192 protein-coding genes, 3 tRNA genes and 1 pseudogene (1 of these 196 only partly in view) are annotated in these 230060 nt (G+C 62.8%); 102 read left to right on the plus strand and 94 right to left on the minus strand.

Annotated elements, in window-relative coordinates; genetic code table 11:
- Positions 1–62: 62 nt before the first annotated feature.
- The 4 genes from ACP7EG_RS15350 (at position 63) to ACP7EG_RS15365 (ending at position 5260) form a co-directional block, all read left to right on the plus strand.
- Positions 63–2198: a TonB-dependent siderophore receptor gene (locus ACP7EG_RS15350; protein WP_426088278.1), complete on the plus strand. Its 2136-nt coding sequence runs from the start codon at positions 63–65 to the stop codon at positions 2196–2198.
- 55 nt (positions 2199–2253) lie between these two features.
- Positions 2254–2649: a DUF2946 domain-containing protein gene (locus tag ACP7EG_RS15355; RefSeq protein ID WP_426088279.1), complete on the plus strand. Its 396-nt coding sequence runs from the start codon at positions 2254–2256 to the stop codon at positions 2647–2649.
- Positions 2650–2737: 88 nt separating this feature from the next.
- Positions 2738–4816: a TonB-dependent receptor gene (locus ACP7EG_RS15360; RefSeq protein ID WP_426088280.1), complete on the plus strand. Its 2079-nt coding sequence runs from the start codon at positions 2738–2740 to the stop codon at positions 4814–4816.
- A 222-nt stretch (positions 4817–5038) separates the two neighbouring features.
- Positions 5039–5260 carry a hypothetical protein gene (locus ACP7EG_RS15365; protein WP_426088281.1) on the plus strand — a complete coding sequence of 74 codons (222 nt, stop codon included), beginning with the start codon at positions 5039–5041 and terminating at the stop codon, positions 5258–5260.
- A gap of 132 nt (positions 5261–5392) precedes the next feature.
- Here the strand turns inward: ACP7EG_RS15365 and ACP7EG_RS15370 are convergent, their stop codons facing one another.
- Entirely contained in the window at positions 5393–5716 is a 324-nt protein-coding gene (locus ACP7EG_RS15370) for a hypothetical protein (RefSeq protein WP_426088282.1), read from the minus strand.
- 171 nt (positions 5717–5887) lie between these two features.
- Between ACP7EG_RS15370 and ACP7EG_RS15375 the strand changes: the two genes are divergently transcribed.
- The 4 genes from ACP7EG_RS15375 to ACP7EG_RS15390 all read left to right on the plus strand — a co-directional run bounded on the left by ACP7EG_RS15375 (position 5888) and on the right by ACP7EG_RS15390 (position 9854).
- Complete coding sequence (locus ACP7EG_RS15375) at positions 5888–6625, plus strand: NYN domain-containing protein (RefSeq protein ID WP_426088283.1); 738 nt, start codon at positions 5888–5890, stop codon at positions 6623–6625.
- 118 nt (positions 6626–6743) lie between these two features.
- Positions 6744–8075, plus strand: coding sequence for a D-serine ammonia-lyase (locus ACP7EG_RS15380; RefSeq protein ID WP_426088284.1), 1332 nt, complete (start codon positions 6744–6746; stop codon positions 8073–8075).
- Positions 8075–8995: a DNA-binding transcriptional regulator DsdC gene (gene dsdC, locus ACP7EG_RS15385; protein WP_426088285.1), complete on the plus strand. Its 921-nt coding sequence runs from the start codon at positions 8075–8077 to the stop codon at positions 8993–8995. Before ACP7EG_RS15380 ends, dsdC begins: the two co-directional genes overlap by 1 nt.
- A gap of 43 nt (positions 8996–9038) precedes the next feature.
- Positions 9039–9854, plus strand: coding sequence for a ferritin-like domain-containing protein (locus ACP7EG_RS15390; RefSeq protein ID WP_426088286.1), 816 nt, complete (start codon positions 9039–9041; stop codon positions 9852–9854).
- Positions 9855–9867: 13 nt separating this feature from the next.
- On the opposite strand, the gene ACP7EG_RS15395 is transcribed toward ACP7EG_RS15390, so the two are convergent.
- Entirely contained in the window at positions 9868–13251 is a 3384-nt protein-coding gene (locus tag ACP7EG_RS15395; RefSeq protein WP_426088287.1) for a hypothetical protein, read from the minus strand.
- 264 nt (positions 13252–13515) lie between these two features.
- Here ACP7EG_RS15395 and ACP7EG_RS15400 point away from each other — a divergent pair, with 264 nt between their 5' ends.
- Positions 13516–13740, plus strand: coding sequence for a hypothetical protein (locus ACP7EG_RS15400; protein ID WP_426088288.1), 225 nt, complete (start codon positions 13516–13518; stop codon positions 13738–13740).
- Here the strand turns inward: ACP7EG_RS15400 and ACP7EG_RS15405 are convergent.
- Positions 13700–14791 carry a DNA topoisomerase IB gene (locus ACP7EG_RS15405; protein ID WP_426088289.1) on the minus strand — a complete coding sequence of 364 codons (1092 nt, stop codon included), beginning with the start codon at positions 14789–14791 and terminating at the stop codon, positions 13700–13702. The two genes, ACP7EG_RS15400 and ACP7EG_RS15405, sit on opposite strands and share 41 nt — an antisense overlap.
- A gap of 92 nt (positions 14792–14883) precedes the next feature.
- Here ACP7EG_RS15405 and ACP7EG_RS15410 point away from each other — a divergent pair, with 92 nt between their 5' ends.
- Entirely contained in the window at positions 14884–15267 is a 384-nt protein-coding gene (locus ACP7EG_RS15410; RefSeq protein ID WP_426088290.1) for a YkvA family protein, read from the plus strand.
- Here the strand turns inward: ACP7EG_RS15410 and ACP7EG_RS15415 are convergent.
- From ACP7EG_RS15415 to ACP7EG_RS15430, 4 genes are all read right to left on the minus strand, one after another.
- A complete protein-coding gene (locus ACP7EG_RS15415; RefSeq protein ID WP_426088291.1) occupies positions 15264–15425 on the minus strand; it encodes a hypothetical protein in 162 nt (53 codons plus the stop codon). The two genes, ACP7EG_RS15410 and ACP7EG_RS15415, sit on opposite strands and share 4 nt — an antisense overlap.
- Before the next feature lie 91 nt (positions 15426–15516).
- Entirely contained in the window at positions 15517–16698 is a 1182-nt protein-coding gene (locus ACP7EG_RS15420; RefSeq protein WP_426088292.1) for a serine hydrolase domain-containing protein, read from the minus strand.
- A 121-nt stretch (positions 16699–16819) separates the two neighbouring features.
- Positions 16820–18115, minus strand: coding sequence for a cation:proton antiporter (locus tag ACP7EG_RS15425; RefSeq protein ID WP_426088293.1), 1296 nt, complete (start codon positions 18113–18115; stop codon positions 16820–16822).
- Between the two features lie 51 nt (positions 18116–18166).
- The gene (locus ACP7EG_RS15430; RefSeq protein WP_426088294.1) at positions 18167–19282 is read right to left on the minus strand and encodes a mechanosensitive ion channel family protein; all 1116 of its coding nucleotides are present in this window, start codon (positions 19280–19282) and stop codon (positions 18167–18169) included.
- Between the two features lie 261 nt (positions 19283–19543).
- On the opposite strand from ACP7EG_RS15430, the gene ACP7EG_RS15435 reads away from it, so the two are divergent.
- The 4 genes and pseudogenes from ACP7EG_RS15435 to ACP7EG_RS15450 all read left to right on the plus strand — a co-directional run.
- Positions 19544–21811: an alpha,alpha-trehalose-phosphate synthase (UDP-forming) gene (locus tag ACP7EG_RS15435; protein WP_426088295.1), complete on the plus strand. Its 2268-nt coding sequence runs from the start codon at positions 19544–19546 to the stop codon at positions 21809–21811.
- Complete coding sequence (gene otsB / locus ACP7EG_RS15440) at positions 21811–22602, plus strand: trehalose-phosphatase (RefSeq protein ID WP_426088296.1); 792 nt, start codon at positions 21811–21813, stop codon at positions 22600–22602. Before ACP7EG_RS15435 ends, otsB begins: the two co-directional genes overlap by 1 nt.
- Positions 22574–24460, plus strand: coding sequence for a glycoside hydrolase family 15 protein (locus ACP7EG_RS15445; RefSeq protein ID WP_426088504.1), 1887 nt, complete (start codon positions 22574–22576; stop codon positions 24458–24460). Before otsB ends, ACP7EG_RS15445 begins: the two co-directional genes overlap by 29 nt.
- A gap of 81 nt (positions 24461–24541) precedes the next feature.
- Positions 24542–24946 (plus strand): annotated as a pseudogene (locus tag ACP7EG_RS15450) (integrase core domain-containing protein); the annotation flags it as partial.
- Positions 24947–25040: 94 nt separating this feature from the next.
- On the opposite strand, the gene ACP7EG_RS15455 reads toward ACP7EG_RS15450, so the two are convergent.
- The 4 genes from ACP7EG_RS15455 to ACP7EG_RS15470 all read right to left on the minus strand — a co-directional run bounded on the left by ACP7EG_RS15455 (position 25041) and on the right by ACP7EG_RS15470 (position 30108).
- A complete protein-coding gene (locus tag ACP7EG_RS15455; RefSeq protein ID WP_426088297.1) occupies positions 25041–27023 on the minus strand; it encodes a hypothetical protein in 1983 nt (660 codons plus the stop codon).
- A gap of 1 nt (position 27024) precedes the next feature.
- A complete protein-coding gene (locus ACP7EG_RS15460) occupies positions 27025–27528 on the minus strand; it encodes an ABC-three component system middle component 4 (RefSeq protein WP_426088298.1) in 504 nt (167 codons plus the stop codon).
- Positions 27521–28756 (minus strand): ABC-three component system protein, encoded by a 1236-nt coding sequence (locus ACP7EG_RS15465; RefSeq protein WP_426088300.1) that lies wholly within the window; start codon positions 28754–28756, stop codon positions 27521–27523. Before ACP7EG_RS15465 ends, ACP7EG_RS15460 begins: the two co-directional genes overlap by 8 nt.
- 431 nt (positions 28757–29187) lie before the next feature.
- Positions 29188–30108, minus strand: a complete 921-nt coding sequence (locus ACP7EG_RS15470) for a LysR family transcriptional regulator (protein WP_426088301.1) — start codon at positions 30106–30108, stop codon at positions 29188–29190.
- Positions 30109–30224: 116 nt separating this feature from the next.
- Between ACP7EG_RS15470 and mdcA the strand changes: the two genes are divergently transcribed.
- From mdcA to mdcH, 9 genes are read left to right on the plus strand one after another with little or no spacing between them, the layout of a single operon-like run.
- Complete coding sequence (gene mdcA, locus ACP7EG_RS15475) at positions 30225–31901, plus strand: malonate decarboxylase subunit alpha (RefSeq protein WP_426088302.1); 1677 nt, start codon at positions 30225–30227, stop codon at positions 31899–31901.
- 11 nt (positions 31902–31912) lie between these two features.
- Positions 31913–32788 carry a triphosphoribosyl-dephospho-CoA synthase gene (locus ACP7EG_RS15480; RefSeq protein WP_426088505.1) on the plus strand — a complete coding sequence of 292 codons (876 nt, stop codon included), beginning with the start codon at positions 31913–31915 and terminating at the stop codon, positions 32786–32788.
- Positions 32775–33083 carry a malonate decarboxylase subunit delta gene (locus ACP7EG_RS15485; protein ID WP_426088303.1) on the plus strand — a complete coding sequence of 103 codons (309 nt, stop codon included), beginning with the start codon at positions 32775–32777 and terminating at the stop codon, positions 33081–33083. The genes ACP7EG_RS15480 and ACP7EG_RS15485 overlap by 14 nt, the downstream gene beginning before the upstream one ends.
- Positions 33080–33934 carry a biotin-independent malonate decarboxylase subunit beta gene (locus ACP7EG_RS15490; RefSeq protein WP_426088304.1) on the plus strand — a complete coding sequence of 285 codons (855 nt, stop codon included), beginning with the start codon at positions 33080–33082 and terminating at the stop codon, positions 33932–33934. The genes ACP7EG_RS15485 and ACP7EG_RS15490 overlap by 4 nt, the downstream gene beginning before the upstream one ends.
- Entirely contained in the window at positions 33931–34743 is an 813-nt protein-coding gene (gene mdcE, locus ACP7EG_RS15495; RefSeq protein ID WP_426088305.1) for a biotin-independent malonate decarboxylase subunit gamma, read from the plus strand. The genes ACP7EG_RS15490 and mdcE overlap by 4 nt, the downstream gene beginning before the upstream one ends.
- A 54-nt stretch (positions 34744–34797) precedes the next feature.
- Positions 34798–35211 carry a malonate transporter subunit MadL gene (gene madL, locus ACP7EG_RS15500; RefSeq protein WP_426088306.1) on the plus strand — a complete coding sequence of 138 codons (414 nt, stop codon included), beginning with the start codon at positions 34798–34800 and terminating at the stop codon, positions 35209–35211.
- Entirely contained in the window at positions 35204–35968 is a 765-nt protein-coding gene (gene madM / locus ACP7EG_RS15505; protein ID WP_426088307.1) for a malonate transporter subunit MadM, read from the plus strand. Before madL ends, madM begins: the two co-directional genes overlap by 8 nt.
- Positions 35968–36603, plus strand: coding sequence for a malonate decarboxylase holo-ACP synthase (locus ACP7EG_RS15510; protein WP_426088308.1), 636 nt, complete (start codon positions 35968–35970; stop codon positions 36601–36603). The genes madM and ACP7EG_RS15510 overlap by 1 nt, the downstream gene beginning before the upstream one ends.
- Entirely contained in the window at positions 36600–37538 is a 939-nt protein-coding gene (mdcH, locus tag ACP7EG_RS15515; RefSeq protein WP_426088309.1) for a malonate decarboxylase subunit epsilon, read from the plus strand. Before ACP7EG_RS15510 ends, mdcH begins: the two co-directional genes overlap by 4 nt.
- On the opposite strand, the gene ACP7EG_RS15520 is transcribed toward mdcH, so the two are convergent.
- The 16 genes from ACP7EG_RS15520 to ACP7EG_RS15595 form a co-directional block, all read right to left on the minus strand.
- Positions 37535–39838: a TonB-dependent receptor gene (locus tag ACP7EG_RS15520; protein WP_426088310.1), complete on the minus strand. Its 2304-nt coding sequence runs from the start codon at positions 39836–39838 to the stop codon at positions 37535–37537. The genes mdcH and ACP7EG_RS15520 overlap by 4 nt on opposite strands.
- Positions 39839–40176: 338 nt before the next feature.
- Positions 40177–41424: a PepSY-associated TM helix domain-containing protein gene (locus ACP7EG_RS15525; protein WP_426088311.1), complete on the minus strand. Its 1248-nt coding sequence runs from the start codon at positions 41422–41424 to the stop codon at positions 40177–40179.
- Positions 41425–41508: 84 nt separating this feature from the next.
- Positions 41509–42216: a 4'-phosphopantetheinyl transferase family protein gene (locus ACP7EG_RS15530; RefSeq protein ID WP_426088312.1), complete on the minus strand. Its 708-nt coding sequence runs from the start codon at positions 42214–42216 to the stop codon at positions 41509–41511.
- On the minus strand, positions 42209–42835 hold the full coding sequence (locus tag ACP7EG_RS15535; RefSeq protein ID WP_426088313.1) for an HAD-IB family hydrolase: 627 nt from the start codon (positions 42833–42835) through the stop codon (positions 42209–42211). The genes ACP7EG_RS15530 and ACP7EG_RS15535 overlap by 8 nt, the downstream gene beginning before the upstream one ends.
- Complete coding sequence (locus tag ACP7EG_RS15540) at positions 42832–43590, minus strand: SDR family NAD(P)-dependent oxidoreductase (RefSeq protein ID WP_426088314.1); 759 nt, start codon at positions 43588–43590, stop codon at positions 42832–42834. The genes ACP7EG_RS15535 and ACP7EG_RS15540 overlap by 4 nt, the downstream gene beginning before the upstream one ends.
- Positions 43587–44879 carry an FAD-binding oxidoreductase gene (locus ACP7EG_RS15545; protein WP_426088315.1) on the minus strand — a complete coding sequence of 431 codons (1293 nt, stop codon included), beginning with the start codon at positions 44877–44879 and terminating at the stop codon, positions 43587–43589. The genes ACP7EG_RS15540 and ACP7EG_RS15545 overlap by 4 nt, the downstream gene beginning before the upstream one ends.
- On the minus strand, positions 44876–45835 hold the full coding sequence (locus tag ACP7EG_RS15550) for a lysylphosphatidylglycerol synthase transmembrane domain-containing protein (protein WP_426088316.1): 960 nt from the start codon (positions 45833–45835) through the stop codon (positions 44876–44878). Before ACP7EG_RS15550 ends, ACP7EG_RS15545 begins: the two co-directional genes overlap by 4 nt.
- Positions 45832–46713, minus strand: a complete 882-nt coding sequence (locus ACP7EG_RS15555; protein WP_426088317.1) for a decaprenyl-phosphate phosphoribosyltransferase — start codon at positions 46711–46713, stop codon at positions 45832–45834. The genes ACP7EG_RS15550 and ACP7EG_RS15555 overlap by 4 nt, the downstream gene beginning before the upstream one ends.
- A gap of 113 nt (positions 46714–46826) precedes the next feature.
- Positions 46827–49067, minus strand: coding sequence for a DUF5916 domain-containing protein (locus tag ACP7EG_RS15560; RefSeq protein WP_426088318.1), 2241 nt, complete (start codon positions 49065–49067; stop codon positions 46827–46829).
- Positions 49068–49092: 25 nt separating this feature from the next.
- Positions 49093–50616, minus strand: coding sequence for a glycosyltransferase family 87 protein (locus tag ACP7EG_RS15565; protein ID WP_426088319.1), 1524 nt, complete (start codon positions 50614–50616; stop codon positions 49093–49095).
- Complete coding sequence (locus tag ACP7EG_RS15570; RefSeq protein ID WP_426088320.1) at positions 50616–51983, minus strand: FAD-dependent oxidoreductase; 1368 nt, start codon at positions 51981–51983, stop codon at positions 50616–50618. The genes ACP7EG_RS15565 and ACP7EG_RS15570 overlap by 1 nt, the downstream gene beginning before the upstream one ends.
- A complete protein-coding gene (locus tag ACP7EG_RS15575) occupies positions 51980–52774 on the minus strand; it encodes a DUF6875 domain-containing protein (protein ID WP_426088321.1) in 795 nt (264 codons plus the stop codon). The genes ACP7EG_RS15570 and ACP7EG_RS15575 overlap by 4 nt, the downstream gene beginning before the upstream one ends.
- A gap of 126 nt (positions 52775–52900) precedes the next feature.
- Entirely contained in the window at positions 52901–54244 is a 1344-nt protein-coding gene (locus ACP7EG_RS15580; RefSeq protein ID WP_426088322.1) for an MFS transporter, read from the minus strand.
- Entirely contained in the window at positions 54241–58785 is a 4545-nt protein-coding gene (locus ACP7EG_RS15585; RefSeq protein WP_426088323.1) for a non-ribosomal peptide synthetase, read from the minus strand. The genes ACP7EG_RS15580 and ACP7EG_RS15585 overlap by 4 nt, the downstream gene beginning before the upstream one ends.
- The gene (locus tag ACP7EG_RS15590; RefSeq protein ID WP_426088324.1) at positions 58782–62138 is read right to left on the minus strand and encodes a non-ribosomal peptide synthetase; all 3357 of its coding nucleotides are present in this window, start codon (positions 62136–62138) and stop codon (positions 58782–58784) included. The genes ACP7EG_RS15585 and ACP7EG_RS15590 overlap by 4 nt, the downstream gene beginning before the upstream one ends.
- Positions 62139–62142: 4 nt before the next feature.
- Positions 62143–68010 carry an amino acid adenylation domain-containing protein gene (locus ACP7EG_RS15595; protein ID WP_426088325.1) on the minus strand — a complete coding sequence of 1956 codons (5868 nt, stop codon included), beginning with the start codon at positions 68008–68010 and terminating at the stop codon, positions 62143–62145.
- 1346 nt (positions 68011–69356) lie between these two features.
- Between ACP7EG_RS15595 and ACP7EG_RS15600 the strand changes: the two genes are divergently transcribed.
- The 4 genes from ACP7EG_RS15600 (at position 69357) to ACP7EG_RS15615 (ending at position 73274) form a co-directional block, all read left to right on the plus strand.
- Positions 69357–70175 (plus strand): alpha/beta fold hydrolase, encoded by an 819-nt coding sequence (locus ACP7EG_RS15600; protein ID WP_426088326.1) that lies wholly within the window; start codon positions 69357–69359, stop codon positions 70173–70175.
- A complete protein-coding gene (locus ACP7EG_RS15605; protein ID WP_426088327.1) occupies positions 70175–71722 on the plus strand; it encodes an ATP-binding protein in 1548 nt (515 codons plus the stop codon). The genes ACP7EG_RS15600 and ACP7EG_RS15605 overlap by 1 nt, the downstream gene beginning before the upstream one ends.
- Positions 71723–71759: 37 nt before the next feature.
- Entirely contained in the window at positions 71760–72686 is a 927-nt protein-coding gene (locus ACP7EG_RS15610) for a hypothetical protein (RefSeq protein ID WP_426088328.1), read from the plus strand.
- Positions 72687–72758: 72 nt separating this feature from the next.
- Positions 72759–73274 carry a hypothetical protein gene (locus tag ACP7EG_RS15615; RefSeq protein ID WP_426088329.1) on the plus strand — a complete coding sequence of 172 codons (516 nt, stop codon included), beginning with the start codon at positions 72759–72761 and terminating at the stop codon, positions 73272–73274.
- A gap of 16 nt (positions 73275–73290) precedes the next feature.
- Here the strand turns inward: ACP7EG_RS15615 and ACP7EG_RS15620 are convergent, their stop codons facing one another.
- The 6 genes from ACP7EG_RS15620 to ACP7EG_RS15645 all read right to left on the minus strand — a co-directional run bounded on the left by ACP7EG_RS15620 (position 73291) and on the right by ACP7EG_RS15645 (position 79573).
- On the minus strand, positions 73291–75117 hold the full coding sequence (locus ACP7EG_RS15620; protein WP_426088330.1) for a hypothetical protein: 1827 nt from the start codon (positions 75115–75117) through the stop codon (positions 73291–73293).
- Complete coding sequence (locus ACP7EG_RS15625) at positions 75114–76574, minus strand: hypothetical protein (RefSeq protein ID WP_426088331.1); 1461 nt, start codon at positions 76572–76574, stop codon at positions 75114–75116. Before ACP7EG_RS15625 ends, ACP7EG_RS15620 begins: the two co-directional genes overlap by 4 nt.
- A gap of 30 nt (positions 76575–76604) precedes the next feature.
- Positions 76605–77018 (minus strand): hypothetical protein, encoded by a 414-nt coding sequence (locus ACP7EG_RS15630; protein ID WP_426088332.1) that lies wholly within the window; start codon positions 77016–77018, stop codon positions 76605–76607.
- 192 nt (positions 77019–77210) lie between these two features.
- Positions 77211–78428 (minus strand): MFS transporter, encoded by a 1218-nt coding sequence (locus ACP7EG_RS15635; RefSeq protein ID WP_099763951.1) that lies wholly within the window; start codon positions 78426–78428, stop codon positions 77211–77213.
- A gap of 284 nt (positions 78429–78712) precedes the next feature.
- Complete coding sequence (locus ACP7EG_RS15640) at positions 78713–79186, minus strand: DUF6328 family protein (RefSeq protein WP_071077507.1); 474 nt, start codon at positions 79184–79186, stop codon at positions 78713–78715.
- Positions 79187–79360: 174 nt separating this feature from the next.
- Positions 79361–79573: a hypothetical protein gene (locus tag ACP7EG_RS15645; protein ID WP_034751103.1), complete on the minus strand. Its 213-nt coding sequence runs from the start codon at positions 79571–79573 to the stop codon at positions 79361–79363.
- Positions 79574–79866: 293 nt separating this feature from the next.
- Here ACP7EG_RS15645 and ACP7EG_RS15650 point away from each other — a divergent pair, with 293 nt between their 5' ends.
- Positions 79867–80253: a YidB family protein gene (locus ACP7EG_RS15650; RefSeq protein WP_207781082.1), complete on the plus strand. Its 387-nt coding sequence runs from the start codon at positions 79867–79869 to the stop codon at positions 80251–80253.
- A 50-nt stretch (positions 80254–80303) separates the two neighbouring features.
- On the opposite strand, the gene ACP7EG_RS15655 is transcribed toward ACP7EG_RS15650, so the two are convergent.
- Together ACP7EG_RS15655 and ACP7EG_RS15660 are read right to left on the minus strand one after the other, a co-directional pair.
- Positions 80304–81401, minus strand: coding sequence for a LacI family DNA-binding transcriptional regulator (locus ACP7EG_RS15655; RefSeq protein ID WP_426088333.1), 1098 nt, complete (start codon positions 81399–81401; stop codon positions 80304–80306).
- Positions 81402–81567: 166 nt separating this feature from the next.
- A complete protein-coding gene (locus tag ACP7EG_RS15660; protein ID WP_426088334.1) occupies positions 81568–83661 on the minus strand; it encodes an Ig-like domain-containing protein in 2094 nt (697 codons plus the stop codon).
- A 177-nt stretch (positions 83662–83838) separates the two neighbouring features.
- Between ACP7EG_RS15660 and ACP7EG_RS15665 the strand changes: the two genes are divergently transcribed.
- The 5 genes from ACP7EG_RS15665 to ACP7EG_RS15685 all read left to right on the plus strand — a co-directional run bounded on the left by ACP7EG_RS15665 (position 83839) and on the right by ACP7EG_RS15685 (position 88424).
- A complete protein-coding gene (locus tag ACP7EG_RS15665; RefSeq protein ID WP_426088335.1) occupies positions 83839–85089 on the plus strand; it encodes an Hsp70 family protein in 1251 nt (416 codons plus the stop codon).
- A gap of 119 nt (positions 85090–85208) precedes the next feature.
- Entirely contained in the window at positions 85209–85838 is a 630-nt protein-coding gene (locus ACP7EG_RS15670) for a 3'-5' exonuclease (protein WP_170846245.1), read from the plus strand.
- A gap of 178 nt (positions 85839–86016) precedes the next feature.
- Positions 86017–87405 carry a tetratricopeptide repeat protein gene (locus ACP7EG_RS15675; protein WP_426088336.1) on the plus strand — a complete coding sequence of 463 codons (1389 nt, stop codon included), beginning with the start codon at positions 86017–86019 and terminating at the stop codon, positions 87403–87405.
- A gap of 102 nt (positions 87406–87507) precedes the next feature.
- On the plus strand, positions 87508–87984 hold the full coding sequence (locus ACP7EG_RS15680; RefSeq protein WP_426088337.1) for a DUF4262 domain-containing protein: 477 nt from the start codon (positions 87508–87510) through the stop codon (positions 87982–87984).
- Entirely contained in the window at positions 87981–88424 is a 444-nt protein-coding gene (locus ACP7EG_RS15685; protein ID WP_426088338.1) for a DUF6386 family protein, read from the plus strand. The genes ACP7EG_RS15680 and ACP7EG_RS15685 overlap by 4 nt, the downstream gene beginning before the upstream one ends.
- 44 nt (positions 88425–88468) lie before the next feature.
- Here ACP7EG_RS15685 and ACP7EG_RS15690 read toward each other — a convergent pair whose 3' ends face one another.
- Positions 88469–90256 (minus strand): GGDEF domain-containing protein, encoded by a 1788-nt coding sequence (locus tag ACP7EG_RS15690; protein ID WP_426088506.1) that lies wholly within the window; start codon positions 90254–90256, stop codon positions 88469–88471.
- 415 nt (positions 90257–90671) lie between these two features.
- Here ACP7EG_RS15690 and ACP7EG_RS15695 point away from each other — a divergent pair, with 415 nt between their 5' ends.
- The gene (locus ACP7EG_RS15695) at positions 90672–92855 is read left to right on the plus strand and encodes a prolyl oligopeptidase family serine peptidase (protein ID WP_426088339.1); all 2184 of its coding nucleotides are present in this window, start codon (positions 90672–90674) and stop codon (positions 92853–92855) included.
- A 72-nt stretch (positions 92856–92927) separates the two neighbouring features.
- Here ACP7EG_RS15695 and ACP7EG_RS15700 read toward each other — a convergent pair whose 3' ends face one another.
- From ACP7EG_RS15700 to ACP7EG_RS15725, 6 genes are all read right to left on the minus strand, one after another.
- Positions 92928–93827, minus strand: a complete 900-nt coding sequence (locus ACP7EG_RS15700) for an STM4011 family radical SAM protein (protein ID WP_426088340.1) — start codon at positions 93825–93827, stop codon at positions 92928–92930.
- On the minus strand, positions 93821–95200 hold the full coding sequence (locus tag ACP7EG_RS15705; RefSeq protein WP_426088341.1) for an STM4012 family radical SAM protein: 1380 nt from the start codon (positions 95198–95200) through the stop codon (positions 93821–93823). Before ACP7EG_RS15705 ends, ACP7EG_RS15700 begins: the two co-directional genes overlap by 7 nt.
- Positions 95197–96039 carry an STM4013/SEN3800 family hydrolase gene (locus tag ACP7EG_RS15710; protein WP_426088342.1) on the minus strand — a complete coding sequence of 281 codons (843 nt, stop codon included), beginning with the start codon at positions 96037–96039 and terminating at the stop codon, positions 95197–95199. Before ACP7EG_RS15710 ends, ACP7EG_RS15705 begins: the two co-directional genes overlap by 4 nt.
- The gene (locus ACP7EG_RS15715) at positions 96032–97114 is read right to left on the minus strand and encodes an STM4014 family protein (protein ID WP_426088507.1); all 1083 of its coding nucleotides are present in this window, start codon (positions 97112–97114) and stop codon (positions 96032–96034) included. The genes ACP7EG_RS15710 and ACP7EG_RS15715 overlap by 8 nt, the downstream gene beginning before the upstream one ends.
- Before the next feature lie 21 nt (positions 97115–97135).
- Entirely contained in the window at positions 97136–98062 is a 927-nt protein-coding gene (locus tag ACP7EG_RS15720) for an STM4015 family protein (RefSeq protein ID WP_426088343.1), read from the minus strand.
- 242 nt (positions 98063–98304) lie between these two features.
- On the minus strand, positions 98305–98880 hold the full coding sequence (locus ACP7EG_RS15725) for a helix-turn-helix domain-containing protein (RefSeq protein WP_034751403.1): 576 nt from the start codon (positions 98878–98880) through the stop codon (positions 98305–98307).
- Between the two features lie 221 nt (positions 98881–99101).
- On the opposite strand from ACP7EG_RS15725, the gene kbl reads away from it, so the two are divergent.
- The 3 genes from kbl to ACP7EG_RS15740 are packed head-to-tail and all read left to right on the plus strand — an operon-like array spanning position 99102 to position 102772.
- Entirely contained in the window at positions 99102–100337 is a 1236-nt protein-coding gene (kbl, locus tag ACP7EG_RS15730) for a glycine C-acetyltransferase (RefSeq protein ID WP_426088344.1), read from the plus strand.
- A gap of 20 nt (positions 100338–100357) precedes the next feature.
- Positions 100358–101323: an NAD-dependent epimerase/dehydratase family protein gene (locus tag ACP7EG_RS15735; protein ID WP_426088345.1), complete on the plus strand. Its 966-nt coding sequence runs from the start codon at positions 100358–100360 to the stop codon at positions 101321–101323.
- Positions 101324–101371: 48 nt separating this feature from the next.
- Entirely contained in the window at positions 101372–102772 is a 1401-nt protein-coding gene (locus ACP7EG_RS15740) for an L-serine ammonia-lyase (RefSeq protein WP_426088346.1), read from the plus strand.
- An 80-nt stretch (positions 102773–102852) separates the two neighbouring features.
- Here the strand turns inward: ACP7EG_RS15740 and ACP7EG_RS15745 are convergent, their stop codons facing one another.
- The 3 genes from ACP7EG_RS15745 to ACP7EG_RS15755 form a co-directional block, all read right to left on the minus strand.
- The gene (locus ACP7EG_RS15745; protein ID WP_298414472.1) at positions 102853–103593 is read right to left on the minus strand and encodes an AAA family ATPase; all 741 of its coding nucleotides are present in this window, start codon (positions 103591–103593) and stop codon (positions 102853–102855) included.
- A gap of 94 nt (positions 103594–103687) precedes the next feature.
- On the minus strand, positions 103688–105157 hold the full coding sequence (locus ACP7EG_RS15750; RefSeq protein ID WP_426088347.1) for a hypothetical protein: 1470 nt from the start codon (positions 105155–105157) through the stop codon (positions 103688–103690).
- Positions 105158–105208: 51 nt separating this feature from the next.
- Complete coding sequence (locus ACP7EG_RS15755) at positions 105209–105622, minus strand: hypothetical protein (protein WP_071077491.1); 414 nt, start codon at positions 105620–105622, stop codon at positions 105209–105211.
- Between the two features lie 219 nt (positions 105623–105841).
- On the opposite strand from ACP7EG_RS15755, the gene thrC reads away from it, so the two are divergent.
- The 3 genes from thrC to moaD are packed head-to-tail and all read left to right on the plus strand — an operon-like array spanning position 105842 to position 108838.
- The gene (thrC, locus tag ACP7EG_RS15760; protein WP_426088348.1) at positions 105842–107338 is read left to right on the plus strand and encodes a threonine synthase; all 1497 of its coding nucleotides are present in this window, start codon (positions 105842–105844) and stop codon (positions 107336–107338) included.
- 14 nt (positions 107339–107352) lie between these two features.
- Entirely contained in the window at positions 107353–108573 is a 1221-nt protein-coding gene (glp, locus tag ACP7EG_RS15765; RefSeq protein ID WP_426088349.1) for a gephyrin-like molybdotransferase Glp, read from the plus strand.
- 10 nt (positions 108574–108583) lie between these two features.
- Positions 108584–108838 (plus strand): molybdopterin converting factor subunit 1, encoded by a 255-nt coding sequence (gene moaD / locus ACP7EG_RS15770; RefSeq protein WP_096235295.1) that lies wholly within the window; start codon positions 108584–108586, stop codon positions 108836–108838.
- Between the two features lie 46 nt (positions 108839–108884).
- Here moaD and ACP7EG_RS15775 read toward each other — a convergent pair whose 3' ends face one another.
- Positions 108885–109118 (minus strand): hypothetical protein, encoded by a 234-nt coding sequence (locus tag ACP7EG_RS15775; RefSeq protein WP_071077488.1) that lies wholly within the window; start codon positions 109116–109118, stop codon positions 108885–108887.
- Between the two features lie 155 nt (positions 109119–109273).
- On the opposite strand from ACP7EG_RS15775, the gene ACP7EG_RS15780 reads away from it, so the two are divergent.
- Positions 109274–110515, plus strand: coding sequence for a TIGR03862 family flavoprotein (locus tag ACP7EG_RS15780; protein WP_426088350.1), 1242 nt, complete (start codon positions 109274–109276; stop codon positions 110513–110515).
- 33 nt (positions 110516–110548) lie between these two features.
- Here ACP7EG_RS15780 and ACP7EG_RS15785 read toward each other — a convergent pair whose 3' ends face one another.
- The 6 genes from ACP7EG_RS15785 to hpnC all read right to left on the minus strand — a co-directional run bounded on the left by ACP7EG_RS15785 (position 110549) and on the right by hpnC (position 115601).
- Entirely contained in the window at positions 110549–111355 is an 807-nt protein-coding gene (locus ACP7EG_RS15785) for a head GIN domain-containing protein (protein ID WP_426088351.1), read from the minus strand.
- A gap of 10 nt (positions 111356–111365) precedes the next feature.
- The gene (locus tag ACP7EG_RS15790) at positions 111366–112157 is read right to left on the minus strand and encodes a DUF1700 domain-containing protein (RefSeq protein ID WP_426088352.1); all 792 of its coding nucleotides are present in this window, start codon (positions 112155–112157) and stop codon (positions 111366–111368) included.
- 24 nt (positions 112158–112181) lie between these two features.
- The gene (locus tag ACP7EG_RS15795) at positions 112182–112337 is read right to left on the minus strand and encodes a hypothetical protein (protein WP_426088353.1); all 156 of its coding nucleotides are present in this window, start codon (positions 112335–112337) and stop codon (positions 112182–112184) included.
- Positions 112338–112467: 130 nt separating this feature from the next.
- Positions 112468–113832, minus strand: a complete 1365-nt coding sequence (gene hpnE / locus ACP7EG_RS15800; protein WP_426088354.1) for a hydroxysqualene dehydroxylase HpnE — start codon at positions 113830–113832, stop codon at positions 112468–112470.
- A 7-nt stretch (positions 113833–113839) separates the two neighbouring features.
- Positions 113840–114673, minus strand: coding sequence for a presqualene diphosphate synthase HpnD (gene hpnD, locus ACP7EG_RS15805; protein ID WP_426088508.1), 834 nt, complete (start codon positions 114671–114673; stop codon positions 113840–113842).
- Positions 114674–114719: 46 nt separating this feature from the next.
- Positions 114720–115601 (minus strand): squalene synthase HpnC, encoded by an 882-nt coding sequence (gene hpnC / locus ACP7EG_RS15810; RefSeq protein WP_426088355.1) that lies wholly within the window; start codon positions 115599–115601, stop codon positions 114720–114722.
- 290 nt (positions 115602–115891) lie between these two features.
- On the opposite strand from hpnC, the gene ACP7EG_RS15815 reads away from it, so the two are divergent.
- From ACP7EG_RS15815 to ACP7EG_RS15865, 11 genes are all read left to right on the plus strand, one after another.
- The gene (locus ACP7EG_RS15815) at positions 115892–117055 is read left to right on the plus strand and encodes an efflux RND transporter periplasmic adaptor subunit (protein WP_426088356.1); all 1164 of its coding nucleotides are present in this window, start codon (positions 115892–115894) and stop codon (positions 117053–117055) included.
- Positions 117052–120150 carry an efflux RND transporter permease subunit gene (locus tag ACP7EG_RS15820; RefSeq protein ID WP_426088357.1) on the plus strand — a complete coding sequence of 1033 codons (3099 nt, stop codon included), beginning with the start codon at positions 117052–117054 and terminating at the stop codon, positions 120148–120150. The genes ACP7EG_RS15815 and ACP7EG_RS15820 overlap by 4 nt, the downstream gene beginning before the upstream one ends.
- A 175-nt stretch (positions 120151–120325) precedes the next feature.
- A tRNA-Leu gene (locus ACP7EG_RS15825) sits at positions 120326–120408 on the plus strand.
- Positions 120409–121133: 725 nt separating this feature from the next.
- Complete coding sequence (gene tig / locus ACP7EG_RS15830; protein ID WP_099764600.1) at positions 121134–122474, plus strand: trigger factor; 1341 nt, start codon at positions 121134–121136, stop codon at positions 122472–122474.
- An 84-nt stretch (positions 122475–122558) separates the two neighbouring features.
- The gene (clpP, locus tag ACP7EG_RS15835) at positions 122559–123176 is read left to right on the plus strand and encodes an ATP-dependent Clp endopeptidase proteolytic subunit ClpP (RefSeq protein ID WP_373629889.1); all 618 of its coding nucleotides are present in this window, start codon (positions 122559–122561) and stop codon (positions 123174–123176) included.
- Positions 123177–123376: 200 nt separating this feature from the next.
- On the plus strand, positions 123377–124645 hold the full coding sequence (gene clpX, locus ACP7EG_RS15840) for an ATP-dependent Clp protease ATP-binding subunit ClpX (protein ID WP_010398446.1): 1269 nt from the start codon (positions 123377–123379) through the stop codon (positions 124643–124645).
- Positions 124646–124918: 273 nt separating this feature from the next.
- Positions 124919–127330: an endopeptidase La gene (lon, locus tag ACP7EG_RS15845; protein ID WP_289947905.1), complete on the plus strand. Its 2412-nt coding sequence runs from the start codon at positions 124919–124921 to the stop codon at positions 127328–127330.
- A gap of 204 nt (positions 127331–127534) precedes the next feature.
- Complete coding sequence (locus tag ACP7EG_RS15850; protein WP_010398442.1) at positions 127535–127807, plus strand: HU family DNA-binding protein; 273 nt, start codon at positions 127535–127537, stop codon at positions 127805–127807.
- Positions 127808–127932: 125 nt separating this feature from the next.
- A tRNA-Asp gene (locus ACP7EG_RS15855) sits at positions 127933–128009 on the plus strand.
- A gap of 17 nt (positions 128010–128026) precedes the next feature.
- Positions 128027–128103: transfer RNA gene (locus ACP7EG_RS15860), tRNA-Asp, on the plus strand.
- 422 nt (positions 128104–128525) lie between these two features.
- Positions 128526–130448, plus strand: a complete 1923-nt coding sequence (locus tag ACP7EG_RS15865; RefSeq protein ID WP_426088358.1) for a SurA N-terminal domain-containing protein — start codon at positions 128526–128528, stop codon at positions 130446–130448.
- A gap of 205 nt (positions 130449–130653) precedes the next feature.
- Here the strand turns inward: ACP7EG_RS15865 and ACP7EG_RS15870 are convergent, their stop codons facing one another.
- The gene (locus ACP7EG_RS15870; protein ID WP_426088359.1) at positions 130654–131343 is read right to left on the minus strand and encodes an arylesterase; all 690 of its coding nucleotides are present in this window, start codon (positions 131341–131343) and stop codon (positions 130654–130656) included.
- On the opposite strand from ACP7EG_RS15870, the gene ACP7EG_RS15875 reads away from it, so the two are divergent.
- Positions 131342–132094, plus strand: coding sequence for an ABC transporter ATP-binding protein (locus tag ACP7EG_RS15875; protein WP_426088360.1), 753 nt, complete (start codon positions 131342–131344; stop codon positions 132092–132094). The genes ACP7EG_RS15870 and ACP7EG_RS15875 overlap by 2 nt on opposite strands.
- A gap of 112 nt (positions 132095–132206) precedes the next feature.
- On the opposite strand, the gene ACP7EG_RS15880 is transcribed toward ACP7EG_RS15875, so the two are convergent.
- Positions 132207–133742 carry an NAD(P)H-hydrate dehydratase gene (locus tag ACP7EG_RS15880; RefSeq protein WP_426088361.1) on the minus strand — a complete coding sequence of 512 codons (1536 nt, stop codon included), beginning with the start codon at positions 133740–133742 and terminating at the stop codon, positions 132207–132209.
- A gap of 130 nt (positions 133743–133872) precedes the next feature.
- On the opposite strand from ACP7EG_RS15880, the gene ACP7EG_RS15885 reads away from it, so the two are divergent.
- Entirely contained in the window at positions 133873–137445 is a 3573-nt protein-coding gene (locus tag ACP7EG_RS15885; RefSeq protein ID WP_426088362.1) for a hydantoinase B/oxoprolinase family protein, read from the plus strand.
- On the opposite strand, the gene ACP7EG_RS15890 is transcribed toward ACP7EG_RS15885, so the two are convergent.
- Positions 137427–138395: an AraC family transcriptional regulator N-terminal domain-containing protein gene (locus tag ACP7EG_RS15890; RefSeq protein ID WP_426088363.1), complete on the minus strand. Its 969-nt coding sequence runs from the start codon at positions 138393–138395 to the stop codon at positions 137427–137429. The genes ACP7EG_RS15885 and ACP7EG_RS15890 overlap by 19 nt on opposite strands.
- Before the next feature lie 178 nt (positions 138396–138573).
- On the opposite strand from ACP7EG_RS15890, the gene ACP7EG_RS15895 reads away from it, so the two are divergent.
- From ACP7EG_RS15895 to ACP7EG_RS15905, 3 genes are all read left to right on the plus strand, one after another.
- Positions 138574–139620 (plus strand): NAD(P)-dependent alcohol dehydrogenase, encoded by a 1047-nt coding sequence (locus tag ACP7EG_RS15895; RefSeq protein WP_426088364.1) that lies wholly within the window; start codon positions 138574–138576, stop codon positions 139618–139620.
- A gap of 296 nt (positions 139621–139916) precedes the next feature.
- Positions 139917–142343: a membrane-bound PQQ-dependent dehydrogenase, glucose/quinate/shikimate family gene (locus tag ACP7EG_RS15900; RefSeq protein ID WP_426088365.1), complete on the plus strand. Its 2427-nt coding sequence runs from the start codon at positions 139917–139919 to the stop codon at positions 142341–142343.
- Between the two features lie 11 nt (positions 142344–142354).
- Complete coding sequence (locus tag ACP7EG_RS15905) at positions 142355–142996, plus strand: TetR/AcrR family transcriptional regulator (RefSeq protein WP_426088366.1); 642 nt, start codon at positions 142355–142357, stop codon at positions 142994–142996.
- A gap of 86 nt (positions 142997–143082) precedes the next feature.
- Here ACP7EG_RS15905 and ACP7EG_RS15910 read toward each other — a convergent pair whose 3' ends face one another.
- Positions 143083–143481, minus strand: a complete 399-nt coding sequence (locus ACP7EG_RS15910) for a VOC family protein (protein WP_426088367.1) — start codon at positions 143479–143481, stop codon at positions 143083–143085.
- 173 nt (positions 143482–143654) lie between these two features.
- Here ACP7EG_RS15910 and ACP7EG_RS15915 point away from each other — a divergent pair, with 173 nt between their 5' ends.
- From ACP7EG_RS15915 to ACP7EG_RS15925, 3 genes are all read left to right on the plus strand, one after another.
- Positions 143655–144164, plus strand: a complete 510-nt coding sequence (locus ACP7EG_RS15915; RefSeq protein WP_426088368.1) for a MarR family winged helix-turn-helix transcriptional regulator — start codon at positions 143655–143657, stop codon at positions 144162–144164.
- 107 nt (positions 144165–144271) lie between these two features.
- A complete protein-coding gene (locus ACP7EG_RS15920) occupies positions 144272–145321 on the plus strand; it encodes a S41 family peptidase (RefSeq protein ID WP_426088369.1) in 1050 nt (349 codons plus the stop codon).
- A 51-nt stretch (positions 145322–145372) separates the two neighbouring features.
- Entirely contained in the window at positions 145373–145513 is a 141-nt protein-coding gene (locus ACP7EG_RS15925) for a hypothetical protein (RefSeq protein ID WP_426088370.1), read from the plus strand.
- 93 nt (positions 145514–145606) lie between these two features.
- On the opposite strand, the gene ACP7EG_RS15930 is transcribed toward ACP7EG_RS15925, so the two are convergent.
- The 4 genes from ACP7EG_RS15930 to ACP7EG_RS15945 all read right to left on the minus strand — a co-directional run bounded on the left by ACP7EG_RS15930 (position 145607) and on the right by ACP7EG_RS15945 (position 150292).
- Positions 145607–146617, minus strand: a complete 1011-nt coding sequence (locus tag ACP7EG_RS15930; RefSeq protein ID WP_426088371.1) for a hypothetical protein — start codon at positions 146615–146617, stop codon at positions 145607–145609.
- Between the two features lie 6 nt (positions 146618–146623).
- Positions 146624–147283 carry a hypothetical protein gene (locus tag ACP7EG_RS15935; RefSeq protein ID WP_426088372.1) on the minus strand — a complete coding sequence of 220 codons (660 nt, stop codon included), beginning with the start codon at positions 147281–147283 and terminating at the stop codon, positions 146624–146626.
- An 850-nt stretch (positions 147284–148133) separates the two neighbouring features.
- Positions 148134–148331, minus strand: coding sequence for a hypothetical protein (locus tag ACP7EG_RS15940; protein WP_426088373.1), 198 nt, complete (start codon positions 148329–148331; stop codon positions 148134–148136).
- A 335-nt stretch (positions 148332–148666) separates the two neighbouring features.
- A complete protein-coding gene (locus ACP7EG_RS15945; RefSeq protein ID WP_426088374.1) occupies positions 148667–150292 on the minus strand; it encodes a response regulator in 1626 nt (541 codons plus the stop codon).
- Between the two features lie 351 nt (positions 150293–150643).
- Here ACP7EG_RS15945 and ACP7EG_RS15950 point away from each other — a divergent pair, with 351 nt between their 5' ends.
- From ACP7EG_RS15950 to ACP7EG_RS15965, 4 genes are all read left to right on the plus strand, one after another.
- On the plus strand, positions 150644–151711 hold the full coding sequence (locus ACP7EG_RS15950; RefSeq protein ID WP_426088375.1) for a GGDEF domain-containing protein: 1068 nt from the start codon (positions 150644–150646) through the stop codon (positions 151709–151711).
- Between the two features lie 190 nt (positions 151712–151901).
- A complete protein-coding gene (gene purL / locus ACP7EG_RS15955; RefSeq protein ID WP_426088376.1) occupies positions 151902–155939 on the plus strand; it encodes a phosphoribosylformylglycinamidine synthase in 4038 nt (1345 codons plus the stop codon).
- 428 nt (positions 155940–156367) lie between these two features.
- Positions 156368–157033 carry a baseplate assembly protein gene (locus ACP7EG_RS15960; RefSeq protein WP_426088377.1) on the plus strand — a complete coding sequence of 222 codons (666 nt, stop codon included), beginning with the start codon at positions 156368–156370 and terminating at the stop codon, positions 157031–157033.
- Positions 157026–157550 (plus strand): phage tail protein I, encoded by a 525-nt coding sequence (locus ACP7EG_RS15965; RefSeq protein ID WP_426088378.1) that lies wholly within the window; start codon positions 157026–157028, stop codon positions 157548–157550. Before ACP7EG_RS15960 ends, ACP7EG_RS15965 begins: the two co-directional genes overlap by 8 nt.
- Positions 157551–157605: 55 nt before the next feature.
- Here the strand turns inward: ACP7EG_RS15965 and ACP7EG_RS15970 are convergent, their stop codons facing one another.
- The gene (locus ACP7EG_RS15970; RefSeq protein ID WP_426088379.1) at positions 157606–158355 is read right to left on the minus strand and encodes a hypothetical protein; all 750 of its coding nucleotides are present in this window, start codon (positions 158353–158355) and stop codon (positions 157606–157608) included.
- A 1-nt stretch (position 158356) separates the two neighbouring features.
- A complete protein-coding gene (locus tag ACP7EG_RS15975; protein ID WP_426088380.1) occupies positions 158357–159037 on the minus strand; it encodes a hypothetical protein in 681 nt (226 codons plus the stop codon).
- 80 nt (positions 159038–159117) lie between these two features.
- Between ACP7EG_RS15975 and ACP7EG_RS15980 the strand changes: the two genes are divergently transcribed.
- Positions 159118–159396, plus strand: coding sequence for a hypothetical protein (locus ACP7EG_RS15980; protein WP_426088381.1), 279 nt, complete (start codon positions 159118–159120; stop codon positions 159394–159396).
- Positions 159397–159590: 194 nt separating this feature from the next.
- On the opposite strand, the gene ACP7EG_RS15985 is transcribed toward ACP7EG_RS15980, so the two are convergent.
- On the minus strand, positions 159591–160418 hold the full coding sequence (locus tag ACP7EG_RS15985; protein WP_426088509.1) for an IS5 family transposase: 828 nt from the start codon (positions 160416–160418) through the stop codon (positions 159591–159593).
- A gap of 118 nt (positions 160419–160536) precedes the next feature.
- Positions 160537–161343 carry a lipid II flippase Amj family protein gene (locus ACP7EG_RS15990; protein ID WP_426088382.1) on the minus strand — a complete coding sequence of 269 codons (807 nt, stop codon included), beginning with the start codon at positions 161341–161343 and terminating at the stop codon, positions 160537–160539.
- A 319-nt stretch (positions 161344–161662) separates the two neighbouring features.
- Here ACP7EG_RS15990 and ACP7EG_RS15995 point away from each other — a divergent pair, with 319 nt between their 5' ends.
- On the plus strand, positions 161663–162118 hold the full coding sequence (locus ACP7EG_RS15995) for a tellurite resistance TerB family protein (protein ID WP_096235317.1): 456 nt from the start codon (positions 161663–161665) through the stop codon (positions 162116–162118).
- A gap of 26 nt (positions 162119–162144) precedes the next feature.
- Here the strand turns inward: ACP7EG_RS15995 and ACP7EG_RS16000 are convergent, their stop codons facing one another.
- From ACP7EG_RS16000 to ACP7EG_RS16015, 4 genes are all read right to left on the minus strand, one after another.
- Positions 162145–162654, minus strand: coding sequence for a hypothetical protein (locus tag ACP7EG_RS16000; RefSeq protein WP_426088383.1), 510 nt, complete (start codon positions 162652–162654; stop codon positions 162145–162147).
- A gap of 93 nt (positions 162655–162747) precedes the next feature.
- Positions 162748–163185 (minus strand): hypothetical protein, encoded by a 438-nt coding sequence (locus ACP7EG_RS16005; protein ID WP_426088384.1) that lies wholly within the window; start codon positions 163183–163185, stop codon positions 162748–162750.
- A complete protein-coding gene (locus ACP7EG_RS16010) occupies positions 163182–164339 on the minus strand; it encodes a helix-turn-helix transcriptional regulator (protein ID WP_426088385.1) in 1158 nt (385 codons plus the stop codon). Before ACP7EG_RS16010 ends, ACP7EG_RS16005 begins: the two co-directional genes overlap by 4 nt.
- 24 nt (positions 164340–164363) lie before the next feature.
- Positions 164364–164807 (minus strand): hypothetical protein, encoded by a 444-nt coding sequence (locus tag ACP7EG_RS16015; protein ID WP_426088386.1) that lies wholly within the window; start codon positions 164805–164807, stop codon positions 164364–164366.
- Positions 164808–165082: 275 nt separating this feature from the next.
- On the opposite strand from ACP7EG_RS16015, the gene ACP7EG_RS16020 reads away from it, so the two are divergent.
- Genes ACP7EG_RS16020 through ACP7EG_RS16040 form a run of 5 tightly spaced genes read left to right on the plus strand, consistent with a single transcriptional unit; the run spans position 165083 to position 171572 of the window.
- Positions 165083–165766: a vWA domain-containing protein gene (locus ACP7EG_RS16020; RefSeq protein WP_426088387.1), complete on the plus strand. Its 684-nt coding sequence runs from the start codon at positions 165083–165085 to the stop codon at positions 165764–165766.
- A gap of 3 nt (positions 165767–165769) precedes the next feature.
- Positions 165770–166528 carry a PP2C family serine/threonine-protein phosphatase gene (locus tag ACP7EG_RS16025; protein ID WP_426088388.1) on the plus strand — a complete coding sequence of 253 codons (759 nt, stop codon included), beginning with the start codon at positions 165770–165772 and terminating at the stop codon, positions 166526–166528.
- Positions 166525–168876 (plus strand): hypothetical protein, encoded by a 2352-nt coding sequence (locus ACP7EG_RS16030; RefSeq protein ID WP_426088389.1) that lies wholly within the window; start codon positions 166525–166527, stop codon positions 168874–168876. Before ACP7EG_RS16025 ends, ACP7EG_RS16030 begins: the two co-directional genes overlap by 4 nt.
- 9 nt (positions 168877–168885) lie before the next feature.
- The gene (locus tag ACP7EG_RS16035) at positions 168886–170232 is read left to right on the plus strand and encodes a toxin-antitoxin system YwqK family antitoxin (RefSeq protein WP_426088390.1); all 1347 of its coding nucleotides are present in this window, start codon (positions 168886–168888) and stop codon (positions 170230–170232) included.
- The gene (locus ACP7EG_RS16040) at positions 170217–171572 is read left to right on the plus strand and encodes a toxin-antitoxin system YwqK family antitoxin (protein WP_426088391.1); all 1356 of its coding nucleotides are present in this window, start codon (positions 170217–170219) and stop codon (positions 171570–171572) included. The genes ACP7EG_RS16035 and ACP7EG_RS16040 overlap by 16 nt, the downstream gene beginning before the upstream one ends.
- 102 nt (positions 171573–171674) lie before the next feature.
- On the opposite strand, the gene ACP7EG_RS16045 is transcribed toward ACP7EG_RS16040, so the two are convergent.
- The 3 genes from ACP7EG_RS16045 to nadB form a co-directional block, all read right to left on the minus strand.
- The gene (locus ACP7EG_RS16045; RefSeq protein ID WP_426088392.1) at positions 171675–172400 is read right to left on the minus strand and encodes a hypothetical protein; all 726 of its coding nucleotides are present in this window, start codon (positions 172398–172400) and stop codon (positions 171675–171677) included.
- Positions 172397–174112 (minus strand): hypothetical protein, encoded by a 1716-nt coding sequence (locus ACP7EG_RS16050; RefSeq protein WP_426088393.1) that lies wholly within the window; start codon positions 174110–174112, stop codon positions 172397–172399. Before ACP7EG_RS16050 ends, ACP7EG_RS16045 begins: the two co-directional genes overlap by 4 nt.
- 291 nt (positions 174113–174403) lie before the next feature.
- On the minus strand, positions 174404–176017 hold the full coding sequence (gene nadB / locus ACP7EG_RS16055; protein WP_096235333.1) for an L-aspartate oxidase: 1614 nt from the start codon (positions 176015–176017) through the stop codon (positions 174404–174406).
- A 203-nt stretch (positions 176018–176220) separates the two neighbouring features.
- Here nadB and ACP7EG_RS16060 point away from each other — a divergent pair, with 203 nt between their 5' ends.
- From ACP7EG_RS16060 to ACP7EG_RS16095, 8 genes are all read left to right on the plus strand, one after another.
- Positions 176221–177609, plus strand: a complete 1389-nt coding sequence (locus ACP7EG_RS16060) for a TIGR03013 family XrtA/PEP-CTERM system glycosyltransferase (RefSeq protein WP_426088394.1) — start codon at positions 176221–176223, stop codon at positions 177607–177609.
- Positions 177606–179711 (plus strand): XrtA/PEP-CTERM system histidine kinase PrsK, encoded by a 2106-nt coding sequence (gene prsK / locus ACP7EG_RS16065; protein ID WP_426088395.1) that lies wholly within the window; start codon positions 177606–177608, stop codon positions 179709–179711. Before ACP7EG_RS16060 ends, prsK begins: the two co-directional genes overlap by 4 nt.
- A gap of 51 nt (positions 179712–179762) precedes the next feature.
- Positions 179763–181118: a PEP-CTERM-box response regulator transcription factor gene (gene prsR / locus ACP7EG_RS16070; RefSeq protein ID WP_426088396.1), complete on the plus strand. Its 1356-nt coding sequence runs from the start codon at positions 179763–179765 to the stop codon at positions 181116–181118.
- Between the two features lie 94 nt (positions 181119–181212).
- Positions 181213–181656 carry a hemerythrin domain-containing protein gene (locus tag ACP7EG_RS16075; RefSeq protein ID WP_426088397.1) on the plus strand — a complete coding sequence of 148 codons (444 nt, stop codon included), beginning with the start codon at positions 181213–181215 and terminating at the stop codon, positions 181654–181656.
- Positions 181657–181693: 37 nt separating this feature from the next.
- Positions 181694–182587, plus strand: coding sequence for a hypothetical protein (locus ACP7EG_RS16080; protein WP_426088398.1), 894 nt, complete (start codon positions 181694–181696; stop codon positions 182585–182587).
- A 203-nt stretch (positions 182588–182790) separates the two neighbouring features.
- A complete protein-coding gene (locus tag ACP7EG_RS16085; RefSeq protein WP_426088399.1) occupies positions 182791–183360 on the plus strand; it encodes a DUF1439 domain-containing protein in 570 nt (189 codons plus the stop codon).
- 185 nt (positions 183361–183545) lie between these two features.
- Positions 183546–184259 carry a hypothetical protein gene (locus ACP7EG_RS16090; RefSeq protein ID WP_426088400.1) on the plus strand — a complete coding sequence of 238 codons (714 nt, stop codon included), beginning with the start codon at positions 183546–183548 and terminating at the stop codon, positions 184257–184259.
- 126 nt (positions 184260–184385) lie between these two features.
- A complete protein-coding gene (locus ACP7EG_RS16095) occupies positions 184386–186431 on the plus strand; it encodes a M13 family metallopeptidase (protein ID WP_426088401.1) in 2046 nt (681 codons plus the stop codon).
- 34 nt (positions 186432–186465) lie between these two features.
- Here the strand turns inward: ACP7EG_RS16095 and fdx are convergent, their stop codons facing one another.
- From fdx to lpxO, 3 genes are all read right to left on the minus strand, one after another.
- Complete coding sequence (gene fdx, locus ACP7EG_RS16100) at positions 186466–186798, minus strand: ISC system 2Fe-2S type ferredoxin (RefSeq protein ID WP_426088402.1); 333 nt, start codon at positions 186796–186798, stop codon at positions 186466–186468.
- A 60-nt stretch (positions 186799–186858) separates the two neighbouring features.
- A complete protein-coding gene (locus ACP7EG_RS16105; protein WP_426088403.1) occupies positions 186859–187257 on the minus strand; it encodes a DUF6331 family protein in 399 nt (132 codons plus the stop codon).
- Positions 187258–187342: 85 nt separating this feature from the next.
- Entirely contained in the window at positions 187343–188242 is a 900-nt protein-coding gene (lpxO, locus tag ACP7EG_RS16110) for a lipid A hydroxylase LpxO (RefSeq protein ID WP_219137087.1), read from the minus strand.
- Between the two features lie 145 nt (positions 188243–188387).
- Between lpxO and ACP7EG_RS16115 the strand changes: the two genes are divergently transcribed.
- The 3 genes from ACP7EG_RS16115 (at position 188388) to ACP7EG_RS16125 (ending at position 191281) form a co-directional block, all read left to right on the plus strand.
- The gene (locus tag ACP7EG_RS16115) at positions 188388–188813 is read left to right on the plus strand and encodes a hotdog fold thioesterase (RefSeq protein ID WP_426088404.1); all 426 of its coding nucleotides are present in this window, start codon (positions 188388–188390) and stop codon (positions 188811–188813) included.
- A gap of 256 nt (positions 188814–189069) precedes the next feature.
- Positions 189070–190650, plus strand: coding sequence for a methyl-accepting chemotaxis protein (locus tag ACP7EG_RS16120; RefSeq protein WP_426088405.1), 1581 nt, complete (start codon positions 189070–189072; stop codon positions 190648–190650).
- Between the two features lie 94 nt (positions 190651–190744).
- Complete coding sequence (locus tag ACP7EG_RS16125) at positions 190745–191281, plus strand: hypothetical protein (RefSeq protein ID WP_426088406.1); 537 nt, start codon at positions 190745–190747, stop codon at positions 191279–191281.
- On the opposite strand, the gene ACP7EG_RS16130 is transcribed toward ACP7EG_RS16125, so the two are convergent.
- Positions 191263–192762, minus strand: coding sequence for an MFS transporter (locus tag ACP7EG_RS16130; RefSeq protein WP_426088407.1), 1500 nt, complete (start codon positions 192760–192762; stop codon positions 191263–191265). The genes ACP7EG_RS16125 and ACP7EG_RS16130 overlap by 19 nt on opposite strands.
- A 108-nt stretch (positions 192763–192870) precedes the next feature.
- On the opposite strand from ACP7EG_RS16130, the gene ACP7EG_RS16135 reads away from it, so the two are divergent.
- The 6 genes from ACP7EG_RS16135 (at position 192871) to ACP7EG_RS16160 (ending at position 197902) form a co-directional block, all read left to right on the plus strand.
- A complete protein-coding gene (locus tag ACP7EG_RS16135) occupies positions 192871–193764 on the plus strand; it encodes a LysR family transcriptional regulator (protein ID WP_426088408.1) in 894 nt (297 codons plus the stop codon).
- A 112-nt stretch (positions 193765–193876) separates the two neighbouring features.
- Complete coding sequence (locus ACP7EG_RS16140) at positions 193877–194374, plus strand: VOC family protein (protein ID WP_426088409.1); 498 nt, start codon at positions 193877–193879, stop codon at positions 194372–194374.
- A 111-nt stretch (positions 194375–194485) separates the two neighbouring features.
- A complete protein-coding gene (gene purT, locus ACP7EG_RS16145; protein WP_426088410.1) occupies positions 194486–195721 on the plus strand; it encodes a formate-dependent phosphoribosylglycinamide formyltransferase in 1236 nt (411 codons plus the stop codon).
- Positions 195721–196152, plus strand: coding sequence for a DUF6678 family protein (locus ACP7EG_RS16150; protein ID WP_426088411.1), 432 nt, complete (start codon positions 195721–195723; stop codon positions 196150–196152). The genes purT and ACP7EG_RS16150 overlap by 1 nt, the downstream gene beginning before the upstream one ends.
- A 16-nt stretch (positions 196153–196168) precedes the next feature.
- The gene (locus ACP7EG_RS16155) at positions 196169–196912 is read left to right on the plus strand and encodes a hypothetical protein (protein WP_426088412.1); all 744 of its coding nucleotides are present in this window, start codon (positions 196169–196171) and stop codon (positions 196910–196912) included.
- A gap of 189 nt (positions 196913–197101) precedes the next feature.
- Entirely contained in the window at positions 197102–197902 is an 801-nt protein-coding gene (locus tag ACP7EG_RS16160; protein ID WP_426088413.1) for a hypothetical protein, read from the plus strand.
- Positions 197903–197956: 54 nt separating this feature from the next.
- Here the strand turns inward: ACP7EG_RS16160 and ACP7EG_RS16165 are convergent, their stop codons facing one another.
- Genes ACP7EG_RS16165 through ACP7EG_RS16190 form a run of 6 tightly spaced genes read right to left on the minus strand, consistent with a single transcriptional unit; the run spans position 197957 to position 202685 of the window.
- Entirely contained in the window at positions 197957–198652 is a 696-nt protein-coding gene (locus tag ACP7EG_RS16165; RefSeq protein ID WP_426088414.1) for an ABC transporter permease, read from the minus strand.
- Positions 198649–199950, minus strand: a complete 1302-nt coding sequence (locus tag ACP7EG_RS16170; protein WP_426088415.1) for a glycosyltransferase — start codon at positions 199948–199950, stop codon at positions 198649–198651. The genes ACP7EG_RS16165 and ACP7EG_RS16170 overlap by 4 nt, the downstream gene beginning before the upstream one ends.
- Positions 199944–200831 carry a hydrolase 1, exosortase A system-associated gene (locus ACP7EG_RS16175; protein WP_426088416.1) on the minus strand — a complete coding sequence of 296 codons (888 nt, stop codon included), beginning with the start codon at positions 200829–200831 and terminating at the stop codon, positions 199944–199946. The genes ACP7EG_RS16170 and ACP7EG_RS16175 overlap by 7 nt, the downstream gene beginning before the upstream one ends.
- Positions 200828–201694, minus strand: coding sequence for a hydrolase 2, exosortase A system-associated (locus ACP7EG_RS16180; RefSeq protein WP_426088417.1), 867 nt, complete (start codon positions 201692–201694; stop codon positions 200828–200830). The genes ACP7EG_RS16175 and ACP7EG_RS16180 overlap by 4 nt, the downstream gene beginning before the upstream one ends.
- On the minus strand, positions 201691–201936 hold the full coding sequence (locus tag ACP7EG_RS16185; protein WP_426088418.1) for an acyl carrier protein: 246 nt from the start codon (positions 201934–201936) through the stop codon (positions 201691–201693). The genes ACP7EG_RS16180 and ACP7EG_RS16185 overlap by 4 nt, the downstream gene beginning before the upstream one ends.
- The gene (locus tag ACP7EG_RS16190; RefSeq protein ID WP_426088419.1) at positions 201915–202685 is read right to left on the minus strand and encodes a hypothetical protein; all 771 of its coding nucleotides are present in this window, start codon (positions 202683–202685) and stop codon (positions 201915–201917) included. The genes ACP7EG_RS16185 and ACP7EG_RS16190 overlap by 22 nt, the downstream gene beginning before the upstream one ends.
- A 186-nt stretch (positions 202686–202871) precedes the next feature.
- On the opposite strand from ACP7EG_RS16190, the gene ACP7EG_RS16195 reads away from it, so the two are divergent.
- From ACP7EG_RS16195 to ACP7EG_RS16205, 3 genes are read left to right on the plus strand one after another with little or no spacing between them, the layout of a single operon-like run.
- Positions 202872–204470: an acyl-CoA ligase (AMP-forming), exosortase A system-associated gene (locus ACP7EG_RS16195; protein WP_426088420.1), complete on the plus strand. Its 1599-nt coding sequence runs from the start codon at positions 202872–202874 to the stop codon at positions 204468–204470.
- A complete protein-coding gene (locus ACP7EG_RS16200; RefSeq protein ID WP_426088421.1) occupies positions 204467–205726 on the plus strand; it encodes a pyridoxal-dependent decarboxylase, exosortase A system-associated in 1260 nt (419 codons plus the stop codon). The genes ACP7EG_RS16195 and ACP7EG_RS16200 overlap by 4 nt, the downstream gene beginning before the upstream one ends.
- Complete coding sequence (locus ACP7EG_RS16205) at positions 205723–207654, plus strand: asparagine synthetase B family protein (RefSeq protein WP_426088422.1); 1932 nt, start codon at positions 205723–205725, stop codon at positions 207652–207654. The genes ACP7EG_RS16200 and ACP7EG_RS16205 overlap by 4 nt, the downstream gene beginning before the upstream one ends.
- Here ACP7EG_RS16205 and ACP7EG_RS16210 read toward each other — a convergent pair.
- Positions 207563–208498 (minus strand): polysaccharide deacetylase family protein, encoded by a 936-nt coding sequence (locus ACP7EG_RS16210; protein ID WP_426088423.1) that lies wholly within the window; start codon positions 208496–208498, stop codon positions 207563–207565. The two genes, ACP7EG_RS16205 and ACP7EG_RS16210, sit on opposite strands and share 92 nt — an antisense overlap.
- Positions 208495–209787, minus strand: coding sequence for a putative O-glycosylation ligase, exosortase A system-associated (locus ACP7EG_RS16215; protein WP_426088424.1), 1293 nt, complete (start codon positions 209785–209787; stop codon positions 208495–208497). Before ACP7EG_RS16215 ends, ACP7EG_RS16210 begins: the two co-directional genes overlap by 4 nt.
- A gap of 137 nt (positions 209788–209924) precedes the next feature.
- Between ACP7EG_RS16215 and ACP7EG_RS16220 the strand changes: the two genes are divergently transcribed.
- The 7 genes from ACP7EG_RS16220 to ACP7EG_RS16250 all read left to right on the plus strand — a co-directional run bounded on the left by ACP7EG_RS16220 (position 209925) and on the right by ACP7EG_RS16250 (position 219656).
- The gene (locus ACP7EG_RS16220) at positions 209925–212009 is read left to right on the plus strand and encodes a glycosyltransferase (protein WP_426088425.1); all 2085 of its coding nucleotides are present in this window, start codon (positions 209925–209927) and stop codon (positions 212007–212009) included.
- A 15-nt stretch (positions 212010–212024) separates the two neighbouring features.
- Positions 212025–213506 carry a lipopolysaccharide biosynthesis protein gene (locus ACP7EG_RS16225; RefSeq protein WP_426088426.1) on the plus strand — a complete coding sequence of 494 codons (1482 nt, stop codon included), beginning with the start codon at positions 212025–212027 and terminating at the stop codon, positions 213504–213506.
- Between the two features lie 2 nt (positions 213507–213508).
- Positions 213509–214582: a glycosyltransferase family 4 protein gene (locus ACP7EG_RS16230; protein WP_426088427.1), complete on the plus strand. Its 1074-nt coding sequence runs from the start codon at positions 213509–213511 to the stop codon at positions 214580–214582.
- Positions 214572–216131 carry an MBOAT family O-acyltransferase gene (locus ACP7EG_RS16235; protein WP_426088428.1) on the plus strand — a complete coding sequence of 520 codons (1560 nt, stop codon included), beginning with the start codon at positions 214572–214574 and terminating at the stop codon, positions 216129–216131. Before ACP7EG_RS16230 ends, ACP7EG_RS16235 begins: the two co-directional genes overlap by 11 nt.
- 2 nt (positions 216132–216133) lie before the next feature.
- Positions 216134–217324 carry a hypothetical protein gene (locus ACP7EG_RS16240; RefSeq protein ID WP_426088429.1) on the plus strand — a complete coding sequence of 397 codons (1191 nt, stop codon included), beginning with the start codon at positions 216134–216136 and terminating at the stop codon, positions 217322–217324.
- A 46-nt stretch (positions 217325–217370) separates the two neighbouring features.
- Positions 217371–218564, plus strand: coding sequence for a hypothetical protein (locus ACP7EG_RS16245; RefSeq protein WP_426088430.1), 1194 nt, complete (start codon positions 217371–217373; stop codon positions 218562–218564).
- Positions 218565–218651: 87 nt separating this feature from the next.
- Complete coding sequence (locus ACP7EG_RS16250) at positions 218652–219656, plus strand: 2-hydroxyacid dehydrogenase (RefSeq protein ID WP_426088431.1); 1005 nt, start codon at positions 218652–218654, stop codon at positions 219654–219656.
- Here the strand turns inward: ACP7EG_RS16250 and ACP7EG_RS16255 are convergent.
- The gene (locus ACP7EG_RS16255) at positions 219645–220007 is read right to left on the minus strand and encodes a TfoX/Sxy family protein (RefSeq protein WP_426088432.1); all 363 of its coding nucleotides are present in this window, start codon (positions 220005–220007) and stop codon (positions 219645–219647) included. The genes ACP7EG_RS16250 and ACP7EG_RS16255 overlap by 12 nt on opposite strands.
- Positions 220008–220100: 93 nt before the next feature.
- Between ACP7EG_RS16255 and ACP7EG_RS16260 the strand changes: the two genes are divergently transcribed.
- The 3 genes from ACP7EG_RS16260 to ACP7EG_RS16270 are packed head-to-tail and all read left to right on the plus strand — an operon-like array spanning position 220101 to position 221283.
- On the plus strand, positions 220101–220334 hold the full coding sequence (locus ACP7EG_RS16260; RefSeq protein WP_426088433.1) for a hypothetical protein: 234 nt from the start codon (positions 220101–220103) through the stop codon (positions 220332–220334).
- On the plus strand, positions 220331–220795 hold the full coding sequence (locus ACP7EG_RS16265; protein ID WP_426088434.1) for a MepB family protein: 465 nt from the start codon (positions 220331–220333) through the stop codon (positions 220793–220795). Before ACP7EG_RS16260 ends, ACP7EG_RS16265 begins: the two co-directional genes overlap by 4 nt.
- 53 nt (positions 220796–220848) lie before the next feature.
- Entirely contained in the window at positions 220849–221283 is a 435-nt protein-coding gene (locus tag ACP7EG_RS16270; protein ID WP_426088435.1) for a hypothetical protein, read from the plus strand.
- Positions 221284–221752: 469 nt separating this feature from the next.
- Here the strand turns inward: ACP7EG_RS16270 and ACP7EG_RS16275 are convergent, their stop codons facing one another.
- The 6 genes from ACP7EG_RS16275 to ACP7EG_RS16300 form a co-directional block, all read right to left on the minus strand.
- Positions 221753–222520, minus strand: a complete 768-nt coding sequence (locus ACP7EG_RS16275; RefSeq protein WP_426088436.1) for an SDR family oxidoreductase — start codon at positions 222518–222520, stop codon at positions 221753–221755.
- 32 nt (positions 222521–222552) lie between these two features.
- Positions 222553–222951 carry a nuclear transport factor 2 family protein gene (locus tag ACP7EG_RS16280; RefSeq protein ID WP_426088437.1) on the minus strand — a complete coding sequence of 133 codons (399 nt, stop codon included), beginning with the start codon at positions 222949–222951 and terminating at the stop codon, positions 222553–222555.
- Between the two features lie 180 nt (positions 222952–223131).
- Positions 223132–224289, minus strand: a complete 1158-nt coding sequence (locus ACP7EG_RS16285; RefSeq protein WP_426088438.1) for an alkene reductase — start codon at positions 224287–224289, stop codon at positions 223132–223134.
- Between the two features lie 83 nt (positions 224290–224372).
- Positions 224373–224888, minus strand: coding sequence for a nuclear transport factor 2 family protein (locus ACP7EG_RS16290; protein ID WP_426088439.1), 516 nt, complete (start codon positions 224886–224888; stop codon positions 224373–224375).
- Positions 224889–224898: 10 nt separating this feature from the next.
- Entirely contained in the window at positions 224899–225738 is an 840-nt protein-coding gene (locus tag ACP7EG_RS16295) for an oxidoreductase (protein ID WP_426088440.1), read from the minus strand.
- Positions 225735–226634 (minus strand): NAD-dependent epimerase/dehydratase family protein, encoded by a 900-nt coding sequence (locus tag ACP7EG_RS16300; RefSeq protein WP_426088441.1) that lies wholly within the window; start codon positions 226632–226634, stop codon positions 225735–225737. Before ACP7EG_RS16300 ends, ACP7EG_RS16295 begins: the two co-directional genes overlap by 4 nt.
- Before the next feature lie 250 nt (positions 226635–226884).
- Between ACP7EG_RS16300 and ACP7EG_RS16305 the strand changes: the two genes are divergently transcribed.
- Positions 226885–227823, plus strand: a complete 939-nt coding sequence (locus ACP7EG_RS16305) for a LysR substrate-binding domain-containing protein (RefSeq protein WP_426088442.1) — start codon at positions 226885–226887, stop codon at positions 227821–227823.
- 66 nt (positions 227824–227889) lie between these two features.
- Here the strand turns inward: ACP7EG_RS16305 and ACP7EG_RS16310 are convergent, their stop codons facing one another.
- From ACP7EG_RS16310 to ACP7EG_RS16325, 4 genes are all read right to left on the minus strand, one after another.
- Positions 227890–228135 carry a MipA/OmpV family protein gene (locus tag ACP7EG_RS16310; protein WP_426088443.1) on the minus strand — a complete coding sequence of 82 codons (246 nt, stop codon included), beginning with the start codon at positions 228133–228135 and terminating at the stop codon, positions 227890–227892.
- Positions 228136–228371: 236 nt separating this feature from the next.
- The gene (locus ACP7EG_RS16315; protein WP_426088444.1) at positions 228372–228818 is read right to left on the minus strand and encodes an ester cyclase; all 447 of its coding nucleotides are present in this window, start codon (positions 228816–228818) and stop codon (positions 228372–228374) included.
- A gap of 32 nt (positions 228819–228850) precedes the next feature.
- Entirely contained in the window at positions 228851–229438 is a 588-nt protein-coding gene (locus ACP7EG_RS16320; RefSeq protein WP_426088445.1) for a flavodoxin family protein, read from the minus strand.
- Positions 229439–229440: 2 nt separating this feature from the next.
- Positions 229441–230060, minus strand: the 3' portion of a protein-coding gene (locus ACP7EG_RS16325; RefSeq protein WP_426088510.1) for an aldo/keto reductase. 457 nt of this gene lie beyond the right edge of the window; only the last 620 of its 1077 coding nucleotides appear in the window; its start codon lies beyond the right edge, outside the window; the stop codon is at positions 229441–229443.

Raw genomic sequence — 230060 nt, forward strand, 5'->3', positions numbered from 1 at the left:
TATCATGGCGGCTAACCGTTAGTTTCCATTTGTATATATTTTTTCATTGAAAGCCCGATGTCATGCCAGTCGTCTCACCCCGCACCCGCTTGCTTCCAGTCGCCGCCGCCCTGTCGCTGGCCTTCGCTTCCCACGCGGCCAACGCTGCCAGCGGCCAGGACGACCTGACGGCTGGCGATGCGAAAGTCATGCAAGCCGTGCAGGTGACGGGGGCGCGTGCGCAAGGGCTGGTGCCGCTCACCACGGAGGCGGGCAGTTTTCGCGGCGCCAGCATCATGGACGTGCCCTCGACCGTCAACGTGATCACGCGTGAATTGCTGGAACAGCAAGCCGTCTCCGGCCTGTACGATGCCGTGCGCAATACGGCCGGCGTGACGCGCCAGCAAAATGGCGGCGAGACCTGGGATCAATTGGTGATACGTGGCATCGCCGTGGAAAACCGCACGAATTACCGTCTCAACGGCTCGATGCCCATCATGAACTTCTCGCAAGTACCCATGGAAAACAAGGAAAGGGTGGAAGTGCTGAAGGGCGCCTCGGCCCTGTACTACGGTTTTACGTCGCCGGCCGGCGTGGTCAACTTCGTCACCAAGAGGGCCGGCAGCCAGCCCATCACCAGCATGGGCCTGGTTCTGGACGACCGTGGCAGTGCCGTGGCAAATATCGACGTGGGCCGCCGCTTCGGCGCGCAGCAGGAATTCGGCGTGCGCATCAATGCGGCCGGTGGGACGCTGGGTTCCTGGCTGGACCATGTCGGCAACGGCAACCGCCGTTTTCTTGCCACGGCGCTCGATTGGAGAGTGACGAACAAACTGCTGCTGAAGGCGGACCTGGAATACGAGCGCCGCAAGGTGACGGAGCAGGCGGGCGTGGCCTTGCCCACGGCCGTGAAAGGGGTGATCAGCTTGCCGCGCGCCGTCGATCCGCGCCAGTTGATCGGCCCCGACTGGTCGGCTTTCGAGGCGCAAACGAAGAATGCGCAATTGCGCGCCGATTATGCCATCACGGACGGCTGGGCCTTGACGGTGGAGGCGGGTCATTCGGAAACGGCGCGCGACCGCCGCCTGGCGATCTTCCGCTTGAACAACGCGGCCGCGCTGGCCACGGGGGCGGGCCGCATCACGGGCAATATCCAGCACAGCGTGACGGCGTCGGACTTGCTGCGCTTTGAACTGGCCGGCAATTTTCATACGGGTTTTATTGCCCACGAGCTGACCCTGGGCGCTTCGCGCACGGACAAGTCGCAAGATCCGATTTATCAGAGCAATTACACGATTGCGTCGCAAAACCTGTACAACCCCGTGCCCGTGACGAATGTCGTGTTCGGTCCCAAGCCGGTTTCGCCCACGACGGCCGCGCTCGACACGCGCGACACGGGCTTGTACGCGCTCGACCGCATGGTCTTCAGCCCGCAATGGCAAAGCATCATCGGCGTGCGCCGCAGCAGTTACCAGAGCGACCAGGGCGCCAGCCATTACGACGTCAGCAAGACCACGCCGATGGCCTCGCTGATCTACAAGGCCACGCCCCAGCTGTCGTTCTACGCCTCCACGGCGCGCGGGCTGGAAGAGGGTGAAACGGGGCCGACGGGGACCGTGAACCAGGGCGTCAAGATGGCGCCTGGCGTGAGCAAACAGAAAGAATTGGGCGCGCGCTGGCTGACGCCGGGCGGCACCCTGGTCTCCGCCGCGCTGTTCGACATCACGCGCCCCGGCTACTACACGAATGCCAGCAATGTGTTCACGTCGGATGGCGAACAGCGCTACCGTGGGCTGGAAGTCTCGACGCAAGGTAAGCTGACGCGCCAGCTGTCGTGGCAGACGTCGGCGCAGTTGCTCGACCCCAAGTTTGCCAACATCAACGCCGACTACAACGGCAAGGCGCCGGAAAACGCGTCGAAACGCACGGCCAGCGCCTTTCTCGCCTACGCGTTCGACGCCGTACCGGGCCTGTCCGTCAACGGCGGCGCGTATTATTACAGCGCCCGTCCGGTCAACGACCTGAACCAGGCCTTCCTCGGCGGCGTGAGCCTGTTCAGCGCGGGCGCCCGTTACGCCAGCGCGGTGATGCAGAAATCCGTCGTGTGGCAGCTGAACGTGGAAAACCTTGCCGACAAGCGCTACTGGGCCGGCGCTGGCACGCGCCTGGCATCCGGTGCGCCGCGCGCCATTAAGCTGTCGATGAAGGTGGATTTGTAAGGACGGCTTGACCTGCGCCCTGTGCACAGGGTGCTTGCCCTGATACAATGTTGCCATGTTCATCAGCAAAGGCAAGGCCGGCATCGTCCTGTGGATCGCGTGTATCGCCATCTTCCTGGCCACGCTCGCCCCTACAGTGTCGCGCGCGCTGACGGTCGCCAGCGGCCTGGCCGTGCCCAGCCTGGAAATCTGTTCGGTGGCGGGCGGCATGAATATGTCTCCCGCAACATTGTCCAACGACGCGTCCGATAGTTCCAAGAGCGGCATGCGCATGGCCGACTGCCCTTGCTGCAGCATGCATGCTGACACCTTGTCGCTTCCGCCTACCTCCCTCGTGCTTGCTTCCGGTGAACTGATCACGGGCTTGCTGCCCGAGCTGTTCTACCAATCCGCCACGCCGCTATTCGCCTGGACGCCCGTCCAGCCCCGCGGCCCGCCTGCCGCTTTCTGATCTGTCCCTTTCCTGAACTGCCTTGCGCCGTGCGTGTCGTGTGCTTGCGCCTGTTCGTTTTACCTATACAGAATCTGAAAGCAGCACCATGAAACATTTACCGTTATTGATTTCCCTCGCCATCGCCATGCCCGCCGTGGCGCAGTCGCGCGCTGAAGATGTTTTGCCCGAGATGAAAGTCATTGTGACAGCCATCGGTGACGGCTACCGTCCCGCCGCCGACACGGCCTTAATGCTGTCGAGCACGCCCGGTTACAGCGTGGCGGCCGGCGGCGGCGTGTCCGGCTTGCCAGTGGTGAATGGCTTTGCGGATGACCGCATCAAGATTCGCATCGATGGCATGGAACTGACGTCGGCTTGCGCCAATCATATGAATGCGCCGCTGTCCTACATTGATCCGCAACAAGTGCAGCGCATTCGCCTGATCGCCGGCATCACACCCGTCAGCGCGGGCGGCGACAGCATAGGCGGCACCATCGAGGTGCAGTCGAACGCGCCCGTGTTCGCCCAGCCTGGCGCAGGGCTGCTGACGCAAGGCAGCTTTGCCGTCTCGGGGCGCAGCGTCAACAACAGCGTGGCGACCAGCGTGAACGCCTCGGCCGCCAGCGACAGCCTGAGCGTCGGCTACAGCGGCGCCTATACGCGCGGCCACAGCTATGACGATGGTCACGGCAACAAGGTGCTGGGCAGCATGTTCGAGAGCATCAACCAGGCCATCGTGCTGGCGGCGAAAGGCCAGGGCCAGCAGCTGACACTGCGCGCTGGCGTGCAGCACATTCCGTACCAGGGTTTTCCGAACCAGTACATGGACATGACGGACAACCACGGCCAGTTCGCCAATCTCGCTTATAAAGGCGAGTTCGCCTGGGGCGTGCTCGACGCGCGCGCCTACTGGCAGCAGACTGACCACGAAATGGGCTTTTTCTCTCCCGAGCGCACGGGCACGATGCCGATGATTACGCACGGGCGCAACACGGGCTATGCGCTGATGGCCAGCCTGCCGATGGCTGCGGGCGAGTTGCGCCTGGGCCAGGAGTGGCACGGTTTCCGCCTCGACGACTATTGGCCTGCCGTGCCCGGTTCCATGATGATGGGCCCGCGTACCTACCTGAACATCAACGACGGCAAGCGCGACCGCACCGTGCTGTTCGGCGAGCTGGAAACGCGGCACGATGCGCGCTGGACGAGCGTGCTGGGCTTGCGCGGCGAATCCGTGCGCATGGATGCGGGCGACGTGCAATCGTACGGCACCAACATGATGAACATGCCGGACCTGATGGCCGCCAGGGCCTTCAATGCGCGCAGCCGCAGCCAGCGCGACACGAATATCGATGCCTCGGCGCAAGCCACCTTCACGCCGGACCTTGCCAGCAGCTATGAATTCGCGCTGGCGCGCAAGGTGCGCTCGCCCAATCTGTACGAGCGTTATTCGTGGGGCTGCGGCTCGATGGCCATGACCATGACCAACTGGTTTGGCGATGGCAACGGCTATGTGGGCAATATCGACCTGAAACCCGAGACGGCTTACACGGCCGCGTTCACGGCAGACTGGCATGGCGGCGGCGAGGAGGGCTGGTTCCTGCGCGTCAATCCCTACTACAGCAAGGTCGACAATTACATCGACGTCGACGTGCTGGCATCCTTCCACCCGTACATGAAAATGGGCGCGAATGGTAACTTGCTGCGCTTTGCCAACCACGACGCCAAGCTGTACGGCGCCAACGTGGCGTGGCAGTTGCCGCTGGCCAGCAGCGCGCGCTGGGGCCGCTTCATGGCGACGGGCAATGCCGCTTACACGCGGGGCAAGCGCAGCGATGGTGGCGATCTGTACCGCATGATGCCGTTCAACGCCTTGCTGGCCGTCGAGCACAAGCTGGGCGCCTGGAGCAGCCGCATCGAAACGAAGATCGTTGCCCGCAAGGACAAGGTCGATGCGCGCCGCTTCGAACCGGAAACGGGCGGCCATGCCCTCGTCAACCTGCGCAGCAGCGTGGCATTGAGCAAGATGGCCAGCCTGAGCGCCGGCGTGAGCAACCTGTTCAACCGCGCGTATGCGGACCCGCTCGGTGGCGTGTATTTGTCGGGCTTGAAGGCGAACGGCGGGGCGCTGCAAGCCTTGCCGGCCGAGGGCCGGTCGATTGATCTGGGGTTGCAGCTGAAGTTCTAAGGTCGATAATCCGCACTAGCGCCTTCCTGCTACCGGGGGGAAGGCGTCTGCGGGAGGCATCGCAGGATGCTAGTCAGGTGCTTGTGACAATGTGCGCATGTTTCTTTTCGGTAATTTGGTATTCTCCGTGGCGTCCTGGTTCCGGTATTTGCCGCACAAGCGTACGATAGCGAGGCTTGTTGCTATCGGTGGATAGGATGCTGGCTTACAAAAAGGGTGTACATGATCGCGTTTAAAGATTTCCGTTCTACTACTTCGGGCAGTCCTCTTTCCGATGGCATCGACAGATCGCTGGTATTGGCAAATGAATGGCTGGAAAAAACGGGTGTCCGTCCAGTCAGCATCGAAACCATCACGGAAACCAGGGGCGTGGTGACGATAATCCAGGTTGAGCGGGGTCTGCGGGTGTGGTATGAAGTGGCTTCTTTTCCCTTGAAACCCTGACCTGTTCAATCAGGCTATGTCACCGTCAGGTGTGGGAACGCTTCCAGCGTTGCCTGCAATAATGTTTCTGGAGCGCGGGTGTGCCCGGCGTCGACTACCCAGCTCCTGCCCAGGTAATCCGGCACAAAGCCATCAATTCCCGCCTCCGCTCTTTTTTCGCCGTGACCCCGTCAGGACGCGCAGCGCGGTGGCAATCGGCACCTTGTTCTTGGCGAGGTAGGCGGCGGCCGTGGCGGTATCGAGCATTTCCTGGAAGATAATGCCGACCTCGACCTTTTGGGCCGTCAAATCGTCCTGCCTTGCGCAGTCGAGGATGTCCATATTCGTAGCAGTGGCTTTGTCATTCTTGGAGCGCATTTTTGCCTCAGTAGAAAAGAGAAAAATGTCTCCTTTTTTGCCTTTAAAATAACTTATTTTTATGCCTTTGTGGAAATTTTTCTTTAATCGATAGTGCATTCAAGAATCAAATTTAGCTATCGTCAGGGATCTGCTGCAGGTTTGGATATTACTTACCGGAACATTTGACTGCATAGTCGGGACTGCACACATACTGCGGATACCTGATAGGCCCGTGTGCATTGGTATTGAGCCACGCTCGGAATCTCAACTTTTTGAAGCCCAAAAATTATGACAAGTAATGCCAAGCTGGCAGTCTTGATCGATGCGGATAATGCCCAGGCGTCGATTATCAAGGAATTGCTGACGGAGGTATCGACCTTTGGTACCGCATCGGTGAAGCGTGCCTATGGAGACTGGACTACGCCCAATTTGAAAGGCTGGAAAGAAATCCTGCATTTGATGGCCATTCAGCCGATCCAGCAATTCAGCTATACGACAGGGAAAAATTCAACCGATTCATCGTTGATCATCGACGCCATGGATTTGCTGCACTCTGAAAAGCTGGACGGCTTTTGCCTGGTATCGTCTGACAGTGATTTCACGCGCCTTGCAACACGGATTCGCGAATCAGGGCTCGCCGTGTACGGCTTTGGTGAAAGAAAGACGCCGCCGGCCTTCGTTGCCGCCTGCGACAAGTTTGTGTATACGGAGATTTTGCGGCCGGTAACACCGCCTCCATTGGCGGGAAAACAACAAAAAACGTTACATGCGCTGGCACCGGTCTCCCTCGACGTGGATACGCAGGTAGTGCTGCGCAAGGCCATCATCGCCGCAGCGCGCGATGACGGTTTTGCCTCTTTGAGCAGCGTCGGCAGTCTGATCGTGAAGAATAACCCGGCCTTCGATCCGCGCCACTATGGATGCCAGAAATTGAGCGAACTGGTGCGTCGTCTTCCTTTCGTTGAAATAAAGGAAGTTCAAAGCGAAAAGAATCCCGCCATGCATCTGTACATAAAATTGAAATAGGGAAGCATCCGGGCCATCATGACACATGATCTTCCGTCACCCATTGCCTGATCAACCATCCTTTGCCAGCGGCGCCCGGATGCGGTCTAATCATGGCTTGTTCCTTTACGAGGTTGCCATGCTGCCCACTCCCGCCATCGCCGCATTGTGCGAAAAATTTCCCCTGATTCCTGAACTGATGGCCTTGCAGCCCTTGAGCTGGTTCAATCCCCGCATCGCGCCGGCGGCCGAGGCCTTGAACGACGTGGGCTTGACGGCGGCCGACGTGGCGGATGCCAGCGCGCGCCTGGCGCGCTTCGCGCCCTACCTGGCCAGGGCGTTTCCGGAAACGCAGGCCAGCGGCGGCATCATCGAGTCGCCCGTCGTGCCGCTGCCGGCCATGCAGGCGGCGCTGGGTTTTGCCTCAGGCATGACGAGCGGTCAGCTGTGGCTTAAGCAGGATAGCCATTTGCCCATTTCCGGCTCGATCAAGGCGCGCGGCGGCATCTATGAAGTGCTGAAACATGCGGAAATGCTGGCGCTGGACGCCGGTTTGCTGAAGCAGGGCGACGATTACAGCCTGCTGGCCAGCGACGCCGTGCGGGCGTTTTTCGGCCAGTATGCGATCGCCGTCGGCTCCACGGGCAATTTGGGCTTGTCGATCGGCATCATGAGTGCGCGCCTGGGCTTTCGCGCCACCGTGCACATGTCGGCTGATGCGCGGCAATGGAAGAAGGATAAATTGCGCAGCCACGGCGTCACGGTGGTCGAGTACGCCACCGACTACAGCGTGGCCGTGGAAGCGGGGCGCAGGCAGGCGGAGAATGATCCGACTTGCCACTTCGTCGACGATGAAAACTCGCACGATCTGTTTCTCGGTTACGCGGTGGCTGGCCAGCGTCTGAAAGCGCAGTTTGACGCTGCCGGCGTCGCGGTCGATGCGCAGCACCCGCTGTTCGTATACCTGCCGTGCGGCGTGGGCGGCGGCCCCGGCGGCGTGGCATTCGGCTTGAAACTGGCCTTTGGCGATGCTGTTCACTGCGTGTTCGTCGAGCCGACGCACTCGCCGTGCATGCTGCTGGGCGTGCACACGGGCTTGCATGAAGGCATCAGCGTGCAGGAGATCGGCATCGATAACCTCACGGCGGCTGATGGCCTGGCCGTGGGCCGCCCGTCCGGCTTTGTCGGGCGCGCCATGCAGCGGCTGATCGACGGCTACGCCACCGTCACGGATGAAGAACTGTACCGCTTGCTGGCGCTGCTTGAGCAAACGCAAGGCTTGCGCCTGGAACCGTCCGCCGTGGCCGGTTTCGCGGGCATCCAGCACGTGCTGGCCGCGCCGCAATATCAGCAGCACCTGGAAGCGGCCACGCACCTGGTGTGGGGCACGGGCGGCAGCATGGTGCCGGAGCAAGAAATGGCCGCCTACGTGGCGCGTGGCCGCGCACTGCTGAAGGCCGGAGCCGATTGATGCCGGCCGGCGTGGCGCTCAAAGGTACGCTGACGGCCAGCCAGTTCGCCAACCTGCACACGTTTCTCGTGGCGGCGCGCCATGCCAGCTTTGCGCTGGCCGCGCAGGAACTGGCACTTACGCCCAGCGCCGTCAGCCACCGCATCGCGCGGCTGGAAAGCAGTCTGAACCTGCGCCTGTTCGAACGATTGACGCGGCAAGTCAAGCTGACGGCGGATGGCGAACGCATCTTCGCCGCCCTGCAAATCGGCTGGGACGGCTTGCAGGCGGCGCTGGCCGGCGGCGATGCGCTCACTGGCCGCATCACCGTGCATGCGCGTCCCTCGGTGGCCCAGTGCTGGCTGGTGCCGCGCCTGGCAGGGTTCGCTGCGCAATATCCGGAGGTGTCGATCGATTTGCGCGTGGGTAATGAAAGCGTGGACTTTCGCGCCGGCCAGGTGGACCTGGCCTTGCACTATGGCGACGGCCACTTTCCCGGCCTGGCATCGCGCAAGCTGATGGATGAACGGCTGGCGCCCGTATGCAGTCCCGCGTATGCACGCGAGCACCGCTTGCAAGATGCGCCGCAACACCTGGCCAGCGCGACGCTGTTGCACGACACCCTGGCCTGGCCAGCCTGCGCGCCCGATGCCGAATGGCGCTTGTGGCTGGACGGGCAGGCGCCCGAGGTGAACTTGCCCACGCGCAGCCTGCGCTTCGACCGCGCCGACCTGTGCGCGCAGGCGGCTATCCACCACGCGGGCGTGGCCATGGGCCGGCGCCAGCTGGTGCAGCCGTGGGTCGACAGCGGCCAGCTGGTCCTGCCGTTTGGCGGTTTCGACTTGCCCAGCCCGCAGGCGTATTACCTCGTGCATGCCGCGCGGACACTGTCAGCGAGAGTCCAGGCGTTGCTGGACTGGCTGCTGGGGCAGGCAATTTGATACACTGCGCCCCTTGTTCAAGAACGCGCACGAAGGAAGCACCATGCACGCAACATCCCCATTGACCTTCACCGCGCCGCAGGAATTGCGCACGTACGCGCTCGCCTGCCTGCTCGAACCGGACCCGGCCACCAAGGTGGCGATGGTGGCGGCCATGGCCGAAGCGCCGCTGGCGCTCGATGCGCATGCGCCGCTGGCGCCCACCGGCGCCGTGCCGGGCCGTCCAGAACGCCCGGAACTGGTGCCGCCGCGCCTGGTGGGACGGCGTTCGATGATCACGCCGGAAGGGCGCGCCATGCTGGTGCATGCGCTCGCGCATATCGAGTTCAATGCGATGAACCTGGCGCTGGACGCCCTGTGGCGCTTTCCGGATTTACCTACCGAGTACTACACGGACTGGCTGCGCGTGGCGAAGGAGGAAGCCACGCACTTCGCCATGCTGCAGGCGCACCTGCAAGTGCTGGGCCACACGTATGGTGACTTTCCCGGCCACGACAGCCTGTGGGAAATGGTCGACAAGACGCGCGGCGACGTGCTGGCGCGCATGGCGCTGGTGCCGCGCACCCTGGAAGCGCGGGGCCTGGACGCGATTCCGCCGCTGCGCGCCAAGCTGGCGCAGGCGGGCGACCTGGCCGCCGCCGCCATCCTCGACATCATCCTGCGCGATGAAGTGGGGCACGTCGAGATCGGCAACCGCTGGTACGGCTATCTGTGCGACCAGCGCGGCCTGGAATTGCGCGCCACGTATGCCGAACTGGCGCTGCGCTACGAAGCGCCCACCCTGCGCGGCCCGTTCAACCTGGAAGCGCGGCGCCGGGCCGGGTTTTCCGAGCTGGAACTGGCCGATTTGCCCGCCTGAATCTGTCGCGGGGTCACGGATGAGCCGTCAGGCTGATATGCCAGTGGCTCAGGTGTCCCGCTTCGATATGCACTTTGATTGGCTTGCTCCAGGCCCCCGCGCCCGGGATCTTGTCGGCCGGCGCGGCGGAAAAACGTCCGTCGACGAGCGCCAGCTTGACGAAGCTGGGGCCGATGTAGATGACGCGCGTGCTGGCCGGCGCCGCTTCCAGGGCCAGCATGGCCCGGTTCGCCGCGATCCACGCCTGCAGGGCCGCCAGTTTCGGCTTTTGCGCGGGGTTGGCCACCACTTCCGCCTTCGCGTCGAGGATCAACTGGTGGATGGCCGCGCCATTGTTCTGCCCGCCCAGCGCATCCGTGTAGCCGCCCGCACCGTCCGCGTAGCGCAAGTCGATCTGCTGGCCGTCGCTGTGGCCGCGGTGGCCGAGGATGGAATCACCCGCCGCCGTCTGCGTCACGTGCTGGCCGCTGATGTCGTCGAAGCGGTAGGCCTTGCCCGCCAGCCAGGCGATGGCCAGACGCGTGGCCCATGAATCGCCACCCGCATCGCGCGTGCCGTAGCGCCGCGCCGCCAGCGCCGCCTCGTTGTTGGCCAGGTACAGGGGGATGTAGGCCGTGTCGCCCTTGAATTCCACTTGCCCCCCTTCGGCCGGGTCGGAGCTTGCGTCCGTATTGTCGACTTTGCCCTTCAAGCGCAAGGTGACGACGGCCTTCTTGTCGAGTTTTGCGCCGGCAAAGGCGGGTAGCACCAGGCTGGGGAATGTCACCTTGCCCGCGCTCTTGGTATTGGTCTGGGACAATAAATTCTCCGTGCTGAAGGCGGGATCGCCGCCGCCGGACGAAATGCCGATATTGACTTCCGTAATCGTCGCGGCCGCCGGCGTGTAGTGCAATTCCAGCGGCAAGGTGTGTGTGGCCGTGGCCGCGCCTTGCGACACGGATACATACGGCCCCGGCAGATTGCCCGTCAGCTTGATCGGCTGCAGCACGGGATGGGTGGCCTTGTTCGGCGAGCTGAACTTCGCCTGCGTCACCTTCAAACCCTTGCACACGAGACTCAGTTCCACCGTCGTCACGGTGGTCAGGGCGCTGTCGCCGATATTCGTGGCGCTGACATTGCCGCCCAGGCTCAACGCCCCATCCCTGGTTTGCTTGCTGACATCGACGCATTCCGTCCTGACGATGCTGCCCTGCGTGTAGTGGGTCTGGTTGACGGCGCCCGTGGCGGCCAGGTTGACCCCGGGCAGCCCCGTCACGGCGTACGACCAGGTATCGTTGTACTGGCTTTGCGCCGTCGTGTAGACGGGGTACTCGGCCGTGCTGACGGTGATTTTCACGCCCACGTTTTTCGTGCCCTTGGGCACCGTGAAGGCAACGGGCGAGGTGATGGTCTGGTTTTGCGCGGCCGCCGTAGCTGTAAACGTCTTGCTGCCCTCGTCATCCTGCGGCGTGACGTCGACCGCGGCACGGGGGCTGGCGGACACTGCGCGCGCTGGCGGCGCGGCGCCATCCTGCGTGACCGTGCCCGCCACATAGCTCTGCGCCGTGGTGCGCTGGGCCAGGCCGGGCGCGTATGGATACACGATGCCGACGCTGACTGTGCTGCTGTTGTCGAAGACGACGGCGCTGACGCTGACCACGTTCGGGTGGACCAGGTCGTTCAAGGTCAGCTGGTAAGTGTCGGGCAGCACGCCGTCGAAGTGGAAGGCGCCTGTGGCGTCGACCACGGCTACCTGGCGCTGGTGGTTGTTGTAGCCAGCCAGTAACATCTTCTTGCCGGCCAGCCCAGTGGCATTGCCGCCTGCCGGTGTGCGCAGCTGGCCTTGCAGCACGATGCCAGACTTGACGGCGATCAAGGCATAGCTGGCCGTGAATTCGCCATCCTGCGAGACGAAATTGAGGTTCAGGTCGTAGCTGCCGTTGGGCAAGGATGCCAGCAATTGCTGCATCGCCGTGGCGCTGATGCTGAAGGTGCCGCTGGCCGCATCGAAGACCCAATACTGCTTGAGACTGATGGCCACGCCGTTCGGCCTGGACAGCAGGCCGTCGCTGTCGTCCTGCAGGGCCAGCGGCGGCGCGCCCACCAGGCGGAACGCCAGGGTCCCCGGCTGCAGGCGGTTGTTCGGTCCCAGCCCCGTGATGGCCAGCACGGGCGCGGTAGCCGGCAGGTTGCCGTCGTCGTCTGGCTCCACATAGGTTTCCACGGCCGTGGGCAGTTCCGTCTGGATCAGCAGGTTCAGGGTGGTGACGCTGTTGCCCTTGCTGAGGGAAAACTGCGCGTGCTGATCGACGCCCGTGTCGCCGGGCGTGGAAAAGCGCAGGCTGCCGTCCTGCAGCAGCACGTCCGTGACGGCGCCGCTGACCTTGACGCTGTCGGCACCGTCCGTCAAACCCAGCTCGGCCAGCGACAGCGTCACCACTTGCGCGGGCCGCACGGGATCGAGGACGATGCCGGCGTTGGCGCTGAAGGTCCACGTCAGACCAGTGCTCTGGAAGGCGATGCTGCGCTCGATGCGCAGGGTGATGGTGTCGTCGGGTGTGACGGTGGCGCCTGCGTCGATGCTGCCGGCCAGCACCTCGCCATCAATGATGGTGCTGCCTTCCGGTGCGCCGGTCAGCACGGCTTGCACATTGCTGGCCGCCGCGCGGCTGTTGTTGCGGATGTGCACGCGGTAAGTGTAGTCCCAGACCGTGCGGCTGACGCGCTGTTCGGCCACTTTTTCCAGCAAGGTCACTTCGAAGTCACCGGCAGCCTGGACGGTGGTGCTGGTAGTCGCTGCGGCGGCCAGCAAGACTTTCGGCGCGGGCGGCTGGGTGGGATCGTTCGGCCCGCCGCAGGCGCACAGGCCCAGCGCCAGGCCAGTGGCCAGCGCAGTGATGGCCAGCTGCCGGTGCCGCAGGCAGGCCATGGCCAGCACGCCTGCCAGCAGCAGCCACGGCGTGGACGGCAGGGCGACGGCGGCGGGCTGCGTGAGGCCCGCCTCGAGTTCGATGAAGGAGACGGGGTCGAGGATGGAAAACGGCTGCGCGCCGGGGCTGCCCGCGCCCAGATAATCGAAGGTGATGGAAAAGCCCGTGGCCGTGGCGCCGGGCATGATACCGCCGGCCAGTGCCAGCGCATCGAAGTAGCCGCTGGCGGGAATGGCCGGATCGGGCTGCACCAGCAGCACGTCCCAGCCTGGTAGCGTCGAGACGTTGTGCAGCGTGGCGTACTGGCCCACGCTGAAGAACAGCGTGAATTCCTCGATGGGCACGGCCAGGGTGGTATTGCTGACGGTATAGTCGTAGCGCCACTGCGTGCCGCCCAGCGAGGTCGCCGTGTAGCCGATACTGGTGGCGTGCGCGGCAGACATTGCGCACAGCAGCAGCGCCAGCAGCGCCTGCTTGATGAGGCTCATGATCGTTCCCCCGTTGACTGGCGCCAAGTGTGCCCAGGCAAGAGGTCAAGCAGGAAGCGTTCCCGTGGAAATTGTGCTGTAAAAACAAGGGCTTGGCTGGAGAGGGTCGGTGCCGGTGTCAAATCTGCCGACACTGGTCCATACGGCTGAGCTTGTCAGCGCTGTCCTACCCATCTTGTCGAAACTGTCTGATTGTATGCCTTGCGGAAACACGCGATGATCGTGTCCATGCTGCAACAGCCAACCAGTCCGATGGAGTATGCGATGTCCAAGCCAGCCAAGCCCAATCATTTGAACAAGCCGTTCCTGGTGATCTGCCTGTTCACCTTGTCGACCCTGGCGGCCACCTGGATGAATACGGGCGAGGCGCAGACGAGCGATGCCGCGCCGGCGCCTGTGGCGCGCGATGTGGGGCATGGTGCCTTGCCAGTCTGCAGCAGCGATGCCCTCACCCTGTCGGCGCATTGCCAGCCTGGCCGCCAGGCTTGACGCCAGCCTGCAGCCGCTGCTGCAGCAAGGCCAGCACCGCCGCTTCTTCCGGCGCCAGCGCCGGTAAATCGTCCTGCAACTGCTGCCGCGCCCGCGTGCGCATGCCTTCCCATAAACTGCCATCCAGATATGACTCCAGCACGGCCGGGTGCACATAGCACTTGCGGCAGATGGTCGGCGTGTTGCCCAGCTTTTTTGCCACCGACTCGATCGCCTGCACGATGTTTTTCTTCGTCTGCGCCTCGGAATCGACCTGTTCGAACGCCTGCAGGGCCAGCGCGGCCAGCAAGGTGCCGGACCAGGTGCGGAAATCCTTTGCCGTGTAGTCTTCGCCCGTCACTTCGCGCAGGTAGTCGTTGACGTCGCCCGAATCGACGCCGTGACGCTCGCCGTGCTCATCCACATATTGAAACAGTTCCTGTCCCGGCAGCTCTCGCATGCGCTGCAGCACCCTGGCCAGGCGCCGGTCGCTCAGACGAATATCGTGGCGCACGCCGCTCTTGCCCTTGAAGTGGAAGGCCACGGCGCTGCCGTCGACCTGCACGTGGCGCGTGCGCAGGGTCGTCAGGCCGAACGATTTGTTGGTGCGCGCGTATTCTTCGTTGCCGATGCGCATCAGCGTCAATTCCAGCAAATGCACGATGGTGGCCAGCACTTTTTCACGCGGCAAGCCCGGCAGCTGCATGCCGCGCGCGACGGCGGCGCGGATGGCGGGCAGGGCGTTGCCAAAACTGAGCATGCGCTCGTATTTCACTTCGTCGCGCACCTGGCGCCAGCGCGCATGGTAGCGGTATTGCTTGCGGCCGCGTGCATCGCGCCCCGTCGCCTGCAGGTGGCCGTTGGCGTGCGGGCAGATCCACACGTGCGTCCAGGCCGGCGGAATGGCCAGTGCCTTGATGCGCGTCAAGGTGGTTGCGTCGCGCAGGAGCTGGCCATCCGCGTCGCGGTAGCGGAATTTTCCGGGCTGGCCCAGACGGGCGATGCCGCTTTGATTGTCGCCCGTGTAGCGCAGGCCGGCCGCGCGGGCCGTGGCGGTGGCAGATAGTTCCATGGTGATAGCTTACCTTGCACGCCGCGCACCCGGCGCGCCGTTATGCTAAGGTGCGCATTCGTAACGCCGTGCACGGCAGACAGGAGCAGCAGATGTTTGGCAGAAAAAAGAATCTGGAACAAGACCACGCCCCCCAGGCCGACAAGCAGTATGAAAAGAAATACACGGAAGACAGCTTCTGGGACAAGGTCGTCAAGTTCGCCAAGACGGCGGGACGCGAAGTCATCGAGAAAGCCCTGTGGCTGTACTATGCGGCGCAGCAGCCGAATACCCCGCTGTGGGCCAAGACGGCCATCTATGGCGCGCTCGGCTATTTCATTTCGCCCATCGACGCGATTCCCGACATCACGCCCGTGATCGGCTATGCCGATGACCTGGCCGTGCTGGCGGCGGCCGTCGCCACGGTCGCCACCTACATCACGGCCGAGGTCAAGGAACGCGCCGCCGACAAGCTGCGCGGCTGGTTCGGCGCCTAGGCACCGGGAGCGGGCTGGCCCTTGACCGCATTGCGGTAGCGGACCCTGGCCTCGGCCTTCTTCACCGCCTCGCTGGCGATGTTCTGTGCCTTGATGCGGGCTTTTTCACTCTTGCTGCGCTGCTGCGCCACGTCCTTGTTGCCGATGCGGTTCGTCATGCTGGTCTCCTCGTTGAGCGTCAAGTTTGACCAGCACAGCATACGTTCTTGCCCGGGCGCCACCGTGCGCCCGCTCACACAAGCTGCATGCCTACCTGGCTTGCGCGCTGCCGCCTCCATGCGCGAGCAGGCGCAGCACGACTTCTTTCTGGAATGAACGAAACTCCTTGTCGGCGCTGACGTTGGCGAAGGCCAGCACGGCTGTCTTGCTGACCCGGTCGACGCAGACGACGGACGCGGCGCCCGGGTCGCCGCCGCTGTGCGTGGCCAGCGGCTTGCCGTCGACGTCGCGCAGCAGCCACACCAGGGCCTGGCGCACGGACGAGTCGGCAGGCACGACGGGGGCCGCTTGCGGGGAAAAAAACAATTGCAGGGTGGCATCTTGCAGATAGCGCTGACCATCGACCCGGCCGCCATTGCTGAAGATGGCCAGGAAGCGGGCAAAGTCATGCGCCGAGCTGCGCAGCAAGCCGGCCGGCCAGTCCGGATAGCCGACGGGCGGCAGCACTTGCAGGCCCGTCTCCTTGTGCGCATACGGCTGGGCGACGACGGCGCGCCGCGGCAAGCTGGCCAGGTTCCAGGCAGTGCTGTCCATGCCCAGCGGTTCGAACAGGTGCTCGTGCGCATACGCATCGAGGCCGTCGGGGTTCAAGCGCCCCACCAGATAGCCGAGCAGGGCGATGCCCACGTTGCTGTAGCGCCATTCCGTGCCGGGCCGGGCGGCAAACGACACATCCGCGTCATACCAGGCGCCGCCGCGCGACAGATAGCCCTTGAGGAAGTCGCGCAGCGGTAATCGCGGGTCGCCCTGCACGGCAAACGCCGTCGTCTTTTCGTACACGGCATCGGAAATGCCCGAGGTGTGGCTGAGCAAATGGCGAAAGGTGATGGGCACATCGGGAAACTTCGGATGCATGAGCGGGAAGTCCAGATAGGCGGCCACCTTGTCGTCAAGCTGGAAGGCACCTTGTTCCAGCAGCATCATGACGGCCGTGGCCGTGACGAGCTTGCTGACTGAGGCGACATGGAACACCGTATTGGCATCGGCTTTCTTGCCGGCCTGGATGTCTGCCCAGCCATAGCCGCGCGCGAAGATGGTTTGCTCGCCGCGCACCACGGCCACGCTCATGCCCGGCGTTTCCGTGCGGGCCAGGCCATCGCGCATGAAGCCGTCAAATTCCGTTTCCCACGCCAGGCTGGCCGGATCGGTGGCGCAGCCCGTTTGCAGCAGGGCCAGTGAGACGCCCAGTCCCAGCACGCTTCTTCGTTTCATTGATACTCTCTTTAGCCATTTTTAATTATCTTAACAATATTTCCGCCCATCATAGGGGCAATTGACAAATCATTGCTCTGCAGCAATGACAAAGGGGCTGGCCAGCGCTTATTTGCACCAGTTATTTGCGCCAGTAGCGTTCCAGCAGGGGTTTGACCGTCAGGCCGTGCGCGACGATGGAGAGGATGACGACGACCACGGTGATGTCGGCCAGTTCACGCGCCAGGCCGCGCGGCAAGCCATGCGCGATGGCATAGCTGAGGTAATACAGCGAGCCGATGCCGCGCACGCCGAACCACGCGGCCAGGCCCCGCAGACGCACGCTGGTGCCCGACGCCAATAAACCGAGCATCACGCTGGCCGGGCGCGCCACCAGCAGCAGGAACAGCGCCACGCTCCACGCCTGCCAGCTCCAGGCGGCGGCCGTGACGGTGCCACCCAGCAACAGCACCAGGGTCAGTTCGGACAGGCGTTCCAGGTGTTCCTTGAAGACGAGGGATTCACCGCTGACGGTCAGCGGCACTTCACTGGCGTGCGGTTTGGCGGCGGACACGGCATGGGTTTCCTCCGCTTGCAGCAAGCCTTGCCGGTCTTTGGGCGCGCCGGCCAGCCGCAGTTCCGTCTGGCGCAAGGCCACGCCGGCAAAGAACACGGCCAAAAAGCCCCACGCGTGCAGCCAGGTGGCCACGCCATACACGAAGGCGATCAAGCCCAGGGCCGCCAGGTCGTCCAGCATCGCATGTTTCGGTTCCTTGGCGCGCACCTGCCAGCCCAGCCAGGCCAGCAGCGCGCCGCCGGCCGCGCCCAGGGCGATGGCGGCGCCGCTGGCCCAGAATAAATCGCGCCACAGCCAGGTGGTGCCATGCGGCCCCAGCTCATGCAGGCCAAGCAAGCCCAGTCCCAGCATGACGAAAGGAAAGCCGCTGCCATCGTTCATGCCCGCTTCGCTGGTCAGGATGAAACGCAATTGTTCGCTGTCTCCCGCATGGCGCAGCTGCACGTCGGTGGCCAGCACGGGGTCGGTGGGTGCGAGGATGGCACCCAGCAACACGCCCGCGCCCAGGGGCAGGCCCAGCACCAGGCACGCAAAGGCGGCCACCAGGGCCACGGAAATGGCCATTGACAGCCAGGCCAGGCGCAGCGAAGGCAGCCAGCGCGCCAGGCTGAAGGGCACGGGCATCTTGACGCCGGCGGAAAACAGGGAGATGAGGACGGCGATTTCCGTCAGGGTTGCCAGCAGGGGCGCCTGCTGCAGCAGGTCGAACGCAAACAGGCCGAGGAACATGGGCCCCAGCAGCAGGCCCACGCCCAGGTAAGCCATGGCCGAAGTCAAGGGCAGGCGCGCGATGCGGTCGGCGCCCAGGCCGCGCGCCAGCATCAGGCAGCCGATCAGGATGAACCAGGCGGTGGTGCTCATGCGAACCATTGTAGCGGCGCGCGGGCAAGGGCAGCGCGCCGCAGGGTTTTGTTACGCCTTGTAGAGCGACACGCTGTCGTTCTGCGCCTGCATGCCATGCACCTCGATGGGGTCGTGCGTGGAGCGCAAGCGGGGCAGGCTGTGCGGATAATTGCTCGTGATAAAGGCCAGCATCTGCTCGCGCACGAGGCAGCGCAGCTCGAAGGCCGTGCCCGAATCTTTCGCACTGATCAGAAAGCGCACGCGCACGGCCCGCTCGTTCGAATCCGTCGCCTGCACGGTGCAGACGCGGCCATCCCATTGTGTGGCGGACGCGCAGATGCGCGTCAGTTCCGCGCGCAGGGGCTCGATCGGGACGCTGAAATCGAGCCACAGGAACACCGTGCCCAGGATGTCCGAGGAGGTATGCGTCCAGTTCTCGAACGGATTTTCGATGAACCACTGCAGCGGCACGATCAAACGCCGTTCATCCCACACACGCACGACCACATACGTGCCCTTGATTTCCTCGACCGTGCCCCATTCGCCATTGACGATCAGCACGTCGTCGATGCGGATGGGTTGAGAAAACGCAATTTGCAGCCCTGCAATGAAATTGCCGAGCACGGGGCGGGCAGCGATACCGGCCACCAGGCCCGCCACGCCGGCCGAAGCGAGCAGGCTGGCGCCGATCTGCCGCGCGCCGGGCAAGGTCAGCAGCACGAAGGACAGGCCCAGGAGGACCACGATGGCGTGCGCGCTGCGCGTCAGTACGCGGGCCTGTGTGATCCGGCGCCGCGCGCGCAGGTTGTCGGCCGCGTCGACGGGGTTGATCTGGGAAATCGTGATGGAAAGCGACTCGATGCATTGCATGGCTAGCCAGGTCAGCGCGATGATCAGCGCCACGCTGGTGACATGCGACATGGCGACCAGGCCCGGCGTGTCGTCGGGCGCGCTGGCCAGCACCATGCGCAGGCCGAAGACGATCATGGACAGCTGGCTGGCGCGGAAGGCCACGCGCGCGAGGTTGCGGGTGAACGGGTGGCCATTGGCCAGTTTTTTCAGCAAGCCGATGCCGGCCCGGTGCAGGCCGATGGCGACCATGGTGACGAGCAGGGCGGAGAGGAACACGGTCAGCGCCGAGCGCAGCGGGCCTCCCATCAGCGAGTGAAACGTGCTGAGATCCATAGGCGAAAACTCCTTCGTTATTGGTGAAATGGATGTCGGAAGCGGGTATTTTACGGGCAGATGGCGTCGCGCGGGCGTGCGTTGCCGAACGGATAAGACCTGCATCAAGGGCGATACTGCAAGTAATTGCTGCGCTGCGCCATGCCACGTTGACGTTTCAATACGCAAAGCAAACGCGCGCCGCCGTATTGGAAATATAGCCATACTTGCAATGGTTGTTCATGTCTGCAAAGGAAAACGATGATAGTACGATCACTCCGAATGTCCTTGCGCTTCATCCTGCCGCTAGCCCTGGTGCTGGGATTGTTTGCTTATATTGTGGTACCCCTGCTCGATAATATTACCTTGCGCTGGTACGTGCGCGACCTCGACAGCCGGGCCGAATTGCTCGCTGGAACCCTGCGGCCCTCGCTCACCGAATACCTGCCCGCGCAAGACGCCACCCGCATCGGCGAATTGTTCCAGGGCGCCACGCGCGACGAACGCCTGATCGCCATCGGCTTTTGCGACAATGCGGGCCACTTGCTGTACCAATCCGCGCAATACCCGGCATCCATCGGCTGCTGGAGCACGCCTCCCACGGGCGGCCTGTACAAATCCCTGGCGCAATTGCCGCAAGGGCAAGTCCACCTCAGCGAAACGCCCGTCATGCACGACGCGACCCAGCTGGGCCGCCTGGTGCTGGTGCAGGACATGAGCTTTGTCGAGCGCCGCAATACCGATACCAAGCGTTTTATTTTTGCCTTCCTGGCCGTGCTGGCCGTGCTGATTTCCCTGATGACCGTGTTCGTCGCCCACCTGAGCTGGCGCGGCTGGCTGTCGGCCGTGAAAGATATATTGCGGGGCGAGCTGATGCCGCGCAGCGTCGCGGCCGTTCAGGCTGCCGATGCGCCCGCCGCCGCACCCGCGCCGCCGCCGGAAATGCAGCCGCTGATCGGCGACTTGCGCGAACTGCTGCAGGAATATCATCTGGAACGCCAGGGCGACAGTGGCTGGACCTCGGAGTGGACGCCGGAAAAACTGCGCGGCCTGCTGGAAGCAGACCTTGCGGGAGATCAAGTGCTGGTGGTATCGAACCGCGAACCGTATATCCACACCAAAACGGAAGATGGGATAGCGGTGCAGCGTCCGGCCAGCGGCCTGGTGACGGCCGTGGAAGCGGTGATGCGCGCCTGTTCCGGTACCTGGATCGCGCATGGCGCAGGTTCCGCCGACCGCGAAACGGTGGATAAATTCGACCATGTGCCCGTGCCGCCCGACAATCCCAGCTACACCTTGCGCCGCGTGTGGCTGACGCAAGAGGAAGAGCAGGGCTATTACTATGGTTTTGCCAATGAAGGCATGTGGCCGCTGTGCCATATCGCCCACGTGCGCCCCGTGTTCCGCTCGTCCGACTGGGACCAGTATGTGAAGGTCAACCGCCGCTTCGCCGACGCCGTGATTGCCGAAGCGAAGACGGACAACCCCGTCGTGCTGGTGCAGGATTATCACTTTGCCTTGCTGCCGCGCATGGTGCGCGAAGCCTTGCCGAAGGCGACCATTATCACCTTCTGGCATATCCCCTGGCCGAACTCGGAATCGTTCGGCATTTGCCCTTGGCGCGAGGAAATCCTCGACGGCTTGCTGGGCAGCACGATCCTCGGTTTCCACACGCCATTCCACCGCAAAAATTTCCTCGAAACGGTGGATCGCTATCTGGAAACCCGCATCGAGCCGGAAGCGTCGACCATTTCCTATGGCGGCGAGATGACGCAGGTCGAGGATTACCCGATCTCCATCGCCTGGCCCGAGGATAATCCCGAACAGCCCGACGTGGCTACCTGCCGCGCGCAAATCCGCGCCGAACTGGGCGTGGCGCCCGACCACTTGCTGGGCATTGGCGTCGATCGCCTCGATTACACCAAAGGCATCGTCGAGCGCTTCCAGGCCGTCGAGCGCATGCTGGAACAGCAGCCCGGCATGGTCGGCAATTTCACTTTCGTGCAAATTGCCGCCCCCAGCCGCGCTTCGCTCGATGAATATCAAAGCTTCGACGCGCGTGTGCGCAAGATGGTCGAGCGCATCAACCGCCGCTTCGGCAGCGGCAGCTATGTACCCATCCTGCTGAAAGCGGAGCACCATGGCCAGGACGACTTGCAGCGCTATTTCCGCGCCTCCGAGGTGTGCATGGTGACGAGCTTGCATGACGGCATGAATCTGGTGGCCAAGGAATTCATCGCCGCGCGCGACGACGAGCTGGGCGTGCTGGTGCTGTCGCAATTCACGGGCGCCGCGCGCGAACTGCATGAAGCGCTGATCATCAATCCGTATCACATCGAGCAGGGCGCCGATGCCCTGTACCGTGGGCTCGTGATGCCGCCCGTGGAGCAGCGCGAACGCATGAAAAGCATGCGGGCCCGCGTGAAACATTTCAATGTCTACCGCTGGGCCGGGCGCATGCTGCTGGACGCGGCCCGCTTGCGCCAGCGCGACAAGGTCATGACCAAGATCGATGCCCACAGCCGCATCAAGCGGCGCAAGGGGCTTTGATGACGGAGATGCCTGACGATAGCGCGGCCCTGCTGCAGCTGCTGAGTACTCCCGGCAGCGCCGTTTTTCTCGACTTCGACGGCACCCTGGTCGACCTGGCGCCCACGCCCGACGGCGTGCATGTGGCGCCAGGTGTCATTGAAGCGCTGGCGCTGCTGGCCGAACGCCATGGCGGCGCGCTGGCCCTCATTTCCGGGCGCCCCGTGGCGCAGATCGACGCCATGCTGGCGCCCCTGGTCTTGCCGGTGGCCGGCGTGCATGGCGTGGAGCGGCGCGGCGCCGATGGCGTGTTGCATGTGGCAGCCACGCCCGATGTCTCTCCCGTCCTGGCGCGCGCGCAGGCCCTGGCCTCTGTCCACCCCGGTTTGCTGGTGGAACACAAGCGGGGCGCCGTGGCCCTGCATTACCGTCTGGCGCCCGAATTGGAGCAACTGTGCTTGCGTGAAATGACGGCCGCCGTGCAAGCGTGCCCGGGGGTGTTGCTGTTGCATGGCAAAATGGTCCTGGAAGCCAAGCCGGCCGCCACCGACAAGGGCGGCGCCATCGCCGCCTTCCTGCGTGAAACCCCGTTTGCCGGCCGCCGGCCCGTGTTCGCGGGCGACGACACCACCGACGAGGCAGGCTTTGCCTTTGTACAACAAGTTGGCGGACAGGGCGTGAAAGTGGGCAGCGGCCCCAGCGCCGCCACCCTGCGCCTGGCCAGTCCGGGCGCCTTGCGCACCGCGCTGCTGGCCGCCTCCGTATCCCCAGAAGGAGTAGATGATGACGAGTTCCCAAGAACAAGCGTATGACACGCCCAGCGGCGCCGCCGCCTTGCAGGCCGCTTCCGCCACTGCGGCGGCCAGCGCGTCGGCGCCCGCCACGCCCATCCAGGCTAGCCTCAATTGCGGCGTGGTGGGCAATTGTGCCTTCAACGCCCTGATCGACCAGGCAGGGCAGGTCGTCTGGTCCTGCCTGCCCCGCTTCGATGGCGATCCCGTCTTCAACCGCTTGCTGGACGACACGGAAAACGGCAGCGTGTGGGCCATCGACATTGAAAACTTTGCCCGCAGCGAGCAATTCTACGAGCCGAACACGGCCGTTTTGCGCACGCGCCTGTACGACACCGAAGGGCGAGGCGTGGAAATCACGGATTTCGCGCCCCGATTCCTCAGCCGCGACCGCATGTTCCGCCCGCTGATGCTGATCCGCCGCGTGCGCCCGCTCGACCACGCCGTGCGCATCCGCGTGCGCTTGCGGCCCCGCTACGACTGGGGCAAGCTGGCGCCGCAGATCACGCAGGGCAGCCACCACATCCGCTACGTGGGACCGGAACAGACCTTGCGCCTGAACACCGATGTATCGCTCAACTATGTACTGAGCGAAACGTATTTCGTGCTGGGCGGCACCGCCAACTTCCTGCTGGGGCCCGATGAAACCCTGGCCGGCGGCATCGACGAGACGGCGCGCATCTTTGAAAAGGACACCATCAATTACTGGCGCACCTACACGCGCCGCCTGGCCGTGCCGCTGGAGTGGCAGGACGTGGTCATCCGCGCCGCCATCACCCTGAAACTGTCGCTGTATGAAGACACGGGCGCCATCATCGCCGCCATGACCACCAGCATCCCGGAAGCGCCGGGCAGCAGCCGCAACTGGGATTACCGCTATTGCTGGCTGCGCGACGCCTTCTTCGTCGTGCGTGCCCTGAACAGCCTGTCGGAAGTGGGCACGATGGAAGAGTATTTGCGCTGGCTGACGAATATCGTCGCCCGCTCGAAGGGCGGCCACATCCAGCCCCTGTACGGCATCGGCCTGGAAGAGCAATTGCCTGAATCCACGCTCGACCACTTGCCCGGCTACCGGGGCAATGGTCCCGTGCGCGTTGGCAACCAGGCGCAGGAACACTTCCAGCACGACGTCTACGGCAATATCGTGCTCGGTGCGGCGCAGGCTTTCCTTGACCACCGGCTGTTCCACCGGGCCGGCAAGGCCGAGTTTGCCGCACTGGAAGCCGTGGGCGACCAGGCATTCCGATTGCATGCGGAGCCGGACGCGGGCATGTGGGAGCTGCGCACGCGGGCCAGGGTCCACACCTCGTCCATGCTGATGAGCTGGGCCGCCTGCGACCGCCTGGCCAAGGTCGCGCATAAGCTGGGCTTGCCGGACCGGGCCGACCACTGGAACAGTCGCGCCGTGCTGATCCGCGAACGCCTGCTGCGCGAAGCGTGGAGCGAGGAGCGCCAGGCCTTCGCGGAAAGCCTGGGCGGGCGCGACCTGGACGCCTCCGTCCTGCTGATGGCGGAAGTCAACTTCATCGACCCCATGGACCCCCGTTTCATCGCCACCGTCGATGCGTTGGAAGCGTCGCTGTGCGACGGTCCCTACATGCGCCGCTACGAAGCGCCCGACGACTTCGGCAAACCGGAAACAGCCTTCAACATCTGCACCTTCTGGCGCATCGACGCCCTGGCCCGCATCGGCAGGAAAGACGAAGCGCGCAAAATCTTCGAGACGATGCTAATGGCGCGCAATCACCTGGGCCTGCTGTCGGAAGACACGCATCCCGTGACGGGCGAAATGTGGGGAAACTTTCCGCAGACGTATTCGATGGTGGGCTTGATCAATTGCGCCGTGAGGTTGTCGGCGCCTTGGGATAGTGCGATTTGATACTACTTGGTGGGGAGAGACTTGCCTCTTACCCCATCGGGAATGATAATAGTTGACGTCCGTTGAACGCGTTTTTTTTAAATCTATGTCGACCAGTTCGACAGCAGCAGTACCGACTTCCTGATCAAACTGAAGAACTATTGCCCGATCATCATATTCAATTACTCACCGACAATGGCAGCCAACTCACCGACCGTTTTACACGTTAGAAAAATTTGTGCGCGGCGACCGTATTCCCAGCGGAAAACATGTCTTTGACCGGCTGTTCAAGCAAGTGGTGATCTAGCGTCGATTAATTTCGCCGCGTCACCAACAAACCAATAGTATGGTCGAACGCTTCAACGGCCGTATCAGCGAGATCGTCAACCAAACCCGTTTCGGTTTCTTGGCCGAACTGGAGTCGACACTGTGTAATTAACTGAAAAGTTATAACCACAGCATCTCCCAGCAAGGCCTAGATAACGAACACCGATTCAGGCTCTGGAGAGCTAAAAGGAGAAAAAGCGAAATAACTCAGTAACGGTGTATATAGCCAGCACGGTCTTGGTATCTATCCGCTTAAATTCCGATCATGTTACCGTTAGCTCTTTTGTAAATGTGCATCATCAATGAGTCCAAAAGGAAGGCCATTTTCGCCTTCTGAGCTAAAATGTGCTGTCACGAAACCTGCATATTTCTGTTGGATTGATACAGGAACATCGTTATCTACCAAAATAATCTGGCAAGGTACACCGTCTAGGGCGGCCCGATCAACCAAGTTAATCATGTACTCATACATATTGCTGTATTTTAAAGGATCCGAGACATTCTCCCGCTCGTCTTCAGCGCGTATGGTCTCACTGTATTGGCTTTGAGTCTTCCCTAAGTATTTTCCAACTGTGTCAATCATCAAAAAAGCTGGAATATTTGAGGAGTGCGAAATAGAATGTTCAAAAAAACTCAAAAAATATCCAATTGATAAAATAGTTCGCAATCCTCCAGAGGTTATGTCTACGTAATTTCGATTCCGTAAAACAGGCAAAAATCCTGTTGGATTCAGTGAAATATTGCGTGGATCTTTTATGCTAACTTTAACTAAGAAGCTTTTAAGTATATTGCCGAGATTGTCTAAAACATTTCCTACTGAGGGGGTATTTTTTCTTAATGATGACAATTTGTCTAAAAGGCTGGCAATATGTATTTCTATACGCTCAATTTCATTGAATATTAATTTCTGCTGATTTCTGACTTTTAATGAGTGATCAGACTGACGAATCTTTTCGGTGACTGTTGCTAGTTCAGATGCCACGCCGTCACGTTCAGATAGGTATGGAGTAATCATTTGCTTCGACTCCTCATCCAATAGCCGGCGGGCCTTAACTTGGTCCTTTGCGAGGATGTCGCTTTCCTGACCAAGTAGTGCGAGTTTTTCACGCTCATTTTGAACGAGCGTATCTAGATCACGGATGCGTCGATTAAGTGCATTGATTTCGTGATTAGCTTTGTCACTATCATCAATTTTATACTCGTCCTTTATTCGTGATAGATCGACTTGGCTATCACATATTGGACAATTAAAGGCGGACGCACTAGGAACTCCAATAATTATTCGAGCTTTCTGCATTGCCTTTAATTTATCGATATCAATGACGTAATCATTTTTAAGACGTGAAAATCTTTCTATTAATAGCTCACTATCTTTTCGCGCGCCTTGGACGCCGACAAATTTAATGGAAAAAACCTCAAGCGAGTCTTTTAAATATGAGTAGGTTTCATTATTCGCGACCATGGAGGAATTGATTTTATCAAGTTGCTTTCGCAGTAATATGGCTTGGGTTTGCAGTTCCTCAACCTTGTCGCCGAGGTTTATCGCTGTGTCGAATTGAATTTCCCGCAAAAAATCACTTACTGCTTTGTACTTACGTGTCAGCTCTGTTTTTTTAGTACTGACATTATGAATTTCCAGCTCTAACTCTGTAATACTAGAGTCCAATAAATTAAATATATATCGAAATGTTTGCTTATTCTTTTGATAGAGCACTCCATTTGTGACGCTTAGAATCTGCTTGCTGCCAACATCGTCCTGCTTCAAATAACAGTATTTAAAGATATCTCGAAAACTAAGCCTAACCATGGGAGAGTCAGGTTGAGATGGGGCTTCACGGACTTTTAGTACAGGCAAGTTCAGCGCTTCAAGTAAGAAGTCTGAGAAAAAACCGTCCTCAGTTTCTGTTCCTGAGTAATTGGGGCTATATTTTTTAGGAAATACATCACCAATTGAGTCAAAATTAGAGGTATATACTTCTACTGGTCGTGCCGTGGAAAATATATCTCTCTTAATAGTATAGGTGACAGTATTCAGCTCTACTTCTAATGCTGCATATTTAACCGATGTTCCAATTTCCTCATCGTAAACAAATTTAGAGGATCCTAATAAATAATTAATAAGTTCTAATATGCTTGATTTGCCAGTAGCCGAGTCACCATATATTATATTAACCCCGGACTCAAAAGAAATTTGATAATCCTTGCGATGACCAACTAAAATTAATTTTTTTACTACAAGGCTAGATTTATTGGTCATATTAATGTCGGAAAATATTATTTATTAGGCGATTCATATTTGTCGTTGATTCGGATTTAATCATTTCTAAGTTTTTTAAGTATATCTTTATCCTGTCGAAATAAGGTCCGCTAATATTTTCGGCAACTTCCCGCCCAGAGTCTGTTAGTAAATACATAAAGCCATCAGTTTTTCTGTATGTGATTGCCAGGTAGCCCATAGCTGAAAGACGCATTAGCAGGCTCTTGAGCCATTCGCGATCAAAGAGAGGATCTAAGTTAATTGAGATACTGTTTATGGAGTATAACTCGACATTAGTCAGTGAAATTTCTCGCCGGCCAACTTGCTCAAGTACGTTATCTAGAATTATGGGATTTTTTAATAAATATAAAAAAATTAGCAATCTATCATTATTAAGAAGAGCTATGTCGCGAGCCGATTTTCCTAAGAAAAATATAATTAATATCAGTAAGCCTGTATTTATATTTACATCTTGATCCGGATTTAAATATGGGATTCTAACCATTAATTCCTCCCCGTTTTTCCTTCATGTTTTCTAAATCCTTAACCGACCGACTGTCACTCCACCAGATGTCATCAGATATATCGTTTGCAAGTTGATGCAGCATACCCTTCTTATGGAGCGCTTGTATGAGTGGTAGTGCGCTTTTTAAATATCCAGAATCCTCACCTACTATTTTTTGATGAACCTCAGATACAAGTTTCCCGGAATTCATTTCGCCTTCACTTGCGTGACTATCATAACAATCTTGATAAATAGTACGAATCTTTATATACAATTCAGAAAGCTTTTTTTGATCTGCGGCGCTGCTAAAAAACTTGCGAGCATATTCTGCATTCAAAAAATGTTCTTTAGAATGCTTTATCGTCGCTGTATGGACCCCGGCTACTATAAGTTTCAGAGCAAAGTACTCATCCGAAAATTGTGTTTCATCAGCTAATTTATGAAAATCGAGGTTTTTCCCTGGCAATTTTTCGATAAAATCCCTCAAAAAATCTACTGTTGCCAATATTGGAATGCTCGTACTGCCTGCCGGTTTACAAATACTAAGATGGCTATCATTGCAAGCAATTATATCTTGTATGGCAACCTCAGTTCCGATGGCGCTTTCTTTCTTTACAACATCATCATACGTGCCATAAAAATATTTAATCGCTGGCTTGTTATTGAGTCTAAGCCATTGATTATTTTGTTCAGGTAGGAATTTTCCGAGTGGGGTCATATCTTTGGTTTGAAGATTCCCACTAAATAAAGAGCTATAGGTGGCAATGTCAGTTCCTAAATGAGGAACAGCTAAAGAAAGTATTAACTTTATTTTAGATTCATCATATTGACTCATATCTTCAATGACGCAAGCTTTAGTGACTAATCCGCCCATGCTATGTGCTATCACCACAATGTTTTCGTATTCTTTCAATGTAAACCGAAGTTGCGATTGTAATAGAGCGGCAAGTTCTGAAATTCCAAGATTTTTTTCGGACTTATTTATTTTTGTGGTAAACAGTCCTGCTAACCAAGCAAAATTTGAACTTGTCGTAGCAAAAATATTCAATAGCTTACTGAAGTATTCAAATTTTGCAATGTCGAAGTTATCTTCAATGAAACTGTTTGAGCCTAACTGATCATAATAATATCCATGCTCAGAGTTTTTCCACGTTTCCGAGTCGCCAGTAAATCCGTGGATAAAAAGAATAAGATTATTCTTCTGCGATTTTTTTAAAAATTCGATCATGGAGTTTTAGCGGAAAAATTTAGTTGTAAACAGGCTATATCAAAAGTGTTAGATGAGCAATATTTATTTGGAAAATTCGTAATGGCTTCAAAATTCTCTCAAGACGAAACAACTATGCACAATGCGGTACATTGTCTCTTTGTACTTGAGCACAAGTTCGATGGTTCGAACTGGAAGTGCAGGAATTGCTGACCTAGGGAAGTGCTGTTTAATTCGTCGCCGTCGCTCCCTGCGTCGCGTCGGCCTGAAGCAACAACGGCGCACATAAACACTATCTACCATCCATCATGCAAAGGAGCTTTTTCGATCTCGAATACGTCGCCAGTATCATGTTAAATCGAGAAGAGCGCTTGATCATATCTCCGTTCGAGCAGTTGACACTCGAACTTTGCTAAGAAAGTTAACTGATCAGCACTTCCCTAGAAGGAGGGTCATACACTGGCAGATTTTCCACGCCCATACAACCGGCACTCCGCCGCCAACGCCAGCAAATTCGGGTCGCGCTCGCGACTGCTGAGCATCAGCAAGGTGATTTGCTGGTGCGAGCCGTAGCGCGCGTCCAGGGGCAGCAGTTCGATGCGCGAACTGAAGGCGCGCACGCGGCCCGGCAGCAGGCTGTAGCCGATGCCGCCGCTGACCAGGTTGATCAGCGAGAAGATGTCGCCCACGCGCATGGCCGTGTCGGGCACGAAGCCCGCCAGTTCAAATGCGTGGTTGAAGCTTTGCGAGGTGACGAAACCTTCGTTGAGCGTGACGAATTTGTCGTCGCGCAGCTGCTGCAAGTCCACCGACGCGGCCCCCGCATAGGGCGAACCGAGCGGCGCGGCTAGGTAGACGTCGTCCTGGAACAGGGGCACCGCCACGAGGCCCGCATGCTGTTCGTCCTCCTGCACGCCGATGATGATGGCGTCCAGCCGGCCGTCAGCCAGGCTTTGCAGCAGGTCGCGGTTCGAGCCCAGCGTCAGGTCGATGTCGAGTCCCGGCCGGCGCAGCTTCAGGGCGATCACCAGCTGCGGGATGCAGTGCAGGGTCAGGGAATACAGCGAACCGATTTTCAGGCGCACGGGATTGATGCCCGACATTTCGCGCACCTTGCGCACGCCTTCCTCGCATTCGGCCAGCGCGCGCCGCGCCGATTCGGCAAAGGTGTAGGCCGCATGCAGGGGGATCAGGCTGCGCCCCTCGCGCTTGAACAGGGGGCAGCGCAAGCCGTCTTCCAGCGAGTGCAGGGCGCGGTGCACGCTGACCGTGCTCTGGCCCAGCGCATCGGCCACGCGCGCCAGGTTGTTCAATTCCATAAAGCTGAGAAACACTTCCAGCTTTTTCAAGGTAATTTCTTCGTTGATGGCCATGGCTAGCCTCTTTCATGGAGGTTCATTAACTTCAGAGTAATGAATATGGTAGCAGGTTGATTGTCGCGGTGACGCTTTCGTTCTATCGTCAGGGTTCGATAGCTCACTTCGGAGGCATGATGTCAACCGCCACAGCAGCGCCAGCGCAGCGGCAAAAACAATGGGACACGCGGCGCACCGAGAAGCGCCGCCGCCTGGAAGCCGTGCGCCAGTACGCGAACGGTCCCGTGCTGCAACAGGGCGACATGGTCGCCGTGCTCGAAGCCTTGCTCGCGCCGGGCGACCGCGTTGTTCTTGAAGGCAACAACCAGAAGCAGGCCGATTTCCTCGCCCGCATGCTGACCCAGGTCAATCCCGACAAGATCAACCATCTGCACCTGATCATGCCCAGCGTCAGCCTGCCCGAGCACCTGGACCTGTTCGAACGGGGCATCGCCCGCAAGCTCGATTTTTCCTTTGCCGGCACGCAAAGCCTGCGCATCGCCCAGTTCCTGCAGGATGGCTTGCTCGAAGTGGGCGCCATCCACACCTATATCGAGCTGTATGCGCGCCTGTTCGTCGACCTGACGCCCAACGTCGTCATGGTGGCCGGCTACATGGCCGACCGCCAGGGCAATCTGTACACGGGCCCCAGCACGGAAGACACACCCACTCTGGTGGAATCGGCCGCCTTCCGCGACGGCATCGTCATCGCCCAGGTGAACCAGATCGTCGACGACGTCAGCGACTTGCCCAGGGTGGATGTGCCCGGCTCGTGGGTCGATTTCGTGGTGCAGTCCGACAAGCCGTTCTTTATCGAGCCATTATTTACCCGCGACCCGCGCGTGATCAAGCCCGTGCACGTGCTGATGGCCATGATGGCGATCCGTGGCGTGTATGAAAAACACCAGGTGCAGTCGCTGAATCACGGCATCGGCTTCAATACGGCCGCCATCGAGCTGATTTTGCCCACGTATGGCGAGCAGCTGGGCTTGAAGGGCAAGATTTGCCGCAACTGGGTGCTCAATCCCCATCCCACCCTGATACCGGCCATCGAGACGGGCTGGGTCGAGAGCGTGCATTGCTTCGGCGCTGAATTGGGCATGGAAGGCTATGCGGCCGCGCGGCCCGACGTGTTTTTCACGGGCCGGGATGGCTCAATGCGCTCGAACCGCGCCCTGTGCCAGTTGGCGGGCCAGTACGCGGTCGATCTGTTCATCGGCGCCACCCTGCAGATGGATGGCCTGGGCAACTCGTCCACCGTGACGAATGGCCGCCTGGCAGGTTTTGGCGGCGCGCCCAACATGGGCCACGATCCGCATGGCCGGCGCCACCCGACGCCCGCCTGGTTGGATCTGATCGAGACGGACGACCCGCTGGCGCGCGGCAAGAAGCTGGTGGTGCAGATGGTCGAGACGTTCCAGGATGGCGGCCAGCCGACGATCGTTGAATCGCTCGATGCCGTAGCCGTGGGCCAGGCCAGCGGCATGCCGCTGGCGCCGGTGATGATTTATGGCGACGACGTTACCCACGTGCTGACGGAAGAGGGCATTGCCTATCTGTACAAGGCCCGTTCGCTCGACGAGCGTAAGGCCATGCTGGCGGCGGTGGCCGGCGTGACGCCCATCGGCCTGCGCCACGACCCGAAGACCACGGCGAAATTGCGCGCCGATGGCCTGATCGCGCTGCCCGAGGATATCGGTGTGCAGCGCGGCGCGGCCAGCCGCTCGCTGTTGGCGGCGAAAAGCATCGCCGACCTGGTCGAATGGTCCGACGGCCTGTATCAACCCCCCGCCAAATTCAGGAGCTGGTAATGACCACAATGATGACAATGACTATCGCGATGCCGGTGCGGGAACGCTCTGCCGCGCTGGCGCGGCAGGTGCTGCAGGCGCTGCTCGATGAAGTGACCTTGACGCCGAAACCGGGCCTGGTCGATTTGCGCGGCCGTGGCGCCCACGCGGACTTGAACTGGGCCTTGATGTGCCATTCGGCCTGTGTGCTGCAGCCCGTGTTTGCCGCCATGGCGCAAGCGGGTTTGGAAAGCGACGATGACGACGGCCTGCGCCAGCGCATCGGCGCCATCGGCCGCGATGGTGAAGCGCTGATGCTGGCGGCCACGGATGGCGTGAACACGCACCGGGGCGCCATCTGGGCACTGGGATTGCTGGTGACGGCGGCGGCGCAGCAGGGCGCGCGCGGCGCATCGCTGGCGCCGCAAGCCGTGGCGGCGCGGGCCGGTGCGCTGGCCCGCTTGACGGACCACGCTGCACCTGTCGCCACCGGTAACAAGGGCGAGCTGGCGTGCCGCCAGTATCGGGTCGATGGCGCACGGGGTCAGGCCCGCGCCGGTTTCCCTCTGGTGACGGGCGCCGGATTGCCGGCTTTGCACGCTTCGCGGGCGCGCGGCGACAACGAAACGACGGCGCGTCTGAATGCCTTGCTGGCGATTGTCAGCCAGCTGGATGACACCTGCGTGCTGTCGCGCGGCGGCGAGGCGGCCCTGCTGGCGCTGCAGGCAGGGGCGGCGCGGGTGCTGGCTGCCGGCGGCGCGGCCACGGCCGCCGGGTCGCAGGCGCTGCTGGCGCTGGAAGCGGTGGCGCTGGCGCGCGGCGTGTCGCCGGGCGGCGCGGCTGACCTGCTGGCGGCGACCCTGTTCCTGGATCGATTGACAGAAGGAGAAGCGCATGGAAACGCGTGACTATACATTCCCGGCCGGGCAGCCGGCATCGGGGCGGGCCCTGGCCGGCGTGGTCGGTTCGGGCGACCTGGAAGTGCTGCTGCAGCCGCACGACGCTGGCGTGATCCGCATCGTCGTCAACACCTCCGTCGACGGCAAGGGCGCCGTCTGGGATGCGCTCTTGCAGCGCGTATTCGGCGGCGAGCCGCTGCCGGCGGCGCGCATCGTCATCAACGACTGCGGCGCCACGCCGGGCGTGGTGCGCATGCGCATCGAGCAGGCTTACGAAGAATTGCAAGCGGGGAGGGCGGCATGAGCACATTACAAGAACTGCTGGAGCGCGACAGCTTCATCGAACGGGGAGCGCGCAGCCGGGCCAAGGCCTTGCTGGACGCGGGCAGCATGCGCGAATTGCTCGACCCGTTCTGCGGCATCGCTTCGCCCTGGTTGCCACGCCAGGGCGTCACGGCCCAGGCGGACGACGGCGTGGTGGTGGCCAAGGGCTTGTTCGACGGCCAGCCGGCCGTGGTGCTGGCCATCGAAGGCGCCTACCAGGGCGGCAGCATGGGCGAAGTGGGCGGCGCAAAGATCGCCGGCGCGCTGGAACTGGCGGCGCGCGACAACCGCCTGGGCGTGCCGACGCGCGCCGTGATCCTGTTCGAGACGGGCGGCGTGCGCCTGCAGGAAGCCAACCTGGGTCTGGCGGCGATTGCCGACATCCATGCGGCCATCGTCGACCTGCGCCGCTACCAGCCCGTGATCGGCATCACGGCCGGCACCGTCGGCTGCTACGGCGGCATGTCGATTGCGGCGGGCCTGTGCAGCTATCTGGTGGTCACGCGCGAAGCGCGGCTGGGTCTGAACGGCCCCGCCGTGATCGAGCAGGAGGCGGGCGTGGACGAATTCGACTCGCGCAACAAGCCGTTCATATGGAGCCTGACGGGCGGCGAGCAGCGCTTTCACAGCGGCCTGGCCGACGCCTATGTGGCAGACGACACGGCACAGATGCGCGCCACCGTGGCCGCATTGTTCGCACGCGGCGTGCCGCCGCAGCACCGCAGCGATCAGGCGCAAGGCTTCCTGGCCCGCCTGGCCGACATCGACGCGACCGTGCAAGCCACGCCGGACGCCGTCCGTTTGATTTACAGCAAAGGAGTCGCAGCATGAACGCCATCACCGATACCAGTCGCGGCGCCATCTGGCTGGCGGCCCTCACGAACAACGCCGCGCCGCTGGAAGGCTACCCCGCTTCCGTGCGCGTGGTGGACGCGCCGCTGGCGGGCGAAGCGGCGCGCTACCTGGCCGTGCTGCCCGATCCGGACAACCGTTTTACACGCGCCCGCACTGGTGAAATCGGCCTGATCGAGGCGTGGCAGCTGGCGCGCGCTGTGCAGCAGGTGGTTCATGAAGACCACGCGCTGGCCGTGAAGCGGCCCATCGTCGCCGTCATCGACGTGGCCAGCCAGGCATATGGCCGGCGCGAAGAGGCGTATGGCATCCACCAGGCGCTGGCCGGCGCGGCGGGGGCGTATGCCGAGGCGCGCCTGGCCGGCCATCCCGTGATCGGCCTGATCGTCGGCAAGGCCATGTCAGGCGCTTTTCTTGCCCACGGCTACCAGGCCAACCGCCTGATCGCCCTGGACGATCCGCACGTGATGGTGCATGCCATGGGCAAGGCGTCGGCGGCGCGTATCACCTTGCGCACGGTGACGGCACTGGAAGCGCTGGCCGAGACCATCGCGCCGATGGCCTACGACATCCGCAACTACGCCACCCTGGGGCTGCTGTGGCAAACCTTGCAGGTGGCGCAGGCGGATGCGCCATCAAGCGGGGATGTGGCGCAGGTGCGCGCCAGCCTGCAGGCGGCCCTCAGCGATATCCGCGCCGACCCGCTGACGGACCTCTCCAGCCGCCTGGGCGCGCCGCACCGCCAGGCGTCGGCAAAAGTCAGGGAGGTGCTGGGGCAGCAGTGGTAGGTGAAACAACAGAGAAGACATCAAGTCATTCCTATTCCTATAACGGAGACAATCATGATCATTTACGGAACCGCACTGCTGGCCTTATGCCATTTGCTCGGCATCTTCCTGGGCGACCTGCTCGGGCAGTTGATGGGCGTCAAGACGAATGTGGGCGGCGTGGGCATCGCCATGCTGCTATTGATCTGCGCCCGGCTCTACATGCAGCGGCGCGCATGGCTGCCGCAGATGACGGAGCGGGGCGTCGAATACTGGGGCGCCATGTATATTCCCGTGGTGGTGGCGATGGCGGCGCAGCAGGATGTAGTGGCGGCGCTGCGTGGCGGCCCGGTGGCCGTGCTGGCCGCCATCGGTTCCGTCGTCGTTTGCGGCGCCGTGATTTCTCTGATTAACAGGATGGAAAGCCCGGCCGCCATCGCTGCTGCCGAAGCCGAGTCGATTCTGATCAAGGAGCACCGTCATGCTTGAAATCTTTGAAAAAGCCGCCATCCACAATGGCCTGGTGACGGCATTCGCCTTTGTCGGCCTGATCATGCTGGTATCGGTGGCGCTGTCGAAGTATCTGACCCTGGGCCGCGTGCATGGCTCTGCCATTGCCATCGTGATCGGCCTGGGCCTCGCTTACTGGGGCGGCGTGCATAGCGGCGGCCACAAGGGACTGGCCGATTTGTCGCTGTTTGGCGGCATCGGCCTGATGGGCGGCGCCATGCTGCGCGACTTTGCCATCGTCGCCACCGCCTTCGAGGTGCAGGCGACGGAGGCGCGCAAGGCTGGCTTGATCGGCGTCGTGGCGCTGATGCTGGGCGTGGTGCTGCCCTTCGTCGTGGGCGCCGGTGTCGCTTATGCCTTTGGCTACTCGGATGCCGTCAGCATGACCACCATCGGCGCCGGCGCCGTCACGTACATCGTCGGCCCTGTCACTGGTGCGGCCATCGGCGCCAGCTCGGATGTCATGGCGCTGAGCATCGCGGCGGGCCTCATTAAGGCCATCCTGGTGATGGTGGGCACGCCCGCTGCAGCGCGCTTCCTGCGCTTGAAAACGCCGCGCTCGGCGATGGTCTTCGGCGGCCTGGCCGGCACCGTCAGCGGCGTATCGGCCGGCCTGGCGGCTACCGACCGCAAGCTGGTGCCGTATGGCGCGTTGGTGGCCACGTTTCACACGGGCCTGGGCTGTTTGCTGGGACCATCGTTGCTGTTCTTTGCCGTCAAGGCGGTGGTGGCCTGATGGAAGCCTGGCGCGCACATGATTTGCTGTGGATCTCCGGCCTGCCGGACGGTATGTCCTTGCCCGCCTGGCTAGACGCTGTCTGGCTGCGGGCGGCGCCGCTGGTGGTGCGGCGCGCCAGCTGCACGCCCGGACGTATCCCCGTGGGCGTGCGCGGCCTGCTGCGCAGGGAGCGGCACGCATGCGAAGTGGACGCCGCCGCCGTGCTGCACCGGGTGACGCCGGAAATGCTGGCGCGGCTGGCGCGGCTGGCGCGGCTGGCGCACGCGCCGCTGCCAGGTTTTTCCTGCGCGGCGCTCGATGCGCTGCGGCAGGTGGCACCGCTGCTCGACGCCACGGGCTGGGACTGGGGCCCGACGGGCGGCGTGGGTTTTGCGCTGGCCAGCGGTTTGCCCGTGCTGCGCGCCGACAGCGACCTCGATCTCGTACTGCGCATCGCCGCGCCACCGGACGCCGCGCAGGCCGAGGCGCTGCGCGCCATCGCGGCGAGTGTCACGGCGTGCCGGCTGGACCTGCAGATCGACACGGGCCTTGGCGGCTTTGCGTATGCCGAATGGGCAGCGGGGCGTGCGAAGATTCTGCTCAAGACGGATCATGGCCCAGTGTTGACGGCCACGCCATGGGAGCTTGCATGAGCGTGTTATTTACCTTTCCCGGCCAGGGCGCCCAGACTCCGGGCATGCTGCATGCACTGCCGGACGATACGGCTGTGCGGGCGGCCTTGGACGAAGCGGCGGGCGTGCTGGGCCGCGATCCGCTGGCGCTGGACACGGCCGCCGCGCTGGCCTCGACTGGGGCCGTGCAACTGTGTCTGCTGATCGCAGGCGTGGCGATGGCGCGTTCGCTGGCCGCGCGCGGCGCGCTACCGGACATGGTGGCCGGCTTTTCCATCGGCGAGTATGCAGCGGCGGTGGTGGCTGGCGCGCTAGATTTCACCGATGCCCTGCGCCTGGTGGCGCGGCGCGGGCAGCTGATGGAACAGGCCTATCCCACCGGTTACGGCATGGCGGCCATCATCGGGCTTGATCTGGCACAACTCGAATCGCTGCTGGCCCAGGTGCATGGCGCGGCCACGCCCGTGTATGTCGCCAACCTGAATGCGCCGCGCCAGATCGCCATTGCCGGCAGCGAGCCCGCCCTGCAAGCCGTGATGGCGCTGGCCCTGGCGCACGGCGCCAGCAAGGCCAAGCGCCTGGCTGTCAGCGTGCCGTCGCATTGCCCGCTGCTGGACGCCGCCGCGCTGGACTTGCGCGCCGCCTTCGACGGCGTGACCGTGCGCCGGCCGTCGCTCGTCTACCTGAGCAGCAGCGCGGCGCGCGCGCTGTTCGATGCTGCCCGCATCCGCGACAGTCTGGCCGCCAACATGGCGCAGCGCGTGCAATGGACCGCTACCGCGCGCCTGGCGTGGGAGCGGGGCGCCCGCCTGGCAGTGGAAATGCCGCCCGGCAGCGTCCTGACGCGTTTGACGGCGCCTGACTTCACCGATGGCGTGGCCGTCTGCTGCGATGGTAACCGGGGCGACAGCTTGCTGGCGCTGGTGGAACGGGAGCGCGGTGGCGCCGCGCCTTAAAGCCTGGCGCTCAATCCAATCTGGAAGCCACGGCCCGGCAAGGGCGCGATGTATTTCAGTGGAGAATTGTGTGGCCTGGCATCGTCATCGAGCAGGTTGGTGCCGCTAATAAATACATCGATGCCTGCAAACGGCGAATTTGGCACCTGCAGTGTGCGGCTCACCTGGAAATTCACCATGGTGTAGCCGTCGAGCGGCACTTCTTCGCTGACACTTTTGCCCAGATACTTCTGCTTGTCGTACCAGGTGCTCGACACCCTGGCCTTCCACCCCTGGTTTTCCCACAGCACATTCGCGCCGTAGCGGTTGGTGGGCATGTTGGGCAGGTAGACGCCGTCGTTGTGCGCGCGCAGCTTGTCAGGATGGTCCGCCTTGTTCTTGACCAGGTCGGCAAATGCGGAGAGATTCAGCTTGCCATAGTTGCCCAGCTGAACGACCTGGGAAGCGTCGATCTCGAATCCCTTGACCGTCGTATCGGTCTGCTTCCAATATTTTAATGGCAGGCGATTGGCCATCTGGGCTCCAGAATGGCCAAGGTACAGATAGTTCTCGTACTGCATGACGTAGCCGGTTGCGGACAGGTTGAAGCCGCGATTGCCGAACAGGGCGGTGAGTTCGGTATTCCTGGCACGCTCGGCCTTCAGGTTCTGGTTGCCTTCTTCCTGGGTCATGATCGAATAGTGGCGGTTGCTCGCATACAACTCATTGACGTCGGGCGCTCTTTCCGAGGAGGCATAGCGCAGCTTCGCACCGAAAAGCTGGCCAAGTTTGGCCGAGGCCCCCAGGCTATAGCTGTTCAGGCTGAACGACTTGTCCTCGAGTTTGGCGTTGCTCGCATTTCTCGACGTCTTGAAGCCGCTCTTGCGGATGTCGTGATCCACTTTTTCATGGCGAAAGCCCGCATCGAAGGTGGCCCAGTCGACGTCGAGGCTCTCCTTGATGAACAGCGCACGGCTGAGCGTGCTGGCATCGGGAAGGTACAGCTGCGAGCCGCTGCCGGCGATATCCCTGGCTTTATGGCTGAGGCCAAGCAAGCCGCTCAATGGACCGGCGCGCCGGTGCGCCAGCAGGAGCTCGGCCTGATTGGTGTTGAACTGGTAGTCATTCGCCTTCGCCGCACCGAGGCGTTCTCCCGACGCATTGTTCAGGCGAGACACGCGCAGTTGCGCGCTTTCAAGATAGGCAAGGGGATCGCGCAGATGGGCTTCCAGCGCATATTTATCCTGCTGTATCACCACGCCGACGGGCAGTCCCTCGGCATAATTCGCCCCGAAAGACTTGTTCTCCATGGAGAAGCCCGGTACGCCATACTCGCTATTCTTGGTATCGAGGCTGACGGCCACGTAGCCACGATCGAAAAAGTAGGTGCTGCCGACGGCAAAGTGGGAATTGCTGGCATAGCTGTTGCCCAGAGTGCCGTGATAATCGGGGGTGACGTCCTTGTTGATCTTGTTCTGGGTCGTCGACGGCGTACCGGGCACGTATGCGGGGTTGGCCGGATTGACGTAGGTCTTGCGCTGCCAGACGGAGGTCGGATTATTGGTGTAGAAGGAAAAATCGCCGTCCGCCCAGTCCGGATTTTCCGTCATGAACTGGTCGATAAACGGTTGCGACGCCTTGTTGTAGACCTGCTGGATTCTCGCTTCTTTCTGGCAACTGTCGGCCAGAAAGGTATTCACGCCGCCCCTCGAAGGGAACAGCTGGCTGTTGCATACGCCGGCCTTGCTGTTGCCCGGAATAGTGTAATGCCCGATCTTCTGGAATGACATCTGCAGATTGGTCGAGACGTGTTTTCCATCGTTGAAATTCAGGCGCAAGCCTTGCGCATTGGCATCGTTGAAACCCTTGCGCAGGACCAGTTCCAGGTCTTTCGGCTTGTCCTCCATCTTCCTGGAAATGAGGCCGGAATCGACGTCGACGCTGCCGCCGATGGCATTGCCGCCGAAGCGCACGCTATCGGACGATTTGTTCACGCTGACGCTGCGCGCAAACAGCGGATCGAACGGGATATTGATGTCGCCGCTGAGCGCATTCATGCCGAGGATGGACTGGCCATCTTCCAGGATCTGCACGCGGCTGCCGCTCAGGCTGCGTATCACCGGTGCGCCGGCATTCGGCCCGAAGGCGCTGCTTTGCACGCCCGAGACATGCTCGAGCATGCCGCCCAGCGTCCTGTTCTGGGCTTGCGTATTTTCAACGACAACGACGCTGTCGATGCCCGACGGCCTGTCTGCGCGGATGTTGATGGTCTGCAGGGTGATGTCGTCTGCCGCGTAAGCGAGCGGGGTAGTGGACAGCATGGCAGCTGCGAATACGTGATGGCGCATGGGACTCTCTAAAAAGGCGGAATGGGGTGCTGGCGCCGGATGCAGGCGCAGCGGAATGCGTAGATGCAATCGAGTTGCAATAATAGCTTGCGTGGAATTCTAATGCAAGTAAACTGCATTTGAGGATATTGGCCGGGTGGCGTACGGAAAGCGCGCAGCGCAGACAGCCGGCATGTGCCGGCTACCGGGTAGCAAAGTGCGGAGATGGGATGGCCGCTACACGTCAGGCGTTGCGTTATGCATTGCGCGTGTGCGGCGCAGGCTGAATGAATCCGCCTGCGCTGTTATGGAATCGCTGCTTCAGGTGAAGTTCAATGGCTTCTCGCCTGCAGCCGGCGCGCGCGGCGTTTGCGCTCCCAGATGACGATGCCCGTCACCGATAGCATGGCGACCATGAGGCCCATGAAGGACATCAAAATGCGTCCCGGCAAGCCGAGGATGCGGCCCGAGTGCAGGGGGAATTGCAGTTGCACGAAGACGTCGGCGGCCGTGCCTTCCCATGGCTTGTGCTGGCCGATGATGCCGCCGTCCATGCCATCGACGTACAGGTTCGACAGGCCCATGCCGGCCGTGCCGAATTCGTCGGCCGGGTCGAAGAAGGAGACGTTGTAGAACGAATAATTGCCGCCATAATAAATGCCGCCGATAGGCGCCGTGATGCCGCGCTGCACGGCTTGCTTTTTGGCAATATCCACGGCCTGTTCGAAGCCGATCACGGGCGTGATATACGTGCCGTAGGGCGCTGGCGTCTGCGTTTCGTACGGACCCGGCGTGGTGGTGGAAACGAGCGACATGACGGGATAAAACACTTCGCGGTACAGGTTCAGCGAGAACGAGGTGAACGCGACGACGATGATAATGAGCCACACCCACAGGCCGCCCGCGCGGTGCAAATCGAAATTGAGCTTGTAGCCGCCCGCCGCCCAGCGCACCACCCACGACGGTTTCCAGCGCTGCCACCAGCTGGCGGCGTCGCGGTGGCGCGGCGCCTCGTCCTGCGCGCGTGGGCGCAAACGGCGTGGCGTGGTCAGGTAAAACGCCACCATGCTGTCGAGCAGCCAGATCAGGGCGACGCTCCCCATCAGCCAGTAGCCCCAGCGGTCCGTACCCCAGAAGGCGGGCACGTGCAGGCTGTAGTGCAGGTGGCGCAAGAACGGCATCAGGCTGCGGCGCGACAGGGAAATAGCCGTCGAATCGCGCGTGCCCGTGATCTGCGCCGTGACGGGGTCGATGTACACGGTGTTGTAGTCGAGCACGAACGGTTTGTTCGTGGCCGGATCGGTCAGGGGGCGCACCATGAAGGTGGCCGCATGGCCTTCTTCCAGGCCCAGGGTCATGTAATTGACTGCCACGCGCGGGTCGGCGGCGGCGACCTTTTGCGCCAGCGCAAATGGTTGCTGCAGGGGGCCGCGGCCCGGCGTGTTCATGATGTCGGCGTTGAGCCATTCATCGAGTTCATGGTCCCACGACGTGACGGCGCCCGTGAGGCCTGCAACGATGAGGAAGAGGGCGATGGTCAGGCCAGCCCAGCGGTGTATGACAGTCCAGAAAGCGCGCATGCGTAAGACAACCCTGCAAAACTTGTTGAGAAATCCGCATGGCTACAAATGCGAAGCATTCTCATTATCGAGCGTGGCGGGAGTTTACGCAAGCGCTTGTCCAGGCGGCAACAGCGCGGCGGGCCAGGCCTGGAAGCGCAGCCACACGGGCCTGGCGCCCCGTCCTGCCACGCACAGGGTCGCTGCGTAGCCGTCGGCCGGATACAGCGGGTAGACCCAGGCGGTGCAGCGGGGATCGCCTGCATCGATGACGGGCGCCGGGCCGGGCGACGCGCCGAACGTCAGCTGCGCGGGGTCCGTGTGCAAGCCCGTGCCCAGCAGCTTGCAATACGCTTCCTTGTGCGTCCACAACTGCAGAAAGCGGGACTGTGCCTGCGCCTGCGGGAGGGCCGCCAGGGCTGCGCGCTCGGCCGGATGGCAGACCAGCGGCGCCAGCGCCACCCCGTTGAAACCGTCGCGCCGCTGCTCCAGGTCAATGCCCACGGCCACCTCGGAGACGGCCACCAGCGCCAAGGTGCCGCTGTGGCTGAGGTTGAAATGCAGTCCTCCATGCGCCAGTACGGGCTTGCCCAGCGGCCCTTCGGACAGCGCCAGCGCGGCCGGTGCCTGGCCCGTCTGCAGCGCCAGGATGTGGCGCAGGGCGGCGCGTCCGCGCCGGTAGCCGCGCTGCAGGGCGTCGCCCCGGCAGCGGGACGCACGCGCCTGTTCCTGTGCGCTCAGGCAGGGCGCCAGGGCATCGAGCGCGGGGTCGTCCAGGTCGACCAGCCACAGGAAGACGGCCGGCTCACGCATGCCGGCCTCGCGCCTGGGCTTCGAAGCGCGCGCCGCGCCACAAAAAGGCGTGGCGCGCCAGGGCCAGCATGGGCAGGTCGGCGCGGCTGTCGCCATACGCGTAGCCGATGGCGTGCGGCGAGTGGGCCAGCCAGCGGGCGATGCGGCGCACCTTTTCCTGGCCGTGGCAGTTGGCGCCCGCCAGCGGCGAAGCGATGCAGGCGCGGAAACCGTGGCGCCGCGCCCACGGCTGCAGATACAGCTCGGGCGAGGCGCTGACGAGCACGCAAGCGTGACCCTGCGCCTGGTGCCAGCGCAGGCGTTCCATGCCTTGCGGGCGCAGCAGGGCGTCCAGCGGCGCGCCCGCATACGCGTCGGCCAGCCGCGCCAGCGCACCAGCGTCGATGTGGCCCAGGCAGCACGCCAGCAAGCTGCGCTTGGCCACGTCGTTGCGCAACAGGCCGCAGGCATACGCCAGCAGCACGGGCGACAGGCGCAGCAGCTGCGCCGCCAGGCGCGGCGTGCCGCTGGCATGGCGCAGGAAGGGCAGCAGCGAGTCGCGCCGGCTCAGGGTGCCGTCAAAATCGAACAGGACGGCCAGCGGCAGGTTGCCGCTGACGTCTGGACGGGCCGCGCTCACAGGCGCGTGCGGTGGAAGACCGCGTCGGGCGTCAGGCGGATGGCCAGCATGATGTAGCGCCAGAAGCCGGGCAGGTAGGCTTGCGCCTGGCCGCGCCGCATGGCCGACACAATGCCGGCTGCCACCGTGTCGGCGCTGGCCCACAGGGGGCCGCCCTTGTCCATGCCCGCCGTCATGGGGGTGTCGACGAAGCCGGGCTTGATGGTCAGCACGGCCACGCCATGCGGCGCCAGACGGTGGCGCAGTCCCTGCAGGTAGATGGCCAGGGCGCCCTTGGCCGTGCCGTATATGTAGTTGCTTTGCCGTCCACGGTCGCCCGCCACCGAGCCGATGGCCGCCAGCACGCCCTGGCCGCGCGGCTGCAGCAAGTTCGCTGCCAGCGCCAGGATGGCCATGGCGCTGCCGCCATTCGTGGTCCATTGCGCCAGCATCAGCGGCACCGAGTCGGCGCAGGCCTGTTGGTCGGGCAGGCAGCCGTGGGCTACCAGCACGGCATCGATGCCGCCCAGCGCCACGTCGGCGCGCGCCAGCAGGCCCGCGTGCAGCTCATAGTCGTCGAGGTCGGCGCATTCGCCGCCGATATAGGCTCCCCCGGCGCCGGCGCGCACGCGCAGGTCCTGCAGCAGGGTGTCGAGCCTGGCGCCGTTGCGGGCGATGCAGTGGACGCTGGCGCCGGCGGCGACGAGGCGGCGCGCCGTGGCGTGCGCGATGGCGGAGGTGGCGCCGAAGATGACGGTGCGTTGCAATGATCTCATGGGTTGACTCTTCTCCAGAAGCTTGATGAAAATCGGGGATCGATGAAGGCGCTGAACGCTTCCCAGGCGGGAAAGCCGGCGCGGAACAGGCTGGCGGGCATGCGCGCATCCTTGGCCGGGTACAGGGCGCCGCCCGCCTGGGCGACGATGGCGTCGAGGTTGGTGAACAGGCGCAGGCTGGCGGCGCCCCGGTTGGGAAAGTCCAGCGCCAGGGTGGCGCCAGGCCGTGCGAAGGACAGCATGCCGGGCGCAGGCTGCGTGCCGAAGGTCTTCAGCACGGCCAGGAAGGAGCCCTGGCCGCTGGCTGCGATGAGCGCGAGGATGGCGGCGATGCCGTCGCGGCAGCTGGCCGGCGGCAGTACGCACTGGTACTGGAAAAAGCCGCGCCGGCCGTAGATGCGGTTCCAGTCGCGCACGCCGTCGAGCGGATAGAAAAAACCGCCATGGTGGCGCAGCGCCGGCGCTTCCGGCAGGGGGCGGCGGTAATACAGCGCGTTGAAGGCGCGCAGGCTCAGGCAGTTCACCAGCGAGACAGGCGGCATGAAGGGCATGTGGCGGCGCGCAGCGCGGTGAGCGGGCAGGTCCGGCTGCGGCGGCGCATGGCAGGCGCTGCTGAAAATGCCGCGCGGCTGGCGCGCCAGGCAGTCGATCCACGCCACCGTGTAGGGCGCGGCGCGCCCGGCCGCCGCGTTCAGCTCCCAGAAGCTGTCCAGGCCCGCAAAGCGCCGTTCGGTGACGAGCATGAAGGGGTTGGGCACGGGCATGAGTTGCAGCTCGGCCCAGACGATGCAGCCCGTCAGTCCCAGCCCGCCCACGGTGGCGGCAAACCACTGCGGCAGCTGCTGCGGCCCGCACAGCAGGCGGCTGCCGTCCGAGCGCAGCAGCTCGAAGGCGCGCACGTGGTGGCCGAAGCTGCCCGCCACGTGGTGGTTCTTGCCATGCACGTCATTGGCGATGGCGCCGCCCACCGTCACGTGGCGTGTGCCCGGCGTGACGGGCAGGAACCAGCCTTGCGGCAGGGCCAGCGCCACGATGTCGCCCAGCAGCACGCCCGCTTCGCAGCGCAGCACGCCGCTGGCGCGGTCGAAGGCGATGAAGCGGTCCAGGCCCCGCGTCAGCAGCACGGTGCCGCCGTCGTTCAGGCAGCTGTCGCCATAGCTGCGGCCATTGCCGTGCGCTAGCAGGCTGCCGTCCGGCGTGGGCAGGGCCGCGTCGCGCGCCTGCAGGGCAAGCTGGCGCACATGTGCTGCCTGCGGCAGGCCGTTCCATGAACGCACGGGCGCGTTCATGACGGCTGTACCTGGGCGGCGCGGCTGGTGGACAGGGCGGCTACGCCCAGTGCCACGGCAAACCACAGGGTCGTCAGGCGGATCAGGATGGTGGCGGCCACGGCCTGTGCCGGCGTCATGTCCTGCCACAGCAGCAGGCTGACCATGGCCGCTTCCATGCCGCCCAGGCCGCCCGGCAGGAAACTCAGGGCGCCGGCCAGCATGGCGCTGGCAAAGGCCAGGCAGGCGAAGGACAGGCTGGCGCCGGCGTCCAGCCACTGCAGCAGGCAGTAGAAGGCCAGCGCCTCCGCCGCCCAGGCCGCCAGGGCCAGGGCGAAGGCCGCGGCCAGCAGCGGCGGCGCGTGACAAGCCTGGGCCTGGCGCAGCAGCTGGGCCAGGTGGCCGGCCAGCGTGCGCCCGCGCGCCCCCGGGCGTGCCGCGCTCCAGGCGGCCAGCCAGCGGGCGGGCGCGGCGCGCGTCAGCAGCCACACGCAGGCCAGCGCGGCGGCGCCGGCGGCAGCCACCAGCGGCAGCAGGGAGGGATACTGGCTCAGGCCGAACAGGGCCAGGCAGATGATGGCCAGCAAGTCCGACACGCGCTCGCTGAGCAGCGCCGCCAGGCTGTGCGCATGCGGCACGCCCAGGCGGGCGAGCAGCACGCTGCGCAGCGCTTCGCCCGTTTTGCCCGGCGTCACCGTCAGAGCAAAGCCGGCCAGGTAGATGCGCGCGCTGGCGCGCCACGGCACGGCGTGGCCCATGGCGTGCAGGTAGAGCTGCCAACGGCAGAAGCGCAGGCCGTAATTGAGCAGCGACAGGGCCAGCATCAACGCCGCGCCGCCCGCGCCCACGTGCGCGGCAGCGCTGCCCAGCGCGGGCAGGCCGCCCCACAGCGAAAATGCCAGGTAGCCGGCGGCGGCCATGGCGATGGAAAGCAGGAAGGCGCGGTAGCGCCATCCCGACAGCAGGGCGCCGCTCATGGCAGCACCCCGATGGTAACGGCCAGCCAGCCAGCCACGGTCAGCAGCAGGTGGCGGTCCGTCAGCAGGTCGTGCGCGGTATCGTTGCCCTGCGCGCGCAGGTGCAACAGAAACAGGTAGCGAAAGATGCCATACACGACGAACGGCACCGTGTAGATCAGGTTGGCCGTGCCGTGCGTGGCGATGGTGTCGCGGCTGACCGTGTACAGGCTGTAGCTGAGCACGGTGCATGCGGCGCTGACGGCGATGAACTGGCCCAGCATCACGCCGCTGTAGTCGTCCAGCACGCGCCGCGCGCAGGCACCGCCCGGCTCCGCGCGCGGCCCGGCGGCTGCCAGCTGCATCAGCTCCGCATGCCGCTTGGCGAAGCCGAGGAACAGCGTCACCATCAGGCCGCACAACAGCAGCCATTGCGACGGCGCGATGCCGATGCCCACGGTGCCGGCCAGGATGCGCAGCATGAAGCCGGCCGAGATGATGAAGACGTCGAGTATCACCACGTGCTTCAGGTACAGCGAATAGGCCACGTTCAGGGCCAGGTAGGTCAGCAGCAGGAGCGGCACGGCCAGACCCACGGCCGCGCCCAGCGCCAGCGCGGTGCCCGCCAGCAGCAGGCAGGCGCACCAGGCCAGGGGCGTCTTGATTTCGCCGCTGGCGATGGGGCGCCGGCATTTCTGCGGATGCTGGCGGTCTGCCTCGGCGTCGAACAGGTCGTTGAGCACGTACACGGCGCTGGCCATGGCGCAGAAGGCCAGGAAGGCCAGCGCCGCGTGCGCGGCCGTGGCGGCATCGCGCTGCGTGGCAAAGAGCAGCCCCAGCAGCACGAAGCCGTTCTTGATGTACTGGTGCGGCCGCAGCAGCCGGATCAGCGCGCGCATGGGGCGCTCCCGGTGGCGGAGGAAAAGAATGCTTGCATGTTCAGACTCCAGTTGCGTGCAAAGACCAGGGCGGGCGAGGCGGGCACGGCCCGCCCTGGAAGAGGTGGCCGGCCTTACAGCTGGAACAGGTAGCTGAACTTGACGAACACCTTGCGGCCTGTGTGCATGTCGAGGTCGCGCGTGCGCTGCAGCAGCTGCGGATTGCCGACCAGCTGCAGGTTTTCCTGGCGGTCCGTGTAGCCCGCGTACGCTGTCGTGCCGGGACTGAGCACGTAGCTGAACAGCAGGTCGCCCGTCAGGCGCTTGCCGCCCTCGATGCCCGTCAACGCCCGGTTGGTCTTCAGGTGGCTGTAGTCGAGGATCAGGTGGGCGGCCATGAAGCGGCTGTGCTGGTAGCGCAGCTTGGTGCGCGACAGCAGTTCGCGGTAAACCATGCTGCCCGGCGCCAGGCCCGCCACGCCCGCCTGCGTGCGCAGGTCGTTCCAGTACAGGGTCTGCTCGACGCGGAACTGCGCCACGGGCGTGAACTTCAGGTTGGCCGAGACGCTGCGTGCGTCGCCCAGGAAGGGCGCCAGGCCCGGTGCGGGCTGGTAGTTGATGACGTCGTTCTGGCCCACGGTGACCCAGCCCGTCAGCCAGCTCAGCCATTCAGTGCTGGCGGCCAGCGAATAGCCGGACTTGCGGAAGTCCAGGCCCGCGTACTTTTCAAAGCCGTCCAGCTTGTGCGCCTCGAAGGTGGTGGCGCGCAAGCCGTTGACGCTGAAAAACGCATCGCTGGACCAGTCCTGCAGCGTGTTGTCGTGGTCCCTGGTACCCACGGCCTTGATGCTGGGGCCTGCGCTGACGAGCCATGGCGCCTCCGGGAAGTTCCACAGGTAGGATGCCGTCTGCGTCGTCTGGCGGATGTCCGTGCGGGGAATGAAGGCCAGCGCGGGGTCGAAGTCGCGCGTGATGTCCAGGTACTGGCCCGCATAGTTGAAATTGCGGTCCGAGCGGCTCGCCTCGACGAAGGCCAGGCGGCCACTGTGGTCGGGCAGGCCGTCCATGCTGGACTTGCTGTGCGCGAGCTGGCTGCTCAGCACCCAGTTTTCATCGATCTTGTAGCGCAGGTCGACGCCGGCCACGCGGTTGCTCTGCTGGCCGAACTTGCGGTCCGTCAACAGCACGCCCACGTTGGAATCGCCGTCGAAATCGTTCTGCACGCGGGCCACGGCGATGCGAGCCGCCTTGCCGAAGTCGCGGCTGTCGCGCGGCAGCGCTTCGCCCGGTGCCACGTCGTCCATCAACAGGCCGCCCACGGACCAGTGGCCTTCGCGACCCGTCAGGCGCGCGCCGTAGCGGGGCTCGGCGATGCGGCGCGAAAAGAACAAGGGCTGCGGCGTGGTGAAGAAGCCCGAGTTTTCCAGGAAAAACGGGCGTTTTTCCGGGAACAGCACTTCGTAGCGCTTGTCGATCAGCACTTGCGGCTCGTCCGACTCGACCTCGCTGAAATCGGGCTTGTAGGTCAGGTCGAGGGCGAACTTGTCGGCCAGCACCAGCTTGGCGTCGACACCGGCCTGGTTCTTGTCGTCGCGGTCCCAGTAGGTGTTGGCCGGGTCGCTGCCGTTCAGGGCGCGGCTGCGGCCGATGTAGCCATAAGGAATCAGCTGGATGTTGCGCCCCGAGGTGATCGGCTCGGGTATCTGCACGGGCGCCAGCTGCGGCACGAAGGCGGCCTGGCGCTTGGTGATGTAGGGCCAGTAGGAAAACTCGTTCAGGCGCGGCACGATGCGGCCCACGGCGATGCCCCAGTTCTGCACGTCGGCGCGGTTGAAGCGCAGGCTCTTGAACGGAATGGCCATGGTGACGACGTAGCCGGTGGGCGTGATCCTGCCATCGGACTGCCATTGCGTGTCGAAATTGAAATCGTCGCCCAGGCCTTCCGTGTGCTTGGCATCCATCTGCACGCCATACGGGTTGGCATAAAAGCGGAACGAGCGCTGCTTGTCGTTGAAGGAGTCGATTTCCAGCTGCACCGCGTCGTCGCCGGGCAAGTCTTCGCGGCGGGCGATGCGCGCGCGCACCAGGGCCGGGTCGTCCGTGCAGACGAAGACAGCGTACAGGTGCTCGTCGTCATACGACAGGTAGGCCTTCGTTTCCAGCAACGACGGCTCGCCGTCGCCGGGCGCGTACTGGCGGAAGCCCTTGATTTCCACGCCGGCATTGGCCGGCACCTTGCCGATGTAGTCGGCCAGCACGGGCGCCTGCGCGGCGCGTGGAATGTGCAGGCGCTCGTCGGCCAGGGCGGGAGCGGAAAAGGCCAGCATCAGGCACAGGGCGGTGCGGCGCAGCGGAGTCAGGATAGCTTGTTTCATCTTGGATATTCTTTCTGAAAGGGAGTCAGGCGGCCGCGGGCGACGCGGACGGGTTGGTTGCGGCGCTGCCGTTGGCGGCCGGGCGGCGCAGTACGGGCCACAGCCAGAAGGCCAGGGCCAGCAGCTGGCTGGCGGTGGAAACGGCCAGCAGCAAGGGAAGGTGCTGCGGCTGGACCAGGCCGATCGGCATGACGATGGCAAAGGCCAGCCACAGCAGGCCATACGCGGCGTGGCGCAAGACGCGATGCGCTTGTGCGTGGACCTGGCCGGCGGCCAGCAGGCACCACAGCCACAGGGCGGGGAACAGCGCATAGTCGTCGGGCACGAAGGGGCTGCGCACGGCGGCCAGACCCAGCAGGCCGAGCCAGACGGCGGCCAGTTCCAGGCGCGAGTACGCGGTGGCGCGGCGCGCCGCCAGCCAGGCCAGCGCCACCACCACCACGCTCCACAGCAGGGCCACGGCGGCCAGGTGGCGGTATTCCAGGCCGTCGACGCCGAACAGCCTGAGCTTGAGCACCAGGGCCGGCACGGAATAATTGATGGCCACTACCGCTTCCAGTCCTTCCAGCTGCATCCAGGTCCACACCTCGCCGCTGGCGATGCGCGGCATTTCATAGCCGACGAAATCGCGGAACGGCTGGGCGCCCAGCATGGCCCAGGCCAGCGCCGCGTACAGCAGTGAGAAGGCAATGCTCCACGCCAGCGCGCGCCAGCGCTTGCAGAACAGCAGGTAGGCGCACAGCACGCCGGGGAAGATCTTGAACAGGGCCAGTGCCATCACGGCGCCGCCGGCCTCGTCGCGCCCGCGCTGGAACAGCAGCATGGCCAGCAGGGCCAGGGCGATGGCGGCCAGCTGGAAATTCCCCGTCTGCATGGTGATCAGGGTGGGCAGGGCCAGCCAGGCGGCCGGTAGCAGCAGGGCGGCGCGGCGGCCTGTTGCGCCGCCGATCCAGGCGCAGACGGCCAGCATGATGGTCATCACCAGCCCCGCGTCGACGGCGAACCAGGCGGCGCGCATGGCCACGAAGCCCGCGCCCAGGGATGCCGCCAGCTGGGGCAGGATCAGGAACGGCGGCGGATACAGGTATTCGTCGAGCTTGAAGCGTCCCTCGTTGCCCGCATAATGGGCGCCGTCGTAGATGTTCGGTGCACCGGCGCTGGCCAGCTCGGACGCTTTCCAGTAAGAGGAAAAGCAGCTGTGGTTGACATAGAAGCGGTCATACCAGATGGCCGACAACTGCGGCTGCTGCGGGTTGGCCATGAACAGGGCCACGCCGGCGAGGCGCGCCACGGCCAGCGCGGCCAGCGCCAGCCACAGCAGGCTGAGCACGGGATGGGCGCGCAGCAGGCCGTCCAGCTCGCGCGGCAGATGGCGGGCCAGCACCGGGCTCAGTCCCAGTGCGATGGCCAGCGGCAGCAGCGCCAGCGGCGACGGCGCCGCTTGCAGGGCAGTGGCGGCGACGGCCGCGCAGATGCCGAAGAAGGCGCACAGCAGCAGCGCCACGGCCAGGCGCTCCCACGCGCGGCCTTGTGAATGTACAGGATGCATCAGTTACCTCCAATCAGGGACAGGGACAGGACGACGGCGGCGATGCCCAGCACGGCCAGGGCCAGTGCGCCCGAGGCGTGCAGGACTCTTTCCTGGCGCCGCGCCCGCAGCAGCGCGTCGCCATAGGGCATGGTGGTGTGGGCAATCATGGTGTACAGGGGCAGCCAGCCGCGCGGCCAGGCGCGGTTGAGCAGCAGGTCGAGCTTCTTGCGGGCGACGAACCACGGCGACTGCACCTTTTGCCGCAGCTCCGTAAAGTTGCTTTTTGATAATTGCGCCAGCGCATCCGTGTGCCGGCGGCGCGCCAGCTCGTAGCTGGCAAAGGCGCTGGCAGTGTCGCCGCGCGCCGCATCGAGCGCATTCATGAGGGTGCAGCAATCCTCGAACGCGGAGTTCATGCCCTGGCCATAGAACGGGTACACGGCATGGCAGGCATCGCCCACCAGCACGGCCCAGTCGCCGAAGCGCCACGGTGCCGTGCGCGTGGTGATGAGGGTGCCCGTGGGGTGGCGCGACCACTGTTCCAGCAGGCCCGGCAGCAAGGGCAGCAGGTCGGGAAAATACTTGGAGAACAGCGCCGTCACGTCGGCCTCGCTGCGCACGCTGGCGAAGCTGTCCTCGCCCTCGAACGGCAGGAACAGGGTCAGCGTGTGCGAGCCGTCCTGGTTCGGGTGCGAGACGAACAGGCAGTGGCTGCGCGGCCACACGTGCAGGGCCGTCAGTTCGATGGCCGAGCTGCCGTCCGCGCGCGGCGCCAGGGTCAGTTCCTTGTAGCCCCATTCCAGGTATTCCTGCTGGTAGTCGGCGCGCATGCCGTGCTGCAGTTCGCGGCGCATGCTGGAAAAGGCGCCGTCGGCGCCCACCACCCAGGTCGGATGGGCCGTGATGCGGCGTCCGCCCGGCGTTTCCAGCTCCAGTTCGCGCTGCGCCTTGTCGGCGCGCAGCAGGCGGTGCTCGAAATGCAGTTTCACCTGCGGATGCTGCTCGGCCTGGTCCAGCAGCAGGTGGTTAAGCAGATTGCGGTCGATTGAATGCAGTACTTCGCTGTCGTCCTTGCCATACGCCTGGTAACGCGTGCTGCCGTCCGGCGCGTGGATGATCCTGCCGCGCATGACGACGGCATGGGCCAGCACCTGGTCTAGCAGTCCCACCATCTGCAGGGCCTGCATGCCGCGCTTGGACAGGCCGAGGTTGATCGAGCGGCCCGCCGCGCCATCCTGGCGGCGCGGGTCGGCGCGGCGCTCGTAGACGTCCACGCCGTGGCCTTGTCGCGCCAGCGCCAGGGCCAGCAGGGAGCCGGCCAGGCCGCCGCCGACGATGGCCACGCGGGCGCTGGGGGCGCCCTGGGTGTGATGGGCGGCGCTCATGCCGTCTCTCCCGCGCCTGCCGCATCGGGCTGGTCCTGGCCTGCCTGCCACTGCTCGATTTCGGCGGCCACGACGCCGTCGAGCGCCTGCTCGAAACGCGACCAGCCCAGGCTGCCCGCCAGGCGGAACAGGTAGGCGCGCAGGTAGGCGGCCCGCACGGGCGCCGCATACGCCGTGCGCAGCAGGAAAGGCAGGTCCGAATCGACCATGTGGCGCATGGCCAGCATGGGGATGGGACTGCGCAGGGGGCGGAACTGCGCATTGCGCAGGCCGGGGCTCTCGTTGCTGGCATGGAATTCGCCAAGCATCAGGCCCTTTTCCACGAAATCCTTTTTCAGCAGCTGCTGCACCTCGTCGACCACGCCCGCGCCCTCGGCGCCCAGGTTGGGGAAGATTACGAGGAAGGCCTTGTTGATGGCGTCCGGCCCGCTGGTCGGCTCGGTGGCGAGGAAAAGGTCGCGGTAGTACAGGATCACGCGGGAAATGCTGTCGAGCGTGGGTTCGCGTTCGGCGATCTCGGCCATCCAGATGCTGTCCTGCTCCAGCGCCACGGGGACGAAGGGGCAGACGGCGCCCTTGCGTCCCAGTTCTGGATGGCTGCGGGCGAGGAAGGCGCGCATCCATTCGAGCACGCTGGCCAGCGCCGAATGGCTGGGATAATCGCGCGCCACCTGGGAAACGCGCATCAGCCCGTATCCGGGACCGTGCGCGGCGTCGGCTTGCTTGTCGTGATGGGCGACCGGGCAATTTGTGGGCGCCGGTGTCGTGTGCAGCATGTCTGTGTCAGTCATCTTGCTTGCTCCAGTGGGACGATGTTGTTAGCGATTTGCTACTGCATTGCGTTTTTGAAGAAAAAGCGTCCCCACAACGCTGCGTGGCAGCGCTTTTTCATTCACCTTGGTACTACCGAGAAAAAATCAGGCGGGCTGGGCGTCCCCTTCGGCGGCCGGGGGCGGCTGGCTCCAGGCGTCGGGCAGTTCGTCGGCGCGGCGCAGGGCGGGGATGCTGTAGGCCAGCATGGCGACCAGGCTCATCGCCAGGCCCAGGACGATGAACATCAGGCCCATGCCGCGCCCGGCGCCCGTGCCGATCAGCTGGCCGATCGAGCCGGCCAGGGCGCCGCCCGGCATCAGCAGCGGCTCGAAGACGTGTTCGGCCAGCGGTCCCGCCAGGCAGTAGCCGACGGGCATGGCCGCTTCCGACAGCACGCGCTGGATGGCGAAGCAGCGTCCCTGCAGGCCGGGCGGCACCTTGCTTTGCCACAGCGAATCGTTCGACGCGCTGATCACGGGCAAGGTCAGGAAGAAGACGAAACCGGCGGCCGTCACCAGCACGAAGGACGGCGCCAGGCCATGCGCGGCCAGGGCCAGTCCCGCCAGCAGGGAAAAGCCCAGCACGCCGTTGATGCGCTTCTTCACGCCGCCTGACGCCGCCATCAGCACGCCGCCCAGCAGCAGGCCCGCGCCGCCGATCGACATCTGCACGCCCAGCAGGGCCGGATCGGCCATTGACAGCACCAGCGGCGTGATGGTGATGGCGGCGATGCCGAACAGGAAATTGCAGGTGCCGAAGACCAGCAGCAGGCCGAACAGGCTGTTGCGCTCGCGTACGTAGCGCCAGCCCGTCGCCGCTTCGTGCCACAGGCTCTGCCCCTCGCTGTCCTGGCTGCGCGGCGGGCGGGGGATGCGCGCCAGCAGCATGGCGATGAAGGCGGCGACGAAGGACAGGGCGTCGATCAGCAGCACGCCGGGCAGGCTGATCAGGCTCACCAGCACGCCCGCCAGCAGCGGACCGGCCACCTGGGCGATGGCGCCGCCCGTCTGCACCAGTCCGTTGACCCGGCTCAGCTGGCCGTGCGGCACCAGCAGCGGGATGCTCGACGCATAGGCGGGGCCGTGGAAGGCGTTGGCCAGCGCCGTGGCGCCCACGCACAGATAGATGTGCCAGATGGCCAGCTGGCTGTTCATCAGCAGCGCCGCCAGCACTAGCTGGGCGCTGGCCGAGACGAGGTCGCAGCACAGCATGATGCGGCGCCGGTCCCAGCGGTCGACGAGGGCGCCCGCGAACGGCGCAATCAGCAGCGCCGGCACGGCCATGGCCACGAAGATCAGCGCGAACTGGGTGGTCGAGCCCGTCGTGCGCAGGACCCAGATGCCTAGCGCAAAGCTGGACAGGCGCGAGCCGATGCCCGAGGTCATCTGGCCGAACCAGATCAGCAAAAAGTCGCGCAAGCCCGCATAGCGGCCAGTGGTAGCGTTCATGCGCATGCCCTTTCCTGTGGTGTGGCGCCGGCAAGGGGCAGGTAGCCCTGGCCGTGCATGTAGGCGAGGCAGGTGGCGAACAGGACGCCGTCGGCCGGTGGACAGACATGGCCCAGCGCGGCGGCCATGCCTTCCGTGGCGCTGCAGTCGAAGCCCGGTTCGCGTGCGTCGGCCTGCTCCGGGAACAGGGCGGCGAAGCTGGCCAGCGCGTTTTCTTCGCTGCTGGCCACCGCCTGCTGCAGGGCCGAGCGCCATTCGCCATAGCCGGCCAGGCGCACCGGGTGGCCGGCCGCGCGCAGGCCGTCGACGAGGGCGCTGGTCGGCAGGCGGGCCGGATTGAGGAAGTGCCAGGTGCCGTCGGCGCCGTCGTGCGCCAGCACGCGGCGGGCGATGACGGCGCTGACGTGATCGACGGGCGCCATGTCGTAGCTGGCATTGGCGATGTCGGGCACGAGGCCCAGCTGCACGCAGCCCTTGACCCAGCTGCTGAAATAGTCGCCCAGGTTGGCGCTGCCGCTGCCGCTGTCGCCCGTGATGCGGGCCGGCCGGTACAGCGCCACGGGCACCCCGCGTTCGCGCGCCGCCATGGCCAGCTGTTCCGCCACCCATTTGCTCTGGTTGTAGCCGCCCTGCTGGCTGTCTGCCGAGGGTGGCGGGTCGCTTTCGCGCACGGTGGCGCCAAGGTAGCCGGCGCTGACGTACACGCCCAGGGTCGAGACCATGTGCACGGCCTTCAGCGCCCCCGTGGTGGCCAGGCGTAGCACTTCCACGGTGCCGCCCACGTTGGCGGGCGCCAGGCTGGCATACGGTGCGAGGAAGTTGACTTGCCCGCCGTTGTGCACGATGGCGTCCGCCTGGCTGGCCACGGTGGCGTAGCCATCGTCCGTCAGGCCCAGGCGCGGCGCGCCCAAGTCGCCCGGCAGGGGCGTCAGGCGCGCCGAATAGCTTTCCTGCCACAGGCCGTACTGCTGCAAATTGGCGCGCAGGCGCCGGGCACCGTCGGCGGCATTGCTGGCGCGCACCAGGCATAGCAGCTGCGCCGTGCTGGCGTCGAGCAGGTCGCGCAGCAGCCAGGCGCCAAGGAAGCCCGTGGCGCCCGTGACGAGGATGGCGCGCGGCGGCCCGGCGCGGTGCGGTGCCGCGTGCGCCGCATCGATGTCGGACGGCAGCACCGCTTGCGCAGCCAGGTCCAGCACGGGCGCGGCGACGCCGGCCAGCAGGTCGTCCACGACGCGCGACAGGGCGGCGATGCTGGGGGCGGAAAACACGGCCGTCAGCGGTACGTCGACGCCGAAGGCGCGCGCCAGCTGGAACACCAGCGGTAGGGTCAGCAGGGAGTCGCCGCCCACGCTGAAGAATTCATCGTCGGTGCTCAGGCCTTCGCGGCCCAGCAGTTCCTGCCACACGGCCAGCATGCGCTGTTCCGTGGCTGTCGCCGGCGCGACGATGCTGCGCGCTTCCAGGTCGTGCAGCGCCTGCGTCGGGGCGGGCAAGGCGCGCCGGTCGATCTTGCCGTTGCCGGTCAGCGGCAGCGCTTCCAGGCGCTCGAAGATGGCCGGCAGCATGGCGTCGGGCAGGCGCGCGGACAGTTCGGCGCGCAGGGCGGCGCCCGTCACGCCGGGGCCAACAAAATACGCCACCAGGCGCTTGTCGCCGGGCGCCACTTCCAGCACGGCGGCGACGGCCGCCTGCACGCCCTCGCAGGCCAGCAGCGCGCTTTCCACTTCGCCCAGCTCGATGCGCACGCCGCGCAGCTTGACCTGGTGGTCGCGCCGGCCCAAAAATTGCAGGCTGCCGTCGTTGTTCCAGCGCGCTAGGTCGCCGCTGCGGTACAGGCGCGCCCCTGCGTTCGGGCTCCAGGGATCGGCGACGAAGCGTTCGGCCGTCAGCTCCGGCGCATGGCGGTAGCCGGCCGCCACGCCGGCGCCACCGATGGCCAGCTCGCCCGCCACGCCGCGCGGCGCCAGCTGCAGGTGGCGGTCCAGCACATAGGCGCGCACGCCGGGCAGCGGCTGGCCGATGGGCAGGTCGCTGCCTTCCAGGCCCGCGCCATCCACGGTGGTGAAAGTCGTGGCGCAGACGGTGGCCTCGGTGGGGCCGTAATGGTTGACCAGGCGCACGCGCTTGCCCGTCAGGCGGGCGAAACGGCGCACTTGCTCCACGGGCACGGCTTCGCCGCCGAACATCATCAGGCGCAAGCTGGGCAGCACGCTGCCCGTGGCGCTGGCGGCGCCATCAAGGGCGTCTGTCCAGCGGCGCCACAGGGCGGACGGCGCGTCGATGGCCGTGACGGCGTGGCGCGCGCAATACGCTTCCAGCTCCGCCACGCCTAGCTGGTTCGGGGCGCCGTGCAACACCAGGGTGGCGCCGGCGGCCAACGCGGGGAAGATGTCGCCCACGGAGGCGTCGAACTGCAGCGGCGGGATCATCAGCAGGCGCTGGCCAGCCAGGTCGTGGACACGGGCGAAGCCTTGCAGCAAATGCAGCACGTTGGCCTGGCTGACGCTCACGCCCTTCGGCGTGCCCGTGGAGCCCGAGGTGTAGATCAGGTAGGCGGGCGCGTTGCCGTCGATGGCGGGCGCGGTGAACGTGGCGCCGTCCGTGGACGCACCGGTGGCCAGCACGGGCAGCTGGCCGGCAATGGCCAGCGCCTGTGCCTGTGCGGCGGTCGGCGCGACGATGGCGATGGCGGCGGCGTCGTCCAGCATGAAGCGCAGGCGCGCCGCAGGCAGGGCTGGGTCGAGCGGCACGTAGGCGGCGCCGGTAGCGACGATGGCGAGCAGCCCCACGAGGGCTTCTGCCGAGCGGTCCGCCAGCAGTGCCACGTGGTGGCCCGGCCCCGCGCCTGCCGCCTGCAGGCGCGCCGCCAGACCGGTGGCTGTCGCGTGCAGCTGTGCGTAGCGTAGTTCGACATCGTCATCCACGATGGCCACGGCCTGCGGCGTGTGTTCGGCCTGGCGCGCCAGCAGTGCATACAGGCCGCCGTCGGGCAAGTCCTGCATGCCGGCAGGAGCGCCGCCATCGCCCAGGACCAGCAATTGTGCCTGCTGCGCGGCCGGCAGCAGGCACAGCCGGGACACGGGCGTGGCGGGCGCCTGCACGATGGATGCTAGCAGCTGCGTGAATTGTTCCGCCATGCGGGCGATGGTGGCCGCTTCGAACAGCGCCACGCTGTAGTCGATGACGCCGCACAGCGCGCCGTCGGCTTCCATCATCGACAGGGTGATCTCGAAGCGCGCCGCCTTGAACGGCGGCTCGAACGGGCCGGGACGCAAGCCGTGCCAGGCTGCCTGCGCACCTTCCTCACTGGCGCTGGTGGCCGGTGCCTGCAGCACGAACATGGTCTGGAACAGGGTGCTGCGGCCTGGCACGCGCTCGATCTGCAAGCCGTCGACGATGCGCTCCAATGGCGCTTCCGCATGCGCGAGGGCGTCGAGGAAGTGCTGGCGGTTGCGCGCCAGCAGGGCGGTAAATGCAGGATCGTCCGACAGGTCCGCGCGCAGGGCCAGGGTATTGACGAGCAGGCCGATCAGCGGTTCGGACTCCGGCGCGCCACGGTTGGCGACCGGGGTGCCGACGACCACGTCATCCTGGCTGGCCAGGCGCGCCAGCAGCACCTGGAAGGCTGACAGCAGCGCCATGAAGAGGGTCGCGCCCTCGGCCTGCGCCATGGCATTGAAGGACTGGGACAAGGCTGGCGGCAGCGCGAAGGCGTGGCGTTCGCCGACGGGGGACAGGCTGGGGCCGCGCGGTGCGTCGGCCGGCAGTTCCAGCACGCCGCTGCTGCCGTCGAGCGCCTGGTGCCAGAACGCCACCTGGCGCGCCAGCGCGGCCTGGCGCGGCGGCGAAGCTTGCCAGCGCACGATGTCGGGGAAGGCCAGCGGCAGCGGCGCCAGCGGCGACGGCGCGCCCGAGGCATGGGCGCGGTACAGCGCCTGCAGTTCGCCATACAGCACATTGAGCGACCAGGCGTCGGCGATGATATGGTGCAGCACCACCACCAGCGCGTATTCCTGCGGTGCCAGGGACACCAGGCTGGCGCGCAGCAGCGGCGGGCGGGCCAGGTCGAACGGGCGCTGCGTCTCGGCGCCAGCGTAATCGAGCGCGGCCGCATGCGCGGCGGCGAAGTCCAGGTGCGACAGGTCGAGGCGCTGCAAGGCGAAGGGCACGCGCGTTGCCACCGTCTGCAGCGGCTGGCCGCCTTCCTCGCCAAAGCCCGTGCGCAGCGCCGCGTGGCGTGCCACGATGCCGCAAAACGCCGCTTCCAGCGCGGCCGCGTCGAGCGCGCCGCTCAGGCGGCAGTGCTGGTACAGGTGATAGGCGCCCGTGCCCGGCTGCAGGCGCTCGAAGAACCACATGCGCTGCTGGGCGGGCGACTGGGGCAGCGGCGTGCCGTCGGCCAGCGGCGGCAGGGCGCGCACGGCGTCGGCCAGCGATACCTGCGGCGCTGCGGCAGCGGCCAGGCGCTGGCGCAGCAGGGCCAGCTGCTGCGGCGTCAGGCGCGCCAGGCGCGGGTCGTCGTGAAGATTGGATTGGCTCATGTGTTTTCCAGTGCGCCGCCCAGCAGCGCTTCGATGTTGTCGTCCGAAAGACCTTCGAGCTGGTCCAGCATGCTGGCCAGGTCGTCCGCATCCACGCTGTCGAGGCGGTTGCGCATCAGGGCCGCGCCGAAGGCCGCCACGGTAGGGGCCTCGAACAGCAGGCGCAAACTGAGTTCGCCGCCAAACGCCTTTTGCGCCCGCATCACCAGCTGCGTGGCCAGCAGCGAGTGGCCGCCCAGCTTGAAGAAGTTGTCCTCGATGCCCACGCGCTCAAGGCCCAGCACTTCCTGCCACAGGCCGCACAGGAGTTCCTCGTCGCCGTTGCGCGGCGCGACGTAGCTGTGGCCGGGGGCCGCCTCGATGTCGGGCACGGGCAGGGCATTGCGGTCGACCTTGCCGTTCGGCGTCATCGGCAGGTGCTCGAGCATCACGTAGGCCGAGGGCAGCATGTAGTTGGGCAGCTGGGGCGCGATGGCGTCGCGCAGCGCCGCCGCCTGCAGGACCTGGCCCGGCTGCGCCAGCAGATAGGCCACCAGGCGCTTGTCGCCGGGACGGTCTTCGCGGCAGATGACGACGGCCTGGCGCACGCCCGCCTGGTCGCCCAGCACGGATTCGATCTCGCCCAGCTCGATGCGGTAGCCGCGCAGCTTGACTTGGTTGTCGATGCGGCCCAGCACTTCCATGTTGCCGTCGCGGCTCCAGCGTGCCAGGTCTCCCGTGCGGTACAGGCGCGCACCCGGCTCCGGCGAATGGGGATCGGCGAGGAATTTTTCCGCCGTCAGTTCGGGGCGCGCATGGTAGCCCTGCGCCACGCCGGCGCCGCCGATCAGCAGTTCGCCCGGAATGCCGGGCGGCAGCGGCTGCAGGAAGGCGTCCGCCACGTACAGACGCGTATTGGCGATGGGACGGCCGATGGCGATCGGCGCGTCGCCCGCCTCGATTTTTTCCACGCTCGACCAGATCGTCGTCTCCGTGGGGCCGTACATATTCCACAGGGTGCCGCCGCCGGCCAGCAGGCGGTCTGCCAGTTCGCGGCTCAGTGCCTCGCCGCCGCATAGCATGGCCATGCCGGGACGGCTTTGCCAGCCCGCGTCGAGCAGCATGCGCCAGGTGGCGGGCGTGGCCTGCAGCATGCTCGCCTGCGAGCTGTCGAGCAGGCGCGCCAGTTCCATGCCGTCGGCCGCCGTGGCCGGGTCGGCGATCTCGATGCGCGCCCCCACCGTCAGCGGCAGCAGCAGTTCCAGCACGGCGATGTCGAACGACAGGGTGGTGACGGCGCACAGGCGGTCGGCGGCCGTGATGCCGGGCCGTTCCTTCATGGACAGCAGGAAGTTGACGACGGCGCTGTGCGGCAGGCGCACGCCCTTGGGTCTGCCCGTCGAGCCGGAGGTGTAGATGACGTAGGCCGTCTCGCCCGCCTGCACGTGCGCGGGCGGAGCCATTTCGTTCAGGCGCGCCTCTTCCAGCAGCACCAGGGCCGGGCCGCTGGCCGCCAGCAGCGGCGCCAGCGCGCGCTGCGTGACGACGAAGCGCGTCTGCGCGTCGTCGAGCATGAAGGCGATGCGCTCGGCCGGGTAGATGGGATCGAGCGGCACGTAGGCGGCACCCGCCTTGAGGATGCCCAGCAGCGCCACCAGCATGTCGGGCGAGCGCTTGAGGAACAGCCCCACCAGCTCGCCGGACTGCACGCCGCGCGCCTGCAGGTGGCGCGCCAGCGCATCGGCGCGCTGGTCGAGTTCCGCGTAGCTGAGTTCGCGCCCCAGGTGCGACAGGGCCACGGCCTGCGGCGTGCGCGCTGCCTGCGCCTCGAACAGCGCATGCGCTGTCATTGCGCCGCCGTCCGGCAGGGCGCGTGCCGTGTCGTTCCAGTCGTGCAGCACGCAGCGCCGCTCGGCCGGCGTCAGCAGTTCCAGCTCGGACAGGCGGCGGTCCGGATCGCCCAGCGCGCTTTGCAGCAGCTGCTGCAGGTGGCCCGCCATGGCGGCGATGGTGGCCGCGTCGAACAGGTCGGTCGCATACTCGATGTACATGGCCAGGCCATTGTTTTCCTCGCTGGCGAACAGGGTCAGGTCGACGCGCGAGGTGCCCGACGAGATGACGCCAGGCTCGATCGGCGACAGCACCAGTCCGTGCAGGCGGATTTCCTCGGACGGGAAGTTCTGGAAGAACAGCATCACCTGGAACAGGGGCGAGTGGCTCAGCGAACGGTCGATCTTGAGCACGTCGAGCAGGCGTTCGACGGGCATGTCCTGGTGCGCATACGCGCCCAGGGTGCCGTCCTTGACGCGCGCCAGCAGCTCGCGGAAGGTGGGGTCGCCCGTCAGGTCCGTGCGCAGCGCCAGGGTATTGGCGAAAAAGCCCACCAGCGCCTCGAGTTCCTGACGCGGCCGGTTCGCCACGCCCATGCCGATGACGAGGTCGAGCTGGCCCGTGTAGCGCGCCAGCAGCGCCTTGAATGCGGTGGCAAATACCATGAACGGCGTCGCGCCTTCCTGTCGGCTCAGGCGTTTCAAGCCGTCGTACAGGGTCGGGTCGAGGCGGTGCACGGAAGCCGCGCCGCGCCGGCTTTGCTGCGCCGGACGGGGACGGTCGCCGGGCAGCTCCAGCACGGGCGGGTGGCTGACGAGGCGCTGCTGCCAGTAGGCGAACTGCTTGCGCATGGTCTCGCCTTCCTCGTCGAGCAGGGCGTTCTGCCACAGCGTGTAGTCGGCGTACTGCAGCGGCACTTCGGCCAGCGGCGACGGCAGTCCCGCGCAATAGGCGTCGTACAGCTGGCACAGTTCCGTGTAGATGATGGTGTAGGACCAGCCGTCGAGCGCGATATGGTGGCCGTTCAGGACGAACAAATGCTGCTCCTCGTCCAGGCTGATGAGCACGGCGCGCAGCAGCGGCCCGGTGCTGAAGTTGAATGGCGTGCCCGCTTCCTGCTGCGCCAGCGCGGCCGCTTCCTCGCGCCGCTGCGCGATCGGCACATGTTCCAGGCTGATGCGGCGCAGCGGCACGGGTGCCGGCGGCAAGATGCGCTGCTGCGGGCCGTCGTCGTCGGTGACGATGGCCGTGCGCAGCACTTCATGGCGGCGCACGATTTCGTCGAGGCTGCGCGCAAGGATGGCGCAATCGGGCCGTCCGCGCATCCACATGGCCGACGGCACGTTGTAGGTGGCCGAATTCGGATCCATCTGTTCCAGGAACCACAGGCGGTTCTGCGCATGCGAGACGGGGATGCGCGCGGGCCGGGGCTGGCGCGTGATCTCCCTGCGGGCGGCGGGTGCCGCCTGTTTGCTCAGCTGCTGCATCAGCAGCGCGCGTTTTTCCGGCGACAGGCCGGCCAGGCGTTGGTTCAAATCAGTCATGTCATCATCCCAGGATAGGCGAGTCGCCGACGGGCACGGGCGCGTGCTGCAATTGCGCGCTGGCCTGTTCGTCGCTCAGGTTGTCAAGTTGTTTCAAAAGTTCATCGAGTGCGTCGGCATGCTGGCTGGCCAGCTGCAGGGCGATGGCGTCGGCCATCTGCGCCAGCCGCGGCGCATCGAAGACGGCGCGCAGCGGGAAATCGATGGCGTAGTGCTGGCCGATGCGCGCCACCAGCCGCGTCGCCAGCAGCGAGTTGCCGCCGACGTCGAAAAAGCTGTCGCCGGGTTCCACGCCGGTCAGGCGCAGCAGGGGGCGCCACAGCTGCGCCAGGGTTTCCTGTTCGGCTGACAGGAGCGCCGCCGGCGCGTCCACGGCCACGTCGGCCGGGTCGGGCAAGGCATGGCGGTCCACCTTGCCGTTGGCGTTCAGCGGCCAGCGCTCCAGTACGACAAAGGCCGCTGGCAGCATGTAGGCAGGCAGCTGGGCGCGCAGCGCTTCGCGCGCGGCGGCCACGTCGAAGCCGGCGGCGGCCGTCAGGTAAGCCACCAGGCGCTTGTCGCCTGGTCTGTCCTCGCGCGCCAGCACCAGCGCTTCGCGCACGCCGGCGCAGGCGGCCAGGCGCGTTTCGATCTCGCCCGGCTCGATGCGGTAGCCGCGGATCTTCACCTGGAAGTCGTTGCGGCCGGCAAACTCGATCGTGCCGTCGGCGCGCCACTTGCCCAGGTCGCCGCTGCGGTACAGGCGTGCGCCCGGCTGCGCCGAGAACGGATCGGCGATGAAGCGCTCGGCGCTGTGCTGCGGCAGGTTCAGGTAGCCGCGCGCCACGCCGTCGCCGCCGATATGGATCTCGCCGGGCACGCCCACGGGCACGGGCTGGCCCAGCGGGTCGAGCAGGTAGACCTGCGTGTTGCCGATGGGCCGGCCGATGGGAATGGCCCGCGCCTCGTGCGGCGCGCCCGTCACGGCATACGTAGTGGCAAACGTGGTCGTTTCGGTGGGGCCGTAGCCATTGAGCAGCTGGCGCGGCGCACGCGCCTTGCCCATCACCCGTGCCACCACTTGCGGATCGAGCACGTCGCCGCCCGCCAGCAGCCAGCGCAGGCCGCCGAATGCTTCTTCCAGCGCGTCGGCGTATTCATGGAACAGGCCCGCCGTCAGCCACAGGGCCGTCGCGCCGCCATCGACCAGCGCGCGGTTGAAGCGCGCCGGGTCGAGCAGCGTGTCCTGGTCCAGCACCAGCACCGAGGCGCCGTTCAGCAGCGGGCCCCACAGCTCCCAGGTGGCCGCGTCGAATGCGGGGTTGGCGCAGTGGACCACGCAGTCGCTGCTGCCCAGCGGGGCGAAGCCGCTGTCGACGGCCAGGCGCACGATGTTGCGGTGCTCGACCATCACGCCTTTCGGCATGCCCGTCGAGCCCGAGGTGTACATCACGTAGGCCAGCGACTGCGCGTCGATGCCGGCGATGGCCGGATCGGTATCGGGCAGGCAGGCCGATGGTGCCGTGCCCGGCTCCACCAGCAGCAGCGGCGGGCCGCCAGCGGGCAGGCGCGCGGCCAGCGTGGCGCTGCTGAGCACCAGCGCGGGCGCGGCGTCGGCGAGGATATGCGCGAGGCGCTGCTGCGGGCAGTTCGCTTCCACCGGCACGTAGGCGGCACCCGCCTTGAGGATGGCCAGCAAGGCAATCACCAGCGCGTCGCTGCGCTCGAGCAGCACCAGCACGCGCTGCCCCGGCTGCAGGCCCGCTGCCAGCAGCGCGTGCGCCTGGCGGTTGGCCTGCGCGTCGAGGGCGGCATACGTCAGGCTGCGCGCGCAGTGGCGCAGGGCCAGCGCTTGGGGCGTGCGCGCCGCCTGCTGCGCGAACAGCGCAGGCACGCTGTCCTGGCGTGTCGGCGCGACGGTGGCGCGGTTGAAGTCCAGCAGCACTTGCCGGCGCGCCGCCGCATCCACCAGTGGCAGGCGGCCGAGGGCCAGGCTGTCGTCGGCCGCCATGGCCGCCAGCACGGCTTGCAGGCTGGCGGCCAGGCGCGCGATGCCCTCGCTGTCGAACAGCTCGCTCGCATATTCCAGGTGGCCGCTCACCTGTTCGCCATCGTCGTCGAGCAGCAGGGAGAGATCGAAATGCGTGCTGGCCTGCGGCAGCGGCAGGGGGCGCGGATCGAAGAGGGCGCCTTCGCCCGTCGGCGCCGGCGTGTTGTTGAGCGCCATAACGCTCTGGAACAAGGGGCTGTAGGCCAGGCTGCGCACGGGCTTGACGGCATCGACCACTTGGTCCAGCGGCAGGTCCTGGTGTTCGTAGGCGGCCAGCGCCGTGGCGCGGATGCGCGCCAGCAGCTCGGCCACCGTGGGGTCGCCGTGCAGGCGCACGCGCAGGGCCACCGTGTTGACGAAGAAGCCCGGCAGCGCCTCCAGTTCGGGCAGCGGGCGGTTGGCGACGGGCGTGCCGATGACGATGTCGTCCTGGCCGCCCAGACGCGAGAGCAGCGCGCTCCAGCCCGCGAGCAGGGTCATGAACAGGGTGGCGCCGTGGCGGGCGCTGAGGCGGCGCAGCGCTTCGGCCAGCGGCGGCGCCAAGGCGAATGCCAGGCGCGCGCCACGGTAGCTCTGGCGCGCGGGACGGGAATGGTCGAGCGGCAGCTCCAGCAGGGCAGGCGCGCCATCGAGCTGCGCGCGCCAGTACGCCTGCTGCACCCCGAACGCGGCCGTGTGTGCGGCATGGCGCTGCCAGCGCGCATAGTCCGCGTACTGCAGCGCGGGCGGCGGCAGCGGGTCGGGCAGGCCGGCGGCGAAGACGGCGTACAGTACCGCCAGTTCCTCGCACAGCACGCCTAGCGACCAGCCATCGCTGATGATGTGGTGCTGCACCAGCAGCAGCGTGTGCTCTTGCGCCGACTGGCGCAACAGCAGGGCGCGCAGCAGCGGGCCGCGCACCAGGTCGAAGGGGCGCGCGATTTCTTCCCCGTACAGGGCCTCGGCCGCCGCTGCGCGCTGCGCCGGTGCCAGCGTCGACAGGTCTTCCTGGCGCAGGGGGAAGGCGAATGGCGCGCCCGCCACCTGGTGCGGCACGCCGTCGCTGGCCCCGAAGTGCGTGCGCAGGATGGCGTGGCGCCGCAGCAGGGCGTCGAGCGCCAGGCGCAGGGCATCGGCCTGCAGCGGTCCGCGCAGGCGCCATGCCACCGGCATGTGATAGGCGGCGCCGGCGGCAGCGTCGAGCTGGTTCAGGAACCACAGGCGCTGCTGCGTGTATGACAGCGGCACCTTGCCGTCGGCAGGCAGGGCCTGCGGCGCCAGTGGCGGCAGGGCGGCGCCGGCCGGGGCACCGTCGAGGATGGCGGCCAGGCCGGCTACCGTAGGCGCGCCGAACAGCTGGCCCAGTGTCAGGGCCGTGCCGCTGGCCTGGCGCAGGCGCGACACGAGCTGGCCGGCCAGCAGCGAATGGCCGCCCAGCTCGAAGAAGTCGTCGTGCCGTCCCACCTGTTCCAGTCCCAGCAGCTCGCGCCACAGGCGCGCCACGAGCGTTTCCTGCAAGCCGAGGGGGGCCTCGACCAGCCGTCCGGACATGGCGGCGCGGCCGGGCACGGGCAGGGCGCGGCGGTCCACCTTGCCGTTCGGCGTCATGGGGAACTGTTCCAGCAGCACGAAGGCAGGCGGCACCATGTAGGCCGGCACGGCCTGCGACAGCAGCGCGCGCAGGCTGGCGATGAGGGGCGCGCCGTCTTCCTGCGCCAGGTCCGCCGCATCGGCACGCACGTAGGCGGCCAGGCGCTTGTCGCCGGGGCGGTCTTCGCGGCACACCACGACAGCCTGGCGGCAGGCCGGATGGCTGGCCAGCACGGCCTCGATTTCGCCCAGCTCGATGCGGAAGCCGCGCAGTTTCACCTGGTTGTCGATGCGGCCGAGCATATCCAGGCGGCCGTCGCGGGTCCAGCGCACCAGGTCGCCCGTGCGGTACAGACGGCTGCCGGGCACGCCGGAAAACGGATCGGCGATGAATTTTTCCGCCGTCAGCTCGGGCCGCGCATGGTAGCCGCTGGCCACGCCCAGGCCGCCGATCAGCAGTTCGCCGGGCACGCCCACGGGCACCGGCTGCAAATGGCGGTCGACCAGGTAGACCTGAGTATTGCGCACGGGCTTGCCGATGGTGACCAGGCCATCGCCGGACAGCACCTGTTCGCCCGTGGAATAGATGGTGGTCTCCGTCGGGCCGTACAGATTCCACAGCTGCGCCACCCTGGCCAGCAGGCCATCGGCCAGTTCACGCGTCATCGGCTCGCCGCCACTGATGATGCGCAGGCCTTGGCGGCCCTGCCAGCCCGAGTCGAGCAGCATGCGCCAGGTGGCGGGCGTGGCTTGCACGAGGGTGGCGCCACAGGCGTCGATCAGCGCGGCCAGCGCCAGGCCATCGGCCGCCGTGGCCGTGTCGGCGATGGTCACCCTGGCGCCAACCGTGAAGGGCAGCAGCAGTTCCAGCACGGCGATGTCGAAGGACAGGGTGGTCACGGCGCAGATGGTGTCGGCGGCCGTCATGCCCGGCTGGTGCAGCATGGCGGCGAAAAAGTTGACCAGCGCGCGGTGCGGCAGCAGCACGCCCTTGGGGCGCCCCGTGGAGCCGGAGGTGTAGATCACGTAGGCGGGCGAGTCAGGATCGACGGCCACGCTGACGGCCGGCGCATCGGCCGCGCGCTCGCCGATATCGTCGATGGCGACGAATTCGCGGGCGCCGGCGGGCAGCTGCGATTGCAGCGCGCGCTCACCGAGCACCAGGCGCGCGTTCGAATCGTCGAGCATGAAGGCCAGGCGCTCGGCCGGATAGGCGGGATCGAGCGGCACGTAGGCGGCGCCTGCCTTGAGGATGCCCATCAGGCCGGCCACCAGCTGGGGGCCGCGCCGCAGGTGCAGCCCCACCAGGTCGCCCGCTTGCACGCCCCGTTCCAGCAGGCGCCCGGCGATGGCGTCGGCGCGGCGCGCCAGCTGGCCGTAGCTCACCTTGTGGCCGCCGTATTCGATGGCCGTGCGCTGTGGCGTGCGTGCCGCCTGCGCATCGACGAAGTCGTGCGCATTGCGCAGCGGACCGAGGGGCAGAGCGCTTGCGTTCCAGTCGTGCAGCAGCAGTTGCTGCTGCACGGGCGGCAGCAGGGACAGCTGCACCAGTGGCTTGGCGGGATCGGCCAGCAACGAGCGCAGCAGCTGTTGCAGGTTGTCCGCCCAGGCGGCGATGCCATCCCCGTCGAACAGGTCCAGTGCAAAGTCGAGCCTGCCCGCATGGCCGCCGCCGGCAGCGTCATCGAGCACCAGCGCCAGGTCGAAGGGCGTGTCCTGCGCCGGGTGGGAGCCGAAGGCCAGCACGGCCTGGAACAGGGGATGAAAGCTGTCGCTGCGCGGCGGCTGCAGCGCCTCGACCAGCTGCGCCAGGCTGCCGGCGCGGTGGCGCGCCGTCGCAGCCAGGGCTGCGCCAGCCTGTGCCAGCAGGCTGTTGCCCGTGCTGGCGTCATCGAGGCGCAGGCGCAGCGGGGCGACGGCATCCTGCTGCGCCATGCCGATGACCAGATCCTGCTGTCCGCTGAGGCGGGCCAGGAAAGCGGACCAGGCCGTCAATAGCACGGCCAGCGGCGTCGCGCCGCAGTGCCGTGCCAGCTGGCGCATTTGCGTGGCCGTATCGGCGTCGATGGCGAAGGGCACGCTGCCCGTGCGCCAGCTTTGGCGAGCCGGCCTGGAACGTTCGCCGGGCAATTCCAGCAGGGCGGGGGCGCCGTGCAGCTGCTGGCGCCAGAAAGCGGCCTGCTCCAGTGGCAGCGGAGCGCACGGGGCAGGACTTGGCGTGGCGTTTGCCTGGCGGCCATGCCGGAGAGTGTGGAAATAGTCTGTCAGAGCCATGGTGTACACCGAAAAGTGAGGCAGTGAGTCAGTCCGGTCCGTGCCAGGCGGGCTGGAACGGGATCGGGGCGGGAAATCAGCGTTGCGAATATAGCATCGTGTTTTTCATTTCCAGGGCATCTTGGTATTTTCAACTTAATAACAACACTTGGTTTGAATAATGATTTTTTAGCCAATTTTTCGATTATTCGTGCGCACGGGCGGGCGCCATGATCCGCGCTGTTGCGTTAATTGCGGCGTTGAGGCGGAAAGGGGCTTATATCGGAAGATGAATATCGGGATGGCGGCCTGGATGTACTCGCCAGGTGCAAAAGCAGCACCAGGAATGGTGCGTGCCCAGGCTGGCGTAGACGCTGTAACGCGGGTTTTGGCGAGGGCCGCTGTCGCAATTGAGCTGGGTGGAAAGACAATCGCGGTTCAGGCAATTGGCCTGGCGCTCAACGCGCCGGAAACGCGCCAAAGGGCGCTATGGGCGCAGCCTTGGAATTGTTAATTGATTGTAATTTTTAGTAAATAACAAAAACATGGAAAATATTGTTCTGACTGAATATGACAAAAGAAAAATCAGAAAAAAATGTCATATTAATTGATTATTCTGTAACATTAAAAATATGGCATATATGCTACGGCTTCAGGGGCAAGGGTACGTTTCGTAGTGGTGCCAGGAGGCCTGCTACCGCGCCGCCATCCGTGGAACGCCCATGGATTAACGGATATCCCGAGCCCACAGTCGCTGGCGGCATACTGCAAGTCACAAATTTAATAATTGCTTAAGTATGAAATATTATTTCCATATTTTCACAGTAATTATCATCTTTATCATTGATTTCCGATATAAGTGATTTCCTATATGAGCTTGCTTAAATACGCAAAACAAATATAAAAATAAGATAATTTGATGCGCTTCGGTAGAGGCTGGCTATCAAAAGTATGGTATGGCGGTGGCGTGGATATTTATATGGGCCAATCTGAATCGGCTAACTGTCGTGAATTGATGCCCATCTGCAGATAAAAATGCTTTAGGCTTAAATGAACGGATATGGCAGTGTATATGTGTGAGTTTCTTGTTGTAATGACTATAATGCGTTATCACAGCGATAAACATGCCTGCACAGGGATTATGCGCAGAGTGCCGGACCATATTATCGGGGGCGCGGGAACGGTGGTGGCTATCAATCAGAAAGTTACTTTGGAAAAATCCCGATGACTGCAAAGAACACTGTTGTGGAAAAAAACGGGTAGAGTGGCGTCGCTTCCAAGATGGCGCATCGTGGCCTGCTGGGGTATTCTTGCGTACAAAGATGATAATAAATGTATTTTTGTGGAAACAATCGAACGAGGTGGGCATGCATATTCACAGTCGCAACAACGTCCGTGTCGCTGGAGAGGGGCAGGCAACTCTGGTGTTTGCCCATGGTTTTGGTTGCGACCAGACGATGTGGCGCTATCTGGAACCGCAGTTCCGCCAGCGTTACCGGACCGTGCTGTTCGATCTGGTGGGCAGCGGCCGCTCGGATCTGGGCGCCTATGATATGCGCCGTTATGCGACGCTCGACGGCTATGCCGACGACTTGCGGGCGGTGGTCGAGGCCGTGCCGGGCGCTGGCGACGGCCCTGTGGTCTGCATCAGCCATTCCGTCAGCGCCATGAGCGCCTTGCTGGCCACGATCGCCGAGCCGGACCTGTTCGCCGCGCAAATCATGCTGGCGCCATCGCCCTGTTATCTAGACGAACCTGCCACCGGTTACCGTGGCGGTTTCAGCCGCGCCGATATCGACGACCTGTTGGGCGCCATGGACAGCAACTACCTGGGCTGGTCTGCCAGCATGGCGCCTGCCATCATGGGCGCAGCCGGCCAGCCGGCGCTGGGCGAGGACCTGGCGCGCAGCTTTTGCCGCACGGATCCGGCCATCGCGCGGCATTTCGCGCAAGCCACCTTCTTGTCCGATCACCGCGCCATCTTGCCGCACAACAGCACGCCGGCGCTGATCGTGCAATGCAGCGACGATTTCATTGCGCCACGGCCCGTGGGCGATTATCTGCGCGAGATGCTGCCGCGCAGCAGCTTGCATGTGGTGGAGAATATCGGCCATTGCCCGCACATGAGCGCGCCCGATGCCAGCTACCGCGCCATCCGCCACTTTCTCGACGGCTTGCACCTGTAATGCGCGACACGCTGCCTTCCTTGCCTGACGCCAATACCTTGTTCCAGCATGCAGCCTGCGGCTTGCTGCTGTGCACGGCCGACGGCACCATCGTGCAGGCGAACGCCACCTTTTGTGGCTGGCTCGGCTATGGCGCCAGGGAATTGCTTGGGAAAAAGAAACTGCAAGACTTGCTGACCATCGGCGGGCGCATGTTCCACCAGACGCACTGGCTGCCGCTGATGCAGGTGCAGGGCAGCGTGTCGGAAATCCTGCTCGACATGCGCCAGCGCCAGGGCCAGTCCATCCCCATGCTGTTCAACGCCGTGCGGCGCGTGCACGAGGGCGTGCGTTATGACGAGGTCGCCGTCTTTGTCGCCAGCGACCGGCGCAAATACGAGCAGCAACTGCAGCTGGCGCGCAAGGAGGCCGGCGAGCTCAACGAGCAGCTGGCGGCCGCCGACCGGCGCAAGGACGAATTCCTGGCCACGCTGGCGCACGAGTTGCGCAATCCGCTGGCGCCGATGCGCAATGTGCTCGAAGTGCTGCGCCTGGCGCAGCTGGACAATCCGCAGCTATGCTGGGCGCGTGACGTGCTGGGACGGCAAGTCGGCCACATGACGCACCTGGTCGACGACCTGACGGAAGTGTCGCGCATCACGCGGGGACGCCTGGAATTGCGCCGCGCCAGCGTGGAACTGGCGCCCGTGGTGGACGCGGCCCTGCACAGCGTGGCGGAGCTGGCGGCGCAATCGGGCCACAGCGTGCATGTCCATCAATGGCCGCAGCCCATCTGGCTGGATGCCGACGCCACGCGCCTGGGGCAAATGATCGCCAACCTGCTGACCAACGCCGTCAAATATACGCCGGCAAATGGCGTCATCGGGTTGGAAGTGACATGCACGGAAAACGAAGTACACATTACCGTGCGCGATTCGGGCATCGGCATCGCGCCCGAGCACCTGGACACCGTTTTTGACATGTTTTCGCAGCTGGAGCCGGCCCTGGCGCGCGCCCAAGGCGGCCTGGGCATCGGCCTGTCGCTGGTGCGCGGCCTGGCCGAATTGCATGGCGGCACGGTCAGCGCACGCAGCGATGGCGTGGGGCAGGGCAGCACGTTTGAATTGCGCCTGCCGCTGCCGGCCGTGCCGCTGGCAGCGCCTGCGCCCGTGGACCGCCGCTTGCTGGCTGGCACGCGCGAGGGCACGGTGCTGGTCATCGACGACAGCGCCGACGCGGCCGAAAGCCTGGCGCTGGCGCTCGACATCCTCGGCTACGAGGTGCGCACGGCTTATGATGGTGCGGCCGGCATGGCGGTCGCGCAAAGCTTCCTGCCGCAAGTCATCCTGCTCGACATCGGCTTGCCGCACATGAATGGCTATGACGTGGCGCGCCTGCTGCGTTCCCAGCCGTGCGGGCAACATGCCATCCTGGTCGCCGTGACGGGCTGGGGCCAGGACAAGGACCGCCAGATGGCGTCCGACGCGGGTTTTGATTTGCATCTGACCAAGCCCGTGGATTTTTATGAGCTCGATGCGATGCTGCAGAAGATGCTGCAGGCAGGGTGAACGATACATGCAGTGTCAACCACAATCGTCCCACAGCGTGATCCAGGAAGAATGGCATCTGCCTGACTTGCTGGATGGCGCCCGCGCGCTTCACGATGCCTTGCTCGATTACGAAGGCGATGGCGTGTATGCCGACCTGCTCCTTCCCTGGTTGCGCGCGAATCCGCCTGCGCTGGCCTGGCTGCGCTCATTTGCGCAAAGGCAAGGAAATCCTGTTCCGCCAGCAAGCAAAGAGGAATCGTGGGTACTCCAGGCGTTCAGCCGCATAGGCCAGGTGCTGGTCTTGCCCTTGCAACACGGACGCGCCAATGGCGAAGGCTGGGCCGGACCGCCGCTGTCGCTCGCCGAGTATGAGGCTTTCGTCGAGGCGCTGGGCATGACGGTGCTGCGGCCGGCACAATTTTCGCCTTTTTATCACGAGATAGTCGGGCTGCAGCCCGCTGGGTCTGCGCATGCGCGCGCCGCGATCTTGGCGTGGCGATGGCCGTGCGTGATGCTCGGCAACATGCTGTTTGCGCGTGGTGGCGTCGATGTCTGCGCTGGCAAGACAATTTTCAAGCCCGGTATCGCCGACGCATCGACGCTGTACTGGGCTGACCGCCGCAAGGGACGCCCTGTCAACGACCTGTCGCATGGGTGGGGTAGTAATTCGCAATGGCGCACGTCTTTCCGCCGCGACTATGTCGTCGGCGATACGCGATTTTACAATGTGGATGGCACGTATGATCTGGCGGCGCAGGCGGCCGAGACGGCAGATGACGGCCTGTTTCCGGTGCTGACCCTGGCGGAAAAAATTGAGTTGCTGACGCAGCGATGCCTGGTCCGTAGCACGACAGCGCACGATGATCTGTTCCCCTATGACGACTGCTGGCGCGAATCGGCAGACAACGGCGGCGTGCAGGAGCGGTGGCCGCGCTGGCTGTCAGCCTTGCGTGGCAGTGGCAAGCGGGAAACAAAGGCTTGAAACCTGGGTGCGCGATGATGCTGAAGCACGCTCGGGGACGACATGGCCGTCAGCGGCATTGGATGGAAAGACATGGAACAATTGACAGAACTTGAAATCGTTGTTTTTCAGCTGCGCATGGACTTTGCCTCGGCCGACCGCTGCGTCGACTGGGCCGTGGAGCGTTTGCGCCTGGACCAGGAAGGCGACGACCTGGAGGTCGTGCTGCTGGCCAGCGCCCGGGGGCGTGATGAGGTACTGGCGCTGGCCGACGTGATCATCGAGCGCTACCGTGGCGCGCAGCGGCTTGACGAGCAGTTCCTGGCCGGCAAATACATCGTCGAACTGCGCGCAGCCTATCTGGCAGGGCGGGAAAGCGCGTCGTCGCTCGATGCCATCTTTACCCGCTTGTACCCGGCGTTAGCTTATCCCGACTGGCTGACGATGCTGAGCCGCAATTGCGAATATGCGATGGACGTGCCCGATTTCGAGCAGCCGTTCGAGGATGAATTCCACTATATCGCCAGCTTGTGGGCACAGGCGGAAAGCTTGGCCACATTTGAGGGGGAATACCGCCGGCAAATCTCCAATGGCCACGCTGTAAGGTAATGGCCCGCGACTGCTTTTACTCCAGGCGGTAGCGGTTGGGACCAAATGGCGTGTATGCCATGCCGTGCAGCAATTGTATGCGTTCCGGCAAGCGGCTGGCGATAAGCAGTAACAGCACGCACAGCGTCGGATTCAGCCATTGCCAGCCCGCCAGCACGGTTGGCACGCCGGCCAGCAGCACGGCGCCCGCAATGATGCTCCAGAGTCCGAATCTTTTCAGCACCAGCACCATGGCAAACAGGACGATGTACGGGTACATGGAAACATCCTGAGGCGCAAACGATGCTTGCGTCGCCACCAGCAAGGCGCCGCCGACGCCGCCAATGAGGCCGGCAGCCACGTGGTTGCCGGCGCGCGAGGCGGGAGCCATTTTATGGATCAGGTACAGCAAGCCGGACGCGGCTGCCGCCACCAGCATGCCAACCAGGAAGATGGTGGATGACGTGGTCTCCACCAGCGGGCGGATCAGTGGTTGCGCCAGCGCAGTGCCGCCCGGATAGGCGGAATCGTTCAGTTGCGCGATGAATGGCATGGCGGCACCGTACACGGCCAGCGACACGATGGCGCAAGCTTCGGGCTGCAGCGTGCGTGCCCAGAAAGACATCAGGGCGGCAAGCGTGGCAGCGACGGCTCCCCCTGCCACGAGCAGTAGCCATGGCGGCAGATGCGGGACCATGGCATCGGCGCCGCTGAGCATGGCGTACACGCAGGCGCCCGTTGCCGGGTAGATCAGGTAGCCCAATGCAGGCACTTGCGCCCGGCCCACGGCGCAATACAGGCCGATGGTGATCACGATCAGTGGTGTGCTGTGCCTCAGGATGGGTACCACGCTGAAGGGCAACAGCACTTCGAGGATCGTCCCGGCCAGCACGAGGACGGCGATGACGGCAAAGGCACGGGCATGGGAATCGGGAGTGTCGCTGCGCGCGGCCAGCGGCAGCGCTGCTGCATGCATGGGCATAGTCGCTCGCCTCAGCCAGCGACTGCGCGCTCCCCAGGCCAGCGCCAGCGCCAGCAACAGCAGCATCATGACATCGCTCGTCTCGCTGCTCCGGACGCCGGTGCTTGGCTCTGCCATGTACGTGGCGTAGCTGGTGCCCAGGAGACCCAGCGCGAGGCCCGCCACGGCGCTGCCCTTGACGTTTCCAAGCCTGCCCGCAAGCGCCACCACCAGGGGCGCCACCAATGGCGCCGCGCCGATCGACAGGCTCGCAGGCCTGGCCGCGCCGAAGGCCAGGGTCGCCCCCACGCCGCTTGCCGCACCGAGCAGTGCCGCCCACAGCAGGGCTGCGCGCTGGCGCTCGGTGGCAGAGGTGGCGGATGCCGCAGTGGCAGGGAAATAGTGCAGGCACAGGCAGATCAGCAGCATGCCCCCCGTCACGATCACGAGTGGTGTCAGCGGCAGCACGGCACCGCCAAGCTCAATGACACCCTGGCCAGGCAAGAACGCGGGCAGCATCTGCTCGTCCCAGACAAGGGCCGCGACCGCCAGGGCCGCGATGGCGCTGACCAAGCCTGCCAGCAATTGCTCCACCGGGGTGGCGCGGCGCATGTGCTGCCAGAAATGGCGCTGGTACAGGACCAGCATAAGGGCTGCGGCGCCCCAGCTTGCCGCCAGCACTAGCAGTAGCATGGCGTAAACGGGCAGGCTTGCCAGCGGGTCTTGCAGCCAGATGATCGCGGTGCTGCCCAGCATGGCCGCCACGCTAGGCACGACGGCAAAGCCCAGGCAGAGGGCGCCGTACTCGCGGTACAGCAAGCTGTGCCCGCAGGCGACCAGGGACGTCAGCATGCCCAGGGCGAGGCCATTGCAAAGCAACTGGAGCAGATCGCCGTTCATCATGCCGCCGCCGGCGCGCGTGCTACATCCTGTTTGCTGGCTTTTGCGCCAGCGCCCACGGCCAGGGCCTCCGCTTGAACATTGCCACCATGGACGATGATCCCGTTGTTGAGGATGGTAGTACGTCGTTCGCGGATATCGGCGCTGTCGTAGCCATGCGCTTCGAGGAAGTCGGCCAGCTCGTCAAGCAGCTTGCGTTCGATTAATTTGCGGTTGAAATCCTCGTCCGAGCGCTGGAAGTAGTGGCGCCACGCGGGCGCCGACAGCGCCTCGCGCAAGCTGGTGCCGGCACCGAAGTTGTAGCTGGCGCTGTATTCGATATGCTCCGCGCGCTCGCGCACATATCTGTCCATGCTGAAAGACTCGGCAAAGCGGGACAATTCGTCGACGAGCAGTATCAGCGTGGCGCCGAACGCCATGAAGGGGCCAAGCACGCAGGCGGTCAGCCAGCGCTGCAAGCGTTCCTGCCAGCGGATCTTGGCCAGTTTGTCGACCTTGCGGTAGGAATCCCCTACCGGACCGAGGAAATAGCGGTTGAATTCGACATACAAGCCGTTGCCGCGCAATACAAAGCGGACATAGTAAGTGGTGATGATTTCCCCACCCCAGTCGGCAATCTGCACGCACAGATAGTGGCGCATATGCCGCTCGCTGGTGCCCAGGCATTGCGCCAGGCGCGCGGCGGCGATCACTTGGGCAGGACGTTGCCATGGTCCATTGCACAGGTCTTCCGGCCCGCGCGCCTGCGTACCATGGACAAAAACGGGATCCATGCAGCGCAAGCCAGGCAGCTGCATGGCTTGCAGTGCTGCCTTGATATGCGCGTACAGCTCTGTTGCCGTGAATGGCGTGACGGGTTGTTTTGCGCTCTCGCCACGGGGCGCATTCAGCGCGCAGTTGAATGACCAGCCGCTTTCTTGGATGCCTGCGCCGATGAACGGGATGAAGCCGCGATACAGGATCAGGTTTTGCCCAGGGACGGGCAGGGCGTCTTCGATGCGCTTGGGAATGGGGTGTCGTCCATATTGCTGCACGCAGGCCGCATAGTTGAAGTTGCCGCGTCGAAAACCTTGCGCGTGGCGGCTGGCGGCGTTTGCGCGGCTGACGTTGGCGCCTGCCGCCACGAGCGCGCCGAGCACGATGAGCGCCGGTATGTCGAGCAGATAACCCAGCAGCATCAGCAGCGAGGTGGCAGCGAAGACGAGCCTGTAGCGCCGCTGCAGCTGTTCGCCAGCCAGGCAAATCTGTATCAGCAGGCGCACGTCCAGGCCGAACTCGGGCGCCACGGCATCATAGTTTTTATGAAAGAAATGCAGTATGCGGCGGCGAAAAACCAGGCCGCCAAGGAAGGCCTGGCCACCGAGGAGGCGGATGACTTCCGCGTCATCGTGCTGGTGTGCTGCCTGCTCAGCCTGCCTGGTAGCGGCTTGCTGCAGTTCTTCGGGGATGGGATCCGTCATGTTCGCCTCCACCGCTTGTGTGTCGTGCCATCACAGGCCGAAATACTGCAATGGCAGGCGCAGCGCGCTGGCAATCGCCTTGACGGGCGCGGCAAGGGCGACGACGTCGGCAATCACCACGCCGGCCATTTGCAGCTTGTCCTTTAAACTGTGCAGCATGTGCTGCATCCCTTCAGGCTGCGTCTTGCCGGAGCGCACCATGTCAGCCATGGCCTGTGTTTCCTGTTTAACAATGGCCGCCGCACCAGCATTCAGGGGCAACTGAGCGATCGCTTGTTCTAGCTGGGCAATGGCATCCTGCAAGGTCTTTTGCGTGGCGTTATCGATGCTGGTGACCGTCTTGCTGGCGATCGGATTTTGGCCAAAGGCAAATACCTCCGCAGTGACGCTATCGGCGTGCAAGGTATAGCTTTCCGTGGTAGGGGGCGCAGCAGGTTCCTTCATGATCTTTCTCCTGGCAAAGGAAAAATACATCAAAAGCATATTTAACAATAGGGCAAAACATGGGGGGCGATTTGCGCTAGAACAAACGCGATGAGGAAAGGGCGGGACTGCGAAGTGGGATGCTGCGGGGAAGAAAGAGGGGAGTGCTGGGCGATGCGGCCGCCGTCATCGGCGGCCGCATTCGGGTGCGACTCAGGCCGGCTGCGCGCCGCCCACATTGCGGCTGCGGTTTTCCACCAGCACGGAAATACCGAGCACGACGATGCCGCCGCAGGCCAGCATGGCGCCCACCCAGCCCGTCGAGCGCAAGCCCATGCCCATGGCGATGGCGATGCCGCCGGCCCAGGCGCCCAGCGCGTTGGCGATGTTGAAGGCGGAATGGTTGAGGGCGGCGGCCACGGTTTGCGCGTCGCCGGCCACGTCCATCAGCCGCGTCTGCACGGCGGGAGCGACGGCGATGCCGGCGCCGATGGCAAACAGGTTGATCGCCGTCAGCCAGACATTGCTGCTGGTATAAGTAAACGCGGCCAGCGCGGCCACGTTCCACAGCAGCACGCCGAAGATGGTCCACAGGCGCGAGCGGTCGGCCAGCCAGCCGCCGATCAGATTGCCCAAGGTCATGCCGACACCGATGATGGCCAGCAAGATCGAAATGACCAGGGGCGACACTTTCGTGATTTCCAGCAAGGTGGGCGTGATGAAGGTGTAGACGGCGAACATGCCGCCGAAGCCGATCGCCACCATCAGCAGGGTCAGCCACACTTGCAGGCGGCGGAATACGCCCAGTTCGCGGCGCGGGCTGGAATCGCCGGCGGCCACCATGGGCACGAAGATGCGCACCATCAGCATGGTCAGCAAGCCCAGCGCGGCGACCAGCAAAAAGGCCGAGCGCCAGCCCAGGGTCTGGCCGATATACGTGGCCAGCGGCACGCCGAAGATATTTGCGACAGTCAAGCCCATCAGGACGCGGGCCACAGCTTGTCCCCGCTTGTCCGGTTCGGCCAGGGCGGCCGCCACTAGCGCTGCCACGCCAAAGTAGGCGCCATGCGGGATGCCGGCCACGAAACGGGCCACCACCAGCAAGCCGTAGTTCGGAGCGATGGCGCTGAGCAAGTTGCCGCCAGCGAACATCAGCATCAGGCAGATCAGCATCAGCCGGCGCGGCATGCGCGCCAGGAAGATCGTGATCAGGGGCGCGCCGACGACCACGCCCAGCGCGTAGGCGCTGATCATGTGGCTCATCTGCGGCAAGGTTGTGCCCAGGTCGTCGGCGACCACGGGCAGGATGCTCATGGAGGCGAATTCGCCCGTGCCGATGGCCAGGCCGCCGAGGGCCAGGGCCAGGTCGGCATAGCCAGCGCCGAAAGGCGCAGTGACGCGCGGAATCAGGGGATCTACGGAGGCGTGCATGTTCTTGTTAGTTGGGTAAAGAATGACAGGGTGGAGAGGCGTGCTGTGGCCCGGCCGGAAGTGGCAATGCGCCACCAGAGTCGACGGATGGCCGGTATTTTCGGGCTGTAACAACTGCCCAAGGACAACATTGTAAAAGATTCGGGCAAGCTCTGCTGGGCGACGGCTAAAATCTGCTGCACTGCACACACCCGTGTTTGCTCTTGTTGTTAACGATAACACGGAATGCATCCGTTGTTGGGGATCTTCCTCGAGACCTTGCTTGAGCAGGCGGGCCTCGCCGCCTAGATTTTTCTGGCGTGTTTCAAGTGCAGGGGCAGCCACCACCACATGCAAATGATGAGTGTGCCCATCAGCACGCAGGCGACGATGCCGGCGATGTGGCCGAACACTTCCGACATCACCAGATTGGTGCCGAGGATGAACGCCAACGCCAGCGAAAAGGCGCCGCACATCATGATGCGGTCGGCCACGCGCTTGAAGCGTTCGCGGTCTTGCAGGGGGCGCATCACGCGGTGCTGGATGGCTGGCGCGCTGAGCAGCACCAGGCTGGTCATGGAGAGGAAAAACGTCAGCAGGAAGACGATTTTTTCCGCCTGCACGATCTTCGCGAAGCCGCCGTTGAAAGGCAGGATGATGAGGAAGGCCGTCAGCATCTGCGCGCCCGGCAGCAGGATGCGCAATTCGCTGAGCAGGTCGGACAAGTCGCCTTCGTCGCCGGGCTGGCCATCTTCATCCTGGTGTTGCGCATGTGGCATGGGGCCGTCCTCGTGGTGGTGATGGGACCAGTCTACGCACAAGTGACCAGGTCGACTGTGGCCGGGCGCACCTTCAGGAGCATTGCGTGATGCCAGCCGCTAAGCGGCCGGAATGAAAAAGCCCGCCGACGTGGGCGGGCTGTGCTGACGGGCGTGCCTGGGGCATGGCCGCGTCTATTCTTCCGTATCGGCCAAGGTGACGATGGCGCGCGCCCACTTCGAGTATTTCAGGTTTGCCAGGTCGCGCACGGTCTTGATATTGAACGCTTGCTTGAGCAGCTCCGCATCTTTCTCGCTCACGCCTTGCAGCGCATCGACGGGGGCGTCAGCGATTTCCTTGAACGTTTTTTTCTCGTAGGCTTTGTCTACCGCTTTATTGATGTTCATGTATTGATACTCCTCAGTAAGTAGGAAAATTAATTTTACACGTTTCTGCGAACCGTCAATTTACGCTTGCATGTTGTGCCGAACTAAATATGATGGAGGTGGGTGGCTCGACAGTGAGTCAGTCCACGCACTCGTCGCGAGATTGTAATTATAGCACTGTTATTATTCATAGTATAATGTTTTCCATGGCGCAGAATTGTCTGCGCCATGCCGGACGCCGCGGTCACGCGGCACGAATCGATAGCGTTCAGGAGAATACGATGAGTTTGCTAGATCAACTTGCAGGACAGGCGATGAGCGCTTTGGGCAACAAGGGCGCGGATGGGGAAGCGTCATCGGGGCTGATGGCCAGCGTGATGGAGCTGGTCAACCAGCATGGCGGCTTGCCGGGCCTGCTGCAAAAATTCCAGGAAAGCGGCCTGGGCGACCAGGTGGCCAGCTGGATCGGCACCGGCGCCAATGCGCCCGTTTCCGGCGAACAGATCAAGGATGCGCTGGGTGCCGACACCATCACGCAGATCGCTGAAAAAGCGGGCGTCGCACCGGACGCGGCCTCGGGCGGCCTGGCAGCCTTGCTGCCCCAGCTGATCGACAAGCTGACGCCGAATGGCCAAGTGCCAGAAGGCAATGACCTCGTCAGCCAGGGCTTGAATATGCTCAAGGGCAAAATTTTCGGTTGAGCAGCCGAAGCCACAACAAAAACCTCGCAGCGATGCGAGGTTTTTTGCTTTTAAGCAGCGGCCCTCATGCCGAAGTGGGGAGGTGTTCCAGTCAGCCTCGCCGTACTGCCCTCCACCAGATAGGAACAATAGCGGCGCCGTTCGGCGTTGCCGCCGCGCCGTTCCATTAGTTCTCCCAGCATGGCGACGGCGTCGGTGGCCATCTTTTGCACGGGCTGGCGCAGGGTAGTGATGTCGTAGCTGAGCCAGCCCGACGCTTCCAGCGCGTCGAAGCCGGCCACGGACATTTGCAGCGGCACCTGGATGCCCATCTGGTGGCGCGCCGTGTCCAGGCAGCCGATGGCCATGATGTCGTTGCCGCAAATGACGGCGTCCGGCACGCGGCCCAGGCGGTCGATGACCTTGCGCAGGCCTCGTCCGCCGCTGGCGTAATCGTAGTTGCCACTGACGACGATGGGCGCGGGCAAGCCCAGCGTGAACAGGCGGTCCAGCACGCCGGCCTTGCGTTCCTGCGCCACTGCCGAGTCGCCGGGGCCGTCGATGACGGCGAACTGGCGGTGACCCGCCTCGGCCAGGCGCGACACGAGCAGGCGCGCCGCTTCCCCTTGATCGCACAGCACGGCATGCACGGCGTGCTCGCGGGGGCTGCGGTTGAACAGCACCAGCGGTACGTCGCGCCGGCCAAACTCAAGCATTTGCTCGTCCGACAGGCCGGCGGCCACGACGGCGCCATCGACCTGGTATTGCCATACGTCGCTCAAGACCTTGCCGATATCGGCTTCGCGCTCCAGGGTAAACAATAATAAACGCTTGCCCTGGCGGGCGATTTGCTGGCTCAGGTCGGACAGCACTTGCGGATAGTACAGGTTGGCCAGGTTGGAAATGATGACAGCCACCAGGTTCGAGCGCCGCGTGATCAGGCTGCGCGCGGCCGCGTTGGGGATGTAGTCGAGACTGATGGCCGCCTGCATGACCTTGGCCTGGGTGGCGGGCGAGATGCTGGCGCCCGGCTTGAAGCAGCGCGACACGGCCGATTGCGACACGCCGGCCAGCAGGGCCACGTCATACGAGGTCACGCGCCGTCCGGCGCCGGGTACGGGGCGGGCGGTGGTGCCGGGTGTCCAGGCTACAGTATTCTTTTTTCGCATATTGGTCTGGCAAGCAATCTGTCTCAAAGTATTCCTGCAGGCCCGGCCGCTTGTGGCGGCTTGGGCGGGAAAAATGAGCATAGCGAAAATATTTCCATGTGGCAAGACTGTTTTCTTGTCCATGTTGCAAATAATTTGATTGAAAGGCAAGTGGTATGCTTGCCCCTCAGTCGGGGCTGTCGCAGGGACCGCTGCCATAGGGACTGATGCGTCCTGGCGGGTCCACGCGGCGCGCGCTGAAATCGCTGGCCAGCGTGGGTAATGGAAAATCCGCCGTGGCGCTCGCTTCCGTGCCGCTGACCGTACCGCGCACCGTCAGGGCGACGTGGACCCAGGAGCCATGGTTGCGCGGATAACTGAGGGTGACGGTGGCCATGCCCAGCGCGTCGCTCAGGCCGCTGGCGCTGACGGTCAGGGGGATGCCGGGATCGAGCACGCCATTGCCGTTGCGGTCATAGGCGGCGTCAAAAATGCCGTTGCGCAAGACATCTTCATTGGCGCAGCTGTAGCGGGGCAGGGCCAGGCGCCAGACGCCCGTGTCGGGGAACTCGGGCTTGTCCGCCTCCCACACGTAGTATCCCTTGGCATAGCGGCTGGGCCAGGCGGCAGCCGTGATGGCAACGCCGGACACGGCGTTGCCCGCGCTGTCGGAAACGAACACGGTAAGGTCCTTTTGCAGCACGCTGGTCGAATACTCGCGCAGCAGGCTGCCCGTGCCCAGCTTGATCGACAGCGCTTGCCGCGCCACCGTCAGGCGCACGAGGGCGGTGGCCGCCGCTTGCGCTGCGCCCTCGATGCGGGCCTGGATCAGCACGCCGTCGCGCCCGCTATCGGCCGGCCCCGCCACATACACGGCGCGCGCCAGGCCGTCGCTGCCCGTCAGCACCCGGCCCGCCTGTCGCAGGTAGCCACCGCTGGGGTCGCTCAAGATGGTAAACACGACGGGCGCATTCTTGACCAGGTTGTTCGCTGCGCCATCGCGCACCACGGCGCTGATGGTGCTGATACTTGTGCTGATACTGCTGCTGGCGTTGTCGGACGAGGCCGCCGAAGTGCTCGTATTCGCGCGCAGCACGGCCGGCTCCGCCTGCATGGCCAGCTTGCTGGCGCCGCTCAGGGGCGCGACGAATTCCAGCCGTGTCTGCGCCGAGGGTCCGCCCGCCACGGCCGCCGTGATGCTGGCCACGCCCGCGTTGGCCGACTGCACATAGCTGCGTGGCAAGTTGCCATTGTTAAAGATCAAGCTGGCAGGCAAGGCCTGGCTGCAGGCGCTGTCCGCAAACAGGCTGCCGCGCGAGGTCGACAGGCTGGCGCTGCCCGTCTGCGCCACGCCCGCCTTGTCGTAGCGCACGTCGATGGCCTGGCAGGCCAGGATCGCCACTTCCGGCAGCACGTCCGCACCGCTGGCGTCCTGGCCCACGGCCGGACTCAGGCGCAAGTCGCTGCCGGCCACGGCATACGCTTGCGCGGCGGCGGCGCCCAGCGCGCTGACGGAGACGGCATCCTTGCCCAGGCTGCCTGCCGTCAGGCGCAGCACCAGCTGGCCCTGCGCATTGCTGAGCGCTGCGCCGCCATCCTTGACGCGCAGGCCGTTGCCGGCGCCCGTGCTGTAGGCGATGGCGGCGCCGGCCACGGGCCGCTTTGCCGAGTCGCGCACGGTGACGGTGAGGTCGGCGCCCAGGCCCAGCATCAAGGCTGCCGGTCCCAGCAATTCCACGCTGCTGCCCGTGACCGCCACCGTGCCCTTGCCGCTGCGCGCACCCACATTCGCCGTCACGGTGATGTTGCGGTTGCTGTTCGCGCCACCGGTGCCCAGCAGGGCGCGGGCCTGGCCGTTCTTGTCCGTCACGGCGTCGACGCTGCCGAGAATGCCGGAATCGGCAGCAAAGGAAATCTTTGCGTTTGGCAAGGCCAGGTTGGCGCCATCCTTGACGAGGGCCGTGACGGCCACTTCACTGCCGGGCAGGCCCGCCGAGGCCAGTTCCGTGCTGGAAAACACCAGGTTGACGGCGCTGGCCAGGCTGGCCGGCTCGGGTGGCGTGACGGGCGGAATCACGGGTGGCGTTATGGGCGGGGTGACAGGCGGCACAATGGGCGGTGGCGGGCTGCCGCCGCAGCCAGCCGTGCTGTGCAGCGAGCAGCCGCCGGACACCTGCGTATCGGTGCCACCCCCGCCGCCGCAGCCGGCCAGGGAAACGAGGAAGGCAGCCAGCAAAGCAGCGGGCAGGTGGCGCGGGCGGCGCAGGGGGGCATGGGGCACGATGGGTCTCCGGGAGCTTGCCGAGTTGCTCGGCGTCAATCCCAAGAGTAGCTTGCGCACGCCGTCGCTACTTGATGCAAAGCAAGCTTGTTGTCTTGGCCGTGCCGGAAGTATTTTTCTGGTGCAATGGCGTGCATTCTGGTAAGATAACGCCCCTTTATTCAGGGAAGGGTCGACATGGCCAATGCTTGCGGCGTCGATTTCGGCACGTCAAATTCCACGGTAGGCTGGGCACGTCCCGGGCAGAGCACCATGCTCGGCCTGGAAGATGGCAAGACGACCTTACCGTCCGTTGTCTTCTTCAATGCGGAAGACGAGGAAGTCAGTTTTGGCCGCGCGGCGCTGGCCGGTTATCTGGCCGGTTACGAGGGCCGTTTGATGCGTTCGCTGAAAAGCTTGCTGGGCACTAGCCTCATCGATGGCCAGACGGAAGTGGGCGGACGCGCGCTGCCATTCCGTATGTTGCTGGCGCAATTCATCGGCGAAGTGAAGCGCCGCGCGGAGCAATCGGCAGGCCGCGAATTCTCGTCGGCCGTGTTTGGTCGTCCCGTTTTCTTTATCGACGACAATGCGCAAGCCGACCAGCTGGCGCAAGACACGCTGGCCGACGTGGCCCGTTCCGTCGGCTTCAAGGACGTCGCCTTCCAGTTCGAGCCGATTGCCGCTGCGTTCGACTACGAGTCGCAGATCGACCGCGAAGAGCTGGTGCTGATCGCCGACATCGGCGGCGGTACTTCCGACTTTTCGCTGGTGCGCCTGTCGCCCGAGCGGGCCAAAAAAACCGAGCGGCGCGACGACATCCTCGCCACGGGCGGCGTGCACATCGGTGGCACGGACTTCGATAAATACCTGAGCCTGTCTTCGGTCATGCCTTTGCTCGGCTATGGCAGCCGGCTGCATAACAATAGCGAAGTGCCGTCCAGCTATTATTTCAACCTGGCGACCTGGCACACCATCAACCTGGCGTACACCAAGAAGATCTGGGTGCAGCTGGCCGACGTGTGCCGCGATGCGCGTGAGCAAGACAAGATGGGGCGTTTGCAAAAGCTGATCGATGAGCGCGCCGGCCACTGGCTGGCCATGAAAGTGGAAGAGGGCAAGATTGCCCTGTCCGACGCGGCCGAAGTGCAGCTGGAACTGGAGCGTTTGTCGCCCGCGCAAAGCCTGTTGCTCAAACGTACGCAATTCGACGAGGCCATCGGCCATTTGTGCGGTTCCGTGGAAGAAACCGTGCTGCGCCTGCTGCGCGACGCGGGCGTGGCGCCGGACGCCGTCGACACCGTGTTCTTCACGGGCGGATCGAGCGGCGTGCGCTTGCTGCGCGAAAAGATCGCCGCCCTGGTGCCGGCCGCGCGCAAGGTCGAAGGCGACCTGTTCGGCAGTATCGGCGCGGGCCTCGCGCTGGACGCCGTGCGTAAGTTCGGCTGATAAAATGTGCATGGCGGCGTTGCCGCGTCTTGCCGTACTAGTGTACTGTCTGCGACGCGGCGCCTTGCCCTGCGCATTTTATCGATACACCCACTGTTGCACCCACGAAAGAACGCCCCATGAATGTGTTTGACAAACCGATCGTCATGATCGACTTCGAGACGACCGGACTGTCACCCGACATGGGCGACCGCATCACGGAAGTGGCGGCCTTGCGCATCGAGGGCGGGCGGATCACGGACCGTTACGTGACCCTGATCAACTGCAATGCGCGCATTCCCTCGTTCATCACGGGCTTGACGGGCATCACGCAGGCGATGGTGGACAAGGCGCCGCCCGTGGCCGAGGTGGTGCCGCAGTTACTCGACTTCATCGGCAGCGATGCCTTGTCGGCGCACAATGCCAGCTTCGATGAAAAATTCCTGCGCGCGGAAAGCGCCAGGCTGAACCTGACACCCGCGCACCAGTCGCTCGTGTGTTCCTTGAAACTGTCGCGCCGCGTGTTTCCCGGCATGGCCAGCTACAAGCTGGGCTTGCTGTCGAGCCAGCTGGGTATCGCCTTCAAGAGCGCCGCCCACAGGGCCGAGTCCGATGCGGAAGTGGCGGCGCAAGTGCTGATCCATATCGGCCGCCACTTGCGCAGCAGCTATGGCATCGCCGATGTCGACGCCGACCTGCTGGTGTCGCTGAACAAGCTGGCGGCGGCGAAAGTGCCGCAATTCCTGCAAAAGCATCCATCACGCCGCTGATCTGCGCATCGCCTCTAAGCGGGCTCATCAAAACGATATAATTTTGTTATTTCGTTTGAGCCTGCTCAAGTCCTTCCCCCACATCGAATTTAAAATTTAGGCAACACACACGATTTCGCCGCCCTGGGCCGCCGTTTTGCGCGTGCTGCCGGCAAGCGCAATGTGGATGGGGGCGCACATGGACAAGCACCATACTGCCAGAGATAGCCACCAGGCGTATATCTGGTTCCGCACGGCTGCCGAACAGGGCAATGCTTATGCCCAGTTCAACCTGGGCTTGATGTACAAGAAGGGTGAAGGTGTGGCGCAGGACGATGCGCGCGCCTTTGTCTGGCTGCGCCTGGCCGCGCTGCAAGGGCTGGCGTTCGCGCAGAACCACCTGGGTGCCCTGTATTACCACGGCCGCGGCGTGGCGCAGAGCGACGAGGACGCCGTGCTGTGGTTTCGCCGCGCCGCCGCCCAGGGCGATGCCTCGGCCCAGCAAAACCTGGGGCAGATGTACCGCAAGGGACGGGGCGTGCTGCAGAGCGACGAGCTGGCCCTGGCGTGGTTTTACCGCGCCTCCGAACAGGGCGTGGCCAGCGCGCAATCCATGTTGGGCGAAGCGTATGCCCAGGGGCTGGGCGCGAAAAAGAACGATGCGCTGGCCCTGGCCTGGTTCCGCAAGGCAGCCTTGCAGGGCGATGCGCAGGCGCAGCTGAACCTGGGACTCGTCTACAAGCGGGGGCAGGGCGTGGCGCAAAGCGATGCACAGGCGCTGGCCTGGTTCCGCCAAGCCGCCGCTCAGGGCTTGGCGGTGGCGCAGCGGCAACTCGGCGTGGCGTATGCGGAAGGCCTGGGCGTGGCGCCCGACCAGCTGCGCGCCTATGCCTGGCTGCAGCGGGCGGCCGAGCAGGATGACGCCGACGCCCAGTTCAACCTGGGCCTGATGCTGGCGCGCGGCCAGGGCGTGGACCGGGACGAGGCGCGCGCCGTGGCCTGGTACCGGCGCGCCGCCCTGCAGGGCCACTGCATGGCGCAATACAATCTGGGCGGCATGTATGCTGGTGGGCGCGGCATCGCCCGCGACTTGCGTCAGGCGCTGGACTGGTATGCCAGGGCGGCGGCCCAGGGCGCGTCGAATGCGCAGTTCAACCTGGGCGTGATGTATGCCAATGGGCAGGGCGTCGAACGCGACGATGTCTGCGCCGTGCGCTGGTACCGTACGGCCGCCGAGCAGGGCGATGCCAGCGCGCAAAACAATTTGGGCGTCATGTATGCGAACGGCCATGGCGTGCCGCAAGACCACGGCCTGGCCGTGCAATGGTATGCGCGCGCGGCCGGCCAGGGCCATGCGCTGGCCCAGTACAACCTGGGCGGCATGTATAACAGCGGGCGCGGCGTGGAGAAGGATGTGCTGTGCGGCTACATGTGGCTGGCGCTGGCGGCCGAGGGCGGCGATGGCGGGGCGGCCAGGGCCAGGGAAGCGGCGGCCGCCAGGCTGGAGCCGGCACAGTTGCAAGAGGCGCAGCAGCGCATGCGGCAATGGCACCAGATGCGCTCCCCGCCGCTGCCGCCGCCAGACTGAAGCGCCGGCAGCGTGCGCGCACGGACGCGCACTGCATGCGATAATTGCCGAAGAGCATGTCGCGAAGGCGGCGCGGGTTTTTGGCACAGTGAAAGGTGGAACATGGTAAGGCAGGCAGGCGAGGATGCATCCGAGCAAAAAGTCATCGACGACATCGCCACGCATGGCTGGCATGGCGTGCATATCAGTGCTGATGAAGTCGGTCCCGGCTATGCCTTCACGATAGGCGCCTGCCACAGCTTCGGCCAGCCTGAATTTCTCATCATGGGCTTGCCGCGCGCCATGGCCCACCAGATACTCGACGTGGCGCTGGACGCCGCGCGCAGCGGCGCCATCACGGATTTCTCGGCCACCACGGACGCCTTGCTGGAAGGCCATCAGTGCGCCTTCGTGCGCGTGCCCGTCGAGCAATACCGCAACTATGTCGGCTATGCGCGCTGGTATTACCAGGGCGATGATTTTATGCTGTACCAGATCGTCTGGCCGTCGCGCGATGGCCACTTCCCATGGCAGGCGCAAGCCAGTGCGCAGTACGTGGAGAGCCAGCCCCTGCTGGGTCCGGCGCCGCTGGCGGCATGACGGCAGGCAAGCTCGTCACCATTGTGACCGGCGCGGCCACCGTGTGTGTGTTCGACCCGGCGCTGGTGCGCCACAAACTGGACGATGACTGCGACTGGTGGAGCATCCCCGGCGCGGAACTGGCGGCCGTGAATGCGGGGCAAGTGGCGTTTTTCAACGTGGGCGGCGACGGCGCGTATGACCTGGTATGGCATGCCGAACTTGCCGAGCCGCACGCGAGCGTGCATCTGGCCGTCGTCTCGGGCCGCGTCTTTATCGGTGCCGGGGAAGACGTCACGGGCGGCGGCCTGGAACCGGACACGGCCTGTGGCGGCCTGTTCGTGGATGTGCCCGCGGGCAGCTACCGCGTGCAGGCGCGTCGCGATGGCGCGCGCATCAGCCTGGCATTTGTGCCCGATGCGCGCAGCAGCAATGCGTTTGGCGACCTCGTGCGTATTTGATCGTGCGTATGCTATCCCCGTTCAACTTCTGACTATTCCCCTGGCTACGCATCCAGGCGCACCACGCCCGTGCCTTGCCGCCGGTCCAGGAACAGGCTGTTGCCGTGGATTTTCTTCGCCTGCTTCTTCGCTTCCGCCGCCTGCGTGGCAATCTGATGGTGCGTGTAGTACTGGTGCGCCTCGACCTTGATGACGCCCAGCGATAGGCTGATCAAGGAATAAAACACTTTCTTGCCTTGCCGGTCTTCGCTGATGTAGCCGCCCCGTTCGCAGTCGCCCGTGCTGTAATAGGCGAGGATGGCGGCGGCAAAGCGCTCCAGTATGGCCTGGCAGCGCGCTTCCCAGTCTTCGCTCTGGAACAGGATCATGAAATCGTCGCCGCCGATGTGGCCGATGAAGTCGCGGTTCGGGTCGCAATGGCTGCTGAGGATTTCTCCCGTCAACTGGATCACGTCGTCGCCCTTGCGGTAGCCGTACACGTCGTTGAAGGGCTTGAAGTGGTCGAGGTCGCAATAGCAGACCCAGAAGCGGCTGCCACTGTGCAATAAACGGTCGATATGCTCGTTGATGGGCACGTTGCCAGGCAGTTGCGTCAGCGGGTTGGCGTAGCGGGCCGCATTGATCTGCATCTGCGTGATTTCGCGCATCAGGTCGTGTCCCGTGCCCATGCCCAGGTAGCGGCCGTGCTCGGTGATGATGAAACCGTTGAACAGGTGGTGGGCGTCGGACTGCACCATGGTGTAACTGAGTTCCTGCAAGCTCGTCTCGTGGTCGGCGATCAGGGGCGTGGCATCCATGAACAGGCTGCACGATTTCTTGCCGTACAGTTCGCGCTGGTAGGGGCGGGCGAAGTGGTCGATCATTTCGAAGCGGCTGATCAGGCCCAGCGGCACGCCGTCATCGACGACGGGGATGATCATCAGCTTCGGTTCCTTCAGGAAGATGTCGTACACCTCGTTATTATTGAGTTGCGGCGAGACGGCCGCCACCTTGTTCAGCAGCTTGCGGATGCTGGCGCCGTTCTTTTCCAGGCTGCTGCGCTGTGGATACACGGCCACGCCGTTGCGTCCCAGCGCCTGCACCACTTCGGCCGGCAGGGCGCGCGCCGGCACGGCATTGGGCCGGCCCAGGTGATAGCCTTGTCCGAAGGCCACACCCAGGTCGCGCAAGACCAGCAATTCCGTTTGCGCCTCGATCCCTTCGGCGATCACCAGCGTGCCCGATTTTTCCGCGATTTCCTGGATCGAGCGCACGAATTGCAGTTTCACGGGGTCATGATTGATGCCCTGGATGAAATGCATGTCAATCTTCACGTATTCCGGGCGCAATTCCGACCACAGGCGCAGGCTGGAAAAGCCTTCGCCCAGATCGTCGATGGCGATCTGGAAACCCATGTTGCGGTAATGCAGCACCGCTTCGCGCATCAGCTCGTAATCGTAGGTGGGCTGGTTCTCCGTCAGTTCGATGATGACACGGTCCGGATTGATGCCGATGTGCTCGATGTATTCCAGGGTTTCGCCATGGCGCGCATTGCGCAGCAACAAACACTCGGGGCTGACGTTGAGAAACAGTTTTCCTGGCAGCTGCAGTTCGGCAAAGCGTTCGAGCACCACTTGCCGGCACAGGTGTTCCACTTCCAGGGTCAGGTCATGCGCGCGTGCCACCTTGAACAGATTCATCGGCGCGTGCAGGGGGCTGTCGGACGGCCCCCGTATCAAGCCTTCGTAGCCGATGATGTCACCGCTGTGCATGTGGATGATGGGCTGGAACAGGGCGCTGAGCTTGCGGCCCGCCAGGATATCGTGCAAGGCATCCGTTCCTTCGATGTTCATGGGGGCAGATGGCGGCTTCAGGTAAGCCACATTCGATGGCATCGCGCCGGGCGGCGCGGCGGTGGTGGAAGGGAGGGCGAGAGTGTGCATAGGCGGATGTGGCGGCACGGCCTCTGGACGGGCCATGAACATGTTGCCTATAGTAAAGAAGATTTATGACGGCTTGATGAAACGTATTAGCTTTTGATAATGTTTCTTGCCTGCCCTTCAGTTTGCCGATTCTCGCCAAAAACGCGATTTACCACGGTGATTCCTTAGAATTGCCCAAACAAAAAACGGCAAATCCATCAGATAACTGTGCTTTAAAAGTGGCAATCCGCGCTATGATTTCTCTTGGCGAAAGTCAACATGGGCAGCCGCAGCGTGAGTGTGAACGGCCTGCTTTCTTCGACATCCAACAATGAGACAACAACCCATGCAATTACGTAGTGCAACCCTCATATTCAGCTTGCTGGCCGCTTTCGGTGGCAATGCCATGGCGCAATCTTGCCCGGCCGGCGATGGCGCCTCCGTGACGTATCCGGTCAGCAAAAAAGTTGACCAGCAAGACAGCTATTTCGGCACCACCATTGCCGATCCCTACCGCTGGCTGGAAGACGCCAACAGCGCGGAAACGGGCGAATGGGTGGCGGCGCAAAACAAGCTGACGCAGTCCTACCTGGGCACCATTCCTGAGCGCGCCGCGATCAAGCAGCGCCTGACCAAGCTGTGGAACTATGAGCGTTTCTCTACGCCAACGAAGCAGGGCGGCCGCTACTTCTACAGCCGCAACGATGGCTTGCAGAACCAGGCCGTGCTGTACACGGTGAAAAAACTGACGGACGAGCCCCGTCTGCTGCTGGACCCGAACACCCTGTCCACGGATGGCACGGTGGCGCTGGCCGGCACTTCGATCAGCCCGAACGGCAAGTACCTGGCGTATGCCACGTCCGCCTCCGGTTCCGACTGGAACGAGTGGAAAGTACGCGACATCGAATCGGGCAAGGATTTGAGCGATCACATCAAGTGGGCCAAGTTCTCGGGCGCCTCATGGACCAAGGACAACAAGGGATTCTTCTACAGCCGCTATGACGCGCCGAATGAAGCGACCAAGCTGGCCGATATCAATTATTTCCAGAAATTGTATTTCCACAAGATCGGCACGCCGCAAAGCGACGACGTGCTGGTCTTCGACCGTCCCGACCAGAAGGAATGGGCGTTTGGCGGCAGCACCGTCAGCGATGATGGCAATTATTTGATCATCACGGCCACGCAGGGCACGGAACGCAAGAACCGCGTTTTTTATAAGGACTTGCGCCAGAAGAACACCAAGGTCGTGGGCTTGCTGGAGGCGTTCGATGCTTCCTACTCGTTCATCGACAATGACGGCCCCGTGTTCTTCTTCAAGACGGATAACAATGCGCCGAAATCGCGCGTGATCGCCATCGATACGCGTAAACCTGCAGCGGCCGACTGGAAGGAAATCGTGCCGCAAAGCGCGGAAACCCTGGTCGCCGTCAACCTGATCAACAACCAGCTGGTGCTCGACTACTTGAAAGATGCGCAAACGCAAATCAAGATCGTCGACCTGAACGGCAAGCTGGTGCGTGAAGTAGCCTTGCCGGGCATCGGTTCGGCCGGTGGTTTTGCCGGTAAACGTGGCGACACGGAAACGTTCTACTCGTTTACCAGTTTCACGACGCCAGCGACCATCTACCGCTACGACATGAAATCGGGCAAGAGCACGGTGTACCGCCAGCCGAAGGTCGATTTCGACCCGAACGCCTTTGAAACGCGCCAGCAATTCTTTACCAGCCGCGACGGTACCAAGGTGCCAATGTTCATCGTCTCGAAAAAAGGCATGAAGCTCGACGGTAGTAATCCAACTTATCTGTATGGCTATGGCGGCTTCAATATTTCCCTCACGCCGAGCTTCTCCGTGGCCAATCTTGCCTGGGTGGAAATGGGCGGCGTCTACGTGATGGCCAATCTGCGCGGCGGCGGCGAATACGGCGAAGCCTGGCACCAGGCTGGCACCAAGCTGAACAAGCAAAACGTGTTCGACGATTTCATCGGCGCGGCGCAATGGCTGGTGGACAACAAAGTCACCTCGCCATCGAAACTGGCGATCGGCGGCGGCAGTAATGGCGGCCTGCTGGTGGGCGCGGCCATGACGCAGCGTCCCGACCTGTTCGCCGCAGCGATTCCGCAAGTGGGCGTGCTCGACATGTTGCGCTTCCACAAGTTCACCGTGGGCTGGGGCTGGGTGCCTGACTACGGTTCGTCGGACGATGCCGAGCAATTCAAGGCGCTGGTGAAATACTCGCCGCTGCACAACCTGAAGGCGGGCGGCTGCTATCCGGCCACCATGATCACGACGGCCGACCACGACGATCGCGTCGTGCCTGCCCACAGCTTCAAGTTCGCCGCCGCTGCCCAGGCAGCGCAAGGCGGCCCGGCACCCGTGCTGATCCGAATCGACAGCAAGGCGGGCCATGGCGCTGGCAAGCCGACGACCAAGCAGATCGAAGAAGTGGCGGACCGCTGGGGCTTCCTCAGCCGTTCGCTGAAGATGACGCCAGTCGCGGCACCGGAGCCGGCCAAGGTGGCGGCGCAGTAAAACACGGCAGGTCGGATTCGCGCGGCATCGCCGTGCGTAATCCGACACCGCCAGCGCCAACAATGTGTCGGATTACGCGGGGCTTTTTGCCCCGCTAAGTCGACCTACAGTCACAATCCTCGCCAGCACCCCCTCCCCAAACACCGCCTGAAACGGCAAATCCTTGCGCTGCGCGTAGCCGATATAGCAGTCGCACTTGAAGCGCGGGCAGGCGCGTTCCTGCAGCATGTCCGCCAGGTCATCCACGTACAGATTACCCAGCCGCTCGGGCACGAAATGGCAGCGCGCCAGTTCGCCATCGCCATCGACGGACAGCGACGCTTCGCCCGCCAGGCAAGGTTTATTGCGCGAGGGCGACGGGCGGCGGTTTTGCGCGAACCACGGGTCGACGGCGTCCAGCCAGGCCAGATCGTCGGGAGCGTAGTAGCCGGGGCCACGCCGGTCATACGCGTTCAGCCAAAGGTACACGTGCTCCGGCAGCGCCGCGCGCAGGGCGCGGATGGCATCCAGGTGTTCGTTCATCGCCACGACGCCGACGGAATAGCGCACGCCCATGGCGTCCAGACGCGCGCAGCGTGCGAGAAAGCGGGTCAAGGTCGTCTGGTCCGGGTGGTAGGTGCACCACAGGCCGATCTTGTCCAGCCCGTCCATGTTCTCCAGCCAGCCCAAGGGGCCGGACAGGTTCGTCTGCAGCGCCACCTGGCGCACGTGCGGCAAGGCTGCCAGGGTTTGCATGGCCGCGCGGTAGTGGCGCCGCACCAGCGCTTCGCCCCAGGGCGTGAACAGCACACTGATGTTCCGGTGTTGCGCCGCCACCCAATCCGTAAAACGCGCCACTTCGCGCGCGTCGCGGGCCAGCGCAGCGCGGCTGTCGCGCTTCTTGGCGAATGGGCAGTAGCCGCAGGCGTAGTTGCAACTGGCCAGGGTGCCGCGGTACAGCAAGGACAGCACGCCTGGCTGCGCGGTCAGCACGCCTGGCCGCCTTCGGCCATCAGCGCGCGTACCGTATCGGATGCCAGCCACGGGCCGATGGTGTCGGCATAGCTGTAGCCCCGCTCGTTCAGGCGCAGCAGCGGGCCATTTTCTTCCACCAATTCCAAAGCGTGCAGCTCGGCCAGTTGCGGCAAGTCTTCTTCGCAGCGAGAACCGAAGCGCGCCAGGTAGGCATCGCGGTCCAGGCCCGGTTCGGTCAGCAGCGACTGGATCACGTAGCGCCGGCGCTGTTCTTCGTCATCGAGCTGGTAGCCGTGTTCTGCCTGCGCGAAGCGCGCTTCATCGAGCGCCAGATACCCGTCGATGATGTTGATGGTGTCCGTGCGCGCCACGGCGTACTCGCTGGAGTAGTGCAGCTTGGTCGTATAGGAGCGGGCGCCCGCACCCAGGCCCAGCATGCCGTCATTCTGGCAGCAGTACGAGGGACCGTTCTGTTCCGGCGCATGCGGGGCGCGGAACATGCGCATCGACACCTGCTCATAGCCTTGCGCGCGCAAATGGTCGCGCGCGGCCGCGTACAGGGCCAGACGGCTGTCGCCGTCCTGCGCCAGCATGATGGGGTTGAGCGATTGCGCACCCCGGCGCCGCGCCACCTTGCCCAGGCCTGTTTGTTCTCGCACGTACAGCGGATACAGATAGATCTCTTCGGGCGCAAACGTCAGCGCGCTGTCGATGGAGGCCAGCAGGCTGGCGACGGTTTGCCCCGCGATGCCGTAGATCAGGTCCAGGTTCAAGGTGGGGAAGCCGGCGTCGCGTATCAGGCCGATGGCGTGATGGACGGTGGCGTTTTGCTGGGGACGGGCCAGCGCGCGCATTTCGCCGGCGGCAAAGCTCTGGATGCCCAGGCTGACCCGGTCGATGCCGTGCGCGCGGCAGACGGCAAGGCGTTCTGCCGTGATGGTTTCGGGCGACGCCTCGATGCCGGCCGGCGTGGTTTGCAAGTCGATGCCGAGGATGTCGCGCGCGCCGCACAGCAGGGTGTCCAACTGCGCCGGTGACAAATAAGTGGGCGTGCCGCCGCCCAGCGCGAAGCGGGCGAAGCGCCGTTCGCCCAGCGCGCCGCCCAGGGCGCGCATCTGCACCAGCAATTGCTGCACGTAGCGCTCGACCATGTCGGTACTTGGGCGTGCCATGGCGAACAGGTTGCAAAAGCCGCAGCGCATCTCGCAAAACGGAATATGGATATACGCGAACAGGGCGGAGCGGTCTTGCTGCGCCCACAGGGGCGCCAGCGGCGCCGCCTGCGGCAAGGTGCGGTAAGCCGCCTTGTGCGGATACGAATAGGAATACGCCTGGTAGGGCGTGTGGCGCATGCGCTGCGCCAGGGTGCCAGGCTGTTCGGATGGGTTCACGGTGGGGATTCCTTGGGAGGTGTATCGGGGGCGATGAAGAAGTGCGCGTACGGCACGTTCCACACGCTGTCATGGGCCACTCTATGGCCCCGGTAGCCGTCTTCGCCATACGCGCTGCCGTGATCCGAGCAGACGATGGCAAACGTGGGTGCGCGCGCGGCGCAGGCGGCAAACAACGGCGCCAGCGCGCCATCCACATAGCGCAGGGCCGCCGCATGGCTGTCCAGGTTATCGGCATGGCAGCCGGGCAGGTAGGCGCGGTTTGGCGTATGCAGGGCAGCAACGTTGATGAACAAAAAAGTGCGCTGCTCGCCGTCCGCCAGGCGGGCTATGGCCAGCGCCACCTGTTTTTGCGTCGAGTGGCGGCTGGCCACGCCCATGCCGGCGCTCCAGTGGCTTTCCTGGAACAGCGACGGCAGCACGGTGCCCAGCGCCGTCTGTTTATTAAAGAAACCCACGCCGCCGATGCAGATGGTGCGGTAGCCGCGCGCGGCCAGCGCGGCGGGCAGGTCCGCCTGCTCGAACGCGAACGTGTGCTTTGAGGTCGTTTCGCTGCCCGCGAAGGCGGAAGCGAACAGGCGCGGATGGCGGCCCGGCGCGGCCGGCGTGGGCAAAAAGCCCGCGAAGAAGGCCTGGTGCGCCGCGTAGGTGAACGTGGCGGGCGAGTGGCGCCGTTCCCAGCCGCCCGGTGATAAAAAACGTCCCAGCACGGGCAGTTCGCCCGCCTCGTACAGCGCTTGCGCCACGTCGTAGCGCAGGGTGTCGAGCGTGATGAAGACGATGTCGTGGCTGCCGACGATGGCGTGCATGTCGGGGCTGGCCGGTGTTTCTTTATGCATGGGCCAGTTGCGCCGTGTATGTATCGATGCCTTGCCACAGAAGGCCGGGCAGCAGGTCGCCGAAGGCATTCGCCTCCAGCACGCGGGCCTGGCCCTGGCGCACCACCAGGTCGTAGCCCGTCACGTGGCTGCGGGGGAAGGCGCGCGCGGCCAGGGCGGCGGTTTCCTCCAGTGCCTGCATGTCGGCAGTGTTCAGGAGACCAGCCGCATCGCCGCGCCGGTTGTCGAGGTGCAGATTGGTCATCATCTGCTTGCCGATGCGCGCCACCCGGTGCGCGGGCTGGCCGGCCAGGGTCACGACGCGCAGGTCGTAGTGGCTGTCGCCGCAGCGCGGCTTGTTCAGCCATGCTTCCGCATACAGCTGTTGCGCGGCCAGCGCGTCGACAAGGGCGGCGATGTCGTGTTCGGATTCGTAGCGCGCCATGCGTTTGCTGTTCATCAGGCGCGTTATGCCCTCCGTGCGGTGCAAGGTGGCCGAGGTGGTGGCTTGCTGCTGGCCGGCCTTGTTCCTTCGGTAGGCGACGACGCCGGACGCGGATGAGCCGTAGCGCGGTTTCAGATACACGCGGTCAATGTCATGCGCATGCAGCAGCGACTGCAGATGGTCGTAGCTCTCCACGGCTCCCAGCAAGGCAGGTATGGGCACGCCGTGCGCGGCCAGATGGCGCTGGCAAGCCAGTTTGTCCGTCATGAGGCTGATCTCGGCCGGCGCATTGAAGACGCGCGTTTGCGGCAGCTCGGCCAGCTGCGTCGCCAGGGTGGCCATGGCAGCGGTAAAGCCGGCAAACCAGGCGTCCATGGCCAGCAGCTCGCCATGCGCGGGCGCAGCGACGGGCGGACGCTCCAGCAGGCGCCCGCCCGCCTGCAGTAACAGCAGGTGGGCGGCGGGATCGTCGCCGGGCGGTTCGATTTTCAGCCAGCCGGGCTGGCGCAGGGCGGCTTCCAGCAGCGCCGGCTGCGCCAGCCAGTCGCGCCATTCCAGCACCTGCACGGGCGGCAGGCGCAGTTGCGCGCGCGCCGCCTGCATCAGGCGCACGCGCTTGCAGCCCTGTGTCGCCAGCAGGGTGAGAGGCATCAGCAAAGGATAAAACTCCGCCTATTCGCCGACAGCCACGTAGCGGTAGCTTTCGCCGTCGTCTTCATCGGCTTCCTGCGGATCGTCCAGCACCACCTCGAAGGGCAGCGCCTTCAGCTTGGCCTGGTTTTCTTCCGAGATGTAGTGATGCGACAGGTCCAGGCGCTTCAACTTGCCCAGTTGCGTGTGATTGAGCACGGCCACGGCGCCCAGGTCGCCGATGGTGCCCAGCGACAGGTCCAAGGTGTCGAGCTGCGCCACCAGCGGTTCTTGCGCCAGCCAGACGGCCAGGTCGTCGGCGATCTCCGCGTCGCGCAAGCCGAGATATTTCAGGGTCGGCACGGTCAGTTGCGCCAGCACCTTGCGATACAGCGCCACGTCGCCGGAAAAGCCATAGTCGTCCGTGCCCAGCCACAGTTCCAGGTGTTCCAGTTGCGGCATGCTCGATTGCGCCAGCGCCTCGGCGATTTTTTGATCGAGGCCGCCCGCTTCGATGGTGAAGCGACGCAGGTGCTGGTGGGCGAACGGTTCGATGACCAGCTCATTGCCGCCGCGGATGCGCAATTCCTGCAGCAGCGGGAAGGCGTCCAGCAGGGGCTTGTAGCTGCCTTGCACGATCCACGAAATTTCGCATTCCTCGTACGTCATGTCGCCGATGAACAGGGCACGCAAGTTGGGCAGCTGCGGCGCCTGGGCGATCAGCGCAGCCATCACTTCGTCGGCGCCCGATTCGTACGGGTCGCCCCACATGCCGATGATCAGCGCTTCAAGTGTGTTCTTGTCTGCCTTGGCGAGGAAGCCGGCGATCAGCTCGTCCATCTTGCGTTCATCGTCATACTCGAGCGACAAACGGTAGACGATGCCGGGTGACGCGTCGAAGGGCAAGTCCGGGTCGTACTGGACGACTTGCTTGTCGTGGAAGGTGGTGGTGCTGTCGGAAATGGTCATCGCTATGGCTCCGTGTAGGCGGTGGAGGCCTGGATGCCGCGCGCGGTGTGGCGGAGGGATGAGCCGGGATGTGCCGCGACGCTCTGCGAAGACATCCAGGCCTGGAAATCTTGTCTATTCTAAAATCTTAGCATGAGGAAGGGGGCTTATTGCGCACTGGAGAATGCAGTGCCTGACTTGAACCCCACTGCCGCCGGGGTCGTACCCTGAGGGTACGACCCCAGTTCTTGCCCTTGGGCTTATTACCTGTGTATGACCACCAGCAGCGCCTTGCCCTCGGTCTTGCCCAGATTGCGGATGGTATGCGGCTGGTCCGCCGGATAGCGCGCCGTGCCGCCATTCTTGACCTTTTTCTTCGCCGTCCCCACTTCCAGTTCCAGGTTGCCGTGGATTACCGTCAAATGCTCGGTGGTGCCGGGATCGTGCGGCTGCGACGCCAGTTCGCCGCCCGGCGCCAGCGTCACTTCATACCATTCATATTTGCCGGCCAGTTCCATCGGCCCCAGGATGCGCAGCACGTAGCCCGCATGGTCGCCGGGCAGGGTGGGGGTTTCGTGGGCGTCCGTGATGCGGATGGTTTCCACGGCCTTTTCCGCGCTGGACAGCAATTCGCCGATCTGCACGCCCAGGGCGTTGGCCAGGCGCCAGGTGATGGCGATGGTGGGATTGGCTTTTTCGCGCTCGATTTGCGACAGCATGGACTTCGATACGCCCGCGATGCGCGACAAATCCTCGAGTGTCAGGCCGCGCGCCAGGCGTAGCCGTTGCAGGGTGGCACCCACTTCAGGGGGAGAATTGGTCGAAACGCTGGTTTTCATCGGCAGGTGGCTTGCAAAGTTCAATAGGCTTGGGTAATATCCACTATATTGAATTTTAGTTCGACATAGTGGATTTTGAGGAAAAACACGGAAACGTGTAGACTTCAAACAGCGCTTCACGGTACAGCATACTGCGCGCACCGGTCAAGCGGCTGCTTTTCGCTATGGCGGCTGAGGTTACCCGGATATCATCCATACAACAGGGACACACAAGGATCATCATGAGCGAGCAAGCGAAGAACACCTTTTTCAGCGGTCTGCAACAGAATCTCGATCAATTGCGCCAACAGGGCTTGTACAAGTCCGAGCGCGTGATCGCCTCGCGCCAGGGCGCCGAAGTGGTGTGCGACGATGGCCGTACCCTGATCAATATGTGTGCGAACAACTACCTGGGCCTGTCCGGCGACCTGCAGACGCAGGAAGCGTCGATTGCCGCCACGCAAAAATACGGCTACGGCCTGTCGTCCGTGCGCTTCATTTGCGGCACGCAAACCGTACATAAAGAACTGGAGCAGGCGATTTCCGCGTTCCTGGGTACCGAAGACACGATCTTGTACGCGGCCGCATTCGACGCCAACGGCGGCGTGTTCGAGCCCCTGTTCGATGAAAACGACGCCATCATTTCCGACGCGCTGAACCACGCTTCCATCATCGACGGCATTCGCCTGTGCAAGGCTGGCCGCTACCGCTACGCGCACAACGACATGGCCGACCTGGAAGTGCAGCTGCAAGCGGCCGTCGCCGCCGGCAAGCGCCACAAGGTCATCGTCACGGATGGCGTGTTCTCGATGGATGGCACGATTGCGCAACTCGACAAGATCTGCGACCTGGCCGACCAATACGGCGCGCTGGTGATGATCGACGAATGCCACGCTTCCGGTTTCATGGGCGCGACGGGCCGCGGCACGCACGAACATCACAATGTGATGGGCCGCATCGACATCATCACGGGCACCTTGGGCAAGGCCCTGGGCGGCGCCATGGGCGGCTTTACCTCGGCACGCAAGGAAGTCATCGACACGCTGCGCCAGAAATCGCGCCCTTATCTGTTCTCGAACACCCTGGCGCCATCGATTGCCGGCGCTTCGCTATCGGTATTGGAACGCCTGGCCAAGTCGACGGAACTGCGCGACCGTTTGCATGAAAACACGGCCTTCTTCCGCAGCGAAATCGAGCGCATCGGCTTTACCATCAAACCGGGCACGCATCCGGTGGTGCCCGTGATGCTGTTCGACGCCCCCGTGGCACAACAATTTGCCGCCCGCCTATATGAACTGGGCGTGCTGGTGACGGGCTTCTTCTACCCGGTCGTGCCGATGGGCCAGGCCAGGGTCCGCGTGCAGCTGTCGGCCGCCCACACCCGCGAACAGCTGGTGCAAGTGCTGGCCGCCTTCGAGCAGGCCGGCAAGGAACTCGGTTTGCTGACCACTACCACTACCACTACCACTACCAACTAACAAGAATTCAGGAAAATAGCATGGAACGCATCTTAGTCATTGGCGCAAACGGCCAAATCGGTAGTGAGTTGGTGGGCGCACTGGCGCAGCAGCACGGCGCGGACAACGTCATCGCCAGCGATATCGGCACGAATAACCTGTACCACGCCAGGCGCTATGCGCAGCTGAACGTGCTGGACAAGGATGGCCTGGCGAAGCTCATCGCCGATGAAAACATCACCCAGGTGTACCAGCTGGCGGCCATGCTGTCGGCCACGGGCGAAGCGGCGCCATTGAAGGCGTGGAGCCTGAACATGGATGGCTTGCTGAATATCCTGGAACTGGCGCGCGAGCGGGGTGTAGCGGGCAAACCGCTGCGCATCTTCTGGCCATCATCGATCGCCGCCTTCGGCCCGAACACGCCGCAAGTGAACACGCCGCAAATGACGGTGATGGACCCGACCTCGATGTACGGCATCAGCAAGCTGGCCGGCGAGCGCCTGTGCGAGTACTACTTCAACAAGTATGGCGTGGACGTGCGCAGCATCCGCTACCCGGGCATCATCAGCTACAAGTCGCCTCCGGGCGGCGGCACCACCGATTACGCCATCGCGATCTTCCACGCGGCCTTGCGCGGCGAGCGTTATGACTGCTTCCTCGATGCGCACACCACCTTGCCGATGATTTACATGCCCGACGCGATCCGCGCCACCATCGAACTGATGGACGCGCCGGCAGCATCGATCAAGATCCGTTCTTCGTACAACGTGGCCGGCGTGTCGTTCAACCCCGAGCAACTGGCGAAAGCCATCGTGCACATGGTGCCGGACTTCAAGATCAGCTACAAACCGGACAGCCGCCAGGCCATCGCCGACAGCTGGCCGCAAAGCCTGGACGACAGCAAGGCCAGCGCGGACTGGGGCTGGAAGGCGCAGATCGGCGTCGAGCAGATGGTCACCGACATGCTGGCCAATGTCGACGTGGGCCAGGCTGCGCAGGCTGCCTGAAGCACGAACCCGCTTTCATAAAAACATACTAATATAAAGAGACACTACATGGATATGAGCGTATTTGACCTGTTCAAGATCGGCATCGGGCCGTCGAGTTCCCACACGGTGGGGCCGATGGTGGCGGCGCGGCGTTTTCTGGTCGAATACGGTCCGCTCGACCAGGTTGTGGGCGTCGAGGCGGCCCTGTATGGCTCGCTGGCGCTGACGGGCGTGGGCCATGCCACGGACAAGGCCGTCATTCTGGGCTTGATGGGCGAAACGCCGCAAGACGTGGCGCCCGATGCCGTCGACAGCAAACTGGCCGCCATCGAGGCGGCCGGTGAAATCGCGCTGCTGGGCACGCACGTGGTGCCGTTTACGGCCGCCACGGGTTTGATCTGGCACAAGAGCGAATCCCTGCCCGAGCATCCGAACGGCATGCGTTTTACGCTGAAACTGGCGGATGGCAGCCGGGTCGACAAGGTGTATTACTCGATCGGCGGCGGTTTTATCCGCGAGGCAGGCGAAGCGCAGTCGGAAGCGGCGGTGGAATCGGCTGCCAGCGCAAGAGTCGTCTTCCCCTTCGACACCATGGAGCAGTTGCTGGCGCATGGCGTGGAAAGCGGCCTGTCGATCCCGGAAATGCTGCGCGCGAACGAGTGCGTCAAGCGCAGCGAGACGGAACTCAATGAAGGCCTGGACCGCATCTGGCACGTCATGCGCGACTGCATCGCGCACGGCCTGGAAACGACGGGCAACCTGCCGGGCGGCTTGAACGTGAAGCGCCGCGCCGCCAAATTATGGCGTTTGGCGCAGGAGGCGAAGGCGTCGGACAACCGCGCCAACGACTTGCCGCACGACGCCGTGCACCTGGTCAGCCTGTACGCGATGGCCGTCAACGAAGAAAACGCGGCGGGCGGCCGTGTGGTCACTGCCCCGACCAACGGCGCCGCCGGCATCATCCCGGCCGTGCTGCGCTACTATGCGCAGGATTGCCGCCCCAGCGATCCCGTGGGCGGCGTGCGCCGCTTCATGTTGACGGCCGCCGCCATCGGCATGCTGTGCAAGCGCAATGCCTCGATCTCGGGCGCCGAAGTGGGTTGTCAGGGCGAAGTGGGCGTGGCTTGCGCCATGGCAGCGGCCGGCCTGGTGGCGGCCCTGGGTGGCACGAATGAACAGATCGAAAACGCGGCCGAAATCGGCATCGAGCACCACCTGGGCATGACCTGCGACCCCATCGGCGGCCTGGTGCAGATTCCCTGCATCGAGCGCAACGGCATGGGCGCCGTGAAAGCCATCACGGCCGCCTCGCTGGCGCTGAAGGGCGACGGCACGCACTTCGTCAGCCTCGACGAAGTCATCGAAACCATGCGCCAGACGGGCGCGGACATGCAGGACAAGTACAAGGAAACGTCGCTGGGTGGGCTGGCAGTCCATGTGATTACGGTGAACCACGCCGCTTGCTGAACATCTGAAAATACCCCAACGGCAGACGCCGGGGTCGGACCCTCAGGGTCCGACCCCGGATCTTACCTTTGGGTTGGTCTTCACTCCTCCTCAAACAGCTGCTCCAGCCTTCTCGGGTAGTGATTCAGGAAATCGCGCGTGACCGCATAGTGTTCCGTATCCTCATACGCCACTTCATGGATGCCACCGCCCGTAAAACTGAGGATTTTCGCGTTCGGGTAGGCCAGCAGGATGGGCGAATGCGTGGCGATGATCAGCTGCGAGTCGTCCTGCACCAACTGGTGGATCACCGATAATGCCGCCATCTGGCGGCTGGGCGACAGGGCCGCCTCCGGCTCGTCCAGCAGATACAGTCCCTTGCCCCGCAGCTTGTTGATCAGAGTCGCCATGAACGCTTCGCCGTGCGATTGCGCGTGCAGCGACTTGCCGCCGTAGCTGCCCAGGTATTCGGGCATGTCGTCCATGTAGGTGGCGACATTGAAAAAGCTCTCGGCGCGCAAAAAATAACTGTCTTCCGGTTTCTTGTAGCTTTTGCTCAGGCGCAGATGCGCATGCAAGCCCGATTCCTCGTCCGACGGCAGGGCGATGCGCACATTGCGCGTGCCGCCATCCTTGCCGAAACCCAGTCCCACGGCCAGCGCTTCGAGCATGGTCGATTTGCCGCTGCCATTTTCGCCCACGAAAAACGTCACATCGCGGTGGAAGTCCATGTGCACGAAGTCGCGGATGGCGGGGATGGTGAACGGATAGTGGTCCAGGTCGACGACGGCGTCGTGGCGCAGCGCGGCGCTTTGCAGATACGGTTTTTTACTCAGCGACATGGCCGGTTCCATCAATGGCCCGGAAGCGGGCCGACAAACACCAGTGTGGCGCAAATCAGGCGCACGCGCCAGCACGGGCGCCTGATTTTTTGACTTAAGGCTCGCGCATGCAATCGCCGAAGTACTCATGGTAGAAGGCGGTGGGACGATACTTTTCGTCCAGCAGGCCGAAATGACGGCCGACCTGGCGTCCGACCGTCATCAGGGTGCCGGCAGCACTTTTCGTTCCCGCATAGCCTTTTTTCAGTAGCCAGGCTGTGCGCACCGGAGCCGACATATCCGCTGTGCGTCCAACCAGCAAAGCGTCGACCAGACAAATTTGTTCCCGCTCGGCGCTCTCCACATAAGGTTCCGCGCTGCCCACCGCGGCATACAGTCCGCTCTTGCCACCGGCCAAAACTTCATTCAGACGCTCTTCGCTGCTGCCAAACAGATCAAATTCGCCTTCGGAGTATGGAAAGCAGTAGGCATTGGCGGTTTTTACTGCGGCACCCTGAGTCCTGGTGTACCACCTGGCAAAAGTGGCAAGATCGTCTTTTTCCTGGCCACGGCGGAACTGTGCGTACAGGGGGAGGACTTTTTCAAAGGAACAGCCAGTCGGCACCCAGCCAAATTGCGGCACCTCGTCTTCCTCGACCGGCGCTGCGACGGCCACCGATTCCGGGACGCGTGTCGCAGCAAAACACCGCAAGTCATACCCCAGCATGAACAAGCAAGCTTCGAAGGCATGGCAGCGGGCAGCCATGTCGGCGCTGTCCGCCTGGAACCAGTCGCACTGTTCCAGCACGGCGCGCAGGATCCAGCCCAGCTTGACCTGCCATTGCGCCCAGTCCTGGCACGACACGGCCTTGCCAAAGAATTGCGGTGCACCGGCAAAGCCGCTGTCGATCCCCTTGGGATTGCGGATTTGCTTGCCGCGCGCGGCGCCCGAGGGGAAGGCCAGCCAGTGTTTTTTTGCCAGCTTCTTGCCCGCCTGGCTGCGGTATTGCGCGTACAGCATGGCCATGGCCGCGCCCACGCGGCTGTCGTAGATGGGCGAGCCGCTGTCATCAAACAGGGCGTGGATCTTGGTCAGGCCTGCGTCGAAGCGTTCCACGCTGTCCGTATCGAGCGCATCGAGCGAAGCGTCCGAGTCGAGCGACATCAATGGCGCCAGGCGCGTGAAGTAGGCGACCAGGCGGCCTTGTGCATGCAGGCGCTTGAGGAAGACGATAGCGCCGCGCACGCCGCCCCATTCGAGGATGGCCAGGCAGGCGGCCAGCGCCTGGTCTTCATCCTGCCGCGCGATGGCGTCTTTCAGCCAGCCGCGCAGCAGGCCCAGCGAGGCGCGCGTCTCGTGCCAGTTGCCCGAGATGACAGCCTTGCCTTGCGCATCGGTCCAGCGCGTGCTCCACACATAGTGGCCGAGCACCGCTTCCAGGCCCGTCGCCTGCACGTCCAGGCCGCCCGGCACGAAGCGGCTGCGCGCCATCTTCAGGTGAAAGGGCTTGACTGGCAGTTCTGCCGCCAGCCAGTCGATAAAGCCCCGTACATCGTCCTGCTTGAGAAAATCGTCACGCTTCATGTGGCATTCCTGTTCATTGCTGTGTTGAAAAAATGGGGGACGGCGGCGGGCCTACAGATCTTGCGCCCAGCGGTCCCAGAAGCCGGGTTCGTCATGGGCCGCGTTCTGCATGGCGAGATCAAGGGTGAGCAGGTAGAAGCGCACGCCCGCATGGCGCATGCTGCCGTCCGCATGCTCGAGGTAGTCCCGCAGCTGGCAATACGCGGGCAGCGTTTCGTCATACGGCAGCTCGAAGCAGATCTGGCCGCGCCACGACGAAAAGCCCGACAGTTCGGCGTAGGGGCCGCAAGGCTGCCAGGCGATCGCCTGCGCGTCAAACCAGTCGAGCATACTGCTGCGCACGGCATCGTCGTCATGGCGGTAGAGGCGCGACTCTTCATAGCTTTTTGGGTGGAACTCCAGGTACAGCACGGCACGCTGGCGCTGGCGCGCGATGGCGTCGATATGGTCGATGAGCTGTGGCATGGTCGTCGTGGGCGGGCTGGCGTGCCCGGCTAGTCTGTAAAGCGGCCATGATACAGTTGCCGTGCGACAAGGTGTGTCGTTTGACAACAGACGCGCCCTGCGCCGGGCGGGCGGTGCCCGGGCAAACGCGACGGATTCGCCTTGGGGAGCGGCTGGCACTATAATATCCGCTGCCATTCATGATCAACCGCACTCAGCTCAACTGGACTCTTCAAATTTATGCACTACGTGTCTACCCGCGCTGATACAGCGCCATTGCAGTCGCAACAGTCATCTTTGCAGCAATTTTCCGACATCCTCCTGGGCGGCCTGGCCCCCGATGGCGGACTGTACCTCCCAGAACACTACCCGCAAGTCACTGGTGCCGAGCTCAACGCCTGGCGCACATTGTCGTATGCCGACCTGGCATTCGAAATCCTGAAGAAGTTCGCCACCGATATCCCGGCCGCGGACCTGAAGGCATTGACGGCGAAAACCTATACCAAGGCAGTCTACAAGAATGCCCGCACCGGCGAAAACGCGTCCGACATCACGCCGCTGCGCGTGCTCGAAGAAAACGTCGTCAAGGGTGGATCGACCACCCTGATGCTGCAAGCGCTGTCGAACGGCCCGACCCTGGCCTTCAAGGACATGGCCATGCAGCTGCTGGGCAACCTGTTCGAATACACCTTGGCCAAGACGGGCGCCGAACTCAATATCTTCGGCGCCACCTCGGGCGACACGGGCAGCGCGGCCGAATACGCGATGCGCGGCAAGAAGGGCATCCGCGTCTTCATGCTGTCGCCGCACAAGAAAATGAGCGCCTTCCAGACGGCGCAGATGTTCAGCCTGCAAGACCCGAACATTGTTAACATCGCCGTCGAAGGCGTGTTCGACGACTGCCAGGATATGGTCAAGGCCGTGTCGAACGACTTGCCGTTCAAGGCAAAGCAGAAGATCGGCACCGTCAATTCCATCAACTGGGCGCGTGTCGTGGCGCAAGTCGTGTACTACTTCCGCGGCTACCTGGCGGCGACCACCAGCAATGAGCAAAAAGTGTCGTTCACGGTGCCGTCTGGCAACTTTGGCAATATCTGCGCCGGCCATATCGCCCGCATGATGGGCTTGCCGATCTCGAAACTGGTGGCGGCGACGAATGAAAATGACGTGCTCGACGAATTCTTCCGCACGGGCGTCTACCGCGTGCGCAAGTCGGCCGAGACCTACCATACGAGCAGCCCGTCGATGGATATTTCGAAAGCGTCGAACTTCGAGCGCTTCGTCTACGACCTGGTGGGCCGCGACAGCGAGCGCGTGCGCGCACTGTTCACGAAAGTGGAAACGCATGGCGGCTTCGACCTGTCCGGCAAGCCTGGCAGCGACGGCGACGAATTCAAGCTGGTGGCCAAATACGGCTTCAAGTCGGGCAAGTCCACGCACCAGGACCGCCTCGATACCATCCGCGACGTGGCCGACGACTATGGCATCACCATCGACACGCATACGGCCGATGGCATCAAGGTGGCGCGCGAGCACCTGGAACCGAACGTGCCGATGATCGTGCTGGAAACGGCGCTGGCGGCCAAGTTCAACGAAACCATCCTCGAAGCGCTGGGCGTGGACGCCGAGCGCCCGGCCGGCTTCGAAAACATCGAAGACTTGCCGCAAAAGTTCGTCGTGATGGATGCCGACGTCGAGAAAATGAAGGCGTACATCGCCGCAAATACGGGCTTGTGATGAGCGGGCCTGTGATGAGCGATCCGGCTGCACCACGCATGCTGTCGGTGGCTGAGGCGCAAGCCTTCATGCTGGGCGCGGCGCGTCCGGTGGCCGAAGTCGAGCTGGTCGATACCATGCGCGCCAACGGCCGCGTGCTGGCTGCGGCGCAGACGTCGACCCTGAACGTGCCCGAGCGCGACAACACGCAGATGGATGGCTATGCCGTGCGCGCGATTGACTGCGCCAGCGGCGCGGCCAGCTTGCCCGTGTCGCAGCGCATCGCGGCCGGCCACGTGGGCCAGCCCCTGCAGCCGGGGACGGCGGCGCGCATCTTTACTGGCGCGCTGCTGCCGGACGGCGCCGATTGCGTGGTGATGCAGGAGCAATGCACCTTGCTTGACGGCGTGGTGACGGTGAACCACGTGCCGCATGCGGGCGAATGGGTGCGCCGCCAGGGCGAGGATATCCGCGCCGGCGGCGTCATCCTCGGTGCGGGCAGGCGTTTGCGCAGCCAGGAAATGGGCCTGGCCGCCTCGGTGGGCCTGGCGCAAGTACCCGTGCTGCGCAAGCTGCGCGTGGCCGTGTTTTTCACGGGCGACGAACTGGCCATGCCCGGTGAACCTTTGGCGCCGGGCGCCGTCTACAACTCGAACCGGTTTACCCTGCGGGGACTGCTGGAAAATTTGGGTTGCGACATCACGGACCTGGGCATCGTGCCCGACAGCCTGGAAGCGACAAAAGCCGTGCTGCGCCAGGCGGCCCAGGGCAATGATCTGATCATCACCTCGGGCGGCGTGTCCGTGGGCGAGGAAGACCATATCAAGCCGGCGGTGGAAGCGGAAGGGCGGCTGAACATGTGGCAGATCGCCGTCAAGCCGGGTAAACCCTTGGCTTTCGGCGAAGTGCAGGATGCCTTCTTTGTCGGCTTGCCCGGCAATCCCGTCTCCAGCTTCGTTACCTTCCTGCTGTTCGTGCGCCCGTTCATCCTGCGCCTGCAAGGCGTGGCGGGCAATCTGGCGCCGCGCAGCTACAAGCTGCCGGCCGCGTTTGAACGCCTGAAGGCGGACAAGCGCAACGAGTTCTTGCGCGCCAAGGTCAATGACGACGGCGAACTGGAGCTGTTCGCCAACCAGAGTTCGGGCGTGCTGACGTCCACCGTATGGGGCGACGGCTTGATCGATTGCCCGCCGGGGCTGTCGATTGCGCGCGGCGACATGCTGCGCTTTATCCCGTTTAACGAATTGCTGTACTAAGGAAGTATCGATGAAGATCAATCTGCGTTTTTTTGCCAGCGTGCGCGAGCTGGTGGGCACGGGCCAGGAAGTACTGGAAGTGGCCGCGCCGCTGACGGTGGGCGAGGTGAGAACCCTGCTGATCGCCCGCGGCGGCAACTGGGAATATGCGCTGGCGCAGGGGCGCGCGCTGCGCATGGCGCATAACCAGGTGATGTGCGATGCCGATACCGTGATTGCGGAAGGCGACGAGGTGGCATTCTTCCCACCTGTGACGGGCGGCTGATCCCGCTTCCCAGTGAGACGGCCACTTCATCGAAGTGGCCGTTTTTTCATGATGACTTGGTTTTTGCTTTGTCCCCGCTGCACGTGGCGCAGGCGATGGCTTTCTTGTGGCGCCAGTATTTCGAGCCGATGAAGATGGCCGACGCCACCAGCGACCAGGCCAGCGCGCTGAGGATGTCGGCGTTGCTGGTGGTGCCCTTGCTGTATTCGACCACCGTCAGGATGATGAATAAAATCGAACTGGCCAGCAAATAACGGGAAATCCAGAATCCTGCACCCATGTGTTTCTCCTCTTGTCGTCTGGTTGTCTGGTGAAGTCAAAGTACTGATCGCTGCAGCATGTCCGCGCAGTATGCATCATTTTTCGGCATTCTTGCCATCCCCGGGCCTTATCTCGACTAAAATGCCGGGGTTTTCACCGTCTTTCCAGCTTGCCATGACCCATTCCAGTTCCCCTCCGTTTCACATCGCCGTCATCGGCGGCGGCCCCGCCGGCCTGATGGCCGCCCAGGCGGCCGCCGACCAGGGCGCACAGGTGGAATTGTTCGACGCCATGCCGTCCGTTGGCCGAAAATTCCTGCTGGCCGGGCGCGGCGGCATGAACATCACGCACGCGGAAGGCTACCAGGCCTTCGTCTCGCGCTACGCCAGGCAAGCGCACCGGGTGAAACCGGCGCTGGACCAGTTCGGCCCGCAAAAGGTGCGCGACTGGGTGCACGGCCTGGGCGTGGAGACCTTCGTCGGTTCCTCGAACCGCGTTTTCCCGACCGATATGAAGGCCGCGCCTTTGCTGCGCGCCTGGCTGCATCGCTTGCGCGAAGCAGGCGTGCAATTTCACATGCGTCACCGCTGGACTGGCTGGCACGACGGCCAACTGGCCTTCGCCACGCCGGACGGCGAACGCCGTTTCACCTTTGACGCCGTGATCCTGGCGCTCGGTGGCGGAAGCTGGGCGCGCCTGGGATCGGACGGCGCCTGGGTGCCGCTGCTGGAAGGGCAGGGCGTCGCCGTGGCGCCTTTGGCGCCGGCCAATTGCGGCTTCGACGTGGACTGGAGCGAGCATTTCAGCAGCCGTTACGCGGGCGAGCACCTGGCCACGCTGGCCATCACGGCGCATGACCTCGATGGCTTGACGGTCAAGCGCCAGGGGCAGTGCGTCATCACGGCGGGCGGCGTGGAAGGAGGCCTGATTTATGCGCTGGCGGCCGCACTGCGCGAGCAGATCGCGCGTGACGGCAGCACCACCATCTGGCTGGACCTGGCGCCCGACCACAGTCATGCACGCGTGTTCGAGGAAGTGACGCGCCCGCGTGGCGCCCGTTCCATGTCCAGCCACCTGCAAAGCCGGCTGGGCATCAAGGGCGTGAAATCGGGCTTGCTGCGCGAATGCCTGGGCGCGGCGGACTTTGCCGACGAAGCCAAACTGGCTGCCGCCATCAAGCTGCTGCCCGTCACCTTGCAGCGTCCGCGCCCCATCGATGAAGCCATCAGCAGCGCCGGTGGCGTGGCCTTCGACGGCATCGACGGCAGCATGCTGCGCGCCATGCCGGGCGTGTTTGTCGCTGGTGAAATGCTGGACTGGGAAGCGCCCACGGGTGGCTACCTGCTGACGGCTTGCCTGGCGCAAGGCAAGGCGGCCGGCGAGCAGGCGGTCAGTTGGCTGGAAGAGAATTCTTGAAATTACTACAGCATTTGATCGTTAGCGCCATCATTAATGCCAGATAATATCGCCTGAACCACTCTTTTGCGCATCGCGCTGGCGCGGGTTGCCGTGGACGTGGATGTCGCCGCTGCCGCGCAAGGTGAGGTTGGTGGCGTCGCGCACGAAGACAGTGCTCGTGCCCGAGCCTTGCAGGCTGACGCTGGCCTTGTCGGACGCCAGGTGCTCGGCATCGATATCGCCTGAGCCGCTCAGGTCGGCACGCAGGAATTTCGTGTTGCCGCTGGCGGCGATGCGCCCGGAGCCCACCATTTCCAGCACCACGCTGTCGCTGTTGCCGGCATTGATGTCGAGGTCGCCACTGCCGTTGACGGTGGCTTGTACTTGCTTGTAGCGTCCCGTGAAGCTGACGTCGCCCGAACCCGTCAATTCCAGGATGAAACTATCGCCGGAAAATCCCGTGATCTTGCTGTCGCCATTGCCGTGCACTTCCACGCGCACCAGCGATGGCAGCACCAGTTCCACTTGCAGCGGCTGGCGATGGTGGAACAGCATGCCTTTCGGGCCGATATGCAGGGTCGTGCCGTCAGCGCTGGTCGCGACGTTCGACAGCAAGCGTTGCTCGCCGCTCACCTTCATTGATGGCGTACTGCCGCGGCGCAACACCAGATCGATGGGACCGGCCAGGTCGATGCTGTTGATGTTGGCGGAAATCGGGCGCGTTTCGCTGCGCACGGCGCGGCCGGCAGCGCTGCTGGGATTGCTGATTCCCTTGGCGCGCAGCGCCGCATACGACATGGCGATCAGGACCATTGCCAGCAAGAGCATGGACAGGCCAACTTTGAGCAAGCGTTTCATGGCAGCCTTTCTAGTGACCTTTGAGCAGGGAGACATTCATGGCGATGTAGCGCTTGATGCCGATCAAGGTATAGCGCGTGACCACCAGACTGAGCAGGAAGATGGCGATACCGCCGAGCAGCATGCCCACGCCGAAGACGGTTTGCGTGGTGCGCGCATCGCGGTCCATGTCGGTGGAGATGCGGATGCCGCCGCCGGCCAGCGCTTCGGCCCGCTCCATCATGCGCGACGAAACGCCCGGCCCCTGGGGTTCGGCCGGTTCACGCTGCAAGGGACCGGGCACGTGGTCGATTTCGATGCCCGTGTCGCCGATGGTGATGCGTGTTTCGCGCCGCTCGCCTCCTTCGCCGCCGTCATCGTCATGGATGAAGACGTGGCGCAAGGGGCCGTCGAGCACCAGTTCGTTGGCACCGGACAAGCCGCTGGCCGTGATGGCGATGCCGGCCAGGTAAAAGCTCAGGCCGACGGCATACAGGGTGGCCAGCAGGGCCGCGTAGACGGCGGCAGGCACGACCATGAACAGGTTGAAGATGGTCAGGCCCACCAGCGAGACGAGCAGGCGCAGCAGGTTGATGGGAGTTTTCTTTTGCTCGAAAGCCTGGCGATTGGTGCTGTTGCGCAAGGTGAGGGCGATTTTCTTCGGCTCGCCCAGATCGTCGGCGATCTCGTGCTCGCTGCGGCCGGCCGCAGCGCCTTCGATGAAGGTCTGTTCGTAATAATCGAGCGTCTTGGCCACCAGGTCCGGTGGCAAGCCTGCCAGCGCGCGCCGCAGAGAGTCGAGATAGTCTTGCTTGTTCATCATATTCTTCCTGTTCCTGCGCGCCGCTTAGCCCAGCGCCGGCAGCAACATGCTTGCCTGGCTCAGCAGTAATGGCGCTTGTGGCGCCTGCTGTACCTGAATGACGATCAGGGTGGCCAGCACCACACAAGCGAGCAACGCCAGGGCTTTCAAGCTGTTTTTCAAGTGCAAGGTGGTGTGCATGGTATTCCCCGTGGCATGGACGTTGTCGATGATCAGACTGTACCCAAGCGCACGCGAGCGCACCAGCGCGGTGCGACAGAATGCAATTTCGCGGGGGCGAGCGACACCAGGGGAGGATGCACCGTCAAGTCTACTTTGCCACCTTGCCCGTGGTGACGGCCTTTGCCGCCGCCACGCCGCTGCGCACGGCCGCCTCGATGGTGGCCGGATAGTCTTGCGTCCGGTCAGCATTGGCCGTGTAGTCGCCGGCCAGCAGCAAGCCCGGCACGCCGCTGGCGTTGCCGGGGCGCGCCAGGTCCGGCGTACAGGCAAAGGTGGCGCGCTTTTCCGTGATCAGCTGGGTCCAGACGGGCTGCGCCAGCTCCGGACGCTGTAGCACCTGCGCCAGCTGCGCCGCGATGGCTTGCGCCAGCGGCCCGTGGCCTTGCTCGGCGGCTGGGCCGGAAGCGCTGATGACGACGGCCAGCAAGCCCGCCTGGTTGGCGTCGAGCTGGCCCCGGTCGAAGACGAACTGGCCCCAGTGCTGCCGCTCTGGTGCATCGACGAGCGCGTACAACGGCAAGTCCAGGCGCACGCTGGCGTCGTATTGCAGGTAGCAGGTGCTGATGGCTTCCGGCGTGAACGCCTGCATGCGATTGATGACGTCGTCGAGGCGTGTGTCGTGCAAGCCTTGCAGCAGGCTGGCGGCCTGCACGGACGAGGTGGCGACGATGACGCCGTCATAGTGCTCGCCGTCATCGACGCCGTCATCAAGCTGCCAGCGGCCATCGGGCAAGGCGTGCAAGGCGGTAACCTTCGCGCCCATGCGCACTGTGCCGCCATGCTGTTCCAGATAGCGGGCAGCCGCCTCGGGCAACAGGGCACTCAGGTTCGCTTTCGGGATCAGCATGTCGGAGGCGCGCCGGCGGCTCGCCCCCAGGCTGTCGCGCAGCACGTTGAGGAAGACGCGGGCCGAGGCCCGCTCGGGCGGGGTATTCAGCGCTGCCAGGCACAGCGGGTGCCACATCAGCCGGTTCAAGCGGTCCGTCTGGTCGAAGCGCTGCAGCAATTCGGTCACCGTGCAATCGTTGTACAGTTGCCAGCCCATCGTCCGCATGGCGGTGGAAAAGCGCATCAGGGCCAGCTTGTCGGCACGCTGCAAACCTTTGGCGCGCAGCAGGGCCCAGGCCAGGTGCAGCGGTGCGGGCAGGCGCGGCGCTAGAAAATCCATGCCATCGGAGTTCGCCGGATAGCGCATCTGCAGGGGCAGGGTGAGGATCAGTTCGGCAGGGTCTTGGCCCCCGAGCTTGATCAGGCGCAAGGTTTCCGTGTAGGCGCCCAGCAAGATGTGCTGGCCGTTGTCGAGCACGGTCCTTTCCCGTTCGACGCGGCGCGCGCGGCCGCCCAGGGTGCGCGCCGCTTCGAACACGGTCACCGAGTAGCCGGCGCGCGCCAGTTCCATGGCCGCCGCGCAACCAGCCCAGCCGGCGCCGATGACGGCGTAGCGTTGCTTCACGCTACTCTCAGCCACGAACCCAGGTCTTCCAGGCCAGCCACAGTTTGCGGATCGGCGTGAGCGAGATGCGCTGTTTCAGCACGTGGTAGCCGTCGCGTTCGACTTCATTGAGCACCGTGCGGTAGATGGCGGCCATGATCAGGCCCGGGCGCTGGGCGCGGCGGTCTTCCGCCGGCAAGAGCGCGAAGGCTTCGTCGTACGCCTTTTGCGCGCGCGCCACCTGGAAACGCATGAGGTTTTCAAAGTTTTCGCTGTGGCGCGCATTCAGCAGGTCGGCCGCCGTCACATTGAACTGCTGCAATTCGCTGATCGGCAGGTAGATGCGCCCCTTGCGCGCATCTTCGCCCACGTCGCGGATGATGTTGGTCAGCTGGAAGGCATGGCCCAGTTTTTCCGCGTACAGCAGCGTTTCCGGGCGGGTCGCGCCGAAGATGCTGGCCGACAAGATGCCCACCACGCTGGCCACGTGCCAGCAATAGCGGCTCATGGCCTGGTAATCGAGGTAGCGGGTCTGGTTCAAGTCCATTTCCATGCCGTCGATGATGGCCTGCAAATGCTTTTCTTCCAGTTGATATACGGCCAGATGCGGCTCCAGCGCGCGCATCACGGGATGCGTGGGGAGGCCCTCGTACATGGCCTTGACTTCCTTGCGCCACCAGGCCAGCTTGGTGCGTGCCACGGCTTCGTCCGTGCAGTCATCGACCGTGTCATCGACTTCGCGGCAGAACGCGTACAGGGCCGTGATGGCCTTGCGGCGTTCGGCCGGCAGGAACAGGAAGCTGTAGTAGAAGCTGGAGCCGCTCTGGGCGGCCTTTTGTTGGCAGTATTCGTCGGGAGACATAGTCAAAAGAGCAAGGGTTGCAGATCGAAGCCGCTATTCTATCGTCTTACAGAGTGGGCGACGGGGGAAAAGCCGTTTTTACTTGTGTCTCTTGATGCAGGTTTTTGCGCGACATGCGCAGGGCGCGCCAGAAAATGATCAGCCAGTCGCGTTTCTCCAGCTTGGGGCGGCGCCGGAACACGTCGTAATTGACGGCTTCGATGGCTTCGAGGATGCGCAAGCCCCCTTGCACCACCAGGCGCAGTTCCCAGCCGATGCGCCCGCGCAAACGCAGGGCCAGCGGCGCGCCGGACAGCATCAGCGCGCGCGTGCGGGCCACTTCGAAGCGCATCAGGGCGCTCCATTTGCCGTGCGCCTCGGGCCGCTCGAAGGCGGCGGCAGAGACGGCAAAGCGGGTCAGGTCGTCCATCGGCAGGTAGATGCGCTCTTTTTGCTGGTCGATGGCGACGTCTTGCAGGAAATTAATTAGTTGCAAAGCTGAACATATGGCATCGGAATCGCGTACATTCTGTTCATCGGCCGCGCCGTACAGGTGCAGCATCAGCAGCCCCACGGGGTTGGCGGAACGGGCGCAGTAATCGAGCACGTCGTCGTAGCTGGCGTAGCGCGTCGTTTGCACATCCTGCTTGAAGGCGGACAATAAATCGTGGAATGGCTTCAGCGGCAGCTGGTGCTTGGCGATGACGGCGGCCAGGCGTTCGAACATGGCGGCGTTTTCGCCTGCATGGCCTTCGTGGCGCTCGATGCGGCCCAGCGCCTCTTCGTAGGCGTGCAGTGCGGCCAGGCGTTCGGCCGGCGTGGCGTCGCCCTCATCGGCCAGGTCGTCGGCGCTGCGGGCGAAGGCATAGATGGCTTCGACGGCAGGCACCAGGCGGCGCGGCAGTAAAAATGATGCAACAGGAAAATTTTCGTAATGGTCTACAGGCATGAACACGCTTCTCTAGTCTTGCGTTTGTCCGGCACCCCTCAAACGCTGGAATGTGGCCGGACGTTGTACGTCTCAAGATTAATGACGCAAAAGTCACTAAAAACTTTTACGCACGATTATAATTAATAACCAGAAAGTCATTAGGGGGAGATCACTCCCAGTCATGATCAAGCTGATATTGTCACAAATTTAAGGATGTCGCGTGCGAAAAAATTTGGCTTATCCCAATCGGCAAGCAAAAAGTTTCTCCGCATAAAAATATTACAGCCCGCATAGTAAAGGAAAATACCTTGTTTGCCCTGAAAACCCTGCGCCGCGAGACCGGCGCACCCGCACTGCCCGCCCTGCGGCTGATTGCCTCCGCCGCCCTGGCGCTGACCCTGGCGGCCTGTTCCAAGCCCGCCGTCAAAGTGGAAGACGTGCGCCCCGTGCGCGCGATGGTATTGACTAGCAGTAATGTTGACGTGAGTGCCGAGCTGGCGGGCGAGGTCGTGCCCCGCGTCGTGTCGCAGCTGGGTTTCCGCGTGGGCGGCAAGATCGTCGCGCGCAAGGTCGATGTGGGCGCCAGCGTGAAAAAAGGGCAAGTGCTGATGCAGCTCGATCCCGTCGACTTGCAGCTGTCGCAGGCGCAGGCCAAGGCCTCGCTAGTCAGCGCGGAAACGAGCCGCGACCTGGCGCGCGCGGAATTGAAGCGCTACCAGGATTTGCGCGAGAAAAATTTCGTCAGCCAGGCCGTGCTCGATGGCAAGGATGCCACTTACAAGGCGGCGCAGGCGAACGTGGAAGCGGCGCAAGCCCTGTACCGTGGCCAGGCGAATCAGTCCGGGTATGCCAGCTTGCTGGCCGACGTCGATGGCGTCGTCACGCGCATCGAGGCCGAAGTGGGGCAGGTGGTGGCGCCCGGCGCGCCCGTGGTGCAGGTGGCGAAAAGTGGCGAGAAGGAAGTCGTGATCGGCATTCCCGAAGACAAGGTCGAAACCTTGCGCGGCGTCAAGGATGTGGTGGTGCGCCTGTGGGCCGACCCGAAGCAGGCGCTGCCGGGCAAGATACGCGAAGTGTCTCCCGTGGCCGATGCCGCCACGCGCACCTACCTGGCCAAGGTCAGCATCCCGGACGCGCCGCAGGCACGCTTGGGTATGACGGCCGTGGTGCAGTTCGCCTCTCAGACGGCCACGCCGCAGATCAAGGTGCCGCTGACGGCCCTGTTCAATGAAAAGTCGCAAAGCTCCGTGTGGGTGGTGGAAAACGGCGCCGTGAAGCTGGTGCCGGTGACGGTGGGCGGCGTAGCGGGCAATGAATTGCTGCTGACCTCGGGCGTGAAAGCGGGCCAGACGGTGGTCACGGCCGGCGTCAACCTGCTCAAGCCTGGGCAGAAAGTCTCGATTCTGGGCGCCGAACTGGCCAGTAAACCCGATGTTGCCGCTGCCGCAGTCAGCGTGGGTGCGGCCAAATGAAGGGCGGCTTCAATCTGTCGCGCTGGGCCCTCGAACACATCCCGCTGACGCGCTACCTGATGGCCGTGCTGCTGATCGGCGGCATGCTCAGCTATGCCAGCCTGGGCCAGGATGAAGATCCCCCGTTTACCTTCCGCGCCATGGTGCTGCAAGCCTACTGGCCGGGCGCCACGGCACTGCAGATGGCCGAACAGGTAACGGACAAGCTGGAAAAGAAGCTGCAGGAAACGCCGTACATCAATGAAATCACCAGTTATTCGAAACCCGGCGAAACCTTGATCTTGCTGGAGCTGCGCGAATCGGCGCCGCCCAAGGAAACGGCGGCCGCCTGGTATCAGGTGCGCAAGAAGATCGGCGACATCAAGGGCACCTTGCCGGCCGGCGTCGTGGGCCCGTTCTTCAATGACGAGTTCGGCGACACGTATGGTTCCATCTTCGCCCTGTCCGGCGACGGTTTTACTTACGCGGAAATGAAGGATTACGCGGACAAGGTACGCCAGGAACTGCTGGCCGTGGGGCAGGTATCGAAGGTGGAACTGTTCGGCGTGCAGGATGAAAAGATCAATATCATCTTTTCGCACAAGAAATTTGCCCAGCTGGGCATTCCTTTTGACGCCATCGTGCAGCAATTGTCCGAGCAAAACAGCATCAACGCCACGGGCGTGCTGGTGACGCCGACGGATAATCTGCAAGTGCGCGTGACGGGTGCCATGCTTACCGTCAAGGACCTGGAAAACCTGGAGCTGCGCGCCAACGGCACCACCTTCCGCCTGGGCGACTTTGCCACCGTGAAACGCGAATTCGTCGATCCACCGAAGGACAAGATGCGTTTCAACGGCAAGGAAGTAATCGGCCTGGGCGTATCGATGGAAAAAGGCGGCAACATCATCGATATGGGCAAGGCCTTGCAGGCCACGGTGACGCGCATGAAGAGCGAATTGCCGGTCGGTATAGAGTTGCAGCGTGTGTCGAACCAGCCGGAAGCCGTGTCCGCCTCCGTGGGCGAGTTCGTGCATACCCTGATCGAAGCCATTCTGATCGTGCTGGCCGTCAGCTTTGTCGCGCTGGGCTTGCACACAAAACCGCTGCGCATCGACGTGCGGCCCGGCCTGGTGGTGGCGCTGACCATCCCCCTGGTGCTGGCCGTGACGTTCCTCTTCATGCGCCTGCTCGACATCGACTTGCACAAGATTTCCCTGGGCGCCCTGATCATCGCGCTGGGCTTGCTGGTCGATGACGCCATCATTGCCGTCGAGATGATGGTGCGCAAGATGGAAGAGGGCATGTCGCGTTTCGATGCGGCCACCTTCGCCTACACCTCGACGGCCATGCCAATGCTGACGGGCACCCTGATCACGGTGGCGGGCTTTTTGCCCATCGGCCTGGCCAAGTCGGCCGCCGGCGAATACACGTTCTCCCTGTTCTCCGTGAATGCGCTGGCCCTGATCATTTCCTGGGTAGTGGCCGTCGTCTTCACGCCCTATATCGGCTACGTCTTGCTGAAAGTGAAACCGCACGCGCATAACGACCATGAATTGTTCGATACGCCCAATTTCCGCCGCTTCCGCCGCGCCGTCACCTGGTGCGTGGAATGGCGCAAGACAACCATTGCCGCCACCCTGGCCATCTTTGCGCTGGGTATTTACGGCTTTAACTTTATCGAAAAGCAATTCTTTCCTGATTCCAGCCGCCCGGAACTGATGGTGGAGCTGTGGTCGCCCGAAGGCACGACCTTTGCCGCGAATGAAAAGCAGGTGAAGAAATTCGAGGCTTTTGTGGGCAAGCTCGACGGTGTGGACAGCGTCACCAGCTATGTGGGCACAGGCAGCCCCCGTTTCTACCTGCCGCTGGACCAGATCTTCCCGCAGACCAACGTGTCGCAAGTGGTGATCCTGCCGAAGAGCCTGGCGGACCGCGAGCGCCTGCGCCAGAAGATCATCGATGTCTTCAAGAAGGATTTCCCGGAAGTGCGGGGCAGGGTAAAACTGTTGCCGAACGGGCCGCCGGTGCCGTATCCCGTGCAATTCCGTGTCACGGGGCCGGAAGTGGCGGGCGTGCGCGCCATCGCCGACCAGGTCAAGGACATCATGCGCGCCAATCCGAACACCCTGGGCGTCAATGACAACTGGAATGAATCGGTGAAAGTGCTGCGCCTGGACCTGGACCAGGACAAGATGCGCGCGCTGGGCGTCACCTCGAAAACCGTGATGCAGGCGGCCAATACGATACTCTCGGGCACCGTCATCGGCCAGTTCCGCGAAGACAACAAGCTGATCGATATCCAGGTGCGCCAGCCGCTGGAGGAGCGGGCGACGATTTCCGTGCTGAATGACACGAATATCCCGACGGCAACAGGCAAGTCCGTGCCCATCTCGCAGCTGGCCCGCGTGCATTTCGTGTGGGAGCCGGGCGTGGTCTGGCGCGACAAGCGCGAATGGGCCATTACCGTGCAGTCGGACGTGGTCGACGGCATCCAGGGCGCGACAGTCTCGACGCAACTGGCGCCGCAGCTCGACGCCTTGCGGGCCAAGATGCCGGACGGCTACCGCATCACTGTGAAAGGCGTGGCGGCCGACAGCGGCGAGGCGGAAGCGTCGATTGCGACCAATCTGCCGCTGGCCATCTTCATCATCTTCACCTTGCTGATGCTGCAGCTGCACAGTTTCTCGCGTTCCCTGCTGGTGTTCCTGACGGGGCCGCTTGGTGTGGCGGGCGCCGCGTTTGCCTTGCTGGCACTGGGCCGGCCACTTGGTTTTGTGGCCAACCTGGGCATCATCGCGCTGTTCGGCATGATCATCCGCAACTCGGTGATCCTCGTCGACCAGATCGAGCAAGACATCAACGATGGCTCGGCTCCCTGGGATGCCATCATCGACTCGGCCGTGCGCCGCTGCCGCCCCATCGTGCTGACGGCCGCCGCCGCCGCGCTGGCCATGATTCCCTTGTCGCGCTCCGTCTTCTGGGGTCCGATGGCGGTCGCCATCATGGGCGGATTGATCCTGGCGACGGCTTTAACTTTACTGTTCCTGCCGGCTCTGTATGCGGCCTGGTTCCGGGTCAAGAAGCCGGTGGCGCTGGGCAAGGAAGGGACGTGAGAATCAGCGCTAGCAAGCTGATATAAAAAAGGCGGCATTCCTCTGGAAAATCCAGTAGAATGCCGCCTTTGCTTTACCGAGGGCTTGCTCTATGAGTCCACGGTAGCCAGATCGTTCCCGAGTTGTTAAAATCAGGGGAGCAAGCTGTGGCAAATAGCACAAAGTAGTACAAAATGCGGATGTGGTGGAATTGGTAGACACGCTGGTCTTAGAAGCCAGTGCTTCGGCTTGGGAGTTCGAGTCTCCCCATCCGCACCAATCCGGGTTGTTCCAGCCCGGAGGTGCAGCACCATCAAGTTGTTCTTCAGCCTCGTTGCAGGCATCTTTCTTGTTTTTCCTGTTGCTATTGCTGTATTTTCGTCATTCGTGATGCCTTTGTTCGCGCTATTTTTCGCCAGAGATCGGACGGCAGGGCAGGGGGCAGGCAGAGATTTTGCTGAAAAATGGCCAAATTGAGGTAAATCAAAGGTTTTTTGACTGAAATCTTCGTCAAGAGCGCATTTCTTTGTTTCGGACGGAGCGACAGTTCGCATATACTAATGAACGAAGCAGGCTGGAAAGCCTGTCTCTGGCGAAATAAGAAAAGCCGGGGCAAGAGTAAAGACAGGGCAACCCAGGCTGTGGCGATTCATTCGCCGCCGCTGGCATCCTCTGTGGCCGGGCTGCAAAGCCAGCCACTTTCCCGAAGTCCTTTGTTATAATGCCACGCTTTACCGAATGATGGCCGGCCTTGCATTTACTTGGAAGCAAGGCTGGACGCTCGGAGCCCTGTCGCAGTACTGGAAGCAGCGGATTGTTTGGTGCCTGGTGCGGGTTTTTCCCTCAGCCGGGTAGACCAGGTCCATCGTCCTGTTTTCAGTACTTTTACAGATGAATATGCGAGCGAGTGAAGCTGGACCCATGTCTTGCCGCCAGTGATGGCGCAAGGGGTCGGGTCTTCTTTTCTCGCACCAACAGTGTTTATTTTTTGGACGATTTTTTACATGGCAACTGCAGTCGAAACCTTGGGCAAACTCGAACGTCGTATCACGATCTCCTTCCCGCTGACGGACGTCCGCACGGAAGTTGAGAAGCGCCTGAAAGTGCAAGCCCGTACGGCTAAGGCACCGGGCTTCCGTCCGGGCAAAGTGCCGTTGAAAATGGTCGCAGCACAATACGGCTACCAAATTGAATCCGAAGTGCTGAATGACAAAGTCGGCCGCGCGTTCAACGACGCCGCCAACGAAAACAATCTGCGCGTGGCCGGTTTCCCGAACATCGTGCCGAAAGAAGAAGCAGCCGAAGGCCAGCTGGCTTTCGACGCAACGTTCGAAGTGTATCCGGAAGTCGCCATCGGCGACCTGACGGCTGTTGAAATCGAAACCGTGCAAGCCGAGGTGTCGGAAGCCGAAATCGACAAGACCATCGATATCCTGCGCAAGCAGCGCGTGCACTTCCACACCAAGGGTGAAGCTGGCGAACACGGCGACGGCGGTGAGCCGATCGCTGCCAACGGCGACCGCGTGACCGTCGACTTCGTCGGCTCGATCGACGGCGTTGAATTCCCCGGCGGCAAAGCTGAAGGCTACGCTTTCGTGCTGGGCGAAGGCCGCATGCTGCCAGAATTCGAAGCAGCGACCCTGGGCCTGAAAGTGGGCGAGTCCAAGACTTTCCCATTGTCGTTCCCTGAGGACTACCATGGCAAGGACGTGGCCGGCAAAACCGCCTCGTTCACCATCACCCTGCAAAAGCTGGAATGGGCGCACCTGCCGGAAGTCGATGCCGAATTCGCAAAGTCCCTGGGCGTTGCCGATGGCGACCTGGCCAAAATGCGCGAAGACATCAAAGTCAACTTGCAGCGTGAAGTCGCTGGCCGCGTGAAAGCACGCAACAAGGAAGCCGTCATGGACGCGCTGATCAAAGTTGCCGAGCTGGACGTGCCAAAAACGCTGATCGCTCAAGATTCCGAGCGCCTGGCCGAAATGACCCGTCAAGACATGGCGCAGCGCGGCATGAACGTCAAGGACGTGCCTTTCCCAGCAGAACTGTTCGCAGAAAAAGCCGAGCGTCGCGTACGCCTGGGTCTGATCCTGTCGCAACTGGTGGGCGACAACAACCTGCAGGCGACGCCTGAGCAAGTCAAGGCGCAAATCGAAGATTTCGCCCAAAGCTACGAAGATCCACGCGAAGTGCTGAAGTACTACTACAGCGACCGTCGTCGTCTGGGTGAGATCGAAGCCCTTGTATTGGAAGAAAACGTCGTCACTTACGTGTTGGGCCTGTCGAAAGTCACGACGAAAGCAGTTGCTTTCGACGAACTGATGGGAAGCAACGCACAAGCGTAAACCAGTTGGTATCCGGCACCGCTCCCGGCCGCAAGGCCGAGGCGGCGCCCTCTAACTGCTTCACAAGGAAATGAAATGACAGGTATGAACCGTAATCCGGCGCTGGACACAGAGATGCTCGGCCTGGTGCCGATGGTGGTGGAACAAAGCGGTCGCGGCGAGCGCTCGTATGATATTTACTCGCGCCTGCTGAAGGAACGCTTGATTTTCATGGTCGGCCCGGTCAATGACCAGATGGCCAACCTGGTTGTCGCCCAGCTGCTGTTCCTGGAAAGCGAAAATCCGGAAAAGGAAATCTCGCTCTACATCAACTCGCCAGGTGGTTCGGTCTCGGCCGGCATGGCCATCTACGACACCATGCAGTTCATCAAGCCGGACGTCTCGACCCTGTGCACGGGCATGGCTGCTTCGATGGGCGCTTTCCTGCTGGCCGCTGGTGCCAAGGGCAAGCGTTTCTCGCTGCCGAACTCGCGCATCATGATTCACCAGCCGTCCGGTGGTTCGCAAGGCATGGCGTCCGACATCGAGATCCAGGCAAGGGAAATCCTTTACCTGCGTACCCGCTTGAACGGCATCATGGCCGAGCGCACGGGCCAGTCGATCGAACAGATCGCCAAGGACACCGACCGCGACCGTTTCATGTCCGCCGACGAGGCCGTTGAGTATGGTTTGATCGACAAAGTGTTGACCAGCCGCGCTTGATGAGCCCCTACCGGTATTGCTAAGTACGTAAGTTAACGCCCGGGCGATCAAACGTTCGGGCGTTTCGCTTTTATTTCGGGTAGCATGGAGCTTGTGCAGGTTGTTGACTTGCGCCATGGGTGGCTGCCTTTGCGGGCAACTACCGCACTCCGGCTTGCGATTTTGCAATATTGTTAATGCAGTTCCAACCAAAATGCCTTATGTCAGACAAAAAATCCTCTAGCGGCGAAAAATTACTGTATTGCTCGTTCTGCGGCAAAAGCCAGCACGAGGTGAAGAAACTCATCGCCGGCCCGTCCGTGTTCATTTGCGACGAGTGCATCGACCTGTGCAACGACATCATCCGTGATGAAACGTCGAGCATCGAGACGGTGACCGGTACCAAATCCGACCTGCCGACGCCGCAAGAAATTGCCGCCTTGCTCGATCAGTACGTGATCGGCCAGCAGACTGCCAAGCGCATCCTGTCGGTGGCGGTGTACAACCATTACAAGCGCCTCAAGCACCTGGGCAAGAAAGACGACATCGAACTGGCCAAGAGCAACATCTTGCTGGTCGGTCCTACCGGCTCGGGCAAGACCCTGCTGGCACAGACCCTGGCGCGCATGCTCAACGTGCCGTTCGTGATCGCCGATGCCACCACCCTGACCGAAGCCGGTTACGTGGGTGAAGACGTGGAAAACATCATCCAGAAGCTGCTGCAAAGCTGCAACTATGACGTCGAGAAAGCCCAGCGCGGCATCGTCTACATCGATGAAATCGACAAGATTTCGCGCAAGTCCGACAATCCGTCCATCACGCGCGACGTGTCGGGCGAGGGCGTGCAGCAAGCCTTGTTGAAACTCATCGAAGGCACGATGGCTTCCGTGCCGCCACAAGGCGGCCGCAAGCATCCGAACCAGGATTTCGTGCAGATCGACACGACCAACATCATGTTCATCTGCGGCGGCGCCTTTGACGGCCTGTCGAAAGTGATCGCCAACCGTTCCGAAAAGAGCGGCATCGGCTTCTCGGCCACGGTGCGCAGCAAGTCGCAAAGCTCGGCCAGCGAACTGATGCTGCAAGCGGAGCCGGAAGATCTGGTCAAGTTCGGCCTGATCCCGGAACTGGTGGGCCGTCTGCCCGTCATCGCCACCCTGGCGGAATTGACGGAAGAGGCGCTGATCCAGATCCTGGTCGAGCCAAAGAATGCGCTGATCAAGCAGTATTCGAAACTGCTCGAGATGGAAGGCGCGGAACTGGAGATTCGTCCGGCCGCCCTGCATGCGATCGCCAAGAAGGCGCTGGCGCGCAAGACCGGTGCCCGTGGCCTGCGTTCCATCCTGGAACATGCTTTGCTGGACGTCATGTACGAACTGCCGAGCGAACAAAATGTGGTGAAGGTCGTCATCGACGAAAATACCATCACCAGTGGCGCCAAACCTTTGTTGATTTATCAAGAGACTGCCAAGGCCTCCGGAGAAAATTGATTACTGCCGAGACAAATGCATAAAAAGGGTTTTGATTCCTTAATGCATGGCAGTACAATTTAAATCAATGAGTGCAGGCTTCAATCGTAAAGCCACTCGCGGCGCTTAGCTGCGTGTGGCTTTTTTACTGTGAAAACTGCATTTATTACAGTCATGCGGGTGTGTTTTGCGAAATAGACTCTATGTTTGTTTCACAGAATTATTTATTCTCGCCGGTCTTGTGTTTTGGCAGCGAGCGCCAACATCGTAAACACGCTTTCTATAAGGTACGCCATGACAACTTCCAAATTAACTGAGCAAACTCAACTGCCGTTATTGCCGTTGCGGGATGTCGTCGTTTTCCCGCATATGGTGATACCGCTGTTCGTTGGCCGTCCAAAGTCGATCAAGGCGCTGGAAGCTGCGATGGAGCAGGGCAAGAGCATCATGCTTGCCGCTCAAAAAGCAGCCGCGAAGGACGAGCCGTCCCCTTCGGATATCTATGAAATTGGCTGTGTCGCCAATATTCTGCAAATGCTGAAGCTGCCCGATGGCACCGTCAAGGTGCTGGTCGAAGGCGCGCAGCGTGCCCGTATCAACCACATCAGCGATTCGCCGACGCACTTCATCGCCGACCTGACGCCGCTCGAGTCCGAGCCGGGCGACGAGTCGGAAGTCGAAGCCATGCGTCGCGCGATCGTGCAGCAGTTCGATCAGTACGTCAAACTGAACAAAAAGATTCCACCGGAAATCCTGGCATCCCTGTCGGGCATCGACGACGCCGGCCGCCTGGCCGACACGGTGGCTGCGCATCTGCCCCTGAAGCTTGAGCAAAAACAAGTCATCCTGGAAATTTTCAGCGTGGCCAAGCGCCTCGAACACCTGCTGGGCCAGCTCGAAGGCGAGCTCGACATCCTGCAGGTGGAAAAGCGCATCCGTGGTCGCGTCAAGCGCCAGATGGAAAAATCGCAGCGCGAGTACTACCTGAACGAGCAAGTCAAGGCGATCCAGAAAGAGCTGGGCGAGGGCGAAGATGGTGCCGACCTCGACGAGCTGGAGAAAAAAGTCGCTTCGGCCAAGATGCCGAAGGAAGCGCTCGACAAGGCTACCAACGAGTTGAAAAAGCTCAAGCTGATGTCGCCGATGTCGGCCGAAGCCACCGTCGTGCGCAACTACATCGACACCCTGGTCAACTTGCCTTGGAAAAAGAAATCCAAGGTCAATAACGACCTGGCGAATGCGGAAAAAGTGCTCGAAGGCGACCACTACGGCCTCGACAAGGTCAAGGAACGCATCCTGGAATACCTCGCGGTGCAACAGCGCGTCGACAAGCTCAAAGCGCCTATCCTGTGCTTCGTCGGTCCTCCGGGCGTCGGCAAGACCTCGCTGGGTCAGTCCATCGCCCGTGCCACGAACCGCAAGTTCGTGCGTATGGCCCTGGGCGGCGTCCGTGACGAAGCCGAGATTCGCGGCCACCGCCGCACCTACATCGGCTCGATGCCGGGCAAGATCTTGCAATCGCTGTCGAAAGTCGGCGTGCGCAATCCTCTGTTCCTGCTCGATGAAGTCGACAAGATGGGCGCCGATTTCCGTGGCGATCCTTCGTCGGCCCTGCTGGAAGTGCTCGATCCGGAACAGAACCACACGTTCTCCGACCATTACATCGAAGTCGATTTCGACTTGTCGGACGTGATGTTCGTGGCCACGTCGAACTCGTACAACATTCCGCCAGCCTTGCTCGACCGCATGGAAGTGATCCGTCTGTCCGGTTACACGGAAGATGAAAAGACCAGCATCGCGCAGCGTTATCTGCTGCCGAAGCAGATCAAGAACAATGGCTTGAAGGAAGAGGAAATCTCGGTGGCCGAGTCGGCCCTGCGCGACATCATCCGCTACTACACGCGGGAAGCCGGTGTGCGTTCGCTCGAGCGTGAAGTGTCGAAGATCTGCCGCAAGGTGGTGAAGATGCTGCTGCTGAAAAAGTCTGACAAGAAAGTCATCGTCAACTCGAAGAACCTGGATAAATTCCTCGGTGTGCGCCGCTATGATTTCGGCGTCGCAGAGAAAGAAAACCAGGTGGGCCAGGTGGTCGGTCTGGCATGGACGGAAGTGGGCGGCGATCTGCTGACCATCGAAGCCGTGTCGATGCCGGGCAAGGGCGGCATCATCCGCACGGGTACCCTGGGCGACGTCATGAAAGAGTCGATTGAGGCCGCCCGCACGGTGGTGCGCAGCCGGGCGCAGCGCCTGGGCATCAAGGCGGACGTGTTCGAGAAGAGCGACATCCACATCCACGTGCCGGAAGGTGCGACACCGAAGGACGGTCCTTCGGCTGGCGCGGCCATGACGGTGGCGATGGTGTCGGTCTACACGGGCATCCCCGTGCGCGCCGACGTGGCGATGACGGGCGAGATCACCTTGCGTGGCGAAGTGTTGCCGATCGGTGGCCTGAAAGAAAAGCTGCTGGCGGCCCATCGCGGCGGCATCAAGACGGTCCTGATTCCAGAGCAGAATGTGAAAGACCTGGCCGAAATTCCGGACAACGTCAAGAACAAGCTGGAGATCGTGCCCGTGCGCTGGATCGATAAAGTGCTGGAAATCGCCCTCGAACGCATGCCGGAACCATTGGTGGAAGTCGCTGCAGTGGAGGCTGTCACGGCTGCCGCAGCCAAGCCTGACACGGCTGGCGAGGTGGTAAAACACTAACGTTTTACCCCTGTTTTTCCCAAACAAGCGCTTTTAGAGCGCTTGTTTTATATTGAAACGTGAATTGCGCCCCCAAAGCGCTTGACACATATACAGTGTGGCTTGTTTAATACGCCTGCACATTTTTTTCGCCGGACAGCTGTGGTGCCAAAAGTGCCGCAACGATACGGTAATCGTTTTATACCTTTGTAATTGGGGATGCTAGTGAACAAGACTGAATTGATCGACCACATTGCTGAAAAAGCTGACATTTCCAAAGCCGCCGCTGCGCGCGCACTCGACGCTGTTATCGGCGGCGTGACGGAAACTTTGAAAAACAACGACAGCGTGACGCTGGTTGGTTTTGGCACTTTCTCGGTCAGCGAACGCGCTGAGCGTACCGGCCGCAATCCGCGTACGAAAGAAGCGATCACGATCGAAGCAGCAAAAGTTCCAAAATTTAAAGCTGGTAAAGCTTTGAAGGATGCTGTAAACTAACGGACTTCGGTGAGGTGACAATCACCGGAAACATTTGGCGGCGCCCTCGGGTGCTGCGATTTCAGGGTTGAAGTTCTACGAATCGCAACCCTGGATGCAAATGCAAGCAGTACTGTGTATTTTTCGGAGTGGTAGTTCAGTTGGTTAGAATGCCGGCCTGTCACGTCGGAGGTCGCGGGTTCGAGTCCCGTCCGCTCCGCCAAAAAAATACGCTCTTAAGGAGTGGTAGTTCAGTTGGTTAGAATACCGGCCTGTCACGTCGGGGGTCGCGGGTTCGAGTCCCGTCCGCTCCGCCAGAATATAGAAACCCGCGCTGCTGAATAAGTAGCGCGGGTTTTTCTTTTATGCGTCCGATTATCTTGGCGCTCCTGCATTTTCAATTCTCCGTCTGCCGTTTTTAAATGGCCGACGCGGGTATTTAAATCCGCTTTAAGCTTTGTCGTGCTTAATGGCCAGGCTATGCCCTGGCTGGCACCTTGTCCGCCAGGCGGCGCCGGGGCAGGGCGCGCGCCCTGATTTACTCTTGCTATAGCGCTATGGGCATTGTAGAATCAGGAGATAATGGCTTGGGCGTCAGAATCCTGCTTTAGTTCCAGCGCCAAGTTGTTGAATCTAAAGGGGAAGTGGACATCTGTCCCGTCCATTCCGCCGAAGAAATCAAGGCGAACGCATGTTCGCCTTTTTTTATAGTGATCCACTCATCCCGAATTGGCTGACCATGTTTGAATTTATTCGTACCCATCGACGCTTGATGCAGTTTCTCTTGATGCTGGTCATCGTCCCGTCTTTTGCACTGGTCGGTATCAGCGGCTACCAAAGCTTCGGCGACGGCGCGAACACCATCGCCAAGGTCGGCGACCAGGTCGTTACGCAGCAGCAATATGAAGAAGCGCAACGCCAGCAGATCGACCGCTACCGCCAGATGATGGGCGAGCAGTTCGACCAGAAAATGTTCGACACGCCGGAAGCGCGCCAGAGCATCCTCGACAACCTGATCGCCGAGCGCGCCGTGGCTGCCGAAGTGGGCCGTAGCCACCTCGTCATCAGCGATGCCGTACTGCAAAAGGAAGTGCTGGAAATCCCAGGCCTGACCTTGCCGGACGGTAAATTCGACCTGGAACGCTACAAGGCCATGCTGGCTGCGCAAGGCATGACGCCGCAGATGTACGATGCGCGCCGCCGCAGCGACATGGCGCTGCAGCAACTGGCCGGCGCCGTGCAAGGCACCGCCTTCGCGCCGAGCACTGTCTCCAAGCGCCTGTCCGACATCACCTCGGAAGAGCGTGAAGTGCAGGAACTGCTGCTGCCGATCGCCCAGTACGTGTCGGAAGTCAAAGTGACGGACGCCATGATCAAGGCTTTCTATGACAAGAACAGCAAGTTCTTCGAAATCCCGGAACAAGCCAAGATCGAATACGTCGTGCTGGACGACAGTGCTGCCGGCGAGCAAGTCGACGTCACCGAGGCCGACGTCACCGGCTACTACGCGAAGAACCAGAAAGCCTATACGACGCCAGAAGCGCGCCAGGCCAGCCACATCCTGGTAGCCGTCAAGAAAGACGCCTCGGCCGCCGACAAGGCAGCCGCCAAGACCAAGGCTGAGGCCATCCTGGCTGACGTGCGCAAAACGCCTGCCAGCTTTGCCGCTGTGGCGAAAGCCAAGTCGGAAGACCCGGCCTCCGCCGAACAGGGCGGCGACCTGGGCGTGATTGGCAAGGATGGCTTGCCAGCACCACTGCTGAGCGCGGTAAGCAAGCTCAAGCAAGGCGAAATCAGCGATGTCGTCGCTTCCGATTTCGGCTACCACATCCTGACCATCACCTCGCTCAAGCCACAGCACGTCAAGGCACTCGATGAAGTACGCGGCGAAATTACGGCCGACCTGCGCAAGCAATTTGCTGCCAAGAAATACTCGGAAATGGCAGAAACGTTCACCAACACGGTCTACGAGCAATCGGACAGCCTGAAACCGGTGGCCGACAAGCTGAAACTGAAAGTGGAAAGCGTCGCCAACCTGTCGCGCACGCCGTCGCCAGCACTGGGCAAGGCGCCGTTCAACAACGCCAAGTTCCTGACCGCCATCTTCTCGAACGATTCGCTGAAAGACAAGCGCAACACGGAAGCCGTGACCGTTGCGCCGAACGTGCTGATCGCCGGCCGCGTGGTGGAATTCAAGCCAGCAAGCAAGCGTCCGCTGGCCGAAGTCGAAGCGATGATCCGTCAGCGCGTGACGATGGAAGAAGCGGAAAAGCTGGCCAAGAAAGCCGGCGAAGCCAAGCTGGCCGCCTTGAAGGCTTCGGGTGATGCGACCGGTTTCGGCGCCGCACAATGGGTGTCGCGCAGCAAGCTCGACGGCATCAACCGCGCCGCCATCGCGCAAGTCATGAAAGCCGACACGAGCAAGCTGCCAGCGTATGTGGGCGTGGACCTGCCAGCCCTGGGCTACGGCATCTACCGCATCGGCAAGGTGCAGCAGCCGGCACAAGTGGACGCGGCACGCCGCCAGCAAGAGAAAGACCAGATCAGCGGCATCCTGGCACAACAGGAAATGTTCGATTACGTCGAGTACCTGAAAGCCAAGGCCAAGGTGAAGATCGTCAAGCCGGTCACCGCTCCAGCGGCCGCAGCGCCAGCACCGTAAGATTTAGTTTCCACGCATAAAAATAGCCGCTCTCGAGCGGCTATTTTTTTGTCTTGAAAATGTGCATGTTGTGCAATTTGCTAGGCCCCAGCGTAAAGCTGGGGTCAGTCGCTTCGCGATCGGGATGTGCCCCACTGGGGCGCATCCCCCCGGCGGGTCTGACCCCGGATTCTGCCTCGGGCTAGAAATAACTCCAGCCTTTTGCTTATTTGGCCCCCAGTAACGGCGCCAGCCGCGGCCAGATATTCCTTAAAATCGTCGGATGCGCCTGCGCATTCGGGTGCATGCGGTCGGCCTGGAACAGCTGCGGCTGGTCCGCGATGCCTTCGAACATGAAGGGCACGAGCGGCGCCTTCCATTCCTTCGCCAGCTTGCCATACACGCCATAAAACTGCTCGCCATAGGCGCGGCCATAGTTGGGCGGCATGCGCATGCCCACCAGCACCACCTGCGCGCCCGCTTTTTTGGCTGCCTCAACCATGGCGCGCAGATTTGCTTCGGCGGCCGCCACGGGCAAGCCGCGCAAGCCGTCGTTGGCGCCCAGTTCGATCAGCACGACGTCGGGCTGGTGTTTGCTCAGCAGGGCGGGCAGGCGCGCGCGGCCGCCGCTGGTGGTCTCGCCGCTGATGCTGGCGTTGACGATGCGCGTGTCGTTCTTTTGCGCGGCCAGCCGCTGTTCCAGCAGTGCCACCCAGCCCGTGCCCCGCGCCAGGCCATACTCGGCCGAGAGGCTGTCGCCGAGCACCAGCAGCGTTTTTGGTGCAGAATAGGCGTTCGTCATGCCTGACACCAGCAGCAGGGCTGCCGCAGGAAGCAGGGACAGCGTGCGCCGCCGCATGCGGCTGCTGGCCTTGACACTCATTTGTTCACGAATTTTTTTAAGATAGATCAGCATGCCCGAATTCCCTAAAGCGACTTCCACCAGTTTTCTCCCATCAGACGCAGCGGCCCAGCGGCCCGCCGCACCCAATAGCCAAAATGACCGGCCGGCCATCGAAGTGGTCCAGCTGGCCAAGCGCGTACCCGATGCCGATGGTGAGCTGACCATCCTGCATCAAGTCGATTTTACCGTGCAAACGGCGGAGACGTTGGCCATCGTCGGCGCCTCCGGTTCCGGCAAGTCCACCTTGCTGGGCCTGCTGGCCGGCCTGGACACGCCCAGCGAGGGCAAGGTCATCCTCGACGGCACCGATATCTTCGCCCTCGACGAAGACGGCCGCGCCGGTTTCCGCAAGGAAAAGCTCGGTTTCGTCTTCCAGTCGTTCCAGCTGCTGGCGCACCTGACGGCGCTGGAAAACGTCATGCTGCCGCTGGAATTGCGCGGCGACCCCGATGCGAAGGAAAAGGCGCAAGCCATGCTGGGCAGAGTCAACCTGGGCAGCCGCCTGAAGCACTATCCGAAATACCTGTCCGGCGGCGAGCAGCAGCGCGTGGCCCTGGCGCGCGCCTTTGTGACGCAGCCGCCCCTGCTGTTCGCCGACGAGCCGACGGGCAGCCTGGACGCCGCCACGGGCGAGGCCGTGATCCAGCTGATGTTCGAGCTGAACCGTGAACGGGGCTCGACCCTGGTGCTCGTCACGCACGACAGTTCCATTGCGGCCCGTTGCGGGCGGACGATTACGATTTCGGCGGGCAGGCTGGTGTGATTGGTGCTGGTGATTGTCGGATTACGCGTTCCGCTAATCCGACCTACCCGACCTCCGGGCCGTAGGTTGGATTAGCCCGCAGGGCATAATCCAACACCCCCACGCCATACGCTTATGCCGACAAGGCATTGATCAGCTTGCGGATGGCCGGGATCAGTTCCCCCGCCGTCAGGCCGATGGGGCCGCTGCCTGCGGCCACCAGCGCGTCGGCCGCTGCACCATGCAGCCAGACGGCGCCAAGCGCCGCTTCCCATTCGGGCCAGCCCTGCGCCAGCAGGCTGCCGCACAGGCCGGATAGCACGTCGCCCGTGCCGGCCGTCGCCAGCGCGGGGCCGCCCGTGTTGTTGACCACCACGCTGCCATCCTGCGCGGCGATCACTGTGCCCGAGCCTTTCAATACGACGATGACGCCCAGTTGCGCCGCCAGCTGGCGCGCCGCGCCCAGGCGGTCCGCCTGCACCTCGGCCACCGTCATGTCGAGCAGGCGTGCCGCTTCCAGCGGATGCGGCGTCAAGATCGTCGCGCCCGCACCCGTGCGCACGGCCAGCGCCGATTGCAGCTCCGGCTCGGCCGCCATCAGGTTCAGCGCATCGGCGTCCAGCAGCAGCGGGCTGTCGCTCTCGAACGTGCGCTGCAACAGTTCCACCGTATCGCCGTCGTCGCCCAGGCCTGGCCCCGCCACCAGGGCGGCAAAGTGCAGGCCCGAGAAATCCACGTCCTGGGCGCGGCGGCACATCAGCTCCGGCTGGCCGCTGTCAAACGCGGGCGGCGTATCGGGAAAGGCAATATACACTCGTCCCGCGCCCGCATGCAGGGCCGTGCGCGCCGCCAGGATGGGCGCGCCCGCCATGCCTTGCGCGCCGCCGATGATGGCCACGCTGCCGTAGCTGCCCTTGTGCGTGTTTTGCTGGCGCGGCTGCAACTGGCGGGCGAACAGGTGCAGGCCGCCCAGCTGGGCTTTGGCAGGCGGCAGCAGGGCAGGGTCGATGGCCAGGCTGGCCACCTCCACCTCACCCGCATAGTCACGGCCGTTTGCCGTGTGCAGGCCCGGCTTGTCGCCGATGAAGGTGAGCGTATGCGTGGCGCGGATGGCGACGCCGTCGATGGCGCCCGTGTCCGCGTGCAGGCCGCTGGGTACGTCGAGCGCCAGCACGGGGCAATCGAGATTGTTGACCAGCTGCGCCATGTCGCGGCATTCGCCGTCCAGGGGGCGCGACGCGCCGATGCCGAACAGGCCGTCAATGACCAGGTGCCAGGGCGCGGCGCCCACCGCCGCCGACGCCGTGGACGTTGCCGCTTCCATCAAACGCGCGGCGCTGTTGCGTGCGCGGCTCAGCGCCTGCTCGCGCTCGGGCGAGGTGGCTTGCGCCTCGGGCGCCAGCCAGACGAGCACCTCGGTGCCGCTGGCGGCCAGGTGGGCGGCCGCTTCCAGTGCATCGCCGCCGTTGTCGCCGGGGCCGGCCAGCACCAGTACGCGCCGGTGGCCCGCGTCGCCTTCTTCCGTGGCGTGCAGCAGCTTCAGGGCGGCGCTGGCGGTGGCCTGGCCCGCGCGCTGCATCAGCAGCCCTTGCGGCAGGTCGCGCATGGCGGCTTGTTCGATGGCGCGCAGTTCGGCGATGGAAAACAGGGGAAGGGCGGTGGGGGTCATGGTGCGTTCCATTTATTGGTATGCCTTCAACATACGGCCGATCCACGCGGAAGGCAAGGCGCGCACGCCTGAAACGCGCCCCTGTTTGGCGGCTACAATAGCCATCTCACTTAAGACTGGGGGCAAGACGATGGACTGGCAATTCTGGATCGACCGGGGCGGCACCTTTACGGACATCGTGGCGCGCCGTCCCGACGGCAGCCTGGCCACCTTCAAGCTGCTGTCGGAGAACCCGGGCCAGTACCGCGACGCGGCGCTGGCCGGCATGCGCCAGCTGATGGGCCTTGCCTCCGATGCGCCCTTGCCCGTGGAACGGATAGGTGCCATCAAGATGGGCACGACGGTGGCGACCAATGCGCTGCTCGAACGCAAGGGCGAGCCCACCGTGCTGGCCATCACGCGCGGTTTTCGCGACGCCTTGCGCATCGCCTACCAGAATCGCCCGCAGCTGTTCGCACGCCAGATCGTCTTGCCGGAACTGCTGTATGGCGACGTGATCGAAATCGATGAGCGGGTGGGCGCCCACGGCGAGGTGGTCACGCCGCTCGATGAAGTAGCCGCATGCGCCGCGCTGGAACAGGCTTATGCGCGCGGCGTGCGCGCCATCGCCGTCGTGCTGATGCACGGCTACCGCTACCACGCGCACGAGGCGCGGGTGGCGCAGCTGGCGCGCGAGGCCGGTTTTACGCAAGTGTCCGTGTCGCACGAGGTCAGCCCCATGATGAAGCTGGTGGCGCGCGGCGACACGACGGTGGTCGACGCCTATCTGTCGCCGATTCTGCGCCGCTATGTCGACCAGCTGGCGATGGAGCTGCCCGGCGTGCACCTGCAATTCATGCAGTCGAACGGCGGCTTGACGGATGCGCGCGCCTTCCAGGGCAAGGACAGCATTCTGTCCGGCCCCGCGGGCGGCATCGTCGGCATGGTGCGCGCCAGCGCGCTGGCCGGCTTCGATAAAGTCATCGGCTTCGACATGGGCGGCACGTCCACCGACGTGTCGCATTACGCGGGCGAATTCGAACGCGTGTTCGAGACGCAGATCGCCGGCGTGCGCATGCGCGCGCCCATGATGAGCATCCACACGGTTGCCGCCGGGGGCGGCTCCATCCTGCACTTCGACGGCGCCCGCTACAAGGTGGGGCCGGACAGCGCGGGCGCCAACCCCGGCCCCGCCAGCTACCGGCGTGGCGGCCCGCTGGCCGTCACCGACTGCAACGTCATGCTGGGCAAGCTGCAGCCGGCCTTCTTCCCCCGCGTCTTCGGCCCCGACGCGAATGAAACGCTGGACGCGGCCACCGTGCGCGCCCAGTTCGAAGCGCTGGCCCGCACGGTGAACTCGACGCCGGAACAGGTGGCCGAAGGCTATGTCGCTATCGCCGTGGGCAATATGGCCAACGCCATCAAGCAGATTTCCGTGCAGCGCGGTCATGACGTCACCGAATATACGCTTACCAGCTTTGGCGGCGCGGGCGGCCAGCACGCTTGCCTGGTGGCCGATGCGCTGGGCATGCGCACGGTCTTCATCCACGGCCTGGCGGGCGTGATGTCGGCCTACGGCATGGGACTGGCCGACCAGAGCGCCATGCGCGAACAGGCCATCGAGGCGGTACTGGGCACGCAGTTGGAGGTCGATTTCGCGGCCTTGGGCGAGCTGGCGCGGGGCGACTTGCTGCGCCAGGGCGTGGAGCTTGACTGCATCGCGCTGGTGTCGCGCGTGCATCTGCGCTACGAAGGCACGGATACGGCCCTCGTCGTGCTGTTCGATACGCTAACGGGCATGCAGGCGCAGTTCGAAACGGCGTATAAAAAGCGTTTTTCCTTTTTGATGCCGGCGCGTGCCTTGATCGTCGAAGCCATTTCCGTGGAAGCCATCGGCGCGTCCGATGCGCCGGCAGTAGCGGTGCCGTCCCATGCGCCCCGCGCCGGTGCGCTGGCGCCTTTGGCGACGGTGGCCATGTACTGCGCCGGCGCGTGGCGCGACAGCGGCCTGTATGGGGCGGACAGCCTGCATCCCGGCGATACTATCGATGGTCCGGCCATCGTCAGCGACGCCAACGCCACCACTGTCATCGAACCTGGCTGGCGCGCCGACGTCACCGCGCACGGGCATTTGATCTTGCGCAGGGTCGTCGCCTTGCCCGAGCGGCGCGCCATCGGGACGGATGCCGACCCCGTGATGCTGGAAATTTTCAATAATCTGTTCATGTCGATCGCCGAGCAGATGGGCCTGCGCCTGCAGAATACGGCCCATTCCGTCAACATCAAGGAGCGGCTCGATTTCAGCTGCGCCATCTTCGACGCACAAGGCCAGCTGATCGCGAATGCGCCGCACATGCCCGTGCACCTGGGTTCCATGGGCGAGAGCATCCGCACCGTCATGACGCGCAACGCGGGCGCCATGCGGCCCGGCGACGTCTTCATGCTGAACGATCCGTATCACGGCGGTACGCATTTGCCCGACGTGACGGTCATTTCGCCCGTCTTCGATGACAAGGGCGAGGCCATCCTGTTTTATGTCGGCTCGCGCGGCCACCATGCGGATATCGGCGGTACCACGCCCGGCTCGATGCCGCCCGATTCGACGCGCATCGAGGAAGAGGGTGTATTGATCGACAATTTCAAGCTGGTCGACGGCGCCACGGGCGTGATGCGCGAAGACGCAACCCTGGCCCTGCTGGCGGGCGCCAGCTGGCCGGCGCGTAACCCGCAGCAGAATGTGGCCGATTTGCGCGCCCAGGTGGCGGCCAACCAGAAGGGGGCCGAAGAACTGCATAACATGGTCGCGCATTTCGGTTTGCCGGTCGTGCAAGCCTACATGGGCCATGTGCAGGACAACGCCGAAGAAGCCGTGCGCAGGGTCATCACGACCCTGAAGGATGGCAGCTACGTGCTGGACCTGGACAACGGCGCGCGCATCCAGGTGGCGATCAAGGTCAACGTGGCGCAGCGCAGCGCTACCATCGACTTTACGGGGACTTCAAGCCAGCTGCCGAACAATTTCAATGCGCCGTCCGCCGTCTGCATGGCGGCCGTGCTGTACGTGTTCCGCACCCTGGTCGACGACGATATTCCGCTCAATGCGGGCTGCCTGAAGCCTTTGACCGTCATCATTCCGCCCGGCTCCATGCTCAATCCTCAGTATCCGGCCTCCGTCGTCTCGGGCAACGTGGAAACCTCGACCTGCATCACGAACGCCCTGTATGGCGCGCTGGGGGCGATGGCCGCGTCGCAGGGGACGATGAACAATTTCACCTTCGGCAGCGCCAAGTACCAGTATTACGAGACGATATCGGGCGGCTCGGGCGCCGGTCCCGGTTTCGACGGCACGGATGTGGTGCAGACGAACATGACCAATTCGCGCCTGACGGACCCGGAAATTCTGGAGTGGCGCTTCCCCGTGCGGCTGGACAGCTACAGCATTCGCGCCGGCTCCGGCGGGGAGGGGCGCTGGCACGGCGGCAATGGTGGCGTGCGCCGGGTGCGCTTTCTCGAGCCGATGACGGCGGCGATTTTATCGAACAACCGCATCCATCCTCCTTTCGGCATGGATGGCGGCGAGGCGGGTGCGCTGGGACGCAATTACGTCGAGCGAGCAGACGGCACGGTGGAGCACCTGGCGCATATCGGCAAGACCGGCATGCTGGCGGGTGACGTGTTCGTCATCGAGACGCCGGGCGGCGGCGGTTACGGCAAGCCGGAATAGGCCCTGTCAGCACTGGCATTGGCACCGCTGAGCTGCGCATGCACCTGGCCCACGTCGCGCATGGGCGCGCGGCCGAACTGGCGGCTGTATTCGCGGCTGAACTGCGATTCGCTGGCGTAGCCGACGCGGTAGCCGGCCGTGCCGGCGTCGATCTGCTCGACCAGCATCAGGCGCCGCGCTTCCTGCAGGCGCAGCAGCTTCTGGTACTGCATCGGCGTCATCGCCGTGATGGCCTTGAAATGGTGGTGCAGCGACGACATGCTCATGTTTGCCATGCCGGCCAGGTGCTCGATGCGCAGTGGCTGCGCGTAATGGTGCTTGATCCAGTCGATGGCTTGCGCCACCTGGTGCGACTGGCTGCTGGCCAGCGCCATGTGGCGCAGGCGCGCGCCGACGGGGCCGTTCAGCAGGCGATACGTCAGTTCGCGGCGGATCAAGGGCGCCAGCGCGGCGATTTCCCCCGGTTTGTCGAGCAGGCGCACGAGGCGCAGCATGGCATCGAGCAGCTCGGGCGAGACGTCGCTGACGGATATGCCGCGCGTGGCGGGCAGGATTTTCTGCTGCGCGCTGCCAGCTGCGCCACTGGTGCTTTCACTGTCGAGCAGCGCCGCCACGTCGGCGATGTCGATGCCCAGCACCACGCACAGGTGTGGCTGCTGCTCGCTCGCTTGCGCCACGCGCACCTGCACTGGCAAGTCGACGGACGTCAGCAGATACTGCATGCGGCTGTAATGGAAGGTTTCGCTGCCCAGGGTGACATCCTTTGCCCCCTGCGCGATGATGGCCACGCTGGGGCGCGCCGTATGGAACAGCGATTCGGTGACCGAAGACTGGCGGTGAAACGTCAGGTTGCCGATGGCCGTGGCGTAGTCGCCGTTGCGCGGCGCGTGGCGGCTGATCAGGGCGGCGATTTCATCTTGCGCAGCGAGTGGTGTGGACAGGGTGGACATGTGGGCCAGTATGCGTCAGGTAGGTAAGGGCAGGGGCTGATCTTACGCAGATTTGGAGGATCGTGCAAAGGTCTTGCAGGATCGCGGTAACGGCGGGCGGGCTTCTCGGGCACACTTGTGCAATCGCATGCAAGGCACGCGTCCCCTTCGTCACACACATATAGATACAGGAGTTTTCATGACCACCATCGCCAAAGGCTACGCCGCACTGGGCCCAACCTCCGCACTGCAACCGTTCACGTTCGAGCGCCGCGCCCCGCGCGAAGACGACGTGGCCATCTCGATCAAATACTGTGGCGTATGCCATTCCGACATCCACCAGGCGCGCGACGAATGGGGCGGCGCAGCCTTCCCGATGGTGCCTGGCCATGAAATCGCCGGCGTCGTCACGGCCGTCGGCGCCAATGTGACCAAGTTCAAGGTGGGCGACCACGTGGGCGTGGGCTGCTTCGTCGACTCGTGCACCACCTGCAAGACGCGCAACGTGGACCTGGAACAGTACATGCCAGGCCTGATCCAGACCTACAACGGCCTGGAAGCGGATGGCAAGACGGCCACGCAGGGCGGCTACTCGGACAGCATCGTCGTCAAGGAAGGCTATGTGCTGTCGATACCCGACAACCTGCCGCTGGACGCCGCCGCGCCGCTGCTGTGCGCCGGCATCACCCTGTATTCGCCGCTGAACCACTGGAAAGCCGGCCCTGGCAAGCAAGTGGCCATTCTGGGCATGGGTGGCCTGGGCCACATGGGCGTCAAGATTGCCCACGCCATGGGCGCCGAAGTGACGGTACTAAGCCAGACCCTGTCGAAGCGCGAAGACGGCCTGCGCCTGGGCGCCGACCATTACTACGCCACCAACGACGCGGAAACGTTTACAAAGTTGGCCGGCACGTTTGATTTGATCATCTGCACCGTGGGCGCGTCCATCGACTGGAACCAGTACATCAACCTGCTGAAAGTCGATGGCAGCATGGTCATCGTCGGCATCCCGGACGGCGCCGTGCCGCCGATCAGCGCCTTCGGCCTGGTGGGCGCGCGCCGCAGCCTGTCCGGCTCCATGATCGGCTCGATCAAGGAAACCCAGGAAATGCTGGACTTCTGCGGCAAGCACAATATTGTGTCCGATATCGAGATCATTCGCATCCAGGATATCAATGAGGCGTTTGAGCGAGTAGTGAAGAGCGATGTACGGTATCGCTTCGTGATCGACATGGCATCGCTGTAACACCCGGCGCACCTGTGTTTGTTGGATTACGCGCTTTGCGCTAATCCAACCTACGCATTAAACCCGGCCAAGTCCGGTAGGTCGGGTAGGTCGGATTAGCGCGCAAGCGCGTAATCCGACAATCTCACCAACGTCCCCATCCCCACCAAAAATCAAGCTCCCGTGTCAATTTTTCTTTCCTTGCGTCAAAAATCGGCATAAAATGAAACCGTACAGTACAGTTTCACTACGTAGATTTAAAAAATCAGCCATCCCTAACGTATTTGCCTGGGCAGGGGAGGCGTCATGGATAAAAAATGGACACTTCAACAAAGAATGGAGCGGCGGCGATCCCGGCGGTCTTCAGGGGCAAGCGGCTTGCCCTGACGGTTTTTGGTATATTTCTCGGATTTTCCGGCCTCGCCCTGGCGGCGGGCGGCATCGAACTGATCACCCTTGGCGGTTCCTGGTACTACCTGCTGGCCGGTCTCGGCCTGATATTGTCCGGCGTGCTGTATCTGCGCCGCAAACCACTGGCCAGCGCCATTATCGCCGTGCTGGTCATCGCCACCGTGATCTGGGCCGTGTGGGAAATCGGCTTCGCGTTCTGGCCCATGGTGCCGCGCCTGGCGCCGTTCGTCGTTATCGGCCTGGTGGCGGCCTTGCTGCATCCATGGCTGGCGGGGCATAGGCACACGGGGCAGTCGCGTGGTTTCGCCACCCTGTTTGCCGTCGTGCTGGTAGCCGGTTTCGCTGCCATGTTCAAGCCGCATGGAGTGACGGACGCCACGGTGCAGCCGCAGCAGGATGCTGTGACGGCTATCAATGACGGCAGCGCCAACTGGGCGCATTACGGTTCTGGGCCGAAGGGCACGCGCTTCGCGCCATACACGCAAATCGACAAGGCCAATGTCGACCAGTTGCAGGTGGCCTGGAGCTACCGCACGGGCGAACTGGCCGAAGGCGCGTCCGAATCGCAGAACACGCCGCTGCAGATCGGCGACACCATCTATACGTGCACGCCGACGAGCAAGGTCATCGCGCTGGACGCGGATACGGGCAAGGAGCGCTGGAGCTTCGATCCCAAGCCGGCCAACACCAAGACATGGAACCGTTGCCGTGGCGTAGGCTATTACGAGCCGGCCAAGGTTGATAAACCGTTCCAGTTCGAGGGCATGCAGGCGGCCAGCGCACCGGCGGCGAGCGTGTGCGCCAAACGCATCGTGCAAGTGACCATGGATGCGCGCCTGATCGAGATCGACGCGCAGACGGGCAAGCAGTGCGAAGGCTTTGGCGACAAGGGCTCCGTCGACCTGACCGTCGGCCTGGGCAAGGTGAAAATGAACGTGCCGTACTACGCCTACACGTCCGCGCCGACCATCGCGCGCAACCTGATCATCCTCGGCGGCTGGGTCTTCGACGGCCGCTCCACTGATGAACCGTCGGGCGTCGTGCGCGCCTACAGCGCCGACACGGGGGAACTGGTGTGGGCCTGGGACTTGGGCAATCCGGCCATCACCAAGCTGCCGCCGGAAGGGCAGACCTACACGCGCAGCACGCCGAACATGTGGTCGGCGCCCGCTTTTGATGATGCACTGGGCCTGGTGTACCTGCCGACGGGGAATGAGCAACCCGACTTCTGGGGCGGCAAGCGTCCGCCGCTGACGGAAAAATACGCATCGGCCATCGTCGCCCTCGACATGGCCACGGGCCGCGAGCGCTGGACGTATCAAACCGTCCACCACGATATCTGGGATTACGACGTGGCCGCGCAGCCGGCCCTGTACGACGTCCCGGACGGCCAGGGCGGCAAGATCCCTGCGCTGGTGCAGCTGACCAAGCGTGGCCAGATCTTCATGCTGGACCGCCGCACGGGCAAGCCCATCGCCGAAGTCATCGAAAAAGCTGTGCCGCAGGAGCACGCGGCCGGCGACTGGGTGTCAAAGACGCAGCCATACTCCACCGGCATGCCGGCCCTCGGTGCGGAAACCCTGACGGAGCGCGACATGTGGGGCGCCACCTTCTTTGACCAGCTGGCTTGCCGCATCAACTTCCGCAAGCTTAATTACCAGGGCGAATTCACGGCGCCAAGCACCCGTGAAACGCTGATCTATCCGGGCTACTACGGTGGCTTCAACTGGGGCGGCGCGGCCGTCGATGAAAGCAATGGCTATATGTTCGTCAACGATATCCGCATGCCGCAAGTGGTCAAGCTGGTGCCGCGCGAAACGGTGGACGTGGCCAAGCTGACGTCGGGACACGGCGTGGGCAGCACTTATCCGATGGATGGCACGCCGTTCGTCATCGACCACAAGGCCTTCAATTCGCCGCTGGGCATACCCTGCCAAAGTCCGCCCTGGGGCGTGTTTGCCGCCATCGACCTGAAAACGCGCACGAAAGTGTGGGAGCGTCCGGCCGGTACGGTGCAGGATGCCGTCATCCATGGTGTGCGCGCGCGACTGCCCATCCCGCTGGGCATGCCGACCCTGGGCGGCGGCATGAGCACGGCGTCAGGCCTGGTGTTTTATGCGGGCACGCAGGATTACTATCTGCGCGCCATGGATATCGCCACGGGCCGTGAAGTATGGAAGGCGCGCATGCCTGTCGGCTCGCAAGGCACGCCGATGACGTATGTGTCGCCGAAGTCGGGCCGCCAGTACGTCGTGGTGGTCGCGGGCGGCGCCCGCCAGAGCCCGGACCGGGGGGATTACGTGATAGCATACGCGCTTCCCAAGACACAGTAAGAGTTTGCTTCATGCCCCAGTTGCGCACCGTTCCAGCTTCCCCGAGTACCCGAAGCGAGGAGCGGCGCCGCAAGCTGCTGGTGGCGGCCGCAGACCTGTTCCTCGCCTCCGGCTACGATGGCGTCAGCATGGACGCCATCGTAGCCGAGGCGGGCGGCTCGAAAGCCACCGCCTACCGCTACTTCGGCAGCAAGCAGGAACTGCTGGTGGCGGTGGTCGAATATTTGTGCGCCGACTTCATCATCGCGCTGCGCCAGCTCGATACATCGCAAGCGGGCCTGGAACAGGGCTTGCAATTGATCCTCGATGAACTGGTGGCCGTCGTCACCAGCCCCCGCCACGTGGCTTTCTACCGCCTCGTCGTCACGGGAGCGGCCGCCGTGCCGGCTGTGGGACTGACCTGGTACGAGCACGGCCCGCAAGTGTGGCACGCCTTGATCTTGCGCCTGCTGGAGCAGCAGCGCACCCAGGGCCGCATCGCGCCCGACACCTCGTTTTCCAACCTGCCGCAGATCCTGTTCGACGCCGTCTTCTCGCACCTCACCACGCGCACCGTCATGCTGGGGCAGGGCGGCAATGCTGCTACCTTCCGGCCCTTGATTGCGGAGTTGATTGAACTTGTCGTGGCGAGGGTGGAGCGCAGGTCGGATTAGGTCCGGTAGGGCCGTAATCCGACGCTGCGAAGCCTGATCGGACCTGCGCCCCGCTGTCATCGGGCCTCGAAATCTTGCTCGACGGCTTAGGCTTCCGGCGCCGTCCAGACCAGATTCCACAGGTGGCCATCGATATCCTCGAAACCCTGGTCATACATGAAGCCATGGTCCTCGGGCGGGTGCGGCGTGCGGCCGCCGGCGGCAACGGCCCTGGCGATCAGGCTGTCCACCTCTTCCCGGCTGTCGCAACTAAGGCAAATGACGACTTCATTGGCTTCCTTGGCATTCGCGACAGGCTTGTCGATCAGCGACTGGAAGAAGGGTTCGGTCGTCAGCATGGCAGCGATGGTGCCGTCGACGATGTGCATGAACGCCGCGTTCTCTCCGCTGAAGCGGGGATTGAAGGTAAAGCCGATCGCGGAAAAGAAGGCCCTGGATTTGTCCAGGTCCTTCACGGGCAGGTTGAGGATGATCTGTTTGCGCATGGCGCCTCCTTGCCAGGGTGGAATAGGGTGGAACGGGCCAGCGGTGCCGCATTCCCGCAGCTACGGCCCATCGCGACTTTACATCATTTGACAGCGCAGCGGCTCGCCTCAAGAGTTATCAATTATGGAAGAATATATATAAGCACTTATGTAAATCGTGCTGCCATGGCTTCATGAAACCTGGACTGGGCACACAATTACGACATCTCATCGAACTGCTGGACGGCGCGGTCGAGCAGGCCTACGTGGAAGCGGGGCTCGATTACCGGCCCCGCTACACACCGGTGATGCGGGTGCTGGCCGAGCAGCCGAGCGCGACCATTGGGGAACTGGCGGCCGTGGCCGGCCTCACGCAGCCCGCCGCGACGCAGACAGTGGCCTTGATGGTGAAGAAGGGCCTGCTGACGGTGGCCGCCGGCGGCGAAGACGGCAGGCAGCGCGTGGTGCGCCTCAGCGCCGCAGGCGCAGCGATGCTGCCGCGCCTGCGGGTGTGCTGGCAAGCGACCAAATCCGCGGCCGACAGCCTCGATGCGGAACTGGCGTTTCCCTTGTCCACCTGCCTCGCACAGGCGATCGCCGTACTCGAGACGCGCTCCTTCGGCGCGCGCATCCGCGACGGCAGGCCGCTCCCGGATACCCGCTCTGACGCAGGCACGGCAACCCCTGACGATAAATCCGAATGATGCCGCCACGCACACTTTTTCACACAACAATCAATCGCTTCGCAGTCCAACTTGGAGGAATGTATGTCAGGTAGAAAGAAGTTTGTCTCGCAGTCGTGTTGAGCAGCATGTTGTCGTTTTCCGCCTTTGCGGCGGAGGATACTCCGTTGAACGCGTCCGCCCGCGCTGCGATCGTGCAGACACTGGTAACGAAAATGAATGCGAACTACATCGAGCCAGCGGTGGCTGAACGGGTCGGCAGTGCGATCGCCAGGAAAAATACCGAAGGAGGTTATGCGAGTGCCGCCAGCGTGAAGGCGTTCAGCGAGGCGCTGGCGAAGGACTTGCGCGAATTGAGCGGCGATTTGCATTTCAGCGCCGCGTTTTATGAAGGTCTTCGCGAGCGCAGCGCCACCCCCGAACTGCCCAGCCGCGCCAAGATGGAAGAATGGCGCGAGCAGACCGCACGGCGAGGCTATGACATCGAGAAGATCGAACGCCTTCCCGGCAACATCGGCTATATCGAGCTGCGCGGCTTCGGCGGCCCGGAATTCTTCGGCGCGGCGTACACGGCGGCGATGTCGCTCATGGCGGGGACGGATGCGCTGATCCTCGACCTGCGCCGTAACGGCGGCGGCAGCCCGGCCAGCGTGGCTTACCTGATGAGTCATTTCTTTCCGCTCGGCGACGAGCGCCACCTGATCGACATCTACGACCGCCCGACAGGCACGACGCGGCAGTTCTGGACCGTGAAGACGATCGCACAGCGTTACGACAAGCCCGCGTACGTGCTGACCTCGGCCCGCACGTTTTCCGGCGGAGAGGATTTTCCCTATGGCATCCAGGCGCAGAAGCGCGGCACGGTGGTCGGAGAAACCACCGGCGGCGGTTCCAATCCCATGAGCTGGTTCAACGTGGGACAGGACATCATAGTCGCGATCCCAACCGCGCGCACGACCAATGCCGTCACCAAAACCAACTGGGAGCACGTCGGCGTGAAACCGGACATCGCCGTGCCGGCTGCGCAGGCGCTGCAGACGGCGCACGTCGCCATCCTGCGCATGCTGGCATCATCGGCCAAGGAGGGCAACGAGCGCAAGGAACTGCAGCGCGTGCTGGCGATGGTGGAGAAAGGGGAGTCCGACAAGCCCGTCTACACGCTTAGGGGCGAGCCTTGATCGATGCGGTGGGCAGGCAGGAAGTGCCTGCCCTGCGCGCCGGGTAAGAAGGTGACCAGCACGCGCCCGCAGCTAAGCCGGCGCGGCGCCGATGCCCTGGACGCTGCGCACGGTCAGGCGACCTGGAATGCGCACATGGCCAGATACAAGGCGCGCAGCGTGCTCACGGTGTTCGTGCAGCACGTGATGTAAGCGCAGGCCTTAAAGCGGACTCCAGCATTTCAGGCTTCTTACTCTATTTTTTATAGTAAGAAGCTATGGCCATCAAAGTATCTATTGGTTGAGCTAGCGGTCATTATTCATATAAAACACGATTCGCTGCCATGGTGCTTTTTGACGACTAGCTTTGTACTCTATTACTGAGGGCCCCATAGACTGTTCTGATTCGATGAAATGCAATTCGTGCTGGACTACCATAATATCCGTTGCGTTGAAATTGTCTTTAATTTGCCGCAGTCGTTTTTTGCTATAGAGCCAAGCTCCATGTGTACTTGATGCGGCGAGTACCCCTTTCCACGCCACGAGGCCAGTGAACCGAGTCTCTGCACTTCCCAGTAAAGTGAGCCTCCTGCCGAGTCTGTGCCTAAACAGTAATTGTCCTTGATTCGTCACAAAATAAGCTTTACCGGATTTCTGTACGGCGACGCCGGTGATTATCGTGACATCTCGGTCCAGATTAGTCGCAATGTGTCGCCAATGTTTCCCGTTCCAGTGTAAGAGAGTCGCCTCATAACCGACGGCGTAGACATCGTTTGAGCTTGCGCCATGAATTTTTGTCAAGCTACCGCCACCCCCCTCCAGCGATAAACTCAATTGGTTGCCGTTCCACAGATAAATTGCACCTGATGCGGTTGCAAAAAATACATTGGAGTCCGATGTCCCCCAAATAGCTGTAATATTTGGTCGCCCGCCGGCGCCCTCCAGTTCAGGGAGTGACGCAGACGCCCAAGTCCAGTTCTGATCGTCTCGCAAATCAACGCCTTCAATATTTTCATTAAATGGCACTTTGGCTGTGGTCCATAGGTATCCATCTGAACTTCCGAGCCACAGTTGCTTACGAGGTGAGCGCCACATCGCAGCAAGCGGCCTAGATGTACTTACGATTGAGCGTGAGTCTTCCTCTAAGCCGGAAACCTGTAGCAGTTGTCCTCCAGGATTAAGTGCATCGGATTCAGGATAAATTGTGGTAAGGACATGCAATTCTTGCTGGCCTGTGCGTACAATCGAAAGAGAGTTCCTGATCCAGTCGACTCTATCCCGTATTACTTTGGTATCTGATGTATTACCCATTGCCATGAATCTTCAAAAAGTAAACCGTTGAGCAGGCGTCACATTGATTGGCGGAGGCATTGCCCCAAGTGCGAGACCATTTTTCAATGGAGCGGTCGGAGATACATTTAAATTAATCAAGAAGTAGTCCTGAATAACATGCCGCATTGCGTAAGCTGCTTGCTGTGCGGCGTGTAGTTTTTCCAAGTGAGCTTGGGTGGTACCAGGTGTAGCGGTCCCTACCAAGTAAGTGCGATGTGACATGATCGACGATACGGTCGTACGTTGCATGAAATCGCACCATTGAATTATGTTTGAAAACTGGTTAGGAACGGACGTAGCGATCAAAGTACAAAATGCACGTTCGCGATCGGTTAAGTATTTATGCTCAGTCCCAGCTTTCTGGTCGTCGTCCACCCAATATGTAAGAGCACGTCCCTCGGAATAATTTCCTGCTCCGTTTACTAATGGTCCTTTGCGCCCAGCACCTGTAATGAAGCATGAATTTGGAACGAAATGTTCGGCTTGAACGTTCGCTGGACGTGTTCCTTTCAATCGTGCGGCTTTACTTGCGCTGTAAGACTGCAGCGTCAGAGCCGGGTTGAAGCTATTTAAGATACTTAGGTCTGGATAGGGTAGCGAAGAAGCTAGAGGATATATAGCGATTGCGTCGCTACTCGCTACAGCTAGCATGCATTTTCGATTCAGTAGGTCTGGATTGCCGTGAGTTTTTTCAATACAGTAGCAGCAGGTTTTTTCAGCGCAGCCAGAGCAGATATCTATATGGTCGGTGCAGTACGTGTAACCGCAACTGGTACATACAAAATCGGGCATGCAGAATAAGCAACAGGCGAAAGTCAAGCCGCAATTGTTAACGTCGCACACAATGGTGCTGATACCGGATGCCTTATTACAGCACGAGCAAGGAGGCTTACTCATCAAACGATGCTTAGATCAACGAGGTTGAGATATGGCCAGTGCATATGATAACTCCTCTGAAAATGCGTGATTTGTAACGGGAGAGGGATTTCTAAGAAGTATGAGTATGCTGGATATGTGACGATTTTATACAAGATGATTCTGCCGTATTTGTCAAAACAGTTGCAGTTGTAGAAACGCCCGCGAGAAGGATTGTAGGTGGTTGCGGGGCAAGTTGATGGAGCTGCGTTCTCGTACTCGCGGCAAGGACAAGTGAACATAAATTCCCGTTTGCGACCGTCGGTTTTTGGCCGTTGTCAGCCCAAGGTTTTACGCGCTCCAATGTCCAAGGACCCACTCCCATTTGTGTGTATTGTAGTCCCAACGCCAGTGCGCTTTTACCCATTTTGTTTTACCCAAGGGCCTGAGAGTCTGTATGTTTTGGAGCCGATCAACCGGCTTTGGTGGTTTAGGTAGATGTAGCTTCTTAATTACCATGCTGTACCTCCCTCATTGATCCAAATGTGGCTGCTCCTATCTGATACAAAAATGTGACCGTCCGCTCCTGGCCGCAAACGCACGCCAGGCAAGCTACATACGCTGCCTGGCTAAACAGGAGCGCATGCTATGGCGCAGGCGAAGATGACACTGCTGGGGCGTTGTCGTTCACACCATTGATAAAGCCTTCAGAGAAATCTTCCCATGCGCCGGATACTAGCCACAGACACGCGGCGAAGGCCAGCAGTTTTCGATTGTTTTTCCGGAAGCCGAAAATGAGCAGGGCGGCGCCTGCGGTAAAGAATAGGGAAGCGACAATATACATGCAGAGCCTTCGATTGATTGCATTGCTAATTTCCAGGTAGACGCAATGCGATTGCGTCGCGCCATCCCCCGGCGCCTCGTGGTTACGAACAGCAGTACAGAGTAACAAATTGCCAAGAGGGAAAATTCACACATTGTCACGTTTGTACGAATGGGCACCCGCCCAAGCTCGGCACAATCCAGCGCATGAGATTGTTGCTTTTCGAGTAATGAAAAGGTTTTGTCAGGCGCGCTCAACCCGAAAGCAGGGATTGGGGTCGGACCTCAAGGTCCGACCCCGGAAGATAAACAGGGCAATTAAGCAGGGTCGTGAGCAGGGCAGTGAGAAGGCGGCAGTCAGGTCGCAATACCGTATTTGTGCTGCGTCGCCGCGTATTGCTGCTTGAGCGACTCTAGCTTTGGATGCCTGGGGTCGATCTTGCGGATCACCTGCATCTGGTGTTGCGCCTGTTCGGCCAGTGGCGCTTCCCAGCCCAGCGTGTTGAGCTGGCGCAAGATGGCGTCGACGGAGGCGAACAGCACGGGCAGGTTGCCCGGTGTCTTGCGCAGGGCCTGGCGCAGCACGAAGACGGCGCCCTTGAGCTCGCCGCTTTCCGACTTGCTGGCCGCATCCTGCATCAATTCCTGCACCTGGTGCGTGATCTGCTGGCCCATGCCTTGCGCCAGGTCATGGCGGCCCGCTTTTTCAAATACGTCGACTGCCGCTTCCATCGTCACATCGCTGTCGGCTTCGTTGACGAGTTTCATCATGACGTCGGAGGCCGCCTGCTCCAGGTTGTTTTTCAGGCAGCTCTGCACCAGGCCTACCTTCAGCTGCGTCGACAGGCCGCGCGCCGTGTCCAGCGCGGCGGCGGCCAGTTGCAGTTCGGTGGCGGCGGCGATGTCGTTGCCCGACAATTCATGCAGCATGGCGGCCGAGATGGCGCGGCAGGCTTCCACGTTGGCGCTGCCCCGCAGGGAGCGCTCCATGTCGCGCAGCACGCCGCTCGCTTGCGGCGCATCGCCCTTCTTGACCAGCGCCTTGACCAGGTTGACGTGGTCTTCCGGGTCGCGGAATTCCGAGTATTTGGCCTTGCTTACCACCTGCTTGTAGGCCCGTTCGGCCGCGCCGATATCGCCCGTGTCGTAGGCGATGCCGCCCAAGTGGCGCAGACGGCGCACCATGTGCGGCGAGATGGCCACCGCGTCTTCGAGGACTTTCTTCGCCTGTATCTGCTGGCCCATGGCTTCATGGTTTTGCGCCAGCAAGTCGTAGGCGGCCATGAAGCGGGGATAGGTTTCCACCAGCTGCAGCAGCGCCTCCTGCGCATCTTCATGGCGCTGCTGCTCGAACAGGGTGCGCGCCAGTCCCAGATGGGCCCAGGCCATAGGCCGCGTGGCCAGCATGTCGGCGTACAGCTGTTCCGCTTCCTTCCATTCATCGAGGGCGATGTGCAGCTCGGCGCGCAAGCGGGTGAAATCGGCCGCCAGGCGCGGGTGCTGCAGTTCGGCCGCGCGGCAGCTTTTCACGGCTTCGCGCAAGTCACCCTTGTCGATCAGCTGATACGTGGGCAGGAAAATGGCGCGCCGTTCGATGGCGCGCGCGATGCGTCCGCTCAGCACATCGACGGTAAACGGTTTCAATATGTAGTCGGACGGGGTCAGCTCGGCCGCGCTGATCACCTTGCTGTGGATGGCTTCGGAGGTCAGCATGATGAAGATCGTCCACAGGCCGATCAGCTTGTGGTGGCGCAAGTCTTCCAGCAATTGCTGGCCATCCTGGCCGTCCGTGCCACTACCAAGATCGTATTCGCACAGGATGATGTCGAACGGTTTCTTCATCAGCAAGCGGATGGCCGTGCCGGAATTGACGGCATATTCCACCTTGGTGATGGCCGCCTGGTTCAGCATATTGTGCAGATTGCCCCGCATGCTGGGGTTAGGGTCGACGATCAGGACAGATAAGTCGCTAGTTTCTGGCATTGTTCAGCTCTCGTTCATCTGTTCGGTCATTTGCGGGAACTCTTCTTATACGTATCTGCCTGGCAGTATTACTTTTTATCAGCATACTGCAAAGCCGGGAGACACTGCCAGCAAAATGCATGCAATCGGGCGTGCCGCGCGAGGGCAGGGACGCCCGGCGCCGTCCGGCGTTGTATTTCATGACGCGGGGGCGCTTGCGGCGGCGGCGGCGCCTGTTTTTCCGTCCATTCCTTGACTAGCGTGATAGTATTCTGAAAAATGCAACACTTGTTGCATGCCGCGCCATGCCGCGGCCAGGCATGCGCAAGGCTTTACCGGGCGCTTTATCTCTCTCTGGTGTCGATACCCGTCATGCGCGTTCCTGATCTGTCTACCTTGCGGCGCGTTGCCGTCCCCCTTGCATTTGGCGGCAACAGCGAACAGCAGCATACCTATTTTGCGGAATTGCACCGCGTCGGCCTGGTCACGCAAGTGATGGGCATCATCGCCTACAGCCTGACCTGGCTGATGATGCCAGATCCCTATCATCCGAACCTGCTGCACGCCCTGCTGGCGCTGCTGGGCATGCTGGTCAGCCTGGTGGCACGCTATCGCTGCACCACCTTGCCTGTGCTGACCATTTCCGGCGCCTGCGCCGTGCTGGCCCTGACTTACGGCCTGCGCACGATGGCCGACGCCGTCCAGCACGCCAGCTTCTGGGTCTTGCCCGTGGGCGTCTTCATGACCCTGGCCATCGCCTCCATCTTCAATGGCGGCCTCAGCTACCTTGCCGTGGTGGCAGGCATCTGGTGGAACGTGGGCCACGGCCTGTACCCCGTCAACGCGGGCTTGCCCGACCAATCCTGGGCGCCGTTGATGATCGCCGTGAGCGTGCTGTTCGGCCTGGCGCTGAATGTCAGCTTCAGTTTATTGCGTTTGCGCAACTATCACGCCAAGGTGGAATTGACGCGGCTCGCTTTCCAGGACAGCCTGACGGGCCTGAATAATCGCCGCATGTTCACGCAGCGCGCCCAGCAGATGCATGGCGCAGCCCAAGGCGGCATGCTGCATTTCCTGATGATCGATATCGACGATTTCAAGATCATCAACGACCAGCAGGGGCACGATGCAGGCGACGAGGTGCTGGTGCGCACGGCCGCCATCATCGCCGACAAGACGCAAGGCCATCTGTGCGGGCGCCTGGGCGGCGAGGAATTCGGCATCGTGTATGCGGGCAGCCGCGAAGACGCGTGCGCCTTTGCCGGTGGTCTGGTCGAGGCCGTCAGCCAGGCTTTCCATGCGTCACAGTTCGTGTCGATCAGCGTGGGCGTGGCCGAGCTGGACCGGGGCAAGGAACTGGGCCACAGCTACCGGCTGGCCGACGAAGCGCTGTACCTGGCCAAGCGCCAAGGCAAGAACCGCTACGTGATCGCCGGATGATTGCCTGAGGGTGTTGTTGCCGTGTCAAAAACTGCCGCTTTGCGGGGCAAAAGGGGGGCAAAGCCGCAAGTTCCGGTCATAAGGCAGGGGTAAAACGGGTATAATGCGCGCAAAGGAAATTTGCCGTACGAAAGATATTGTCATACCTACCTTTAACCCGCAGCCACGCTGCATCAACCACCTTCCAATCATGTTGATACTGCCGGGTTCCAATGCCCTGTCCCATTTCCGTAGCCACCGTCTGTTAAGCCAACTGCAAGCCGTCTCGCCTGCGATTGTTGCCGTACAAGCACGCTATGTCCATTTCATCGATGCCAGCGCGCCTCTCACCGACGACGACAGCACGCGCCTTGGCGCCTTGCTGACGTACGGCGAGCCGGCCCAGGCTGACAATACGGAAGGCGCTGCCGAAGAATTCTTCGTCATCCCCCGTTTCGGCACGATCTCGCCGTGGGCCTCGAAAGCCACCGACATCGCGCACAACTGCGGCATGGCGCACATCAAGCGCGTCGAACGCGGCATCGCTTTCCGCATCAACCTGAAATCGGGCATCCTGGGCAGCGCGATTCTAGCAGGCAAACTGACGGACGAGCAGGTACAGGCTGTGGCCGACCTGCTGCACGACCGCATGACGGAATCCGTGCTGCGCAGCGCAGACGACGCCAAGGACTTGTTCCGCACCTTGGAAGCGCGTCCGCTCGAATCGATCGACTTGCTGGGACAGGGCAAGCGCGCGCTGGAAACGGCGAACACGGAACTGGGCCTGGCGATGTCGGACGACGAAATCGACTACCTGGACGCCGCCTTCACCAAGGCCGGCCGCAACCCGACGGACGTGGAACTGATGATGTTCGCGCAGGCGAACAGCGAGCATTGCCGCCACAAGATCTTCAACGCCGACTGGACCATCGACGGCGTGGCGCAGCCAAAATCACTGTTCGGCATGATCAAGAACACGCACGAACTGCAGCCGAAGGGCACCGTCGTCGCCTACAGCGACAACTCGTCCATCATGGAAGGCGCTACCGTGTCGCGCTTCTACCCGCGCGGTGACAGCCACGAATACGCGGCGTCGACCGAACTGACGCACACCCTGATGAAGGTGGAAACGCATAACCACCCGACGGCCATCTCCCCATTCCCAGGCGCCTCGACGGGCGCGGGCGGCGAGATCCGCGACGAAGGCGCGACGGGCCGCGGCGCCAAGCCTAAGGCCGGTTTGACCGGTTTCACCGTCTCGAACCTGTCGTTGCCGGATGCCGTGCGCAGCTGGGAAACGGCCGCTTCCGTGACGGCGCCGCTGGACAAGCGCGCTGACGCCGACCAGTATGGCAAGCCTGAGCGCATCGCTTCGCCTCTGCAAATCATGATCGACGGCCCGCTGGGCGGCGCCGCGTTCTCGAACGAATTCGGCCGTCCTGTACTGGGCGGTTATTTCCGCACGTATGAACAGAACGTCGGCGTCGACAGCGATGCCGTATTCGGCTACCACAAGCCGATCATGATCGCGGGCGGCATCGGCAATATCTCGGCGCAGCACACGCACAAGAACGACATCCCCGTCGGCAGCCTGCTGGTGCAGCTCGGTGGTCCGGGCATGCGCATCGGCATGGGCGGCAGCGCCGCCTCGTCGATGACCACCGGCAGCAACACGGCTGACCTGGACTTCGATTCCGTCCAGCGCGGCAACCCGGAAATGGAACGCCGCGCCCAGGAAGTCATCAACGCCTGCTGGCAAATGGGCGCAGACAATCCGATCATCTCGATCCATGACGTGGGCGCGGGCGGCTTGTCGAACGCTTTCCCGGAAATCACCAACGACGCCAAGCGCGGCGCGATTTTCGACCTGCGCAAGATCCCGCTGGAAGAATCGGGTATGGCGCCGAAGGAAATCTGGAGCAATGAATCGCAGGAACGCTACGTTCTCGCCATCGCGCCGGAAAGCCTGCCACTGTTCAAAGCCATGTGCGAACGCGAACGCTGTCTGTTCGCCGCCGTGGGCGTGGCCACCGAAGAACGTCAACTCAAATTGATCGACCCGGAACTGGGCAACGAGCCGGTCGACATGCCGATGGACGTCTTGCTGGGCAAGCCGCCAAAGATGCAGCGCGACGTGGTCCACGTGGCCAACGATTTCCCGGCGATTGACTTGACGGGCATGGACTTGAAGGATGTGGCGCAAAAAGTGCTGCTGCTGCCTACCGTGGCCGACAAATCCTTCCTCATCACCATCGGCGACCGCAGCGTGGGCGGCATGACCGTGCGCGACCAGATGGTGGGACCATGGCAAGTGCCGGTGGCCGATTGCGCCGTCACCACCATGAGCTTTGAAGGCTATCTGGGTGAAGCGATGGCCATGGGCGAACGCACGCCGCTGGCCGTGATCGACGCCGCCGCCTCGGGCCGCATGGCCGTGGGCGAAGCCGTTACCAACATCGCTGCCGCAGCGATTGCCGACATTTCCGACATCAAGCTGTCCGCCAACTGGATGGCCGCCTGCGGCCAGCCTGGCCAGGATGCAGCCCTGTACGACACGGTGAAAGCCGTCGGCATGGAGCTGTGCCCGGCGCTGGGCATCAGCATCCCCGTCGGCAAGGATTCGCTGTCGATGCGCACCACCTGGAAAGACGAGAGCACGGGCGCGGCGAAATCCGTCACGTCGCCGGTGTCGCTGATCGTCTCCTCGTTCGCGCCAGTGACGGACGTGCGCAAGTCGCTCACGCCGCAGCTGAAAACGGACAAGGGCGACACGTCCTTGATCTTGATCGACCTGGGGCGCGGCAAAAACCGTTTGGGCGCCTCCGCGCTGGCACAAGTCGTGGGCCAACTGGGCAATGAAACGCCGGACGTGGACAGCGCGGAAGACCTGAAAGGCTTCTTCGCCGCCATCCAGAAATTGAACAGCGACGACAAGCTGCTGGCCTACCATGACCGTTCGGACGGCGGCCTGTACGCCACCCTGACGGAAATGGCCTTCGCCGGCCATACGGGCATGTCCGTCAACCTGGACATGCTGACCATGGAAGGCGAGCATTCCAGCGACTGGGGCGACGCCAAGAACTGGACCGGCCAGGTAGCGGAACGCCGCAACGAACTGACCCTGCGCGCCTTGTTCAGCGAAGAGCTGGGCGCCGTCATCCAGGTGCGCGCGGAAGAAAAGTCGCTCGTCATGGACGTGCTGCGCACGTTTAACCTGGGCGCCTGCAGCCATATCATCGGCAAATTGAACGACCGCGACGTCATCGAATTCACGCGCGACGCCAAGCTGATTTACACCCAGCCGCGCGCCGAACTGCACCGCCTGTGGAGCGACACGAGCTGGCGCATCGCCCGCCTGCGCGACAACCCGGCGTGCGCGGACGCCGAATACGACCGCCTGCTGGACGTGCAAGATCCGGGCATGTCGCCGATCGTCACGTTTGACCAGAACGAGAACATCGCCGCGCCATTCATCGCCACCGGCGTGCGTCCGCGTGTCGCCATTCTGCGCGAGCAGGGCGTCAACTCGCACATCGAGACGGCGTACGTGATGCACCAGGCAGGTTTTACCGCTGTCGACGTGCATATGAGCGACCTGATTGCCGGCCGCGTCAAGCTGGACGACTTCCAGGGCGTCATCGCCGTGGGCGGTTTCTCCTACGGCGACGTGCTGGGCGCGGGCGAAGGCTGGGCGAAGACGATTCTGTTCAACGCCAGCCTGGCGGAACAGTTCGCGCGCTTCTTCAACCGCACGGACAGCTTTGGCCTGGGTATCTGCAACGGCTGCCAGATGATGAGCAACCTGAAATCCATCATCCCCGGCGCCCACGCCTGGCCCAAGTTCACGCGCAACAAGTCGGAGAAATTCGAAGGCCGCTTTGCCATGGTCGAAGTGATGGACTCCCCATCGATCTTCTTCAACGGCATGGCCGGCACGCAAGCAGGTATCGCCATCGCCCACGGCGAAGGCTACGCCGACTTCTCGCAAACGGGCGACATCACCCAGGTCAGCAAAGCCATGCGCTTCGTCGACAACAAGGGCGCCGCTACCGAAGCGTACCCGTACAACCCGAACGGCTCGCCGGAAGGCATCACCTCCGTCACCACGCCAGACGGCCGCTTCACCGTGCTGATGCCGCACGCGGAGCGCGTGTTCCGCTCGGTCCAGCAGTCGTATCATCCTGAAGCGTGGGGCGAAGATTCGCCTTGGATGCGCATGTTCAGGAATGCGCGGAAGTTTGTGGGGTAATTTACTTAGCTATTTGCGGCGCGGTGTCTTGGTTCAAGGCGCTGCTGCTGGGGTAGGAATGAGAAAGCCGCTGTCGGGAGACAGCGGTTTTTTTTGTAGACTTTATATAGCCTCTATTTTTATTTTCCCTTGCCATATGTCGATGTGATCCTTTAATTCCGTCATGTCGGACCAAGAAATTGCCCCCTCGGGAAGCAATGCATTATTGATATTTGGTATGCTATCGAGAAGTTGTTTTATGCGATTGGTGTTTGAATGCAACATTAAAAATTACACAGCAGATTCTTGAGGTGCTTCCAGAAACAAACATTAGCAGCACCATTAAAAAAACATAAGTTTTATGTAATTTTGAATTGCAATAATTTACATTATTGAATTTATACATAAATTTCAAAGTCCCTTGCACCAAAAGAAATAGACGTACATTCATGTGCGATCCCTCAAGTCAGAACTGGGTACGCACCTATGTCACCGCCATAGTCGCTAATCGGTTTATCAACCCGCCCCCGCGTGCATCCGTACGCGGACTTCTGGGCAACACGACGCGCCGGCAGCACGCGCACCTGGTCGGCGCCCACCGTGGGCGAACAGGTGATCGTCGCCTGCCCGTAGCCGGCCCGAAGGCGTCGTATGAATTCCACGCGCGCAGCAGCGACGGCCGCGTCAAGGACGCAAGCGCCACCAGCCCGGCGCCGGCCAGCGTCACCGTCACGGTGCTGGCCAACAACGACACAGGCATCGCCGACGCCGCGCTGCTGGCCACCGTGGCGCGCGCGCTCAACGCCGAGGACGTGCGCCCCCTTGGCGACCGCTTGAGCGTGCAGGCCGCCCAAGTCATCAATTACCAGATCGAGGCCACCTTGTTTATCGGCGTCGGCCCGAAAGTGCCGATTCTGCTGGACGCCGTGCGCGTGTCGCAGCCACGCCGCCCGCTGGGCCACAGCATCTACCGGTCCGCCTGCAGCGCCGCCGCCCACGTCGAGGGCGTGCGCAAGGTGGTCTTGACCAGCCCGGCCGCCGACATCGAATTGAACGCCACTCAGGCCGCGCGCTGCACGGCCATCAAGCTCAATGTGGTGGTGAGCGATGAATAAGCTCGTGGCCAGCGCCGAGCTGGTCAACGTGCCGGTGCCGCTGCGCGATCTGTGGAACGCCAACCGCTGCCCGGTCAATCTGCTGCCGTTTCTGGCCTGGGCCTGTTCCGTCGACCGCTGGGACGACGCCTGGCCCGAATCGATCATGCGCGGCGCCATCAAGGCGGCCTATTTCATCCACAAGCACAAGGGCAAGGTCACGCACAGCCTGGGCGGCAGCGGCTTCACCACGCGGGTGGAGTTTGAAACGAAAACGGAAGCGGTCGAGGCGGAACGCGAGGACGAGAATGACCCGGACGAAGGCATCACGGGCGTCGTGGCGAAATGGAAGGACGTGGCGGCGAAGAAGAAAAAGGCGGGGCAGGAGCAGGCTGGTGGCACGGGCACGCTCAAGACGCTGGAACACACATACAAGAGCAAGCAAGCCGCGAAGCGGGCGGCGCTGAATGCGTGGAGGCATATTGAGGAAGTGCGGGACATCATCCGCGAGAACAGCGAGGAAAAACAGAAGCCTTAACCAACTGTGGACGGTGCAGGTAGCTAAACCACTGAAAGCATCATCAGCTACTGGATTACTCGCTGGGCACTTCTCGCCAATAGCCTGAAGGTATCTTTAGCGACCCACCACCACCACCTCCTCCTCCGCCACCACCACCACCACCGGCACTACCTCCGCCGCCTTCAGTGGGAACCGGAGGTGGGTAAAATCCGGGCGGCAAACCTCCTTTAGTAGCAAAACCTTCACAAAATTTTTGATACTCAGGGCTGGCTTGATATCTCTCTTTTGCAGTTGCAATCGCTGCGTTTTCATACGCAATCGATCCAGGAGTCAGACCTGCTACCGAAGCCGCCATTAGACTATAAAGGTCGGCGGGGATCCCCGGCCCGGGAACCACTAATGATCCACTAGTTATTCCTCGATCAACAAGATAATTAAAAACAAAGATAGACGCCAATGCCTCTCGTTTATAACACCAGTCAACAATCTTAGCCGGATCTGTTTGGTAATCAAGCGCAACTCTTGTTGCGTAAAATGCATGACCAAGCTCATGAAGAAAAATAGAGTCATATGCTTTAAGGTATGGTATTCCACCTATAGCATTAGCCAGCGAAGTCACATCATGAGGGTTTATAAAAATGGCACCTGGTTCCGAAATGCCATTTTTCATTGGTTTAGGTACATATATGCTTCTCCCATCATAAGTATTATCCGCACTACCTTGAACAATAAATTTATCGAAGAATGCAGCTGGTTGAGAGCCACGCAAAGCTTGGAGCCTTGCCATAGGAAGTGGCGGATTGGAAGGTGTCTTTATAGGCATATTAATTCTCAATAGGTGGTTGAATGGCTGACAAACCAATGGATATGACACAATTATCGATTGACCTTACTACAACATACATATCAGGAAATTCCGGATTTATCTTCCGGTAAGCCTCATATTTCACCGGTGGACGCTCTTGTGATCCTGCAAAAAAATCTGGCAAGATGACAGGTTCCTCAGCAGATGGCTCCCCCCAAACTTTCGAAAGAAGAGCGTTGGGTATGCAGGCATATTTTGGCGCTATTTCAAGCGTTACTTCTGCACCACCATCAGACTCCTCTTTAAAAGTGAACGTCCTCAGTGCATTAAAACGTATATCAGAAGTAGGAAATCGGTGTTCAGTGTAGTAACAGGATTTACCGTGCTTGGTATTTTCGACACAATGGATCGAACTAAAATTCGCACTACCTTTTTCAATGATGTTAGCCAGGACGATACTCTCTGGTCGTTGAGACATATTGACAATAACACCCACAAGCTCCTCCACCCGACGACGCTGCAAAGGTGTTGCAGAACCAGTGATTGCCTTTGCGATCGTTCCCACCGCCATAGATTGCGCGGCTGAGGTATCATCAGCACAAAAAACAAACAGCATAGCAGTAATTAAGAAGTTAATTTTCACTCGCATATATCCCCCATAAATGACGATGTTTCCGTTACGCGCTAAAAATTGATGCATGTGCAATTTAATGAAATTTATTATGCATCAAATCCACATTCAACTCTACACATTCAACTCTACACATTCTATCGGCGGGCGTGGCCGAATGGCAGCGCATCCTGCGCGGCCTGGCCACCTTCGAAACGAGCCTGGCCCTGGGCAACCCGGCCGTGTTCCCGCAATCGCCCGTGACCGTGCAAGGCTTCAAGCCCGAGATCGATGCCCCCGAGTGGCTATCGATCAAAGTCACGCACAGCCTGGGCGGCAGCGGCTTTACCACGCGCGTGGAGTTTGAAACGAAGACGGAAGCGGTCGAGGCCGAGCGAGAGGACGAGAAAGACCCGGACGCCTCCAAGCAGTCGGTGATCGTTCAATAGCTGCGGTTCTGGCCAGTCGAGGCTGACAGGTTTTCTATCTAAACATCAACGTACCCGCGTTTTTCAACACAATAGCCCCAAAGCGGACAGCCACTTCGGTAATCCTTGGCATGATTTGCCCGGAACGAAAACGACTGTAGCGTGCTTGCATGAGCAGACGGTTAGCCGACTGCGTTAAGAGACGGTTTAATAACTTAGCGGAAATTTAGTCGATGCAGCAGCAACGATCCCATGGCCAGGTAGATCATGTTTTCCGACACGTCAATGCGCTGTTCGTAGTCGCGCACCAGGCGCCGGTAACGCATCAGCCATGGGAACGTTCGCTCGACCACCCAGCGCCTTGGCTGAACAGCGAAACCTTGCTGCCCCTGCAAACGCCGCACGACTTCCACAGTAAAGTCGAGAAACGCGGCCTTGTCCATCAACTGTCTGCGGTCGTATGCCGCATCTCCAAACAGATGCTTCACCCACGGCCAGCGTTTGATCAAGCCATCGAGCACCATCTGCGCGCCAGTGGCGTTGGCAATGTCGGCTGGCGTCAGGTGCATCGCCAGCAAGCGACCATCCGTGTCGACCGCGATATGGCGTTTGCGCCCGCTGAGTTTCTTGTTGGCGCCATAACCTCGCGTTCGCGCGCCGGGCGCTTTCACGCTCTGGCTATCGACAACACCAGCACTCGGCAGCACCTCCCGCTCATTGCACAAGCGATCCAGCATCAGCGCCAAGTCATGGATGGTACGAAACAGCATGCGTCGCATCAGCCGCCGAAGCCAGTAATAAACCGTCTGATACGGAGGGAAATCATTCGGCAGCATGCGCCACTCGCATTCAGACCGCACCATGTAACGCAACGCATTGATCACCGTGCGCAAATCCGTCTTGCTCGGCCTTCCCGTCTTCGCTTGCTTTGGCAGCAGCGGTGCGATCAAGCGCCACTCTTCATCTTTCACATCCGTGGGATCGCCACGTTTGAGTCCCGTCCTCACCTGCTGATGCCGGTTTCGATTCTCTTGCGTCCACATCATCAATCGCTCCAAAACATCAAAGATGCTTTGACCCGAAAGTTGCTATGAAGTTTTTAAACCGTCACTTAGTTGCTTAAAAGAAGATGTCCTATCTTCTCGAATTTTAAAGCCACACTTACAACCCTTTCGCCACCCCCACAATCACCATCGCCGACGGCACCAGCAAAAACTGCGCAATCAGCGTCCCCGCCAACCGGCTCCCCACCAGCCACACCACCGCGCGTCTAAACTGCGATTCTTCGATCTTGCCTTCGATGACGTCATCCGTCATGCCCGACATGTGCGGGTCGATGAAGACGGCCATCATGATGGTGGCGCCGCCGTTGATGATCGATGAAAGCGTGCTGGAGGTGACGCGCACGCTGGGGTCCAGCACGCCCGCGTACAGCGCCGCGAAGACGCCCACCGTCCACAGGGCCGTGGCAATGACGTTCATGGCCGTCATGGAGATGGAGACGCCTGATTGTTGGCGTAGGCCCGTGACGTTGGCGGGCTTGGGCAGGCTGGCGGAGGTCTTGAGGTAGGACAAGCCGCCCTTGAAGACGGCGTGCAGCAGCAGTTTCGGCACCGACCTGTGCACCTGGAAATGCTCCACGGCGCGGCAGAAGGCGCGCTGGAAGGTGGGGATAAGTATCGCGCCAATAATTGTGGCCAGGCTGGCGGAGAACAGTAGCCAGCGGAAGTCTACCAATAGCGTGCTGGCGGCAACGTGCTGGTCTATGCCCGTTTCCACGCGCTTGGCGAGGAATGGTCCCAGGAATGAGTTCGACGTCCGCGACAGCAGCATCAGAATGCTGAACAGGGCCAGCGACACGGCGATGCGCCGCGTGCGGATACCGGCGATGCGCACGGAGTAGGCGAGGGTACCGATAATGTGGATGATAAATGTCAGTGCGCAAATCAACAGCAATTGCTTGTCCATCACAACCTTGCAGTAAAGAAAATGTAATTCCATGCTGCCATGGAGTTAGTTATTTTTCAACTGCAAATAAGATAATTTTCTTATTAATTGGGTTTCGTGGTGTTTTGTGCGTTTGTATGCAGTTGGCAGTTTTTCACCCCAAGGCAGAAACTGGGGTCAGACCCTTAGGGTCTGACCCCGGCCCTTGTTCTGGGTTTGGCCATGCTTTCATCGGAGGCAAGGCTCGTTCTCGCCGCTTGCATTTCAGACATGTGCCCTCATCTGTGTGGCAATGGTAGCCTGTAGCGCTGCCTCATCTGAACCAACAAGGAGAACCACCATGAGTTTCGATTCCTTTCTGTCCAAACTGAAGACCAAAGCAAGTGAACTGAAAACGGAAGCCCTGAAGTACAAGAACAAGGATTTCCTGAACGCCGCGATGGCAGGCTCGGCCCTGATCGCCATGGCCGACGGCAGCGTCAGTGCGGAAGAGAAGCAGAAGATGGTGAAGTTTATTGAAAGCAATGACGCGTTGTCGGTGTTTACCACCACGGACGTGATCAAGGCTTTCCAGGACTATGTCGGGCAGCTGGAGTTCGACAAGGATATCGGCGAAGCCAAGGCGTATCAGGCGCTGGGCAAGATGAAGTCGAATGTGGAGGCGTCGCGTTTGCTGGTGCGGATGATTATTGCCGTCGCTTCGTCGGACGGCAATTTCGATGCCAACGAGCAGCGCGTGGCCAGCAAGATCGCGCGCGAGCTGGGCTTGACTCCGGCGGAGTTCGAGTTGCAGTAAAGCCGGGCCAGCCGGCCCCGGCTGGCTTAACTCTTGTCCCACCACGGCGGCGTGCCCGACGACCAAGGGCACGTCATTTGCACTTCGCGTATCCTGTAGCGGATCTCGATCACCTGGCCTGGGCTGAAGGGACCGCGTTTCCAGTCGCCTGAATCAAAGACGTAGCCTTTGCCCTTGATGCAAAGACTGGTCGGGTTGTTGCCGATGGGGCCGGTCGAGTGCAGGGTGACGCGCACTTCGCCGTTGGCGTCCAGCGGGGCGTCGCCGCCCATGAAGAGTGGATCCGAGCCGATGTCGCAGACAGTGGTGCTGCCGATCTTGCTGCAGTGCTTGATATACGTTTGCTGGCGCGCATTGGCCAGGTAATCGTCATGCCGCATCGGCTTGCCGTCGTCATAGGTAAAGCGCAGGGTCACTTGCGTGGGCTCGCTGGCCGGATGGCGCGTGGTGCTGGTGCACGCGGCGCTGACCAGGGCCAGCAAGGGCCAGGCCAGCAGGCGCAGCAGGCGGGCTGGAATCTTTTCAGTCTGGGACATGGTGCTCCATGGAGAATGGCTGCGGCTGTATCGCGCCGAAGGCGGCGATCATAGCACGCAACTATTTTTCCCAGGAGCACGCCTGCGGCCACGCTAGCGCGCCGCGATCGGCAGCGCCGCCCCCCGTTCCAGCCGCATGCTGCCGTCGGCCACGCGCTGCGGCGGCACCATCATCACCAATTCCCCTGTTGCCGTGCCGTCGCTGCGGCGGTCGATGCGCACCTTGAGCTTGCGGTCGAGGGCGACAAATACGTTGGGCGCGGCGGCGACGATGCGGTGTTCCTCGCCGTCCCCCACCTTGGCGTACAGCAAGCCGCCGTACTGGCGCAGGCGCAGGCTCTGGCCATTGGCCAAGGTGTACTCGCCCGCATATGGCTGGAAGTCTTCGCGGCTGAGGTAGCGGGGCTGGGCGGGCGGCGTGATGCGCAGCGACAGGGCCGGCACTTCGACCGTGCGCTGCGGCGGCAGCACCTGGGCCGTGGCCAGGGCGCTGGCGGCGATGACGATGATGGAAATCACGGTATTTTTCATGCTGAATACTCCTTTCTGGTGAATGGGCTGGCGCCCTGGTGGATCCTGGCGATCAGTTCGCCCTGGCGCGCCGTGCCCGTCTTGTCGTAGATGTGGTGCAGATGCGTCCTGACGGTGTTGATGGAGACGCCCGTATCGGCGGCGATGCGGTCGATGGCAGCGCCTTGCGCCAGCGCCTGGGCCACTTGCGCTTCGGCCTGCGTCAGGTCAAACAGCTGCTGCAGCGCAGGGACGGCGATGGCCGGCGCCTGTGGGTCGCGCGCCAGCACCAGGGCGCATGGGCGCTGCCGCAACGGGCCTTGCGGCGGCTGGAAGGGCGCCACGGTCAGGCACAGGTCGGGCGCACCCAGGCGCGGCAGGCGCAGGGCGCTGGCCACGGGCGCGGCGACCCGCTTGCTTTTGCCGGTGCCGATGGCTTGCCGCACGGCTTGCGCCAGTTGCGGCAGCGCGCACCAGCGGGGGCTGCCGCCAGCCGGGCAATGCAGGCTGCGTTCCAGGCCGGGACCGAACAGGGCCAGTGCGCTGGCATTCGCGTAGAGCACGTCGAGCCGGCTATCTACCAGCAGCACGGCCGTGTCGAGCGCGTCGAGCGCCGCGCGCGTGGTGCGTTCCTGCATGCCGCTCTGGGCCAGGCGGGCGCGGATGCGCAGGGCACGCTGCAGGTGCGGCAGCAGCGTTTGCAATTGCGCCTGCACCAGTGGGCTGTCCGCAAACGGCCCCTGCGCGTGCTGGCGGTGCACACCCAGCAGGGCAGCTTCCCCGGGCGCCATGGGCAAGATCGCGCCGATGACGTGGTAAAGGTCATGCGGGCGGCAAAAGTCGGCATAAAATTCCGTGCGCTCGAAATCGCGCGGACGAATGTGCTCCGCGCTGCCGTGTACCTGGCCCACGCCCAGGCGGTACGCCAGTTTCGCCCAGATATCGTGCTGCCAGTAATACGCTTCATAGGCGCTGGTGGTCTCCTTACCGAAGTGCCCCGCAGGATTGAGCAGCTGCGCGCCGCTGTCGCTTTGCAGGATCAAGCTGGTGTCACTGGCGCCGCCGAAGGCATCGGCCAGGTCGCGGCACAGCTGCGGCCACAGTGCATCATCGAGCGCCGCGTCATACAGGCGGGCGATCAATGCCTGCTGCTGCGCTGTCATTGGCATGTCCATGGCGTCCGCCAGCTCGTGCCAGGGTCAGCGGCCTGGAAAGCCCAGCGTGGCCAGATGCTCGCCCTGCGCGCTGCCATCGGCCAACTGGCGTGCCGGCACCACCATCACCAGCTCGCCGCCCACGCTGCCATCGTCATGATGGTCGATGCGTACTTTCAGCTGTCGGTCCAGCGCGACGAAGGCATTGCGGCCCGTGGCGACGATGCGGTGTTCGGGCTGGTTGCCGATGCGCGCATACATGATGGTGCCGGCGCGGCGCAGCTGCAGGGTATCGCCATTCGACAAGTCGTAGGCGCCCACGAATTGCTGGAAGTCTTCGCGCGGCATGTGACGGGGCTGGGCTGGCACGTCGATGCTCAGCGAGTGAGCCGCCACGTCCACGGTCTTATCTTGCGGCAGGGTTTGCGCGCTCGCCGCCAGGCAGGTGGCTGACAGGCCCAGCAATGTGCTCAGGATGATGGTTTTCATGATGTCGTCCCTCGATGGTTGAGTGCCCCTGGCGCGTGGCCCGGTCGGGCGGGCGTGAGGCTGGAGCCAGTCTAGGCAAGGGCGCTGCGCTGCGCATCATTCATCCGAATGAGATGGGGATTGATATTTTGCGGGGTGCGGTTATCTGGCGTCAGGCAAAGTCGACCAAGGCACAGCGTCAGCAAAAATCTTTCATCAACGCAATCTCGCGCGGCAGTTTGTGGCGCGTGATGTAAGATTCGCACTATGTCCGATTTCACATTTACCGATTGCCCATGAGTTCAATAATCATTCCCGACGTCGCCCTGGTCGACAATACCGAACAACGCACGCCGCTGGTGCTCGTGCTGGACTGTTCCGGCAGCATGGATGGCGAGCCCGTCTCGCTGCTCAACGAAGGCCTGGCCTTGCTGGAACAGGAACTCAAGTCCGACGTGATCGCCGCCAAGCGCGTGCGCATCCTGGTGATTCAATATGGCGCCCACGATGAAGCGGTGGTCGCCAGCAACTGGTGCGACGCCATGGATTTCACGGCGCCCCGCCTTGAGGCGAACGGCACCACGCCGACCGGCGCGGCCGTGGAACTGGCGCTGGCGGAAATCGAGCAGGAAAAGCAGCGCTTCCGCGCCGCTGGCGTGGCGTACACGCGGCCATGGCTGTTTTTGATGTCGGACGGCGAGCCGACGGACCAATGGCAGCACGGCGCCGAACAGGCGCGCGCAGCCGAGCAGGCGAATAAAGTGGCGATCTTCCCCATCGCTGTGGGCGACCATGCGAATATCGATACCCTGGGACAGTTTTCCAGCCGTGGCGAACGGGGCGTGAAGCAGCTGAAGGGCTTGCAGTTCCGCGAACTGTTCCTGTGGCTGAGTGCCAGCATGCAAGTGGTGTCGCAATCGCGTCCCGGCGCGCAGGCGCAGCTGGCCTCGACGGACGGCTGGTCCGTCGTAAGCACCTGATCCATGACCGCAGTACAGAATACTTGGCGCGTGTTTGGCGCGTCCGTCACGGGCAAGGCGCACCTGGATAAAGCCATCCCTTGCCAGGATGCGCACGCGCACGCCGTCGTGAACGACGTGCTGGTGGCCATCGTCTGCGATGGCGCTGGTTCGGCCAGGCTGAGCGAGCAGGGCGCGCAGTTTGTTGCCGCGCAAACCGTGCAGGCGCTGGCCGGACGCCTGGAGCAGGGCGCCAGCGTGCAGGATTTGCATGACGGCGCGCTGGCGGGCACCCTGGCGCAAATCCGCGCCGCGCTGGACGACATCGCCCGCGCCGCCAACGCCAGCCTGGACGACTACGCTTCTACTGTGGTGGGCGTGGTCATGGGGCAAGATGCCGGCTTCTTCTTCCACCTGGGCGATGGCCTGGGCGTGGCGCAGCTGGGCGATGGTGGCGAACTCATCTCGCTGCCTGTCAACGGAGAATACGCCAACGAAACCTATTTTCTGTCGGGCGAGCGCTGGCGCGAACAGTTGCGCCTGTTGCCGATTCCCCAGTCCGCGCGCGGCGTGGTGCTGATGTCCGATGGTTGCATGCCCTTTGCCATGAGCAAGAACAATGCGGCGCTGTATGCGCCCTTCATGGATGCCGTGCAAGGCTATCTGCGCACGGTCGAGAGCGTTGAGCTGGGCAATGCGGCGCTGGCGTCCACCCTGGCGGACCCGCGCACGCACCAGATTACGGGCGATGACAAGACCCTGCTGCTGGCCTTGCGCGCATGAGCCAGAAGCAAGGCGTGACACCGGGCCTGAGTCCGGGCGGCAAGATCTGGCTGGATAAAGTCCGGACGCTGGTGCTAGGCAAACTCGTCAAGAGCGGCGGCGCGGGCAGCGTGTATCTGCTACCCGGCGCGCCTGCGCAGGTCGCCAAGCTGTACCACCCGCATCTGGACCGGGCCGCCAACCGGCGCAAGCTCGAAGCGATGCTGGAATTGTCGCCCGAGTTGCCCGATCAAGTAGAAAACGGCAAGCGCTACGTGCAGATCGCCTGGCCGCAAGCGGCCGTGTTCGACGGCCAGGGCGGCTTTGCCGGCTTCGTCATGCCTCTGCTGGACATGGCGCAGACGGCCGAGCTGGAACAGATCATGCAGGAGCGGCAAGCGCGCGCGGCCGGCCTGCCCACAGGGCTCGGTCCCAAGCTGACCCTGGCCGCCAACCTGGCCGCCGTCATCGATGCGCTGCACCAGCAGCAGCATTACGTGGTCGATTTAAAACCCGTGAACCTGCGTTTCTATCGCGATTCGCTGTACATCGCCATGCTCGACTGCGACGGTTTCAGCATCCAGGGCCATGCGGAGCGCTTTCCTGCCGAGCAATTCACAGCCGACTACCTGGCGCCGGAATTCCAGCGCAAGGGCATGCCGGCGGGCACGGAAATGGCGCAAGACCGCTTCGCGCTGGCCGTCGTCATCTTCCAGTTGCTGAACTTCGGCATCCACCCGTACAGCGGGCGGCCCGGCAATGCCCAAGTGGCGACCGATATTCCCGGGCGCATCCGCGACGGCTGCTATGCGTATGGGATAAAACGCCATAAGCAGCTGGCGCCAAACGCCACCAGCGGCCACGCACTGATGCCGCCCGAACTGCGCGCCATGTTCGACCGCGCGTTTTCCCCGGCACCGCAGCCCCAGCGGCCATCAGCGGCCGACTGGGCGCAGTTGCTGCGCGGCTACGCACAGCGCAGCGGCGGCAAGTTGGTCATTTGCGCCGTGAATCCCGAACACCAGCATTTTGCAGGCCAGGGTTGCGCCGCCTGCGCGCGCGACAAGGTCATCGTCGCAGCGGGGCAGGCGTCCGTGCAGGCGCAGCAGCAGATACTGGCCCAGTCTCAGCCTCAGCAGTCGCAGCGCAGCGCGCGCGGCGCGCACCATACGGCACCGGGGCAGGCGCCCGTCACCATTCCAGTGACGGGCAATACGGGCGGCGGCATCACGGGCAAGGGCTGGGCCGTGGTGGTGCTGCTGATCGTGCTGTTCCTGATCGGCTTTACGGCCTGGACCTCGTCGCCCGATGAAGCCAAGGCCAAGGCCAGCCTGCAGGCGCAAGCCGACCAGGCGGCGGGCCTGGAAATATTTCGCTGGCGCCCGCGCAAGGCGGCGGGTTTCTACCAGTCCGATGCGCGCAAGGCCGTGCGCAGCCTGTCGCAAGCGATCAGCAAGGGCGACGATGACGCCGTCACGCGCGGCTTGCAGCTGCTGTACCGGGCCGGCGAAGAAAAGCCGTCCGGCTACGCTGGCGACCCGACGCGCATGCGGCTGCTCACCAGCCTGATGGAAGGCCTGGGGGCGATGCCGGGCTACACCCCCGAATTGTCGGCTACCTATCTCGACAAGTTGCAAGCCGACCCGCGCGACTATCTGGCGGCGGCGGCCATGGGGCGCATGCACTTGAGCCTGAACGAACCGCAGGCGGCGCGCCAGTATTTCGAGCAAGCCGTGTGGGCACGCCCGACCGATGGCGTGGCCTGGCTGGGCATCGCGGCCACTGCCCTGCTGCGCGGCGGCGATGAGCGCGATGCCGTGAACCTGGTGGCCCTGGCGCAGCTGACCGCTTACCGATATGCCGTGCAGAACGCCATACCGGCGGAACCGGGCGAACCGGCCGACAACGGCGTCGCCCGTACGATGCAGCGCATGGATCTGAACGCCAAGGTGCTGCGTCTGGCCCAGCCGGGCGCTTACCAGAAGCGCTGGGACAAGGTGCTGGCCGATGGCGCGCTGCTGGCGGCCAGGCTCAAGGCCATGCCGCCCTTGCGGGACCAGGTCGGCGGCGTACAGCGCGAGACGATGACGACGGTTGCTTATGGCGTGCTTGACGAAAAGCACGCAACGGGTGAAAACCGCCTGACCCTGACCATCGCGGCCGACGGTACGCTGAGCTATGCGGCGGCCGAGTTGCCGATGGAGCCGATGCTCAACAAGGTGCTGCTCGATAGCGTCAAGCGCTGGACCTACTTGCCGGCCGTGCAGCACGGTCAATTGCAGGATGCCAAGGTGGTGGTGCTGGTGCGCTACCGAGATGGCCGGGTCAGCTTCGTGCCGGGCGGTGTGGCCGTCACGGCGGAAAATTAAAGGAATACCATGAAAATCAAGACCCTATGCGCCTTACTGGGCGCCTCCTTGCTGGCCTCAGGCATGGCGCAGGCGGACATCGTGCAGCGCCTGGTAGTGACAGCCATGGCGGCCGAGCCAGATAGCGAAGGCGGCGATGTGTTCAGTATTGCGGGCACGACGGCCTGCGGCGGCAAGCAGATACGCATGGATGCCCGCTCGGTGAACCTGGACGAGGCGCCTTACGACGCGCTGAAAGCTGGGCTGGCCAAGCAGATCCGCAGCAAGACGCCCATGCTCGTCAGCCTGAAAAAATGCCCGGACGATGCGAGCGTGCCCATCGTGCGCCAGATCGCCGCCTGCACACCTGCCAGCTGCGCCGATGGCCGGGCGCGCCTGTATCTGCACGAACGTTTCTTCCCCATAGAGCAAGAAAAAGCACCGAATGTGCTGCTGTTGCCCTTGCCGAAAGGCAAACTGCCGGGCACGTGGAAGGTGGACATTTACAGCGTGGCAGGCCACAAGCTGCGCCTGTCCGGCCATGTCAACAAGGCCGATTATGCCTCCGGTGAACTGGTGGGCGGGTATGTCTCGTATTACCCGAATGGCAAGATCAAAAAACAGGTGGCGCAGGATGGACAGGGCCGGCAGCACGGCATCGGCAGCAAGTACTTTCCCGATGGCACCCTGGAGTTGCGCGGTAATTGGCGCCATGGCTTGCCCGAGGGCGAGCACCAGCGTTATCACGCCACGGGCAAGCTGAGCGAGACGAGCAGCTACCGCGATGGCAAGCAGCTCGACGGGCCCGTGCAGAAGTTTGATGAAAATGGCAAGCTGAGCAGCAGCTACACTTTGCGCGACGGCAAGATGGAAGGCGAGATGCTCACGTACTTTCCGGATGGAAAAATCTCCAGCCGCGCGGAAATGCAGCACGGCAAGTTCAACGGCGTGAGCACTAATTATTATCCGGATGGCGCTGTGCTTGCCAGGATGACGCAGGTCAACGACCTGCCGACGGGCGAGGCGCTGGAGTTCTATCCTGACGGCAAGGTGCAAAGCCGCCAGCAGTATGGCGACAAAGGCGGGCTGCTGAGCGTGCAGCGCTACAGCCCCCAGGGCGTGCTGGTGCTGGAACGACGCTGGGATGCGAAATTACGCGAGCAGGGCACGTCGCGCTCGTGGTACGAGAATGGCAAGCCCGAGCAGTCCATCGAGTACGTGAATGACCGGCGCGAGGGATGGAGCCGCAGTTGGCGCGAGGATGGCAGCCTGAAGAATGAATGCCAGTATGTGGCCGGCAAGGCCCAGGGCGATTGCGGCGAAGCGCCGCCAGCGCCGGAATTGTTGCGCAAGGAGCAGGCATGGCGCGCACTTTGAACCATTTGTTTGGCACCATGCTGCTGTTGCCGGCGCTGGCCCACGCCGAGATTGAGCAGCGGCAAATAGTCACAGCGATCAAGGCGACGCCCGACGGCGATGTGCTGACCCTCGCCAGCGACAGCGGCTGCGGCGGCAGGCAGGTGCTGATGAATGCCGTTTCCGTGCGCCTCGATGAGGATCAATATGTTGCCATGAAGCATCAATTGGCTCCCTTGATCCGCGACAAGACGCCCTTGCTGATGCGTATCAAATCCTGTCCCGCACCGGGTGGTGCCGGACCGCTCGCCATGCCCGATGTCGGCAAGCTGGGCGGCTGCGAGCCGCAAGCCTGTGCCGATGGCAAGGCGCGCTTGTACCTGAATCACAATCTGACGCGCGGCGAAGTGATGGAGCAGGCGCGCTATGCGTTGCTCCTGCCGCTGCCGCCAGGCAAGACGCCGGGCACCTGGCAAGTCGAGATCTATCACGTGCGCGAAGGCGAACCGAAGCGGCTGACGGGCTTGGTCAACGCTCCCGACTATCTGCGCGGCAAGCTGGTGGGTAACTACAGCATGTATTACCCGCATGGACAAGTCGAGATGCAGGTGGCGCGCGATGGACGCAGCTTGCAGGAGGGCGTGCAGACCCTGTATTACCCGGACGGCAAGGTTTCCATGCGCAACACGTGGCGCAATGGCGTGCAGGAGGGGGAGGAACAGACTTATCACCAGAATGGCAAGCTGATCGAGTCGCGCACCTACCGCAATGGCGCCCCCGCCGATGGCCTGGTGGAAACCTTCGACCAGGATGGCAAGCTGCGCACGCGCATGACCCAGGTCAAGGGCCAGACGGAGGGCGAGCTGCTGCTGTTCTATCCGGATGGCACCGTGGAAAGCCGCAGCCAGTATGACAACGGCATCCAGACGGGGCAGAGCACCGGCTATTTCGCGGATGGCAAGGTGCAGCGCACCGCCACCTACGTGGACGGCAAGCCTGCCGGCGAGAGCGTCGAATATTATCCTGACGGCAAGGTCGCCAGCAAGCGCACGCACAGCGACCATTATGTGTTGCGCAGCGAGCAGCGCTTCAGCCGGGCCGGCGTATTGATCGTGCACAAACAGTGGAACGCGGGCGGGCGCGAGGAGGGCGCATTGCGTTCCTGGTATGCCGATGGCAAGCCGAGGCAGCTGATTGAATATGTCGATGGTGAACGTCAGGGCTGGACGCGGCACTGGCACGCAGATGGCGGCCTGGAAAGCGAATGCCGTTATGTAGCCGATGTGGCGCAGGGGGAGTGTATGGGCGACTCGGCCAGGTTTTCGTATGTCGAGGACGGCATCGAGTATACGATGCCGTAGCGCTGAGCGCGACCATAGCGCGTCAGTTCACAGGCAAGATCCGACCTGCAGTGGTATGCAGTTGATATGAACTCCAGTCGACTTGCCTTACTTGCCATCGCCTCAATTGACTTTTAGCGGAACTTCCACCACTTCTACCCGGTCATGAGTTAGCCCAGGAAAGTATGTTGCCCTGATTGCTTTGTATCCAACAAGCATAGGTTCGGGTACGATTAGCTCATCTGTTTCGTTCGCCTTCACCTGGATAGAGGAATCGAGCTTGCCTGCATTAATTAAAGCAGCATTGAATTTAATGCTGGCACCAGCATTGTCGACTACTTTAAAGCTAACGCCCTCTGCTCCCAAGACATCAAACACAAAAAGATTATTTTTGTTAGTCAGGGCTCTGAAACATTCTGAATCTCTGGACATTGACGCCATTTCTTGCTTCAGGTCCGATGTTTCATATCGCTGGCGATACGGTGATTTAAGTGCAAGATTGATTTTTTTGTCCTTATTTGAGCTGGCCATCGCATTGATGTCGACCTTGCTTTTCAATGCTTCCGCAACCTGATAGCTGACAGAACCATCTGCACTGTAGTTTACTGATTTTTCCAAAATTCCGACCGAATACTTTAATGGTTTAGATTTGAAGCAAGAAGCACCACTTTTTACGATAATTTCGCGTTTTTTATCATCAAAGGTGATAATTGTTCCTATTCCATCCCCAGATCTTGGCGGGTACCAGGCATCAAAACTTGAGTCTTGCAGTTCTTTTTTCCATACATCCGATGTCGAGCTGCAAGCCGATAAGAGCAAGCTTAGGATCATAATTGAAAAGATTTTCATTCTGTTTTCCTCCAGTAATCGATATTGTACAAAGCAGCGTTTAAACGTTCCATTCGCTCTTCTATGGGCGGATGACTGCCTCCCATTCTTTCTTTCTCGTAATCGGTTTCAGAAAGCAAGGTCCATAGCATGGCGGGGCCGGAGGTCAGCGCATCTGCAGTCGCGCTATCTTCTGTGTTGTTGTTAGTGTCGAGACTGTATGTCATGGCTATCGCCTTTGCGCGTGTCAATGCAGAGTCCGGATGTATGATATCAACCACGGCAGCTGCGAGCATATCGGAACGCAACTCACGCTCGGTTTGCAATAGCGATGAATCTGTATCAAATAATATATGGGCAATTTCATGTGCCAAGAGAAATTCGATGGATTCTAAGAATTCTTCGTTCGCCTTGTCTAGCGTCGTTGCTGCCTTAACTAATGGCAATAATCCCTTGGAATTCATGGCATCGGCCAGCGTCGCGTAAATGGACGGTCTTGTTTCACCTGCTGCCGGGATGGCGTTTAATAATCGTTTTGTGAGAGCAAGTAAGTTGGTAGGGGCATCAAGATTCAATTTGCGACAGAAGAGTAAAGCTTCGGCGCTGCCAAAGATGATTTGGTAGTCGGCAGCATCAAGAGCCTGATTGCCTGTAGGACTGTCAGCATCATATTTGATACCTATATGCGGAAATTTTTTCTGTGTCATCTGGTTGGGGTATAGTTTCATGCCGCCGGCTAGCGCGGGGAGAATGTATTTCTGCAGACGTTCCACTACTACTTTTTTTAAATTTTCCCCATTGATTTTTTTGTTATCTTTTGAATCGCATACCTGGATCAAGGGCAAGCTTTCGGAAATATTATTAAGGTGCATGATCGATTTTCGCAGTGGTAGTAATTCCGCAGCGCTGATATGCATATTATTTGTGGGGTTTTCAATGCCCGGAGCAGGCAAGCGATCTATCCAGAGCCGTACTTTGTCTTCGCTGGATGTGATTGCATTTTCAAGCAATCGTCTATAGGCTAGATTGAAATATTCCATAATGGATTGCATGATTGTATCTGCGTCATTTCCATTTGGGAATGATATTCTTTGTGACGCATACGCATATTTCGTTGACTCCCGTAATGAATCTACGATTGATGGGAATTTGTCAAGAAATCTATTTTTCACATTGTCAGGATTTACTGCCATCATTGCTCTTGTTACTGTAACAAGAGGAAGCAGTGATGCCGGACTCAGATCATTATCAATGCATGCAGCAGGTAGGCCTTTAAATTCACCATCGTTTATCGGGATGGCCATGGTACTTTCGTAGAAGTCTAGGCATCTATTTGCCCATGGATATTTTTTTAGTGATAAACTTGCCTCGTCACGGTGTGTTTTTGCGTATAGTTTAAAAACGGGAGCTAATATTTCAGATAATTCATTCAATTTTGGTCGTATCTCTTTGTACAGCAATATATATGAATCTTCGACTGCGGCTTGCATTTCTTCCGCCGCCATATCACCTTTGTAATTGATGAGTAGCTGAAAAAGATTTCCTTCTGTTTCTTTTGCTGCGTGTAATAAAGGGCGCGTATAGAGAGGATCTAGGCTTTCTGCCATAGTAAGGGACGGGCGCTCCACGGTATCTGGTGCATTATTTTTCCAGGCTGCACATCCGGTCAAAGCCAGAAATGCAAAGCATGATTGAAAAAAAGTCTTCGATGCACTATATTTTCTTGTGGACATATTTCCTCCTGCTACATAAATTTTGAATATTTATATATTAGGTAAGGTACCATTAAAATTTTCATTTAATAATATGATGATGGATTTGTTGATCTATATATAAAGTCATGTGAGACTTTCGTATATAGATTGCATAATAGATAGTTTTTTCAGCCCGCGAACGCGGGCACGGTGTGCGACGGGAGACCCGAAGAAGGGGGTGGAGGGATGGCGGAAAATGCGCTGACCACAGCGCATTTATTGGTGACGTGAGTGGAATTGACAAATCCGGCCAGTGCCGGGCCACTACATTTACCTATGCGGCGGCGTCAGCACGCTGGCGATGGCCTTCGGCAAGGTTTCCGGATAATCGCGGCTGAAGTGCAGGCCGCGGCTTTCGCGGCGCGACAGGGCGCTGTTGACGATCATCGAGGCCACGTCGACCAGGTTGCGCAGCTCCAGCAAGTCGTGCGTGATGCGGAAGTTGCGGTAGTACTCGTCGATTTCTTCCTTCAGCAGGGCGATGCGGTGCTGGGCGCGTTCCAGGCGCTTCGTCGTGCGCACGATGCCCACGTAATTCCACATGAAGCGGCGCAGTTCGTCCCAGTTGTGGGAAATCACCACTTCTTCATCCGCATCCGTGACGCGGCTTTCATCCCAGTCGGGCAGATACGGGGTGCCCAGCTTTTCCTTGCTTTCGATATCTTGCGCGCAGGCGCGGCCGATGACGATGCATTCCAGCAAGGAATTGCTCGCCAGGCGGTTCGCGCCATGCAGACCCGTGCAGGCCGTCTCGCCCACCGCATACAGGCCCGGCAAGTCGGCGCGGCCCGCCAAATCCGTTACCACGCCGCCGCACGTGTAGTGAGCGGCCGGCACGATGGGGATAGGCTGCTTGGTGATGTCGATGCCCAGTTCCAGGCAGCGCGCGTAAATGGTGGGGAAGTGCTCGATGAGGAATGCGGCCGGCTTGTGGCTGATGTCCAGGTGCACGTAGTCGAGGCCGCGTTTCTTGATCTCGAAGTCGATGGCGCGCGCCACCACGTCGCGCGGCGCCAGCTCGGCCCGCTCATCGTGGGCCAGCATGAAGCGCGTGCCCGCTGCCGCGCCCGCTTCAGGCGGCAATTTCAGCAATCCTCCTTCGCCACGGATGGCTTCGGTGATCAGGAAAGACTTGGCATACGGGTGGTACAGGCAAGTCGGGTGGAACTGGATGAATTCCATGTTCGACACGCGGCAGCCGGCGCGCCAGGCCATGGCGATGCCGTCGCCGCTGGCCGTGTCGGGATTCGTTGTATATAAATACACTTTGCCTGCGCCGCCCGTGGCCAGCACGGTGTGCTCGGCGGCAAAGGTATGCACCTTGCCCGTTTGCTCATCCTGCACGTACAGGCCGTGGCAATGCGGTTGCGCGTTGCGCTGGGTCGGCTTCATGCCCAGCTTGTCCGAGGTGATCAGGTCGATGGCGCAATGGTGTTCGAACAGGCTGATGTTCGGGTGGGCGCGCACCTTTTCTTCCAGGGTCACTTGCACGGCGTGCCCGGTGGCGTCGGCCGCGTGAATGATGCGGCGCTGGCTGTGTCCGCCCTCGCGGGTCAAATGAAAACCCAGCTCGGCCGAGGCATCGCGCGTAAATGGTACGCCTTGCTCGATCAGCCATTCGATGGCTTCGCGGCCGTGCTCGACGATGTAGCGCGTGGCGCTCTCGTCGCACAGGCCGCCGCCCGCGATCAGGGTGTCTTCGATGTGCTGCTGGTGGCTGTCGCCCGAGTCCAGCACGGCCGCGATCCCGCCCTGCGCCCAGTTGCTGGCGCCATCGAGCAGCGCGCGTTTGGAAATGATCGCGACAGTGCGCGTCTCAGCTAAATGCAGTGCAACCGATAAACCCGCCAGGCCACTGCCGACAATCGCTACATCAAATTTCATGACATTCATCTCTTTTAGGGGAAGCATACTATATGCCATTTCCCCTCATTCGGTAATGTGTTGAGATAAATTATGCAAGCGAAAGATAGCTGGGGCCGTAGCTTGTGACGCATCAATGTCTTCGCGGAACAGTTCGCCATCATGGCAAGACAGCAGCAGGCCGCCTTGTGCGCGGCGTGACGCTTTTTGCCGCAGGAGGAACCATGATCCGCATCTTCAGCCATTATGTCTCGAAAACAGCATTTATTCTGCTGTTGCTGGAAATCCTGATCCTGCTGCTGTCGGCCACCCTGACATCGATGCTGTGGCTGGCGGACGGCAGCCGCGTGCTGCGCGTGGGCGAGATTTACCTGTCGTCCACGATCTTTGCGCTGGTCATCGTGCTGAGCATGAGCGCGCTGGGCATGTATCAGCACCGCTCGCGCGAAGACATCCGCAACACGCTATTGCGCATCCTGCCTTCGTTCGCGCTGGGCTTTGCCGTGCTCAGCGTCTTGATCCGTTTTGTCCCGTCCCTGCATTTCGGGCGCGGCAGCGTGCTGATCTTCGGCCTGGGTGCCATCGGCGTGCTGCTGGCGCGCCTGGTGGTGTTCAAATCCTCGCAATCGGCGCTGATGGAAGGCAGGCTGATCCTGGTGGGCGGCGGGGCGTTGGCGCGCGAGTGCATGGAATTGGCTGCCAGCAAGATCGGTTTCCACCAGTTTACGGTCGTCGGCTGCATTGATGTGGCGGGAGAGCAATGCTGCGTGCCGGCCTCGGCCTTGCTGCCGGCCGAACCGTCGCTGCTGGCCATGGCCCAGCGCCATGCGGCGCATGAGATCGTCGTCTCCGTCAGCGACCGGCGCAATGGTGCGTTTCCTGCCAAGCAACTACTGGAATGCGCGCTGGGCGGCGTCAAGGTGATCGACGCTGCCACGTTTTTCGAGCGCGAAGCATGCCAGATCCGTATCGATTCCTTGCAACCGAGCTATCTGATCTATGGCGGCGGCTTCGACCAGAGTTTTTTCCGCGCCGCCTCGAAGCGTTTGTTCGACCTGGCGGCAAGCAGCATCATCTGCCTGGCGGCGCTGCCCGTGATGCTGGTGACGGCCCTGTGCATCCGCCTGGAAGACGGCGGCCCCGTGTTTTACCAGCAAGAAAGGGTGGGACGCGACGGCTTGCCTTTCAATGTGCTGAAATTTCGCAGCATGCGCTGCGATGCGGAGCGCGACGGCAAGCCCATCTGGGCGCTGACCAACGATGCGCGCATCACGCGCGTGGGTAATGTTATTCGCAAGCTGCGCATCGACGAGCTGCCGCAGATGCTCAATGTGTTTCGCGGAGAAATGAGTTTTGTGGGGCCGCGCCCCGAGCGCGCCTACTTTGTCGAGCAACTCAAGCAGCAGGTGCCGTACTACAACATCCGTCACAGCATCAAACCGGGCATCACGGGCCTGGCGCAGGTGCGCTACCAGTATGGCGCCTCCGTCGATGATGCCGTCAAGAAGCTGCAATACGATTTGTATTATGTGAAAAACAATAGCCTGTTCCTCGACTTGCTGATCTTGCTCGATACGGTGCAGGTGGTGCTGTTTGGCAAGGGCAGCCGATGATGCGGGAACAGTCGGACTGGCTGGCGGCGGCCGACGCGGCGGCCCTCAGCCATGGCCTGGCGTCGCTGGCCTTCTTCGTGCTGGCGCTGCTGCTCATCAGCAACTGGCGCGCGCGGCAAAATGTGCGCGCCTTGCTGGTCGCTTGCCTGGCGACGGGCGGCTGGGCCACGGGCACGGTGGTGCTGGTGCTGCTGGGGCAGCGCATCGCGCTGGCCGGCGATGCGCTGGAACTCCTGCGCACCCTGGCCTGGCTGGTGTTCTTGCTGCTGCTGATCGAGCCGTCGCGTCCCCGCTTGCGCTTAATGCTGGTGGGCATCGTCCTCACGGCGCTGGCGCCCGCGTTGTCCGCGCTGGCTTCGTCGTGGCTGGCGCTGCCTTTGCCTGCGCGCATCATCGCCAGCGTCAGCCGTTTGCTGCTGGCCGTACTGGGCATGTTGCTGGTGGAACAATGGTACCGCAATACGCCGCCCCTGAAACGCTGGGGCATCAAGTTCGCCTGCCTGGGCGTGGGCGGCCTGTTTGCCTACGATTTTTATCTGTACAGCGACGCCTTGCTGTTTCGCGCGATCAACGATGACATCTGGGCCGCGCGCGGCATCGTCGACGCCCTGTGCGCGCCGCTGCTGGCCGTCTCGGCCGCGCGCAATCCCGGCTGGGCGCTGGGCCTGTCCGTCTCGCGCCAGATGCTGTACCGCTCGGCCGCCTTGCTGGGCTCGGCCATCTATTTGCTGGCCATGGCGGCCAGCGCCTATTATTTGCGCTATTTCGGCGGCACCTGGGGTTCCTTGATGCAGATGGCTTACCTGGGCGGCGCAGCCCTGTTGCTGGCGGGCGTGCTATTTTCCGGCAGCCTGCGCGCCAAGCTCAAGGTCACCATTAATAAACACTTTTACAATGCCATCTTCGATTACCGCGAGGAATGGTTGCGTTTTACGCGGGCCTTGTCGGAAGATGGCCCGGCTCTGGGCGAACGCACGATACAAGCCATGGCGCAGCTAGTGGAGAGCCGCGCCGGTGCGCTGTGGATTTTGCGCGAGCAGGGGCAGTTTGCCCCGGCCGCCAGCTGGAACTGGCCACCGAGTACGTGGAGCGAGCCGGCGTCCGGCCCCCTGTGCCAGTTCCTGGAGGCAAGACTATGGGTGATCGACGTGCCCGACTGCCAGCACAACCCGCTCCAGTACGGCGGCTTGCAGTTGCCGCCCGCACTGCTGGCGCTGCCCGACGTGTGGCTGCTGGTGCCCCTGATGCTGCATGGCCAGCTTTTCGCCTTTGTCGCACTGGCGCGGCCCCGCACGCGTATCGGCCTGAACTGGGAAATCCGCGACGTGCTGAAAATTGCCGGCAGCCAGGCCGCCAGCTACCTGGCGCACCGCGAATCGCTCGACACCCTGACGGTGGCGCGCCAGTTTGACTCGTTCAACCGCATGTCCACTTTTATCGTGCACGACCTGAAAAACCTGGTGTTCCAGCTGTCCTTGTTATTGAGCAATGCGGAAAAGCACCGTGCCAATCCAGCCTTCCAGGAAGACATGCTGGGTACGTTAGAGCATTCCGTGCAGAAAATGAAGACCTTGCTGCAAAAGCTGGCGCGCGGCGAGGCGCCGGAAGCACCGGCGCCGCTGCAGCTCGACGGCTTGCTGCGCCAGGCCGTGGCCGCCAAGGCCAGCCTGGCGCCGGCGCCCCGGCTGGAAATCGTCGATGGCGAGCTGACGGTGCTGGCCAACCGCGCGCGCCTGGAAAGAGTGCTCGGTCATTTGATCCAGAACGCCATCGAGGCCACGGCCAGCGATGGCAAGGTGGACGTGCGGCTGCGGCGCGTACAGCACACGGCCGTGGTCGAACTCGACGATACGGGGCAGGGAATGAGCGAGCAATTCATCCGCGAACGCCTGTTCAAACCGTTTGACACGACCAAGACGGCGGGCATGGGCATCGGCGTGTTCGAAAGCCGCGAATACTTGCGCGAAGTGGGCGGCAGCCTGGAAGTGCGCAGTGAGCCGCAAGTGGGCACGACGTTTCGCGTGATCTTGCCGCTGCATGCGGCCATGGGGTCTGACCCGCCGGGGGAAATGCGCCTCAATGAGGCGAATTCCGATCCATAAGGACATACCCCAGATTTCCGCTGTTCTACCCGCTGACTGGAGTGCATACGCATGGCGAAACAAAAACTGCTGGTCATCGAAGACGATCCCGGCCTGCAAAAGCAGCTGCACTGGAGTTTTGACGGCTATGACGTCTTGCTGGCGGGCGAGCGCGAAACGGCGCTGGCGCTGGTGCGGCGCCACCAGCCGGCCGTGGTGACGATGGACCTGGGCTTGCCGCCCGACCCGGACGGCGCCACGGAAGGGCTGGCCACCCTGCAGCAGATCCTCGCGCTGGCGCCGGATACGAAAGTCATCATCCTCTCGGGCAACCAGGAACGCGCGCATGCCTTGAAAGCGATCGCCCTGGGCGCCTACGATTTCCATCAGAAACCGTTTGACGCCGACATGCTGGGCCTGGTCATCGCCCGCGCGTTTTATTTGCACGCAATGCAGCAGGAAAACCGCCGCATGCTGCAGACGCAGGCCGACTCGCCGCTGGCGGGCATCGTCAGCCGCGACCCGGGCATGCTGAAACTGTGCCGCAGCGTGGAAAAAGTGGCGCCCTCGTCAGCCAGCGTGATGCTGCTGGGCGACTCGGGCAGCGGCAAGGAATTGATCGCGCGGGGCTTGCATGCGCTGTCCAGCCGCCACGCACAGCGCTTCGTGGCCATCAACTGCGCGGCGATTCCCGAAAACCTGCTGGAAAGCGAGCTCTTCGGCTATGAACGGGGGGCATTTACGGGCGCGGCGCGGCAAACCCTGGGCAAGATCGAGCTGGCCCACGGCGGCACTTTCTTTCTCGACGAGGTCGGCGACATGCCGATGGCCTTGCAGGCGAAACTGCTGCGCTTCCTGCAGGAAAGAGTCATCGAAAGAGTGGGCGGGCGCGCCGAGATCGCCGTCGACGTGCGCATCGTCTGCGCCACGCACCAGGACCTGAAAGTGCTGGCGGAACAGGGACGTTTCCGCGAAGACCTGTTTTATCGGCTCAGCGAAATCGTCTTGCGCATTCCGCCGCTGCGCGAGCGGGCCGGCGATGCAGCCTTGCTGGCCCACCATTTCAAGAACAAGTTCTGCGCCAGCGAAGGACGCAGCAACCTGCATTTCAGCACCGGCGCGCTGCAGCTGATCGAAAGCCATGGCTGGCCCGGCAATGTGCGCGAGGTGGAAAACTGCATCAGGCGCGCCGTCATCATGAGCGACGGGCCGCAGATCGCCGCCGACGACCTGGGCTTGCCCGCCAGCGCCCAGGCGGCGCCCGTGGACGAGGCCATCAACCTGCGCCAGGCCCGCGAAGCGGCCGAATACAAGGTGATGGTGCGCGCGCTGGCGCGGGCCGACGGCAATATCGCCAAGGCGGCCGAACTGCTGGGCGTGAGCCGGCCCACCCTGTATGACTTGATGAGTCACCACGGCATCAAGTAGCCGAATATATTAAAAATCAAAATAGTGTAAGGCGTCGCACATACGCTGGCGCTGTCATGGCCCATCCTTGTCTCATCCACAACAAGGAGGCGCCATGAATGCGATCAGTTTATTAATGCAAGACCACAAGGCCGTCAAAGCCTTGTTTGCCCAATATGAAGGCCTGAGCGACCGCTCATTTGCCACCAAGAAAAAGCTGGCCGACCAGATTTGCCACGAATTGACCGTGCACACGCAGCTGGAAGAGGAAATCTTCTATCCGGCCGTGCGCCGACCCATCCACGATGGCGACCTGATGGATGAAGCCGTCGTCGAGCACGCAAGCGCCAAGGAACTCATTGCGCAAATCGAAGCGATGGACCCCGCCGACGACCTGTACGACGCCAAGGTCAAGGTGCTGTCCGAGCAGATCGAGCACCACGTCAAGGAAGAGGAGGGCGACATGTTTCCCAAAGTGCGCCATACGGCCGTCGACCTCGACGCGCTGGGCCAGGAAATGGCCGCGCGCAAGGAACAGCTGACGGGCGTGGCCGCCTGAGCGGCTTAAAAAAATCCAATAATCAAGGGAGAATTCCATGCAAGTTACACAACTGTCCGCGTCGGACCTGAACAATCCTGGCGTGTCCTGGGGCGCCGTGCTGGCGGGCGCCGCCGCGGCGGCCGCCTTGTCCTTCATCCTGCTGATCCTCGGCGTGGGCCTGGGCCTGTCGTCCGTGTCGCCGTGGTCGTTCAATGCCACGGCCATCGGCGTATCGACCATCGCCTGGCTGGCCTTCATGCAACTGGCCGCGTCCGGCATCGGCGGCTACATGGCGGGCCGGCTGCGCGTGAAATGGAGTTCCATCCACACGGATGAGGTGCATTTCCGCGATACGGCGCACGGCTTGCTGGCCTGGGCCGTGGCCACCCTGGTCACCGTGGCCGTGCTGGCCGGCGGCACGCGCGCCGTGCTCAGCGGCGCCATCGATGCTGGCAGCGGTGTGGCGGCGGCAGTGCACCCGGCTGCGGGTGCGAAAGCGGGCGAGGGAGGCGGCAGCGCCAATCCACTCGATTATTTCTCGGACATGCTGCTGCGCGCCGCACCAGCGGCTGGTACGGGGGAGGCGGGCGGTACTGTCGCTGACCAGCGCGTGGAAATCGGCAAGATCTTCGCAACAAGCCTGTCCACGGGCAGCCTGGCCGCCGATGACCGCGCCTACCTGGGCCAGGTCGTGGCCAGCCGCACGGGCTTGACGCAGGCTGAAGCGGAAGCGCGGGTCGACGCCGTCTACGCCCGCGCCGCCAAGGCCGCCGCCGATGCCAAGGCGAAAGCACAGCAAGCGGCCGACACGGCCCGCAAGGCCGGTGCCCATACGGCGCTGTGGATGTTCGTCGCCTTGCTGCTCGGTGCGTTCGTCGCCAGCCTGGCTGCAACGTTCGGCGGCCGCCAGCGCGACCACGAGCGCGTGCTGCGCCACGTGACCATTTAAATACCCCATTCAATTTAGGAGACTGCCATGCGTTCCATCCTCTTGCTGCTGCTGGGCATTCCATTGCCCATCGTCATACTGATCGCCCTGTTCGTACGCTAACAAGGCAAACATGAAAATCGGCGCCCGCCGCAAGCCGGGCGCCGTTTGTGTTGAAGCAGGCGCATGTGTAAGATGGCGCCATCTTTCCACCGAGACTATCCATGAATGTGACCGCCATCCGTCCCTTGCTGAAAACCGCCGCCATCGCCGCTTTTGCGTGCACCATGCTGGCCTCGTGTTCCACCCTGATCGGCCCACGCGACGTGAATGTGTCGCTGAGCAAGATGCAGCAAGGCCTGGAGCGCCGCTTTCCCATCGACAAGCGCGTGCTGTCCGTGCTGGACGTCAAGCTGACGCATCCGCAACTGTCCTTGCAGCCCGAGCGCGAAAGAGTCGCCCTGAGCGTGGACGCCAGCGTTTTGCCACCGTTCATCCGCCAGAGCTGGCGCGGCAGCCTGGTCATGTCGGGCCGCCTCGTGCTCGACGCCCAGCGCAATGCCGTCTACCTGAGCGAAGCGAGCGTGGACAAGGTCAGCATCGACGGCATGGACGAGTCGCAGCAGCGCCAGTTCGCCAAGGTGGCCAGCCTGGTGGCCGACCAGCTCATGCATGAAACGCCGATCTACACCTTCAAGCCCGACGAATTGCGCTATGCGGGCGTGCAATTCGTGCCGACGCAGATCAGGACCACGGGCAATGGGTTGACGGTGACGTTCGAGCCGGTGAAGTAGGGACAGGCTCCGTCATCCCGAACAGAGGAACCTCCGTGAACTCAATTCGACAAACTTCGATATCTATTGTGCTATAGTAATATTTACTTAAATAGTAACATTTACTGATCTTGGGGCGGGCAATGGTGAATATCAGCACGGCGGGAATCCAGCCCGGGGCACTGTCTGCCGCGGCAGACAGCAAGGTGTCATCTGACAAGGCAGCATCGGACAAGGCCCCGGCCACGCAGGCGCCAGCCGCCGTGGCGGACGATGTCGTGATCTCGACCCTGGCGGGGCGTTTGTCGGCGGCCTCGGCGGCCACCAGCGCCACCATCCGGGGCTTCGATCATGCGGCGCTGGGTGTGTGGGTGAATGACAATACCGACGACATCCTGTATCCGCTGGACGCCGAACACAAGGCGGCGGCCGCCAAACAGGTGCCGCAACCGAATGACGCGGCAGCGGCAAAGTCGGCTGCCGCCGCGACGGCGTTTGTCGACAGGAAGGGGCCCAATCCGTTTGCGGGCTTGTCGCGCGAGCAATTGTCCACCATTTCGAACGATGACAGCGGCACATTCACCATCAACGAGCGGCGCGCCGCCTTTACGCAGGCGTATCAGGAAGAAGAGGCCTGGCGCACCCAGGTCGTGGCGCAAGCCATGCAGGAATACAATACCACCGGCAAGATGACCAATTTCTTCAAGTCCGTGCTCGCGCATTTCAATACATTGCCGCAGCTGGAACAGTCGCAATATCCTGCCAATTATGCGAGCGACCTGGAAGACAAGATCAAGCTCGATTTCAATTATTTCAATCACGCGGCCGGCGATGGCGGGCCAACGCCGGGTTCGCTTGCGGACATGCTGAAAAATCAGGATAAAAAAGGCCTGGACCTGTTCGATCTGCTGATCCGCTGATCCGCTGATCCCTGGGATTGTTCAACTGTCATTGTTGCCCACTGGCAGGCCGACTATAATTCGGCCTCTCATGCCTGGACACAGCATGTTCCCCAACATGAAGTTAAAACAATTAAAGGAATCTTCGTGAAACGTTCACTCATCAGCGCCGCCTGCTGCGCCTTGCTCGCCTTATCTTCGCCATCTCTGTACGCCCAAGCTACCAATGCTACCGCGCCCGTCTCCGGCATCGACCTGAAAACCCTGGACCCTGCGGTCAGCCCCCGGGATGATTTCTACGGCTACGTCAACGGCGTCTGGACCCGCAATACGGATATCCCGGCCGACAAATCCGTCTGGGGCACGTATATCGAACTGCGCGAAATCGCCCAGGGCCAGTTGCGCGGCCTGATGGATGCTACCGTCAAGAACCCCGGCAAGCCCGGCAGCGAAGCGCACAAGATCGCCGACCTGTACACGAGTTTCATGAATGACAAGGCGCGCAATGCGGCCGGCTTCAAGCCCCTGCGCGCCGAACTGGCCCGCGTCGCCGCCGTCAAGGACAAGAAGGACTTGCCGGCGCTGTTCGCCTACCTGCAGGGCAATGGCGTTGCGACGCCGTTTTCCGCCTATGTGGCGCCCGATGCGCAAGACCCGGAGCAGTACACGGTCAACATCAGCCAGTCCGGCCTGGGCTTGCCTGACCGCGATTACTACCTGAAGGAGGACGACGCCAAGCTGCAAGCCGTGCGCGCCAAGTACCTCAAGCATATCGAAACCATGCTGGCCATGAGCGGCGACAAGGCCGCTGCCGACCACGCGGCGCAAATTCTCGACCTCGAAACGCGTTTGGCGGCAGTGCAGTGGACGCGCGTGCAGATGCGCGACCCCGTCAAATCGTACAACCGCGTCGATTTCGACAAATTTACGGCACTGGCACCGGCCTTCGACTGGAAAGCCTACTTTGCCGCCGCTGGCCTGGCGAAAAAGGAAACCTCGGCCGTGGTGCGCCAGCCCAGCTTCATGACAGGTTTTTCCGAGACCGTGGCCGCCGTGCCGCTGGCATCGTGGAAGAGCTATCTGAACTGGCGCATCATCGAAAGCTATGCTTCCTACCTGGACAGCGCTACCGTCAAGGAGCGCTTCGCCTTCGACGGCACGGTGCTGCGCGGCGTGCCGCAAAGCGAACCGCAGTGGCAACTGGCGCTGCGCTTCACGGATAACGCCATCAGCGATGCCGTCGGCAAGCGCTACGTGCAAATGTATCTGCCGCCGGAAACGAAGCCACGCGTGATGGCCATGTTCGACAATTTCGTCGCCTCGTTCAAGGATGGTATCGAGCAGCTCGACTGGATGGGCCCGGAAACCAAGAAGGAAGCCCAGCTCAAGCTGGCAGCGCTGAAGCCGAAGATCGCCTACCCGGATACCTGGCGCGACTACAGCAGCATGCAGACGCGGCCGAACGACCTGATCGCCAACGTGCGCGCCGCGCGCGCATGGAGCCGCCAGCAAAACCTGGGCAAGCTGGGCAAACCGGTCGACCGCGACGAATGGTCGATGACGCCGCAAACCGTCAACGCCAGCTACAGCCCGGCCCTGAATGCCATCACGATCCCGGCCGCGATTTTGCAGCCGCCATTCTTCAACGTGAAAGCGGAAGATGCCGTCAATTATGGCTTGCTGGGCATCACCTTCGGCCATGAAATCAGCCATGCCTTCGACGATTCCGGCAGCCAATATGATGCCAAGGGCCGTCTGCGCAACTGGTGGACGGCAGAGGACCGCACGGCCTTCAAGGCGCTGGCCGCCGGGCTGGTCAAGCAATACGGCGCCTACAGCCCCGTACCTGGTTACCACATCAATGGCGAGCTGACCCTGGGTGAAAACATCGGCGACAATTCCGGCCTGTCGATCACCTACAAGGCCTACCAGCGTTCCTTGAACGGCAAGCCATCGCCAGTCATCGATGGCTTGACGGGTGAACAGCGGCTGTACATCGGCTTTGCGCAAAAATGGCGCGCCAAACTGCGTCCGGAAGCGGCGATCGCACAGATCAAGAGCGACCCCCATTCGCCGGGCGAATTTCGCGCCAAGGGCACGGTCAAAAACCAGCCCGGCTTCTATGAAGCGTTCGGCATCAAGCCGGGCGACCCGATGTATCTGCCGCCCGAGCAGCGCGTGATCATGTGGTAAGCATGGTCAGGTAAGCAGGCAAGCGCGCCGGGGACTATTCCTTGGCGTGGTTGATGGTGTACCTGGGCAGCTCCACCGTCAGGTCTTCCTGGGCCAGGCGTGCCTGGCACGACAGGCGCGAGTGGGGCTGCAAGCCCCAGGCCTGGTCCAGCATGTCTTCCTCATTGTCGCCCAACTCATTGAGCGAGTCGAAACCCTGCACCACGACCACGTGGCAGGTGGAACAGGCGCCCACCTGGCCGCAGGCGTGTTCCATGTCAATCTTGTTGAGCAGCAAGGCGTCGCAAATGCTCATTGTTTCCGGCGCGTCGAACACGGCGCCGTCTGGGGCCAGCTCGGGATGGGGCAGGACGGTGATTTTTGGCATGCGGGATTCTCCTTGAGTTCCTTGAATACCGTTACCTTGGACCTTCCCGCCTTGGCAAGGTCAAGCCCCTGCGCGATCCGCTGCGACGATGCACTCGTCCAGATGATCGAGCAATTGCAGGAACACGCGTTTATCGGCAAAGTGATTCATCGTGGCACTCGTCAATACATCGCTGGCAGCGGCCGTTACGGCCTTCTTGGCCGTTGCACAGGCGGCATGCAGTTGCGCACGATCCAGTTCCAGCAGCGCCGTAGCGACACCTTCGCGCGTGAAGTCATAGGCATCCATGCCGCAGCAGCCGGCCACGCAATGCGTTTCCAGGCGGCAGATCAGCGGCCACAGCCCATCCAGCAGGGCATCGATGTCGGTGGCCTGGTCGTAGCGGCCTGCGATGTCGATGTATTCGATCCAGGCATCGTCGCCGATCTGGATATCGTACTGGCGGTTGCGTTCGGTCATTTTCTAAAATTCTCCTGGTCAGTGGCATTGCATTATAAAAAAAACCGCCCGAAGGCGGTTTTGATCAAACAGGCAAGGCTGGTTTCTAGATGAAGTAGATCAGCGCGATGACGCCCACGACGAGGGCCACGCGGGTGAGCTGGTACGCCGTCTTGTTCCACGCCTTGAAGCGGCGGCGGTACTGGCCCATGGTCCAGGAAATCTGGAACAGTTTACTCACGCCGCCCACCTGGTCGCCCAGTTCGTTGGGCGAGGCGGCGGCCGTCATCAGGGTGCGGCCCAGCCAGCGGTTCAGTCCTTGCGCCCAGCGGTAGCGCATCGGGCGTTCGATGTCGCAGAACAGGATGATGCGGTCGCTGTCGGCATCGTTGCGGGCCCAGTGGATATACGTTTCATCGAACATCACGGCCTGGCCGTCGCGCCAGCTGTGGCGTTCGCCATCAACGTCGATGAAGCAGCGGTCGTCGTTCGGCGTCTGCAGGCCCAGGTGGTAGCGCAGGGAACCGGCGAACGGGTCGCGGTGCGGGTTGAGTTTGCCGCCTTGCGGCAGTTCCGCGAACATGGCGGCCTTGATCGACGGAATCGATTGCAGCAGCGCATAGGTTTGCGGGCACATTTGCTGTGCCGACGGGTGATTCGCGTCATACCATTTCAGGTAGAAACGTTTCCAGCCATACTTGAAGAAGGAATTGAAACCCACGTCATTGTTCTTTTCAGCCGCCTTGATCTTTTTCATTTCCTGCATGCGCAGCGCTTCATCGCGGATGATTTGCCAGTTCTGCTGCAGCGGCGCCAGTTCCGGAAATTGATCGACGGAAAGATATGGCGTGGCCGGCACCTTGGAAAAGGTGTGCATGAACAGGTTCAGCGGCGCCATGAACGAGGAGTGATCGAAGATCTGGCGGCGAAACGGCAGGCGTACCTTGCCACGAAAATGAATATGTAAAACAGAAAACACAAAAATGCCCAGCAAGGCCCACTTCATACACAACCTCGTTTTTTTAAGAATGGGGCAATTATAACCAGTTAATGTCCGTGCCACCCCGTGCCACGCTGAAGGAAGGATGAAGCAGCGCGCGCGCGCCGGCTGTCCTACAATGGTTTTTTCTCCACACATATCCGAGGTAATCATGGAAATCTGGCACGCACCGCTCGACCTGGCCACGCTCAACGCCGCCAGCGAGGGCACGGCCATGCGCCACCTGGGCATCGAATTCACGGCTTTCGGCCCCGACTGGATCGAGGCGACCATGCCCGTCGACCACCGCACCATGCAGCCGTTCAAGCTGCTGCATGGCGGCGCTTCCGTCTTGCTGGCCGAAACCCTGGGCAGCATGGCCGCGAATGCCTGCCTCGATAATCGCCGCCATATCAGTGTGGGACAGGAAATCAACGCCAATCACGTGCGCGGCGTGCGCGGCGGCCACGTGACGGGGCGTGCCACGCCCATCCACCGGGGCCGCAGCAGCCAGGTGTGGGAAATCCGCATCGTCGACGAGGACGGCAAACTGTGCTGCATCTCGCGCATCACCATGGCCGTCATCGACGCTCCTTGACTTGCATCAAAGCATTAAAAGTGAGCGCGTGGAATCATCCATAACGCTGTTCGCTTATAATTCAGTGTGCTGTTGTACCTGCGCGGGAGTCTTTTCCGCGCGCGTTCACATTGCCCGAAATAGAAGCTGACTGCCCAAAAAACGCCAGTTAGAGACCCATCCTGCGCCATGCAGGAAAGGCAATACGACGGTGAGCAGATCGCCCGGTTCTAGCGGAACCGGCAAAAATCAACTTTATTACAGGGCAATAACAACAATGATGTCATTCAATCGTTTGACGATAGGCGCGCGCCTGAGCGCAGGCTTCGGGCTGCTGGTCTTGCTCATGCTGGTGCTGGCCGCCTTCGCGCTGCTGCGCATCGGCGCCATCTCCGGCGCCATGGACGCGCAGGACAAGGTACAGCAGGAAAAACTCGACCCGCTGTACGTGGCGCGCGAAGCGCTCGACCAGACGGGCCTGGCCGCCCGCAATGCGTATATCTTCCATGACCAGGCCGCCGCCGAAAAAGAGCTGGTCATCCTCGACAGCCAGAAGGCGCTGTACCTGGAAGCGCTGGCCCGACTGGCGCCAAAGTTTGCCGGCGATGCCCAGTTCGAGAAAGTCAGCACGGGCCTGAAAGCCATGGCGCAGGAACTGCAGCGTCCGCGCCAGTTCCGCGCCTCGGGGCAGATGGAGCAGTACGGCACTTTCCTCGTCGAGGAATGCAGCCCGTTGCGGCGCCAGATCGTCGCCGACATTGATGCGGTCCTGAAAAACGTGCAGCGCGAATCAGAGCAGGCCAGCGTGGCCGCGCGTGCCATCTACGGCCAGTCGCTGCGCTGGATCGGCGTGCTGGCCGCGCTGAGCGTGCTCATTTGCATTGCGGTGGCCACCGTCATCACGCGGGGATTGCTGCGCCAACTGGGCGGCGAACCCGCGTACGCGGCCTCGATCGCCGGGCGCATCGCGCTGGGCGAACTGGCCATCGACGTGCACACGCGCGATGGCGACGACAGCAGCTTGTTGTTCGCCATCAAAACCATGCGCGACAACCTGGCCGCCATCGTCGGCAAGGTGCGCCACGGTACGGAAAGCATCGCCACGGCCTCGACCGAGATCGCTTCGGGCAACCGCGACTTGTCGCAGCGCACGGAGCAGCAGGCCGGTTCGCTCGAAGAGGTCGCCTCGTCGATGGAAGAGCTGATTTCCACCGTGCGCCAGAATGCGGACAACGCCCAGCAGGCGAACCATTTGGCGCGCGAAGCGTCGAAGGTGTCGGAGCAGGGCGGCAAGGCGGTGGCCGAAGTGGTGCACACCATGGGCTTGATCAATGCCTCGTCGAACAAGATCGTCGACATCATCGGCGTGATCGACAGCATCGCCTTCCAGACCAACATCCTCGCCTTGAACGCGGCCGTGGAAGCGGCGCGCGCCGGTGAGCAGGGGCGCGGCTTTGCCGTGGTTGCCACCGAGGTGCGCAGCCTGGCACAGCGTTCCGCCGCCGCCGCGCGCGAAATCAAGACCCTGATCGACGATTCCGTCAGCAAGGTGGGCACGGGCACGGTGCTCGTCGAGCAGGCGGGCGCCACCATGCATGAGGTGGTGGCCGGCATCGGCAGGGTGACTGGCATCATGGCCGAGATCAGCCACGCCACGCAGGAGCAGGGCGCCGGTATCGAGCAAGTCAACCGCGCCATCGTCGACATGGACCGCGTCACCCAGCAAAACGCGGCCCTGGTGGAACAGGCGGCCGCCGCCGCGCACGAACTGCAGCAGCAGGCGGCGCAGCTGGAACAGGAAGTGGGGATTTTCAAACTGGCCCAGCCGGCCAACGCTCTCCTGCGCCTGGCGGCCTGAGGCCGATAGGGCAGCAGCGCGGCGCGCCATCAGGCATGCGCCAACAGCCCTATTACGCGCTACAATGAGAGCTGGATCACCGCCAGGACTTCTCATGCAAGTGCGCAGCAGCCACGATCTATCCAGCCCGGACGACGACCAAGCGGCGCCGCCCGTGCTGCAGCTGGCCCTTGCCGGCCTCGGTTGGGGCTTGCTCACCTGCATGCTGTGCTTCGCCATCCTGTTCCTCACCAAATGGCTGCTGCCGCCCGCATACTGGGGCGCACACACGGGCCTGGCCAAGTTCAAGCACGAAATGTCGCTGCCCCTGCTGGTGTTCTGGGTCGTCATCTATTCTCCCATACTGGAAACCTTCCTCGGCCAACTGCTGCCGCTGGAAATCCTCAAGCGCCTGGGCGCCAGCCGCCAGCTGAGCATTTTTATCGGCGCCATCCTGTGGGCCATCGTGCATTTCATCAGCGGCGGCTTGCTGCACGCCATCGTCGCGCTGGGCTCGGGCGCCATGTTCAGTTTTGTCTACTTGCACTACCGTGCTCCCGGCGTGGCTGTTGCCTATGCGACAACGACATTCTCGCGCGCCTGCAATAATATCGCCGTCCTTGTAGCCGTGTTCTACGGCCTCGATGCCTGAGCCCGATCCTTCCTGAGCAAATACGGCACCAGCGCGGCCAGTGCCACGGCCAGCCCCGCCAGGCCATTCAGTAGCAGGCGGAAGGCGGCGTCATAACTGGCGCGCAGCAGCGCTTCGTGGCCGCCCAGCAGCTGTGTTGCTTGCTGGATATCGCCGAGCGCGGCGCGGCTGGCAGCCGCCAGCACGGGCAGACCGGCGGGCAGCTGGCGCGCCAGGCCTGTACCGATCAGGCCGGCCAGCATGGCACCCGCCAGGGCCAGCGCCACCCCATCGGCGCTGATGCGTACGGTATTGAAGATGCCCGTCGCCATGCCGGCCCGCTCGGTTTCCACCACGTTCAGGGCCATGCCGTCCATCAAGCCCCACGGCAAGCCGATGCCCGCGCCGATCAGCAGCAGCGGTCCGGCCAGCGTTGCGGCGGTGCCATGGCCCAGCACCTGCGCCAGCCATGCCAGGCCCGCCGCTGCCAGCAGCAGACCCGCCGCGCACACGGTACCGGCCTTGACCCAGCGCAATAGCAGCGCCGCCAGCATGGGCACGAGCAGCAGCGGCGCGGCCAGGGCGGTCATCAAACGGCCCGCCGCCAGCGCGGACATATTGTCGATGCCGATGAAGCGCCCCGGCAGCATGACGATCAGCACGATGAACAGGAGGGCGGGCGAGGCGGCCAGCACTTGCACGGCGATAAAGCGGCGCTGGCGGAACAGCGATAAATCGAGCAGGGGCTGCGCCGTCCTGCGCTCGATCGCGCCAAAGACGAGGAACAGCAGCACGGACGCGGCGACGGGCAGCAGCACGGCCCCGCTGCGCCAGCCGTGTTCGGGCACCAGCAGCATGCCCAGGGTCAACAGGGCCAGCGCGGCGCTGAAGCTGAGGGCGCCGATCCAGTCCAGCCGGCCCTTGCCGCGCGGCGGATCGGCTGGCACGCTGCTCCAGACCAGCAGCATGCCGATGGCGCCCAGCGCGGCCGTGGCGTAAAAGATGGCGGGCCAGCGGGCCAGCGCCAGCATGGCGCCCGCCGCCAGCGGGCCGAAGGCCAGGCCCAGGCCAAAGGTGGTGCCCAGCACGCTCATCACGCGGTTGCGCGCCGCGCCGTGGAACAGGGGCGCCAGCGAAGACATGGCGGCGGCGAATGCGGCCGCGCCGCCGAGGCCCTGCACGAAGCGCAGCGCGGCGATCCACGCCACCGAGGGCGCGTGGGCGATGGCCAGGGTCGCCGCGCAAAACAGCGCCAGCCCCGTCAGCCAGACGCGGTGCCGTCCCAGCACGTCCGTCAGGCTGCCCGCCACCATCATGGCGCTGCCATAGCTGAGGATATACGCATTGATGACCCAGTTCAGGGCGGCGGCGCTGCCGTGCAATTCGGCGCCGAGGGCGGGCAGTGCCACGGCCGGGCCCGTGAAGCACAGGGGAATGAGCAGACCCGTCAGGCAGGCGGCCAGCACTTGCAGGGGGAGTGAAGGAGGTGAGAGTAAGGACATGGGATCGGTTCCGAAAGAAGGAGCGGCGAGTATGGCGCGCCCGTCATTGAAGAAAAATGGGCTAAACTGACGAACATATCGGACAAAAATGTCGTGAATGGAGCGCGGATGGATAGCTTGGGTGGCATCGCCATGTTCGTGCAGGTGGCGGACAGCGGCAGTTTCTCGGCCACGGGCCGGCTGCTGGGATTATCGTCGTCGGCTGTGGGCAAAAGCGTGGCGCGCATGGAGGCGCGGCTGGGCGCCCGCCTGTTCCAGCGCAGCACGCGGCATCTGGCGCTGACGGCGGAAGGGGAAAAATTCCTGCAGCGCTGCAAGCGCATCCTCGCGGAGGTGGCAGCGGCCGAGCGGGAATTGAGCGAGGCCAGCAGCGGGCCCAGCGGCCGCCTGCGCATCAGCCTGCCACGCTACAGCGGCCTGTTCGAGCCGGCCATCGGCGCCTTCATGCAAGCCTATCCCACCATCGAACTCGACCTCGATTTCTCCGACGCCATGGTCAATATCGTCAGCGACGGTTTTGACGCGGCCGTGCGCACGGGCGAATTGGCCGACTCAGGCTTGATGCGGCGCAAACTATGCACGTTTCGCCGCCTGCTGGTGGCGTCGCCCGCCTACCTGGAACGCCATGGTCGGCCCGCCGATGGCGCCGCGCTGCTGCGGCACCGGCGCCTGGACTACCGTTTTCCCGCCACGGGCCGCCTGGAAGCGTGGCCGTTGCTGGACGAGGCAGCCCAGCCGGCGCCCGGCATGGTCTGCAATAGTGTGGAAATGCGCGTCTTCCTGGCCGTGCAGGGGCAGGGCATCGCCTACCTGCCTGCTTTTGCCGTGCAGCGCGAGTTGGCGGCCGGGCAACTGGTCTCGCTGCTGGATGCGCATACGCAGGCGCGCACGGCCTTCTGGCTGCTGTGGCCGGCCAGCCGCCACCTGCCGCCGCGCCTGCGTGTGTTCATCGATTTCCTGGTGGAACAATTGCAGGATCAGAATTTTGGAGCGCAGCCCTGACGGCGGCCTCCTCCCTGGCGCCATCGCGCGCCATGGGCGTACAAAATTGACTATATTGGTGGCTGTCCTTCCCGCGCGGGAAGGCGTTCCTGTTTCGGACTAGGGAGACATCATGCATAGCGTACAAAAGATTACCCCATGTTTATGGTTCAACGGCAACGCCGAGGCGGCGGCCCGGTTTTATACGGAAATATTTCCCAATTCAAAGGTCGGCCAGATCCTGCGCTATGGCGAGGAAGGCAGGGAAATCCACGGCCAGGAGCCGGGCAGCGTACTGACGGTGGCCTTCGAACTCGATGGCCAGACGTTTACGGGCTTGAATGGCGGCCCCCTGTTCCAGTTCTCCGAGGCCATCTCGTTCCAGGTCAATTGCGAAACCCAGGACGAGGTCGACCACTACTGGAAGCAGCTGTCCCAAGGCGGTCCACCGGAAGCGCAGCAGTGCGGCTGGCTCAAGGACCAGTTCGGGGTGTCCTGGCAGATCGTGCCCACCATCATGGTCAAGCTGCTGACCGACCCCGATCCCGTCAAGGCCGGGCGCGTGATGAAAGCCATGATGGGTATGAAAAAGATCGACATCGACGAGATCAAGCGGGCGTACGCGGGCTAGCGTGGCCGCCGGGCAAGGGAGCGCGGCCGCACGCCAGCGGCGCGCCCTGTCCAAGATGGCCGGCATTTGTTATAGTCCCAGCCATCTTTCCATCCGCCTACAGATCCTGCCATGACCACTAGCACCATCACCAGCAGCACCATCGCGCCCCGCACCTTCGGCACACCGCTGTCTTCCACCGCCATCAAAGTCATGTTGCTGGGCTCGGGTGAACTGGGCAAGGAAGTGATCATTTCGCTGCAGCGCCTGGGCGTGGAAGTGATCGCCGTCGACCGCTATCCGAACGCACCGGGCCACCCCGTGGCGCACCGCTCGCATGTGATCGACATGAGCGACGGCGTGGCACTGGCCGCGCTGATCGACCTGGAAAAGCCGGATCTGATCGTGCCGGAAATCGAAGCCATCGCCACCGAGACGCTGGCGGCATTGGAAGCGGCCGGGCAAATCACCTGCATCCCGAACGCGCGCGCCGCCGTGCTGACGATGAACCGCGAAGGCATCCGCACCTTGGCCGCCGAAACGCTGGGCGTGGCGACCTCGCCATACCGCTTCGCCAGCAGCCTGCAAGAGTTGCAGCTGGCATGCCAGGAAATCGGCTTCCCGTGCGTGGTAAAACCCGTGATGTCGTCGTCGGGCAAGGGCCAGTCCAAGCTCGATGGCCCGCAAGACGTGGAAACGGCGTGGGCGTATGCGGCCAGCGGCGGCCGGGTCGATACGGGCCGCGTGATCGTCGAAGGCTTCATCGACTTCGATTATGAAATCACCCTGCTGACGGTGCGTGCTGTGGGCGCCTCGGGACAGATCGAGACGCAGTTTTGCGAACCGATCGGCCATTTGCAGGTGCAGGGCGATTACGTGGAATCGTGGCAGCCGGCCCGCATGGCGCCGCTGGCACTGGAGCGTTCGCGCGAGATCGCCCGCAAGGTGACGGATAACCTGGGCGGCCTGGGCCTGTTCGGCGTGGAGCTGTTCGTCAAGGGCGACATGGTGTGGTTCTCGGAAGTGAGCCCCCGTCCACACGACACGGGCATGGTCACCATGGCCAGCCAGGTGCAGAGCGAATTCGAGCTGCACGCGAAAGCCATCCTGTGCTTGCCCGTCAACGTGGCGCTGCGTTCGCCCGGCGCCTCGGCCGTCATCTACGGCCAGCTGGAAGCGAAGGGCATCGCCTTCGAAGGCGTGGCCGACGCCTTGAGCGTGCCGGGCGCGGACTTGCGCCTGTTCGGCAAGCCCGAATCGTTCGCCCGCCGCCGCATGGGCGTGGCGCTGGCCACGGCCGACGATATCGACACGGCCCGCGCGCGCGCCGTGCTGGCCGCCTCGAAAGTCAAGCCGGTGGCGAGATAATGGCTGGCCTGCCGCTGGCCGACGCCGGCGGCGACGACATCAAGCGCAAGCTGCGCGGCCACATCGCGCGGCGCAACCTGGCGGGAGCCGCCAACGACTGCAAGTGGAACGAGCTGCTGGCCTTCATGCGCGGGCGGACTGACTGGGTGCCGTCGTACCGCTACGGTTCCGTGTCCGGTTACGTCTCGCGCTGGGATACGGAATGGGATTACCACCCGCCGTTTCCGTTCATGGGCGTGGAATGGTTCGACATCGGCCTGACCTCGGAAGAACACGTGGCCATGCTGCTGCCAAAGAAAATCATCGACCATGGCGTGTGGATCGTGCCCGAACTGGAACGCATCGGCTTCGATTTCGAGGTGCGGGACCAGGTCGCGCGCATCTGGGGCTATTTGCCCCGTTCCTACGAAGATTTTCCTCTCTCCGACTAATTCAAAGACCAATCTCATGCCTGAAAACGAACACGATATCCCCCAGGTTCCGCAACCGGACGACGCCGTCGTCGGCAAGGAGGCGGGCGCGCAGATGCTGGCCACGGCCTGCGCCACGCGCGACGCTTTTTATGCCACCCTGGGCAGCATGGACGCCGACTTGCTGGCGCCGCTGGTCAATCCCGCCTTCATGGGAGGCCCGCGCTGGCCGTCACTGCGCCAGGCCTGGAGGGTGATTCGCCGTGCCGATTCGATCATCATCGCCAGCGACGGCTTGAGCGATCCTTTTGAAGATGACGACGACGTGTTCGTACCGCGCGGCCATTTGCTGGAAGTTTGCATCGAGGCGCCGCTGGCCGCCTTCGACGGCGATCCCGTGCAGGCATCGTGGCTGTTCGACGTGATTTATCAAGTCAGCCAGAACGTGGCCGACCATGGCTCCATCGACTTGCTGCTGCAGCGCCACGGCAGTGTGTCGATGGCGCTGGACTTGCAACATGCGCCAGCAGGCCTCGAAGACGAAAACGAACAGGTGGGCGTGCTGCTGGCCCAGAGCGCGGCCACGATTCCCCCGTCTTTCGACACGCCATATGGCGAGGTGATGTTGCTGACGGTTACCGTGCTGCAGCCGGCCGAACTGGCATACATCAGCGAGGCCGAAGACAAGGCGCGAGCGCGGCGCGACTTGGCCGCCGCGCTGGCTGCGTCGCCGACGGGGCATTGGAGCGTGGCCGCGCGGCCCGCCGTCATTGTCCGCTAGCTAGCATCATCCTTTGACGGCGGGTGGTGCCAACTTTCCGTCCCACGCTATATTGCCGCGCTTGCCATCTTTGAATAATCCACATCTCTAAATAGTATTCAAATATTCAAATTAACTTGTTTCTTATTTATAAAGACAAGGTATAATTTCCACACGGAAATTGTTTGAATATAATTAAAGGCGTTATTTATGAAGAGTTGGCTGTCGAAGAAAATCCAGGATGCTGGCATTTCTGAAAAAATGCAAAGCGCGGTTGCTGGCGGCAAGGGATGGATATCGGAGAAAGTGGATAATTCCGAAATGCTGGACAAGGTCCAGGGGAAAATTACGGAAGGCAAGGAATGGGCCGCTGATAAACTTGATTCTTCCGATGCCTACGCGGCGATGCAGCAAAAGCTGGCGGCGAGCATTGATGGCGCCTTTGAGTCGGTGATCGAATCGAAACGCAAATCCCTGCCATCGGCTGAGTCTGCCATGAGCACGGATGTTGATTACATTATCAAGAAGTGTGCAATGGAAAATGCCGCCATTGCTGGTGGTTCCAGTCTGATTCCCGGGCCGTGGGGCATGGTTGCCGTGGTGCCAGAAATTGCCTTGGTGATCAGGAATCAAATTTCCATGGTGTACGATATTGGCGCAGCCAATGGCAAGGCGGCCGAGATCAATAAGGAATTGCTCGCGGCAATAGTATTAAGTGCCATGAGTAATGGTGTCGCAGGCTTGATGGTAATGCATGGCGGGAAAGTACTGATACGGCGCTCGTCGTTGAGAGTATTCAAGAAGATCGTTACATTACTTTCAGGGAAAGTCACGCAGCAGGCTTTGAAATCCTCTATCAGCAAATGGTTGCCTGTGGTTGGCGCTGCTTTCATGGCCTGGATTACCAACCAGATGACCCAGAATATAGGCCGGCGTGCCAATGAGATTTTTCAGAAAGAAATAGAAATCTCGGACGTGGAAATCGCCGAGGCCGACGTGGTTGACGTCTGATGGGCATGGCGGCCCGATACCTGCCACCCGGGATTTTAAGCGGCCTCCAGGCCATCATTCTTCGCCAGCGGGCGTTTCGTCCGGTGGCACCTGTTCGGCGGCGGGCGTAACGGCCGCAGCCGGTACCGGCGCGGGCTCCGGCTCGCGCCACTTGCCCGCCGCCTTCAGCTTGTTCTTCAGCCCCGGCAGGGGAAAGCCCAGCGCATAGGCTTTTTGCGCGTGCGCGCTGGCCTTCTCGTATTCCTTCTTTTTCACATACATCAGGCCCAGGTTGTACTGGATGGTGGCTTGTTCGGGCGCCAGGCGGCTGGCAGAGTCCAGCTGTTCCAGCGCCATGGCGTCCTGGCCCGTGGCCAGCAGGTAGTTGCCGTACACCATGCGCGCCGTTACGTCGTGCGGCGCGAAGGCGATCGCCCGTTCGAAGTAGCAGCTGACCGTGTAGCGGGCGCCATGTGGCTGCGCGCTTTTCAGCCGCAAGCCCAGTTTCGCCATCGAGGCCAGCGCCCGGTGGTGGTTCGGGAAGTGCTCCAGGGTGTAGCTGATGTCGCCACCCAGGCTGCCCGTCATGCCTTGCGTGAGCGTTTCCACGGCGCGCGAAAAATGGAATTGTTCGACCACGGACAGGCCCTTGCGGTCGTCCGCGCTCGTGTAGTCGCCGCCCGTGCTGCCCTTGACGTAGGGCGGGCAGGCAGCGGCGCCGGCGCTGCCGCAGCAGGCGGCCAGGGCGCAGGCAAGTATCAGGTGTTTCATGCTGTTCTCCTGTGGCTGACCTGGTCCAGCAAGTCGGCCAGGGCGTTGCTGCGGGCTTGCCGCGATTGCAGGGCGATGGCGGTGGGACTGGCCAGCGGCGCGCGGCCCTGGCGCGCCAGTTCCAGGAAGCGCAGCAGCGCGCGCGCGCAGTCGGCGCTGGAAGCGAGCTGGCCGATGGTGTCGATGCCGCAGTGGCGCAGCTTGGCCGCGCTGTCGCCCGCCAGGTCGGTCAGCGCCAGGATGGGCCGGCGGCAGCGCAGGTATTCATACAGCTTGGCGGGAATCTGCGCATTGCAGTTGGCCGCCTGCAGCAGCAGCAAGCCGTCGGCCGCCAGCATTTCCTGCAGCGCCGCGCCGTGCGGCTGCAACGGTTCCAGGCGCACCAGGTCCAGGATGCCGTATTTCACCAGCAGGCTGGCCAGCCACGCATCGTGGCCCGTGGCGCGCAGCACCAGCTGGAAGTTGCGCGCATGCAGCAGGCCGTCGTGGCGCAGCCGTGCCAACGCCTCGAACAGCGCTTGCGGATCACGCTCGGACGGGTAGATCACGCCGCTGTGCAGCAGCAAAAAGCGGCTGCGGTGGCCCGTGTGCGCAGGGTTGCCGTCATGGCCGTCTTCGTCGTAGCCGTTTTCGATCAGGTGGAAGCGCTCGCGCCCCACCTGCGCCAGGCGCCGCCGGTGCGCGTCAATGGCGCCCGGCGTAGTGCAGACGATGGCCGCGCTGCGTGCCGCGATGCGCTGTTCTATCCACGCATGCATGCGGTGCAAACGCGCCTCGGACGGATACGGCGCCAGCGGGTCGCTGTCATCGAGCATGGGGTCGCGCTGGTCGGCGATCCACGGCAGGCCGCTGAGTTTTTGCAGGGTCAGCGCGATCAGGTGCGCCGTGGCTATCGGGTATGTCGACCAGATGGCGTCGGGACGGTATTCGCGGATCATGCGCAGGCCGGCCGGCACGGCGCTCAGCCACCAGGAACTCCAGCGGTCGGGCAGGGCCAGGCAGCGCGGATAGCGCCCGGCGATGGCCAGGTGGCGTGCCGCGTCCAGCGCCAGGGTGCGCCGCACGGTGGCTTGCGCGCCGATCTGTGCCAGTTGCGCATCGCCCCGCTGCGCATATGCGAGCGGCGCGGGACTGAGTACCAGCGGCTGCCAGCCGCAGTCGGGCAAATGGCGCGCAAATCCCAGGGTGCGCAGGATGCCGCTGCCGCCAGCGAGCGGCGGAAAATGGTAGGCGACCATCAGCACCCGTTTTGGTCGGGCCGCGTTCGGTCGGGCCGCGTTCGGCGAGGTTCTTACCATGACTGCAGCCACTGTATGCACAGTTGTTCGACTTCGCCGCGCCAGGCGGCGCTGGCGAAGGTGTGGTTGGCGCCATCGACCTGCGCCTGCGTCCATTGCGCGCGGGCGGCGACGGCGCGCCAGGCCCCGTCGCCACGGAGCAGGGTTTGCCACTCGCGCGCGCCCAGGTCGTCGCCGCTGAGGATCAGCAGCACCTTGCCCTGGAATTGCGTCAAGGCCCGCAGCAGGGCCGGCGCGGGCGCGTCGTTGTCTGGCGCTGCCACCTGCCGCGTGGCGGCCGCCACCTGACGCAGCGACGCCAGGCTGGCACCCGGCTGCAGTCCGCCGCTGGCCAGCTTGCGCCAGAACGCGCCTTGCAGCAGGCGTGGCAAATAGTAATGGCGCAAGGTGGCGCGCGCCAGGCCGGCGCTGCTGCGCACCCACGGATTGAGCAGGATCAGGGCATAGACGCGCGCATCGCGCGGCGCATGGCAGGCGGCGGCCGTGGCGCCGTCGCACAAACCCCACAGCACCACTTCGTGCAAGGTCGGCACGGCATCGAAGAATTGCGCCAGCGCGCCAGCGATGTCGGGTCCGGCGGCGCGGTAATCGCGCGCGCTACCCTCGCTGTCGCCCATGCCGCGCAGGTCGAAACGCAGCACGGGCCAGCCTTGCGCGGCCAGGGCGCGCGCCAGCAAGACGAACTGGCGATGGCTGCCGACCCGGCACTGCGGCCCGCCCGTGACGATCAATATGCCGCGCGGCCCTGGTGCGGCGGGCAGGCTGAGGATGCCGACCATGCGCGCCTGCGCTTCACCGTCTTCGGCCGCGCTGTGAAAGCGCAGGGGCAGCTCGCGCACGCTGTGCCCTGCGAGGTGCTGCTGACTGCTGTCGCGCTTCATGGCGGCGTCCTTTCCTCGTCGAGCCAGTCGCGGCACAGTGTTCGCGTGGCGGCAAGCAGTTGCGGACACGCCAGCAGCTCGCCGCTGTGCCAGAACGGGCCGTCGCCGAAGCTGGCCACGTGCACGGCGGCGCCCTGTTCGCTCCAGTGGCGCGCCAGCGGCGGCAACGGCGCGCAGGGCTGTTCCGGCGCCTGGTAATCGAGCCAATAGACAGGTATCGCGGGCACCGAAGGCAGCAGCGCCGCTGCGCTGACGCCATCGATGGCCAGCGCCAGCTCGGGCGCCAGCAGGTAGCCGGCCACTTCCACAGATTCACCCTGCGCCAGTGCGGCGCGCGCCTGGCCGGGCGCTTCCTGCGTGCCGCCGGCCAGCATGCTGGCCGCCAGGCGCAGGCGCAGGAAGCGGTCGATGCTGCGCCGTCCATCGGTTTCCGGCTGCCATAGCAGCAAACGCGCCAGCGGCAGCGGCGCGCGGCTGGCGAAATCGAGCGCCAGCAGGGCGCCCAGGCGCAAGCCCCACACGCTCAAGGGGCCGTCGACGCGCTGCGCCAGCCACGCGCAAGCCAGGTGCAGGTCGTTGTGCCAGATGTCCCAGCGCGCTTCGCTGAAGTCGCCGCTGCTGTCGCCGCAGCCAAACAGGTCGATCTGCAGCACGCTGTAACCCAAGGCGGCAAAGGCGCGCGCCTGCGCGGCGGCCACGTGGCGGCTTTTATTCAGTTCTTCCGCGAACGGATGCACGTAAATAATGCCGCCGCGCGCGTTGCGGCCTGGCGGCGGCAGGTGCAGCAGGCAGTAGCGCTGGCCGCCGCTGGCGGGCAGGAAGAAGGGCAGCAGCGGCAGCGCGTCGACGGCGGCGCGGTTCATGGCCGCAGCTGTGCAAACACGAAGTCGTGCAGGGTGCCCACGGTGGCGAAGTGGCGCGCGTGGATGTCGTCGTCGGCGACAGTGATGCCGAAATGGTCTTCCAGCGCGGCGATCACGCCGATCACGGCCATCGAGTCGAGCTCGGGCACGCTGCCCAAGAGCGGCGTGTGGGCTTCCAGTGCGCGCCCGTTCAATCCCAGCGTGCGGTCGAGGATGTGCTTTACTGCTTCAAGATGCGGCATGTCAGCTCCAGGGAAGGGTAGTGCGGCAGGATCGACGTATCGAAGGCCAGGCAGGGAACATCGTCCGGGCGGCGCGACAGGTGGACATACGGCGGCAGGCTGGCGGCCATCCATTGCCAGCGCCCGCAGCGGATAAAGGTGGCCGTGCCCAGCGCGTGCGTGCCCAGGCGCGCATGGGCACCCAGCGAGGCGCGGTTGAAGCGCGAAATGCGGCTGCACGACCAGCGCACGCCCTGCGCGTGCAGCACGGCGTTGGCTTCTTCCCACAGCCGTGCGAAGACCAGGCCGCCGCGCTGCGCGGGATGCACCCACACGTCCAGGTCCCAGGACGACTGCTGCGACGCCAGCGCATAGCGGGCGCGCACCTCGTCTTCCTGGTAGCCATCGCGCAGCAGCCAGATCCAGCCGGCCATGCCTGACTTGCCAGCGTCGTGCGAACTGCGCGCCAGCAGGCATTGCGCGCCTTGCCGGTAGCGTTCGCGCAGCGCGCCGGGGCGGCGCTCGGGACCGGGCGGCAAGTCCGCCTCCGCCAGGCAGGGCGTGACGGTGATGGCCTGGCCGCGCCCGCGGCACAGCGAACCGGGCGCCACGGCCTGCGCGACGAACTGGTAGCGGTATAGCGCGCAGCGCCCGCCCGGCACGCGTTCCAGCAAGCGCGCCACGGCCAGCCAGGCGCTGTCGCGCCAGCCCAGCTGATTGAGGCTGGCGCTCAGCCGTTGCAGCAGGGGAAATTGTGGAAACAGGGCCATGGCGGTAAGGGATGAGGCGGCTATGCAGCCAACGCTGTCCATTAGAGCGCAGCGGCCAACGGCGGTCTTGCGCCGGCTCAAGCTGTGCTGCTGAAACTGTTAATTGATCAAAATCAAGACCGCTGTGGCCGTTTTTCTGAATCATAGGGGAATGCATGGCAATCATGGCAACCTGAGGGCGACACGATGGCGACACTGATACACGATCTGATCTTCGAGACGGCGCAGCGCGCGCCCCACGCGCCGGCCCTGTCCTGGCAGGGCGAAGAAACAAGCTATGCCGCGCTGGCGCAATCCGTGCGCGAAGTGGCTGGCACCTTGCTGATCCTGGGCTTGCAGCGTGGCGCGCGCGTGGCCGTGTACCTGGAAAAACGCCCGGAAAACGTCAGCGCCATGTTTGGCACGGCGGCGGCAGGTGGCGTATTCGTGCCCGTCAATCCGCTGCTCAAACCGGACCAGGTGGCGTATATCCTGGCCGACTGCAACGTGGCCATCCTCGTCACCTCGCGCGAACGCCTGGCGCAGCTGGGCCCCGCGCTGGCCGCTTGCCCGGACTTGCAGACGGTGCTGCTGACGGGCGAAGGGGAGACAGCATCGCACCTGGGCAAGATACGGCTGCTGCCGTGGCGTGGCCTGTCCGCCGCGCCCACACTCCCACTCCTGTGGCATACGGTGATCGACACGGACATGGCCGCCATTTTATATACCTCGGGCAGCACGGGGCGGCCGAAAGGCGTGGTGCTGTCGCACCGCAACATGCTGGCCGGCGCGCTCAGCGTGTCCAGTTATCTACGCAACACGCCGCAGGACCGCATCCTGTGCGTCTTGCCGCTCAGTTTTGATTACGGCTTGAGCCAGCTGACGACGGCGTTTGCCAGCGGCGCCTGTGCCGTGCTGATGAATTATCTGCTGCTGCGCGATATCGTCGAAGCCGTGGAGCAGGAAGCCATCACGGGACTGGCCGCCGTGCCGCCCCTGTGGGTGCAGCTGTCGCAGCTGAGCTGGCCCTTGTCCACGCCTTTGCGCTACATCACCAATTCGGGCGGCGTGATGCAGCGCTCCACCCTGGACAAGCTGCGCCAGTCGCTGCCGCGCACGCAGGTCTACCTGATGTATGGCTTGACGGAAGCGTTCCGCTCCACCTACCTGGCGCCGGAACAGCTGGAGCGGCATCCCGATTCCATCGGGCAAGCGATCCCGAATGCGGAAGTGCTGGTGCTGCGCCCCGACGGCAGCGTGTGCGACGCCGATGAGCCGGGCGAACTCGTGCACCGTGGCGCGCTGGTGGCGCTTGGCTACTGGAACGATGCGGCGCGCACGGCCGAGCGCTTCAAGCCGCTGCCGCCGCAGGCGAGCGGCCTGGTGCTGCCGGAACTGGCCGTCTGGTCGGGTGACACCGTGCGCCGCGATGCGGATGGCTATCTGTACTTCGTGGGGCGCAGCGATGACATGATCAAGACGTCCGGCTACCGGGTCAGCCCGGCCGAGATCGAGGAAGTCGCGTATGCAAGCGGGTTGGTGGGCGAGGCGGTCGCGCTGGGCCTGCCCCATGCCGTGCTGGGCCAGGCCATCGCCTTGCTCGTCACACCCGCGCCGGGCATGCAATTGTTGCGCGACAGCGTGCTGGCCGCCTGCCGCGCGCGCCTGCCCAGTTATATGGTGCCGCTGTGGCTGGAAATTCGCGACGGCGTGCTGCCGCGCAATCCGAATGGCAAGATCGACCGTCCCTTGCTGGCCAGGGAACTGGCGCGTGCGTATGCGGTCCAATCAGGAGAGGTGGCATGAAGGATTTGATCCGCTCGAACAGCACCGAATTGCCGTTGCACTCGTCCCTGGGCCAGCAGTTCGCTGTGGAAAATGACATGCTGCAGGTCGGCGGCGTATCCTTGCAGCGGCTGGCCCAGAGGGTGGGCAGCACGCCGTTTTACGCGTATGAACGCGCGCACATCACGCGCCGCGTGGCCGAACTGCGCGCCGCCTTGCCCGCTGGCGTGCACGTGCATTACGCCATGAAGGCCAATCCCATGCCGGCCGTGGTGCAGTGGCTGGCGCGCCTGGTCGATGGCATCGACGTGGCTTCGGGCGGAGAACTGGCCACGGCACTCGATACGCCCATGCCGGCCGAACGCATCAGTTTTGCGGGGCCAGGCAAGCGTGATGGGGAACTGGCACGGGCCGTGGCGGCGGGCGTCTTGATCAACGTGGAATCGGGCGCCCAGCTGGAAAGGACGGCGCTGGCCAGTGAACGGCTGGGCGTGACGGCCCGGGTGGCCGTGCGCGTGAATCCCGATTTCGCCCTGCGCCGCACGGGCATGCGCATGGGCGGTGGGGCGCAGCCGTTTGGCGTCGATGCGGCCCTCGTGCCGGCACTGCTGGGCCGCATCGGCCAGCTGGGCCTGGATTTCCACGGCTTTCACCTGTATGCGGGTTCGCAAAGCCTGTCGGCGACGGCCCTGGTGGAAGCGCAAGCCCTGAGCGTGCAACTGGCACTGCAACTGGCCGACAGCGCGCCATCGCCCTTGCGCACCCTGAATATCGGCGGCGGCTTCGGCGTACCGTATTTTCCCGGCGACCAGGCCCTCGACCTGGCGCCCGTGGCGGACGGCTTGCAGCGGCAGCTCGATCTCCTGGCGCAGGCGGCGCCGGGCGCGCGCCTGAACCTGGAACTGGGCCGTTATCTGGTGGCCGAGGCCGGTATCTATGTGTGCAAGGTGATTGAGCGCAAGCTATCGCATGGGCAAGTGTTTCTCGTCACGGACGGCGGCTTGCACCATCATCTGGCCGCTTCCGGCAATTTTGGCCAGCTGATCCGCAAGAATTACCCGGTCGCCATCGGCAACCGGCTGCAGGGTGGGGGCCGCGAAGTGGCCTCCGTCGTGGGGCCGCTGTGCACGCCGCTGGACTTGCTGGCCGACCAGATGGAGCTGGCGCGCGCCGAGGAGGGCGACCTGGTGGTGGTGTTCCAGTCGGGTGCGTATGGCTTGACGGCCAGCCCGACGGCATTTCTCGGCCATCCTTTGCCGGCCGAGGTGCTCGTATGAGCGGCCTGTGCGGTTGGCTGGCGGCGGCGGAGAGTGTTGCGCCAGCCGATGGCGCGGCGCGGGTCGCCCTGGTCGGCATGGCCGCGCCCCTGTCGCGCTTCGATGGCGCGCCCCTGGCCGCCAGCCTGAGCGAAGTGGGCGGCGTGGCCGTGGCCGCCATCGACGGCAGTCGCCATGTGTATCAGCAAGATGGCTTGCAAGTGGCCATCTGGGGCCGGCCCGTGCTCGACGGCTCGGCCGACGATGTGGCGAGCCGCCTCGCGTCCCTGTGGCTGAGCCGGGGTGTGGCCGCTTGCGCCAGCCTGTCCGGACCTTTCTGTTTGGCCATCCTCGACGCTTTTTCCGGCTCGGCCCTGCTGGCCGTGGACCGTGCCGGCATCCACCCCCTCAGCTATGCGAGCAATGCGCAAGGCCTGTTTTTTGCCTCCTCGATGGATGCCTTGCTGGCGCATCCGTCCGTGCGGGGCGCGCTCGATCCGCAAGCGCTGTATCACTACCTGTATTTCCACATGGTGCCCGGCCCGGCCACGGCCTATTTGGGCCAGCAGCGCTTGCTGCCCGGTGAATACCTGCATGTGCGCGGCGGCAGGCAATGCAAGGGCAGCTACTGGCAGCTGGCCTTCCAGGAGCCAGGCGCGGCACGCCCGCGAGCCAGCTTTGCCGCCAACAAGCAGGAATTCCTGCGCCTGCTGCGCCTGGCCGTCGAAAGCAGCCTGGGCAACGATAGCGCCAGCACGGGCGCGTTTCTCAGCGGCGGCACCGACAGTTCCACCCTGGCCGCCATCATGGGGCAGGTGACGGGCCGGCCCGCACGCACGTATTCCATCGGCTTTGACGCGCCCGGCTATGACGAGATGGCGTATGCGCGCCTGGCCGCCAGCCACGCGGGCAGCATTCACCACGAGCGCTACGTGACACCAGACGACGTGCTGGCCGCAATCCCCGCCATGGCGGCCATCTTCGACCAGCCTTTCGGCAATGCCTCGGCCATTCCCGCCTATTATTGCGCGCAGATGGCGCGCGACGATGGCGTGACGCGGCTGCTGGGCGGCGACGGCGGCGATGAATTGTTTGGAGGCAATGAGCGCTATGCGCACCAGGCCTTGCTGTCGCAATATGAACGCTTGCCCGTGATGCTGCGCCAGGCCATCATCGAGCCGCTGCTGTTTCGCCAACAAAGGGGCAAGCCGTGGCGCTTGGGCGACAAGGCGCGCCGCTACATCGAGCAAGCGAGCCTACCGCTGCCGGCCCGCCTCGACGGCTACAACCTGCTGCTGCGCCATGGTCATCGCACGGTGCTGGAAGCGGGCTTTATCGATACCATCGACCCGGGCATGGCGCCCGGCTGCGTGAATGGCGCGTATTGGGAGCGCCAAGGCCAGGGCTTGAGCCAGATCAATGAGTTGCTGGCGCTGGACATGCGCTTTACCCTGGCCGACAACGACCTGTTCAAGGTGCGCAAGGCGTGCGAGCTGGCGGGCGTGGAGGCGGCCTTTCCCTTTCTGCACGATGCGATGGTGGCGTTCGCGTCGCGCCTGGCGCCGCGCGACAAGCTCGACGGCAGGCAGCTGCGGCCCTTCTTCAAGCGGGCGCTGGCGGAGATCTTGCCGCCGGCCATCGTGCGCAAGAAAAAGCACGGCTTCGGCTTGCCCTTCGGCCAGTGGTTGCACAGCCATGCGCCGCTGCGCGAGTTTGCGTTCGATAACCTGACGCAATTGCGCGGGCGTGGCATCGTGCGGCCCGCCTTCATCGACGATTTACAAGGGCGCTTGCTGGCGGAACACCCGGCCTATCACGGCACCATGGTGTGGTTGCTGCTGATGCTGGAACAGTGGCTCAGCCAGCATCCGGGCGCGCTGGGTGCGCTTGCCGACGGTTTTGCCGCAAGCGCCACAGAAACGCCAGCCGTCCTCGATCCCACGGCGTAAAGCGGGGCAGCTGCAGCAAGTCCAGCCCCGCGCCGGGGCGCGCCACGCCCCAGTCCGTCGCCACGGCTGCCTTGAAACCCAGGCTGTGGACCATCGCCACGTGGGATGCGCCGTAATCACGCCCGGCCTTGCCGTTCGGATACGCAAACATGGTGACGGGCGCCTGGATCAAACTTTCCAGCTGATGCTTGCCGTTGGCGATGTCCAGCCGCGCTTCGCGCTCCGGCAAGGTGGACAAAATCGGATGGCTCACCGTGTGTGCACCCAGCGCCATGCCTGCCGCATGTAATTGGCGCAGCTGCGCCGTGCTCAGCATGGCTGGCGGGCCCGCAACGACGCCGGCCTGGCGGCGGATCTGCATGGCCAGTTGCTGGCGCCGGGCGAATGGCAGGTACTTGAGCTGGCCCAGCAAGGTGGCGATGGCAGCTTGCCGCTGCGCCAGATTGGCGACGGGCAGGCAGTCCAGCCCGAGTTCGCGCAAGTCGAGTACGGGAGCTGGTGCCTGGCGCACGGCCTCGATCACCATGTCATTCCACATTTGTCCGCCGTCCAGGTAGCCCGTGGCGATAAAAAACGTGGCGTGCAAACCGTGGCGCTGCAGCAGCGGCAGGGCCACTTGCGCATTGTCCGCATAACCGTCGTCGAAGGTGATGCAGGCGGCGCGCGGGGGCAGGCTGCCATCTTGCAGCCGCTGTACGGCCTCGGCAAGGGGTAGCGGCGCATAAAAGCGTTGCAACAGGCGCAACTGGCGCTCGAACAGGGGCGCGTCGACTTCGCCGGGAAACAGCGGGTCGGGCTGCGCCAGCACGCGATGGTAGATCAGAATCGACAAGGTGGCCGTCATGGCTGCTCCGCGATGGCTGCCCGGGCCTCGGCCTTGGCCTGGCGCGATGTCGGGGCTGGTGCCTGCCGCTCGACGATGACGCGCGTGGCGATCAGGGCGGCCATCAGGTAATACGGCATGTCGAAATACAGCAGGCTGAGGAAGGCACCGCCCACGGCAAAGCCGATCAGGCTGGCCTGACTCATGGTGGCGAGGCCATGCGCCCAGCGCAGTTCCGGCTTGCCCCGCGTGCGGCGGATGATGACGGCCGCCGTGCGCCAGGTGGCGATACCCAGCGCCAGGTAAATCAACAAGCCGACAAAGCCGTGTTCACCCAGCGCCTGGAAGTAGATGCTGTGCGCCGCGTGCACATCCATGGGGTTGGGCGCGTAGCGGGCAAAGATGGCGGCATCGGACACGTCGAAGCCGCCGCCAAGAAAACGGTCGCGCGCCAGGTTCCAGGCCATGCGCCAGGCATTCAGGCGGCCCATGGCGGACACGTCATCCTGATAGGTGTTGATGGTGTCCATGCGTTCGGCCCAGCGCTCGGGCATGAAGGCCAGCAGCAGCGGCGCGACGGCACCGAGCAGCGCGCCCAGCACCAGCTTGCGGTCGCTTTTCAGCCACATGAACAGGCCCATGGCGGCGATGGCCAGCAGGCCGCCGCGCGAATACGAGCCCAGCGCGGCCAGCGCCGACAGCAGCATCGCCGCCGACAAGCCATGGCGCAGCCAGCGCTTGTCCGTGTTTTGCTGCAAATAGTACATGAGGGGGATGGTGATGATCAGGGCCAGGGCCAGCGCATTGTTATCACCAATGAACGTATCTTCCGGCCCCCAGACCCGTTCCGTGCCGCCGCTGCGGATGGTGAAGATGCCGCCTTTCACGCCGTAATAGCCGATCGAGCCCACCAGCACCCAGACGAGGCGCACGATGTCGCGTCGCGTACGTATCACCATCATGATCACAAAGCTCATCAGCATGATCTTCATGACCTTGTTCCACTGCACCCACGACGCTTCCGGCAGCAGGGCGAACGGCGCCGTGACATTCATCCACCCGACGAACAGCAGCAGCAGCACGCTGACGGGCGTCAGCGGCAGGCTTTTCGGCTCGCGCGTCATCGTCAGGCTGAGCATGGTGGCGATGGCGATGATGAAGGCGAACGGCAAGTGGGTGGCAAAGCCCCAGGCTTGCGTGTGCGGGTTCATCACGCTGACCCAGACCCACATCAGGCCGCCGATGGCCGGTGACTTCAGGATGAAGGGCAGCGAACCCAGGATGATGATGGTAATCAGTATGTCGCGCATGAAGGGGGACGCTCCTGGTTTTGCCCGGGTTGGCAAGGTCTTGATGCCTGTCAACGGGCTGGCGGGCAGGCTCAGTACACTGGATCAATACTGCTTGATGCATAGTTTTGTCATGGTAAGACCAAGGAGGCATGTCCTTGTTGACCGTTCTCATGGCGACCTACAATGGCGCCGGCACGTTGCCCCAGGTATTGCGCGCCTACATGGCGCTGCGTTCGCCCGTGGGCGGCTGGCGCCTGGTCATCGCCGACAATGGCAGCACGGACGCCACGGCCCAGGTGATCGCCGCCTTTCGCGGCCGCTTGCCCTTGAGCTATATCTACGTGGCGCGGCGCGGCCGCAGTCCCGCCCTGAACGGCGCCGTCGAACACGCCTTGCGCTCAAACGGCGATGGCAGCGAGCTGTTCGTGTTTGGCGACGACGACGCCATGCCCGCATCCGACTGGCTGTGCCGCTTGCAGGACAGTGCGCGCGCCCACCCCGGCTACGCCTTGTTCGGCGGCGCCATTGTGCCCGCCTGGCGGGAACAACCGGCCGACTGGCTGTTGCGCCTGACACCGGTCGGCTTGACGTGGGGCATTACCAGCCCCGACCTGCGCGACGCCCCGATCTATCCAGGCCTGGTGTGGGGCGCCAACATGGCGATACGCCGCCGCATCTTCGAGGCCGGCGCCCGCTATGACGAAAGCATCGGCCCGCAGGGAGCCAACTACGCCATGGGCAGCGAAACCCGCCTCAACCTGGAAATGCATGCGGCCGGTAATCCTTCCTGGTTCTGCCCGCAAGCCAGGGTGGCGCACATCATCCGCGTCCCGCAGGTGCAGCGCGCCTGGATACTGCGCCGCGCCATGCTGTTTGGCCGGGGCCAGTGCCGGCTGGCGACCCTGGCGCCCAGCGTGGAGTTTCTCGGCGTGCCCCGCTGGATGCTGGGCCGATACGTGCACGAGTCGCTCGGCGCCGTGCGGGCCTGGCTGCGGCGCGACCACGCCGAGCTGTTCCTGCGCCAGTGGGAACGCGCCTGGCTGCGCGGTTTCTTTCATGAAGCGTGGCGGGGACGGCGCAAACGCCTGCCGCGCATCGTCATCAGCAGTTATTCGGGCGAGCTGGGCGGCATGGAGCTGCGCATGGCGCAAGAGGCGAAGATGCTGGGCGCGAGCGGCTATGACAGCGTGCTGGCGCTGCGGCGCTTTCCCGGTTTTACAGCCTGGGCGCAAGACTTGCGCGCAAGGCAGATGCAAGTGCGCGTGTACGAGCCGCCCTTGTTTCTCGAACACTGGGCCTGGCGCCGCTGGAATTGGCTGCGCGCCAGGGTCACGGGCGCCTGGCGGCTGCGGCGGCTGCGGCCGGACCTGGTCCACGTGGCGTTTTGCTGGACGGCATATGGCGCTTCCATCCTGTGGCTGGCCCGGCAATGCCGCTTGCCGGCCGTGATCAGCGTGCACAACGCGTTTCCCCTGGAAAGCTTCAGCGACTGGCAGCGTCCCCGGCTGGAAGAGGCGTTTCGCAGCGTCAAAGGCGTGTATGCCGTGTCGGACTCGGCCATGCGGCATTTCCTCGACCTGTACCGCGACATGCTGGCGCCGCAGACGCGGCTGGCCGTGATTCCCAACGGCGTCGATACGGACACTTTTACTGTTTCGCCCGAACGAAAAATACAGGCGCGGCGGCAATTCGGCTTGCCGCCGGACGCGCTGGTGCTCGGCTGCGTGGCCAGACTCTCCGCGCAAAAACGTCCGCAAGCGCTGCTGGCCCTGTTCGCCAGGCTGGCGCCGCAGTTCCCCAACTTACATTTGGTGCTCGTGGGCACGGGACCGCTGGAAGCCATGCTGCGGCTGCAGGCGCAGCAATCGGGTTTGCAGGACAGAATCGTGTTTGCCGGTTTCCAGCAGCGCGTCGAGCTGCTGATGCCCGCCTTCGACCTGCACGTGCTGCTGAGTAAAAACGAGGGTTTCGGCATCGCCACCATCGAAGCCATGGCGTGCGGCGTGCCTGCCGTGGGGACGGATGTGCCGGGCACCCACGATATCCTGCACGATAGCGCAGGGGGAATGTTGCTGCCGCTCGATGACGAGCACGCCGCCTGCGCGGCCGTAGCCAGGTTGCTGGTCGATGCACCCCGGCGCGCCCGCATGGGACGGCTGGCGCGCGAGGAAACCGTGCAGCGCTATTCGATGCCGCGCCTGGAACGCCAGTTGCGGCAGTTCTATGCGGGCCTCGTGTAGGCGCGGGCGGCCCGCATGAGCGCCACGCGCCATTCGTTTCTGTTTTCGTTTGCCGAGAAATACACGGTGCTGCTGCTGGGCATCATCGCCACCATGGTGCTGTCGCGCCTGCTGACGCCGGCCGAGGTGGGCGTGTATTCGCTGGGCGCCGTGCTGGTGGCACTGGCGCAAGTGGTGCGCGATTTTGGCGTGGGGCAATACCTGATCCAGGAAAAGCAGCTCGATGCCGTGAAACTGCGTGCTGCACTGGCCACCAGCCTGCTTGTCGCCTGGCTGCTGGCGGGCCTGGTGCTGCTGGCCAGTGCGCCGCTCGCGCATTTCTATGGCGAACCGCGGCTGACCCTCGTGCTGCGTTTGCTGTCGATTAACTTCCTGCTGATCCCGTTCAGCGCCTTGACACTCCCCATGTTGCGCCGGCAACTGCGCTTTCGCGCCATTTACGCCATCAATGGGGCCAATAGCCTGGTCAACTTGCTGGTGGCCGTGCTGCTGGCGCTGCAGGGCTACAGTTACATGAGCATGGTGTGGGCGGCGCTGGCCGGTTCCTGCGCCTCGCTGCTGGTGAGCCTGCTGGTGCGGCCGCGCGAACTGCCGTGGCTGCCGGGACGGCGGGGCATGGGCGATATCGCCCGTTTTGGCGCGTATGCGACGGGTGGCAGCCTGGTTGATGAGGCGGGGGTGGCGGCGCCGGACCTGATCATCGGCAAGCTGATCGGCATTGAAAGCCTGGCCCTGTTCGGCAAGGCGCAAAGCGTACTCAATATCTTCAACCAGGCCATCACCAGCGCGATTTCTCCCGTGGTGTTTCCCCTGTTTGCGGCGCGCGCGCGCGAAGGTGGAGGACAAGGGGGAGAGGGCGGGGCGGAGCTCGTGTATCTGCGCACGATCAGCTACATGACGGCGCTGGCCTGGCCGTTTTTTCTCTTCCTCGCCTGCATGGCTTTGCCCCTGGTCAAGGTGTTATATGGCACGCAATGGCTAGGATGTGTGCCCTTGATCCGCATCATGTGCCTGTCCTCGGCCGTGTATAGCATGTTCAGCATGGCCCGCTACCTGTTCGTGGCGACGGGCCAGCTGCACGCGCAGGTGCGGCTCGATGCCTGCGCTGGCGCAATCAAAGTGGCGCTGCTGCTGGCCGCGGCGCCGTTCGGCCTGGTGGCCGTGGCCTGGGCCGTGGTGCTCAGCAGTGTTCTGCGCAGCTGGCTGGTGTATGGCTGCCTGCGGCGCTTGAGCGCACTCGACTGGCGCACCCTGGCGCGGGCCGTGCGCAAAAGCCTGCTGCTGTGCGGTCTCAGCGGCATGGCGCCCCTCGCTTCGCTGCTGTGGCTGCCTGTTGATACGCCGGCGCTGCTGGCACTGACGGGCACGGCGCTGGCTACCTTGCTGTGCTGGCTGGCCGGTCTGTTCCTGTTGAAACATGAACTCGCTGGCGAATTCTTGTTATTGCAACGCAAGCTGGCTGGCCGTTGGCTGGCAGTCAAATGCACGAAAGGATGACCATGCGTGTCGGTATCTTGTCCTACCCGATGCTGTTCCAGCGCGACGGCGGCTTGCAGATCCAGGTACGCGAAACCATTGCCGCCCTGAACCGGCTGCCCCAGCAAGCTGCGCGGCCCCTGGAAGTGCAACTGGTCGACGCCAACCACCAGCGGCTGGCCGATTTCGACGTGCTGCACGTGTTTTCGGCCAGCAATGGCACCTACCGCATCATGGAAATGGCCAGTGAGCAAGGCGTGCCCGTGGTGCTGTCGCCGCTGCTGTCGCCCGGCTGGGGCCGCGCCAGCGCCTGGCGCGCGCGGCTGGCCGACCGGCTGGCAGGGCGCCTGACGGAGTGGATGGTGCAAACGAGCTATGCGCAAACGCGGCGCGCCCTGCAGCTGGCCGACGTGGTGATCGCCTTGGGCGAGGCCGAGCGCGATGCCATCGTGCAAGGTTTCGGCATGGAGGCGGACGCCATCCGCGTCTTGCCGAACGGGATCAATCCGCATTTCTTCACGGCCAATGGCGATCTGTTCCTGCGCGAGACGGACATTGCCGGGCCGTTCGTGCTGATGGTGGGCAGCATTTCACCGTATAAAAACCAGCTGGGACTGGCGCAGGCGCTGGCAGGGGCCGGCGTGCCCCTGGTACTGATCGGCGCCGCGCCGCGCGGACAGCAGGCGTATCTGCAGCAGTTGCTGGAATTGCCGCACGTCAGCTGGCTCGGTGCGCTCGACCACGCCGACCCGCTGCTGGCCAGCGCCTACCATGCGGCGGCCGTGGCGGCCTTGCCCAGCCAGGGCGAAGTGTTTCCTTTGAGCGTGCTGGAAGCGCTGGCGGCCGGCACGCCCGTCGTCATGACGGCGCAAAGCGCGCTGGACTTGCCCGATTCCGCGTTCGCGCTGCGCAAGGTGGCCTGGGACGATGGCCCCGCGCAGCGCCAGGCCATCCTCGACTTGCTGGCGATGCCGCCCGAGCGTGCCCGCGTGCAAGCGCTGGTGGAACGTTTTACGTGGGAGCGGGTAGCGGCCCAGATTGCCGATTGTTACGACCAGCTGCAGTCCTTGCCTGCCAGGAGGCAGCATGCTGTTTAATTCCTTCGCCTTCCTGTTCGGCTATCTGCCCATCGTGCTGGCTGGCTATTTTCTGCTGGACCGATTGACGTCCTCCGCCAGCTGGCGCCTGGCGCCAGCCGTGTGGCTGGCGCTCGCCTCGCTGTTCTTCTATGCCTGGTGGGACGTGCGCTATTTGCCGCTGCTGCTGGCGTCGATCTGCGTCAATTACGGCGCCGGCCGCCTGATCGGTGCGCGCGCGGGCGCGGCCCGCAAGCGCGTGCTGGTGGCAGCCCTGGCCTTGAACCTGGGGCTGCTTGCGTACTATAAATATGCGAATTTCTTCATCGACAGCGTGAACGCCGTCGCCGTGGCCGCTGGAGCTGGCGCTGGCAGCCTGCCGTGGTCCGGCCTCGACATCATCCTGCCGATCGGCATTTCGTTTTTCACCTTCACGCAGATCGCCTTCCTCGTCGATTGCTACCGGGGCGAGGTGCGCGAATACCGTTTTATTCATTACGTGCTGTTCGTCAGCTATTTCCCCCATTTGATCGCCGGCCCTGTGCTGCATCACCGCGACATGATGCCGCAGTTCGCCGACCCGGCCAACGCGCATCCGCGCGCCGCCAATTTCGCCATCGGCCTGTCGATCTTTACCATCGGCCTGGCAAAGAAGGTGTTGATCGCCGACAACCTGTCGCCGCTGGCCATGCCCGTCTTCGCGGCCGGGGCTACACCCACCCTGATCGAGGCGTGGATCGGCGTGCTGGCCTACACCTTCCAGCTGTATTTCGACTTTTCCGGCTATTCGGACATGGCCATCGGCCTGTCGCGCCTGTTCGGCGTGAAATTGCCGCTGAACTTCAATTCGCCGTACAAGGCGGCCAATATCGCCGATTTCTGGCGCCGCTGGCACATGACCTTGTCGCGTTTCCTGCGCGATTACTTATATATTCCCCTGGGCGGCAGCCGCCATGGCGAAGCCATGCGTTACCGCAACCTGATGCTGACCATGCTGCTGGGCGGCCTGTGGCATGGCGCCGGCTGGACCTTTGTCATCTGGGGCGGCTTGCACGGCCTGTACCTGGTACTGCAGCAGGCGTGGCAGCGGGTGTTCGGCGCGGCGCCGGGGTACAGCTGGCTGCGCTGGTGGCCCACCTTGCTGACTTTTCTTGCTGTGGTGCTGGCCTGGATCTTCTTCCGCGCGCCCGACGTGGCCACGGCATGGGATATCACCGGCGCGCTGGTGGGGGCGAATGGCGTGAGCCTGCCGCGCGGCCTGGCCAGCCATGCGGCCGGTCTGGCGCAGTGGGGCTTGCATCCCGCCTTCGACGGCATCCGCTGGATCGAACTGGCTGGTCCCGGCTTGCCCGTGCTGCTGGGCGCCATGTTGCTGGCTTTCAAGGCGCCAAACACGCAAGAAATATTCTTTCTCTACGAGCCTGCCATTGAAAGAATATTTCAGCCCGCAGGGCGCTGGGCCTTCAGCTGGCGCCCCACGCGCCGCTGGAGCGTGGGGTTTGCCGCGCTGTTCGTCGCCTGCATCTTCGGCATGAACCGGGTCACCGAATTTCTCTACTTCCAGTTCTGAGCATGGACACTGCCGGCCGCCGCTATCTTGTTTGCTTCCTCGCCTGCGTCGGCCTGGTGCTCGGCGCCGTCTCGTTCATGAATTACCAGGTCGACCCCTACCTGCTGCACCAGTGGGACAGTCCATTGCTGCAGCGTCCGCGCCAACTGAACGAAAAGCTCGGCGCCTGGGCCAAGACCTATGCCGTGGCGCGCTACCGGCCGGCCATCATCTACATCGGCAATTCGCGCACGGAAATGGGTTTGCCGACGCGCGTGCGTGCCTTGTTCGACGGCAAGAGGATTTTCAACAGCGCCGTGTCCGGCGCCTCGATCGGCGACGCCATCCGCCTGGCCGAGCATGCGGCCAGGGTCAGCCGCGTCGAGACCATGGTCTGGGGCATCGACGCACCCACTTTTTCCCTGGACATGGGCGCGGCGCGCGTGGAGGACAGCCTGACGGGCGCCCGGCACGGCTTCTTCGTCCAGCGCGCCCTGGTCAACCTGAAGCGCGGCCTGACCTTGGACATGACGCAGGACAGCGTGCGCATCCTGACAGGCCATGCGGGCGATACCTGCCGCTCTAATCTGGCCGTGTACGGGCAGCGCGACGAGACTTGCACCCTCAAGGGTATCAAGCACTGGCTCGGTACGAAGGATGCCATTCCCGTGCGGCTGCAGGAATTCGGCGATGGCCTGGGGCCGACACCGCCCTCGACACCAGCGCTCGACGCCAGTGTCGGCAAGCTGTGCCGGAGCGGCACGCGCCTGCGCCTGTACATCAACCCCACGCACGCGCTGACCTTGTACGCGCTGCACTGGCGCGGCAAGTGGGATGCCATGCAGGCCTGGCAACGCGGCCTGGTGCAGCTCGTCGAGCGCCACCGGGGGCAGGGCTGCGACGTGCGCCTGGTTGATTTTTCCGGCTTTAACAGCATCACGACCGAAGCGACCCCGCTCGTCAGCGGCAAGCCCGACATGCATTATTACTGGGAAGTGTCGCACTACCGGGACAATGTGGGCCGCTTGATCCTGGCGCGTTTGTTTGGCGGCGACACGCCGGCGCCGGCCGATTTCGGCGTGGAACTGACGCAGGCCAACATCGACGCCCACCAGGCGGCCACGCGCGCCGCGCGCGAGCGCTATCGTGTGGAACATGCGCGCGAGGCGGCCTATGCGCAGCGGGTGCTGGACGGGCCGCTGATCCGGCGTTGATGCAAAGCCCCACAAATACGCCATTTTTCACCTTCCAATGCTGACCATGGATACCACTGCCCGCCGCTACCTCGCCATCTTCCTTGCCTGCGTGCTGGCCGCGCTGGCCCTCGTTTCGGCCGTGAATTACCACGTCGACCCGTACTTGTTGCACCAGTGGGACAGCCCGCTGCTGCAGCGATTGCGCCCGACGACCGAAAAACTCAGCGTGTGGGGCAAGACGTATGCCGTGGCGCGCTATCGGCCCGCCATCGTGTATATCGGCAACTCGCGCACGGAAATGGGCTTGCCGGCGAACAGTGCGCGCACTTTATTTGAAGGCAAGAGTGTCTTCAACAGCGCCGTCTCGGGTGCCTCCATCGGCGAGGCCATGCGCCTGGCCGAGCACGCGGCCAGGGTCAGCCATGTCGACACCATGGTGTGGGGCATCGACGCCCCCTCGTTCTCGCTGGAACTGGGCTCGGCCGGCGTGGAGCCGGGCTTGACGGCCGCCGGCCCCGCGTTCTTCGCGCGGCGCGCCTTGCTCAACATCAAGCGCGGCCTGACTGTCGACATGACGCGCGACACCTGGCGCATCCTCAGCGGCAACTATGACGGCGTCTGCCTGTCCAGCCTGGCGCTGCACGGCCAGCGCGACGAGTCCTGCCTCACCAGCCGCAACCGTACTTGGACCGGCACGGCGCGCGCCTTCACGCCGCGCCTGCAGGAATTCGGCGATGGCCTGGGGCCGACCGAACCTGCGCTGCGCGCCTTCGATGCCAGCGTCGGCAAACTGTGCCGGGGCGGCACGCGCTTGCGCCTGTACATCAATCCCACGCATGCGCTCACGCTCGACGCCCTGTACTGGCGCGGCAAGTGGGACGCCATGGAAACATGGCAGCGCGACCTGGCGCGGATGGCCGGGCGCTACCGGCGCCAGGGCTGTAACGTGCGCCTGTTTGATTTTTCCGGCTTCAACAGCATCACCAGCGAAGCTATCCCGCAGGTGACGGGCGCGCGCGACATGCGCTATTACTGGGAAGCATCGCACTACCGCGACAATGTGGGCCGCTTCATCCTGGCGCGCCTGTTCGGCGGCCCTGAGCCGGTGCCGGCGGACTTCGGCGTCGAGCTGACGGAAACGGGCATCGCGGCCCACCAGGCGGCCATGCGCGCCGCGCGCGAGCGCTACCACCTGCAGCACGCCGAAGAAACGGCGTATCTGCGCCACGTGCTGACCTTGCCCCGCGAAGCCAAATAGGCGATCAACGGTACCAGGCGTACGCCGTGGGGCAGGGCGCTTGCGCTATGATGCTGTTTTGCCATTCAGCAAGTTCCAGGACTCACCATGAAAATCGCCTTCTTTGCCAGCCAGCCCTACGACCGCCGTTTCTTCGATGAAGCCTTGCCCTCCCAACCCGAGCCGAATGGCATCGAACTGGTCTACCACAGCGCCTTGCTGAGCCAGGAAACCGCGATCCTGGCGCAAGGCGCCGAGGCCGTTTGCGTGTTCGTCAACGACGTGCTCGACGCGCCCGTGCTGGAAGCCCTGCACGGCTATGGCGTGCGCGCCATCCTGCTGCGCTGCGCCGGCTACAACAACCTCGACCTGGAAGCAGCGAAGCGCCTGGGCCTGTTTGTCGCCCGCGTGCCTGCCTATTCGCCGGAAGCCGTGGCCGAATACACGCTGGCCCTGGTGCAGACGCTGAACCGCCACACGCACCGCGCATATGCCCGCGTGCGCGAAGGCAATTTTTCGCTCGATGGCTTGCTGGGTTCCACCTTGCACGGCAAGACGGTGGGCATCGTCGGCACGGGCAAGATCGGCCTGGCCACGGCGCGCATCTTCAAGGGTTTTGGCTGCACGGTGCTGGGCCACGACCCGTATCCGGCGCCCGCGTTCGCGCAGCTGGGCACGATGGTGGAACTGCCGCAACTGCTGGCCGAGTCCGACATCGTCTCGCTGCATTGCCCCCTGATGGACAGCACGCGCCACATGATCAGTGAAGCCACCTTGCCGCTGATGAAGAAGGGCGCCATGCTGGTGAACACCTCGCGTGGCGGCCTGATCGACACCGGCGCCGTCATCGAAGCGCTCAAATCGCGCCAGCTGGGTTCCCTGGCCATCGACGTGTACGAACAGGAAAGCAATCTGTTCTTCCAGGACCGCTCGTCCGACATCATTGACGACGACATCTTCCAGCGCCTGATGACCTTCCCGAACGTGCTCGTGACGGGCCACCAGGGCTTCTTCACCATCGAAGCGCTGCGCGAGATCGCCGCCATCACCTATCACAACCTGCAATGCTTCCTGCAGGGCAAGGCGTGTGAAAACAGCGTCTTAGCTGCTTGAAGCCGGTTTGTTGGGCTTGGGCGGCGGCTTGGGTTTCGGCAGCGGCAAGGCGTCCGCCGTGCGCCGCGCCAGCTGGGACAACCAGTCGCGCTCGTCCCACAGGCCGCCATCGATGAGGAAATACGGCTTGGCTTGCGGGTAGGGCGGCGCCTCCTGCGGCGTGCTCATCGTACTGATCCAGGCGCGGCCCGCGTCCGTCGGCTTGATGAACAGCTGGTCGTCGGCGACGATGGCGAACATCTTGCCGTCGCAGTACAAGCCGTACTCGCCAAACATTTTTTTCGCGTTGATGCTGCCTGTGCCCGCCAGCTGGTCGAGCAAAAAATCCACCGTGCCTTGCTGTGATGCCATGTCGTCCTCCGAGTGAACGAACAGTGTAGCGCACTGGCCAGGATAGGCCGGCGGGGCTACACTATCGCCACTCTTTATTTTGCATTAGCTGCCATGACACCCCACCTGATTACTCACCGCGGCATCACCATCGCCACCCTGGCCGCCGACCAGCCGGTTGAAACCCACTGCGCGCCGGGCCAGACAGCCATCCGCGAGCAGGGCGACGGCTGGTGGCTGTATTTTATCGACGAAGACGGCCATGTTGACGGTTATGACAGCCCGTTTGCCAGCCACGCCGAGGCGCTGTGGGCGGCCAAGGCCGCAGCCGAGTTCAGCGCGCAATGAAGGCCAGTCCATGGGCCTTCCTGGGCTTGCCGCAAGCGCCCGTGCCGGAAGCGGAAAGCGCGGACTACGGCGCCTGCCGCACCGAACTGCACGGCAAGCGGCTGGTCTTGCGCGTGGCCAAAACCACGCCGACGAAAACCGGCCAGTTCGTCACCGTCTGGAAGCGCCCCCATCCCGATGCCGAGATCGCCCCGCTGGATGAAGCGGACCCCGTCGATATCGTCATCATCGCCGTGGACGACGGCGCGCAGCACGGCTTTTTCATTTTTCCGCGCAGCGTGCTGCTCGAACGGGGCGTGATGTCGCGCGCGGGCAGCGGCGGCAAGCGCGCGCTGCGCGTGTATCCGCCTTGGTGCGCGCCAGAATCTGCCCAGGCCCTGCGCACGCAGCGCTGGCAGGTAGGATGGTTTGTGGCGGCAGGCGATCAGCCGCGGCTGGCAAGGCTGCTGGACATCGCCTGACGTTGCTGGCCCAAGGGCAGGGTGCACATACTGAATAGCATGGGAAAGCGGGAATGAAATCTTTTTTTGATGGAAAAATGTATCAGGTACTATTTGCCGCCTTTGCGATCTTCGTTTTTTATCAGTTTGGCCGCAATGACACGCCCAAGCGTGGTGCGGACGTGATGCAGTTCATCGAGAGTGACTTGGCGGAAGTGCTGCAGAATGGCGGGAATGTGATTGACCGGACGAGCCGGGTGCAGCTGCATCATGCGGTCTACTCGGTGCGCTTCAAGGATGAGGGCTGGAGCGCGGCGCTGCGGGACAGGAATATCGCCACCTTGCGCAGGCTGGACTGGGTGCAGCGCGCACCGGCCGTGCTGTGCAAGATGGGCGCGCAGGTGACCATCAGGGAAGGCGAGAGCATGTACCGCGGCCAGGGAACGAATAGCGTATCGTTCGAATATGACGCGGGTACCGTAAAGAAGTGCGCGGCGCCAGCGGGATAGTCAGCTGGGTCGCCATGCCGGCCATAAACAGACACTTTTTTCGAGTCGGATTGTTTTATTCGGGAAGCAAATGAGTTGTATGAAAAATCGTATCGCTTTTGTAGGACTATTTTCTATATGAAAGGGGAAGACCTACACATTCGCCCGTTTGATTCGGCGCGATGAGTCGGACCCGCAGAACGTTTCTGCCGGTGTCCTGGCGCGTGACGGCTTCATGAGTGAACACGCACGACATTTTGTCTCGCCAAGCTCATACGGCGGCGCGATACGGCCAGGTGCAAGCCGTCGCATCCAGACTGCGCAAGGTCGGCATTGAATGCAGACTCAATGAGCCCTTTGCGCAGATAGGCACCCATCTTCGATTCATCTTCAACAATCAATATGGATATTGGCGCTCTCGGTCTATCAATGCCGCCATCCTGACCGCCCGAGCCAATATGGGATATCCGGACGGCAGCGTAGCAATACTTTACCAGGTTGCGTCACCCCGAATCACGACATCGGCACCGCCGTCGATGAAAATGCTTTGACCAGTGATGTGGCCATTTTCAGGACCCGCGAGAAATGCCAACAGCTCGGCAGCGGCGCTTGGCTCGAACGGTCCACCCAGCGGCATTGGCGTGCCGGCGATGATGCGCTTCCTTGTCTCTGGCTCATCAAACAGACGTTGCAACAGCTCCGTTTTCACCAGGCCTGGCGCGATGGCGTTCAGCGGAATATTCGCACCTGCCCACTCGGCCTTCAGTGCATTGCGTCGTATCCAGCGGGACAGTGCTCGCTTACTGGTGGCATACACGAATTTTTCTTCGGCGGCCTTCTCGAGCGCCAAGGTTTCAGTCCCTTCGAGCATTGCGTTCAACAGCTGCTCATTGAAAGGATGGACCGACGTTATCGAAGAGACCGCGACCGCGCGCGGCGAATCGGAGGTCAACATAAGTGGTCGCAACCCTTCTAAGGTGGCAATTGCGCCATAGTAGTTGACGGCGACGGTGAGTGGCCCGTTGATGTCCACGCCTGCGACGGCCAGCACTGCGTCGATGGCGCCGCCGCTGATGGAGGTGACCTGATTGACTAGCGCGGCTCTGCCAGGCGCCGTACTGAGGTCGGCAATGACCTCCGCGTTGTGCAGATCTGCGCCGATGACGCGGTGGCCACGCGATTCCAGTAATTGTTTGGTGACAAGGCCGATACCGGACGCTGCCCCCGTAATCACATAGACTCTTTGCTTGTTCGACATGCTGATACTCCTTTAAAGATAAAACGAAAAGACTAAACGCTTGCTTTCGGTATGGCTGTCGTCTGAAGGTTCAGGAGGCGCCAAAAACCCGATTCGCGGCGCCAGACCGCTGAGAACAGCGAATGCATACTCTTGTCAATGCCGCCGACGGTTGCTGTCATTCTCAGCGAGCCAGTAGCGACGAATGCATCGTCGCCGATGGCGCTGACGCATTCCAGCTCGAAGCTGGCACTGTGAAACACGAAAACACCTGCACGAAATTTTTTCAAAAACGCGGCTTTGTCATCGCGAATGCCGGTTGAATGGATGTATACCGCTTCGTCTGATAGCAGGGCGTCACAGGCCTCGAAATCCGGTTTCAGTAACGTTGCCCAGCGTTGTGTTTCCAGTTGCTGAGCAAGGTCTACCGCTTCATTGTTCAGATCGATCATGCTTTCTCCTTGGTGATTGAGGGAGAATTCACTCAGCGTCGTGAGACGGCAAGAACGACGATATCTTCGTTCCTTGCGCGGATAAAGGTGGGGTAAAGTCCAGACTCAGCGGACGATCTGTCCTTCACCCTGTTTAAGGAGTCTTGCTGTTCGCCAGGCGCGGTGCTCGGGCTTGGGGGTTTAGTCTGTTTCATCGGGAGCATCCGGTCTGGCTTTTTTGTCGACACCATAGGCCGGGTAGTCGATGTAGCCTGCTGCACCTCCACCATAAAAGGTTGCCCGGTCAGCCGGCGCTAGTGGCCAGCCGTTTTCAAAACGCGCCACGAGGTCTGGATTTGCGATGAACGGCTCACCGAACGCGGCCAGATCAATCGTACCGTCACTAATCAATTTGCTTGCGCGTTCTTGCGTGAGTCCGCCTGCAACAATAATGGCCCCTGTGTGGAAGGCGTTCCGCAGCTTCTCCAGAAGACGGGGGAAATGCGTATTGGCCGGAAGCACGGAGTCCCCCAATTTGAAACCTGATTGGTCCATCAAGTGGATATATGCGATTTTTCGCTCGGCCAGTTCGCGTCCCAGTTCCAGGTATGTTTGCTCTGCGTCGCTGTAGGCCGGCATGTCAAACAAATTGCCGAACGGTGAGAATCGGATGCCAACGCGGTGCGCGCCGATACGCGCAGCGACTGCGTCAACCGTCTCAAGCAGGAAGCGAAGCCTGTTCTCCATAGGCGCAGCGGAATATTTGTCGCTCCTGTCGTTTACTGCTGGATTCAAGAATTGTTCAAATATGTATCCGCCTGCACCGTGTAATTCAACGCCATCGAAGCCTGCCTCTATGGCGTTCGCGGCTGCGGCGACGAAGTCTCCAGTCAGCCCTGCAACTTCGGCGGTACTCAACTGGCGCGGGACCGAGGTTGGCACAAATGCCGGTGTACCCGTCTCGTCATACCCAAACGCCAGCGCGCCATTCGCCACTTTGCTGCTGGCACTGACCGGTGCCGCGCCATTGGGCTGAATCGATGTATGGGACACACGCCCGACGTGCCACAACTGCGCAAAAATCCAGCCTCCCGCCTGATGCACCGCGTCCGTGCTTTTGCGCCAGCCAGCGATTTGCGCGGGGGTATAGATGCCGGGGTTGAATAAATACCCTTGGCCTTCTCGCGAAATAGGAGTGCCTTCCGAAATGATCAGACCTGCGGTGGCACGTTGAGCGTAATAGATGGCGGTCATCTCGTCGGCAATGTCGTCAGGTGCGCGCGAACGAGTTAGAGGCGCCATCACGACACGGTTACGCAGGCGCAAGCCGCCAAAATTGTAAGATTGCAGCAGTTTCATGGTCTTTTCCTGGATGAGGAGACTGACGCGGCAATGAGATTCCGGGCCAGCCAATGGGTGATACGTTCCGGTAAACTACCGAATCAGGATGCGATCAAGGCGTCGGCCGCCTCGATGCCGGCGAGAGGCACCCAGTTTTGTAATGGTGTAAGGAAATGCATTTCGAATTCACGGACGGTGAAAGCCCAGCGACCTGCCCGACGCTCGAAATGGTCGTGATACAGGCCACTGATTTGAACCTGGCCCATGCTGACGTGGGTACAGAGGCAGTCAACCGCGACCTTCGCCGTCGCCCGCTCGCCGTCCAGGTCGATGATCGAGTTGGCCATCCAGTGATGCATGTTTGGCATAGCTGCCCAATTGGCGTGGGCCGACGCGATGATTGGGTCAATTCCGGCAAAATCGCCGAAGGCGGCGCCAAGCGAAAGACGAGCGTCGTCGTGCCAGATACTGCGCAACATTGCTTCATCGCGTCGGTCGAAGGCCTGTGCGTATGTGGCAATCAAGCGTTCAATGGCGATGTGACTTTCCACGGCGTCCAAACGCGCCAGGACGTCTTCTTGGGAAATTTCTTGCTGCTGAGGCGTAGGCTTAGTCATGGTGACTTTCTTAAAAATGAGGGAAATCAGTGGACAGCGAAAGGCTGCGCCACTTTGTTAATTCAGCCGCGACGGCGGCGAGCTTGTCATCGACGACCTTCAACGCATCTGCGCCGGCTACAAAGCGCAGCGGTGGCATGCGTTCGCCGGCGAGTAGTACCAGGGCTTGTCCCAGCTTGGCGGGATCCCCGACCTGCTGGTGGTTACGCGCTTCGAACACCGCTGCGGCCCGGCTCCGAAAATCGGTGTAGTCGTTCAGGCTGCGCGTGCCCAATTTCAGCATGCTGCTGTCGAGGAAATCGGTACGGAACGCTCCAGGCTCGACGATGGTCAGTTTGATTCCGAAACCCGCGATTTCTTGAGCGAGAGATTCGGAGAATCCCTCAATTGCGAACTTCGTGGACGAATACATCGACGCGCCGGCGACACCTTTGAAGCCACCATTCGAGGACATGTTGATCACATGGCCAGCGCGCCGGTGCCGCATGCTGGGAAGAACAGCGCGTGTCACATTAAAGGTACCAAAGACATTGGTGGCGAACTGACGTTCGATGGCGTTTGCGTCAATTTCTTCAAATGGACCAAACTGGCCATAACCGGCGTTATTCACCAGCACGTCAATGCGACCGAAGCGTGCTAATGCGGCCGCTACAGCCTCGGCAGCCTGCAGTGAATCCCGAATGTCCAAGGCCACGGGAAGCACGTGCCCGGCATTGTCTGCGTAGAGCGAAGTGAGCTTTTTGAAATCGAGGTCGGTAGCCACGACGGAATCCCCGGCAGCTAGGGCTGCGCGTGCAACTCCGGCACCGATGCCGCCAGCACTGCCGGTAATAAACCAGACTTTGTTCATACCGGCATCTCCTGTTCTATCCATGCCAGCGCGGAGGAGTGGCGCGGAGTCCAACCAAGTTCGCACCGCGCCCGTTTCGCGCGAACCCGGCTATTCGTACCAAAGGTGAAGAATGCGTGCATTTCCCCCCATTCTTTTGCCGCCTCCTCAGCCGAGACAAACTCGACTGGTCCGAGCTGCATACGACGGGCAATCGCCGCACCGATATCGGCGAACGAATCCTCACCGTTTTCAATGAAATAGAAGGCGCCTGCCGGAGCTTTTTCGACCGCCAGCAGGAACAACTCCGCCACATCGTCGATATGCACGTTAGACCAGCGATTGACGCCGGTCCCGACGATACGCACTACACCGTTCTCGCGGGCCCGATTGACCAAAAACGGAATCTGGAAACTGACCGGTGTCAGGCCGGTTCCGGTGCCGTATATATTGCTCGGGCAGATAACGACTCCGCGAACACCCTCGGTGCCCGCCCTCAGCACTCTCAGGTCAACGTCACGGCGAGGCTGCTTGGCCGGGTCAATGAGCAATGGCGTGTCCTCGTCAAAGATGGCTTCGTTGAGGCGTAGGCCACGCGCATCGTCGCCAATGACACTCGAGCCGCTGGTGTGCAGTAATGGCTTGTTCGAGCCCGTCAACCCCTCGATGAACGATTCGATAGCTGCCATGTGGTCGCTATCGGCCATGTTGATCACGCCATCGGCCAGCTTTGCCTCACTGACCAACAGCGCGTGGTCTTCGAGTGTGCCCAGCACGGGTGTGATGCCGATTGCTTTCAGTTGTTCTGCCTTGGCGCTGTCGCGCACCAGGCCACGTACGCTGTGGCCGGCTTCAATTAAACGACGGGCGACGCTACCGCCAACAAATCCTGTGGCGCCGGTGATAAAAAGTTTCATGGAATCTCCTGATTGAACTGCGCACCGTGCCGAGTTGGCGTGCGCATTGCGATGACGACCTGGACTGCCAAGCGATTTCCGCGTGGTGACATTGCATCCGGGGTTCTGCGTCGGAGATACTGGGTGGATATCTGGTGACAATGCGCCCAACTCTCCGACGCATTCAAGATAACTTGGATTGGGCTCAGCATTAAGTGGGTTAGACTTCCAGATGAACCGGACACTCTGTCCGCATGAGGAGAAATACGACATGGACAGTTTTGCCATCAAGGTCTTTGTGCACGTGGCCGATACGCGCAATTTTGTCTCTGCCGGACGAGTTGTCGGCGTGTCCGCATCCGGCATCGGCAAGAGCGTCACGCGGCTGGAGAAAAGCTTGGGGGTACGCCTGTTCCACCGCAGTACCCGCAGCGTGACGCTGACAGCCGAGGGTGAAATGTTCCTTGAACGCGCACGCCGCATCTTGGAGGAAGTCGACGCTGCGCGAGCCGAGCTTTCGCAGACGACCCGTATCCCAACCGGCCGGCTGCGCATTGGCCTGCCGATGATCAGTGAACCATTTGTGCTGACGTTGGCCGCATTCCAGAAACAATACCCGGAAGTGGAACTGGACTTGGATTTCGATAACCGCCATGTCGACGTGATCGATGAGGGGTATGATGCGGTGATCCGCAGCGGCAGCATTGACGATTCGCGCCTGACGTCGCGCATACTGGGCGCATTTCAGATGCTGCTGGTGGGGGCGCCTGAATATCTCGAACGACGTGGCACACCAAAACATCCTCGGGATCTGCTAGAGCATGACTGCATCCAATTCCGTATGCCCAATACCGGCCGGCTGCAGACCTGGCAACTACATCGCGAAGCAGGTGAAGCCGAGCTTCAATTGGGCCGTCGCATCACCTGCAATACCAACGAAGCTCGCCGCTGCTTTGCATTGGAGGGCGTTGGCATTGCTTATATGTCGGACTTCACAGTCACAGAGGCATTGCAAACAGGCGCACTGTTGCAAGTGCTGGGAGATTACACATTCGAAAAAAATACCTTCCGCTTACTTTGGCCGTCAGGAAAACATATGACCCCCAAGCTGCGCGCATTTATTGACTTCGTTAGCGAGCATGTTCCATTGGGAAAGCCGGACCGATATTTGGCTCGAAACGACGTGGCCTCGAATGTCGAGCCTGAATGACATAGCCGGTGAGGTACGGCTGCGGTGCATGTTTTTTCGGCACCGCAGCGAGGGATGTCACCTTGGTTAAAAACCGTAGGTCACGGCGAACACACTGCTGACATCGTGATTTTTTCGAACCACAGGACTGTCTTTTGCATCGTTTTCGAGCTCGCTGAAGGTAACGCCGGCGGTCAATGCAACGGCCTTCGAATAAGCGTAGCTGACTGACATTTTTGCCCTGACGTCCTTGATCTGTGCCAGTTTGGCGGTTTGATCCATATCCCTGTCGATATCGGCCGCCACTTTCTCGTTGATGCGGTTTTTTGCCATGCGAGATAACTGCTACCAGCGCGTACATCAAACCAGTGATAACTGAGAGCAAACCTGCGTACAGCCAGATCGACCAGTATTCCATGGGCATGAACCGGCAATAACCGCGACTGACCGGGTGGCCCTGGTTGGCCGTGACCCTGGCGCCAGATCAGCAAGTCAGCAGCTCAGCCCGGCGCGCCCTGCTGCAACGCCGGGCCGCACTTGTTCGCCTGGCTGGCCTTCGCGGAAATGCTTCAACCTTGTGGCGGGAAATGGCCAAGCTGCATGAACAACCCGAACCAGTCTTCCATGTGCCACGTGGTAGTGAGCAGGCCGTTGGCGACTGTGTGAAACTCGTGCAAGCGGAAGCTCACCTTTTTGCCGGTTGGCGCGATACCGAACAGATCGCCCAAATGTGTACCGCTGATCTCGGCGCGCACGCCAATCTTGCCTGGCTCCTGGAGCATGTCGTGGATGGTCAATTGCATGTCCGGAAATGCGGCGGTAACCATGCGAATGATGGGCTTGATGCCGGCCGGACCGGGTTCCTGCCCTGGGGCCAGCGGAATGTCTTCCCACGATGGCGCCAGTACGGTATCGACCAGATCGGGATTTTTTTCGCTGAATGCCCGATACAGTGTTTCGACTGCAATGCGTTCGGTGCGTAGCAGCTCGGACAAGTCTGTTTTTGACATATTCATAAGATTGATTCCTTGAGTTGATTGAAAAGGCATTAAGGCTTCGCAGCGGTCAAAAATAATCTGTCTGCAATCTCGGCAACGCGTGCGCCGTATTGACTGGCCGTCTCGAGATCGCCCGATGACATCTCTTCGGGCGAAGCGTCGGCAGGCGTCTGCGCCATCGCGCCGAGAAAGGAGCCCATGCGATTGATGTCGTCGCGCTGGGAGGCCTTCGTGTTGGAGGACTTCGGTCCCACTCCTACCCAGATGCCGCGGTGCTGCGCAGCGAGTAAAGTGAAGTACTGCAGCGTTGCCAGCTTGTCGCCGTTGACACTCGCACTATTCGTGAAGCCGCCAAACACCTTGTCCTTCCACAGGTCGCTGAACCATGGCTTGGATGACGCATCGGCGAATTTCTTGAATTGCCAGCTGGGCCCGCCCATGTACGTCGGCGACCCGAGAATGACATAGTGCGCTGCGTTGATCTGTGCCCATGCTTCGTCAGACAAATTTCCTTCGGCGTCGATCTGCAACAGCTCCGCTTGCGCGCCTCCGGCGACGGCTTCGGCCATCCGAGTCGTGTGACCATAGCCGGAATGGAAAATGACAACGCCTTTTAGTTCAGTGGAACGAATGCTCATGATCAAACCTTTAACGTGGGGTGGGGGGAAGTAGTAATGGGCATGACTTGTTTACCTGACGGCATGCGTGTCGGCGCCGTCCGTTCAATCATCCAACCAGGGTATTCGGGCATGAGCTGGCTGACATTGTCGAGCGTGGCGAGATCGCCGGCATCGAGTTCGAGGTCGGCGGCGGCCAGGTTCTGTGCGACCTGTTCGGGGCGTTTTGCGCCAATGATGACCGACGTCACGAAGGACTTTGTAAGGATGTAGGCCAATGCGATGCCAGCCACGCTGATGGCATGCTTCTCGGCGATGAGGCGCATGATCGCCACGCAATCCCAGGCTTTGTTCTTGTCGACGGGCGGAAAATCGAATGTCGCGCGCCGCCCTTCATGCATCGAATCAGGACCAAACTTGCCCGACAGCAGACCGCCTGCCAGTGGTGACCAGACGAGCAAGCCCATTTTTTCCTCGGTCAGCATAGGCGCGATTTCACGCTCGAGATCCCGGCCCGCAATGGAGTAATAGGCTTGTACTGTTTCGAAGCGCGCAAATCCATGGCGACTGGCCAAGCCGTTGGCTTTGGCGATCCGCCAAGCCGGCCAGTTCGAGACGCCGACGTAACGCACCAGTCCGCGCG

It is taken from the genome of Janthinobacterium sp. PSPC1-1, assembly GCF_049897625.1.
In the GTDB taxonomy this organism is placed as follows: Bacteria; Pseudomonadota; Gammaproteobacteria; order Burkholderiales; family Burkholderiaceae_D; genus Janthinobacterium; species Janthinobacterium tructae.

Bases quoted from the DNA above. Each gene is read 5' to 3' on its own strand.
- ACP7EG_RS15990 (WP_426088382.1), bottom strand. From the start codon at position 161,343: ATGGACAAGCAATTGCTGTTGATTTGCGCACTGACATTTATCATCCAC.
- ACP7EG_RS15410 (WP_426088290.1), top strand. From the start codon at position 14,884: ATGTTTGGCAGAAAAAAGAATCTGGAACAAGACCACGCCCCCCAGGCC.
- ACP7EG_RS15735 (WP_426088345.1), top strand. From the start codon at position 100,358: ATGGAACGCATCTTAGTCATTGGCGCAAACGGCCAAATCGGTAGTGAG.
- ACP7EG_RS15455 (WP_426088297.1), bottom strand. From the start codon at position 27,023: ATGACCAATAAATCTAGCCTTGTAGTAAAAAAATTAATTTTAGTTGGT.
- ACP7EG_RS16120 (WP_426088405.1), top strand. From the start codon at position 189,070: ATGATGTCATTCAATCGTTTGACGATAGGCGCGCGCCTGAGCGCAGGC.
- ACP7EG_RS16290 (WP_426088439.1), bottom strand. From the start codon at position 224,888: ATGACTAAGCCTACGCCTCAGCAGCAAGAAATTTCCCAAGAAGACGTC.
- ACP7EG_RS16045 (WP_426088392.1), bottom strand. From the start codon at position 172,400: ATGAAAATCTTTTCAATTATGATCCTAAGCTTGCTCTTATCGGCTTGC.
- ACP7EG_RS15880 (WP_426088361.1), bottom strand. From the start codon at position 133,742: ATGACCCCCACCGCCCTTCCCCTGTTTTCCATCGCCGAACTGCGCGCC.
- ACP7EG_RS15920 (WP_426088369.1), top strand. From the start codon at position 144,272: ATGTTGTCGTTTTCCGCCTTTGCGGCGGAGGATACTCCGTTGAACGCG.
- ACP7EG_RS16215 (WP_426088424.1), bottom strand. From the start codon at position 209,787: ATGCGCGACATACTGATTACCATCATCATCCTGGGTTCGCTGCCCTTC.
- ACP7EG_RS16040 (WP_426088391.1), top strand. From the start codon at position 170,217: ATGGCGCGCACTTTGAACCATTTGTTTGGCACCATGCTGCTGTTGCCG.
- ACP7EG_RS16010 (WP_426088385.1), bottom strand. From the start codon at position 164,339: ATGGACATGCCAATGACAGCGCAGCAGCAGGCATTGATCGCCCGCCTG.
- ACP7EG_RS15885 (WP_426088362.1), top strand. From the start codon at position 133,873: ATGGACTGGCAATTCTGGATCGACCGGGGCGGCACCTTTACGGACATC.
- ACP7EG_RS15910 (WP_426088367.1), bottom strand. From the start codon at position 143,481: ATGCGCAAACAGATCATCCTCAACCTGCCCGTGAAGGACCTGGACAAA.
- ACP7EG_RS15560 (WP_426088318.1), bottom strand. From the start codon at position 49,067: ATGAAACAAGCTATCCTGACTCCGCTGCGCCGCACCGCCCTGTGCCTG.
- ACP7EG_RS16025 (WP_426088388.1), top strand. From the start codon at position 165,770: ATGACCGCAGTACAGAATACTTGGCGCGTGTTTGGCGCGTCCGTCACG.
- kbl (WP_426088344.1), top strand. From the start codon at position 99,102: ATGAGCGAGCAAGCGAAGAACACCTTTTTCAGCGGTCTGCAACAGAAT.
- lpxO (WP_219137087.1), bottom strand. From the start codon at position 188,242: ATGAAGTGGGCCTTGCTGGGCATTTTTGTGTTTTCTGTTTTACATATT.
- ACP7EG_RS16230 (WP_426088427.1), top strand. From the start codon at position 213,509: ATGCGTGTCGGTATCTTGTCCTACCCGATGCTGTTCCAGCGCGACGGC.
- clpP (WP_373629889.1), top strand. From the start codon at position 122,559: ATGAACCGTAATCCGGCGCTGGACACAGAGATGCTCGGCCTGGTGCCG.
- ACP7EG_RS15895 (WP_426088364.1), top strand. From the start codon at position 138,574: ATGACCACCATCGCCAAAGGCTACGCCGCACTGGGCCCAACCTCCGCA.
- ACP7EG_RS15370 (WP_426088282.1), bottom strand. From the start codon at position 5,716: ATGCACTATCGATTAAAGAAAAATTTCCACAAAGGCATAAAAATAAGT.
- ACP7EG_RS16075 (WP_426088397.1), top strand. From the start codon at position 181,213: ATGAATGCGATCAGTTTATTAATGCAAGACCACAAGGCCGTCAAAGCC.
- ACP7EG_RS16125 (WP_426088406.1), top strand. From the start codon at position 190,745: ATGCAAGTGCGCAGCAGCCACGATCTATCCAGCCCGGACGACGACCAA.
- prsK (WP_426088395.1), top strand. From the start codon at position 177,606: ATGATGCGGGAACAGTCGGACTGGCTGGCGGCGGCCGACGCGGCGGCC.
- ACP7EG_RS15655 (WP_426088333.1), bottom strand. From the start codon at position 81,401: ATGCGAAAAAAGAATACTGTAGCCTGGACACCCGGCACCACCGCCCGC.
- ACP7EG_RS15695 (WP_426088339.1), top strand. From the start codon at position 90,672: ATGCAATTACGTAGTGCAACCCTCATATTCAGCTTGCTGGCCGCTTTC.
- ACP7EG_RS16280 (WP_426088437.1), bottom strand. From the start codon at position 222,951: ATGATCGATCTGAACAATGAAGCGGTAGACCTTGCTCAGCAACTGGAA.
- hpnC (WP_426088355.1), bottom strand. From the start codon at position 115,601: ATGCCTGTAGACCATTACGAAAATTTTCCTGTTGCATCATTTTTACTG.
- ACP7EG_RS16185 (WP_426088418.1), bottom strand. From the start codon at position 201,936: ATGCCGCATCTTGAAGCAGTAAAGCACATCCTCGACCGCACGCTGGGA.
- ACP7EG_RS15445 (WP_426088504.1), top strand. From the start codon at position 22,574: ATGACGAGTTCCCAAGAACAAGCGTATGACACGCCCAGCGGCGCCGCC.
- ACP7EG_RS15605 (WP_426088327.1), top strand. From the start codon at position 70,175: ATGCGCGACACGCTGCCTTCCTTGCCTGACGCCAATACCTTGTTCCAG.
- ACP7EG_RS15375 (WP_426088283.1), top strand. From the start codon at position 5,888: ATGACAAGTAATGCCAAGCTGGCAGTCTTGATCGATGCGGATAATGCC.
- ACP7EG_RS15985 (WP_426088509.1), bottom strand. From the start codon at position 160,418: ATGTGGACGCAAGAGAATCGAAACCGGCATCAGCAGGTGAGGACGGGA.
- ACP7EG_RS15615 (WP_426088329.1), top strand. From the start codon at position 72,759: ATGGAACAATTGACAGAACTTGAAATCGTTGTTTTTCAGCTGCGCATG.
- ACP7EG_RS15940 (WP_426088373.1), bottom strand. From the start codon at position 148,331: ATGTATATTGTCGCTTCCCTATTCTTTACCGCAGGCGCCGCCCTGCTC.
- fdx (WP_426088402.1), bottom strand. From the start codon at position 186,798: ATGCCAAAAATCACCGTCCTGCCCCATCCCGAGCTGGCCCCAGACGGC.
- ACP7EG_RS16305 (WP_426088442.1), top strand. From the start codon at position 226,885: ATGGACAGTTTTGCCATCAAGGTCTTTGTGCACGTGGCCGATACGCGC.
- ACP7EG_RS16175 (WP_426088416.1), bottom strand. From the start codon at position 200,831: ATGAAGCGCGACAGCAGTCAGCAGCACCTCGCAGGGCACAGCGTGCGC.
- ACP7EG_RS15820 (WP_426088357.1), top strand. From the start codon at position 117,052: ATGAAGGGCGGCTTCAATCTGTCGCGCTGGGCCCTCGAACACATCCCG.
- hpnD (WP_426088508.1), bottom strand. From the start codon at position 114,673: ATGTCTCCCGACGAATACTGCCAACAAAAGGCCGCCCAGAGCGGCTCC.
- ACP7EG_RS16200 (WP_426088421.1), top strand. From the start codon at position 204,467: ATGAAGGATTTGATCCGCTCGAACAGCACCGAATTGCCGTTGCACTCG.
- ACP7EG_RS16005 (WP_426088384.1), bottom strand. From the start codon at position 163,185: ATGAAAAATACCGTGATTTCCATCATCGTCATCGCCGCCAGCGCCCTG.
- ACP7EG_RS16205 (WP_426088422.1), top strand. From the start codon at position 205,723: ATGAGCGGCCTGTGCGGTTGGCTGGCGGCGGCGGAGAGTGTTGCGCCA.
- ACP7EG_RS16020 (WP_426088387.1), top strand. From the start codon at position 165,083: ATGAGTTCAATAATCATTCCCGACGTCGCCCTGGTCGACAATACCGAA.
- ACP7EG_RS16080 (WP_426088398.1), top strand. From the start codon at position 181,694: ATGCAAGTTACACAACTGTCCGCGTCGGACCTGAACAATCCTGGCGTG.
- ACP7EG_RS15950 (WP_426088375.1), top strand. From the start codon at position 150,644: ATGCGCGTTCCTGATCTGTCTACCTTGCGGCGCGTTGCCGTCCCCCTT.
- ACP7EG_RS15685 (WP_426088338.1), top strand. From the start codon at position 87,981: ATGACGGCAGGCAAGCTCGTCACCATTGTGACCGGCGCGGCCACCGTG.
- ACP7EG_RS15970 (WP_426088379.1), bottom strand. From the start codon at position 158,355: ATGCCTATAAAGACACCTTCCAATCCGCCACTTCCTATGGCAAGGCTC.
- ACP7EG_RS15725 (WP_034751403.1), bottom strand. From the start codon at position 98,880: ATGAAAACCAGCGTTTCGACCAATTCTCCCCCTGAAGTGGGTGCCACC.
- ACP7EG_RS16105 (WP_426088403.1), bottom strand. From the start codon at position 187,257: ATGACCGAACGCAACCGCCAGTACGATATCCAGATCGGCGACGATGCC.
- ACP7EG_RS15520 (WP_426088310.1), bottom strand. From the start codon at position 39,838: ATGCTGTCCACTACCCCGCTCGCTTACGCGGCAGACGACATCACCCTG.
- ACP7EG_RS15620 (WP_426088330.1), bottom strand. From the start codon at position 75,117: ATGATGAACGGCGATCTGCTCCAGTTGCTTTGCAATGGCCTCGCCCTG.
- ACP7EG_RS16260 (WP_426088433.1), top strand. From the start codon at position 220,101: ATGACACCCCACCTGATTACTCACCGCGGCATCACCATCGCCACCCTG.
- ACP7EG_RS15350 (WP_426088278.1), top strand. From the start codon at position 63: ATGCCAGTCGTCTCACCCCGCACCCGCTTGCTTCCAGTCGCCGCCGCC.
- ACP7EG_RS15435 (WP_426088295.1), top strand. From the start codon at position 19,544: ATGTCCTTGCGCTTCATCCTGCCGCTAGCCCTGGTGCTGGGATTGTTT.
- ACP7EG_RS15570 (WP_426088320.1), bottom strand. From the start codon at position 51,983: ATGAGCGCCGCCCATCACACCCAGGGCGCCCCCAGCGCCCGCGTGGCC.
- ACP7EG_RS15510 (WP_426088308.1), top strand. From the start codon at position 35,968: ATGGAAGCCTGGCGCGCACATGATTTGCTGTGGATCTCCGGCCTGCCG.
- ACP7EG_RS15775 (WP_071077488.1), bottom strand. From the start codon at position 109,118: ATGGGTGCAGGATTCTGGATTTCCCGTTATTTGCTGGCCAGTTCGATT.
- ACP7EG_RS15430 (WP_426088294.1), bottom strand. From the start codon at position 19,282: ATGGATCTCAGCACGTTTCACTCGCTGATGGGAGGCCCGCTGCGCTCG.
- ACP7EG_RS16165 (WP_426088414.1), bottom strand. From the start codon at position 198,652: ATGAAACACCTGATACTTGCCTGCGCCCTGGCCGCCTGCTGCGGCAGC.
- ACP7EG_RS15960 (WP_426088377.1), top strand. From the start codon at position 156,368: ATGTGCGATCCCTCAAGTCAGAACTGGGTACGCACCTATGTCACCGCC.
- ACP7EG_RS16190 (WP_426088419.1), bottom strand. From the start codon at position 202,685: ATGGCCCTGTTTCCACAATTTCCCCTGCTGCAACGGCTGAGCGCCAGC.
- ACP7EG_RS15600 (WP_426088326.1), top strand. From the start codon at position 69,357: ATGCATATTCACAGTCGCAACAACGTCCGTGTCGCTGGAGAGGGGCAG.
- ACP7EG_RS16160 (WP_426088413.1), top strand. From the start codon at position 197,102: ATGAAGAGTTGGCTGTCGAAGAAAATCCAGGATGCTGGCATTTCTGAA.
- ACP7EG_RS15480 (WP_426088505.1), top strand. From the start codon at position 31,913: ATGACAATGACTATCGCGATGCCGGTGCGGGAACGCTCTGCCGCGCTG.
- ACP7EG_RS15565 (WP_426088319.1), bottom strand. From the start codon at position 50,616: ATGCATCCTGTACATTCACAAGGCCGCGCGTGGGAGCGCCTGGCCGTG.
- ACP7EG_RS16060 (WP_426088394.1), top strand. From the start codon at position 176,221: ATGATCCGCATCTTCAGCCATTATGTCTCGAAAACAGCATTTATTCTG.
- ACP7EG_RS16320 (WP_426088445.1), bottom strand. From the start codon at position 229,438: ATGAGCATTCGTTCCACTGAACTAAAAGGCGTTGTCATTTTCCATTCC.
- ACP7EG_RS16000 (WP_426088383.1), bottom strand. From the start codon at position 162,654: ATGTCCCAGACTGAAAAGATTCCAGCCCGCCTGCTGCGCCTGCTGGCC.
- ACP7EG_RS16270 (WP_426088435.1), top strand. From the start codon at position 220,849: ATGAAATCTTTTTTTGATGGAAAAATGTATCAGGTACTATTTGCCGCC.
- ACP7EG_RS15555 (WP_426088317.1), bottom strand. From the start codon at position 46,713: ATGCGCGCGCTGATCCGGCTGCTGCGGCCGCACCAGTACATCAAGAAC.
- ACP7EG_RS16015 (WP_426088386.1), bottom strand. From the start codon at position 164,807: ATGAAAACCATCATCCTGAGCACATTGCTGGGCCTGTCAGCCACCTGC.
- ACP7EG_RS15865 (WP_426088358.1), top strand. From the start codon at position 128,526: ATGTTTGAATTTATTCGTACCCATCGACGCTTGATGCAGTTTCTCTTG.
- ACP7EG_RS16135 (WP_426088408.1), top strand. From the start codon at position 192,871: ATGGATAGCTTGGGTGGCATCGCCATGTTCGTGCAGGTGGCGGACAGC.
- ACP7EG_RS15750 (WP_426088347.1), bottom strand. From the start codon at position 105,157: ATGAAGCGTGACGATTTTCTCAAGCAGGACGATGTACGGGGCTTTATC.
- mdcH (WP_426088309.1), top strand. From the start codon at position 36,600: ATGAGCGTGTTATTTACCTTTCCCGGCCAGGGCGCCCAGACTCCGGGC.
- ACP7EG_RS16240 (WP_426088429.1), top strand. From the start codon at position 216,134: ATGGACACTGCCGGCCGCCGCTATCTTGTTTGCTTCCTCGCCTGCGTC.
- ACP7EG_RS15360 (WP_426088280.1), top strand. From the start codon at position 2,738: ATGAAACATTTACCGTTATTGATTTCCCTCGCCATCGCCATGCCCGCC.
- ACP7EG_RS16315 (WP_426088444.1), bottom strand. From the start codon at position 228,818: ATGAATATGTCAAAAACAGACTTGTCCGAGCTGCTACGCACCGAACGC.
- ACP7EG_RS15965 (WP_426088378.1), top strand. From the start codon at position 157,026: ATGAATAAGCTCGTGGCCAGCGCCGAGCTGGTCAACGTGCCGGTGCCG.
- prsR (WP_426088396.1), top strand. From the start codon at position 179,763: ATGGCGAAACAAAAACTGCTGGTCATCGAAGACGATCCCGGCCTGCAA.
- ACP7EG_RS16115 (WP_426088404.1), top strand. From the start codon at position 188,388: ATGGAAATCTGGCACGCACCGCTCGACCTGGCCACGCTCAACGCCGCC.
- ACP7EG_RS16050 (WP_426088393.1), bottom strand. From the start codon at position 174,112: ATGTCCACAAGAAAATATAGTGCATCGAAGACTTTTTTTCAATCATGC.
- ACP7EG_RS16275 (WP_426088436.1), bottom strand. From the start codon at position 222,520: ATGTCGAACAAGCAAAGAGTCTATGTGATTACGGGGGCAGCGTCCGGT.
- ACP7EG_RS15355 (WP_426088279.1), top strand. From the start codon at position 2,254: ATGTTCATCAGCAAAGGCAAGGCCGGCATCGTCCTGTGGATCGCGTGT.
- ACP7EG_RS15415 (WP_426088291.1), bottom strand. From the start codon at position 15,425: ATGACGAACCGCATCGGCAACAAGGACGTGGCGCAGCAGCGCAGCAAG.
- ACP7EG_RS15540 (WP_426088314.1), bottom strand. From the start codon at position 43,590: ATGAGATCATTGCAACGCACCGTCATCTTCGGCGCCACCTCCGCCATC.
- ACP7EG_RS16030 (WP_426088389.1), top strand. From the start codon at position 166,525: ATGAGCCAGAAGCAAGGCGTGACACCGGGCCTGAGTCCGGGCGGCAAG.
- purT (WP_426088410.1), top strand. From the start codon at position 194,486: ATGACCACTAGCACCATCACCAGCAGCACCATCGCGCCCCGCACCTTC.
- ACP7EG_RS15890 (WP_426088363.1), bottom strand. From the start codon at position 138,395: ATGTCCACCCTGTCCACACCACTCGCTGCGCAAGATGAAATCGCCGCC.
- ACP7EG_RS15875 (WP_426088360.1), top strand. From the start codon at position 131,342: ATGCCCGAATTCCCTAAAGCGACTTCCACCAGTTTTCTCCCATCAGAC.
- madL (WP_426088306.1), top strand. From the start codon at position 34,798: ATGATCATTTACGGAACCGCACTGCTGGCCTTATGCCATTTGCTCGGC.
- nadB (WP_096235333.1), bottom strand. From the start codon at position 176,017: ATGAAATTTGATGTAGCGATTGTCGGCAGTGGCCTGGCGGGTTTATCG.
- ACP7EG_RS16245 (WP_426088430.1), top strand. From the start codon at position 217,371: ATGGATACCACTGCCCGCCGCTACCTCGCCATCTTCCTTGCCTGCGTG.
- ACP7EG_RS16210 (WP_426088423.1), bottom strand. From the start codon at position 208,498: ATGACGGCCACCTTGTCGATTCTGATCTACCATCGCGTGCTGGCGCAG.
- dsdC (WP_426088285.1), top strand. From the start codon at position 8,075: ATGCCGGCCGGCGTGGCGCTCAAAGGTACGCTGACGGCCAGCCAGTTC.
- ACP7EG_RS15665 (WP_426088335.1), top strand. From the start codon at position 83,839: ATGGCCAATGCTTGCGGCGTCGATTTCGGCACGTCAAATTCCACGGTA.
- ACP7EG_RS15975 (WP_426088380.1), bottom strand. From the start codon at position 159,037: ATGCATCAATTTTTAGCGCGTAACGGAAACATCGTCATTTATGGGGGA.
- ACP7EG_RS15995 (WP_096235317.1), top strand. From the start codon at position 161,663: ATGAGTTTCGATTCCTTTCTGTCCAAACTGAAGACCAAAGCAAGTGAA.
- ACP7EG_RS16250 (WP_426088431.1), top strand. From the start codon at position 218,652: ATGAAAATCGCCTTCTTTGCCAGCCAGCCCTACGACCGCCGTTTCTTC.
- ACP7EG_RS15675 (WP_426088336.1), top strand. From the start codon at position 86,017: ATGGACAAGCACCATACTGCCAGAGATAGCCACCAGGCGTATATCTGG.
- ACP7EG_RS15585 (WP_426088323.1), bottom strand. From the start codon at position 58,785: ATGAGCCAATCCAATCTTCACGACGACCCGCGCCTGGCGCGCCTGACG.
- ACP7EG_RS16140 (WP_426088409.1), top strand. From the start codon at position 193,877: ATGCATAGCGTACAAAAGATTACCCCATGTTTATGGTTCAACGGCAAC.
- ACP7EG_RS15670 (WP_170846245.1), top strand. From the start codon at position 85,209: ATGAATGTGTTTGACAAACCGATCGTCATGATCGACTTCGAGACGACC.
- otsB (WP_426088296.1), top strand. From the start codon at position 21,811: ATGACGGAGATGCCTGACGATAGCGCGGCCCTGCTGCAGCTGCTGAGT.
- ACP7EG_RS15720 (WP_426088343.1), bottom strand. From the start codon at position 98,062: ATGACCATTTCCGACAGCACCACCACCTTCCACGACAAGCAAGTCGTC.
- ACP7EG_RS16170 (WP_426088415.1), bottom strand. From the start codon at position 199,950: ATGGTAAGAACCTCGCCGAACGCGGCCCGACCGAACGCGGCCCGACCA.
- ACP7EG_RS15395 (WP_426088287.1), bottom strand. From the start codon at position 13,251: ATGAGCCTCATCAAGCAGGCGCTGCTGGCGCTGCTGCTGTGCGCAATG.
- ACP7EG_RS15490 (WP_426088304.1), top strand. From the start codon at position 33,080: ATGAGCACATTACAAGAACTGCTGGAGCGCGACAGCTTCATCGAACGG.
- ACP7EG_RS15630 (WP_426088332.1), bottom strand. From the start codon at position 77,018: ATGAAGGAACCTGCTGCGCCCCCTACCACGGAAAGCTATACCTTGCAC.
- ACP7EG_RS15595 (WP_426088325.1), bottom strand. From the start codon at position 68,010: ATGGCTCTGACAGACTATTTCCACACTCTCCGGCATGGCCGCCAGGCA.
- ACP7EG_RS15545 (WP_426088315.1), bottom strand. From the start codon at position 44,879: ATGAACGCGCCCGTGCGTTCATGGAACGGCCTGCCGCAGGCAGCACAT.
- ACP7EG_RS15935 (WP_426088372.1), bottom strand. From the start codon at position 147,283: ATGCTAGCTGTAGCGAGTAGCGACGCAATCGCTATATATCCTCTAGCT.
- ACP7EG_RS16035 (WP_426088390.1), top strand. From the start codon at position 168,886: ATGAAAATCAAGACCCTATGCGCCTTACTGGGCGCCTCCTTGCTGGCC.
- ACP7EG_RS15780 (WP_426088350.1), top strand. From the start codon at position 109,274: ATGACCCATTCCAGTTCCCCTCCGTTTCACATCGCCGTCATCGGCGGC.
- ACP7EG_RS15590 (WP_426088324.1), bottom strand. From the start codon at position 62,138: ATGACTGATTTGAACCAACGCCTGGCCGGCCTGTCGCCGGAAAAACGC.
- ACP7EG_RS15530 (WP_426088312.1), bottom strand. From the start codon at position 42,216: ATGCGTGAGCCGGCCGTCTTCCTGTGGCTGGTCGACCTGGACGACCCC.
- ACP7EG_RS15575 (WP_426088321.1), bottom strand. From the start codon at position 52,774: ATGACTGACACAGACATGCTGCACACGACACCGGCGCCCACAAATTGC.
- ACP7EG_RS15485 (WP_426088303.1), top strand. From the start codon at position 32,775: ATGGAAACGCGTGACTATACATTCCCGGCCGGGCAGCCGGCATCGGGG.
- ACP7EG_RS15365 (WP_426088281.1), top strand. From the start codon at position 5,039: ATGATCGCGTTTAAAGATTTCCGTTCTACTACTTCGGGCAGTCCTCTT.
- ACP7EG_RS16130 (WP_426088407.1), bottom strand. From the start codon at position 192,762: ATGTCCTTACTCTCACCTCCTTCACTCCCCCTGCAAGTGCTGGCCGCC.
- ACP7EG_RS15645 (WP_034751103.1), bottom strand. From the start codon at position 79,573: ATGAACATCAATAAAGCGGTAGACAAAGCCTACGAGAAAAAAACGTTC.
- ACP7EG_RS16310 (WP_426088443.1), bottom strand. From the start codon at position 228,135: ATGGCAAAAAACCGCATCAACGAGAAAGTGGCGGCCGATATCGACAGG.
- ACP7EG_RS15380 (WP_426088284.1), top strand. From the start codon at position 6,744: ATGCTGCCCACTCCCGCCATCGCCGCATTGTGCGAAAAATTTCCCCTG.
- ACP7EG_RS15525 (WP_426088311.1), bottom strand. From the start codon at position 41,424: ATGCGCGCTTTCTGGACTGTCATACACCGCTGGGCTGGCCTGACCATC.
- ACP7EG_RS15915 (WP_426088368.1), top strand. From the start codon at position 143,655: ATGAAACCTGGACTGGGCACACAATTACGACATCTCATCGAACTGCTG.
- ACP7EG_RS16285 (WP_426088438.1), bottom strand. From the start codon at position 224,289: ATGAAACTGCTGCAATCTTACAATTTTGGCGGCTTGCGCCTGCGTAAC.
- ACP7EG_RS15425 (WP_426088293.1), bottom strand. From the start codon at position 18,115: ATGAGCACCACCGCCTGGTTCATCCTGATCGGCTGCCTGATGCTGGCG.
- ACP7EG_RS16155 (WP_426088412.1), top strand. From the start codon at position 196,169: ATGCCTGAAAACGAACACGATATCCCCCAGGTTCCGCAACCGGACGAC.
- ACP7EG_RS15945 (WP_426088374.1), bottom strand. From the start codon at position 150,292: ATGCCAGAAACTAGCGACTTATCTGTCCTGATCGTCGACCCTAACCCC.
- ACP7EG_RS16225 (WP_426088426.1), top strand. From the start codon at position 212,025: ATGAGCGCCACGCGCCATTCGTTTCTGTTTTCGTTTGCCGAGAAATAC.
- ACP7EG_RS15680 (WP_426088337.1), top strand. From the start codon at position 87,508: ATGGTAAGGCAGGCAGGCGAGGATGCATCCGAGCAAAAAGTCATCGAC.
- ACP7EG_RS16235 (WP_426088428.1), top strand. From the start codon at position 214,572: ATGCTGTTTAATTCCTTCGCCTTCCTGTTCGGCTATCTGCCCATCGTG.
- ACP7EG_RS16150 (WP_426088411.1), top strand. From the start codon at position 195,721: ATGGCTGGCCTGCCGCTGGCCGACGCCGGCGGCGACGACATCAAGCGC.
- madM (WP_426088307.1), top strand. From the start codon at position 35,204: ATGCTTGAAATCTTTGAAAAAGCCGCCATCCACAATGGCCTGGTGACG.
- moaD (WP_096235295.1), top strand. From the start codon at position 108,584: ATGAAGATCAATCTGCGTTTTTTTGCCAGCGTGCGCGAGCTGGTGGGC.
- ACP7EG_RS15625 (WP_426088331.1), bottom strand. From the start codon at position 76,574: ATGACGGATCCCATCCCCGAAGAACTGCAGCAAGCCGCTACCAGGCAG.
- ACP7EG_RS15755 (WP_071077491.1), bottom strand. From the start codon at position 105,622: ATGCCACAGCTCATCGACCATATCGACGCCATCGCGCGCCAGCGCCAG.
- ACP7EG_RS15465 (WP_426088300.1), bottom strand. From the start codon at position 28,756: ATGATCGAATTTTTAAAAAAATCGCAGAAGAATAATCTTATTCTTTTT.
- tig (WP_099764600.1), top strand. From the start codon at position 121,134: ATGGCAACTGCAGTCGAAACCTTGGGCAAACTCGAACGTCGTATCACG.
- ACP7EG_RS15740 (WP_426088346.1), top strand. From the start codon at position 101,372: ATGGATATGAGCGTATTTGACCTGTTCAAGATCGGCATCGGGCCGTCG.
- ACP7EG_RS15420 (WP_426088292.1), bottom strand. From the start codon at position 16,698: ATGAAACGAAGAAGCGTGCTGGGACTGGGCGTCTCACTGGCCCTGCTG.
- ACP7EG_RS16265 (WP_426088434.1), top strand. From the start codon at position 220,331: ATGAAGGCCAGTCCATGGGCCTTCCTGGGCTTGCCGCAAGCGCCCGTG.
- purL (WP_426088376.1), top strand. From the start codon at position 151,902: ATGTTGATACTGCCGGGTTCCAATGCCCTGTCCCATTTCCGTAGCCAC.
- ACP7EG_RS16180 (WP_426088417.1), bottom strand. From the start codon at position 201,694: ATGAACCGCGCCGCCGTCGACGCGCTGCCGCTGCTGCCCTTCTTCCTG.
- ACP7EG_RS16255 (WP_426088432.1), bottom strand. From the start codon at position 220,007: ATGGCATCACAGCAAGGCACGGTGGATTTTTTGCTCGACCAGCTGGCG.
- ACP7EG_RS15390 (WP_426088286.1), top strand. From the start codon at position 9,039: ATGCACGCAACATCCCCATTGACCTTCACCGCGCCGCAGGAATTGCGC.
- ACP7EG_RS15650 (WP_207781082.1), top strand. From the start codon at position 79,867: ATGAGCGCTTTGGGCAACAAGGGCGCGGATGGGGAAGCGTCATCGGGG.
- ACP7EG_RS15640 (WP_071077507.1), bottom strand. From the start codon at position 79,186: ATGCCACATGCGCAACACCAGGATGAAGATGGCCAGCCCGGCGACGAA.
- ACP7EG_RS15785 (WP_426088351.1), bottom strand. From the start codon at position 111,355: ATGAAACGCTTGCTCAAAGTTGGCCTGTCCATGCTCTTGCTGGCAATG.
- ACP7EG_RS16085 (WP_426088399.1), top strand. From the start codon at position 182,791: ATGAATGTGACCGCCATCCGTCCCTTGCTGAAAACCGCCGCCATCGCC.
- mdcE (WP_426088305.1), top strand. From the start codon at position 33,931: ATGAACGCCATCACCGATACCAGTCGCGGCGCCATCTGGCTGGCGGCC.
- thrC (WP_426088348.1), top strand. From the start codon at position 105,842: ATGCACTACGTGTCTACCCGCGCTGATACAGCGCCATTGCAGTCGCAA.
- clpX (WP_010398446.1), top strand. From the start codon at position 123,377: ATGTCAGACAAAAAATCCTCTAGCGGCGAAAAATTACTGTATTGCTCG.
- ACP7EG_RS15470 (WP_426088301.1), bottom strand. From the start codon at position 30,108: ATGGCCATCAACGAAGAAATTACCTTGAAAAAGCTGGAAGTGTTTCTC.
- lon (WP_289947905.1), top strand. From the start codon at position 124,919: ATGACAACTTCCAAATTAACTGAGCAAACTCAACTGCCGTTATTGCCG.
- ACP7EG_RS15400 (WP_426088288.1), top strand. From the start codon at position 13,516: ATGTCCAAGCCAGCCAAGCCCAATCATTTGAACAAGCCGTTCCTGGTG.
- ACP7EG_RS15460 (WP_426088298.1), bottom strand. From the start codon at position 27,528: ATGGTTAGAATCCCATATTTAAATCCGGATCAAGATGTAAATATAAAT.
- ACP7EG_RS16300 (WP_426088441.1), bottom strand. From the start codon at position 226,634: ATGAAACTTTTTATCACCGGCGCCACAGGATTTGTTGGCGGTAGCGTC.
- ACP7EG_RS15550 (WP_426088316.1), bottom strand. From the start codon at position 45,835: ATGAGCGGCGCCCTGCTGTCGGGATGGCGCTACCGCGCCTTCCTGCTT.
- glp (WP_426088349.1), top strand. From the start codon at position 107,353: ATGAGCGATCCGGCTGCACCACGCATGCTGTCGGTGGCTGAGGCGCAA.
- ACP7EG_RS15745 (WP_298414472.1), bottom strand. From the start codon at position 103,593: ATGTCGCTGAGTAAAAAACCGTATCTGCAAAGCGCCGCGCTGCGCCAC.
- ACP7EG_RS16295 (WP_426088440.1), bottom strand. From the start codon at position 225,738: ATGAACAAAGTCTGGTTTATTACCGGCAGTGCTGGCGGCATCGGTGCC.
- ACP7EG_RS15900 (WP_426088365.1), top strand. From the start codon at position 139,917: ATGGACACTTCAACAAAGAATGGAGCGGCGGCGATCCCGGCGGTCTTC.
- ACP7EG_RS15405 (WP_426088289.1), bottom strand. From the start codon at position 14,791: ATGGAACTATCTGCCACCGCCACGGCCCGCGCGGCCGGCCTGCGCTAC.
- ACP7EG_RS15710 (WP_426088342.1), bottom strand. From the start codon at position 96,039: ATGCATAAAGAAACACCGGCCAGCCCCGACATGCACGCCATCGTCGGC.
- ACP7EG_RS15580 (WP_426088322.1), bottom strand. From the start codon at position 54,244: ATGAACGCTACCACTGGCCGCTATGCGGGCTTGCGCGACTTTTTGCTG.
- ACP7EG_RS15790 (WP_426088352.1), bottom strand. From the start codon at position 112,157: ATGATGAACAAGCAAGACTATCTCGACTCTCTGCGGCGCGCGCTGGCA.
- ACP7EG_RS15870 (WP_426088359.1), bottom strand. From the start codon at position 131,343: ATGCTGATCTATCTTAAAAAAATTCGTGAACAAATGAGTGTCAAGGCC.
- ACP7EG_RS15715 (WP_426088507.1), bottom strand. From the start codon at position 97,114: ATGCCTCTCACCCTGCTGGCGACACAGGGCTGCAAGCGCGTGCGCCTG.
- ACP7EG_RS15905 (WP_426088366.1), top strand. From the start codon at position 142,355: ATGCCCCAGTTGCGCACCGTTCCAGCTTCCCCGAGTACCCGAAGCGAG.
- ACP7EG_RS15635 (WP_099763951.1), bottom strand. From the start codon at position 78,428: ATGCACGCCTCCGTAGATCCCCTGATTCCGCGCGTCACTGCGCCTTTC.
- ACP7EG_RS16195 (WP_426088420.1), top strand. From the start codon at position 202,872: ATGGCGACACTGATACACGATCTGATCTTCGAGACGGCGCAGCGCGCG.
- ACP7EG_RS15930 (WP_426088371.1), bottom strand. From the start codon at position 146,617: ATGGCAATGGGTAATACATCAGATACCAAAGTAATACGGGATAGAGTC.
- mdcA (WP_426088302.1), top strand. From the start codon at position 30,225: ATGATGTCAACCGCCACAGCAGCGCCAGCGCAGCGGCAAAAACAATGG.
- ACP7EG_RS15690 (WP_426088506.1), bottom strand. From the start codon at position 90,256: ATGAACATCGAAGGAACGGATGCCTTGCACGATATCCTGGCGGGCCGC.
- ACP7EG_RS15795 (WP_426088353.1), bottom strand. From the start codon at position 112,337: ATGCACACCACCTTGCACTTGAAAAACAGCTTGAAAGCCCTGGCGTTG.